General features: G+C 31.2%; 195 protein-coding genes, 2 tRNA genes and 1 pseudogene (2 of these 198 running past the window's edge). 81 read left to right on the top strand and 117 right to left on the bottom strand.

The window, feature by feature from the left end; translation table 11 throughout:
* From V9L05_RS21350 to V9L05_RS21335, 4 genes are all read right to left on the bottom strand, one after another.
* Positions 1–1,515, bottom strand: partial view of a T9SS type A sorting domain-containing protein gene (locus tag V9L05_RS21350; protein WP_338813853.1) — the 5' portion only. It extends 1,344 nt beyond the left edge of the window; the window shows 1,515 of its 2,859 coding nt (coding positions 1–1,515); its start codon is at positions 1,513–1,515; its stop codon lies beyond the left edge, outside the window.
* 200 nt (positions 1,516–1,715) lie between these two features.
* The gene (locus V9L05_RS21345; RefSeq protein ID WP_338791490.1) at positions 1,716–2,648 is read right to left on the bottom strand and encodes a GYDIA family GHMP kinase; all 933 of its coding nucleotides are present in this window, start codon (positions 2,646–2,648) and stop codon (positions 1,716–1,718) included.
* Positions 2,649–2,768: 120 nt separating this feature from the next.
* Entirely contained in the window at positions 2,769–4,100 is a 1,332-nt protein-coding gene (locus tag V9L05_RS21340) for a hydroxymethylglutaryl-CoA reductase (RefSeq protein WP_338813852.1), read from the bottom strand.
* 427 nt (positions 4,101–4,527) lie between these two features.
* Positions 4,528–5,706, bottom strand: coding sequence for an acyl-CoA desaturase (locus V9L05_RS21335; protein ID WP_338813851.1), 1,179 nt, complete (start codon positions 5,704–5,706; stop codon positions 4,528–4,530).
* A 754-nt stretch (positions 5,707–6,460) separates the two neighbouring features.
* Between V9L05_RS21335 and V9L05_RS21330 the strand changes: the two genes are divergently transcribed.
* Positions 6,461–6,535 (top strand) — tRNA-Pro (locus tag V9L05_RS21330).
* Between the two features lie 93 nt (positions 6,536–6,628).
* Here the strand turns inward: V9L05_RS21330 and V9L05_RS21325 are convergent.
* The gene (locus tag V9L05_RS21325) at positions 6,629–9,976 is read right to left on the bottom strand and encodes a PAS domain S-box protein (protein ID WP_338813850.1); all 3,348 of its coding nucleotides are present in this window, start codon (positions 9,974–9,976) and stop codon (positions 6,629–6,631) included.
* Between the two features lie 427 nt (positions 9,977–10,403).
* The gene (locus V9L05_RS21320; protein WP_338813849.1) at positions 10,404–12,803 is read right to left on the bottom strand and encodes a hypothetical protein; all 2,400 of its coding nucleotides are present in this window, start codon (positions 12,801–12,803) and stop codon (positions 10,404–10,406) included.
* Between the two features lie 221 nt (positions 12,804–13,024).
* Here V9L05_RS21320 and V9L05_RS21315 point away from each other — a divergent pair, with 221 nt between their 5' ends.
* Positions 13,025–13,282 (top strand): GlsB/YeaQ/YmgE family stress response membrane protein, encoded by a 258-nt coding sequence (locus V9L05_RS21315; protein WP_338791495.1) that lies wholly within the window; start codon positions 13,025–13,027, stop codon positions 13,280–13,282.
* 651 nt (positions 13,283–13,933) lie between these two features.
* On the opposite strand, the gene V9L05_RS21310 is transcribed toward V9L05_RS21315, so the two are convergent.
* On the bottom strand, positions 13,934–17,707 hold the full coding sequence (locus tag V9L05_RS21310) for an AAA domain-containing protein (RefSeq protein WP_338791496.1): 3,774 nt from the start codon (positions 17,705–17,707) through the stop codon (positions 13,934–13,936).
* A 402-nt stretch (positions 17,708–18,109) separates the two neighbouring features.
* Between V9L05_RS21310 and V9L05_RS21305 the strand changes: the two genes are divergently transcribed.
* Complete coding sequence (locus V9L05_RS21305) at positions 18,110–23,587, top strand: MG2 domain-containing protein (RefSeq protein WP_338813848.1); 5,478 nt, start codon at positions 18,110–18,112, stop codon at positions 23,585–23,587.
* Between the two features lie 92 nt (positions 23,588–23,679).
* Here the strand turns inward: V9L05_RS21305 and V9L05_RS21300 are convergent, their stop codons facing one another.
* The gene (locus V9L05_RS21300) at positions 23,680–23,883 is read right to left on the bottom strand and encodes a hypothetical protein (protein ID WP_338791499.1); all 204 of its coding nucleotides are present in this window, start codon (positions 23,881–23,883) and stop codon (positions 23,680–23,682) included.
* Positions 23,884–24,649: 766 nt separating this feature from the next.
* Here V9L05_RS21300 and V9L05_RS21295 point away from each other — a divergent pair.
* On the top strand, positions 24,650–29,959 hold the full coding sequence (locus V9L05_RS21295) for a T9SS type A sorting domain-containing protein (RefSeq protein ID WP_338813847.1): 5,310 nt from the start codon (positions 24,650–24,652) through the stop codon (positions 29,957–29,959).
* Positions 29,960–30,267: 308 nt separating this feature from the next.
* Here V9L05_RS21295 and V9L05_RS21290 read toward each other — a convergent pair whose 3' ends face one another.
* On the bottom strand, positions 30,268–33,555 hold the full coding sequence (locus V9L05_RS21290; protein ID WP_338813846.1) for a glycosyl hydrolase: 3,288 nt from the start codon (positions 33,553–33,555) through the stop codon (positions 30,268–30,270).
* Between the two features lie 380 nt (positions 33,556–33,935).
* On the opposite strand from V9L05_RS21290, the gene V9L05_RS21285 reads away from it, so the two are divergent.
* Positions 33,936–37,004 (top strand): amidohydrolase family protein, encoded by a 3,069-nt coding sequence (locus V9L05_RS21285; protein WP_338813845.1) that lies wholly within the window; start codon positions 33,936–33,938, stop codon positions 37,002–37,004.
* 589 nt (positions 37,005–37,593) lie between these two features.
* Here V9L05_RS21285 and V9L05_RS21280 read toward each other — a convergent pair.
* The 3 genes from V9L05_RS21280 to V9L05_RS21270 all read right to left on the bottom strand — a co-directional run bounded on the left by V9L05_RS21280 (position 37,594) and on the right by V9L05_RS21270 (position 40,231).
* Positions 37,594–38,697: a type III polyketide synthase gene (locus V9L05_RS21280; RefSeq protein ID WP_338791506.1), complete on the bottom strand. Its 1,104-nt coding sequence runs from the start codon at positions 38,695–38,697 to the stop codon at positions 37,594–37,596.
* A 112-nt stretch (positions 38,698–38,809) separates the two neighbouring features.
* Positions 38,810–39,190, bottom strand: coding sequence for a CoA-binding protein (locus tag V9L05_RS21275; RefSeq protein ID WP_338791507.1), 381 nt, complete (start codon positions 39,188–39,190; stop codon positions 38,810–38,812).
* A gap of 93 nt (positions 39,191–39,283) precedes the next feature.
* On the bottom strand, positions 39,284–40,231 hold the full coding sequence (locus tag V9L05_RS21270) for a DUF697 domain-containing protein (RefSeq protein WP_338791508.1): 948 nt from the start codon (positions 40,229–40,231) through the stop codon (positions 39,284–39,286).
* A gap of 404 nt (positions 40,232–40,635) precedes the next feature.
* Here V9L05_RS21270 and V9L05_RS21265 point away from each other — a divergent pair, with 404 nt between their 5' ends.
* The 4 genes from V9L05_RS21265 to V9L05_RS21250 all read left to right on the top strand — a co-directional run bounded on the left by V9L05_RS21265 (position 40,636) and on the right by V9L05_RS21250 (position 42,688).
* Entirely contained in the window at positions 40,636–40,845 is a 210-nt protein-coding gene (locus tag V9L05_RS21265; RefSeq protein WP_338791509.1) for a hypothetical protein, read from the top strand.
* 164 nt (positions 40,846–41,009) lie between these two features.
* On the top strand, positions 41,010–41,504 hold the full coding sequence (locus V9L05_RS21260; RefSeq protein ID WP_338813844.1) for a Dps family protein: 495 nt from the start codon (positions 41,010–41,012) through the stop codon (positions 41,502–41,504).
* 305 nt (positions 41,505–41,809) lie between these two features.
* Positions 41,810–42,208 carry a hypothetical protein gene (locus V9L05_RS21255; RefSeq protein WP_338791511.1) on the top strand — a complete coding sequence of 133 codons (399 nt, stop codon included), beginning with the start codon at positions 41,810–41,812 and terminating at the stop codon, positions 42,206–42,208.
* Between the two features lie 72 nt (positions 42,209–42,280).
* Positions 42,281–42,688, top strand: coding sequence for a septal ring lytic transglycosylase RlpA family protein (locus V9L05_RS21250; protein ID WP_338813843.1), 408 nt, complete (start codon positions 42,281–42,283; stop codon positions 42,686–42,688).
* Positions 42,689–42,761: 73 nt separating this feature from the next.
* On the opposite strand, the gene V9L05_RS21245 is transcribed toward V9L05_RS21250, so the two are convergent.
* The 3 genes from V9L05_RS21245 to V9L05_RS21235 all read right to left on the bottom strand — a co-directional run bounded on the left by V9L05_RS21245 (position 42,762) and on the right by V9L05_RS21235 (position 45,359).
* Positions 42,762–43,346 carry a hypothetical protein gene (locus V9L05_RS21245; protein WP_338813842.1) on the bottom strand — a complete coding sequence of 195 codons (585 nt, stop codon included), beginning with the start codon at positions 43,344–43,346 and terminating at the stop codon, positions 42,762–42,764.
* Between the two features lie 336 nt (positions 43,347–43,682).
* Positions 43,683–44,024, bottom strand: a complete 342-nt coding sequence (locus V9L05_RS21240) for a hypothetical protein (RefSeq protein ID WP_338813841.1) — start codon at positions 44,022–44,024, stop codon at positions 43,683–43,685.
* Between the two features lie 138 nt (positions 44,025–44,162).
* Complete coding sequence (locus tag V9L05_RS21235; RefSeq protein WP_338791515.1) at positions 44,163–45,359, bottom strand: NADH-quinone oxidoreductase subunit D; 1,197 nt, start codon at positions 45,357–45,359, stop codon at positions 44,163–44,165.
* Between the two features lie 394 nt (positions 45,360–45,753).
* On the opposite strand from V9L05_RS21235, the gene nuoK reads away from it, so the two are divergent.
* Positions 45,754–46,032, top strand: coding sequence for an NADH-quinone oxidoreductase subunit NuoK (nuoK, locus tag V9L05_RS21230; protein WP_338791516.1), 279 nt, complete (start codon positions 45,754–45,756; stop codon positions 46,030–46,032).
* A gap of 165 nt (positions 46,033–46,197) precedes the next feature.
* On the top strand, positions 46,198–47,460 hold the full coding sequence (locus V9L05_RS21225; RefSeq protein WP_338813840.1) for an SAM-dependent methyltransferase: 1,263 nt from the start codon (positions 46,198–46,200) through the stop codon (positions 47,458–47,460).
* Between the two features lie 13 nt (positions 47,461–47,473).
* On the opposite strand, the gene V9L05_RS21220 is transcribed toward V9L05_RS21225, so the two are convergent.
* Positions 47,474–48,061, bottom strand: coding sequence for a hypothetical protein (locus V9L05_RS21220; protein WP_338813839.1), 588 nt, complete (start codon positions 48,059–48,061; stop codon positions 47,474–47,476).
* A gap of 33 nt (positions 48,062–48,094) precedes the next feature.
* Positions 48,095–50,320: an OmpA family protein gene (locus tag V9L05_RS21215; RefSeq protein ID WP_338813838.1), complete on the bottom strand. Its 2,226-nt coding sequence runs from the start codon at positions 50,318–50,320 to the stop codon at positions 48,095–48,097.
* 237 nt (positions 50,321–50,557) lie between these two features.
* On the opposite strand from V9L05_RS21215, the gene V9L05_RS21210 reads away from it, so the two are divergent.
* The 5 genes and pseudogenes from V9L05_RS21210 to V9L05_RS21190 all read left to right on the top strand — a co-directional run bounded on the left by V9L05_RS21210 (position 50,558) and on the right by V9L05_RS21190 (position 56,102).
* Positions 50,558–52,000 carry a DUF2851 family protein gene (locus V9L05_RS21210; protein WP_338813837.1) on the top strand — a complete coding sequence of 481 codons (1,443 nt, stop codon included), beginning with the start codon at positions 50,558–50,560 and terminating at the stop codon, positions 51,998–52,000.
* Positions 52,001–52,111: 111 nt separating this feature from the next.
* Entirely contained in the window at positions 52,112–53,410 is a 1,299-nt protein-coding gene (locus tag V9L05_RS21205; RefSeq protein WP_338813836.1) for an aspartate aminotransferase family protein, read from the top strand.
* Between the two features lie 77 nt (positions 53,411–53,487).
* Positions 53,488–54,429, top strand: a pseudogene (locus tag V9L05_RS21200) (DNA adenine methylase).
* 16 nt (positions 54,430–54,445) lie between these two features.
* A complete protein-coding gene (locus tag V9L05_RS21195; RefSeq protein WP_338813835.1) occupies positions 54,446–55,030 on the top strand; it encodes a hypothetical protein in 585 nt (194 codons plus the stop codon).
* Positions 55,031–55,079: 49 nt separating this feature from the next.
* Entirely contained in the window at positions 55,080–56,102 is a 1,023-nt protein-coding gene (locus V9L05_RS21190) for a hypothetical protein (RefSeq protein ID WP_338813834.1), read from the top strand.
* A gap of 209 nt (positions 56,103–56,311) precedes the next feature.
* Here V9L05_RS21190 and V9L05_RS21185 read toward each other — a convergent pair whose 3' ends face one another.
* The 3 genes from V9L05_RS21185 to hisC all read right to left on the bottom strand — a co-directional run bounded on the left by V9L05_RS21185 (position 56,312) and on the right by hisC (position 59,448).
* Positions 56,312–57,400 (bottom strand): IS4 family transposase, encoded by a 1,089-nt coding sequence (locus tag V9L05_RS21185; protein ID WP_338811925.1) that lies wholly within the window; start codon positions 57,398–57,400, stop codon positions 56,312–56,314.
* A 346-nt stretch (positions 57,401–57,746) separates the two neighbouring features.
* Positions 57,747–58,073: an ATP-dependent Clp protease adaptor ClpS gene (locus V9L05_RS21180; RefSeq protein ID WP_338791524.1), complete on the bottom strand. Its 327-nt coding sequence runs from the start codon at positions 58,071–58,073 to the stop codon at positions 57,747–57,749.
* Between the two features lie 187 nt (positions 58,074–58,260).
* A complete protein-coding gene (hisC, locus tag V9L05_RS21175; RefSeq protein WP_338813833.1) occupies positions 58,261–59,448 on the bottom strand; it encodes a histidinol-phosphate transaminase in 1,188 nt (395 codons plus the stop codon).
* A 145-nt stretch (positions 59,449–59,593) separates the two neighbouring features.
* Between hisC and V9L05_RS21170 the strand changes: the two genes are divergently transcribed.
* The gene (locus V9L05_RS21170) at positions 59,594–60,205 is read left to right on the top strand and encodes a ribonuclease HII (RefSeq protein ID WP_338813832.1); all 612 of its coding nucleotides are present in this window, start codon (positions 59,594–59,596) and stop codon (positions 60,203–60,205) included.
* A 32-nt stretch (positions 60,206–60,237) separates the two neighbouring features.
* On the opposite strand, the gene V9L05_RS21165 is transcribed toward V9L05_RS21170, so the two are convergent.
* The 4 genes from V9L05_RS21165 to V9L05_RS21150 all read right to left on the bottom strand — a co-directional run bounded on the left by V9L05_RS21165 (position 60,238) and on the right by V9L05_RS21150 (position 64,976).
* Entirely contained in the window at positions 60,238–61,617 is a 1,380-nt protein-coding gene (locus tag V9L05_RS21165; RefSeq protein ID WP_338813831.1) for a TolC family protein, read from the bottom strand.
* A 198-nt stretch (positions 61,618–61,815) separates the two neighbouring features.
* Positions 61,816–62,565, bottom strand: coding sequence for a hypothetical protein (locus V9L05_RS21160; protein ID WP_338791528.1), 750 nt, complete (start codon positions 62,563–62,565; stop codon positions 61,816–61,818).
* A 155-nt stretch (positions 62,566–62,720) separates the two neighbouring features.
* Positions 62,721–64,361: a transporter substrate-binding domain-containing protein gene (locus V9L05_RS21155; RefSeq protein WP_338813830.1), complete on the bottom strand. Its 1,641-nt coding sequence runs from the start codon at positions 64,359–64,361 to the stop codon at positions 62,721–62,723.
* Between the two features lie 126 nt (positions 64,362–64,487).
* Positions 64,488–64,976: a hypothetical protein gene (locus tag V9L05_RS21150; RefSeq protein WP_338791530.1), complete on the bottom strand. Its 489-nt coding sequence runs from the start codon at positions 64,974–64,976 to the stop codon at positions 64,488–64,490.
* Between the two features lie 185 nt (positions 64,977–65,161).
* On the opposite strand from V9L05_RS21150, the gene V9L05_RS21145 reads away from it, so the two are divergent.
* Positions 65,162–65,839, top strand: a complete 678-nt coding sequence (locus tag V9L05_RS21145; RefSeq protein WP_338813829.1) for a heme exporter protein CcmB — start codon at positions 65,162–65,164, stop codon at positions 65,837–65,839.
* A gap of 46 nt (positions 65,840–65,885) precedes the next feature.
* On the opposite strand, the gene V9L05_RS21140 is transcribed toward V9L05_RS21145, so the two are convergent.
* A complete protein-coding gene (locus tag V9L05_RS21140; RefSeq protein WP_338813828.1) occupies positions 65,886–67,118 on the bottom strand; it encodes a hypothetical protein in 1,233 nt (410 codons plus the stop codon).
* 448 nt (positions 67,119–67,566) lie between these two features.
* On the opposite strand from V9L05_RS21140, the gene V9L05_RS21135 reads away from it, so the two are divergent.
* Positions 67,567–68,121, top strand: a complete 555-nt coding sequence (locus tag V9L05_RS21135; RefSeq protein ID WP_338813827.1) for a prephenate dehydratase domain-containing protein — start codon at positions 67,567–67,569, stop codon at positions 68,119–68,121.
* Positions 68,122–68,185: 64 nt separating this feature from the next.
* Positions 68,186–68,497, top strand: a complete 312-nt coding sequence (locus V9L05_RS21130; RefSeq protein ID WP_338813826.1) for a chorismate mutase — start codon at positions 68,186–68,188, stop codon at positions 68,495–68,497.
* A 95-nt stretch (positions 68,498–68,592) separates the two neighbouring features.
* Here V9L05_RS21130 and V9L05_RS21125 read toward each other — a convergent pair whose 3' ends face one another.
* Complete coding sequence (locus V9L05_RS21125; protein WP_338813825.1) at positions 68,593–69,336, bottom strand: DUF4197 domain-containing protein; 744 nt, start codon at positions 69,334–69,336, stop codon at positions 68,593–68,595.
* 158 nt (positions 69,337–69,494) lie between these two features.
* On the opposite strand from V9L05_RS21125, the gene V9L05_RS21120 reads away from it, so the two are divergent.
* A complete protein-coding gene (locus tag V9L05_RS21120) occupies positions 69,495–72,128 on the top strand; it encodes a serine/threonine-protein kinase (RefSeq protein ID WP_338813823.1) in 2,634 nt (877 codons plus the stop codon).
* 16 nt (positions 72,129–72,144) lie between these two features.
* Here the strand turns inward: V9L05_RS21120 and V9L05_RS21115 are convergent, their stop codons facing one another.
* Positions 72,145–72,717 (bottom strand): DUF3109 family protein, encoded by a 573-nt coding sequence (locus tag V9L05_RS21115; protein WP_338813822.1) that lies wholly within the window; start codon positions 72,715–72,717, stop codon positions 72,145–72,147.
* A 510-nt stretch (positions 72,718–73,227) separates the two neighbouring features.
* Here V9L05_RS21115 and V9L05_RS21110 point away from each other — a divergent pair.
* Entirely contained in the window at positions 73,228–73,809 is a 582-nt protein-coding gene (locus V9L05_RS21110; protein ID WP_338813821.1) for a C40 family peptidase, read from the top strand.
* A gap of 65 nt (positions 73,810–73,874) precedes the next feature.
* On the opposite strand, the gene V9L05_RS21105 is transcribed toward V9L05_RS21110, so the two are convergent.
* The 8 genes from V9L05_RS21105 to V9L05_RS21070 all read right to left on the bottom strand — a co-directional run bounded on the left by V9L05_RS21105 (position 73,875) and on the right by V9L05_RS21070 (position 81,107).
* A complete protein-coding gene (locus tag V9L05_RS21105; RefSeq protein ID WP_338813820.1) occupies positions 73,875–74,213 on the bottom strand; it encodes a hypothetical protein in 339 nt (112 codons plus the stop codon).
* A gap of 65 nt (positions 74,214–74,278) precedes the next feature.
* The gene (locus V9L05_RS21100; protein ID WP_338813819.1) at positions 74,279–74,596 is read right to left on the bottom strand and encodes a hypothetical protein; all 318 of its coding nucleotides are present in this window, start codon (positions 74,594–74,596) and stop codon (positions 74,279–74,281) included.
* 61 nt (positions 74,597–74,657) lie between these two features.
* The gene (locus tag V9L05_RS21095; protein WP_338812543.1) at positions 74,658–75,851 is read right to left on the bottom strand and encodes an ISL3 family transposase; all 1,194 of its coding nucleotides are present in this window, start codon (positions 75,849–75,851) and stop codon (positions 74,658–74,660) included.
* A 129-nt stretch (positions 75,852–75,980) separates the two neighbouring features.
* Positions 75,981–76,226, bottom strand: a complete 246-nt coding sequence (locus tag V9L05_RS21090) for a hypothetical protein (RefSeq protein ID WP_338813818.1) — start codon at positions 76,224–76,226, stop codon at positions 75,981–75,983.
* 118 nt (positions 76,227–76,344) lie between these two features.
* Entirely contained in the window at positions 76,345–77,388 is a 1,044-nt protein-coding gene (locus V9L05_RS21085) for an IS630 family transposase (RefSeq protein ID WP_338813817.1), read from the bottom strand.
* Between the two features lie 119 nt (positions 77,389–77,507).
* Positions 77,508–78,341, bottom strand: a complete 834-nt coding sequence (locus V9L05_RS21080; protein ID WP_338813816.1) for a purine-nucleoside phosphorylase — start codon at positions 78,339–78,341, stop codon at positions 77,508–77,510.
* 75 nt (positions 78,342–78,416) lie between these two features.
* On the bottom strand, positions 78,417–79,178 hold the full coding sequence (locus tag V9L05_RS21075) for a SprT-like domain-containing protein (protein WP_338813815.1): 762 nt from the start codon (positions 79,176–79,178) through the stop codon (positions 78,417–78,419).
* Positions 79,179–79,289: 111 nt separating this feature from the next.
* Positions 79,290–81,107, bottom strand: coding sequence for a hypothetical protein (locus tag V9L05_RS21070; RefSeq protein WP_338813814.1), 1,818 nt, complete (start codon positions 81,105–81,107; stop codon positions 79,290–79,292).
* Positions 81,108–81,493: 386 nt separating this feature from the next.
* Between V9L05_RS21070 and V9L05_RS21065 the strand changes: the two genes are divergently transcribed.
* Together V9L05_RS21065 and V9L05_RS21060 are read left to right on the top strand one after the other, a co-directional pair.
* Positions 81,494–83,062, top strand: coding sequence for a carbon-nitrogen hydrolase family protein (locus tag V9L05_RS21065; RefSeq protein ID WP_338791544.1), 1,569 nt, complete (start codon positions 81,494–81,496; stop codon positions 83,060–83,062).
* A 205-nt stretch (positions 83,063–83,267) separates the two neighbouring features.
* Positions 83,268–84,938, top strand: coding sequence for an IS1182 family transposase (locus V9L05_RS21060; RefSeq protein ID WP_338812234.1), 1,671 nt, complete (start codon positions 83,268–83,270; stop codon positions 84,936–84,938).
* 205 nt (positions 84,939–85,143) lie between these two features.
* Here the strand turns inward: V9L05_RS21060 and V9L05_RS21055 are convergent, their stop codons facing one another.
* The gene (locus V9L05_RS21055; protein WP_338791545.1) at positions 85,144–85,479 is read right to left on the bottom strand and encodes a YbaB/EbfC family nucleoid-associated protein; all 336 of its coding nucleotides are present in this window, start codon (positions 85,477–85,479) and stop codon (positions 85,144–85,146) included.
* A gap of 176 nt (positions 85,480–85,655) precedes the next feature.
* Positions 85,656–86,642, bottom strand: coding sequence for a lipoate--protein ligase (locus V9L05_RS21050; RefSeq protein ID WP_338813813.1), 987 nt, complete (start codon positions 86,640–86,642; stop codon positions 85,656–85,658).
* Between the two features lie 201 nt (positions 86,643–86,843).
* Between V9L05_RS21050 and V9L05_RS21045 the strand changes: the two genes are divergently transcribed.
* Positions 86,844–87,668, top strand: a complete 825-nt coding sequence (locus V9L05_RS21045) for an IS5 family transposase (protein WP_338813812.1) — start codon at positions 86,844–86,846, stop codon at positions 87,666–87,668.
* Between the two features lie 12 nt (positions 87,669–87,680).
* On the opposite strand, the gene V9L05_RS21040 is transcribed toward V9L05_RS21045, so the two are convergent.
* From V9L05_RS21040 to lon, 6 genes are all read right to left on the bottom strand, one after another.
* Entirely contained in the window at positions 87,681–89,216 is a 1,536-nt protein-coding gene (locus V9L05_RS21040; protein ID WP_338813811.1) for an HTTM domain-containing protein, read from the bottom strand.
* A 56-nt stretch (positions 89,217–89,272) separates the two neighbouring features.
* Positions 89,273–89,797, bottom strand: coding sequence for a hypothetical protein (locus V9L05_RS21035; RefSeq protein WP_338813810.1), 525 nt, complete (start codon positions 89,795–89,797; stop codon positions 89,273–89,275).
* 18 nt (positions 89,798–89,815) lie between these two features.
* A complete protein-coding gene (locus V9L05_RS21030; protein WP_338812380.1) occupies positions 89,816–90,640 on the bottom strand; it encodes an IS5 family transposase in 825 nt (274 codons plus the stop codon).
* A gap of 85 nt (positions 90,641–90,725) precedes the next feature.
* Positions 90,726–91,097 carry a hypothetical protein gene (locus V9L05_RS21025; RefSeq protein WP_338813809.1) on the bottom strand — a complete coding sequence of 124 codons (372 nt, stop codon included), beginning with the start codon at positions 91,095–91,097 and terminating at the stop codon, positions 90,726–90,728.
* A 149-nt stretch (positions 91,098–91,246) separates the two neighbouring features.
* Entirely contained in the window at positions 91,247–91,858 is a 612-nt protein-coding gene (gene hisH / locus V9L05_RS21020; protein WP_338813808.1) for an imidazole glycerol phosphate synthase subunit HisH, read from the bottom strand.
* Positions 91,859–91,963: 105 nt separating this feature from the next.
* Complete coding sequence (lon, locus tag V9L05_RS21015) at positions 91,964–94,513, bottom strand: endopeptidase La (protein ID WP_338813807.1); 2,550 nt, start codon at positions 94,511–94,513, stop codon at positions 91,964–91,966.
* A gap of 602 nt (positions 94,514–95,115) precedes the next feature.
* Between lon and V9L05_RS21010 the strand changes: the two genes are divergently transcribed.
* The gene (locus V9L05_RS21010; protein ID WP_338789949.1) at positions 95,116–96,126 is read left to right on the top strand and encodes an IS110 family transposase; all 1,011 of its coding nucleotides are present in this window, start codon (positions 95,116–95,118) and stop codon (positions 96,124–96,126) included.
* Between the two features lie 268 nt (positions 96,127–96,394).
* Here the strand turns inward: V9L05_RS21010 and V9L05_RS21005 are convergent, their stop codons facing one another.
* Both V9L05_RS21005 and V9L05_RS21000 read right to left on the bottom strand, forming a co-directional pair.
* Entirely contained in the window at positions 96,395–98,287 is a 1,893-nt protein-coding gene (locus V9L05_RS21005) for an ABC-F family ATP-binding cassette domain-containing protein (protein WP_338791550.1), read from the bottom strand.
* A gap of 404 nt (positions 98,288–98,691) precedes the next feature.
* Positions 98,692–100,074 carry a folylpolyglutamate synthase/dihydrofolate synthase family protein gene (locus V9L05_RS21000; protein ID WP_338813806.1) on the bottom strand — a complete coding sequence of 461 codons (1,383 nt, stop codon included), beginning with the start codon at positions 100,072–100,074 and terminating at the stop codon, positions 98,692–98,694.
* 258 nt (positions 100,075–100,332) lie between these two features.
* Here V9L05_RS21000 and V9L05_RS20995 point away from each other — a divergent pair, with 258 nt between their 5' ends.
* Entirely contained in the window at positions 100,333–101,289 is a 957-nt protein-coding gene (locus V9L05_RS20995; protein ID WP_338813805.1) for a sterol desaturase family protein, read from the top strand.
* Between the two features lie 32 nt (positions 101,290–101,321).
* The gene (pdxH, locus tag V9L05_RS20990) at positions 101,322–101,981 is read left to right on the top strand and encodes a pyridoxamine 5'-phosphate oxidase (protein ID WP_338813804.1); all 660 of its coding nucleotides are present in this window, start codon (positions 101,322–101,324) and stop codon (positions 101,979–101,981) included.
* A gap of 115 nt (positions 101,982–102,096) precedes the next feature.
* Here pdxH and sucC read toward each other — a convergent pair whose 3' ends face one another.
* From sucC to mnmD, 5 genes are all read right to left on the bottom strand, one after another.
* On the bottom strand, positions 102,097–103,311 hold the full coding sequence (sucC, locus tag V9L05_RS20985; RefSeq protein WP_338813803.1) for an ADP-forming succinate--CoA ligase subunit beta: 1,215 nt from the start codon (positions 103,309–103,311) through the stop codon (positions 102,097–102,099).
* Positions 103,312–103,545: 234 nt separating this feature from the next.
* On the bottom strand, positions 103,546–103,962 hold the full coding sequence (locus V9L05_RS20980; protein ID WP_338813802.1) for a thioesterase family protein: 417 nt from the start codon (positions 103,960–103,962) through the stop codon (positions 103,546–103,548).
* A 68-nt stretch (positions 103,963–104,030) separates the two neighbouring features.
* Positions 104,031–104,786 carry a hypothetical protein gene (locus tag V9L05_RS20975; protein ID WP_338791558.1) on the bottom strand — a complete coding sequence of 252 codons (756 nt, stop codon included), beginning with the start codon at positions 104,784–104,786 and terminating at the stop codon, positions 104,031–104,033.
* Positions 104,787–104,943: 157 nt separating this feature from the next.
* Positions 104,944–106,644: a M28 family peptidase gene (locus V9L05_RS20970; RefSeq protein ID WP_338813801.1), complete on the bottom strand. Its 1,701-nt coding sequence runs from the start codon at positions 106,642–106,644 to the stop codon at positions 104,944–104,946.
* 221 nt (positions 106,645–106,865) lie between these two features.
* The gene (gene mnmD, locus V9L05_RS20965; RefSeq protein WP_338813800.1) at positions 106,866–107,561 is read right to left on the bottom strand and encodes a tRNA (5-methylaminomethyl-2-thiouridine)(34)-methyltransferase MnmD; all 696 of its coding nucleotides are present in this window, start codon (positions 107,559–107,561) and stop codon (positions 106,866–106,868) included.
* Between the two features lie 341 nt (positions 107,562–107,902).
* Here mnmD and V9L05_RS20960 point away from each other — a divergent pair, with 341 nt between their 5' ends.
* Both V9L05_RS20960 and V9L05_RS20955 read left to right on the top strand, forming a co-directional pair.
* Positions 107,903–108,685 carry a LexA family transcriptional regulator gene (locus V9L05_RS20960; RefSeq protein WP_338791561.1) on the top strand — a complete coding sequence of 261 codons (783 nt, stop codon included), beginning with the start codon at positions 107,903–107,905 and terminating at the stop codon, positions 108,683–108,685.
* Between the two features lie 188 nt (positions 108,686–108,873).
* Positions 108,874–109,323 carry a hypothetical protein gene (locus tag V9L05_RS20955; protein ID WP_338813799.1) on the top strand — a complete coding sequence of 150 codons (450 nt, stop codon included), beginning with the start codon at positions 108,874–108,876 and terminating at the stop codon, positions 109,321–109,323.
* Positions 109,324–109,333: 10 nt separating this feature from the next.
* Here V9L05_RS20955 and V9L05_RS20950 read toward each other — a convergent pair whose 3' ends face one another.
* On the bottom strand, positions 109,334–110,281 hold the full coding sequence (locus tag V9L05_RS20950; RefSeq protein WP_338813798.1) for a DUF2279 domain-containing protein: 948 nt from the start codon (positions 110,279–110,281) through the stop codon (positions 109,334–109,336).
* A gap of 143 nt (positions 110,282–110,424) precedes the next feature.
* Here V9L05_RS20950 and V9L05_RS20945 point away from each other — a divergent pair, with 143 nt between their 5' ends.
* From V9L05_RS20945 to V9L05_RS20935, 3 genes are all read left to right on the top strand, one after another.
* A complete protein-coding gene (locus V9L05_RS20945; RefSeq protein ID WP_338791564.1) occupies positions 110,425–111,129 on the top strand; it encodes an NUDIX domain-containing protein in 705 nt (234 codons plus the stop codon).
* Positions 111,130–111,262: 133 nt separating this feature from the next.
* Entirely contained in the window at positions 111,263–111,637 is a 375-nt protein-coding gene (locus tag V9L05_RS20940; protein WP_338813797.1) for a diacylglycerol kinase family protein, read from the top strand.
* A gap of 164 nt (positions 111,638–111,801) precedes the next feature.
* A complete protein-coding gene (locus V9L05_RS20935) occupies positions 111,802–113,151 on the top strand; it encodes a UDP-glucose/GDP-mannose dehydrogenase family protein (RefSeq protein WP_338813796.1) in 1,350 nt (449 codons plus the stop codon).
* 858 nt (positions 113,152–114,009) lie between these two features.
* Here the strand turns inward: V9L05_RS20935 and V9L05_RS20930 are convergent.
* Both V9L05_RS20930 and V9L05_RS20925 read right to left on the bottom strand, forming a co-directional pair.
* A complete protein-coding gene (locus V9L05_RS20930; protein ID WP_338791570.1) occupies positions 114,010–114,333 on the bottom strand; it encodes a hypothetical protein in 324 nt (107 codons plus the stop codon).
* A gap of 99 nt (positions 114,334–114,432) precedes the next feature.
* A complete protein-coding gene (locus tag V9L05_RS20925; protein ID WP_338813795.1) occupies positions 114,433–115,692 on the bottom strand; it encodes a class I SAM-dependent rRNA methyltransferase in 1,260 nt (419 codons plus the stop codon).
* Between the two features lie 180 nt (positions 115,693–115,872).
* On the opposite strand from V9L05_RS20925, the gene V9L05_RS20920 reads away from it, so the two are divergent.
* The 3 genes from V9L05_RS20920 (at position 115,873) to V9L05_RS20910 (ending at position 118,689) form a co-directional block, all read left to right on the top strand.
* Positions 115,873–116,424 (top strand): hypothetical protein, encoded by a 552-nt coding sequence (locus tag V9L05_RS20920; protein WP_338813794.1) that lies wholly within the window; start codon positions 115,873–115,875, stop codon positions 116,422–116,424.
* 407 nt (positions 116,425–116,831) lie between these two features.
* Positions 116,832–117,425: a MarR family transcriptional regulator gene (locus tag V9L05_RS20915; protein ID WP_338791574.1), complete on the top strand. Its 594-nt coding sequence runs from the start codon at positions 116,832–116,834 to the stop codon at positions 117,423–117,425.
* A gap of 199 nt (positions 117,426–117,624) precedes the next feature.
* On the top strand, positions 117,625–118,689 hold the full coding sequence (locus V9L05_RS20910; RefSeq protein WP_338813793.1) for a M42 family metallopeptidase: 1,065 nt from the start codon (positions 117,625–117,627) through the stop codon (positions 118,687–118,689).
* Positions 118,690–118,850: 161 nt separating this feature from the next.
* Here the strand turns inward: V9L05_RS20910 and V9L05_RS20905 are convergent, their stop codons facing one another.
* The 5 genes from V9L05_RS20905 to V9L05_RS20885 all read right to left on the bottom strand — a co-directional run bounded on the left by V9L05_RS20905 (position 118,851) and on the right by V9L05_RS20885 (position 123,511).
* Positions 118,851–120,275 (bottom strand): trigger factor, encoded by a 1,425-nt coding sequence (locus tag V9L05_RS20905; RefSeq protein WP_338813792.1) that lies wholly within the window; start codon positions 120,273–120,275, stop codon positions 118,851–118,853.
* Positions 120,276–120,520: 245 nt separating this feature from the next.
* Positions 120,521–120,602, bottom strand: a tRNA-Leu gene (locus V9L05_RS20900).
* Between the two features lie 216 nt (positions 120,603–120,818).
* Entirely contained in the window at positions 120,819–121,712 is an 894-nt protein-coding gene (locus V9L05_RS20895) for a hypothetical protein (protein ID WP_338791579.1), read from the bottom strand.
* Between the two features lie 108 nt (positions 121,713–121,820).
* On the bottom strand, positions 121,821–122,432 hold the full coding sequence (locus tag V9L05_RS20890) for a hypothetical protein (protein ID WP_338791581.1): 612 nt from the start codon (positions 122,430–122,432) through the stop codon (positions 121,821–121,823).
* A 110-nt stretch (positions 122,433–122,542) separates the two neighbouring features.
* On the bottom strand, positions 122,543–123,511 hold the full coding sequence (locus tag V9L05_RS20885) for an MlaD family protein (protein ID WP_338813791.1): 969 nt from the start codon (positions 123,509–123,511) through the stop codon (positions 122,543–122,545).
* Positions 123,512–123,778: 267 nt separating this feature from the next.
* Here V9L05_RS20885 and tsaB point away from each other — a divergent pair, with 267 nt between their 5' ends.
* Positions 123,779–124,528, top strand: coding sequence for a tRNA (adenosine(37)-N6)-threonylcarbamoyltransferase complex dimerization subunit type 1 TsaB (tsaB, locus tag V9L05_RS20880; protein WP_338813790.1), 750 nt, complete (start codon positions 123,779–123,781; stop codon positions 124,526–124,528).
* Positions 124,529–124,600: 72 nt separating this feature from the next.
* Positions 124,601–127,081: a BamA/TamA family outer membrane protein gene (locus tag V9L05_RS20875; protein WP_338791585.1), complete on the top strand. Its 2,481-nt coding sequence runs from the start codon at positions 124,601–124,603 to the stop codon at positions 127,079–127,081.
* Positions 127,082–127,134: 53 nt separating this feature from the next.
* Here the strand turns inward: V9L05_RS20875 and rfaE2 are convergent, their stop codons facing one another.
* On the bottom strand, positions 127,135–127,623 hold the full coding sequence (gene rfaE2 / locus V9L05_RS20870) for a D-glycero-beta-D-manno-heptose 1-phosphate adenylyltransferase (RefSeq protein ID WP_338813789.1): 489 nt from the start codon (positions 127,621–127,623) through the stop codon (positions 127,135–127,137).
* A 109-nt stretch (positions 127,624–127,732) separates the two neighbouring features.
* Positions 127,733–128,248: a hypothetical protein gene (locus V9L05_RS20865; protein WP_338791587.1), complete on the bottom strand. Its 516-nt coding sequence runs from the start codon at positions 128,246–128,248 to the stop codon at positions 127,733–127,735.
* A gap of 297 nt (positions 128,249–128,545) precedes the next feature.
* On the opposite strand from V9L05_RS20865, the gene V9L05_RS20860 reads away from it, so the two are divergent.
* Positions 128,546–129,184 (top strand): trimeric intracellular cation channel family protein, encoded by a 639-nt coding sequence (locus V9L05_RS20860; protein WP_338813788.1) that lies wholly within the window; start codon positions 128,546–128,548, stop codon positions 129,182–129,184.
* Between the two features lie 119 nt (positions 129,185–129,303).
* Here V9L05_RS20860 and V9L05_RS20855 read toward each other — a convergent pair whose 3' ends face one another.
* Positions 129,304–130,380 carry an isopentenyl-diphosphate delta-isomerase gene (locus tag V9L05_RS20855; RefSeq protein WP_338813787.1) on the bottom strand — a complete coding sequence of 359 codons (1,077 nt, stop codon included), beginning with the start codon at positions 130,378–130,380 and terminating at the stop codon, positions 129,304–129,306.
* A 402-nt stretch (positions 130,381–130,782) separates the two neighbouring features.
* Here V9L05_RS20855 and V9L05_RS20850 point away from each other — a divergent pair, with 402 nt between their 5' ends.
* Both V9L05_RS20850 and V9L05_RS20845 read left to right on the top strand, forming a co-directional pair.
* Positions 130,783–131,805, top strand: a complete 1,023-nt coding sequence (locus V9L05_RS20850; RefSeq protein ID WP_338813786.1) for an NAD(P)H-dependent glycerol-3-phosphate dehydrogenase — start codon at positions 130,783–130,785, stop codon at positions 131,803–131,805.
* Positions 131,806–132,026: 221 nt separating this feature from the next.
* Positions 132,027–132,626, top strand: coding sequence for a hypothetical protein (locus V9L05_RS20845; protein WP_338813785.1), 600 nt, complete (start codon positions 132,027–132,029; stop codon positions 132,624–132,626).
* A 147-nt stretch (positions 132,627–132,773) separates the two neighbouring features.
* Here the strand turns inward: V9L05_RS20845 and V9L05_RS20840 are convergent, their stop codons facing one another.
* Positions 132,774–134,321, bottom strand: a complete 1,548-nt coding sequence (locus V9L05_RS20840; RefSeq protein ID WP_338813784.1) for a hypothetical protein — start codon at positions 134,319–134,321, stop codon at positions 132,774–132,776.
* 369 nt (positions 134,322–134,690) lie between these two features.
* Positions 134,691–135,647 carry a zinc ABC transporter substrate-binding protein gene (locus tag V9L05_RS20835; RefSeq protein WP_338813783.1) on the bottom strand — a complete coding sequence of 319 codons (957 nt, stop codon included), beginning with the start codon at positions 135,645–135,647 and terminating at the stop codon, positions 134,691–134,693.
* 237 nt (positions 135,648–135,884) lie between these two features.
* Between V9L05_RS20835 and V9L05_RS20830 the strand changes: the two genes are divergently transcribed.
* The 4 genes from V9L05_RS20830 to V9L05_RS20815 all read left to right on the top strand — a co-directional run bounded on the left by V9L05_RS20830 (position 135,885) and on the right by V9L05_RS20815 (position 140,962).
* Complete coding sequence (locus tag V9L05_RS20830; RefSeq protein ID WP_338813782.1) at positions 135,885–136,748, top strand: glycerophosphodiester phosphodiesterase family protein; 864 nt, start codon at positions 135,885–135,887, stop codon at positions 136,746–136,748.
* A gap of 124 nt (positions 136,749–136,872) precedes the next feature.
* The gene (locus V9L05_RS20825) at positions 136,873–138,045 is read left to right on the top strand and encodes a FecR family protein (protein WP_338813781.1); all 1,173 of its coding nucleotides are present in this window, start codon (positions 136,873–136,875) and stop codon (positions 138,043–138,045) included.
* A 76-nt stretch (positions 138,046–138,121) separates the two neighbouring features.
* Complete coding sequence (locus V9L05_RS20820) at positions 138,122–139,933, top strand: FecR domain-containing protein (protein ID WP_338813780.1); 1,812 nt, start codon at positions 138,122–138,124, stop codon at positions 139,931–139,933.
* Positions 139,934–139,957: 24 nt separating this feature from the next.
* A complete protein-coding gene (locus V9L05_RS20815; protein ID WP_338813779.1) occupies positions 139,958–140,962 on the top strand; it encodes an ADP-ribosylglycohydrolase family protein in 1,005 nt (334 codons plus the stop codon).
* A 395-nt stretch (positions 140,963–141,357) separates the two neighbouring features.
* Here the strand turns inward: V9L05_RS20815 and V9L05_RS20810 are convergent, their stop codons facing one another.
* Positions 141,358–142,002, bottom strand: coding sequence for a HupE/UreJ family protein (locus V9L05_RS20810; RefSeq protein WP_338813778.1), 645 nt, complete (start codon positions 142,000–142,002; stop codon positions 141,358–141,360).
* A 200-nt stretch (positions 142,003–142,202) separates the two neighbouring features.
* Between V9L05_RS20810 and elbB the strand changes: the two genes are divergently transcribed.
* The 4 genes from elbB (at position 142,203) to tatC (ending at position 145,554) form a co-directional block, all read left to right on the top strand.
* Positions 142,203–142,901, top strand: coding sequence for an isoprenoid biosynthesis glyoxalase ElbB (gene elbB / locus V9L05_RS20805; protein ID WP_338813777.1), 699 nt, complete (start codon positions 142,203–142,205; stop codon positions 142,899–142,901).
* Between the two features lie 186 nt (positions 142,902–143,087).
* The gene (locus V9L05_RS20800) at positions 143,088–143,666 is read left to right on the top strand and encodes a DUF4178 domain-containing protein (RefSeq protein WP_338791599.1); all 579 of its coding nucleotides are present in this window, start codon (positions 143,088–143,090) and stop codon (positions 143,664–143,666) included.
* Positions 143,667–143,735: 69 nt separating this feature from the next.
* A complete protein-coding gene (locus tag V9L05_RS20795; protein WP_338791600.1) occupies positions 143,736–144,533 on the top strand; it encodes a hypothetical protein in 798 nt (265 codons plus the stop codon).
* A 136-nt stretch (positions 144,534–144,669) separates the two neighbouring features.
* Entirely contained in the window at positions 144,670–145,554 is an 885-nt protein-coding gene (gene tatC / locus V9L05_RS20790; RefSeq protein WP_338791601.1) for a twin-arginine translocase subunit TatC, read from the top strand.
* A 325-nt stretch (positions 145,555–145,879) separates the two neighbouring features.
* Here the strand turns inward: tatC and V9L05_RS20785 are convergent, their stop codons facing one another.
* The 6 genes from V9L05_RS20785 to V9L05_RS20760 all read right to left on the bottom strand — a co-directional run bounded on the left by V9L05_RS20785 (position 145,880) and on the right by V9L05_RS20760 (position 149,928).
* Entirely contained in the window at positions 145,880–146,437 is a 558-nt protein-coding gene (locus V9L05_RS20785; RefSeq protein WP_338813776.1) for a PAS domain-containing protein, read from the bottom strand.
* Positions 146,438–146,493: 56 nt separating this feature from the next.
* Positions 146,494–146,904, bottom strand: a complete 411-nt coding sequence (locus V9L05_RS20780) for a hypothetical protein (protein ID WP_338791603.1) — start codon at positions 146,902–146,904, stop codon at positions 146,494–146,496.
* A 30-nt stretch (positions 146,905–146,934) separates the two neighbouring features.
* The gene (locus V9L05_RS20775) at positions 146,935–147,846 is read right to left on the bottom strand and encodes a DUF2911 domain-containing protein (protein WP_338813775.1); all 912 of its coding nucleotides are present in this window, start codon (positions 147,844–147,846) and stop codon (positions 146,935–146,937) included.
* A gap of 361 nt (positions 147,847–148,207) precedes the next feature.
* Positions 148,208–148,759, bottom strand: a complete 552-nt coding sequence (locus tag V9L05_RS20770) for a YfiT family bacillithiol transferase (RefSeq protein ID WP_338813774.1) — start codon at positions 148,757–148,759, stop codon at positions 148,208–148,210.
* A 136-nt stretch (positions 148,760–148,895) separates the two neighbouring features.
* Positions 148,896–149,504, bottom strand: coding sequence for a hypothetical protein (locus tag V9L05_RS20765; RefSeq protein WP_338791606.1), 609 nt, complete (start codon positions 149,502–149,504; stop codon positions 148,896–148,898).
* Between the two features lie 169 nt (positions 149,505–149,673).
* Positions 149,674–149,928 carry a ubiquitin-like domain-containing protein gene (locus tag V9L05_RS20760; protein ID WP_338791607.1) on the bottom strand — a complete coding sequence of 85 codons (255 nt, stop codon included), beginning with the start codon at positions 149,926–149,928 and terminating at the stop codon, positions 149,674–149,676.
* Positions 149,929–150,832: 904 nt separating this feature from the next.
* Here V9L05_RS20760 and V9L05_RS20755 point away from each other — a divergent pair.
* The 3 genes from V9L05_RS20755 to V9L05_RS20745 all read left to right on the top strand — a co-directional run bounded on the left by V9L05_RS20755 (position 150,833) and on the right by V9L05_RS20745 (position 153,967).
* Positions 150,833–151,966 (top strand): SPFH domain-containing protein, encoded by a 1,134-nt coding sequence (locus V9L05_RS20755; RefSeq protein WP_338791608.1) that lies wholly within the window; start codon positions 150,833–150,835, stop codon positions 151,964–151,966.
* 176 nt (positions 151,967–152,142) lie between these two features.
* On the top strand, positions 152,143–153,558 hold the full coding sequence (locus V9L05_RS20750) for a CHASE3 domain-containing protein (RefSeq protein WP_338813773.1): 1,416 nt from the start codon (positions 152,143–152,145) through the stop codon (positions 153,556–153,558).
* Complete coding sequence (locus V9L05_RS20745) at positions 153,548–153,967, top strand: response regulator (RefSeq protein ID WP_338791610.1); 420 nt, start codon at positions 153,548–153,550, stop codon at positions 153,965–153,967. Before V9L05_RS20750 ends, V9L05_RS20745 begins: the two co-directional genes overlap by 11 nt.
* A gap of 84 nt (positions 153,968–154,051) precedes the next feature.
* Here the strand turns inward: V9L05_RS20745 and V9L05_RS20740 are convergent, their stop codons facing one another.
* From V9L05_RS20740 to queA, 3 genes are all read right to left on the bottom strand, one after another.
* Positions 154,052–154,912 (bottom strand): hypothetical protein, encoded by an 861-nt coding sequence (locus tag V9L05_RS20740; protein WP_338813772.1) that lies wholly within the window; start codon positions 154,910–154,912, stop codon positions 154,052–154,054.
* A 20-nt stretch (positions 154,913–154,932) separates the two neighbouring features.
* A complete protein-coding gene (locus tag V9L05_RS20735) occupies positions 154,933–155,310 on the bottom strand; it encodes a TerB family tellurite resistance protein (protein ID WP_338813771.1) in 378 nt (125 codons plus the stop codon).
* Between the two features lie 146 nt (positions 155,311–155,456).
* A complete protein-coding gene (gene queA / locus V9L05_RS20730; RefSeq protein ID WP_338791613.1) occupies positions 155,457–156,464 on the bottom strand; it encodes a tRNA preQ1(34) S-adenosylmethionine ribosyltransferase-isomerase QueA in 1,008 nt (335 codons plus the stop codon).
* Positions 156,465–156,929: 465 nt separating this feature from the next.
* Here queA and pyrE point away from each other — a divergent pair, with 465 nt between their 5' ends.
* The gene (pyrE, locus tag V9L05_RS20725) at positions 156,930–157,613 is read left to right on the top strand and encodes an orotate phosphoribosyltransferase (protein ID WP_338791614.1); all 684 of its coding nucleotides are present in this window, start codon (positions 156,930–156,932) and stop codon (positions 157,611–157,613) included.
* Positions 157,614–157,866: 253 nt separating this feature from the next.
* On the opposite strand, the gene V9L05_RS20720 is transcribed toward pyrE, so the two are convergent.
* Together V9L05_RS20720 and V9L05_RS20715 are read right to left on the bottom strand one after the other, a co-directional pair.
* A complete protein-coding gene (locus V9L05_RS20720; protein ID WP_338813770.1) occupies positions 157,867–158,409 on the bottom strand; it encodes a hypothetical protein in 543 nt (180 codons plus the stop codon).
* Positions 158,410–158,462: 53 nt separating this feature from the next.
* Positions 158,463–159,176: a hypothetical protein gene (locus V9L05_RS20715; RefSeq protein ID WP_338791616.1), complete on the bottom strand. Its 714-nt coding sequence runs from the start codon at positions 159,174–159,176 to the stop codon at positions 158,463–158,465.
* Between the two features lie 409 nt (positions 159,177–159,585).
* On the opposite strand from V9L05_RS20715, the gene V9L05_RS20710 reads away from it, so the two are divergent.
* The 7 genes from V9L05_RS20710 to V9L05_RS20680 all read left to right on the top strand — a co-directional run bounded on the left by V9L05_RS20710 (position 159,586) and on the right by V9L05_RS20680 (position 167,207).
* Positions 159,586–160,161, top strand: coding sequence for a hypothetical protein (locus V9L05_RS20710; protein ID WP_338791617.1), 576 nt, complete (start codon positions 159,586–159,588; stop codon positions 160,159–160,161).
* Positions 160,162–160,277: 116 nt separating this feature from the next.
* The gene (locus V9L05_RS20705) at positions 160,278–160,631 is read left to right on the top strand and encodes a PadR family transcriptional regulator (protein ID WP_338791618.1); all 354 of its coding nucleotides are present in this window, start codon (positions 160,278–160,280) and stop codon (positions 160,629–160,631) included.
* A complete protein-coding gene (locus V9L05_RS20700) occupies positions 160,618–161,235 on the top strand; it encodes a hypothetical protein (protein ID WP_338813769.1) in 618 nt (205 codons plus the stop codon). The genes V9L05_RS20705 and V9L05_RS20700 overlap by 14 nt, the downstream gene beginning before the upstream one ends.
* A 150-nt stretch (positions 161,236–161,385) precedes the next feature.
* A complete protein-coding gene (locus V9L05_RS20695; protein ID WP_338813768.1) occupies positions 161,386–163,086 on the top strand; it encodes a serine hydrolase domain-containing protein in 1,701 nt (566 codons plus the stop codon).
* Between the two features lie 295 nt (positions 163,087–163,381).
* Entirely contained in the window at positions 163,382–164,464 is a 1,083-nt protein-coding gene (locus tag V9L05_RS20690; protein WP_338813767.1) for an Ldh family oxidoreductase, read from the top strand.
* Positions 164,465–164,631: 167 nt separating this feature from the next.
* A complete protein-coding gene (locus V9L05_RS20685) occupies positions 164,632–166,476 on the top strand; it encodes an AAA family ATPase (protein WP_338813766.1) in 1,845 nt (614 codons plus the stop codon).
* A 53-nt stretch (positions 166,477–166,529) separates the two neighbouring features.
* Positions 166,530–167,207: a hypothetical protein gene (locus tag V9L05_RS20680; RefSeq protein WP_338813765.1), complete on the top strand. Its 678-nt coding sequence runs from the start codon at positions 166,530–166,532 to the stop codon at positions 167,205–167,207.
* Positions 167,208–167,209: 2 nt separating this feature from the next.
* Here the strand turns inward: V9L05_RS20680 and V9L05_RS20675 are convergent, their stop codons facing one another.
* Positions 167,210–168,433, bottom strand: a complete 1,224-nt coding sequence (locus V9L05_RS20675) for an MFS transporter (protein WP_338813764.1) — start codon at positions 168,431–168,433, stop codon at positions 167,210–167,212.
* Between the two features lie 146 nt (positions 168,434–168,579).
* Entirely contained in the window at positions 168,580–169,824 is a 1,245-nt protein-coding gene (locus V9L05_RS20670; RefSeq protein WP_338813763.1) for a sodium:proton antiporter, read from the bottom strand.
* 218 nt (positions 169,825–170,042) lie between these two features.
* Here V9L05_RS20670 and V9L05_RS20665 point away from each other — a divergent pair, with 218 nt between their 5' ends.
* Positions 170,043–170,939 (top strand): cyclase family protein, encoded by an 897-nt coding sequence (locus V9L05_RS20665; protein WP_338813762.1) that lies wholly within the window; start codon positions 170,043–170,045, stop codon positions 170,937–170,939.
* A 2-nt stretch (positions 170,940–170,941) separates the two neighbouring features.
* Here the strand turns inward: V9L05_RS20665 and V9L05_RS20660 are convergent, their stop codons facing one another.
* Together V9L05_RS20660 and V9L05_RS20655 are read right to left on the bottom strand one after the other, a co-directional pair.
* Complete coding sequence (locus V9L05_RS20660; RefSeq protein WP_338813761.1) at positions 170,942–172,072, bottom strand: amidohydrolase family protein; 1,131 nt, start codon at positions 172,070–172,072, stop codon at positions 170,942–170,944.
* 173 nt (positions 172,073–172,245) lie between these two features.
* A complete protein-coding gene (locus V9L05_RS20655) occupies positions 172,246–172,758 on the bottom strand; it encodes a lactoylglutathione lyase family protein (RefSeq protein WP_338815429.1) in 513 nt (170 codons plus the stop codon).
* 132 nt (positions 172,759–172,890) lie between these two features.
* On the opposite strand from V9L05_RS20655, the gene V9L05_RS20650 reads away from it, so the two are divergent.
* The gene (locus V9L05_RS20650) at positions 172,891–173,226 is read left to right on the top strand and encodes a helix-turn-helix domain-containing protein (RefSeq protein WP_338813760.1); all 336 of its coding nucleotides are present in this window, start codon (positions 172,891–172,893) and stop codon (positions 173,224–173,226) included.
* Positions 173,227–173,381: 155 nt separating this feature from the next.
* Here V9L05_RS20650 and V9L05_RS20645 read toward each other — a convergent pair whose 3' ends face one another.
* A complete protein-coding gene (locus tag V9L05_RS20645) occupies positions 173,382–174,311 on the bottom strand; it encodes a hypothetical protein (RefSeq protein WP_338813759.1) in 930 nt (309 codons plus the stop codon).
* 283 nt (positions 174,312–174,594) lie between these two features.
* On the bottom strand, positions 174,595–176,541 hold the full coding sequence (locus V9L05_RS20640) for an ATP-binding protein (protein ID WP_338813758.1): 1,947 nt from the start codon (positions 176,539–176,541) through the stop codon (positions 174,595–174,597).
* A 420-nt stretch (positions 176,542–176,961) separates the two neighbouring features.
* On the opposite strand from V9L05_RS20640, the gene V9L05_RS20635 reads away from it, so the two are divergent.
* Positions 176,962–177,741 carry a Stp1/IreP family PP2C-type Ser/Thr phosphatase gene (locus V9L05_RS20635; RefSeq protein WP_338791631.1) on the top strand — a complete coding sequence of 260 codons (780 nt, stop codon included), beginning with the start codon at positions 176,962–176,964 and terminating at the stop codon, positions 177,739–177,741.
* A 227-nt stretch (positions 177,742–177,968) separates the two neighbouring features.
* On the opposite strand, the gene V9L05_RS20630 is transcribed toward V9L05_RS20635, so the two are convergent.
* Positions 177,969–178,979 (bottom strand): IS110 family transposase, encoded by a 1,011-nt coding sequence (locus V9L05_RS20630; protein WP_338789949.1) that lies wholly within the window; start codon positions 178,977–178,979, stop codon positions 177,969–177,971.
* Between the two features lie 545 nt (positions 178,980–179,524).
* Between V9L05_RS20630 and V9L05_RS20625 the strand changes: the two genes are divergently transcribed.
* Positions 179,525–180,655, top strand: coding sequence for an RluA family pseudouridine synthase (locus tag V9L05_RS20625; RefSeq protein WP_338791632.1), 1,131 nt, complete (start codon positions 179,525–179,527; stop codon positions 180,653–180,655).
* 276 nt (positions 180,656–180,931) lie between these two features.
* Positions 180,932–182,854, top strand: a complete 1,923-nt coding sequence (locus V9L05_RS20620; RefSeq protein ID WP_338813757.1) for a SpoIIE family protein phosphatase — start codon at positions 180,932–180,934, stop codon at positions 182,852–182,854.
* 133 nt (positions 182,855–182,987) lie between these two features.
* Here the strand turns inward: V9L05_RS20620 and V9L05_RS20615 are convergent, their stop codons facing one another.
* The 12 genes from V9L05_RS20615 to V9L05_RS20560 all read right to left on the bottom strand — a co-directional run bounded on the left by V9L05_RS20615 (position 182,988) and on the right by V9L05_RS20560 (position 195,260).
* Positions 182,988–184,679, bottom strand: a complete 1,692-nt coding sequence (locus V9L05_RS20615; RefSeq protein ID WP_338813756.1) for a hypothetical protein — start codon at positions 184,677–184,679, stop codon at positions 182,988–182,990.
* Between the two features lie 12 nt (positions 184,680–184,691).
* Positions 184,692–187,427: a hypothetical protein gene (locus tag V9L05_RS20610; protein WP_338813755.1), complete on the bottom strand. Its 2,736-nt coding sequence runs from the start codon at positions 187,425–187,427 to the stop codon at positions 184,692–184,694.
* Entirely contained in the window at positions 187,427–190,072 is a 2,646-nt protein-coding gene (locus tag V9L05_RS20605; RefSeq protein WP_338813753.1) for a hypothetical protein, read from the bottom strand. Before V9L05_RS20605 ends, V9L05_RS20610 begins: the two co-directional genes overlap by 1 nt.
* A 148-nt stretch (positions 190,073–190,220) precedes the next feature.
* Positions 190,221–190,790 carry a hypothetical protein gene (locus V9L05_RS20600; RefSeq protein ID WP_338813752.1) on the bottom strand — a complete coding sequence of 190 codons (570 nt, stop codon included), beginning with the start codon at positions 190,788–190,790 and terminating at the stop codon, positions 190,221–190,223.
* Positions 190,765–191,004 (bottom strand): hypothetical protein, encoded by a 240-nt coding sequence (locus V9L05_RS20595; protein WP_338813751.1) that lies wholly within the window; start codon positions 191,002–191,004, stop codon positions 190,765–190,767. Before V9L05_RS20595 ends, V9L05_RS20600 begins: the two co-directional genes overlap by 26 nt.
* Before the next feature lie 26 nt (positions 191,005–191,030).
* Positions 191,031–191,198 carry a hypothetical protein gene (locus tag V9L05_RS20590; protein ID WP_338813750.1) on the bottom strand — a complete coding sequence of 56 codons (168 nt, stop codon included), beginning with the start codon at positions 191,196–191,198 and terminating at the stop codon, positions 191,031–191,033.
* Entirely contained in the window at positions 191,195–191,401 is a 207-nt protein-coding gene (locus tag V9L05_RS20585) for a hypothetical protein (protein WP_338813749.1), read from the bottom strand. Before V9L05_RS20585 ends, V9L05_RS20590 begins: the two co-directional genes overlap by 4 nt.
* A gap of 1 nt (position 191,402) precedes the next feature.
* Positions 191,403–192,044, bottom strand: a complete 642-nt coding sequence (locus tag V9L05_RS20580; protein WP_338813748.1) for a peptidoglycan recognition family protein — start codon at positions 192,042–192,044, stop codon at positions 191,403–191,405.
* Between the two features lie 62 nt (positions 192,045–192,106).
* The gene (locus V9L05_RS20575) at positions 192,107–192,736 is read right to left on the bottom strand and encodes a hypothetical protein (protein WP_338813747.1); all 630 of its coding nucleotides are present in this window, start codon (positions 192,734–192,736) and stop codon (positions 192,107–192,109) included.
* Between the two features lie 84 nt (positions 192,737–192,820).
* Positions 192,821–193,123 carry a hypothetical protein gene (locus V9L05_RS20570; protein ID WP_338813746.1) on the bottom strand — a complete coding sequence of 101 codons (303 nt, stop codon included), beginning with the start codon at positions 193,121–193,123 and terminating at the stop codon, positions 192,821–192,823.
* 12 nt (positions 193,124–193,135) lie between these two features.
* A complete protein-coding gene (locus tag V9L05_RS20565; RefSeq protein ID WP_338813745.1) occupies positions 193,136–194,074 on the bottom strand; it encodes a phage capsid protein in 939 nt (312 codons plus the stop codon).
* Between the two features lie 82 nt (positions 194,075–194,156).
* Positions 194,157–195,260: a Clp protease ClpP gene (locus V9L05_RS20560; RefSeq protein ID WP_338813744.1), complete on the bottom strand. Its 1,104-nt coding sequence runs from the start codon at positions 195,258–195,260 to the stop codon at positions 194,157–194,159.
* Between the two features lie 116 nt (positions 195,261–195,376).
* On the opposite strand from V9L05_RS20560, the gene V9L05_RS20555 reads away from it, so the two are divergent.
* The 12 genes from V9L05_RS20555 (at position 195,377) to V9L05_RS20500 (ending at position 203,533) form a co-directional block, all read left to right on the top strand.
* Positions 195,377–195,793, top strand: coding sequence for a phage terminase small subunit-related protein (locus tag V9L05_RS20555; protein ID WP_338813743.1), 417 nt, complete (start codon positions 195,377–195,379; stop codon positions 195,791–195,793).
* 2 nt (positions 195,794–195,795) lie between these two features.
* The gene (locus V9L05_RS20550) at positions 195,796–197,340 is read left to right on the top strand and encodes a hypothetical protein (RefSeq protein ID WP_338813742.1); all 1,545 of its coding nucleotides are present in this window, start codon (positions 195,796–195,798) and stop codon (positions 197,338–197,340) included.
* 3 nt (positions 197,341–197,343) lie between these two features.
* A complete protein-coding gene (locus V9L05_RS20545) occupies positions 197,344–198,126 on the top strand; it encodes a DNA adenine methylase (RefSeq protein ID WP_338813741.1) in 783 nt (260 codons plus the stop codon).
* Positions 198,127–198,128: 2 nt separating this feature from the next.
* Positions 198,129–198,521 (top strand): hypothetical protein, encoded by a 393-nt coding sequence (locus V9L05_RS20540; protein WP_338813740.1) that lies wholly within the window; start codon positions 198,129–198,131, stop codon positions 198,519–198,521.
* A gap of 39 nt (positions 198,522–198,560) precedes the next feature.
* Positions 198,561–199,121, top strand: coding sequence for a hypothetical protein (locus tag V9L05_RS20535; protein WP_338813739.1), 561 nt, complete (start codon positions 198,561–198,563; stop codon positions 199,119–199,121).
* 90 nt (positions 199,122–199,211) lie between these two features.
* A complete protein-coding gene (locus tag V9L05_RS20530) occupies positions 199,212–199,574 on the top strand; it encodes a hypothetical protein (protein WP_338813738.1) in 363 nt (120 codons plus the stop codon).
* A 5-nt stretch (positions 199,575–199,579) separates the two neighbouring features.
* Positions 199,580–200,005 (top strand): hypothetical protein, encoded by a 426-nt coding sequence (locus V9L05_RS20525; protein ID WP_338813737.1) that lies wholly within the window; start codon positions 199,580–199,582, stop codon positions 200,003–200,005.
* Between the two features lie 74 nt (positions 200,006–200,079).
* Positions 200,080–202,158 (top strand): DUF935 family protein, encoded by a 2,079-nt coding sequence (locus V9L05_RS20520; RefSeq protein ID WP_338813736.1) that lies wholly within the window; start codon positions 200,080–200,082, stop codon positions 202,156–202,158.
* Between the two features lie 13 nt (positions 202,159–202,171).
* Positions 202,172–202,444, top strand: coding sequence for a hypothetical protein (locus tag V9L05_RS20515; protein ID WP_338813735.1), 273 nt, complete (start codon positions 202,172–202,174; stop codon positions 202,442–202,444).
* A 1-nt stretch (position 202,445) separates the two neighbouring features.
* The gene (locus V9L05_RS20510; RefSeq protein WP_338813734.1) at positions 202,446–202,622 is read left to right on the top strand and encodes a hypothetical protein; all 177 of its coding nucleotides are present in this window, start codon (positions 202,446–202,448) and stop codon (positions 202,620–202,622) included.
* Entirely contained in the window at positions 202,549–203,037 is a 489-nt protein-coding gene (locus V9L05_RS20505; protein ID WP_338813733.1) for a phage virion morphogenesis protein, read from the top strand. The genes V9L05_RS20510 and V9L05_RS20505 overlap by 74 nt, the downstream gene beginning before the upstream one ends.
* A 19-nt stretch (positions 203,038–203,056) precedes the next feature.
* The gene (locus V9L05_RS20500; RefSeq protein WP_338813732.1) at positions 203,057–203,533 is read left to right on the top strand and encodes a hypothetical protein; all 477 of its coding nucleotides are present in this window, start codon (positions 203,057–203,059) and stop codon (positions 203,531–203,533) included.
* A 288-nt stretch (positions 203,534–203,821) separates the two neighbouring features.
* On the opposite strand, the gene V9L05_RS20495 is transcribed toward V9L05_RS20500, so the two are convergent.
* From V9L05_RS20495 to V9L05_RS20485, 3 genes are all read right to left on the bottom strand, one after another.
* Positions 203,822–204,064: a hypothetical protein gene (locus tag V9L05_RS20495; RefSeq protein WP_338813731.1), complete on the bottom strand. Its 243-nt coding sequence runs from the start codon at positions 204,062–204,064 to the stop codon at positions 203,822–203,824.
* A 73-nt stretch (positions 204,065–204,137) separates the two neighbouring features.
* Positions 204,138–204,443 (bottom strand): hypothetical protein, encoded by a 306-nt coding sequence (locus V9L05_RS20490; protein WP_338813730.1) that lies wholly within the window; start codon positions 204,441–204,443, stop codon positions 204,138–204,140.
* Between the two features lie 74 nt (positions 204,444–204,517).
* Entirely contained in the window at positions 204,518–205,120 is a 603-nt protein-coding gene (locus tag V9L05_RS20485; RefSeq protein WP_338813729.1) for a hypothetical protein, read from the bottom strand.
* A 53-nt stretch (positions 205,121–205,173) separates the two neighbouring features.
* On the opposite strand from V9L05_RS20485, the gene V9L05_RS20480 reads away from it, so the two are divergent.
* Positions 205,174–205,485: a hypothetical protein gene (locus V9L05_RS20480; RefSeq protein WP_338813728.1), complete on the top strand. Its 312-nt coding sequence runs from the start codon at positions 205,174–205,176 to the stop codon at positions 205,483–205,485.
* Here V9L05_RS20480 and V9L05_RS20475 read toward each other — a convergent pair.
* The 11 genes from V9L05_RS20475 to V9L05_RS20425 all read right to left on the bottom strand — a co-directional run bounded on the left by V9L05_RS20475 (position 205,427) and on the right by V9L05_RS20425 (position 213,042).
* Entirely contained in the window at positions 205,427–206,104 is a 678-nt protein-coding gene (locus V9L05_RS20475; RefSeq protein ID WP_338813727.1) for a BRO family protein, read from the bottom strand. The genes V9L05_RS20480 and V9L05_RS20475 overlap by 59 nt on opposite strands.
* 141 nt (positions 206,105–206,245) lie before the next feature.
* Positions 206,246–206,470 carry a hypothetical protein gene (locus V9L05_RS20470; protein ID WP_338813726.1) on the bottom strand — a complete coding sequence of 75 codons (225 nt, stop codon included), beginning with the start codon at positions 206,468–206,470 and terminating at the stop codon, positions 206,246–206,248.
* A 127-nt stretch (positions 206,471–206,597) separates the two neighbouring features.
* Positions 206,598–207,326, bottom strand: a complete 729-nt coding sequence (locus tag V9L05_RS20465; RefSeq protein WP_338813725.1) for a hypothetical protein — start codon at positions 207,324–207,326, stop codon at positions 206,598–206,600.
* 21 nt (positions 207,327–207,347) lie between these two features.
* A complete protein-coding gene (locus V9L05_RS20460) occupies positions 207,348–207,995 on the bottom strand; it encodes a hypothetical protein (protein ID WP_338813724.1) in 648 nt (215 codons plus the stop codon).
* 7 nt (positions 207,996–208,002) lie between these two features.
* On the bottom strand, positions 208,003–208,350 hold the full coding sequence (locus V9L05_RS20455) for a hypothetical protein (RefSeq protein WP_338813723.1): 348 nt from the start codon (positions 208,348–208,350) through the stop codon (positions 208,003–208,005).
* Positions 208,350–208,748, bottom strand: coding sequence for a hypothetical protein (locus V9L05_RS20450; RefSeq protein ID WP_338813722.1), 399 nt, complete (start codon positions 208,746–208,748; stop codon positions 208,350–208,352). Before V9L05_RS20450 ends, V9L05_RS20455 begins: the two co-directional genes overlap by 1 nt.
* 66 nt (positions 208,749–208,814) lie before the next feature.
* Positions 208,815–209,345, bottom strand: coding sequence for a hypothetical protein (locus V9L05_RS20445; RefSeq protein WP_338813721.1), 531 nt, complete (start codon positions 209,343–209,345; stop codon positions 208,815–208,817).
* 43 nt (positions 209,346–209,388) lie between these two features.
* Positions 209,389–209,793 carry a hypothetical protein gene (locus tag V9L05_RS20440; protein WP_338813720.1) on the bottom strand — a complete coding sequence of 135 codons (405 nt, stop codon included), beginning with the start codon at positions 209,791–209,793 and terminating at the stop codon, positions 209,389–209,391.
* A gap of 37 nt (positions 209,794–209,830) precedes the next feature.
* Positions 209,831–210,709 carry an AAA family ATPase gene (locus tag V9L05_RS20435; RefSeq protein WP_338813719.1) on the bottom strand — a complete coding sequence of 293 codons (879 nt, stop codon included), beginning with the start codon at positions 210,707–210,709 and terminating at the stop codon, positions 209,831–209,833.
* Positions 210,710–210,721: 12 nt separating this feature from the next.
* Positions 210,722–212,788 carry a transposase family protein gene (locus V9L05_RS20430; protein ID WP_338813718.1) on the bottom strand — a complete coding sequence of 689 codons (2,067 nt, stop codon included), beginning with the start codon at positions 212,786–212,788 and terminating at the stop codon, positions 210,722–210,724.
* A 2-nt stretch (positions 212,789–212,790) separates the two neighbouring features.
* Positions 212,791–213,042 (bottom strand): hypothetical protein, encoded by a 252-nt coding sequence (locus V9L05_RS20425; RefSeq protein WP_338813717.1) that lies wholly within the window; start codon positions 213,040–213,042, stop codon positions 212,791–212,793.
* A gap of 142 nt (positions 213,043–213,184) precedes the next feature.
* Here V9L05_RS20425 and V9L05_RS20420 point away from each other — a divergent pair, with 142 nt between their 5' ends.
* Positions 213,185–213,616 carry a helix-turn-helix transcriptional regulator gene (locus V9L05_RS20420; protein ID WP_338813716.1) on the top strand — a complete coding sequence of 144 codons (432 nt, stop codon included), beginning with the start codon at positions 213,185–213,187 and terminating at the stop codon, positions 213,614–213,616.
* Between the two features lie 475 nt (positions 213,617–214,091).
* Here the strand turns inward: V9L05_RS20420 and V9L05_RS20415 are convergent, their stop codons facing one another.
* The 4 genes from V9L05_RS20415 to V9L05_RS20400 all read right to left on the bottom strand — a co-directional run bounded on the left by V9L05_RS20415 (position 214,092) and on the right by V9L05_RS20400 (position 218,734).
* Positions 214,092–215,660 carry a proton-conducting transporter membrane subunit gene (locus V9L05_RS20415; protein WP_338813715.1) on the bottom strand — a complete coding sequence of 523 codons (1,569 nt, stop codon included), beginning with the start codon at positions 215,658–215,660 and terminating at the stop codon, positions 214,092–214,094.
* A 100-nt stretch (positions 215,661–215,760) separates the two neighbouring features.
* Entirely contained in the window at positions 215,761–216,189 is a 429-nt protein-coding gene (locus tag V9L05_RS20410; protein WP_338791634.1) for a DUF5684 domain-containing protein, read from the bottom strand.
* A gap of 526 nt (positions 216,190–216,715) precedes the next feature.
* The gene (locus tag V9L05_RS20405) at positions 216,716–217,132 is read right to left on the bottom strand and encodes a DUF5684 domain-containing protein (protein ID WP_338791635.1); all 417 of its coding nucleotides are present in this window, start codon (positions 217,130–217,132) and stop codon (positions 216,716–216,718) included.
* A 144-nt stretch (positions 217,133–217,276) separates the two neighbouring features.
* Positions 217,277–218,734, bottom strand: a complete 1,458-nt coding sequence (locus V9L05_RS20400) for an FAD-linked oxidase C-terminal domain-containing protein (protein WP_338813714.1) — start codon at positions 218,732–218,734, stop codon at positions 217,277–217,279.
* Positions 218,735–219,015: 281 nt separating this feature from the next.
* Between V9L05_RS20400 and V9L05_RS20395 the strand changes: the two genes are divergently transcribed.
* Entirely contained in the window at positions 219,016–219,825 is an 810-nt protein-coding gene (locus V9L05_RS20395; RefSeq protein ID WP_338791638.1) for a hypothetical protein, read from the top strand.
* Between the two features lie 218 nt (positions 219,826–220,043).
* A complete protein-coding gene (locus V9L05_RS20390) occupies positions 220,044–220,511 on the top strand; it encodes a hypothetical protein (protein WP_338813713.1) in 468 nt (155 codons plus the stop codon).
* A gap of 13 nt (positions 220,512–220,524) precedes the next feature.
* Here the strand turns inward: V9L05_RS20390 and V9L05_RS20385 are convergent, their stop codons facing one another.
* From V9L05_RS20385 to V9L05_RS20365, 5 genes are all read right to left on the bottom strand, one after another.
* Positions 220,525–221,358: a hypothetical protein gene (locus V9L05_RS20385; protein ID WP_338813712.1), complete on the bottom strand. Its 834-nt coding sequence runs from the start codon at positions 221,356–221,358 to the stop codon at positions 220,525–220,527.
* A gap of 278 nt (positions 221,359–221,636) precedes the next feature.
* On the bottom strand, positions 221,637–225,611 hold the full coding sequence (locus V9L05_RS20380) for a two-component regulator propeller domain-containing protein (protein ID WP_338813711.1): 3,975 nt from the start codon (positions 225,609–225,611) through the stop codon (positions 221,637–221,639).
* A gap of 62 nt (positions 225,612–225,673) precedes the next feature.
* Positions 225,674–229,648: a two-component regulator propeller domain-containing protein gene (locus V9L05_RS20375; RefSeq protein WP_338813710.1), complete on the bottom strand. Its 3,975-nt coding sequence runs from the start codon at positions 229,646–229,648 to the stop codon at positions 225,674–225,676.
* Positions 229,649–229,753: 105 nt separating this feature from the next.
* Positions 229,754–230,344 carry a YigZ family protein gene (locus V9L05_RS20370; RefSeq protein WP_338791643.1) on the bottom strand — a complete coding sequence of 197 codons (591 nt, stop codon included), beginning with the start codon at positions 230,342–230,344 and terminating at the stop codon, positions 229,754–229,756.
* Between the two features lie 57 nt (positions 230,345–230,401).
* Positions 230,402–230,686, bottom strand: the 3' portion of a protein-coding gene (locus tag V9L05_RS20365; RefSeq protein WP_338791644.1) for an Rpn family recombination-promoting nuclease/putative transposase. It continues 639 nt past the right edge of the window; the window shows 285 of its 924 coding nt (coding positions 640–924); its start codon lies off the right edge, out of view; it ends in the stop codon at positions 230,402–230,404.

Raw genomic sequence — 230,686 nt, 5'->3', positions numbered from 1 at the left:
ACTGGGGGAAGAGTTTGTACCATCAGCATTAAGGATAGAAATTACAACAGGAGTTCTGTCATAGCTATTAATAGAAAAGCCAGATAGCTTGACTTCAATGCCTTTTAAAAGAGAAGACTCTTGGTCTGTACTGACAAATTCTGCTTTTGGAAGTAAATTTCTAGTATTAGGAATTCTGAATAGATTTTCATTTCCGTTTTCTTTCTCAATAAATACAGGTTCACTCTCAACAACACATCCTCTTCCATCTATAACTAGTGTCTTTAACCACTGAACTTTCTCCTCACTAGAGCTATATGTTAAGTAAGATCCACCTATCATAGTTTTTTTGCTCTTATAAACTTTCATTACCTCCCAATCAGTTGATTCATTTGGTAAGTCTGTTTTTGAATTTGTTGTTGTCTTGTACCAAGTCATGCTACTATTCACAACGCCTCCATCATTACTAGAAGAAAGGTAGATTTCAAGGTTAGGACAATAAGAGTCAGAATTTATATAGATTCTGTTTTTAAGTTCAGAGATATTAAATTTTATAGGCACTTCATACATATCACCTGTACTTGAAGTCATTTTCATAAGGTACTTCTTATTGGGAGTACATATTGGATTAAAATTCAAACTGTACCAACTTGTTCCGATACTTTGTCTTAATGTCGTTTTTCCAACTTGACAGCCATCTTCCACAAAAACAGTTACATCTAAATCTTTATTTCTATATCTTTCTTCTAAACGAAAATTAAAAACTCCACTCTCATCAGTAGAAATATAATATCTTCCACGACCAGGTTTTATATAAACATAAGTACGACCCTGACTAAGATCAAGTCCTAAATTTTCAATAGGATAAGAAGGCATACAGACATCTCTAATAACTAAATGTATTGTGGAAACAGTAGCACAGGTTTTGTTTTCGTTCCATACTGTTAGTTCATATATTCCTGCATCTGCTTCTTGTAATGAAGCTTTGGAAAATATTTTTTCTGTACTGATTATACTTGGAGATGCTATAGTATCAAGTAATTTATTTTGTGTTTTTCTCCACTCGTAGGTATATTCTGCTTTATCAACAGACAAAATTGGAAATAAATTTACGTTATCTCCTCTATAAAGCATACATTTGTCTGAGCCTATTCCCAAAACAACAGCAGCAGAACGCACATTTATTGGAACTTCTACTCCTTCACTTCTATTTCCATTAGATATAGCTACTGCATATATTTTTGTTGTACCGACAGGTAATGGAATTTTATTATCTAAAATCAAATCAGCACCATCTTTTGATGTGGCAAACGGTGAGTGCGATCGTATATCTGAATATATATACCATTCAATACTAGATCCAAAAGTAGGTGAACTAGCTGAAACAACAATTGGACTACCTTCACAATATACATCTGAATAAGTTGCTATTGGAGGACGAGTTTGCCCAAATGATAAAGAAAGGAATAAAAATAAGAATAAAAATGTAAGTAAGAATATGTGTACTTTACTATGTTGGAGTAATTTTGAATTCATCTTATAAGTTTGATTATAATTGTAATAAGACTACAAAATTACATTTTATATTTTGATATTGAAAGTAATAAAATTCAATAAAAAAATACTTATGCTCATTTAAAAGTATTTTCGAAACCCTAAGAACATTGGAGTCCTTAGGGGTAAATACAAATCTGTTTTACAAACTGTTTCCAAAATTCAATTATGAAGTAATATAACTATCCCTTCACCATTTCATCATAAGTAAGAAAAGTATCCATTCCTTTTTCTAAGAAATAGGCTTGTGTTTCTTCTTTTGATTTTTGGCTTGTAACCAAAACAAAATCTCCTCCCCACGCACCGAGAGATTTTACTTCGCCCCAGTAATCAGAAAAATAAGTTTGTTTTACTCTTTCCATTGCCATATTATTAGCAATAATTTCTTCGTGCTTGGCAATTAGCTTTTCAAATTCTTCTAGTTTTGTGGCTGTTACGATTTTGTGTGTAATACCTGAAAGTTCTTTTACTAATTTGTCTTTCTTACTTTTTATATTTTTGAGTTTTTCGTAATACGAAATTCCTTCTGCCGAATTTTGTTTTTTACCTAAATAGACAAAATAAATTTGATTTTTGAAAGGAGGATTAAAATCAACTGGAATAGTACGTGGAATTCCGTCGTGTCTTTCGTACAAAATAGGCGTTTCAGATTCGGCACAAGCTACATCGTAACCCGAACCTCCCATAGTTTTGGCAAGTAAATCAAAAGCATTTATTCCTGCCCATTTTGCAATGGTATGAATAAGCGTTGAGCTACTTCCCAATCCCCAAAGACGAGGAAATTCTAAAAAAGTTTCTACTAAAACAGATTCTTTTCCTACTAAAAAATTCTTTGAAATTTTGCGTGTCGTTTGCAAAATTTTCTGTAAAACCATTGATTTTTGAGAAACATATCCTTCTAAGGCTTCAAAAGTTTCGATATCAAAACGAGCCTCAAACCAAATTTGCCCATTACTATCATAACTTTTCCAATGCAACACACGATGTTCTGAAGGAGCATAAGTCACTTGTAATAACTGTCCTTTTTGGGTAGGAACAGCAAGAGCAATCGCACCATCAAGCACATAATACTCCCCACTGAGGAGCAGTTTTCCATTTCCGTGAAAACGATTCATAAATTAAAAAGGGATTTTGGAAGAGTAAAAAAGTTGTTCAATTTTATTGAAATATTTTGTGTGTTGTTTATCTGATTGAACCCTAAAAATCTAATAAATAAGACTTTTAGGGTTTTTATTTTAGACATGTGTTCTTACAGTTGCCAAAAATTCTCTTACAGCATTAAAAGAAACTGTATTGTTTTTGAAATACTCAACTGCTTGTTTTACTTCTTTTTCTGTTGCTTCAAAGTTACGCAAGATATTCAAAAGGTGCATTTTCATGTGTCCTTTCTGAATTCCTGTTGTTGTAAGTGATTTTATTGCACCAAAGTTTTGAGCCAAGCCCAAAGTTGAAATAATTTGCATGAGTTTTGGTGCTGAGGGATTACCAAGCATTTCTAATGAGCGTTTTGAAAGTGGATGAAGTGAAGTAAGTCCTCCGACAGTTCCGACAGCAATCGGCATCTCTAACCAAAACTTAAAAACGCCATTTTCTATACTACAATCCGACAAACTTCTATACTGTCCAGAACGAGAAGCATACGTATGTCCACAGGCTTCGACAGCTCTAAAATCGTTTCCAGTTGCCAAAACTACGGCATCAATACCATTAAAAATTCCTTTATTATGTGTTGTGGCACGATAAACATCATTTTTAGCTATTTCAATCGCTTTATGAAACTTAAAAGCAAATGTGTTTGGATCTAATCCATCAATGAGTCCATCAGCTCCTCCCAATTTTTCAATTGGACATTCTACCCATGTTTTGACCAAACATTCAGGGGTATAATTAGAAAGAATACACATAATTATTGTAGCGTCTCTTTCTGCGTCGGTAAACATTTCTTTTGAAGCAACCCAGTTTTGAAGCGTTTTGGCAAATTGTTCTAAACAAGAATTAATGAAATTTGCGCCCATCGAATCACAAGTATCAAAAGTAGCCTTGATTTGATAGTAATTATCATCCAAATGACGCATATCCAAAAGCTCAATATCCAAAATCCCTCCTCCACGCTGGCGCATGTTTTTGGTAATATCGGCTGTATCTTTTAGCATTTGTTCTTTGGCCTCATCAAAAACACAATACATTTTATTGTAATCGCCTGTCCAAAGAAAATGAACTTGTCCTATTTTTTTTGTAGAAATAATTTCAGAATGAAACCCTCCTCTTGATTGCCAAAACTTGGCTGCCTTTGAAGCTGCTGCCACTACCGAACTCTCCTCAATCGTCATTGGAACAGCAAACGTTTCACCATTCAAAATAACATTTGGAACTACACCAAAAGGCATGTAGTAATTGGTTAGTGTATTTTCGCTAAATTCATCAAAAACTTTTTGCTGGTGTGGGTCGTTGTGCCAAAAACTACTAAATTGGTCTAGTAATTCATCAGATGACTGCCCTAACTGTTCTGCAATCCATTTAATTTTTTCTTCTTTGGAGAGTTTTGAAAAACCTGAAATTAATTCCATACTTGTTTTTTTATTAAAATAAAGCTGTCTTTATGAGCTTAGAAAATTAAATTATCAAGGTAAAGACAGTCAATTAAGTAGTAAGAAATATTTGCAATAAATTCAAAATACTGCTTACTAACTTAAATAGAAAAGATATGTTTTGACAAATTTACTACTAATATCATTAATTTAAGGAATTTGCCATAAATAAAATGTTTACATTATCTTATACTTTCAAAACTTTCAAAAAGTTTTGAAAATTTGAAAATAATCCATAAAAAAGGGACTTGATTTATCAAATCCCTCTATTTTTTCTTGAAATTTCATTTCTGCTGTTTTTGCTAAGCTAAAATGCTAAAAAGGCAGATTTATATTTTTATAAAAAATTGATAATAAGTTGTTTGTATTCATTTACCATTTACAACTAATAATTTATCATTTCTATTTAGTGCATTACAGGTCTTTCTTCTCTACCCATTTTCTTTAAGAAACGAACATGAGAAGCTACTGCTGTTGGGAAATCTGCTGTCAAATAAGGATGTCCGTATTCTGCTGCTGTTTGCTTTACAATCTTTGAAAGAGCAGGATAATGAATGCTACATATATTTGGAAACAAATGGTGTTCTACTTGTTGATTAAGTCCACCTGTAATAAATGCCATAAACTCACTTTTTTCTGAAAAATTAGCAGTTGTGTAAAGTTGATGAACTGCCCAAGAATTCTCCATATTTCCTTCTTCATTAGGTAAAAAGAAATGTGCTTCTTCTACAACATGAGCCAACATAAAAATAACTGCTAAGAAAAAACCACTTACTGCGTGCATCAATAAAAATCCCAAAACTGTATTTACCCAACCGTGAGGCAACATAATAAGAGGAATAATAATAAAAAGAGTATAATTGATAAATTTATAGAAGAATAATAAAAAATATTCTTTCTTAGGATGTTTTGCTCCTGTATAATTTCCAACTTCATTAGCAAAAAACTTCTTATAATCTTTCATTAAAACCCAAGAAAGTGTACTTAAGCAGTATAAGGCAAACGAATAAATGTGTTGGTAACGATGAATAGACCATAAAGGAGCTTCAGAAGAAAGACGAACTATCGGAACAGGCGCAATGTCTTCGTCATGTCCGTCTATATTTGTATAAGTGTGGTGAGCCTGATTGTGCATTCTATTCCACATATAAGCACTAGCACCATTGAAATTAAAAGTGTGAGAAAGCAAATCATTTACCCACTTGTGTTTTGAATACGCTCCATGAATAGCGTCGTGTGCAATATTTACAGAAACCATAGCAATAGAAAAACCAAGAATTGCCCAAAGCAAGTAATTGATTTCTACACTAAATCCACCAAAAATAAGCATACAATACGAACCAATCCAAAGTGTAGCATGAAAAAGGCTTTTCAAGACCATTTTTGTATTGGCATTACGTGAAATATTATTGTCTTTAAAATAACTGTTTACTCTCATGTTGAGTGTCTTAGAAAAATCTCTTTGTTCTTGATTGTCGAAGCGAGGTGGTTTTTTTGTTGCGAGAGGTTTTTCTTTAAATGTATTTTTTGACTGTCTGTTATCAGCTGTTTTTTGAATAGCTTTTTCAGTTATTAGGTTTTCCATAAATAGGGAGATGAGGATTATCTGTAAGGTGAGTTTGTATTAATTGTTTTACAAGCTGTTTATCCTAATTGTTATATTGAGAAGTGTGTAATTTTTATTTGGTCTAAATTAATTATATAAAGTACACAAATTTAGCCTTAAATTGAAAGACAAATTATGATTTTAGTCATATTCTATAAATTTATACAAAAAAAAGGTATTTTAAGTTTATTTTCAAAATAAATTGAAAGTTAATTTAGATTTTTTGAATTTAGGATTTATTAATTAGACGCAAAAGATAGTTTCTACCACTACTTGACATGTTCGAATTAGCTGTTTTTTAAAAATTTAGAAAAATTTATATCTAAAAAATCAAAGAAAAAGTAGCATTTTTATCTCCTTTATTCAATACCGTTGTTAGTGTTTTAATGAAGCGACACCAACAAATACACTCAAACCTATTCTTAAATAATTTCTTTGTTGTTTTTTATAGATTTATTTGCTTTTTAATATTTAAGTACCTACCTTTGTATTCCAATTTTAAGGAGTGCCAAAAGAAGTCTTTTGCATTTTTATAGAGATTAGAGATTAACAAATAAAAAATAATTCAGCTTATTTTTATAGATTTATTTGCTTTTAGATTTTAAAACACTTACCTTTGGATTTCTATTTTTTAGACACCTCATTATAATATGAGATAATATAAAAAGAGTAGAATGAAACTCATTTGAAGTAGACAATAAGTTACATAATTTAACTTGTAATACATATAAATCGGGATGTAGCGTAGTCCGGTCATCGCGCCACTTTTGGGAAGTGGAGGTCGCAGGTTCGAATCCTGCTATCCCGACAAATACATATACATAAAAAATTGTTAGTCATAAAATTAATTTTATCTTGAATAATATTACTTTTATCTAACAATTTTTTTTTTGCTTTAATTTTATAAATCAATGGAAGGTAATCGCACTGTAAAAATAGAACCTGCATATTCTTCACTTTCCAATCTAATTGTTCCTTGTAGTTTTTTGATAGCATTATGAACAATATATAAACCAAGTCCACTTCCTTTTGCTTGATCGCTGGCACGAATAAACATATCAAAAATAGTGGATTGATACTTTTCTGGAATTCCAATTCCATTATCCAAAAATTCCATTTCAATTCCTTTTGCTGTATCTTTTACTGTAATCTGTACTAATGAATTATCGAAAGATCGTTTTGAATATTTGATGCCATTTTCTACAAAATTCTGGATGATAGTATAAAGTAGACTCTCATCAGTATAAAATTCTTTTTTACAATTTACATGTATTCTAAAATCAATATTTTGATAATTTTCATAAAAAGAAAAAGTGGATGTAATGCTGTGGATAAGTTGTTCAAAATCAATGGCTTTTACATTCAATTTTCCTTGTTTGATAGAAGAAACTTTAGTTAGATCTTTAATTAGTTCACTTAATTTTTTGACAGATGTCTCTATCATATTTGTATATTGTTGAACAGTTGGATCTTGCTTTTTCTCTATTCTAAAAAGATTTAGAACGCCCTCTACTGAGCTTATAGGACCTTTTAAGTCATGAGAAGCACGATAAAGTAGTTGTTCCATTTCCTTATTGACTGAAACAATTTCATTTTGAGCAATTTTAAGGGAATTTACATCTGCAACAGCCAAAATAGTTCCTAAAGATTCTATATCTGCTTTTATTGGGTTACTACTTATCCAAGCCCACAGACTATCTCCTGATTTCCTACGCAATTGAAGTTCATACTGCTCTGGTTTTATTTTTATACGATTTTGAATTGCAATATGTGATTCTTCATCTATCTCCTTTGAGAAAAGAAGTTTGTCAATTGTTTTTCCTACAAGTTCTCCCTGTACATGACCTAAAAGCTCCAAAACTCGTTCGTTTACATATACTATTTCATCTTTACTATTTAAGACAATAATCCCCTCACGCATTGTATCTATGAGAGTTCTGTATTTTTGTTCACTTTGTTTTATTTTTCTTTCCGAACGTTTACGCTCACTAATATCACGCATCACCACAGCAATAGAAGTAGCTTCATGGGTTTCATTGAGTTTAATGGGAAAGAAAGAAACGGCAACATCTAAGGGCATGTATTTTCGTCTGTTAATAATTCGGAGTTCGGTTTCCCAAGACTCATGTCTAGGAAACTGAAATACTTCCATTCGGACTTTTTCCTGTGAGGAACGAGTAAAATAATCTAAAATGCTTTTTCCTATTGCTTTATCTTCTTGTTGATTTTTTATAATAGCTTTATCTTCAATCCCTAAAAGATTTTTGCCAGCTTCATTTATAAATTTTATAATTCCGTCTTTGTCAGTCAGACCAATAAACTCATGGCTACTTCCAATAAGAGAAATAAGTCTTTGATTTTCTTCTTTTGCAATTTTTTCATGAGTTATATCTCTAGCTACTCCTAAAAAACCAATTAAATTACCAAGATTATCTACCTGTGGATTAATGCGTTCTTCAAGCCATAAATATTTTTTTTCTGTATGATGCAAAATCCTGAAAATACGTGAAACTTTGGTTTGTCTTAAAATTGCTTGTTGCATAGTTTCTAAAACTTTTCTTCTGTCTTCAGGATGTATAACACGCATCCAAGGAATAAAACCGTTATCAAAAAAATCAAGGGGATAGTTGAGAACAGATTGTAAGTGTTCACTCACAAAAGTAAGTTGATAAGTACCTGTATTTGGATTTATTCCAACAGCATACACAATCTCATCAATATTATTGAGTAGTTGTTTGTATTCTTGCTTATTCTTTACAACAGCTTCTTCATTTCGTTTTTGCTCTGTAATATTTCTTACAATCATGAGTACCTCACCTTGTGTACTAAGGTTCATGCGAGCTTCCAAATGAAGTAACTCATTGTTATTTGTTAGATGATTATACTGTATTGATTGTGGTTTTTGTGTCAATAAAGTTTTTTGAATTGTCTGTTCAACTTTATCAGAAACCATCAATAAAAATACATCTCCTATTTTTTTGTCAATAGGATTTTCAAGTTTGTAATAATCTTGTTGATCAGCTTTATAGTCTAGAATAGTTCCATCTTCGGCAAGTAAAAACATTTGGTCTGGAATGGTATCTAATAAGGCTTTATTTTTAGATTCACTCTGACTGAGTTGTTCTTGATTTTGTTTTGCTTTTGTAATATCTGATGCAATGAGAGCAAATCCAGTAACTTCATCATCGGTTACCATAGGAGCAATTCTTATACTAAGCCATGTAGTGCGAGATTTGGTAACATAATTGTAAAAAAGGCTCTCAAAACGTCCTATATCTTTGCTTTCAAAAACATATTTGAATATTTCTCTCAATTTTTCTCTTTCATTGGTCGTAATGAGGTCATAGACATTTCTGCCCATCATTTCTGAAATTGAGGTTTGGTTCGGAGTACGATTGATATATTGAATGTTGCCATCCAAATCTACATGTAAGACATAATCTGGTGCGAACTTAATAAGTGAACGCCATTTATCTTCATTCTGACGGCTTTTTGTAATATCTGCAAATTGAAGTAAAAAATGTTTCTTATCAGCAATTTGCATCATCTGAACAGCCATTTTGACCCAAAAGAATTTACCTTTTTCTTTCCTTCTCATTTTTATCTCAAAAGTTCTTACTATTCCTCTTCTACGTGTACGGCTACGAATTTGAGATAAATCAATATTACTGATAAGGATATTAATAGAGTTGTTTAAAATCTTTTCTTTATCATATTTAAAAGATTTTAAAAAAGGCTCATTTGCTACTTGTATTTTATTATCAATTGCTGAAAAAATAAGAGTAGGGGAAGGCAATAACTCAGCACATTTGTAAATCAAAGCATCGTTAGTAGAGTCAGAGCTAGAATCAATGGCTTTTTCATGAGGTTGTCCTAAATTAATTTGTGTTAGCATTCCTGCTGTTCCTACCAATTTATTTCCTTCTTTTAGAGCTGTAATTTGAAGACGATAAAAATGATTATTATAATTAACAATAGAATAAAAATCATCTCCTAAAAGAACATCTGCATGAGATTGAGCCGAAAAAATCCATTGGTTGTCTTTTTCTTCTAACTCCCAAACAGTTTTTTGAATAATTTGGGAAGTATCTATCTCAAATTCGTTTAGCAAAGCACCAATAATGTTTTCTACTACAAGTTCAGCATTAGTTTGCCAAACTAGCACAGGCAAATGAGCCAGCCAAGCAGTTTGACTAGTATTTGATGTGTTTGGGTTTGTTGAAAGTGGATTGAATTCTGGTCTTTCCATGTTTAAAGAGTGCCTGTTCTACTAAAATTCTAAATTCTATCTAAAATTTTTTACTCTAATACCGTGTAACATAAATTACTTTGCATTTCTTTGTATGTAAAACTGGGTTAAAACCCTGTTCAATTTATATTCAATTTATAATTCTGCCATTGTCGGTGTCCCCACTGACGATAGTAAAATACAAACAAATTTATGTTACAACGTACTAATTTCTCTACTATTTAAATTTTTATCAAGTAGGTTTTAAATTTACTTTTCTAGCTAGAAAGATAAATTAGTCTTACTATTTTATCATAATCATTCTATTAAAAACGAGTTGATAGAAAATACAGACATACAAATTACGTAATTTTTTTTATTATTTTTGTTTTTAAAATTCATAAAATATTTTTTTATAAAAATGAGTTAGTTTATTTGTCTGAATTTATCAAAACTTCACTCTCATTTGAATACGAATATCATTTCTCAAATCTCCATCAATTCGCTCTAATCCAGAGCCAATACTTTCTTGATTTCTATATTTTGTGTATGCCCACTTTGCCCAAATATCAATTTTCTTTCCTGCCTTGAATTGAATCATATAAAAATTGCGAAAACCACGTCCATAATAAGCAGGAATAAAGAAATAATATAAAACATCTTTTTCATATACATACTGACGGTTTTCATAATCATCGGTATCAAAAAGAGCAAAACGAGTAGAAAAACGAATTTTTCCAAAATCTAAGTTTACATCCTGCACCACTACATAACCTTGTGTTGGTGCTGCTTCATGTTCATAGGAACTGAACTGAACTTTGGCACGTAGAGAAACTATTTCTTCTGCTTTATAATCGCAATTTAATTGATAGTTTCTTCGTGTATAAGGTGTAATTCTATTAAAATTTGAAGGATTTGTATCATCATCATTGATATAATTTTTCTCTCTTACTTCTTGCCTAAACTGTCCATAAATCTGAATTGAACGAGAAGGACGGTAAGTAAGACGAGCCAAATATTCGTGTCCACCTGAAGGTGCATCTACCAAAAAACGCATCCAAGGAAAGCGAAAACGGTCGTAATAGGCTGCAAGTTGCCATTTTTTGGAAGGTGAATATTTCATTCCCCAATAAAATCCTTGTTCGTTTATCGGACGAGACCCTTCTCCAAAAGCTGCTCCATAAAAAGTATGAAAATCTCTATCATATTTACGAAACAACATAGACATTTCTAAAGGACGAGCAAGCGACAAGATTACACCTGAAATAAGTCCCATTCCCCCACTTTTTGAGCGTGCAGCCTCTCCAAAAAAACTCATGTTTCGCCATGCATACGAATAGTTTATACCAAAATTATAATTGTCTTTTCCATTAAATTCGAAGCGATTATAAACTCTATCTGTTCGCTGCAATGTTTTGTCATAAGAAGTATATGCTAAAGTAGCTCCTAATTCTAAGTTATTTTGTTTGTCTCTATAAGTAATATTTCCTCCTGCATCCTGACGAATAAAGTTATCTTTTTTTGCTATTTCGTTAGGTGTTCTGTGAAAACCTGTGGCAATAAGGGAGCTTATAAAATCCCCTTCTTGTCCTTGATTGAGTGAATCTGCAATAACGGCACTTGAAGCTCCTCCATCTTCTCCTACTCTTGAATAATATCCTGTAAAGTCAAATTGTCCGTTAGAATAAGTTGCTGCTGCTCCACGTTGAAAAGCTGTTTCTAAAACGGATGTGTATGGTCTAATTCCTTGTGTACTTCTACGAACTGTATTGATAGTTTCAGAGCCTTTTCCTGCTGCAAAACCTGCTCCCATAATTAACCCTTGTCCAAATTGAAGTTGATAATCGCCTATTGCAATCGCTTTAAATTTTCCTTGATTATACAAAACAGCATGCGCTGAAAGAAAATCAAAACCATATCTATTTGTTTTTGAATCCCAAATAAACTGTTCACCTGCATCTTTTTCAAGTGTAAAACCAATACTAAAGTCATTGAGATGCGAAATACGCATACGTGTATAAATTCTGTCTGGTGAACCCAAATAACGAGTTGCGCCTGTTGTATCACTAGTATAACCTCGTTGAGTTTCTAAAGTACGGCTATAACGAACCAAGAGAGTTTTGTTTTTTTCTGCCAAAATTCGCTCAAAAAGACTTCGTGTATCTTGCTGGATGGTGCTTTCTGTAATAGTAATAAATGGCAAAACTCTTTCGATAGTATTGGTATCCCACGATGGAATAGACTGAATTTCATAAATGCTGAGCAGTTTTCCATAATTTTCTCTGTGCTTCAAAAAATCTTCAATTTGTCGTTCAGAAAGTAAAAATGTACTTATCAAATCATTTCGGGTGGCTTGGTTCAAATCCAAAGGCTGAATAAAAAATTGAAATAATGATTCGTACAAATCACTATAATCTAGATCATCTTCTGGAACTGGAAAAAGTTCTTGTACCAAAAGGTCAAAATCAGCTTTCTCTGAACTATATCTTTTCGGAACTTCAAAATCTAATGGTTTATTTATTGGAGGAGCATTACTAATTGTTGTGTCTTGTGCAGTGGTGTTATTATCTATATTATTTTGAGCAAAAACAGTATTGCCAAAAAGATTAAAAACTAATATAAACAAGACAATTACAAAAAGAGCCACTCGTATCCAAATTCCTAGAGAAATTTTTGTTGATTGTTCTTCTTTATATTTAGAGATAAACTGTTCGTTGTAGCCATGAAAGCGACTAAAATGATCATCTTGAAAACGCACTTTTTTTCTTTGTTCTGCTTGTCTTTCGCCTGAAATAGAATGGGGTGCAGAGCTTAAATCTTTACGTGGTTGTCCTGCTTGTTCGCTCATTTTGTTTCTATAAAATTGAATCTAAAACTAATACTAAAATCTAAGATAGAATAAATTAAGCTAATTTTTGAAAAACAAAAACAAGAATATTCATTTTGAGCTAATTTTTATTAAATTATTTTTTAAATTAATCTTAATTGATTTTTTTACGTTCAATATTTTATACAGTCATTACTTCAACTAACATTTTACTTATTTTTATACTTCAAATTTTTTAAATTATGGGACTTCTTTGGTCAATTATTATCGGTATTTTGGCTGGCTTTATTGCTGGTAAACTCATGCGTGGAAAGGGCTTAGGTTTGATTGTCAATCTGATTGTCGGAATTATAGGAGCTTCTATTGGAGGGTGGCTTTTTACAAAACTCAATATTATGGTAGAAGCAGGATTTGTAGGAAGTCTTATTACTTCAACAGTAGGTGCAATAGTCTTACTTTTTATAATCGGAATTTTTACTGGAGGAAATAAAAAAAGATAGTTTTACTATTCATAAATTATATTCTCAAAAGCCTTTGTATGGATTTACAAAGGCTTTTTTTAGTAACTTAGAACACTGTTTCATAAAGTGGGTAAGTTTAAAACGAGCTATTTTAGCTTTAGCTCAAATCTATTTATATTTTAAGTAAGTAGTTGGACATAATTAGCGAGTGATTTATATGATAATTACAGGATAATACAATAAAAATTAAATATGTGTTAAATAACAACTTGTATTTAGCTTCACTGACTTTCAACATTTATTAACCAAAGCTCGGTGAAGCCAACTATGAAGTACTCAGCGAAGCTAAATCACTCGCTAATCAATTATATGAATTATTAATTTTGTATAGGTACTTAAGTGAGCAAAATAAAACATATCTAAGAAAAGAATTAGATTTAAACTGTCAAGACACCTTTGAGGTGTCAGACAGATTCCATTTGCATATAAATGATTTTGCTCAGTTACTTAGTTAATACCTTGTAACAAAAGTAATTTAATGTTTGTTTTGTGTGTTCAACTCCTCAGAGTTGAATATAATGCGTCCTCAGAAGTGTTTCGTTCGTTTTTGAAAACACGAACATACATCATTTTATAATTTCCTTAAATTGTCGGAAGAGCCATAGTTTTTATAAGAAAACCCTAGGTTAATTAGAGTTTTTCTTGTTCTCCATGTGGTTTTATTTTAGAAAGATTTTCTCCAATAGATTCCAAATTTAATGGTCTGTCTAAAAACTCTTCCATAGCTGTCATGGTAGATAAAGATTTTTTTGGCAATTTGTCTTCATCAATAGAATTGACAAAATCAACCAAATTTTTCATTTCTTTTTTCGCATTAATCCACCAATTTGTAGTCCAGATACGATAGTAATGAATTTTCATTCTTTCAGTAATAATTTTTCCTCTATATATATCATGAATATACGCTTCTTCAGTATTATGATGCATAGCTCCATCACATTCAATAGCTAAAATAGGTTTTCCTGCTTTATGGGCTTTTATTACAAAATCTAATTTCAAACTTCCAAATTGATATTCAGCTTCGACACATTCTTCTCCAAACTGTTCGGAAAGACGATGATATAACTCTTCTTTAAATGGAGAAAACTGGTTTTGTACTTTATCAAAACGTTCTCCTTCCAAGCAGTATTTTTCTAGAAGCTCCAAAATAGCTCTTCTTTTTTTAGATTCATTTTCTTCTATTGCTTGTGCATAAGCTAAGTAAGCATATAAAATAGCTCTTCCTGTATTTCCTCTAAGTGCAAGTTCTTTTGCATAACGATTATAATAAGAAGAAGGAATAGAAGTACAGACATACACCTGATATTTTGCTCTAGTAACAAGAACATTAAGTAATTTGTATCCTTTTGACAGATTTAGAGGTCCAAAATATTGTTTAAATACTCCTTCTTCATTTTTACCAAATGTTGTAGAAATTAAAATAATATCTCGTTCATCGCCTTGCATATTCTCTAAATTTTTGACAAAAAATCCATCTTCTTTTATTTTTTCATAACGTTTGAGAAGTTCTTTATTTCCTTGACAAGTTTTTTGAATTAATTCTATAATCAAATTACGTTGTTCTATATTAAAAGTAGCTATTCCTATTGTTGGACAATCTCCATAGCTATTCTCACAAATATGTCCAAACAGAATATCTACAATCATTTTAGCTTCTGTCATATTGGTTCTGTTTTTATCATAAATACCATCAGCTTGCAGAAAACGGATAGGCTTATACGCAAAACGTTCAGGCATAAGCATAAGCCTTGAACCATAGAAAGCAGAGTTTGAAAACTCAATTAGGAACGGATGACGAGAGCGATAATGAAAATCTAAATAAGATTTCTCATAGCCTGCATCTAAAGCAAATTGTAACAATGATTCTTTATCAGCCAATTCTCTTGAGTCAGGTTTTATTACTAAAGGAGCCTCTTCGTGTGTTTCTTTGTCTTCTAAATCAATATCTAATAAAATATCTCTTCCAAAATAATTGGTAGGAGGAGTTTGATGTACATCTCCTGAAATAATTCTATAATTTCCACGCAAATAAGATGAAAAAGTATCTTCTAATCTCAACTGACTCGCTTCATCAAAGATAACAACTTCAAAGAGTCCTTCTTTCATTGGCAGAATCGAACTAGCTACTGTAGGACTAACTAAAATTACAGGGAAGAAACTACTAAATAACTGAAAATCAGTATGGATTATCTTACGAAGTGAATTTTTGCGTTTGTTTTGTTTGTTTTTTTTATAATTATAGAGTGTATTTATATTTCCTCCCTTTAACTTAAATTTTTCTAAAGCCGTTTTTTGTATACTAAGCCAGTGTGCAATTATCTTATCGACTTGCATCTTTTTTAGCTTTTCAGTTAATTGGTTAAGTTCTTCTATTAAATGGTCATCTTGTTGGAAAGGACCAATTTCTTGTTCGTATTTAAAGAGAACATTATCCAAATACCAGCTCTCAAAGGTATTTGCCCAATCGTTGGATTTTGCTTTTATGAGTGCAGTAAAAACATTTCTTTGTGGTGTTTTTAATGAAATAAAAAAATGTTTCCACTTATAATACTCTTGAAAATCATCTATTCCTACCAAAATAGATTTCATTTTTTCTTGGTAAGCAAGTATAGATTTGTAAAGTGTTTCAAAATTTTCTACACCTTCTTTATTTGGAAACTCTACATCAAAATATTTTATTTCTTGTTGCTTATCTACAAACTCTTGATATTGTTTGAGAAATTCTTGTTTGAAGTTTTTGACTTTATCATGTTTGCGAGAAACAAAAGAAAAAATCATGATAGAATTATTTCTAAATACTCTATTGTCTTTAAATTCTTCTCCATAAATAGTTTTATGAGTAGTATAGGTATCAATAACTTCTTGAGACTCTCTAATTACACGATTTAAACTTTCTTCTATTTCTATGCGCTGTGTATGCAAAAATGTTCCTTGAAATAGTTGGTCATTTAACTGCTCTAAAGGATGATTTTCGGCAGCAACTTGTTTAAAGAGATAATATCCTTCTTTTATTTTTTTTGTATATAATTCAAACTCTTCATAATCGAATGAATATTCGCTTCTATCTAACAAATGTTTTAAAGAAATATTTTCTCCTATACGTTGGCTGTGCATGTATTTTCCTACAACATCTTTCCAACAATCATCTCCAAATATTTTCTTTAAAACAGCTTTGTGTCTTCTATTAATATCCCTTTTTAATTGATTATAATTATTGAGTGCAATTTCATACTCTTTTTCTCTAAAATTATGACGATATTCTTCTATTTGCTCAGCTGCATTTCTGACCTTTGCAATAACTGTTCGTCTATCTTTAGTAGTATCTTCAATAGAAATACAGAACTCTCCACAGCCTAAATCTTCCAAATTTTGACGAATAACATCCAATGCTGTTTTTTTCTCACAGACAACCAAACACTTAGCACCACTTTCAATGGTATTGGTAATAATGGCTGTCAGTGCCTGACTTTTTCCTGTTCCAGGAGGACCTTGTATGACACGAACAGTTTTTTTTGCAAGCGAATGTAATATTTTTTCTTGGCTAGGGTCAGTAGCTATACTAGATAAAGTAGAGGTCTGATAAGGGTCTGGAATTAGATTTTCGAATCTAAAATTATTAAAATGTGACATCACATAGTCTACATCTTGTATAATTCCTTCTTTCTGAATTCTATAAAGTCCAAAAACACCTGACCAAATTATTTTTGGAAAATGTGTAAAAGCATCTTCATCAATAGTAGGAATAGCATCAATATGTGGCTCTTGAAAATCTTCTACATTTTCAAGATTGAAACGTTCCATTATTGTATTACAAATATTTTTTAGTTGTGTAAAAGTGAGAATGTCTTCATTTAGATATTCTTCTACTGCAGCTTTAAAAACTATCTTTTCCTCTTGTTCCAAATGATTGATTAGAACTTCGTTGAGCAAAATAGGGTCTTCTTCTGTACGAACTATTTTCCATTCATTAATCTGATGAATAGATTTTTCTAAATACATACGCCAAATAATAAGAGGAGCTTTTATTACTTTATTTGGATTATGTTTACTTCTACGAATAACAAGAGGATAACCAAAACCAAATGTACGTACACCATATTCTTGATAATCATCATTGTTTTGATGATTGATTGTATCTAACCTTTTAGCTATCTTATCAAAATTAGATTTTATTTCTGAAGAAGAGTCATCTTGCAAAGAAGTAAGCGAAAGGGTAAATCGCATCCCTTGTTTTTCAAACAACTCTTGTATAAATTTATCTGCCAAACCTTCCTCTATTTGATTAAATTGATAAGCATCAAGGCGAGTAGCATGATTTTTAGGTAACGCATTTAGATGAATATATTCTAAATTGCCTGTTTTTAATTTACGATTGACGTAGCTGAGAAAATTTGGAGTAATCATAGGATTGCAGAAAAACACATGTTTGAATACACTTTTACGCTGCAATTAATCTAGATTTGAATCGAAAAACAACCACTTATCGATAGGTTTGAATGGATACTAGATAAATATAAGTTATTGATAGATAAAGAAATAAATTAGTGAAAATTCATTTCTTTATTTATTCGTATTTTATTACTAATTCTAGTTTTTCTTAATTTTATCCTCTTGAATATCAATATATTTTATAAACTATAAAATAAAATTTGAAAGAATCTAAAAAAACACTAACTTTTCGTATGCAATTTTTTGTTAAAAAGCATCGTAGTATTAACAAAGAAGTGAAATAAGATTTTCTACTACTAATTTACCTAAATCATAGCCGTTGTTGGTGTCTTACCAACAACATTATACACCAAATTTATGAATCCATCATTTAACAAATCCTACAAATCTATTCTTCCAATAATGGGAATAGTTTTTCTGCTTTGGCTTGTTTCCTGTGCCACAACAGAAAAATTACAAGTAATTGACCAAAATTTTGGAGAGCAAATCGCACTTCAACAAAACCTTACTTTTACATTCAATCAAGCTATTGCAAAACCTGAGCAATTAGATGTTTGGCAAGAAATTGAATATTTGGAAATTAATCCGAAAGTAAAAGGGAAATTCAAATGGACAAGTCCTACAATGCTTATTTTTTCTCCTGATGAAGGATTTGCTCCAAATACAAAATATCAAGTTAAGCTCACTCAAAATATAATTGCCGAACTGACAAAAAAGAATATTGAGATTGATAAAGACAAAAAGTTTGAATTTCATACTCCTTATCTTGACCTTTCGACAGCACAAGCCTATTGGAGTGCAGATGCAAATGGTTCACCAGAGCTTCTTTTGAATTTACTTTTCAACTACGACATCAATCCTAGTGCTTTAAATAGCCTACTTTCACTTTCTACTTTAGGAGTTTCTGAAACAGGAAATGGAACAGCAGCAAATTATACATTGAAAAGTAATGAAGTAGGAAAAAATGTTCGTTTGGTTATAAAGCCAAATACAAGCGACAGCAAAGAACTAGCAGGAAAAACAATTTCTATCAACATTAAAGAAGGCTTGAAAATGACAAAAGGGGATGGAATTGCTCCTCAAATGTCATTCAAAACAGATATTCCAGATCCACAGACTTTTGAAGTAACCCAAGTAACTTCATATAAAATGAATGGCAAAACGATTGTTAGAGTTTTAACGAATCAAAGTGTGACACAGAATGAAGCACAGATTAAAGACCTTATTTCTATTAATCCACAGTTACGGACAGAAATAGAAAAAACCGATGCAGGATTTTTAGTAAAAGCAGATTTTAAAGACGAAACAAATTATCAACTTACTATTGATCAAGAGTTAAAAGGTGTTTTTGGTACAAAACTAACAGCCGAATATCAACATGTTTTACTTTTTGGAGGAGCAGAAAAAACAATTTCATTTTCGGATGGAAAAGCTGCTTATCTGACTTCAAAAGGAGAGCGAAATATTGGTGTAAATATCTATGGTTTTGAAAAAGTAGAACTAGAAGTATATAAAATCTATGAAAATAATATTCAGCATTTTTTGAGAGAGATGGTCGGATCATATAATTACGACCAAATGGATGAGTATTATTATGGAAATGGAGAAAACGATTATGGAGATGTTATTTTGAAAAAAGAAATGAAAATGACTGATTTCAAAAAAGCAGGAAGTAGTTATGCAATTGATATGCGTGAGATAGTAGCTGCTGATAACCGTCCGTTTGAAGGAATTTATTATGTGGTTGTGCGCTCGCCTGATGACCGTTGGATAAAAGACCGTCAGATTGTTTGTGTATCTGATTTGGGTTTTATTGTTCGTAGAAGTGAAGATGAAATTATGGTTTTTGCTAATTCAATTATGAATGCAACAGCAGAAGAAGGAACTCAAATTCGTTTAATCAGTACAAGCAATCAAACTATTCAAACTACAAGAACTGATGCAAACGGAGTTGCAAGACTAACAGGATTGAAAAAGTTAGGCGAAAAATATAATTTTCAATTTATCACAGCACAGAAAAATGATGATTTTAGTTATATTCATTTAGCTCAAAATGGAATTTCTACCTACGGATTTGATACAGATGGAATTTATCCAACAGCAGGAAATTATCAATCCTTTATCTATCCTGAAAGAAATTTGTACCGTCCAGATGAGAAAATCAGCTTTAAAGCAATTATCAGAAATTGGGAAGACTGGCAAAGTGTAGGACAAATTCCTGTAAAATGGAAAATTATTATGCCAAATGGTAGAAGTTTGGTAGAAAAACAAAATCGCCTTTCAGAAGAAGGAACTTTTGCAGCTACGATTCCACTTCCTAGCACAAGTGTAACGGGAAGTTATACAATTGAAGTTTATACCTCAAATGATGTTTTGTTAGCTTCAAGAAATATAAATGTAGAAGAGTTTATGCCACAGCGCATAAAAGTAGAATCCAAACTAAATGAGGAATCTGTAAAAAGTGGACAAGCTATCAACTTAGAAGCAACGGCAACAAATCTTTTTGGTCCTCCAGCAGCAGACCGAAATTATGAAGTGCGTTTGACGTATGATAAAAAAGCCTTTCAATCTAAAGATGCTAAATATCAAGATTATAATTTCTTCTTAAACATTGGAGATAATCAAATGCCTTCTTATGAAGATTATGAAAATACTGGTGAAACTGATTTACAAGGAAAAATAAGTGAAAGTGTAAAAGTTCCAGAAACTTTCCAAAATATTGGATTGATGCAAGGAACATTTTACACAACTGTTTTCGATGAAACAGGTCGCCCTGTTGGCTCTAGAAAAAGTTTTGATATTATTACGCAGCCTTACTTCTTAGGTGTAAAAGGCTTAGATTATTATTGGATTGGTCTAAACCAACCTCTTAATTTTCCTTTGATTGCTCTTGATTATGATGGAAAAGCTATTCCTGCAAATGCCAAAGTACAAGTGATTCGTTACCAATGGTATACAGCTTTAGAGAGAAGATACGACGACCATTATAGCTATGTTTCGAAGTATAAAGAAATAGTTGAGTATGATAATGAAATGAAAATCAATCCTTCTGGGACTTCTCTGACTTTTACTCCAAAACACTCGGCTCGTTATGAAGTACGTGTTTCTCTTCCAAATGCTGAAACGTATGTTTCTACTAGTTTTTATGCTTATTATTATGGTTCTACTTCAAATTCTTCTTTCCAAGTTGATAAAGCAGGACAAATTGATATTACACTTAATAAGAAAAAATACAATGCAGGAGAAACAGCAAAAGTGCTTTTCAAAGCTCCTTTTTCAGGTAGAATGTTAGTTACTTTAGAAAAAGACAATGTAATTACTCACAAATATATTGATGTTCAAAACCGTTCGGCTTCAATGGACATTCTAATTACTGATGAACATTTGCCAAACGTTTATATTAGTGCGACACTGATTCGTCCACTCACTAATAATGATGTTCCTTTGACAGTTGCTCACGGTTACATTTCTATTACTGTAGAAAATGAATCAAAACACAAAATTGAGTTAAAAATTACTGCACCTGAGCGTATTCGTTCTTCTCAAAAACAAATGATTACGGTCAAGACAGGAAAGCCAATGCAAGATGTAGAAGTTACGATTGCAGCCGTTGATGAAGGCATTTTATTAATTAAAAACTTCCAAACTCCTGACCCTTACAATTATTTCTTCCAAAAGAGAGCATTAGGTGTGCAAGCATTTGATATGTACGAACGTTTGTATCCAGAATTTAAAGCAAATATTCAGAACTTTGGTGCAGATGGTTATGATTTGGCAAACCGTACCAATCCAATGGCAAACAAACGAGTAAAACCTGTTTCTTTTTGGTCTGGAACATTAAAAACCAACTCAAAAGGCGAGGTAAATTATGAAATTGATGTACCTCAATTTTCAGGAGATTTGAGAATTATGGCTGTCGCTGTACAAGGTTCAAAATTTGGTTCTGCAACAGCAAATATGAAAGTGGCTGACCCAATTGTAATTTCGGCAGGTTTACCAAGATTTTTGAGTCCAAAAGACAAAATTACTATGCCTGTAACGATGAGTAACACGACCGATAAAGTAGCTCAAGCAACTGTTACTCTCAAAACAAAAGGAGCAGTTTCGCCAGACGGAAATACTACACAAACCGTTACTATTCAACCAAACAGTGAAGCAAAGGTAAACTTCAAAATCAATGCAATTGAGGCAGTAGGTATAGCAGAAATTGATGTGGAAGTAGCAGCCTTAGGCGAAAAATTCAATCAAACTACAGATATTACTGTTCGTCCATTTACATCTCTTTTGAAAGAATCGGATGCAGGAAGTGTAGAAGGTGGAAAAAGCAAAACACTTAGTTTCAAACATGAATATGTACCAACTTCGGCAGATGCAAAATTGGTAGTCAGTAAATCACCAATGGTTCAATTTGTTAAGTCTTTGGATTATTTGGTGCGTTATCCGTATGGTTGTGTTGAGCAAACTACTTCTAGTGCATTTCCTCAACTGTATGTAAAAGATGTTGCTGAATCTATCGGAAAAGCATTAAGTTATGATCTGAAACCAGAAGAAAATATTCGTTTTGCTATTGCCAAACTACAATCTATGCAGCTTTATGAAGGAGGCTTGAGCTACTGGCAAGGTGGACATGAAGCAAGTTGGTGGGGAACTGCCTATGCTGTTCATTTCTTGACAGAAGCCAAAAAAGCAGGTTATGAAGTAAGTGATGATGTTTTAGATAAGGCTTATGATTATCTAATGACAAAAATCAAAAGTAAGGATACTGAGCGTCTGTATTATTATAATATAAACGGACAGCTCACTTCAAGACCAATTGCCAACAAATCTATTTTCTATTCTATGTATATTTTGGCTTCGGCAGGAAAACAAGATGTAGCAACAATGAATTATTACAAAGCAAATAAGCATTTATTAGCGATTGATTCTCGTTATTTGTTAGCTTCTACCTATAAATTATTGGGTGATAAGGCGAGTTATGATGCTGTTTTGCCTCCCTCTTTTTCGGGTGAAAAATCACAACAATCTCTAGGTGGAAATTTCTATTCGTATATACGTGACCAAGCTATTTCTTTGAATGTTATGTTAGAACAAGATCCAAAAAATCCACAAATTGGAACACTTGCAAAACAGCTTTCAGAACAGTATAGAGCTGCAAAACACTTAAATACACAAGAACATGCATTTACATTTTTAGCTTTAGGAAAATTAGCACGTAAAGCAAATAATAGTAATATTACAGCACAAATTTCGGCTGGTGGTTCGAATCTTTCTGCTTATGAAAATGGTACAGTTATTCTTACTAAGAATCAGGTTTTGAATAAAGAAATTACTATTCAAACTTCTGGAGAAGGTGATCTGTATTATTTTTGGGAAAAAGAAGGAATCAGCCTAAAAGGCGACTATATACAAGAAGATAAAAATATTCGTGTTCGTCGTACTTATTTGGATAAAAAAGGAAATGAAATTACTGGAAAAGTTAAGCAAAATCAACTTGTTGTTGTTCGTATTGAAGTAATTTCTACTTCGGTAGATGTTATCGAAAATGTAGTTATTACAGATATGCTTCCTGCTGGTTTGGAAATTGAAAATCCAAGATTAGGAGGAGCACAACAATTTGATTGGATAAAAAATGCTTCTTCACCAGAACATTTTGATTTCAGAGATGATAGAGTAAATATTTTTACTGATGTTAGAAAGAAGAAAACGCAATACTATTATTATCAAACTCGTGCCGTTTCGGAAGGAACATATAAAGTCGGTTTAATCAGTGCTGATGCAATGTATGATGCTTCTTATCATTCGTATCATGGAGTTGGTACTTTGGTGGTAGAGTAGATTATGTCGCTGTTGGGACTCAACCAACAGTAATTTATTGATTTTATTCGAAGTTTGAATATTGATGATCATCGTTGAGACACCAACAAAGGCTATAACCTGCCGTTGTTGGTGTCCCCAACGACATCACGTTTTTCTAAATACCCTATGTATTCTGTGTCACAATCACAATTATTAACTTTAATTCCTTGAGTATATTCCTTTCCTATCAAAGAAGGTTCGTTTTGAAAAACCTTTCTTAAACTTCTCCAATTATCATAAGCCAATTTTGACCATTTTATATCCTTTTGCTTCATTATTTGTATGATATTCTTGCTATTTTGGCATTTCTTTTACCAAATACCCAAGCCACAATTTCCCCAGTTTCTCTATGATAAACATAGATAAGTCATAACTTATTAGATTTTTTACTTATAAAAGTCCAAAATTCGTCTATCTCTAAACAGCCATAATAAATCTGTTTACAACTTAAAATGGTACAATAATTTAATAAAATGGACAGTATTAAAAAAAACTAATTTCTCCTAATACTGCTATGTCATAAACTTCCAAACCAAGAACGAACATGTTTTATTACATGTTGATTAATAGAAAAATGGTAACCTCTATAATCTAAGCAATAATCACTAATAAATTGACTATAGCAGTATTTAAAAAGATAATTTTGCTTACTTTTATACGTTTTCTTGCCATTTTTCACCAAAAAACTCTCTATCTGCCACAAGTGAAGATATAGATAAATTAGAAAATTGAGTTAATAAAGAGGAATGACAACTCTTTTACATACTACTGAAAGAAGTAAACTATTGATATGTTTACTTCGCTTTTGCCATAATTGAGAAAATTTTGTAAGAGGACTGAACTGATATTCATACTAGATAATGATTCTTTTTTTCTATAAAAAAGCATGTGTTTCTATAAATAAAAACGTACCTTTGCACCTGCAAATCCCCTCTATTACTATTTATTATTTCTACACAGAATTATTCAAGATTATAAATTACATTCTCAATCCCAAGAATAGTAGTTTTTAATTTCATAATTCGTAACTGAATTTCTTTTATGACAAAATCATATTCTAATTTACTCAGCCTACTTTTTGTATGTGCTGTTTTTTTGTTGAATAACTTTTACTCTTTTTCTGTTTTTGGGCAGTGTAATCTTGCTGAAAATGATGCTAGTTTTAATACTTCAGATACATTAAGTCATGGTATTGCCCATACTTTCGGCTTTTCTTTGGCAGATTTCACAAGTCTTTCAGATGGTAAAATATTAGTTTCAGGAGGTATAGATCAGTATCATAATAGAAATGTAAATGGTTTAATAAGATTAAATGAAGATGGAAGCATTGATGATACATTTATATCTATTTCTGAATCTGAATTTCCAAATGTCTATATTTCTAAAATTCTAGTACAACCAGATAACAAAATTATTGCTTTTGGTGATATAACAGATAATGCAGGTGTAAATAGATATGCTTTACGTTTCCAAGAAGATGGAACTTTAGATAATTCCTTTAATACTAACTTTGTGTTTGATAGAGCCATAACTAATGATATAGATATCCAATCTGATGGTAAAATCATAATTGCAGGTAATTTTTATGATGGTGTAAACTACCAAGGTTTAATACGCTTGAATTCAGATGGAAGTTTAGATAATACATTTCAGCAAGGAATATCATCTAGGATTGAAGACATAGCAATAGATGTAAATGATAAAATTGTAGTTGGGGGTAATTTTAATAATTATAATGGTGTTAGTTGTTCACAAAATATAGTTCGACTAAATAGTGATGGTAGTTTAGATACAAGTTTTAATAATGGAAATACAGGTTTCAATTCATTTGTATATGCTATCGAAATTCAAAATGATAATAAAATTGTAGTTGGAGGAGATTTTGACACATACAATTCTATTCAAGCAAACAAGATAATACGCTTAAATACGGATGGTAGCTTGGATAATTCGTTTAATAATTCTGTAGCAAATATTGAAGAGATTCAAGAAATTACTATACAAGCAAATGGGAAAGTTTTAGCCATTGAGAGAAAGAATCTAAGTGGTATAGGTCAAAATGATCCTAGTCAAATCATTCGTTTTAATAGTAATGGAGTACGAGATAATTCTTTCTCTACAACAGGTTGGTATAGTATGGCAGATAGGCTACAGCCTTTAAATAGTGGAAAGTTGTTATTCATATCAACAAGACCAGGAATTTCCATAGAAAGATTAAATAATGATGGAGCACGAGATGATTCGTTTGGTGTTTTTTATGGATTTGATAATTATGTAACAGAAACAAAAAAAACAATAGATAATAAGTTATTTGTTTTAGGAGCCTTTGGAAAATATAATAATAAGAGAGCGTATGCAATAGCAAAGCTAAACACAAATGGAACATTAGATACTACTTTTTCATTTACAGATAATGTAGATTATTCCAAAATAAGGTGTGTAACTCCACAAATTGATGGAAAATTACTAGTAGGAGGGCGATTCTCATACTCTAATAATGGATTGATTAGAGAAAGGTTGTTACGTTTGAATCAAAATGGCTCAATAGATTTAAACTTTAATACAAACTCCATAATAAATACAGGTTTAATAGATGTGATAGAAGTACAAAATGATGGTAAGATTATTCTTGCAGGTGATTTTCTAATAAATGCTATAAATAGTCAAGGACTTGTAAGATTAAATGTAGATGGTAGCGTAGATAATTCTTTTACCACTATAGGAATAAATAATGGGGGAAGAATATATGCTATTGAAGTATGCCTTGATGGAAAAATAATACTAACAGGTCAATTTGAGACTTATAATGGAGTAAGTGTAAATAATATTGTTAGAATATTACCAAACGGAAGTATAGATCCTACATTTGCTTCAAACCTAAATATACCTTATTCGTACAGGTCTTACACGCAGTCAAATGGAGATATTTTGGTTGGAGGAAGAGCAAAACTTTATAAAATGAATTCACAAGGCTTAGTCGATACTAATTTCAATATAGATGTCACTACAAGTACAGGTACAGGATATATAGGAAATTTTGTTGTTCAATCTAATGGACAAATTGTAGTTGTTGGAGAATTCGATCAAATAAATGGTTTTAGTACAATTAATATAGCTAAAATAAATACAGATGGAACAGTTAATACAGGTTTTTATTCAAATAATAATACAGATGGCGTAATACGTAATGTAACTCTTCAATCCAATAATTCTTTGATTATAACAGGTTCTTTTATGAACTATGATGGAATGAGTAGAAATAGAATTGCTAAAATAAATAACAATGATACATTTGAAGCTGTAAGCAAATCTAATTATAAGGTATATTTAGATAATGCTGGACAAGTTGAGCTGAATGCTGCTTTGTTAGATAGTGCTAGTTCAGTAAATTGTGGAAATACGATTGCTTCTTTCATTTTTGATGATACAGGCTTGGCTACTCGTTCTTTTTCTTGTACCAACATAGGCACAAGTCAGAATGTAGTTTTGAGAGTTACAGATAATCAAGGAAATACAGAGACTTCTCCTACAATCATTCACGTAAAGGATACTATTCGTCCAGTTGTTGTAACGAGAATACTTCCAGTAACTTTCAACGCTTCTAACCAAGCTACTATTCTAGCAAGAGATTTTGTTACTTCTTTGAGTGATAACTGTACAGATTCGGCAAATATAAGTGTTGTTTTCAATGATACAGGGATGGAAAGCAAAACATTCAATTGTGGAAATATTTCCTTAACAAATATAAGTTTACGTATTACAGATCAATCAGGAAATCAGATTATTCAACCTGTAATTATAAGCCCATCTTCTACCTATTATGATTTTAATGTAAATATATTTGCAAATACCTTCCGTCCTGCAATAGCTTCTTCAATTACAGTTCTTGCAAATAATTATTCTTGCGCTCCTCAATCGGGAGAATTAAAAGTTACTTTACCTGCTACTGTAACATATAATTCGGCTTCCATTACGCCAGATAGAATTGTAGGGAATAATCTTTTTTGGGATGTAACTGATTTGAATTTTGATAGAAACTTTGTAGTTAGAGTTTCTGTAACTCCAGATATAAGTTTAAATATTGGTGATGAAGTTTGTTTTTCAGGACATATCACACCTGAAGCAAATGACCTTACTCGTTTGAATAACCTAAAACAATACTGCTTCCCCATCGTAAACTCCTACGACCCGAACGATAAACAAGTCTATCCACAAGGAATCTGTGATGATAAATTTACGAAGCGTTCAGATTTGCCATTGACTTATACAATTCGCTTCCAAAATACAGGAAATGCACCTGCTTTGAATGTAAACATTGTGGATTCGTTGAGTAATTTATTGGATAGAAGCTCTTTGAGAGTTGTGGGAAGTAGCCACCCAATGGTTGTAGATACAACAGCAAATAATAATGTTATCAATTTCCGTTTTGATGATATTAATCTTCCTGATAGCACTTCTAGTCCTGCTTTAAGTCAAGGGTATGTTATTTTTGAATTGGATGAAATTGCAGCACATACAGATACATCAAGAATTGAAAACAAATCTTACATCTATTTTGATACGAATGCTCCAATTATCACAAATACAGTCAAAAACACCATTTTGGATGTATTGCCTTTATGTGATCCTGCTGGTGGTTCAAACCCACCAATTGCAGATTGCCAGTTGCCAACGAATTTGACAGCAGAAGCACTTTCTGCAACAAGAGTAAAATTATCTTGGGCAACTCCAGCAAATTCAAATGCTATCAATTATGAAATTTGGAGAAACAGTCAGTTATTAGAAACAGTTGTTGCTTCTCAATTATCATTTATTGATTCATTAGTTAGTTCAAGCACACAATATACTTATTCTATAAAAGCAATTTGTGGAAATAATACAGCGACTACTAACTTTGTTCAAGTACGTACCATTCCATCAACGCCAACTTTATTTTCTTTAGAAGCAGCTTGTAAAGGAGAAAGTGGCATAATTGAAGTACGAAGTAGTGGAGCTGTTTATCGTGTTTATGCTTCTCAAGATGCTACAACGCCACTTTTTGAAACATCTAATGCAACTATTCAAACACCTGCTTTAAATGATACAACTACTTTTTATATTTCGGTTATTATAAATAGCTTAGAAAGTGAACGATTAGAAGTTGTTGTTCCAATAAAAGAAGTTTTTGAGGCAATTGTTGAGCAAGGAAGTTTGTTCGAATCGTGTACCAATACCTTTACACTTTCAGCCAACGAAGTAGAAAATGCTTCTTATCTTTGGTTTAGAGATAATATTCAGGTAGGAAATACAAGAGCATTAGTTGTTTCTTTTGAAGGAAATTATACTGTAAGAATTTCAAAAGAAGGTTGTTTTGCTGTTTCTGAAGCTACAAAAGTGGTTTTTGTAGATGCTCCAACTGCCAAAATTGAACAAGGAAGTGAAGTTCCTTTCTGTGGAAATGGAATGCTAAATGCTCAAGATACAAGCTCAAATGTAACCTATACTTGGTCTTTAAATGGAACAGATATAGGAACAGGAACATCAATTTCAGTTTCAGAGTCTGGAAACTATACTTTAACAGCAAGTCAGCCTTCGTGTTTGGATAGCGTGAGTATTGCTGTTACAATTACAGATTTGTCTGTTGTGGTTCTTTCTGCTGATAAAACAGAAATTTGTTTAAGTGAAGAAACAACGCTTTCTGTAACAACTGGCACAGGTTTTACTTACAAGTGGTTCAGAAATGATACAGCTATTTCAAATGATTCGTCTACTTTAGTAACTTCTGAAATTGGAACTTACAAAGTAGAAATTACAACAGCAGAAGGTTGTCAAGTAGAATCAAATGAAATAGAAATCACAGAAGCACAAGCTCAAAATGCAACGATTACGATAAACAAAGAGAATTCTTTTGACAAAACAATTACTGTTTCGTCTTCTGATTCTATTGTTTCAGTAGTTTGGTTTAAAGATGGAACTGAAGTAGCTAGTTTTGCAAATCAAAGAACGATTGAACCAACTGAAAGTGGAAATTACAAAGCAAAAGTAACTTATATTTCAGGCTGTGAATTTGAAACCGAAGAAAAAGTCTTTACTTTCGATATAGAAACTGGAATTGAAGAAGAATCTGCAAAAATCTTTACGGTTTATCCAAATCCAAATACTGGGACGTTTAAAGTAGAATTTGCTACCACAACCAATCAAAAGACAAATCTTGTTTTGGTAGATGCACTAGGTAGAACAATTTACAGTAAAGAAATTTCTAGAAACGAAAAAACTACTACCATTACACTTCCAAGAATAAGTGCAGGTGTTTATGTTGTTCAGATTGTTTCGCAAGGAAAAGTATATACAAAACAACTGGTTATTCAATAAAAAAGAGTTGTCTAATCCTGAAAAAAGAAAAATCAGGCAGTCTTATAGATTGCCTGATTTTTCTTGTTTAGAGATTCTTAATTGAATGTTTTCTTAAAAATATTGGTTCTTCCAATTTTTTAGCGACACATCATATGTTCAGTTTAGCTTCGCTGAGGACTGCGTCGTTCTCAGAACTGAAAAGAACGCTTCTTAGGAAGCATTTCGTTTGTTTTTGAAAAGACGAAAACACAACATTTTATAATTTCACTAAATTGTCGGAAGAGCCAATATTTTTTAGTTTTTTCAATTCTAGTGTCTGTTTAAAATTAATCAAGAAAATGAATATTCCCTGGTGTGTAGGGAGCTCCAAACTCTTTTAACTTTTTGCGAAACGCATTAAACTCATTATTAATCAAATCCTTCACCTGCTCATACACAGGATCAAACTCTTCTTTTGCTATAGAAAGCGTACTTTTGTGCGTTTCTGTTGGAGTGCCTGTAGAATGTGATTGCTCATACATCAAATAACCTACACGATTTGCAATTGACGGTGAGGTTTCTTGATCCAATTGATTGGCAATTTGGTCGCCATTTAGTTTGATTCGGATAGCTTCCATCTCTTTCTCTAATCCTTTCAATTCTTTCATCAAATCTACATGTTTGATGGGCGTACGTTTTATAGCTTCTTTCATGTAACGCAATTCATTAGAGAGTTCTGAAAGGGAATTTTGTACACTACTCACTTTTCCAGATAAGTCATTTACTTCTTGCTGAAATTTGGCTAAAGCTTGACGATCATCTGCTGGCATCATAGCATTATTTAATGGGATTACTTCAAATGAAACTGGCTCTGATAATTGTGTTTCTTCATAGTTTACTAGCTTAGAAAGCGTTACTGTATACTTTCCTGACGCAACAAATGCACCTAAACTTTCGCCTCCAAATGGATTGTAAAACGCTGGCTCACGGAAACTAATTGGTTCTCGTGAAGCATAACGTAAATCCCAGTGCATACGATGTAAACCAGCTGTTGGAGAACTGAACAGTTTACGAACAATTTTGCCTTGGTTGTTGGTAATAGTAAATACCAATTGTGGACTCATCTCTTCAGCTTCTTCTTTTAGTGTTTTATACGATGGATACGGATTGTTTTTTTCTTCGTCTGTTAACTTTTTTGCAGTGGCTTTGCGTTGCTCTTCTCTACTTTCGATATCTTCTTTTAAATACCAAGTAAAAATTGCTTCAGAGCCTAAGTTATCACCAATATAGAAATTATCACCTTGAAAAGATTTACCTGGTAGACCCAACGGATAGGAAGTTTCGAATTGAAGAGCATTCCGTACACTGAACAAAGTTGCTTCTTTATCTAATTTTTGACTAAAATCTCTCAAGCTTGAATAATCATCCAACACATAAACACCTCTTCCAAAAGTTCCTAAAACTAAGTCATTGTGTTCTTCTTGAATGGCAATATCACGCACTGCAATTGTAGGTAAACCACCTTTTAACTGCTTCCACTCTTTTCCTTGAGTATCTGAGAAGAACACACCAAATTCAGTTCCTATAAATAGTAAATTTTTATCGACATGATCTTCTTCAATCGCATATACCGAACCTCTTTTAGGTAAGTTCCCACTGATTGAAGCCCATGTAACACCCTTATCTCGGCTGATGTACACATAGGGTTTAAAATCTCCGTATTTATGATGATTAAAACAGGCATAAACTATGTTTTCATCGTGCTTAGAAGCAAAAATTGCATTTACATAGGTTCGGTCAGGAACACCTGAAAAGTTTTCGGCTTTGCGCCAGTTTTTACCACCATCTTCTGTAATTTGAATCAATCCGTCATCGGTACCTACATACAATAAATTTTCATTTTTTGGCGATTCTGAAAAAGCTATAATTGTTCCATAGGGCGAAGTTGATTGATTTTTCATTACTGCATCAATTCCCCAAATTCTACCCATCACTGGTAATTCATTTCGATTCAAGTTACGTGTAAGTTCTTCACTGATTACTTCCCAACTGTTACCTCGGTCATCACTTTTAAATAGTTTATTGGCAGCAAAATATATACGTGCTGATTTATGTCGGCTTACTGCCAAGGGAGCATCCCAGTTCCAACGGTAAGTGTCTTCTCCTTTTCTTTCTTTTGGTTGTATTCCTTTTTCTTCACCACTTATTTTGTCATAACGAACTAGATTCCCATACTGTGATTGTGCATACACAATATTTGGATTCTTTGGATCGACTTGAGATTCAAATCCATCGCCCCCATGCGTAATAAACCAATCAAAGTTATTCGGTCCATTTCCACTTACAGTACGAGAAGGACCTCCTAAACTAAAGTTATCTTGTGTTCCACCATAAATATTATAAAATGGCTTTGCATTATCGACAGCCACTTTATAAAATTGAGTAACAGGTAAATTAGGTTTGAAAGCCCAGTGTTTTCCACTATCCCAAGACTCATATACTCCTCCATCATTTCCAGAGATAAGATGTTTGTTATTGTTTGGGTTAATCCAAATTACGTGATTATCAATATGTTTGAAGTCTTCTCCAACATAATCCATAGTTTTTCCACCATCACTGGTTACACGCATCCAGTTATTCATCACATAAACTTTATCAGGATCGATTGGATCAGCAATAATTTCTTGATAGTAGTTTCCACTTGTCGCATAGCTATTTCTTTTTTCCCATGAAGCTCCTCGGTTTGTAGAAATGAAAAATCCTCCTTTATCTTCAGCAGCTTCTACAATAGCATACAAATATTCTGGATTTGCTGGTGATATTGTTAAACCAATGCGACCTAACATCACATTAGGTAAACCTTTCTGAATTTTTGTCCAAGTTTTACCACCGTCTTCAGATTTGTGAATTCCAGAGCCAGAACCACCTCCAATATAAGTAAATACATGCCTTCTTCTTTGGAAAGTTGTTGCGTATAAAACATCTGGATTTCTTGGGTCTATTACGACATCATTCACTCCTGTATGTTCATCAATGGTTAATACAGCATTCCAAGTTTTGCCACCATCTTCAGATTTATACAAGCCTCTTTCACCTCCAGCACTCCAAAGAGGTCCAATTGCAGCTACATAAATAACATTTGAATTCTTTGGATGAACAATAATTTTTCCAATGTGTTCAGAAGTTTTTAAGCCCATGTGTTCCCAACTATCTCCACCATCCAGCGACTTATAGACACCATCACCATACGATACACTACGCTGATTATTATTTTCGCCAGTGCCTACCCAAACGATATGGGAATTATTTGGGTCAAGTGTGACACAACCAATGGAGTAACTGCCTTGTTCATCAAAAACAGGTTGAAATGTATTTCCAGAATTGATCGTTTTCCAAACACCTCCAGCAGCAGTTGCTACATAGTACTCATCAAAATTATTAGGATTTACAGCAAGATCTGAAATTCGTCCAGAAGTAAGTGCAGGTCCTAGACTTCTAAATTTTAAGCCAGAAAGGTTTGTTTTTTCTAATACTGATTTGTTCGCAGTTTCGTCTTGTTTATTTTTTCGCCCCTGTCCTTGGGCAATAACTTGTAATGATAGAAATGTAAATAGTAATAAGAGAATATGTTTCATAATTAGTGTGTGTTTGGATTTAATTTATAAGAAAATTGTAGGATGTTAAAGGTAATAAAAAATATTATTAACAGGCTAAATTTCCATATCTACTTACTCCAATTCCAAAATACTAGGTTTTGAGGTGATTGTAAAGTAAATCCATTTTTTTATGATGTCTTATTTTTGATAGATAGGTTAGATTGGCTACATTCAGTATCATATTTAAGACATTTAATCCAATTCAGCCCCAAAACAATTTACCCCTATAAAATTTACAACTTACACACTTTTGAAGTGTACTCTCTTGATTTATCATTTTTTAAGAAAAATAAAACAATAGGTTTCCATAAATTGCCTGTAAGAATTTTTCAAATTATATTATACTCACTTTATTCCCTATGCAAAACTCTAAAAATCAATTTTTTATAGTCTTTTTAGTTTTGTTTGCGTCTGTTTTTTCTCTACAAAAAACACTTGCACAACAAACATTTTATACTAACGGCATTACCGATGAGCGAAACACTACTGTCTATGCCTTTACAAATGCTACCATTTATACCGATTATCAAACCAAAATTTCTGATGCTACTTTAGTTATTAAAGACGGCAAAATTTTAGAAGTTGGAACAAATATAACTATTCCTAAAGGTGCAGTTGTGGAAGATTTAAAAGGAAAAATAATCTACCCTTCTTTCATTGATTTGTATTCAGATTATGGAATGCCAGCTATTGAAAAGTCAAAGGGACGTGCATGGTTTCAACTACAACTTACTCCTCAAACGCCGTATGCTTTTGGAAATAATGAAGCTGTAAAAGCACATCACAAAGCAAGTGAGATGTTTAACCCAGAAGATAAAACAGCAGAAAAAGAAGCTGAAAATCTAAGAAAATTAGGTTTTGGAACACTTCTTTCTAATCAACAAGACGGAATTGTAAGAGGAACATCAGCTCTCGTCTTTTTGGGTAATGGAAAATCACATGAGCAGCTTTACAAAACTGATGTAGCAGTAGGTTTGTCATTTAATAAAGGTTCATCTTCACAGTCTTATCCTTCTTCTTTAATGGGTTCAATGGCTCTTTTGCGCCAAACTTATCTTGATGGAAAATGGTATGCAACTGGAGCTGCAAAAGATAAAAACCTTACTCTTTCTGCTTGGAATACATTACAAAACCTCCCTCAAATTTTTGAAGTAGATGATAAAATGAATGCTCTTCGTGCTGATAAATTAGGCGATGAGTTTGGAAAACAATATATTTTGAAAGGAAATGGAGATGAGTATCAAGCTGTTGATTTAATTAAAACTACAGGAGCTTCTTTTATTATTCCTCTTAATTTTCCTGATGCTTTTGATGTAAATGACCCTTTAGATGCTCAATTTATTTCTTTTACAGCTTTAAAGCATTGGGAGTATGCAGCTTCAAATGCAGCTATTTTAGAGAAAGCAGGAATCAACTTTGCTTTTACAACAGACGGACTAAAAGATAAATCTAAATTTTTGGAGCATCTTAGAAAAGCAGTGGGAGCAGGTCTTTCAAAAACAGCTGCTCTAAAAGCTCTTACCTATACGCCAGCCAATCTAATTGGAGAAGGAAATAATTTAGGGATTTTGAAAAAAGGTGCAATTGCTAATTTTATTATTACTTCAGGCGATTTATTTTTATCAAAAACAAAAGTTCATCAAAACTGGGTAAAAGGACAAAAAAATGAAATCGTTCCTTTTGCTAACTCTTCTTATGCAGGAATTTATGATTTAACGTTGGAAGAAGATGGAAAACCAAAATTGTATAAATTGGAAGTTTCTGGAGAAGAAGACAATTTAGATTATAAAATTATTGATGGAAAAGATACCCTGAAAGCAAAAGCAACGTATGAAAAGGGAATTTTTGCACTTCAATTTTCTCCTCAAAACCAAACAGAAGCAACTCGCTTAACAGGTTGGTACGATTCAGAAGGTAAATACTGGTCAGGTTCTACACGTACATCTGGTGGAAAATGGGTTACTTGGAATGCCAAAAACTCTGATTCTAATATGAAAATCAATCAAAATATTGGAGATGCACCAAAAATAGATTCTACATTACAAGCCTTCAAACCTATCTTTCCATTTGCACCTTATGCTTTCCAAGCACAACCAAAAGCTGAAACTGTTTTGATAAAAAATGCAACAGTTTGGACAAATGAATCTGATGGTGAAGCAAAAGGAATACTAGAAAATACAGATGTTTTGATTGTTGATGGAAAAATAAGTAAAGTTGGAAAAAATCTTTCTGCGCCAAATGGAGCAAAAACTGTTGACGGAACAGGAAAACACCTAACAAGTGGAATTATTGACGAGCATTCTCATATTGCTATTTCAGGAGGAGTAAATGAAGGCGTTTATGCTAATAGTTCGGAAGTTAGAATTGCTGATGTAATCAATTCAGAAGATGTAAATATTTACCGTCATTTGGCTGGTGGTGTTGTGGCTCTACAACAGTTACATGGCTCTGCAAATCCGATTGGTGGACAATCTGCTGTAATAAAATTGCGTTGGGGAAAAACTGCCGAAGAAATGAAAATCAAAGGCGCACCTGAAAGAATTAAGTTTGCATTAGGAGAAAATGTAAAACACTCAAACTGGGCAGAATATGGTCGTTATCCTCAATCAAGAATGGGAGTTGAGCAGTTTTTAACAGATGCATTTACGAGAGCAAAAGAATACGAAGCAGCTAAAAAATCAAATCCAGCTACTACAAGAACCGATTTGCAGATGGAAGCACTTTTAGAAATCATCAATGGCAAACGTCTTATTTCTTGTCACTCATATATTGCTTCTGAGATTCTTGCTACTATGCGTGTTGCTGAGAAATTTGGTTTCAAAGTAAATGTATTTACACATATTTTGGAAGGCTATAAAGTTGCTCCTGAAATGGCAAAACATGGCGTTGCAGGTTCTACTTTTTCAGATTGGTGGGCGTACAAATATGAAGTAAAAGATGCCATTCCATACAATGCAGCACTTATGAATCAAGCAGGAGTTTTGACTTCAATCAATTCTGATGATGCCGAAATGGGCAGAAGATTAAACCAAGAAGCTGCCAAAACTGTAAAATATGGTGGTGTAACACCAGAAGAAGCATGGAAATTTGTTACACTCAATCCTGCAAAAATGTTGGGAATTGATAACCGTACAGGAAGTATCAAAGTAGGAAAAGATGCTGATGTTGTTTTGTGGTCTGCAAATCCATTGTCTATTTATGCAAAAGCTGAAAAAACGTATGTTGATGGAATTCTTTATTTTGATAGAGAAAATGATGAAAAACTTCGTCAAGATTTAGCAGCCGAGCGTGAAAGAATTATTCAAAAAATGATTGCAGCTAAAAACGGTGGCGCACCAACAATCGGCGTAAAATTTAAAAAAGAACATTTATGGGATTGTGAAGAAACAGATTTTGACTATTGGAATACTGTAAATGATGGAGAATAGTAGCTCAGGAACAATTACGAATTACGATTTGTTAATTACCATTCCTTATACTTTAGTTTTCGTCTAAAAAAACAAAACACAGATTGAAATTTTATTTTTTCAGTCTGTGTTTTTTAAATTTAGAACTGTCTTGTTTTTAAATGGCTTGAAAAATATGGGAATTTTGATTCTCATATCCTCATTATAAAGTAAAAAAGAAGGTTATGAAAACAGCAAAACAACATTAGAGTTGGAGCAAGAAAATCGCTTACTCAAAAAATAAAAAACAGTCTTAGAAAAAGAATTATCTAATTCAGATAAAAAAGTAATTTTGTTTGATATTTGGAAAGACGTAAAGACTCTTTACAAAGCAGGACTACGTCGTTCTCAGAACTGAAAAAAATACTTCCTTTAGTTTTTTAGTATATTCAAATAGATGTAATTTCTTATCTTGTATTTAAGAATTCATTTATCAGATAAAGAACCTAAGACGCTTATAGATTTATAAATCTATCCTCAAATTTAGTCTTTATCTGCCTTTATTCAATCTCAAACTTAGATAGTTTTCGGAGTATTTTTATTAATTTAAAATAAACTAATTATTTCAAAATTACTTTTCTAGTAATTCAAATAAAGCTGATTCGACAGTCAAACCAGGACCAAAGGCTAGACAAGGAATAAGTTGACTATTTTTGAGGTGATATTTTTCTTTATTATGTAGCAATTCTTTCAAAACAAAAAGGACTGTTACAGAAGACATATTTCCATATTCTTCCCAAATTTTGAAAGGAACATCTAGTTTTGATTTGTCCATAGATAGCTTTTTGGCAAGTGTTTCCAAAATCTTTTTTCCTCCTGGATGAACAGCCCAATTAGAAATGGAATCCGAATTTTTATCTACTTCTAAACCTTTCATTAGTTTATCTAAAATCCCTTCAATTTCGTCTCCCAAAATATCGGCTACATAGGAAGACAAACGCATCTCAAAACCTGTATCTCGTATATACCATGCCATATCTCGTTTTCCTTTTGGAACAAGATCACAATAAAAGTTTTTCAAAAACAAGTTTGTGTTGTTTTCTTTTGGTTTAGATTCTACCAAAACAGCAGCAGCTCCATCAGCAAAAATAGAATTGGCAAGCAAATTATCATCATCAGATTGTTTTTGGAAATGCAATGTGCAAAGTTCTACTCCTACAATCAATACTTTTGCATCAAAAGCCTTACAAAATGCATCAGCTACTTTGAAAGCATTAAAAGAGGCATAACAACCCATAAAATTAATTGCTGTTCGCTGTACAGAAGAATTTAATCCTAAGTTTTCTAGTAGTTCAATATCAATTCCAGGTGCGTACATTCCTGTACAACTAACTGTAATCAGATGAGTAATTTCTTGTTCTCTTCCTTCTATAATTGGTTTTGCAGCTTCCATACCTAATTTTGTAGCCCATTTTTCATACATTTTCATACGCTCAGAAGTAGTAGGAAAAGGTTCTAAATCTTCAGAGTTGGGATAAAAATCAAAGTTTTCTTTTTTTGTATAGTCTTCTAAAACAGTATGACGGTTTTTTATTCCTGTTGCACGCTGTAAGATTCTAATTTTTCTTTTTTCATCTTTAGTTTTTCCCATAAAGTGAGCAGAAAAATCAGCACTTTGCTCTTGGGAAATAGTAAAAGGAGGATTTGCAGTATTGATAGCAGTAATATAACTCATTAAGATAGGGAAAGATAAAATAAAGCAGATAGAAAGATAGAAGCCAAAAAATTAACTATCTTTTAGCAAAGATAGTTAAAGAAAAATTTTAGATAATAAATTTTGTTTAAAATTAGTACTGTCCAGAACCAAGCATTACTAAAGTACAAGCTACTTCTACCTCTATTCCTTCTTCTCTAGCCATTTTCATAAGTTCAGGATTTTCAGTACCTGGATTAAAAATGATTCGTTTGGGTTTTGTTTGCAGAATATAATTGTACCACTCAGGTTGATTTCTCACTCCTACGTAGAGTGTTATTGTATCAATATCATTATGAATGGTAAGGTCGTCAGTTTGTGTTTGTACTTCTATAGGTTGTCCAAAAAGTTCTCCTTCTTTTATTCCTACAGGAACAATTTCATGGTTTCTATTGGTAAGTCTCTCTGCTGCTAAATAGGCATAACGAGTGGGATTTGGAGTTGCTCCAAGAATGAGTGTCTTTTTACTTTGCATGTATATAAAATGGTTTGAATTGATTTTCTAGATTAAAAGATTAAAAAATATATCTAGTAAAATCAATTCAAAGCCTATTTTGTTATAATTTTATTATAACTTCTCCATTAACTTGGTTTTAAGACGTTGAAATTCTTCTTCTGTCAAGATTCCTTTGTCTCTCAGACTAGCAAGCTGACGAAGTTCGGCAAGTGCATTTGCTGATTCTTTTGCAGACTGATAAGAAGATGGGTTTGTAGTATTTTGATTTGATGTTTTATTTGTAGCACTATCTGGAGGAGTGTCTTCGGTTTTTGGAGCTTTTTGAGCAGAATGTTTGTTTGGATTTGCTTGGTGAGGAGGTTCTTCCGAAAAAGTAGTTTTTGTATTCTGATTGCTAGATTGATTCGAACTTGAAGTAGTTGTGTTAGTCTGTTTTTTATTTTCTTCTTTTTGAAATTTTTCATCAACCACTTCTTCAAAATCCATTACTTCTTCAAAATCAAAGTCTTTTTCTTCTTTTTTAACCTCTTCGCCTGAAAATTCTGCATAAGCTGCCTTTGCACGTTTTTCTACTTCATCTTTCATTTGTTTGGCAAAATCTCGTCCTTTAATAAGCTGCTCATCATAAAATCCTTTTACAGCTTCTGTATCAAAGTTTTCTAAATCGCCTCCTTCTCTAAAGTGCTTAGCAAAAGTTTTTCCTGCTGCATAGGTTGATGCCCCTGACAAAACTGCCATTCCAACACCTCCAGCAATACTCCCCCACCCTGGTATAAGTTTTAGGGCTTGCGCTCCTAGTTTTGATAAAACACCACCTGAAAGCGTTCCAAGCCAAGATTCTATATTTGCATTGTTAGCTTCTACACCATTTATTTCTGCCAATCTTCTGACCATATCAGCTTGTATGACCGTAACAGCAATCATATCAGCTAAAGGAATTGGAATAAGAGAAGCTGCCATTGCCCAAATAACAGAGTTTTCGATGACTTTATCAGCACGCTCATTGTCATCATCAAGGCGCATTTTGTCTTTTAATTTATAAAGAAGATAGTCCCACATAGGTAATTTTTGGTTTTGTTTTTCAAGATATTTGCTCGTAAAAATACAAGCACTATTTTTTTAAATTATAGCTACTTGGTTATACACAGTACGCAAAATTAGTAGATATAGTTTTTAAATATAAATTTATTAACGCTAAGATACTAAAATGGTTCTGTTTTGAATATACGATAAGATTATAATGATAATAGAAGTTCCATTTAATGATTTGGCAATCCAGTCAGTGTTTGGCAGTAATTTATTCATTCTAAATTTATTCAAAGATAATATCTATTGTTTTCTTATTAAAACACAAAATTGCATCTTGCACTTATAAAGTCAAAAGGTCTTTATCTCATTCTTTACCTCATTTTTGATTTCATTCAATTTCTATCAATTTATCTATCTTAAACGACAATTTGATTATGAACAGAGAAAATTTCGAAGAATTATTAGAACAAGCAGCTTACTTTTTTCAGTCTTCTAAGCAAGATGTAGTATATTCTGCTCCAGATGGAAAGTTTTATCGTGAAAAAGATTTATACAGAATAGAAACTAAATTTGGTGCAGCTAGTCTTATCAGAATACATAGGCACGAAACGCTTTCATACATAGAAGAAGCACTCTATTTTTAAATAATAAAATAGAAAAGGGGTATTTCATCAATTTTCAAATTTATCTAACAAAAGGTGAGTTTGAGTGTTAATACTACATAGAAATGCAGGATTTAAATAAAATAAAAAAATCCAGCTATCTCATTTTTTAATTTATAACTCACTTTTAAAAACATATTATTTTTATGGAAACTGCTATGATAGAACTCAATCGAATTGCTTTAGATAAAGACAAATCGGATAAAACTGTCAACCACCTCAACGAAATTCTTTCAAATTATCAAGTATTTTATCAAAATCTAAGAGGTTTTCACTGGAATTTATTGGGTCATCATTTCTTTTCTCTTCATGTAAAATTTGAAGAACTATATAATGAAGCGCAATTAAATATTGATGAAATTGCAGAGCGAATCCTTACTTTAGGACATACACCTCTTCATACTTACGAAGATTATCTCAAAAACTCAACAGTGAAAGTTCACAAAAATATAAGTGATGAGAAAAAATCAGTAGAATCAATTATTACTGATTATTCTATTCTTATCAAGAAAGAACGTGAAGCCCTTTCTGTTGCTGGTGATGCTCAAGACGAAGGAACAACAGATATGTTGGCAGGATTTATCAAAGTACAAGAAAAAACAGTTTGGATGCTTTCTGCTTGGTTGGGAAGTAACAAATAACAAACTTATTGGCTCTTCCGACTTTTTACGAAACATTGTGTGTTCAGTTCCTCAGAACTGAAAAAAAACGCTTCCTCAGAAGCGTGATTTAAGCAATATCACGCTTCTGAGGAAGCGTTTCGTTCGTTTTTGAGAACGGTGTAACCCTCAGCGAAGCTAAAACGAACGCACACCCTTTTATAATTTCGCTTATGAACACATTTTAAATGCAAATTTAGAGTGTGTTTTTTTTGTTATTTTCTTTTTACCTTTACATAAAAATATAGATTTCAACACTTCTCCTTCAATACATTTATTTTATAGAAATGCCAAAGCAATTTGTGAGCAATAATTATTATAGTTTAACTATAAATACAGAAAAAAATAGAGCATATTCTATAATAAAAGGTAGTTGTAAAAACTTATCAGCAGTTTTGGAATATAAGAAAGGTTGGGAAAAAGCTATTGAAAGTGGTTTTTTGCTAGAAAGTTTTACCGTTTTGGCAGATGCAAGACTTATGGGGCATATGAGCTTAGAAATAGAACAAGTTCATCAAAAAATACAGGCTTACTTATTAGAAAATGGAATGAAAGCTGTTGCACAATTAGCCTCTCTAAATGATATTGCTAATATGCAGGTAGCTAGAGCTACTACTCGTTCGAAGACTCCTATTACTGCTTTTGCTACATTAGAAGAAGCAGAAAATTACTTAGATACTATTTAAAATTATATTTTCAATAAGTTAGCTTAAAATACCAACACACCTATTTTAAAATAACTTCAATACTATTTTGATATGAAACAAGGAATAAAAATAATTTGCCTATCTCTCTTTTTAGTTTTTTCTTTTTCTTCTTGTACTTCTTTGTTTGGTTCGAAGAAAGATAATTCTGACAATTCTATTAAAGCTGGAAAACATAGTGAAACAGGAATTGCATCCTATTATGGAGATAAGTATGAAGGAAAACCAACAGCAAGTGGCGAAAAATTCAGACAAAAACTAATGACTGCAGCACACAGAACCCTTCCTTTCGGTACAATGGTAACTGTTACTAATTTAAAAAATGGAAAACAAATTAGAGTCAGAATAAACGATAGAGGACCTTTTAAAAAAGGGAGAGTTATTGATGTTACCCGAAAAGGTGCAGAAAAATTAGATTTTATTCGTGACGGACTAACTAAAGTAAAAATAGAATATGATTGATAGAACAAAAAATGAGGCAACAAAAAAAGCTATTTACCGAATTTGTAAATAGCTTTTTTGAGAAATGAACAAATTATTTGTTGCTTCTAGTTAAAATAAATGAATCATTTTGATCATTTACAATAACTAATCTATTATCTGAATATTCAGTAATTTTAAATTTATTTCTAGTAGATGGTTCTGTTATAATATCTTTATTATCATTAGAGTCATAAAGACCACCAAGATATAAGTATAATTCATCTCCTGTTCCATCTACATTCCAATTTCCTATAGTTCTTCCTCTAGTATAAATTTCATCAGGTGATGCTTGATATGTTCCATCTTTATAGAGTTCTAAATTATAATCAACATTTTGTTCGTTGGTAGAGGTCATATCCCAACTACCAGCTATTTCAATAGCAGCATTATTCGTGTTCTTCTTATTATCTTTATCATCATCAACTAAAGGATCTATTGGATACAATACAGTATCAAAATCGGTAGGAGTTGGGTCAATATTTATTTTGGCAAGATTTTCTGATTGAGCTGATTCTTCCACAAATACTTCTTGACGAGTTTCTTCTACTGCTTCACTAGCACAACTAGATAAACCACCTACGATAATACTAGCTGAAAGAATAAATTTGATTGCGTTTGATTTGATTGGAGTAAACATATTAAAAAAATTTAGGTTAAAAAATAAGTTCTAATTAAATTAATAGAACTATATACATATAAATTACAGAATGATAAAAATAAATTATTTCAAAAAAAAATGAAATAATACATCTGTTATGTATTTTGACAATATAAGTAAATATTAAAAACTTATTGAATATAAAGTATTTAATAAAAATTTATACTCTTATAACGGAACTTAATAAAATTTTGTTTCAAAAAATTTGTATTTTGTTGAAAAAAAACCATGTAAAGTTCAACAAAGGGCAGTTAAAAAGCCCATATCAGTTAAGATTATGGGCTTTTAAAAGACAACTAAGCAGCATCTTTTATATTAGTTAGAGTGGTTATCTCCTCCTAAACTATAATAATTATTTTCTTCATCCTCTGAGCCAATGCTTTCTTGTTGATCATCCAATTCAGCACCAGGAACATCAATAGTTTCTCCTTCAAAATTTGATTTTGCATTATGCAAAGGAGCTTCTTCATAAAGTTCATTTCTATCATTTGGAGTAGGAATTCCTTTATCGACTACTAATTCATCATCATTGTCGATATGAGCTACTTTTTTTCCTTGATTATAAATATCCTCCTTTGGATCATAATCAAATTTGTCTTTAAAGAATTCTTCTGGAGAATCGGTATTTTTATTTTGTTTTTTATCTGGCGTTTTCATAAAAAAAAGTTTTAGTTTAAAAAATAAGAGGTGTGAAAATAAAAGTTATTCACTCTCTTTAAAAATATAAACACTAAAACTTATCTAAATGTTGAAAATAATTTGAAAGAAATAAATCTGAGTTAAAATGAGTTTTGGCTACCTATCGACTTCTCCCAAATTAATATCTAAAGAACCAACAATAGCAATCAAATCAGAAAGTAGAGTATTCTGTGCTAAATAAGGCAACACAGAAAGATTACAAAAGGAAGGCGCACGAACTTTCAAACGAAAAGGAATATCTCCTTTTTTATATTTTGGATTTTGTCTAAAGAAAAAGCCAAGTTCACCTTTCGGACTTTCGCCTCTAAAATAAAAATCAGTTTGAGGTGGTTTTATACGTTTTGGAACAAGTGCTTGTGGGTCAAAATCTCGTGTTCGTTTATGTTCTTTAGTAAGTTTCTCAATACATTGTTCAATTATTTTTGAAGATTCTTTGCACTCTTGAAAGCGAACAAAATTTCTATCCCAACAGTCACCTGTTGTTCCCATTTTTCCCTCTCCAATCGGAATGTCAAAATCTACTTCTTCATAAATTGAATATTTATCTACTTTTCTCAAATCCCATTTCAAACCCGAAGCCCGAAGCATTGCACCTGTAACTCCATAGTTAATAGCTGTTTGCATTGGCAAAACTCCTACATTTGCTGTTCTTGAAACAAATATTCTATTATTGATAAGTAAGTTTTCCAAGTCATCTAATTTAGGTTTCAAATGATTTAGATATTCACTACATTTTTCTTCAAAATCTAAAGGTAAATCATAATATAAACCACCAATCCAAATATAATTGTATAAAAGACGTGCGCCACTTATCCATTCTAACAATCGTAAAATATATTCTCGCTCTTTCATTAGCCACAAAAAAGGTGTAGTTGCTCCCACATCAACAGCATACGTTCCGATAGCAATAAAATGAGAAGCAATTCGATTGAGTTCTGCAACCAAAACACGAATATATTCTACTCTTTTTGGTATTTTGTCTGTCATTCCTAACATTTTTTCTACTCCCAGTGCATAAATATGTTCCGAGTTCATGGAAGCAACATAATCCATTCTATCTATATAGGGAATAATTTGAGCATAATTCAGACTTTCAGCATGCTTTTCAAAACAGCGATGCAAGTAACCAATATGTGGAACAACTTCTCTTACAACTTCACCATCTGTAATAACTTCCAAACGCAAAACACCATGCATAGAAGGATGTTGAGGTCCTAAATTAAAAAGCATTTCCTCACTTTTGAGAGTATCAGAAGTGTATTTTGTGGGTTCAGATTGTTGGTGAAAGGACATAGGAATGATTAAAATTACGAATTTAATGTGTTGAATACTAAAGGTTAAAGGTTATCACGGTTATTTTTGTATAACAGTCTTCCAGACTGTTGGATAGGATAAAATACTGCTTTTTATGTTCAGACAAGATGTCTGAACTATCTTAACACAAACCGTGATAAGGTTTACTAATGACTTATAAAAAAAATATTTTAATTAATTTCTATTTATTATGAAAAAGTTTCGAATTAAATTTTTAGGAAAACGAATTAAAATTACAATTCAAAAATAAATTGTATTTGGTGAGTTTAGTTGCTAATTTTACAAAAATATGCAATCAAGTTTAATAAACAGATTATAATAAATAATTTTTATAGAATTTGACAGTAATTTATCAGAGTTTAATCCATCATAAATGATACTTTTTGTAGCTGCAATTTTGTTCGGAATTGGAATTTTGATTGTCTTGACACGTAAAAATGCAATGCTTGTCTTGATGGGAATCGAACTAATGCTAACAGCTTCTATGCTCAATTTTATTGCTTTTTCGAAAGGAATGGAAGCGCATTTATTTGTTCTTTTGATTATTGTGGTGGCTGCTGCCGAAATTACGATTGCACTAGCTTTGATTCTGAAAATCTATAACTATTTTGGACACATTGAAATAGATGAAATTTTAGAAAAAGAAGAATAAAGATACTATTTTTGTGTGTTCAACTTCTTAGAATTGAACGAAATGCTTTCTCAGAAGCATAATTTAAGCTAATAAATCACGCTTCTGAGGAAGCGAAACATTCGTTTTTGGGAAAACGAATGCACGAAAGTCTCAATATTAAGAAACAAAAATATAAAAATTAAGATGATAAATCAATTTATAGAAAAAATAGAAGAAAGTTTAGAAAAAAATACGTTTATCAAAATTACCTTATCAAACTTTACTTCAAATCAAGAAAAATCTACACTCAAAAAAATATTGATTCGCAAAACGATTATTAAGCGAGAAGAAAAACTAACTTTTGTTTATCGTCATAAAACGAATGATATTACTAAAAACTATTCTGTCGAAGAAGGAATGAAAGAAATTATAACATTTCTCACAAAAGAAGATAGTAATGAAAATAATGAAGGATTTTTTAATCAAGCTATTTTGTTTACCAATCAGTTTGATTTACATCTTAAAAATATAAATAAAAATCCCACTATTCACTCACAAAAGCCAACTCAAAAACAAGCTCTTTCTACTTCGCACGACAAACAAAAAAAACGAGCTATCCAGACAAAAGACCAAGAAGGAAATTCAAAAAATTACCTACAAGCTCTCAAAATAACAGACCATACAGGAAAAGTGTATAAGAATGCACAAGATAAATACAAACAAATCAATCAATATATTGAAATTTTGAGTGTTTTGTTGAAGCAATTACCAACAGAAAAAGAATTGCAAATTACAGACATGGGCGCAGGAAAAGGGTATCTGACTTTTGCTCTATACGATTATTTGGAAAATAATTTGAAATTCAAAGTAAAATCGGTTGGTGTTGAATTTAGAAACGATTTGGTAGAACTCTGTAACCAAATTGCAGAAGAGTCAGACTTTGAGAATCTTAGTTTTGTAGAAGGAACGATAGAAGAATATAAAATCACACAAGAAAATATAGAAGAAAAAACACATGTTTTGATTGCTTTACATGCTTGTGATACTGCGACAGACGATGCAATTTTCAAAGGAATTGAAGCTGATGCAGAGCTGATAGTTGTTGCGCCTTGTTGTCATAAGCAAATTCGTAGAGAAATGGAAAATGCTTTTAAATCAGACAAATCAGATAAAAAGTCTGAAAATGAACTTTCTCCACTCACAAATTATGGTGTTTTTCTAGAGCGACAAGCCGAAATGCTGACTGATACCATGCGTTGTTTGCTTCTCAATTATTGTGGCTATCAAACAAAGGCAGTCGAATTTATCTCTGATGCACACACACCAAAAAATGTATTGCTCATTGCTACCAAAAAAGAAAGTTTTTCAGATTCAACTAAAAAAGCTGAAAAGTTGAAGGAATTTGAAGACTTAAAATCATTTTTTGGAATCAAAACTCATTATCTAGAAAGTCTGATTTTGAAGTAACACGTATTTTTTTTTAAAAAGGAGGAACATAATTTTTTCTCCATTCTTCAATTTCTGGATAATACTCATTATCAAAACAAACTAATCTTTCATTATACATTATTTCGTATTGGGATTTTGATAAAACTAAAAAAATAATTGAATCTGTTGTAGAAGCTTGTTTGCAGATTTTCCTTTCTTCAAAATTAATGCTCTCAATAAATCTACAAATTTCTTTAAACATACTTTCTGTTGTCCAAGATAAAGAATAAGTTAAGTTATTTATATGAAAAATTGTTTCCTCTTCTTTTTTCTCCGTTTTTAGTTCATACAAACCTTGCTTTTGAAGAATAATCGTTACAAGAGAAGTATAGAAAGTTTCGAAGGATTTGGTTAGTACCATATATTTTAAATCATCAATATAACAAACAGTATAATTTTTAGCATTCTCTGAATAAAAGAAGTCTGTAAAACTATCAGAGTGATATTCTTGAGTATATTTACTATTCAGAACCCTTGAGTAATCTTCCTTATTGATTATATCAATTTCTAAAAGCCGTCTAGCTTTGTCTTCATATTCTTGTTTTGAGTAAGTTCCTTCTACTTTAAAGTATGTTTTCATAAAGTGTTATTTTCCGTAATCCGTAATTAATTTCTACCAATCTCCATTTTCATTCTCTTTAATTTCTTCTTCTATATTTTGCATTCGTTCCTTTTCTAGTTCTTCTTCACTTTTTTCATCTTCTTTGTTTGGGTTGGCTAACATCATATCTTTCTTAAATAATCTAAATTCTACTCTACGATTTACACGCTTGTCTTCTTCTGTAATTTCTGGAAAAACTAATGGCTTTTCAGAACCTAATCCAAACGGTTTTATTCTATCAGTTTCTAGTCTTCCATAAGAAATGATATAGTTTCTGATAGATTCAGCTCTTTGAAGGGAAAGCTCTTTGTTTTTTTCTTTATTTCCATCGCTATCTGTATGACCATAAATATCTAAATTGAAATCTGGGTGTTCTACCAAAAAATCAATAATTAGATGCAAATCATTTTCCATTTTTGGAAGAATACCTGTGCTATTTGGCGCAAATTCGATAGACTTAAACTGTATTGTTTCTATTTGTTGCGCTGGAGAAGAAGCCATTTTTTGACGAACTCCTTGTACTTCTACTTCTCTATATGTATCGCCATTTACCTCAAAAAGTTCTTCCAAACGAAAGAAATTTTCTCCACTCACAATCAGTAAATATTTCTTTTTATCAATCAGTTCAAATTCAAAATTACCTTCTTCATCAATATATTTTGGCGCAATCGGAATTTTATCAGCAATATCATACACCACAACCACACCACCAAAAACTTCTCCTGTTTGACTTTCTTTTACTTTTCCCGAAAAACGAACAATTGCTTTTGGCTGGGCTTCCATAGGCAGAGGAAAAGAATACAAATCAGAATTGGTATAAGGGTCTTGAACAACTGGCTCATTTCGCATCAAACGAACTTCTTTTTCGGCTCGTGCATAATATAAAAGACGTGCAGAAGCATCAATGGTAAAATAATATTCACTACTTTTTGTATTCACAAAAGGACCTAAATTTTTGGGTTCGCACCACGTATCACGGCTTGTTTTATAGGATTTAAAAATATCATAACTTCCAAAAGAAAATAGATGACCATTCGAACTAAAATACAAAATATTATCGCTAGGATGTAAAAATGGACTTAGTTCGTTCGCTTGTGTGTTAATAATAGGTCCTATGTTTTGAGCAACCGACCAACGTTTTCGTCCTTGTCTGACTGTAAAATAAATATCTGTTCCTCCAAAACCTGTTTTTCTATCTGAAGCAAAAAAAAGTGTATCACCCGTTACTGAAAAACTAGGATGAGAATCCCAAGTGGTAGAATTTACAGACACACCAAAGTTTTGAACCTCATCCCAAATTCCATCTCCTTCATTCCATTTAGCAATATATAAATCACAATCTCCAAAACCATCAGGAGCATCACAACGAGAAAAAGCCATATATTTTCCATCTCTACTAATACAAGGTGAGCCTTCATTATAGCGAGTATTTAAGCCTTTTAAAGGTAAAGGATAATCCCAGCCAAACTCTCCCAAACGAACCGATTTATAAATATTCTCATCAAACTTGTCAGCAGGCAAATACTTACGAACAGGGTCATTTACAGTGTCCATTAAAAGTCTTTTTGAAGTAAAATAAATGATAGAATCTGTCTGCCCAATCGCCAAACCATATTCTTCATAAGGTGAATTTATTTCTTCTCCCATACTTGTTCCCATTTGGTCAGGAGGACGCAGCGTATCAACTAATTGCCATTTATCAATCAGTTCATAATAATATTTTAAAGGGACATATTTTGGTTTTTCAGAAGGAGAAGCCAACGAATCAAAAGCCAACTGACTTTTTACAGATGAACCTCTATGATGTTTTAATAATAATCTATATAGTTCTAAAGCTAAAGGCTGATTTCCTGTTTTTTCGGCTGCTTGTGCATACGCCCAAATCAAATCCAAATCTTTTTTAAAGTTTTCTATGCCAAAATAACGAATATAGGTATCTAGTGCTTTTTTGAGTTCTGGAAGATTATTTTCTTGTTGAAGTCTCTTGATTTCTTTGAGCTGACGAGGGTCATAATAATATCTATAACTTTCAATATTCAAAAATGTAATTTGTGGACAATAAACTGCTCCTGATTTATTGATAGGACGAAATTCTTCTAATTTTATCTTAGAATCTTTATTGCGCTGAGCATAAGTAGGAGTAAAAAAAACAATTAAAATAAAAATACATAGATAGCTAATTTTATATTTATTTGGGTCTAAATTTTTTTTTATTAAAAATAATATTTTATTTTTCATTTTGTTTTTATATAAATCATCAAAAATTTCAAGTTATTTCTTGTTACAAAGTAGCCAAAAAGTATGCAATTTATAGAAATCAAGTGTTTGATTTTCGTTTTATTCTACAAAATTTAACTTTTTGACTGCCAACTCTTATTTTGAAGAGGTAAATTTAATTATCTTGAATCTTGAATTATCTTTTTGTAATACAACGCTAAAATTTTCTGAATCCTTATATTAAATCTTATAAAAAACATGAACGAGCAATTTTTACATTATATATGGAAATTTCAATATTTTGATAAGAATAATTTACTGACAGAAGAAGGAGAAGAATTACAAATTATTTCAGCAGGAATTCATAACCACGATGCAGGAGCAGATTTTGAAGATGCTGTTTTAAAGATAGGGAGTAAGCAAAAACAGACAAAATGGCAAGGAACAATAGAAATCGATACGTATGGATTTAATTGGGAAAGTCATCATCATGCTACAAATGAAGCCTACGAAAATGTAGTTTTGCATGTTGTATGGAAGAATCCAAAAGAAGTTTTTAGAAAAAATGGTTCAAAAGTTCCTGTTTTGGTCTTAGAAAACAGAATTGATGAGCGTTTGTGGCTGAAATATCAAGAGTTTTTGAGAAATGAACACAAAATTCCGTGTCAAGGTTATTGGAATGAAGATACTATAAGCAATAATAATATAGAATTAGTTGCATCTTTTGAAAAAATGATGAGCCGAACCCTTGATGAACGATTGATTAGAAAATCTCAACATATTCTTTCACTTCTAGAGCGAAATGGTTATGATTGGGAAGAAACAAGTTATCAAGTTTTATTAGAACATTTTGGATTTAAAAAGAATAATGCTCCTTTTTTACAATTAGCTAAAGAACTACCATTCAAAATTATAAAAAAACATGCGAATCAAATTTCTCAGATAGAAGCTCTATTTTATGGAATGGCTGGGTTTCTATTAGAGGAGAATAAAGACAAAATTAAACTCTCATTTGAAAACAGTTTTGATTGTCAAAGTGAAAACTTAAATTTAGAACAAGATTTATTGCAAAATCAATTAGATAAAGAATTACATTATTTTGAAGGATTACAAAAAGAGTTTCGTTTTTTATCTCATAAATATTCTTTACAAGACAAAGAAGTCAATTTAGCACAATGGAAATTTTTACGATTGCGTCCTTCCAATTTTCCAACAGTCAGAATAGCGCAGGTTATCGGACTTGTATCTCAGCAAAATCATCTGTTTTCTATTATTCTGAATGCAAAGACGCTAAAAGAATTTTATGAGTTTTTCAAAACAGAGTTACCAACCTACTGGAAAACACATTATAATTTTGGAAAGTTAAACAAACAGGAGGAAGATGGGACGTTTAAAGAAAACTCTACATTGGGAAAAGATGCACAGCAAAATTTGATTATCAATGTTGTCATTCCTATCCGTGTAGCGCATAGTTTATACAGGCAAAAAGAAGATGTTTTGCCTAAAATATGGCTTAATGAGTTAAAAACAGAGAAGAATAGCGTCATAAGTCTGTACAAACCTTTAGAAAAAATAAATAATTCTGCTTTCAAAATTAAAACGGCTGCACAATCACAGTCTTTGCTAGAATTGTATAGCCAATATTGTAATCCTAAAAAGTGTCTTTCTTGTGAAATAGGAAAAGAGCTTTTGAAGAAGTAAGGCAAAATAAAAAACTATCAGAACTTCTGCCATCAATAATGTTCTAAAAAAAATAGTAGCTTTGTACATCATTTCATTCGTAAATTTTAATTTTTAATTCGTAATTGATATATGCTTTCATCTCGCCAACTTTTCCTAAATCATGTCGCTCAAACATCTCCTTTTCCTCTTGCCTTAGAAGTTCATAATGCAAAAGGAATTTATATGTTTGGTAGTAAAAACCGAAAATGGATTGATATTATTTCAGGAATTGGAGTGAGTAATGTGGGACATCGCCATCCAAAAGTAATAAAAGCAATTCAAAGGCAACTGAGAAAATATATGCACTTAATGGTTTATGGAGAATTTATACAAACGCCACAAGTTCAGCTCGCCACAGCTATTTCAAAGACTTTTAAGACTACTTTAGGGCAAGACTTTTTAGATAAAGAAGATAAAAGTAATGAAGAAAATAATAATGATAATCTATCTATAACAAATCACGAAAATACGCCTCAAAATGCTGTTTATTTTGTAAATTCTGGAAGTGAAGCTGTTGAGGGAGCTATAAAATTAGCCAAACGATTTACAGGAAGAACTCAATTAATAGGTTGTCACAATGCTTATCATGGTTCTACGCATGCTGCCCTTTCATTAGGAACAAGCAAAGAATGGAAAGAACCTTTTTTACCTTTACTTCCTGATGTAGACCATATTTGTTTTGATAGTAAATCTTGTCTTTCCAAAATCACAGAAAAAACAGCAGCCGTAATTATAGAAACTGTGCAAGGAGAAGCAGGAATCAGAATACCACAAAAAACCTATTTAAAAGCACTTAGAAAAAAATGCAGCGAAACAGGAACACTTCTGATTTGTGATGAAATTCAATGTGGCTTTGGTAGAACAGGCAAACTTTGGGCTTTCGAACATTTTGATATAATCCCTGATATTGTTGTGGCTGCAAAGGGAATGGGTGGAGGAATGCCGATTGGTGCTTTTATGGCTTCTCAAAAAATGATGTCGTGTCTTTCTGATAATCCAATTTTGGGACATATTTCTACTTTTGGAGGACATCCAGTAAGTTGTGTGGCTTCTTTGGCAACACTAAAAGTAATTCAAGAAGAGAATTTATTAGATGCTGTTGAAGAAAAACATGAATTATTCAAGCAGTTATTAAATCCAGAAAGTACAAAAGCAATAAAAGAATTTCGTGGAATAGGTTTAATGTTGGCAGTAGAATTTGAGAGTTTTGATTTCTTACAAAAGGTAATTGCTCACTGTTTGGAGCTTGGTTTGCTCTCTGATTGGTTTTTGTATTGTGATAATTCGATGCGAATTGCTCCTCCTCTTATTATTACAAAAAAAGAAATAAAAAAGGCTTGCCAAATAATTTTGGAAGCCATTCGATTGACGGAAGAGAATGAAATTTAATTTTATTAGAAGAAAATACCGTTTTTTAATTCACTTTTAGCTAAATTTGTTATCAATTCAATCAAAAATTAATAATAATGACACGAAAATTAGCAAAACCCTTTTTGAAGTGGGCAGGAGGAAAGACGCAATTAATAGAACCAATTAATAGTTCATTACCTAAAAACTTTACAGATTCTAACTTTACCTATATTGAACCTTTTGTAGGAAGTGGGGCAATACTTTTTTGGGTGTTAAATAATTTCCCTTCTCTTAAAAAAGCTGTTATTAATGATGTAAACGAAGATTTGATAAATGTTTATAAAACGATTGTAACCCAACCAAAAGAGCTTATTTCTATTTTAGAAATTTTTGAAAATGAGTTTCATTTATTGGAAGATAGAGAAAATTCAGAGGAAAGTAAAAAAGAATATTATTATAAAAAAAGAGAACTTTATAACACTCGTAGTACAGAAAAAAGCATTCAAGCAGCTTTATTTATTTTTTTGAATCGAACTTGTTTTAATGGTTTGTATCGTGTCAATAAAAAAAATGGTTTTAATGTTCCAGCAGGTCGCTACAAAAAGCCTACTATTTGTAATACAGAAAATATTTTTGCTGTACATGAAGCATTACAAAAAGTAGAAATTCTTTGTGGAGATTATGAAGAAACAGTTTCTTTAGCGAGTGAAAAGACTTTATTTTATCTTGACCCTCCTTATAAGCCTCTGACAGAAACCTAAAATTTTAATTCTTATGCCAAAGATGAATTTGGAGACGAAGAACAAATTCGTTTATATGATTTTTGCAAAAAATTAGATAATTTAGGTTATAATTGGATTTTAAGTAATTCTGAAGGTAAAGCTGAAAATGAAGATTTTTTTGATGACTTGTATAGTGATTTTTTGATTACACGAGTAGAAGCCAAACGAAGTATCAATTCAAAATCTGAGAAAAGAGGAAAAATAAATGAGCTTTTGATTTCTAATTTTGCTCAAGTAAAACAACAATTACACAAAATATTGACCATTTTATACTAAAAATCCCATAGAAATAATGAAACTATCTAAAATAGAGTTAATTAATTTTCTAAATTCTAAAAATCCTTCCAGTAAATCGACTGAAAAAAATATCGATCAAGTTTTATATTTTACATTGATTTGGAACTCTTTTGAAGGCAGCTTCTTTTTTGATAATGTAGAATTAAATAACCAAACATTGTTTTTTTTAGCCCAAAATTCAACTTCTTATATTCAAGAAAGATATGTTGATGAATTATTTGATTTTTTCAGAAATCGATATGTATCAAATAACAAAATTAGACCTGTATTCAAAAGATTAAGGTTTTGCTATAAAAAAAACAGACCATCTAATCAAAAAGTTGAAAAACTTGTTCAAGACACATTGTTAGCTAATGCCCCTTCATTTGAAGCAAAAATGAAGGTTCTTTTATTGATAATTTATAGATTTAGGAATAATCTATTTCATGGAGTTAAAAGTCCATTGAATTTGAATAAATTTGAAAATATTTATGGTCATATCAATACATTTTTAATAAGATATGTAACAGCTTTGATAGATTATAAAGCTAATATTCGTAAGAATTTATTTGATAATTATAAGAATATTGTAGTAATTTAAAACAATAAAATACCATAACTAAAACAATAATTAAACATATTATACTGATATGCAAAGAACAAAATTAAGAGAGATACTCAATAAAATTATTGACGACCTCAAAACAGTTGAAATAGTTGACACTTTAGATACTGACCTAGCAAAAGTTTCTTCTACAGATTTTATGGCTCTTTTATTAGAATCAAAAACAGGTTATGACCACCTTTCAGAATTGGAGAAAGACTTGTTAGTAGAAACTGGTATCTATGATTTCTATGAAACAGCTAATTTTGTAAAGATTGTAAGTCATGTTAATAGAATTGTTGAGGGAATATATGGTTTTCTAGATAATAATTTAACAAGTAGATTCTTAGCTTCTCATAGAGCATTAAGTGTACTATTAACGATAGTAGATGAATACCTCATACCTCAAAAAGATATTTTAGATGATAATAATGAGATAAATGAACAACTAGCAGAAGATAAGAATATTTTAATACTTCAATTGGTTAAAGAGGAAAATATGACTTTAGATGAATTAAGTTTAAGAATAAATTTAATTAAAGATTTAATTGATTCAATTATTGAAATAATAATTAGAATCTATCCGAGTATAAATATTAAAAAACCTGAGATTTTATTACTTGATAGTGGGAGTGATGCACAAGTTTGGATAGAAATAATAGCAAGTCAGTTGGATAAAGTGAATGTTGTAAAGTATATAGCAAATGCTTTTATTACTGTTTGGAATCATTATATGAATAAAGATTTGCATAGAGCTAAAAAAATGAGTGAAATAGATAAATTAGAAATGCAACAACTAAGAGATAGATTAAATATTGTAAAAGAGATGAATGATAGTGGAATGTTTGAGAAAAAAGAAATAGAGAAACTTGGCAATAAGGTTGTAGAAAAGGTAGGAATTTCAATAGAGAATGGTACAGTTACTAATGAGTTAGTAAATCAGCCAGTTGTTGAAGCTAAAACTAATAGACAATTAATAATAACTTCTAATAAGCTAAAAGAGCTTTCAGTAAAATCAGAAAAAAAACAATTACCACCTCATCTTGAAAAAAATGAAGAAGAAGAATAGAATTTTGTTTTTATTTAACAAACCTCTTGTCGTTCCTCTGTACCCTGAAATGGCAGTATTTGCGTAACATTTAGTGATTTTAGATCCGTTTGCAGGAGACAGGTTACTCAGCTACAATCAAAGATATTTCTCTAAAACACAAATCAAAAATTAAAGGAAAACAAAACTCCAAGACAGAATTTTATTATGAAATAATTTTAGAAAAGATCTCACTCCATTGACAAAACTTTAATTTTCTGATTGAATTTAGTTTCTTTACTCATTGGATTATTGAGTATTTTTTTGATTTCTAGTAATCCATATCGGAAAAAAGAGTATTCATTATATCCATTTGAACAGACTCTTATTTTCGTTTTTTTATGTTTCCACTCCCCTACTTTGTAACACCAAACAAATGCAATAGAACAAAGAGCAAGTAATTTAGCTATTTTCTCTGGTTCTGTCAATTTTGTATTTTCTAGCTTAAAACCTTGTGTTTTTAGTGCTTTAAACAGCGTTTCTATTTCCCAACGTTGTTTATAAATTTCAAAAGCGTTTTCTAAAAAAACAGGTGAAGCTAGATAAATATATCCTTTTTGTGTTCTACTTACAGATAAATATACTTCTACACCATTGACTATAAAAACACCCTCTAAATGATACGTTTCTGAAATAGCCAGTCCTCTACACCAGGCTGCAATTGACTTTGTTTTACCTTTTCTAGTCGCTTTAAAATTAGACTTTAGTCGCATTACAAAATCAAAGTTTTTTCCTGATAAATAAGTAAACCATTTTTGACCTACAAACTCTCTATCTGCTACAATAGAAGAAATAGATAGGTTAGGAAAAATAGATAAAAAACGTTCTATTAATTCGATGCGTTCTTCAGTAGAAGAGTTTCCTTTTTTTGGAAAAACAGACCAAATAAGAGGCACTGAAACATTTTTATAAGCTGCTGAAAGTAACAAAATATTTATATTTTTTTTACCCACTTTCCAATTGGAACGGTCAAGACATAAAACAATATCCTTCCACTTATCAATACCTTGTAAAGAAACAATTAAAAGAGTAATTGCCTTAAAATCAAGGTTATAGTGATTTAAAAAGCGTTCAATACGACGTAAAGAGGAGCTGCACTCTACATTCCGTTCAAAAGCTGTAGCAATTTGAATCAACCCTCCTAATCCTACTTTTATAACAGCTATTACAAAAAGACCTATAAATTGAACTCGTGCAAAATGAAACTCTGTTAAATGAGAAGATAAAACAGTAACTAATTTTGTAACTTTACCACTAGAAGCATACTTTGCTTTTGCCATAATTGAGAAAAATTTGTGAGAAAAATTTTGTAAGAAACTCAATTATGGCTTTTTTTTATCTCGTTTCAAAATCTTTTGTCAGAGGACTGAGAGAAAAGATGACAAACTAGAATTTCAAATAGACACAGCAAAACTATTTACAGATAAAGAAGATAAAAATAAGAAACTTTTAGCTCAATTTTTACCTGCTCTGACTACTTTAAACAGATTGATGGATTCAAATTGTTGTTAATGAGGATAAAATATAAAACAAAAAAAGGCTCACAAAACAATTTTGAAAGCCATTTAATCAACAAGTAAAATTGTATTTCCTCTTACCATTTATCACTAACAACTTACCACCATTTTAATCCACTTCTGCCGAAATTCCACGTTCGCAAATTGCGTTACGCATCGGAACGAGGTCATTCCAAGAACCCTCTTTTACTGAGCATTTGCCTTTGAAGTGAATAATAAGTGTACATTGTTCTGCTTGTGGTGCTGAATGCTGACAAACCTCAACTAAAGTATCGATAACATGGTCAAACGTATTTACTTCATCATTAAAAACAATTAAACGATGACCTTCCTCTGTTTTTGTGTCTACTTCTTCTAAAACTTCTGTTTCTGTATTAGAATAAAAATTAGTAGATAAATTATTGGAAAATTTAGAAGAATTTGAAAATTGATTCATAATTGAAATAAGATTGATATAAAAACTTAAAATGAAATATATAGCCGTTTTTGGTGTACTTACCGACGACTTTACTATACAAAAATACGATATTATCAAAAAAATAACTAAATTTTTAAAGGAATAGTTTACAAACCTACCAAATTTTTAAAAATCTGATAGGTTTTAACATTTTACTTCTATTTTTTTATTTATATCTTCCTAATGTGCTTAAAAGCAATTCATTTTCTTCAGGTGTTCCGATGGTTATTCTCAAACAACCTTCACAAAGTGGTTCTTTTGAGCGATTTCTGACCACAATTTCATTTTGCTTTATCAAGAAATTATACACTTCTTCTACTTTAGAAGCATCTTTTAGTTTTACCAAAATGAAATTTGTATCTGATGGATAGACTTTTTCAATAAAACTAAACTTACTTTCATTATTATTTTTACTTCTGAGTTCTTCAATCAGTTTGTCACGCTCAAAATTCAAAACTTGAATAGCTTGTTCCACATTTTGAGAAAGACTTAAAGCCTTTAAAGCAATTTTTTGAGTAAGCATATTTACATTGTAAGGTGGCTTTGTACGCTTATAATATTCCATTATTTCAGCAGAAGAAAATGCCATTCCCAAACGAACTCCTGCCATTCCCCACGCCTTAGAAAGTGTTTGCAAGACTACAATATTTGGAAAATTCTCTAATTCATTTATAAAACTAGCTTCTTTTGCATTTTCAGCAAAATCAATATATGCCTCATCCACTACAACAATTCCATCAAAAAACTGACATAATTCTTTTATATCATTTTTATCAATCAAATTTCCTGTTGGATTATTGGGGCTACAAACAAAAATAAGTTTTGTATTTTCATCAATTTGCTTTTTTATTCCTTCCAAATCCAATTGAAAATCAGTTGTAAGCAATGTTTTTCTGATTTCTACATCATTTATTGTTGCCGAAACTGAATACATTCCATACGTCGGAGGACAAACAATAATATTATCTTTTTGAGGAATACAGAAAATTCTGAAAAGTAAATCAATGGCTTCATCACTTCCATTTCCTACAAAAATCTGATTTTCATTTATATTTTTCAGTTTCGAAAGCTGTGCTTTTATATCTCGTTGGTGTGGGTCAGGATAGCGATTGTAATCCGTCTGAACCATCTCTGAAAGTGGAGAACCAAGTGCATTTTCATTGGCATCTAAAAAAATAGGTGCAGGAGTTTCAAAATTTTCATCTATTTTTGTAACTTCTATATCGCTTTTTTTATATTCATCTCTTGCCGAAGAATAGGCTTTAAGTGTCAGAATATTCGGACGAATGAGTTTTTGTAAATCAAAATTTGTTTTTGATTGTGTATTTTTTGAAGTAATTATATCTTGATTCATAAAGCCGTGTAACTGATTAGCGAGTGATTTATATGATTTATAAGATGAAATACAGGATAATACAACTGAAAGTCAGCTTAGCTAATTTCTTTTTTTTACAAATTTAATTCATTTCTCATTAATCACTAACAATTAATCATTATTTATGCAGACTCCTCTTTCTTTCTATTTTTCAGATGTTGCCTTCGAAGCTGGTGTCGATGAAGTAGGGCGTGGTTGTTTGGCTGGAAGTGTGGTAGCTGCTGCCGTTATTTTCCCAAAAGGCTATCGAAACTCATTTTTGAACGATTCGAAAAAGTTATCTAAAAAAGATAGAGAAGAGTTGGATATAGAAATACGAGAAAGTGCGCTTTCTTTTGCTATTGCAGAAGCAAGTCCTGCCGAAATTGATAAAATTAATATTTTGAATGCTTCTTTTTTGGCAATGCAACGAGCTATTATCCAACTAAATCCTATTCCTGAGTTTTTAATTATTGATGGAAACCGTTTCAAAACTGATCTTAAAATTCCTTATGAGTGTATCATAAAAGGAGATTCGAAATACTTATCAATTGCAGCAGCTTCTATTTTAGCCAAAAATTATAGAGATGACTTTATGATAAAGTTAGCTGAAAAATATCCTCATTATGGTTGGGAAACAAATGTTGGTTATCCTACCAAAAAGCACAAACTAGGAATTGCATACCACGGTTTAACAGAATTTCATAGAAAAACGTTTAACAGCAGTCTGCAATTGGATTTGAGGTTTCAGAAATAGTTGTAACAACTAAATTAGCTGATTTTGAATTTTTATTCTGTCAAACCTCCTGTAAGTCGTATCAATGTTGTATTTGCATCAATCAAATTGTAAGTGGCTTGTAATTCATTAAAAGCTGCATTTTGAAAAGCATTTTGAATTTGGCGATAATCAAATGAATTTATCAAACCAGAATTATAACGCTCTTCCAAAATCTGTAAATTTTGTTCAGAGACATTTTTACTTTCTGTAGATAAAGCTAATAATTGTCTTCTGACATTATACAAATCAAAAGCTCTTGCCAAATCTCTTGAGAGCGTGAGTTTGTTTTGGTCAATAGTAAGATTGCCTATGTTTTCAGAAATTTTGGCTCTCTGAACAGCTCTTTTTAATTGTCCTCCATTAAAAAGTGTAAAAGATAAATTAAAATTTAGAAAATAATTAGTTGTTTTTGCATTAATAGGCTCACTAGGCGATTCTTGATTTCCTGAAAAAGTAGCCTGACTCAAATCTTGTCTGTTATAATTATATGAGTTTCCTGCTGAAACTGAAAGTTGTGGTATAATAGCAGTTTGATTTAATAAAGTTGCATCGTGTAAAATGGCTTGAGAAATTAAAAGACGATTCAAATCTGGGTTGGCTTCAAGCATTTGTTTTTCTAGGTCTGCAAACTGATAGGTTTCTGCTGGAGCTTGTAGTTTTTCATTTATTTCATATACTTTTTCTACTTCTTTTTCTCCCATCAAAACATTCAAATCACGTACAGCATTTCGATATACTAATTCTTGATTGATTAAATTAATAGAATCTGTCAGGAAATTAGTTTTGGTAAGAAGTGTTTCGGCAGTTGTGGCAGTTCCTAAATCTACTTGTACTTCTGAATAACGATTTCTATCTCTTGAGTAATTCAATACTTTTTTCAAGACCTCAATGCGTTCTTTTTCCAAAACTACTCTATAATATCCCAAAATAACAGCTTGAATGGCATTTTGAATCACAATTTCTGCATTTCCTTCTGATTCTTCTTGCAATTGTTCCAAACGATGCTTGGCAATTTTGGTTCTGAATCCATTAAAAACTACCCAACTTACATTAAGCGCAGGTTGAATACTATTATTAATTGTGATTCCAGATAAAAATGAGGCAGGGTTATCTACATTATTTACACCATTGTTTTGTTGTAAAAGAAGGTTGATAGTTGGATAACGTCCAGTTTCTCCCCAATTATTATTGAGGGTAGCTTGGTTGATGCGTTCTCTTTCTATCAAAATTCCGTAGTTGTTTTTGAGACTTTGAGCTATTGCTTCTTGAAGGGTAAGAGTAGAGTTTGTAGTCTTGAAAACTTGATTGCTCTGAGCAAAAGAAGAAAATAAAATAAAGACAAGTACGAAAGTAAAATAAAATTTATAAACAAAAGAGGAAATACTTTTCATAAAATGAGGAGTTGATAAAATGTAAAATCAATAGAAAATGAGAAAAATCAATATAATTTTCTAAGCAGTTACAAAACAACTCAATTCCTTACAAAAGGATAACAAAATAAGAATAGATTAAGAATTTTTAAAATTACATTAACTTATTTTTGCAGCAAATTATTATTTAACTCGCCAATACATTTATAAAAAAGTAATTTACTTGCTCAGCAAAATCTCTTCATATTCTTTTCGTGCTTCTTTATCTATTAGTGGTGTAGATATTTGTGTGGAGTCTTTCATACTTTTAGCCTCTCTAAGCTGTTTTAAATCTAATTTATTGATATAAACAGGGTCTTTCAAATCAAAAACACGATTAGAGTCACTATCAGCAATATATCTAAAGTAAATTTGTCCTTTTTCTCTCTCTACTGTCCAGTCGATAGTTCTTGTGTTTTTTGGTGTTACAGCTCTGAAATAACGTCCTCTATTATCTGATACATACATTACAACAGCATCTTTCCAATCATAGAAACCATCTTGATTAGAATCTTCTTGAAGAGTTTTGTATAAAATAATAGTAGAAGACTCTTTATATGTTCCTACCTCTTCGAAAGAAAAAGCTATACGTTTAAATTTTTGTGTAGTCAGAAGATGAGTTTCTTTCGTTTTTTCATCAAAGAAAATTAGATTGTGAGCATTCTGTGAAATATCTTCGGCTGTTTTTCCGTCATCTGTATAACGAGCTTCTGCAATATCTCGCTCATTAACAATTTGCATTGGAATAACTGTAAAATCTGTATTTTTTATAGAAACAGGCTGCCCATAAATTACTCTCCTTGTATCTTTATCAGTTGAGTTGTCTGAAATAGGCTGACGAGAGTTGCAACTACCAAATGACACTGAAAGAATAAATAGAAAGAAATAGCTAAATTTTGAAATAGGAATAAAAGAGTATTTTTTTTTCATCTGTAAAACAGGGAATTATTTTAAATAGAATAATATATAAAGGGAATAAACACACAGTATATTTATTTGAACTATTTTTTCAAACAAATATATTGCACAATTTAGCTAAAAATATAAATAAAGAAAACTATAGCTCATCAAAATTTATATTACCCTTACTGTAATATTAAATTATCTTTACTCTCTTTTCCTGAGTTTGGAATTTGTAATGTGAAAATAGAACCTGTCTTATAATTAGATTGTAATTGGAGAGTTCCTTCCAGTTGGTCAACGGTTTGTTTGACTACATAAAGTCCTAAGCCTGCTCCCTGTGAACGTTCATTTCCTCTATAAAACATTTCAAACACTTTGTCTAATTGTTCTTCTTCAATTCCCTGACCATTATCCTCAATTATAATAGAAGCATGCGTTCTGGTAACTCGTACCGAAATTTTGACAAAAGATTTTTTTTCTCTTTGTGTTTTATATTCTATTGAATTTGCAATCAGACATTCCAAAATTATATAAAGGCGTTCTGTATCAGAATAAAAAATTATTTCTTGAGTAATTTCTTTTTTAAATTCTACTCCTTCTGCTCCCTCTACAAATTTAGCTTCTTCTATAAGTTGTGAAATAAATCCATCAAAATGAATACGTTCTTTTTTTACTTTAAAATTTTTATTGGCTACATATGCCAAAATTTTATTTACATAATAATCTAATTTGTGCAGACTTTTTCCAATATTTGACACATAAAAGGACAGATTAGTATTTTCTTCAAATTCTATCTGAATAACATTTATCAATCCTAAAGCAGAAGCTATTGGAGAACGTACGTTATGAGAAACGCTATATACAAACTTATCTAATTCATAATTTCTTTTCTCTAACTCTGCATTTTTATCAAATAATAGTTTTTGTATTTTCTGACGTTCTTCTACTTCATTTCTCAATGTTTTTGTTTTTATTCTAACTTGTTTGCGTAGTGTAAAAACCCAACTTCCTACCACAACAATTACTAATAGAAGAATAGCAGCTATCCATTTTAGACGTTTTAATAAAATCGTATAGGCTTCTTTTTCATTGTCAAACCATTTTACATAAAGCTCTGAATAAATTCTGTTTTCTTTTATTCTATTCATTCCCTCTTCAATGTCTTTGGCTAATTTTTTATTTCCTTTCTTAACAACAAAAGAAAGGTTTTTCGAAAAAACAAACTCTTCACTTACAGCCAAATTATCGAAATTATGTTCTTCTATAAACTTATGAGCTGTATATTGGTTAATAATTGCGTAATTACATCTTCCAGAAGCTATTATTTTAAGTGCATGCAACTCAGTTACAGCCTGAATCATTTTTATTGTAGAGTCTTCTTTTTTTATATATTCTTCTGCTATTGCATTAGCAGTTACTACAATAGTCTGATTTTTTAATTGAGAAATTGATTTTACGGTAGGACTTTTTTTATTTCTGACAATGATATAAGAAACTACATCATGATGAGGTAAATAATCTATTTTTGCGACTCGTTCTTCAGAATAAAACATATCAGCTACATTTATTCGTCCCTTTGGCTGTTCTAGTTCTTCTCTAATATTTGTCCAGTCTCCGAGTTGAATCTCTACCTCATATCCCATTTCTTTTCCAATTGCTCTCATTATATCAACATGAAAACCATCATATTCGCCTTTTTTATTAATAAATTCATACGGTGGATAATCATAATCTGAACCAAAAATGATTTTTTTAGTAGAATCATTTTGTCCAAATAGTGAAATAGTATAAAAAATAAAAAAGAGTAAAAATGCGTATCTCATCAAGAATTACAATAATTAAAGGAACAAGAATTATTTCTAACTTGTAATAAATCGTAATAAGATACGTATTTTTTTTAAAATTATGGACTTTATAAAACTGATTTTTAAGAGAGACAGTCTAAAGGCTTAAAAAAGGTCTACTATTTTTATCATTTTTCCTCTAAACTCAAAACTTTCACCTTTCTTTTTTCCACTCATTACTTCATAAATAGGAGCAGCAGTAGAAATAGCAAAATAACCACTTGGTTTATCATTAATTTTAAGCTCTGCCAAACTTATAGAAATATAAAATTTTTGATTTGCATCTGTAATAACGACAGCTCCCAAATCTACCGAAGTATTGATTTTTTGAGTAGAAATTCTAGACAAAATCTCTAATTTATCTTTTGCTTCTACAAATTGTTTTGCATACATATCTCTATCTTGTTGCAACTGAGTTCGAAACGATTCAAACTTTTCTTCCATACTTCCTTTTTCTTCGTTAGCACTTTCTTGAGCTTCGTTCATAGCATCTTTAGCATCATTTGCTATTTCGCTCTGTTTCTTGCGAGCAGCTTCCAAAAGCTGTTTTTTCAATAAGATATTAGATTCGGTGTTTGTTGAAGGTGTAGCCATATTTCTAAAAAATAATGCGATTTTAAATAAATAATATAGAAATTCAGAATATCAAAAACAGATTGAATAATAAGATAAATAAAGGATTGATAAAATGACTTTTGATAACGTAAATTTGTTCTAATAGTTTGATTTTACAGATAAAACTAAACAAATATTTTATAAAAAATAGTCATCTTTGTACTATGAACAAAAAGACAAATGCAGTTTCTCAAATTCTGACTCTACTACAAAAAGAATTTCGCCTAGAATGGCGACAACGAATAGCCTTAAATAGTATTTTACTTTATTTAGCAGCCACTATTTTTGTGTGTTATTTGAGTTTTCCATTACAAAAACTTCCTCCGTTGGTTTGGAATGCTCTCTTTTGGATAATTCTGATTTTTGCTAGTATTAATGCTATTGCAAAAAGTTTTGTGCAAGAAAGTGAAGGGAGATATATGTATTTTTATACACTCTTTAAGCCCGAAGTATTGATTGTTGCCAAAATGATTTATAATACTTTTTTGATGCTTCTGATTTCATTTTTAGGAATTACAGGTTATATTTTCGTAATGGGTTCGCCTATACAAGACTGGAATTTATTTTTACTTATTGTTTTGCTTGGTTCAATTGGATTTGCCACTTCTCTGACACTTATTTCTAGCATTTCGGCACAAACTCAAAATAGTAGTATGCTGATGGCAATTCTTAGTTTTCCTGTTATTTTGCCTTTAGTATTACTTCTGATTGATGCTTCCAAAAATGCCATTGACGGATTGGCGTGGAGTGTTAGTAAAGATGAAATTATGCTTTTGGTAGGAATGGATTTGGTTTTGGCAGCATTGGCTTATATTCTTTTTCCTTTTTTGTGGAGGAGTTAGAACCAATTTTTTTAAGATAAACTGTCATTATTAAGTTTGAGAGTATTTATCGTTTCTTTTTCTTAATTTTTTTAGAAGTTAACTCAATCAAATTAGTTAATGGAGACGACAATTCAGTCTCTAACTTATCCAATTTAGGAGCATTTGTGAATTCAAATTCATCAGAGAGTACTAATTTCCTATCCAAATCACTTATTCTATTACTTGGGAAGTTTAATTTGAGACGAATATTATTTTTAGTTTGTTTTTTTGCTTTCGCTAGTTCTGTCAAAAAAAAATTGATTTCTGTTTCATTTAGAAAAATTAATGGAACTCTGACTTTCTTTTCAGTATTCTCTAATTTATTTAATATCAAATGCAAATAAAGCTTTGATTGATATTCAATTTCTATACTTTCCAGTCCTTCAAGTGTGAAGAAGATACTTTTTTGTTCTTTGTCAAAATATAAGAATAAAGAACTCTCATAAATACCAAATGTAATAGAACTTTGATAGGCTCTCACTATTCTAAACATATCATTTTCTTTTTTTCTTGTCAATGGATAAGAAGGAGGTGAAGAGTTTATAAAATGGGTTTCTTTCTTTATCTTCCGTTTACGAATACTATTTTTAATCTGATGATATATAATTTGTAGTGTCGGAAATATCCAAATTACTCCAACAAAAGAAAAGAAAGATTTATCTAAGTAACTATCAGGAAAAAAAGCAATTATTGGAATAAGAGTAAATATTAAAGGAATTGCAAGAATTCCATTAAATAAAAGACTTTCAGAAAACGATTCTCTCTTATAATCATATAATGAGTGAGGATTTGCAAGAGTTAAAGGTCGTTCATATCTATATTGATAATCCTCTAACTCTTTTTCATAAGAAGGTAATGCTTGGTTTAAAAAAATTCTATAACCACTTGTTAAAGGTCTAAATGATTCCTCCAAATGAATTTTTATTTTTTTTTCTCTCATTTCAGGTTCAAATTCAGAAAAAAAATTTTCCCATTGATTAAAAGGAGAATAACTAGCTGTTGAAGTTATAAACTGTGGTTGTATTACTGAAACATTAAAAAACAGATTTGTAGCAATAGGAAATTCAGAAAGTGTGTCTGATTGCCCACAATGCCTGTTATTCATGTATTTCCAAGAATCTTTAAGGAAAGCAGATTTACATACTTGACAAAATACTATTCTATCACCAGATTTTATCATATCTCCTGTAATAGGATCTTTTCGCTCTTCTTTGAGAAAATCTTGGTGCAAAGAATTATTTATCTGATGAATATTCATTTCTTGTTATGTACTTATTTTTTTTGCCCCTGTTTATAAACTTTTTTTAACGAACAAATATATAAACTTTGTTCTAAAAATTGATTTTCTATGATAAAATCAATTTTTCTAAAAATAATTCTTGCATTATCCAAAATAAGTGTTTATCATTGTGCATTGGTAGTCGCTTAAAAATGGGCAGACTACAAAAAAATATTCAACTTTGTAAAAAACAGATGAATCTTAACATTTTCTCTTTCAACTTTTATTATTTCTACTTTTTTAGCCCTCTAGTCAGGACAAAGAAGCAGACTAAAAGTTGATTGCCAAAATTTAAGCTACAACTCTAACCCTACAAACTTCTAAACCCTGACTTTAAACAGTCAGGGTTTTTTTTATGCTTTTTTTTAAGAATTGATAAAAAAAACTCTACAACGTTATCCTTAATGATGACATAAACTAAAACAAAATGAAAAATATCGCTATTCAAGGAAAACTCTTCTCATTCCATCATTTGGCAGCTCAAAAACAATTCGGAGAAAAAAATAACTGGTTACATTGCCAAAATTTTGATGAGCTATTACATTCAGTGGCTACAAAAAGCGTAAACATGGGAATGATTGCCGTCGAAAACTCACTTGTTGGAAATGTCTCTGATAATTATGAAAGAATTGAAGCTATGAATCTCAAAGTGATAGGGGAAATTGATTTGCCTATTCAGCTTCATTTGGCTGCAAAAAAAGGAACGCAACTTTCAGATTTGCAGAAAGTCTATTCTCATCCTGTGGCACTTGCTGAATGTGGAATTTTTCTGTCTAAAAATAAAAAGATTATTGCAAATGATTTTAGTGATACGGCTGGCGCAATTCGTTGGATAGCAGAACAGCAAAAAGAACTCAAATCTTTGAATTCGGCTGCTATTGGAGGTATTGAAGCTATTCGTTATTATGGACTTCAAGCCATTCAAAAAAATATTCATGACCATCATAACAATGTAACTAAATTCTTGGCGATAAGTCTTTAATCAGTTATCACGAAATTGTTTTTAAGTTCTAATTTCTAAAATCTTATTTCTAAATTTATTATCTATGAATGCTACTCAAAAACCACCTATTACTAATACGAATACTTCTTCTTCAATTTGTTTGAATGAATGTCGTCAGCAAATTGACCAAATTGATACTGAACTAATCCAAATTATAGCTCAACGAATGGAAGTTGTCAAAAAAATAGGAGAACACAAACGACAAAATAAATTACAAACTCTTCAACCTAGTCGATGGCAAGCTATTTTAGATTCTCGTCAGAAAATAGCTGAAGAATTAGATTTACCTTCTGATTTGATTTTAGATATTTTCGAAGTCATTCATCAAATGGCAATTCAAACCCAATCAAAATAATAATGTGTATTTTTTATATAAAAAATGTTCTATCAGAAACTAATAAATAACTTTTGATAGAACATCGTATAAAAACTTCTTTTTTAATTTACTTATTATTGTGCTTGTGGAGCTTGAGCAAATACTTTTTTCATAAGATCAGTCGAACGAGCCGAAATATTACTACGAATATTACTTTCTTCTTCTGCTACTAATTTAAAAAGCCCTTCAATAGCTAATTCAGTTGCATAATCATCTAAATCTGGATTGACATTTTTTACGAAGGGAATCTGATTATATCTACCTACCAAATCGCCATAATAACGAGTTGCATTTACTTTTGATAAATTTCTAGAAACAACAGGCTTAAACTTTGCTTTTAGTTGTTCTGTTGTTGTACGAATAAGATATTGTGTAGCTGCATCTTTATCGCCTTTCAAAATTCCATAAGCATCTTGAATAGACATAGACGTAATGGCAGATTTAAAAATTGGAGCTGCTTCTTTGGCTGCTTCTTCTGCTCCTCGGTTAAGAGTTTTGACAAATCTATCTACTTCTGATCCCAAACCTAAATCACGTAACGTAGTAGCTACTTTTTCAGCATCTTTTGGAAAAGGAATTTTGATAAGAGCATTGTTGAAATAACCTCCATCTTTTGAAGCTAATCCAGTTCCTTTCATAACTCCCTGTACAAGAGCATCTTTTAGAGCCTTTGCAATTTCTTCCTTTGTAAGAGGAACACCTCCAATACTTCCCAAAACACCAGCAATTTGTTGAGAAGTACAACTAGTAGAAAAACCTACTAAGCTAATAAGGATAAATAATGATAAAATACGAATAGTTCGGCTTGTTTTTTTCATAAAAATGAGATTTTAAAAATAATATAAAGTTTGTTATTAGGGTAAAGTTGGCATTTTTTGAGCCAAAAAACCTAAAAAAAGATTCAAAAAATAATAAAATTCTTAATTTTAAAAATGCTATTCGTAAATTGACATAAAAAAAACTACTACTAATTGATATGGACGCAAATCGTTGGCAACTTATTCAAGATATTTTTTCAGAAGCATTAGAGCTAGAAGAACAAGAAAGAGCATCTTATGTTTTGGCTAAGACAGAAGGTGATAAAGAACTCAAGGAAGAAGTTGAGAAACTTTTAGAAGGAGCAGAAAAAGCAAACAGTTTTTTTGGAAACTTAGAAGATAGAGTTTCGGATGCATGGCAAAAAGCAGCTGAAACAACTCTTCTTTCAGAAGGCGAAAAAGTAGGTGTTTATCAAATTGAAAAAGAAATTGGACGTGGAGGAATGGCAGTCGTCTATTTAGCAAAGCGTATTGATGGCGAATTTGAACAAAAAGTAGCTATCAAAGTGATTAAGCGAGGAATGGATTCAGATGAAGTTTTAAGGCGTTTTATGGCTGAAAAACAAATTTTGGCATCACTTAATCATCCTAATATTTCTAAAATATTGAATAGTGGACTTGCGCCAAATGGTCTTCCTTATTTTGTGATGGAATATGTAGAAGGAATGGATTTAATAGAATATTGCAACCACAATAAACTTTCTATAAAAGAACGTTTAGAAATTTTTATTCAGATTTGTCGCACTTTACAACATGCTCATAGAAATCTAGTCATTCATAGAGATTTAAAACCTTCAAATATTTTATTAGAAAATACTCAAAATATAAATCAATCATTAAAATTATTAGATTTTGGAATTGCTAAATTATTAGGAGAAGAAAATGATTTGAGAACCAAGACAGCTATGCGCCTTCTGACTCCTGAATATGCAAGTCCAGAACAAATCCAAGGAGCAGTTATAAGTACATCAAGTGATATTTATCAATTAGGAATTTTGCTTTTTGAATTACTTAGTGGTAGAAGACCATTTATTTTTGATAAAAATGAATCTGTTTTGGAATGGGAAAAGAAACTTACCACTTCACAAACACCAACACCTTCCAAAATCTATGAAGAGTTTTCAGAAAAAGAAGCTCAAAAAATAGCCAAAGAACGAAAAACAGATAAAAAACAACTTAAGAAAGTTTTGAAATCTGAATTACAATCTATTGTTTTGATGACTCTTCGAACCGAACCCGAAAGGCGTTATCAATCAGCTGAACAGCTTGCTGAAGATATTGAACGTTATTTGCAAAAACGCCCTATTATAGCAAAACCTAACTCGTGGGGATACAAAACACGCAAAGCATTCGAACGAAATAAGTCAGCTTGGATAGGTTTCACTTTACTATTTTTAGCTCTCATTGGTGGAATACTTGGAACAACCTATCAAGCCTATAAAACAAAACAAGAAAAACAGAGAGCTGAACAAACATTAGCTTTTATAACAGATTTATTTAAAAGTCCTGACCCAAGGCTTTCAGATTCAGAAGGAAAAGATATAAAAGTAAGTGAATTTTTGAAAGCAAGTGAAAAGAAAGTATTTAGAAATTTAGAAAATCAACCAGCACTTCAAACAGAACTTCTTACTATTCTATCTGATTTGTATGATAATATGAATTTGGCAAAAGAAGGAACTGAGCTAGAAGAAAAGCTATTACCAAAATTTATTAAAGAATATGGTAGAAACTCACCACAAACAGCTGAAAGTATTAGAAAAATAGCTGCGTGGTCTTTTGAAACAAATAAAAATGTGGATAAAACAGATTCTATATTTAGAGAAGCCTTTGATATTTTTGAAAAAACATATACAAAGGAACATAATAGATATGCCGTTTTACTCAATGAATATGGCTTGTTTTTACAAATATCACGTGCTGATTTGGAAAAAGCAGATTCTGTTTTACAACAAGCAGGAAAAATTTTAGTGAAAAATGATACACTTACAGCTGATTATGGAAATAATTTGTCGTTTCGTGGACTTATTGCCAATCAAATGGGAAGACTAGATGAGGCTCTTTCTTTATATGAACGAGAATTATTTATCAAACAAAAAATAAATCAAGATTCAGTTGGATTAGCATTAGTAAAAGTAAATATAGCCTCTGTTTATTTCAAAAAACAAAATCTTATTCGTGCTGAAACTGTAAACAAAGAAGCTCTAAAAGTGATGGAGACAGAATTAGGAATGGAACACAAACATACACTGACTGCTCTCAATAATTTAGCTGCTGTTTATGCAGCACAGGGAAGACACGATTTGGGAAAACCAATTGCACTTCGTGCTTATAATGGCTTTTTAAATAAATATGGAGAAAAAAATGATAAAACAGCAGCAGCAGCATTAAATGTAGGTTTTTATTATATCAAATTAAAAGAATTTGATTCGGCATTGGTTTTTATCAATCAAGCAAATCAAACCTATAAACAGCTTTTTGGAGAAAATCATTATGTTACAGGCGTTCCTCTTTTATCAAGAGTAGAAATTTGGCTAGGAAAAAATGAAATTCAAAAAGCGATGAAAGATGCTCAAAATGCAGATGAATTACTTTCTTCCCCTCCTATTCCGACTATTCACTATTATAGAGGAATGGTTAATTTCCGTCTAGGAAGTTGTTATATAGCTATGAAAGACAAAGTGAAAGGTATAGAATATCTTCAAAAAGGTATAGATATTCTGATACAAAGTAATGGAGAAACACATTATGCAACTCAAGCAGCTATGAAACAGCTTGCAGAAATTGAAAATTAATAAAAATATGTAAATCTTATAATAATTCTTTTTCAATAAAATTAGTTAATTCATTGTACCAATCCGTTCCATATTTTCTTATTAAAGGTATTTTTAAGAATTTATAAACAGGTACTTTTAACTCTTTTCCTAAGCTACAAGCAGGTGTGCAAATTTCCCATTCATCATAATTTATAGCATCAAAACTAGCGTATTTTGTTATACGAATAGGATATAAATGACAGGAAATAGGTTTCTGATAATTTGTTTTTCCAGCTTCGTATGCTTTTTCTATGCCACATTTTGTAATTCCTTTTTCATCATAGGTAACATAAGCGCAAGCTGTATTTCTTTCTATCAGCGTTGTTGAAAATTCATTATCTTCATCTAAAACGTATTTTCCTTGTTTTTCTATGGCTTCAATGCCTTCTTTAGTCAAAAATGGCTTTACATCTTCATAAATATCTTCTAAAATATGTCGTTCATCATCTTCTAAAGGTGCGCCCATTTCGCCTTCTACACAACACGCCCCTTTACATTTGCTTAGATTGCACACAAATTGAGTAAAGGCTAAATTATCACTAACTAGAGTATTTTTTATAGGAATCATTTGTTCAGTTATAAGTTAAAACAAAATAATTATCTTGTTTTAAACATTTTTGCATAGTTGGTTATATAATCAAGCAAAAATACGATGATTTATTCTATTATAAAATCTTTTCTGTAAAGTTTTGAGATTGGACTCAATTAGAATTAATTCTAATTAAATAATACTTTTTGTTTCAAAGTTAATAAATAGCTAGTTGTCTTCTTCTCTCTTCTCTTCTTTTTCTTGTAGCAATACTAAAATGTATAATTGTAAAAATGTGCTTTAATACTACTTAATTCAATAAAATTTGATAAGCAAAGTAAACACACATAAAATTATATTTATTTCATTTAAAGAGGGTTTTGAAAAATGAGGATTGAAAAAAAATCAAAATTATAACTTCTTGTAAATTATTATTTGTGGGATTTGTTATAACTACCTTTAAATCAGTTTGGAATAGTTTTAGAATAGTATTTTGTAGATTCATAACCAAATAATTTATTAAAAGAATACTCTAAAACAATTATCCTAATGAAAATATTAAAATTTACTTTTTTACTTCTTATTTCTGTTATCTTGTTCTCTAGTTGTGGAAATTTCAAAATTGTTACAATTAATGATATTAACAAGAACGAAAATAATGATAAAACTTTGAATTCCAAAGTTGAAGCGTCAAACCAAGGTTCAGAATCTGTTTCAAAAGCAGAAAAATACAGAGAATCTCTATTGAAGGCTGAAAAAGTTGTGGATGCAGCTCGTGAGCAGCTTGGGACTCCTCATTTACTCAAAAATCCTAAGAAAAAAAGAGCTGTTGATTGTTCTGGAATGACTTGTAAATCGTATGCTGCTGTCGATGTAAAATTACCTCCTACTACGACTGGTCAAGCAGAAATGGGTAAGTTTGTGCCTAAAAAAGCTCTTCAAAAAGGAGATTTAGTGTTTTTCTCGTCTAAAAAAAATAATGGTAGAATTTCTCATGTAGGTCTTATTAGTCGTGTAGAGGACGGAAAAACTTTTTTTATTCATACATCCACGTCTAGGGGCGTTGTAGAAGATGATTTTTATATGCAGCACTGGCAAGATAATTTTGTTACTGCTCGTAGAGTTTTATAAAAAAAATATAATACATTAAAAATAATTTATATTTTTATACTTTGAGGATGTAAATATAACTTATTTTATTTACCAAAATGATAATTTATAACAAAATTGTAATTTGTAAGATTGTTTTTATTAAAAATATACTTTTCACCTTCTTGATGTGCTGTACTTTCTTTTCTGACAATTAAGCATTGCATTTCTAATCCTTCAAAATATCCTTCAAATTTATATCTTATGTCAATATTAAATTGATAATAGGACGGCAGTTCGTATTTATTTAATCTATATTCTGTAACGCTTGGTAAATTATAATAGCCATATCCAAGCGTAAGTAAAAGAAATTTTATGATGCAACCAAAACGAATGATACTGTGTACTAAATGCATGTAACTCGCCTGTCCCTTCATTGCGTTCACGAGGCATAAAAGTAAAAAACGGTTCTCTGCCCCATTCTCTAGGCAACAAAAAACGACCATCTTTATTAATTCGTGTATAATTTAGAGTAAACCTTGGTATAGTAATATCCTCTTTGATTATCTGTAAACATCATGAAATTACGGAGCTTTGCACTAAAAAATCCTTTTCGAAGCGCATCAGCTAATGTTTGTTCCTCCAAAGAGTCTTCAAAACAATGAATAATTGGTAATAACTCTTTAAAAGAAAAATGAGGATCAGGTGCTTGTTCTCTTTTTAGTGTATGATGATTTTTTTCTTCTTTGGTATTATGCTCTTGTCCGTAAACTGTCGCAGAAGAAAACAAAAAAGCATGTAAAATAAGTGTGTAAAAAGTGAATTTCATTCTCTGTCTTTTATGTAAACTGACTGGATAAAAATAATGGTTGTCTGACAATTTTTGTGTTTTAGTTTGAAATAGCTAATGCTCTCCATCTTAGATGCTCAAAGTTAGGCATTCCGAATGCGACTCTTCTTATACTTCTAATTAGATTATTTAATCCCTCTGTTACAGCATTTGATAATGAATTTTTGACATAATTGGCTACATATTCCATTGTACTATTTAAAGTATTTGTAAACGATTTAAAGATGTTTTTCAGCTCCTCATTCATACTTCCTACCCATTCCTCTATTTTTTGTAGTACTATTTCTATTTTTTGGTTATTATCAAGAATATGATGAAACTGTTCTCTTTTCCAATAGACTTCTTTTAACAAGGGACAATCTTCAAAACAAAGTTGTAAGTTAATTAATTCCTTGTCTGATAAGTTATGATATTGTTTATATAAAATCCACTTTAAACGGCGATAATTTAGGTTATCAGTTTCTGACTTTCTGAGCAGTTTACGAAATTTATCAACACAACTATTGAGTAAGTTAGTCACATGAAATCTATCTAAAACGATAGTTGCACTAGGAAAACAGTGTTGAGCTACACTAATATAACCTCTCCAATAATCACAAGAAACATCTGTAATTTGCTCACAGAAGGAACTACCTAACGACTCAAAATGAGCAATCAAATCTTCTTTTTTGCGACTTTTTAGTATATCTACTAGTGTTCCTCTATCTAAATCTGTTAAAACACATAGATAATCTTTCTTACCTTTTCTATGGCTTTGTTCATCAATTCCTAAACGTTTTACTTGAGCATAACGTTGGGCTAAATCAACTCGTTCTTTACAAAGAGACAAAACTGTACGCTCAACCGTTTTAGGATGAACATTTAAAATGACTGCACTTTCTGAATAGCTTTGTTTCCGAGCCACCATAAACATAAAATCTTCTTGACGATGAGTATGAGATTTATTCGCATCTGCAAAATCAAGTGACTCAGTAAAATAACTAGTACAGGTTTTACAGTAAAATTGACGTATTTTTATGGATAAATAAACCTCTCTTGAAATTAAATTTAAATCACGAACAATGCGTTTATAACTCTGATGAACTTGAGAACTAACTTGACCACAAGTAGGACAAATACAAGAACTCGTTGATAATTTACAAGAAATAGTAACTTTGTCTTTTGTCAATTCAACAGCTTCTACTTTTACAGAAGACAAATTGAGTAAGTGTTCATATAATTCTAAATTTTCCATTGCTAAATATAAATACTTTTTGTGTTTCCACAAAAATTGTCAGACAACCAAAATAATAAAACAAAATTAGTTCTTCTGTTTATCTATGTCAGTTACAAAAGTTACAGTCTTAGCAAAATGAGTTCACTTTTAATTCTCTTTTGGAGAATAGTCTTCACAGTAATAAAGGTTTCTCAAATTAATTGATGAATCTCTATCATTATTCTTAACTCTCAAAATGAGATATTTAAGTTCTTTATTTAATGTGTCTCCAACATTTATGTAAGAAGCTGGGTCTTTTTGCTTCAAAAAGTAAAAAGAATTTTTTTTTGCATTGTCTAGTATTAAAATATCACCTCTTACCTCAACTCTGTGTGGACGCTTTGCAATTACCACTTGGTTATCTATTGTTCTATTGTACCATTCATCTAAATTGACACAGGCAGGTAAAACAGGAAATCCATACTTCTCTATGTAATACCAATTTTCATATATGTGATAAGAAAAAATATACTCAATAGAAATTGGTTTTCGAAAATTGGACGTGAAAATTAGGGGCTAAAAGTGTTTCTAGCTCATCTTTATAATCAACGATATATTCAAAAAATGCAAGGACATTAGTCCTAAATTTTTCAAATGTATTGTAGTATTCATAATCAATTATTTTCTTTCTCATCAACTTCCAAAGTCTTTCAATTAAGTTTAAATTAGGCGAGTAGGCAGGCAAGTAAATGAGTTCTATTTTAGAGCCATATACCCAGTCTTGCACCAAATAAGATTTGAAATAGGAGGCTTGGTCTAAGACCATATACACCTTGCTTTTATCTAAATACGCTGCTTCTACTTTATCTAAAAATTCTCTTACACTCTCTGAATCAACTGTTTCTGATTCACTAATGAGTATATCGCTTGGATTTTGAATGTTTACTGTACCTGTCAAATTTATGCGCTTTCTACCACTACTACTTTTAATTTCTCTTTCCTCTCCTATTGGAATCCAAGCATAATTACTTCGGGTATTCCATTGAGGATGAACAGCATCTGCGTAGAGTAGAACAGCATTTTCTGAATCTAAACGCTCTATCAAAGCCTCTATATCTTCTATAAAGTGAGTTTGAAGTTCTTTATCAGCTTTAGCAGGAACTGTTTTTGTCTTTTTATAAGAAAAACCTAGACGTTTCATCAAACTAGGAAGACTTTTAATAGCGTAATCAATACCTAAATTTTCTTTTATCCAATAAGCAATAGACTGGCAGTTTTTATGCAAGTGAGAACGAAGTTCTTTATCTAAAGCTGCCAAATCAAAACTATCCAACTTACCCCAAAAACCTAAATAATTAGAAGAAATAAAACCAGAAAGACCACAGGAATTATAACTTTTTACATAATTATAAACACTACTTAAATCAACACCTAAAAGCTCTGACAACTCCTTTGCTGACTTACCTTGGTCAAGACCTAAAAGAACAGTACAACGAATATAGTCCTTCTTTCCTGAAGAACTTTTACGATAATCTTTTAAAATATCTCGTTCAGAAATACTAAGTTGAAAATTCATAAGCTAAAAATAATCAAAATTTAGATATTTTTGAAATCTAATTACGGATGAGTATAAATATTGGAATGAATATAAATAAAATAATAATGGTATTCATTATTTTTTGCATCAATTATTAGTTATTTTAATTTATTAATCATTTCTTTAAACAAAAAAGCCATTTTAGGTTCTGCAACAGCAGCAGCAGTTAATACTTCTTCTAACGTAATTGGCTTTACATTTTCGGGCTGACACAAATCTGTCAGAACAGAAACAGCAAAAACAGGCAGATTCATATGTACGGCTGCAATCACTTCTGGAACAGTCGACATTCCGACAGCATCTGCGCCTATCGTTCTGAGATAACGATATTCTGCTCTCGTTTCAAGATTAGGTCCCGAAACGCTTACATAAACTCCTTTATGAAACTTTATATGATGATTTTTTTGCTCGTTTTCTTTTACAATTTCGTCAGCTAACTGAATCAGTTTGCTACAATACGGCTCAAACATATCTGGAAAGCGAATACCCAAAGCAGGAATATTTTTTCCAATTAATGGATTTGAAGGCAAAAGATTTATGTGGTCTTCTATAACCATCAATTCACTCAATCCATATAAAGGATTCAATGCACCAGATGCATTCGAAATAAATAAATAGTCGATACCTAGCATTTTCATGACACGAACAGGAAATACAATTTGTTTCATCGAATAGCCTTCATAATAATGAAAACGTCCTTGCATAACGATTACATTCTGACCAGAGAGTTTTCCAAAAATAAGTTTTCCTGCATGACTCTCTACTGTTGAGAGTGGAAAATGAGGAATGTCTTGGTATGAAATAGTAAGTTCAATTTCTACCTCATCTACCAATGCACCCAAACCAGTTCCCAAAATAATTCCTACTTTTGGCTTTTCTTTATAAAAAGAACGAATAAAAGTAAGTGCTTCATTGAGTTTTTCGAATTCCATAGGTTTTTAGGTTTTAGGGATTAGTTGTAAATGATAAATTAAATACTATTTGTACTTTGACTTTCAAATATTAATCTAAATCGGCTTTTTATCCAATTTCTTCAAATATTTCAGTAAGATATAATATTTTTTAAATCGATTTCCTTTGTTGTCTTTGTATTCTCCGTTTTTATCTAATGCCATTACGGTTGCTCGTTTTGTGATTCGGTGTATTACTCCTGTATAAGTTTTTCCGTCAAAAGTAAACTTTACCCAATCATTAACTCTCAGATCATATTCTTTTAGAGCTTCCATTTTCCCCGTAAGAAGTTGATGTGTAAAAGCTGTATGTCCGAAAATAGAATTAGCTAGTTTTTTAAAATTATCTTTCTTACAACTAGAATCATTAAAGGCTATGAATTCTATCAAATGAATAATTTCGTGTTCGATGACATGCATGAGGGCTTCTAAACGATTTTTGGTTTCAAAACCTGCTAGATTAATAGTTTTATTATCTGTTTGTTTTTTGAAAGAATTAAAAATTAAATATGCCGAAATACGCATCCTAAACTGAATCGGATTTTGCTTTGTAACCTTATAATACATCAGTTTCCCACCTGCCGAAGTCATTTTTTTAGAAAAATCAAAAGCCATTCTATCAACTATTTTGCTTTCTTTAAAGTAATTATCAAAAAAATGAATGTCATATAATTCAAAAATCAACTTTACATCATTATTCGAAACGACTTGAAAATTATCCGTTTTTATTTGTTTGGATTGAATAAAAACTTGCTGACGGACTTTTTCAAATCGTTCGTTTATTTCCTTTTTTGAATAGTTGTAGGTTAGAAGTTTCATAATAGTTTAAATCCTCAACGACGGTGAAACCTTGTTGACGGTTGAAAAAAATCTTGCTATCTTTAACCGTCGTTGAGGTCAAATGAACCATCAATGAGAATTAGATAAAATTTACATTTCGATTCCCATTTTTTGCATCAAAAATACAGCATTTGTATTCTGACAAACGCCTTTTTTGATTTTGTAAGGATAATGAAGACCTGTTTCCATATTTTCTACTTCAAAGGCGTAGTTTGTAATTTTGTCTGGAAACTCTGCTTCTAATTTTGAAAGTTCTACATCGTGAGAAGCAATGAAAGCAGTCGCAGGAAGTTTTAAAAGCTGTTTGATAATTGCTACTGAACCCAAATAACGGTCTTTTGAATTTGTTCCTCTCAAAATTTCATCTAAAAGAACTAAATTATATTCTCCTTTTTTATCTGCTTCTTCCAAAATATCAAGAATTTGTTTTAGTCTTTTGAGTTCTGCAAAGAATGAAGATTCTCCTTTTTCTAGTGAATCAATAATACGCATACTACTACTAATAAGCATAGGAACAAAATCAAATTTTGTAGCACAAACAGGCGCACCAGCGCATGCCAAAACCATATTTATTCCCAATGCTCTCAAAAATGTACTTTTTCCTGCCATATTTGAGCCTGTAATAAGTGCAATTTCACGTATATTTTTGGCTGTAAAATCATTGTCGATTCTAACTTCTTGTTTTAGAAGTGGATGCGACATTTCTACAATCTCAAAAGCATTTTCTGTTACTTTTTGTTCGCTTCCATTCATATTCAAAACAGAAATGGTAGGAAAAATATATTCTTTATGATTGAATGAAAAAGAAGCCAAACTAAATAAAGCCTCAAATTCTGCCAGCGTTTCTACCCATTTAGGCGTATCGTTTTTATGTTCTTTTCGCCATTTTTCTAGTTTTATAGCAAAATGAATATCCCATAAGAAAAGTCCATTTAAAAACATAAAAGCAACTCCATTCATACGGTATTCAAACAGTTCTAATGTTTTGGCTAATTCTTGAGCTGCCTTCGAACTTCCTTTTAGGTCATTTTGTAAAGTCTTGGTCTCCTCTTTTTGAAAAGTAGCATTTTCTATAATTTCCCATAAAGAAGCGTACTTTTGCAGAAAAGGAATGTTTTTTCCTACGATGTCATACGTCATTTGTAGTTTAGGAAACATACTTCCCACAATTCCGAGTTGAACTAAAGAAAGAAAAACAGGTAAAATATAAGTAACAAATCCCATAAATGTAGATACCCAACTCAAAACAGTAATAAGAGGCAAAACAAAACGAATAATATTTAATACTTTGCTTTCCAAAAATGAATCTTCTGATTGAAGCCATTTTTTAAGTTGAGAATATTCTTTTGGTGTTTCTTCGCTTAAATGCGCTGTTGTTTGTAAGTCAAGACGTAATTCTGTGCTTTTTTTTGAATCTTGTGCTAGTTCTTTTACAATTTCTTGTCTTTTTGTAATTGTCTTTTCATCTGTTTTTTCTGAAAGCCAATTTGCTAAAAAACTTCTTCCTACACTTGTGTGTGTGCGTGAGATATAAGAGAAAAGACTTGTTTGTCCGAAAATATCTAAATCTTTGATGTAAGCGTGCAGAACATCATAAAATTCCATTCCATCATCCAGATTTTCGAAGTTATACTCTAATCTTTCATTTTCTTTTTCTAAAAGAGTAATTCTTGTTTTCCAATAATTTCTTTTTTGTTCAGATTTTTGATATAATTTTACTAAAAAAATAAATCCAAAAAATAAGAGGAAACTAGAACCAGTTACGATTTGCCAGCCTTCATTAAGCAAAAAATAAAGAACTACTAAGGCAGCAAAAAAATAAACCAGTCTAATTGTTGCAATCAAACGAGATTGATTTTTAAATTTTGAAAAGATCTGATTAGCTTCTGAAAGATAAGATTGATACATATTAGAGTAGATAATTGTCAGTTAATAACTATTTGTATTATAAAACATTATTTAAAAAATGTAATATTAAAAGTAATAATTTGTATTTTAATCACTTAATAATTATTGAAAACAATCTGAAATAATAAAGGTTTTATTTTAAATAAAGTGTACTTTTGCGTGCTTTTATGACTGCACTTAATCGCTCAATTACTCATTAATCTATATTTTCTTTGGAGAAAACGAGTCTAAAAAATGAGATTGCAAATATACATAATACTCTACAAACAGACTTCAAAAAAGCACTTGTTTGTAGAGTGATTTTACAGAACAATTCTTAGTTCTGTGTTTTTTAACCTAAATTAGTAGCTTATACTGATTTAAAATTTAATTTTTAACTTACTTTTATGTCAATAGATAAAAAAGAAAATGTTATATCGACTTTCGAAACTGAACAACACGTATTAAAACTTCGTACTGTTGAGCCAACCGATGCAGCCGATATTGAAGAAATATCAAAACTGATTTATGCAAAAGATCAAGCGTGGACGAAAGAGTCAATTATGAAATTGCTTGAAATGTTTCCAGAAGGACAGATTTGTATAGAAGACAAAGGAAAAGTAATTGCTTATGCGCTTAGTATGGTAATTGATTATTCCAAATTTGGAGATAATCATACTTATCATGATATTGTAAGAGATAATTTTATAAATCACGACGACGATGGAGATGTTATTTACGGAATTGAGGTAAGTGTAAATCCAAATAGCCGTAATATGCGTTTAGGAAGACGTCTTTATGATGCTCGTAAAGAATTATGTGAAAATCTAAACCTAAAAGGGATTATTGCTGGAGGACGTATGCCAAACTTTAGTAAATATTCTGATTCGGTAACACCTAGACAATATCTAGAGAAAGTACGCCAAAAAGAAATTTACGATCCTGTTTTGACATTTCAATTGAGTAATGGTTTTCACGTAAAAAAAGTATTGCGCAATTATTTACCTGATGATATAGAATCAGAAGCATACGCAAGTCTTTTAAAGTGGGATAATATTTATTATGAAGAAAAACCTGCTCTTGTAAACCAACCAAAAGAAGTTATACGTATTGGTGTGGTTCAGTGGCAGATGCGTAATGTAAAATCAGTAGAATCATTTTTTGAGAATGTTGAGTTTTTCGTAGATGCGCTTAGCTCATACCGTGCTGATTTTGTTCTCTTTCCTGAATTTTTCAATGTTCCTTTGATGGCAGAGTTTAATGAAGAAGATACAGCAAAGGCAATTCGAAAACTAGCAGAATATACCGAAGAAGTTAGAGATAAACTTGTGGGTTATGCTGTTTCTTATAATGTAAATATTATTGGAGGAAGTCTTCCTTTATATGAAAATGGAAAGCTCTATAATGTTTCTTATTTGTGCCGTCGTGATGGAACGTGGGATGTTCAATACAAAATTCATATTACACCAAGTGAAGTAAATGATTACGGAATGGTTGGTGGAAACAAAGTAAAAGTTTTTGAAACTGATGTAGCAAAAATTGGTATTTTAATTTGTTATGATTCAGAATTCCCAGAGCTTTCTCGTATGATGGCAGAAGAAGGAATGCAAATTTTGTTTGTTCCTTTCTCTACTGATATGCAGAATGGTTATATGCGTGTACGTGTTTGTTCTCAAGCTCGTGCTGTTGAGAATGAATGTTATGTAGCCATTGCAGGTAGTGTAGGAAACCTTCCAAAGGTAAAAAATATGGATATTCAGTTTGCCCAATCTGCTGTTTTCTCTCCTTCAGATTATTCTTTTCCTAATAATGCCATTATTGCAGAAGCAACTCCAAATACAGAAATGACAATGATTGCAGATGTAAATCTTGATTTATTAAAAGAATTACACAGTCATGGTAGCGTTCGTAACTTAAAAGACCGACGCACTGATATTTATTCTTTGAAATGGAAGAAGAAAAGCGAAGATAAGTAAACAGATAGTTATTAGTGATAAATTGTAAATGATAAGTGAAATAGCACATTTATAATATTCAATAACTTTTCTTTTCCTATCATCTAATAATTTTTTCATCAATATAAAAAAGAGGCTGTCCGAAAAGTACGGATAGCCTTTTTTTTATGGTTAATTTTTTTTATTTTCGAGGTATATATACTTTTATACTAACGTTATATAGCCTATGGCAAAAGTAGTTTTCAAAAACCAAAGTGGTAAGCAGCCCGAACTTTTTCCTGTCAATATATTTGACAAAATTCCAGCTCACCATCCTGTTCGTTTAGTTGAAAAGGTGGTTGATTCATTGGATATTAGCGATTTGATTTCTCAATACAAAGGTGGAGGTTGTTCAGCTTATCATCCAAGAATGCTCGTTAAAGTGCTATTCTATTCTTATTTATCCAATATTTATTCTTGTCGTAAAATAGCTAAAGCTCTTGGGGAGAATATTCATTTTATGTATTTATCAGGCAATTCTACACCAGATTTTAGAACAATTAATGACTTTAGAGGTAAAATTTTGAAGGCACACATTCATCGTTTATTTGGAGAAGTTGTTAAAATGTTGGTTGAAATGGGTTATGTAAGTCTTGATGTTCAATATATTGATGGAACAAAAATAGAGGCTTGTTCTAATCGTTATACTTTTGTTTGGCGTGGTAGTATTGAAAAAAATAAAGAAAAGTTAGAAACTAAAGTAAATAAAATTTTATCTGATATTGAAAGTAGTATTCAATCAGATAATCAAGAAGAAAATAAAGAAGAAGTATCTACTCCATTAGATTCAGAATTATTAAAAGAAAAACTCGCTCAAATCAATAAAAAACTAAAAGAACCGAGTAAACAACAGGCAAGAGAACTAAAAAAAATGCAAGATGAATATCTTCCTAGATTAAGTAAATATGAAGAGTCTCTGAAAATTTTAGGTTGTAGAAACTCGTATAGTAAAACAGATACGGATGCTACTTTTATGCGGATGAAAGAAGATCACATGAAAAATGGACAACTCAAACCTACTTATAATGCTCAAGTGTCCACAGAAAATCAATTTATTACCCACGTTTCTATTCATCAAACGGCAGGAGATACCACCACTTTATCCTCTCATTTAGAAGGATTTGAAAATCAGTACAATAAACAAAGTAAAGAAGTAGTAGCTGATGCAGGTTATGGAAGTGAAGAAAATTATGAATTACTTGAAAAAAAAGAAATTACTGCCTACGTTAAGTACAATTATTTCCATAAAGAGCAAAAAAGGAAAATGAAAAATAATCCTTTTTTAGTTCAGAATTTATTTTACAACAAAGAATTAGATTTTTATGTCTGTCCGATGGGGCAAAGAATGAAGAAAATAAGAGATGGAAAACGTACTTCAAGTAATGGATACGAATCGCAAGTATCTTATTATCAAGCAAAAAGGTGTCAAGATTGTCCTCTTCGCAATTTATGTCATAAAGCTGAAGGCAATAGAATAATACAAGTGAATCATCGTTTAAACCAACTAAAAGAGAAAGCTAGAAATTTACTAACTAGTGAGAAAGGATTAGAGCAGCGCAGTAAACGCCCTATAGAAGTAGAAGCTGTTTTTGGGCATCTCAAATATAATAATAAGTTTAATCGATTTACTTTTAAGGGATTAGTAAAAGTAGAAATGGAGTTTCTATTGATGGCTCTTGGACATAATTTTAGAAAAATGGTGGCAAAAACTGCCGATAAGCTAAAAAATACTTTCAATTCTAAAAAATCATCTTTTTGCACCTTTTTTTATACTCAAAAAAATCACCAAAAGACAAAATTTGTTTGCATCATCAAAAAAATCAACCAAAAAGAAGAATTACAAAAAATAGCTGCATAAAAAGAGGCTGACCTTTTCGGACAGCCTCTTTTTTAGTTTTAATAAAATAAGGAGAGAAAACACAGGTACAAGCCCGTCAATGAATGACATCCCTGCCCTGCTCACTTCTCCTTTTGCCTTTGTATAAAAAACAGGGTTAAAACCCTGTCCAATTGAATGTAGTTGCTAATAATTTAATTTACAATTTAGCATTTACAATTCAATACTACATTCCCATTCCACCTAAATCCATACCTGGGATATTAGGCATCATTCCTTCTGTGCTTTTTTGCATGTGTTCTTTACTTTTTTCCTCTGCACCTTCTAATGCCTTGTTTACTGCTGCTACTATTAAATCTTGTAACATTTCTTTATCATCTGCTTTTATAATATCAGCATCGATATCTAGTTTAATGACTTGTTTTTTTCCGTTAGCTACTGCTTTTACCATTCCACCACCTGCTTCTCCTTCGGCTGTAATATTTACGAGTTGTTCTTGCACTTCTTGAAGTTTGGCTTGCATTTCACGCACTTTACCAAACATTTTCATCATGTCTTTCATATCGAATAGGTTTGTTAGTTAATTCTTATCAATTTTTATAATTTGTTTGAATGAAAGTAAAATTACAAAAATTATTGTTTAAATTTTATTTTTTCACTTTGACTTTCAAATTTTTAATTCAGTTTTATCTTAATGGAACGTTTAGTTTATTAAAAAGTTTAAAATATACGCTACATTTAAAACCATAGTTCTAAATCTTGTTCTATAAAACCAATTGGTAAGAGAATTTTTTCTAACTCTTCTTTTTTATAGATTTGATTTACCAATTGTTGTAAGCTATCATTTAAGAAATTATCTTCTATACTAATTTCTTGAATAATTGCACCTCTACTTAATTTTATTTTGATTCTGTATTCTTGATTTTTGAACGTAATTTTTCTAGTAACTTCACTCGCTGGCGAACGTCCCCAAATCCACTCAAAAGATTTATACTTTTCTTGTGCTAATTTTTCTATTTCAATTATCTCATCTTCTGTTAGTCTATGTAAATGAAAAGGTCTATTAAAATACAATAGAATAAAATGAGCTAATTTTTCTTCAAATTCTTCTATAGTCAGAATGCTTTCATTATTATTCTGTTTTAAAATATCTTTAATATTGGTTACTTTACTTCTAACTGATTTAAGACTTTTTGAACTCACTTCTATATTTGCAGGAATTGTTATAGCTTTTCCTAGTTTTTCTAAATGTGTATCAAAAAGAAGTGTTCCATGTGTGATAAAACGGTGTTTGTTGGTGTACTGAGCTGTACCTGTAATTTTTCGTTTTTCTCCTTTGTCATTTTCTAGCCAAATATCTGAACGCTGACCAATAGAAGCATTGAGCTTTAATGTTTTCAAAAACTCTACAATAGGAACTAGCAATGAATCATAATTAGCTACCATTTTTGTGTCTAATGGATTTATAAAGCTAAAGTTTAGATTATTCAAATCGTGATAAACCGTTCCACCACCCGAAATACGACGAGAAAGAAAAATATCTTGAGCATTGAGATAATTAAAATTCATTTCTTCCCAAGCATTCTGATTTTTTCCCATAACTAAGGAAGGTTCATTTCTATAAAAAAGCAAATACTCACTTTCTTTGTCAGTAAAATTAGATAGATATTCTTCTAAAGCGAGATTAAAAAATGGATAGTGAGAAGGCGAAAAGATTAGTTTCAAAATGAGTTAAATTTTATATAGGATGGTAAATAAGCTCAAAAATAGTTTTGCAAAAATACTCTAAAAATTTATTTCTTTATTTTCTTTTAAAAAGAATAAATAGTGAACTTGTTTAAGAATGGTGATTTATTTTTTTAAAAAGAGGTCAAAATAGTTATACTTGTAAATCATCACATTTTCAATCTAACTATTTTTCCCTCTATGTACGTAAACTTATCAAAAAAATTTATAACCGAAAATATTTTACCTTATTTACATCAATTTACAAAAGGTCGTCGTATAAAAGTAGCTCTTTGGCGTATTATCCAAGCCATTGTGTATCGCTTAAAATCAGGGAGTCAATGGCGAGAACTTCCTATGAAACAATTTTTCGGAAACTTATCAATTAGCTGGAATGCAGTATATTACCATTATAATAAATGGTCAAAATTAGGAAGTTGGAAGAAATTATGGATCAAGTATTTAGAAGATTATCGTGGAGAATTAGATTTTTCTATTTGTCAGCTAGACGGCAGCCACACTTCAGCTAAACGAGGAGGAGAAGGTATTGGATATTCCAAAAGAAAAGCAGGAAAAACAACCAATGCACTTTTTCTAACGGATAAAAATGGTATTCCAGTAGCGATGTCTGTTCCAAGAGCAGGCAATCATCACGATGCTTTTGAACTTGAAAAAAATATGCAATCTATGATAGATGATTTGAATGCTTCTCAAATTAGAGAAGGAGGAATTTTTCTCAATGCTGATGCAGCCTTTGATACACAAGCCTTTCGTTCTTTTTGTAATCATTTAGATATTGTAGATAATATAGATTTTAATAAAAGAAATAAAAAAGACCTTGATAATCAACCATTTAAAGATGAAGAAATGTATGAATTGAGATTCGTTATTGAAAGAACTAATGTGTGGTTAGATGCTTTCAAAGCCTTAATTATGAGGTACGAAACTAAAATTCATACGTGGCAAAGTTTACACTATTTAGCCTTTACTTTAATATTTGCCAGAACTAGAAAAAAACATTCTTAAACAACTTCAGTGTCACTTCAGTTTATTAATCCAATCTTTCTCTAAAAAACCATCCTCAATTTCACTCAAATCAAGGTTTGGGTCAAAAAATAATTGACTTCTACGTCCATTCAAAGTTACATAAACTTCTGCTCTAATTATTGGATTTGGATTTTCTTCCGTTCTAAATTTATTTTCCAAAAAATGAGCATATTGTAAAATCATATCAGGCTGAAAAGCCATTTGTTTTTCTTGGTGTCTATTCAAAAATTCACTATTATCTACCATTCCTTCTTTTCCAGTTTTTGGGTCTTTTACATAAAAAGTAGCACTTCCAAATTTTTCCATTAGCATCACTCGCCACGAAAAACGATAGCCCTCTTCTTTCCAAAATAGAGTTTCATTATACGGCTGATTTGCATAAAGCATAAAACGAAAAGGAAATAAAACCTGAAAGATGAAATAAATAGTTAAAACATACAGCCATTTCTTAGAAATGAATTGAAAATTTTTGAGTGGATTTAAAAGTAAATGAGAAGATTGTTTTTTGTTAGAAGAATGAAAAGTAAAATATTTGGAAGTTGTCAGTGAGTACACCGACAACGGCAAGAGTTTATTAAAAAATGAAGAAACAAAATTTAATACTGCTTCGTGATACTTTGCTTCGAAGAAAATCAAAGTTAATGCAATCATAACTACTGGAAAAACGCCAATTTGAAATAAATATCCTGTTATAGCGTGAAAACCAACTACTGCAAAATAAGCAAATAGGCGAGTTTTTCTATAAAATAACGCAAAAGGAATCAATAAATCATACAGCATTCCTGTCCACGAAAAAATATAAGCTGTAATTTCATAAGGCATCAAGAACCCAAAAATTGGCATATCGTAATGAGGAGGAAGCCAAATTTTGAGGGGCATTGCATCAAAAAGCCATTCAGAATTAAGTTTTGCTAATCCTGCATAAAAATAAGTAATGGAAAGTTGAAGCTGAAAAATCAAAATCCAAGCACGAGAAATAGAGAGTGAAGGCAAAACAGAAAAAAGATTGAATAAAAAACTTTTTAGATTATACTTACTTTGCCTTTCAAAATTAACTTTAAATTTATCTTCAAAGGTCTTCTTAACTTTCTTTTTGTTCTTATCCTTACCAACGCCAAAAAGTAAACAATCCAATGAATAAAAACGATTCGCAGAAGCAAAAATGAGCAGAAATGCCACCAAACTCACAAAATAATAATGATTGAGATAATAAGTAATATCAATAAGCTGACAATATGTAAAAGTCAGAAATAATAAAATAGCAGAAAGACGATACAAAAAACCAAATGCAACGCCCAAACTTGCCAAAATCAAAACCACATGAACAGCATACATTCCATAACTATTCAACGGCTCAACCCACTCAAAACCAAAATACTTAAAATGAAAAACAGGCTTTATATAATGTTTTTCTATCCAACCCATATACCAAAAACGAAGCGTACTAAAAAAGATAAGTAAACCAAATAAAATTCGGAAACTTACTAATTGAGAAATGGAAATAGGTTCTTTGAGGAAGTTTTTCATTTTTTACATGACTTTTTTACATGACTTTTTTACTTTCTACTTTTTTACTTTCTACTTTAACTAAAAAGTTGATTTTCACTTTTTAATCTATTTATCAAAGAATCAATAACTAACTCAATAAGTAGATTTCTTTGTTCATAAATAGCTGCCCATTGATTTTCACTCCAGTTGTCTTCTTTATATTTATACATTCCATGAGCTAGTATATGACGCATTCCGTCAATATTAGACTCATTAAACAATTCATTTTGAGATTTTATTTTTGCTTTTGCACTTTCTCTAATGAATTTCTCTTCTTTGTTTGGTACATAGTCTTTCAACATTGCTTCTATACTTTTACTAATAGTAGATTTTCCATTGTGATTGTACCAAAAACCTTCAATAAAAGAATACAAGCTCAATAATTCAATCAAAACATCATTTATTCCTGTTATTTTATAAATTTCTTCAAGAATACTATAATGTCGTTTACCTAATTTACTAAGAGTATCAACATAACTTAGAACCTTATCAAAACTTTTTGAATTAATTTCTTTTTTTGAAATACTATGCATACTGCTGAATCCCTTCCAATTTGGCATTGTAATAACTGAAGTTGTTTAAGAATGTTTTTTTCTAGTTCTGGCAAATATTAAAGTAAAGGCTAAATAGTGTAAACTTTGCCACGTATGAATTTTAGTTTCGTACCTCATAATTAAGGCTTTGAAAGCATCTAACCACGCATTAGTTCTTTCAATAACGAATCTCAATTCATACATTTCTTCATCTTTAAATGGTTGATTATCAAGGTCTTTTTTATTTCTTTTATTAAAATCTATATTATCTACAATATCTAAATGATTACAAAAAGAACGAAAGGCTTGTGTATCAAAGGCTGCATCAGCATTGAGAAAAATTCCTCCTTCTCTAATTTGAGAAGCATTCAAATCATCTATCATAGATTGCATATTTTTTTCAAGTTCAAAAGCATCGTGATGATTGCCTGCTCTTGGAACAGACATCGCTACTGGAATACCATTTTTATCCGTTAGAAAAAGTGCATTGGTTGTTTTTCCTGCTTTTCTTTTGGAATATCCAATACCTTCTCCTCCTCGTTTAGCTGAAGTGTGGCTGCCGTCTAGCTGACAAATAGAAAAATCTAATTCTCCACGATAATCTTCTAAATACTTGATCCATAATTTCTTCCAACTTCCTAATTTTGACCATTTATTATAATGGTAATATACTGTATTCCAGCGAATTGATAAGTTTCCGAAAAATTGTTTCATAGGAAGTTCTCGCCATTGACTCCCTGATTTTAAGCGATACACAATGGCTTGGATAATACGCCAAAGAGCTACTTTTATACGACGACCTTTTGTAAATTGATGTAAATAAGGTAAAATATTTTCGGTTATAAATTTTTTTGATAAGTTTACGTACATAGAGGGAAAAATAGTTAGATTGAAAATGTGATGATTTACAAGTATAACTATTTTGACCTCTTTTTAAAAAAATAAATCACCATTCTTAAACAAGTTCTGTATTAGGTATAAATTCAGAAGGATGTGACACTAATGTTGGTTGATAATAGACAAGTTTTAAACCTAATGCAAACCAATAAAAAAAATCTTGTGATTTCTGATTTTTATATCCATTTTTAGTTAGAATGAATATTGAATTTATAGGAAGTGGATTGTTTGTTGGATACATCATACCATGATTAACTATCTTATTATGAATCCAATCATGAAATGGTTCTTCTAGACTTTTTGAGTTTTCATAATTGGTTACTAGTAATTCAATATTTTCTCCATTAAACTCAATAGTTTTAATAAATTCTTTTCCAGAAAATTTTATGTTATCAATTAACCAACAAGAGTATCTAATATCGTCTTTCATAATTTTATAGCCTGTTTAATCAATATATTTTAATTATTCTTTTGCTATTTAAACACGATTTACTAAGTTTTTAGTTCAGATTATAATATACTCTCTAAAAATAAATCTATTGTACTTAGTCTGTAACTAAGCCTTATTAGTTAGTAAAGCTACAACTTCAAAAAATTCTTCAAAAGTTCTTCGCCAGCGTCTGCACTTTTTTCTGGGTGAAATTGTGCTGCATAAAAATTATCTTTCTGTAAGGCAGCCGAAAATGGCAAGATATAATCACACGTGGCTACGGTATCTTTACAAAGTTCTGCGTAATAAGTATGTACAAAGTAGAATTGAGCCTGAGAAGGATTATTTACTTGATTAAATAAACTACTATCAAACAATTCTCCTTTTAAATCTTGCGTTGCATTCCAACCCATGTGAGGAACTTTATCAGCCAAATTAGTTGGTTTGAATTCTTTTACATTAACATCAAAAATCCCTAATCCTTTTGTGTTTCCTTCCTCTGTATGCGAACAAAGAAGTTGCATTCCAAGACAAATTCCTAAAACGGGTTGTTTCAAGGTTGGAATAAAAGTGTCTAAATCTGCATTTTTGAGTTGTTGCATAGCAGATTCTGCGTGTCCAACCCCTGGAAAAATAATTTTGTCAGCCGAACGTAGTATTTCTTTATCTGCACTTACCACGGCATTAATTCCCAAACGCTGCAAAGCAAAATCAACAGAACGAATATTTCCTGCTTTATAATCTATGATTACTATTTTCATAAAATAAAATAGTCGCTCGTGAGGACACGAGCAACGGTTAGGTTTTGAAAAATTATATTTATTTCGCCGTTGCTTGTGTCCCCACAAGCGACATATTCACAAAAATTAAACTCCTACACTCCCACTTTTTCCTTTTGATGGAGTAGTCGGAATAACTCTAATTTTTTGAGTTGATTTGTCTGATTTATTTTTTGGAGTTATATCCTGTATTTCTAAAGGTCTAGCTGTTTTGTCTTGATCTTTGACTAATGCCAATTTTAAAACTTCGCCAGCTCTTTCTACAAAATGAAACTTCATTCCTTTAATATAGTGTTCTTCAATTTCCTCAATGTCTTTTTGATTGCGTTTGCTCATCACAATTTCATTGATTCCAGCACGTTTGGCAGCTAATATTTTTTCTTTGATTCCACCCACAGGAAGCACTTTTCCATGCAGCGTAATTTCGCCAGTCATTGCCAACTGATTTTTGACTCTTCTACGAGAATAAGCAGAGACCATCGCTGTAAGCATCGTAATACCAGCCGAAGGACCATCTTTTGGAACTGCTCCAGCAGGAACATGAACATGCAAATCGTATTGGTCAAAAAGTTGATGGTCAATTTCCCATTCTTCTGCATTGGCTTTCAAATAAGAAAGTGCTGCACTAACCGATTCTTTCATTACATCTCCCAATCGTCCAGATAAAGTAGTTCTGCCTTTTCCTTTACTCAAACTGACTTCGATAGACAAAATCTCGCCTCCATATTGAGTCCAAGCTAGTCCAGTTGCTACGCCTACTGTTTCATTTTCTTCAAAAAGTTCTTTATCAAAAGAAGGTTTTCCTAGTATTCTTTCTACTTCTTTTGGTGTAATTTTTTTTTGATAGTCTTCTTCCATCGCCACTGATTTGGCTACACTTCTACAAAGAGAGGCAATTTGTCTTTCCAAACTTCTAACACCTGATTCTCTTGTATAACCTTCTACTACAAAACGCAGTGTTTCGGCAGTAAAACTAACATCTTTTGCTTGAAGTCCGTGAGCTTTTCTTTGTTTGGCTATCAAATGTTGTTTGGCAATTTCAATTTTTTCTTCAATTGTATATCCAGAAACTTGAATAATTTCCATTCTATCACGAAGAGCTGGCTGAATAGTATCTAATGAATTTGCTGTAGCAATAAACAAAACTTTAGATAAATCATATTCTGTTTCCAAATAATTGTCTACAAAAGTATCATTTTGCTCTGGGTCTAAAACCTCCAATAAAGCTGAAGAAGGATCTCCACGAAAATCGCTACTTACTTTATCAATTTCATCCAAAACAAAAACAGGGTTTGAAGAACCTGCTTTTTTTACATTTTGCATAATTTTCCCAGGCATTGCACCAATATAAGTACGACGGTGTCCTCTAATTTCAGATTCATCGTGCATTCCACCTAACGAAATACGCATATATTTTCTACCAAGTGCCTTTGCAATAGATTTTCCTAGAGAAGTTTTGCCCACCCCTGGAGGTCCATACAAACACAAAATAGGACTATCTAATGAGTTTTTGAGTTTCAGAACAGCTAGATATTCTAAAATACGTTGCTTTATTTTTTCTAATCCATAATGCTCTTTATCTAATACTTTTTTTGCATTATGTAAATCTAAATGGTCTTTTGTAGTAAACTGCCAAGGCAAATCTAACATGAATTCCAAATAAGAAAGTGTAATGGAATAATCAGGAGAAGCTGGATTCATACGAGCAAAACGTTCTACTTCTTTCAAGAAAAACTCTTTTGTTTCTTCACTCCACTGCTTTTCATCTGCTCTTATATGCAGTTTATTTATGTCTTTATCATTTTCATCTCCAATTTCATCTTGAAGAGTTTTGATTTGTTGGCGAAGAAAATACTCTTTTTGTTGCTGGTCTAAATCTGAATTTGTTTTTTCTTTTATATCACTTTTGAGTTCTAAAAGCTGAATTTCACGGTGCATAATCTTTAAAAGCTGCACAGCTCTGTCCATTACTTTTGGAAGTTCAAGAAGTTTTTGTTTTTCTTTTACCTCTACATTTGTATTGGCAGATAGAAAATTAATTAAGAAATTAGGACTTTCAATATTTTCTAAAGCAATTTGGGCTTCTGGTGGAATATCCGAACTCAAATGCAAAATTTTAAAAGCTGCTTCTTTTATAGATTCTATAAGAGCTTCTTTTTTACGTCCGTCATTTTTCTTACTTCCTTTTGAGTTATCTAATGAAAAATCAGTCAGATAATTTACTTTACCAATTAAGAATGGTTCTTCTTGTGTAATTTCATGAAGTTCAAAACGTTGCTTGCCTTGTACTATGATAGTTGTATTACCATCAGGCATCACAATCTTTTTTACTATTTTGGCGACTGTTCCCACAAAATGCAAATCAGTTTTTTGTGGTTCGTCTTCCCCCAAGTTTTTTTGAGAAATTACACCAATATAACTCTCGTCTCTATATGCTTTCTTTATTAAACGTAGAGATTTCTCACGCCCTACGGTAATAGGCATAATAATTCCAGGAAATAAAACAGTATTTCTGACAGGTAAAATAAATAATTCTTCAGGCAAATCGTCTTCTAGTTCACGAGCTGAATTTTCTAGTTCTTCCAAATCTATTTGAGGAATATCATCTTCGGTAAAAGGCACTTTTATATTTTTCAAAAAATGTATATGATTTTAGTGTATTTGAATATCAAAATTAGAAAGAATAACTATAACAACAAAAAAGTGTCAGATTGTCAGTGCTTGATTAAAAAAACGCCTGTAAATCTGAATGAAATTGTTATAAAATTATACGAATTACTCTTAAAATATCTATAAATATAGTCTAAGTATAAATCGCAATCAAAAACAGATAAAATTATTTTTGATTACAAAACTATTTGCAAGCTATGTACCAAGCCTCTTTTTTGTTTTTACGAAAAAATAATAGGGCAAAATGGCAGATAAATAAGTTATTTGGTTGTTGGTGTCGCTACACTAAAACACCAACCTTTAGGTTTGCACTAGATAAATAGAATGAAATACTTATCTTGTATTTAAGTATTCATCAAGTAGGTAGAGAACCTGTAACACCAACAAGAACATAGATTCTATCCGTTGAATTAGCCCCTACCTACATTTATTCAATCGCATACTTATATAGAATTCGGAGAACTTTTATTACTCTAAATAATAAAAATTACCTCATTAGATAAGGTTTTAAGTTTGATTGACTAATTGATGAACTACTCTATTAAATAATCACTTAAAATTAACTTTTTATGCAAACTTATCAAACTTTTTTAGGAATCGATGTAAGTCGCAATCATTTAGATTGTACTTTATTGAAAGATGGTGTTATAGTAAGCCAAAAGCAAATTAAAAATAACTTAGCTTCAATAGAGAGTTACTTAGCAAAATTAGAAACTCAAATAGATATTTCTTTTTTATTAGTTTGTTTAGAGCCTACAGGCGTATATATAAATTTTTTATTGACTGCACTACTAGACAAAAAAATGAATGTTTGGGTAGAGAATGCCCTTCAAATAAAACAATCTATGGGCTTTACTAGAGAAAAAAATGACAAAGAAGATGCCTATAGAATAGCTTTGTATGCTTTTCGTTTTCAAGACCGTTGCAAACTGTATACCCCTGTAAGTCAGTCTATTAAGACCTTAAAAACATTGCAATTAGTTCGTAAAAATTTAATCAAATGCAAAAAACAACTGGAAACATTTTGGAAAGAATCTCAAAAATTTGAAACAGAACAACAAAATGAATACTTAACAGAACATCTACAAAAGCCAGTAGAGCAGATAAAAGAACAAATTATAGCAGTAGAAAAAAGCATGAAAAATGTAATTAGAAATGATGAGAAATTAAAAGAACTCTATCGACTCACTACTTCTGTTGTTGGAGTAGGAGATGTAACAGCTATAAAATTACTTGTTGTTACACAAGGTTTTACAAAGTTTAAATCTGCTAAACAACTAGCTTGTTATGCTGGTGTTGTTCCCTTTGAAAAATCATCAGGTAACCACAAAGGAAAGCCAAGGGTATCAAAAATAGCTGATAAATCACTTAAAACATTGTTACATATGTGTGCTTTAGCTGCTATAAAAGTAAAAGGGGGAGAATTAAGTGAATTTTATGAACGTAAAATAAAAGAAGGCAAAAATAAAATGAGTGTTTTGAATGCTTTACGAAATAAAATACTTCAACGTGTAGTAGCTTGTGTACAAAATAACAAAATCTATGAAAGACAAGGAGTAGGATTTCAAAATGCAGCATAAATTTATCCTAAATTTCTAAAGATTAGGCTTGACTTTGTCATAGAATTCAAAGGCGAGTAATACCTTTTATCATGTCGTTATTAGTAATAAACCTTATCACGGTTTGCATTAAGATACTTCAGATTTCCAGTCTGAACATCAAAAATAGTATTTTATCAAATTTAATAGTTTAGAAGACTGTTATACAAAAATAAATGTAATAACCTTTAATAAAAATACCAATAACGACATATATACTAGAATAATTTGCCTTTTTTGAAATGACTATTTACTCTCTTTCAGAAAGTTCTAACCAACGCATTTCTTTTTCATCAAGCGCATTTACAATGACTTCCATTTCAGCACTCCATTTTGAAATTTTATCATAATCAGTTTCTCCACTATTCATAAGAGAAACTAATTCTTCTTTTTGCTTAGTAAGTTTTGCAATTTCTTTTTCAGTAGTTTCTAATTCTTGCTTTTCTTTGAAACTAAGTTTGTTAGAAGTATTTGTTTTTACTGGTGCAATCGAATGAGCATTTTTGTTAGAAGGTTTGTTTTGAGATTCTTTTATTTTCTCTAATTCCTCTTCTCTATAATCAGTATAATTTCCATTAAAATCTCTAATTTCTCCTTCGCCTTCAAATACAAAAAGATGTTCTACTAGATTATCTAAGAAATACCTATCGTGAGAAACCAAAATCAAACAACCACCATAATTAGATAAAAATTCTTCCAAAACAGAAAGCGTTTGTAAATCTAAATCATTGGTAGGCTCATCAAGAATCAAGAAATTAGGCATTTTTATCAAAATCTGTAAAAGCTGCAAACGTCTTTTTTCTCCTCCCGAAAGTGTACCTACGTTTTTGTATTGCTGTGCTGGTGGAAAGTTAAATTGAGTAAGCAGTTGCGAAGCTGAGACTTGATGACCTTCTGAGACTGTCGCCATTTCTCCAATCGCTTGAATGACTTCAATAACACGCATAGAATCATCAAAAGAAGGAGGCATTTGGGTATAATATCCAAAGTGTGTATTTTCTCCTTTTTCAATATGCCCTTTTGTTGGTTCTAATGCACCTGTCAAAAGAGAAAGGAAAGTCGATTTTCCTGCTCCATTTTTTCCTATAATTCCAATTCTTTCTCCTCTTACAAATTTGTAATTAAATTTATCAAGGATTTTCTGTCTTCCTTTTTCACTTTGAAAATCAAAACTCACATCGTGAAGTTCAATAATTTTCTTTCCTTGGCGTTTTGCACCAAATTGAATATCCATGTTATTTCCTTCTGGACGTGTACTTGCCTTTTCTTTTATACCTTCAAAGGCTTCTACTCTATATTTTGCTTTTGTGCCTCGTGCTTTTGGCTGTCTTCTAATCCAATCCAACTCTTTTTTCATAAGTTGGTGTGCTTTATCTGCTTCGGTGTGCGCTTGTGCAATTCGTTCAGATTTTAATTCTAAAAATTGTCCATAATTTGCCTCATAACGATAAATATGACCGTTATCCAACTCAAAAATTCGATTACAAATTTTATCTAAAAAGTATCTATCGTGAGTAATAAGGAGTAAAGTCGTATTGGAAGAAGCCCAATAATTTTCTAGCCATTCGATAGTTGCTAAATCCAAATGGTTGGTAGGCTCATCTAAAAGCCACAAATCTGGCTCGTCTAAAAGGAGTTTTGCTAGTGCAACACGCTTTTTTTGTCCCCCAGAAAGTTGAGCAATTCCTTTTTCTGTATCTTCTAAACCTAACTTTGAAGTAACTTCTTTTATTTTGGCATCATACGCCCAAGCATCTAAACGTTCCATTTCGTTCATTGCTTTTTCCATTCTTTCAGCATCTTCTATATTTTCAGGCAAAATAGAGTTTTCATAATTGCGAATAGCCGTAATGGTTGGACTATCAGCCTGTACAATCGCTTCCCAAATCGTTTTGTTGAGTGGCAAGTCTGGGTCTTGAGCCAAATAACCCACTCTCACACCTTGACGCAAACTTACATCGCCTTTATCTGGATTGACTATTTTTGCTAATATTTTAAGAAGTGTAGATTTTCCTGCTCCATTTTTACCTACTAAAGCTACTTTTTCGCCTTGTGAAATTCCAAAATTCAAATCATTGAAAAGGAATCTATCTCCGTAAGTTTTGGAAAGATGCTCGCCCGAAATGAGATTGATTGCTGCCATTTTATATATAAGTTTACTCGTTTTGTATCTAGTTTATTATCTTGCTTTTTGTGGCTGCAAAGGTAGTGTTTTTTTGTTGCATTTATTATAAAAGCCATTTTTTTTAAAAAAGGTGATAACGGTTTTCAAGAAATAAGGAAGGCTCTTTCTAATAAAGTATTTGAAAGTAAAGAACAAGTGAAAGAATGTTTACAAAATGGGTAGAAGAATAAAAAACCAACCTCAAAGAGTAATAAAGCTAACTTTACTTGGATTAGGGAAGAATAGATTTTATTACAAGCTAAATGAGCATCTAATGAGTCTTCTATTATCTTTTCAATACCACGACGAATAACTCTTCTAAAAAAACTATTTAAATCTCTTAAACTGTTTCATAAAAGCATTTGTCCGAATTATCCCCTATTTTACACTACTTCTGCTACCACAAAAGCACTTCCACCAACATAAATAAAATCTTTTTGATTTTCAATTGCTTCAGAATCTTTCTTTGCAGCATCTAAAGCAGCTTCTACACTTTCATAAATATCTCCATTTAGACCAAAACCCTCTGCTTTGTTTTTCAAAATAATTACCTCTAAACCACGAGGTACATTGGGTTTACAAAAATAAAAAACTGTTTTTTGAGTAATTTTTTCTTGTAATTCTTTACTTAAAATATTAAAAATTTTATCTAAATCCTTATCATTGACTGCTCCAAAAACTACTCGTAAGTTAGAATAATTTCCTTTTGCTAATTCTAATTTAAGTTGAGAAATAACTTGATTGATTCCGTCTTCGTTATGAGCAATATCACAAATGATAGTTGAGTTTTCATTTTCTTTGCTTAATCTATACCAACGCCCTTTTAGTCCTGTTTTCTGAGCAGCATTTCTTAGCCCTTTCATTAAATTTTCTATTGTAAAAGTAAAACTATCTTCTTTTCTAGGAGATTGTATCTTTTTAAGTTTTTCCAAAGCACAGATAACACCTACTAGATTTTGTTTTTGATAAACTCCTTTCAAATCTAATTCTATACCATTACGCATATATATAAAAGGTTTTCCATCCATACATTTTCCTTCCTTGGTACTGATATTAAAAGTTCCCATTTCATTTTGTTCAATATCATATTGATCAGTTGCAAAAATAAGTTCAGCATTATTTTTTTGAGCAATTTCTTCGAAAACAGATGTCGTTTCTTCTTGTTTTTGATTAATAATTACTGGCGTATTTGGCTTGATAATTCCTGCTTTTTCGGCTGCAATTTTCTCTAAAGAATCTCCTAGGAACTGTTGATGATCAAATCCAATATTTGTAATTATAGAAAGCAAAGGAGAAATTACGTTGGTAGCATCTAATCGCCCTCCCATTCCGACTTCAATAATGGCAATATCTACTTTTTTATACGCAAAATATTCAAATGCCATAGCAACAGTAACCTCAAAAAAAGAAGGTGAGATAGATGTAATAGTAGTTCTTATTTTTTCTACAAAACTGATAACAAATTCTTGTTCTATTTCTTCTCCATTTAATCTAATTCGTTCTGTAAAATTTTTGAGATGAGGCGATGTATAAAGTCCAACATTGTACCCTGCTGATTGTAAAACAGAAGCAATCATGTGAGAAGTGCTACCTTTTCCATTTGTTCCTGCTACATGAATAGTATCAAATTTCTGTTCTGGATTACCCAACTGTTTACACAGAATTTTAATATTATCTAAATCACTTCTATAGGCTGCACCTCCTACTCGTTGAAACATAGGAAGTTGTGCAAAAAGATAGTCTAGGGTTTGTTGATAAGTAAACAAAATATAAAGTATGAATTAAATTATTCGAAATATTTAAAAGGAAACAGATTGCATTTTCCAAATAAGCGATAACAAATTTAGATAGAAAAATAGTTAATTCAAGCTATAAAAAATAATTTATAAGAAAGTCTAACCAATATCTTTTTTAGAATGATTAAAAATAGGTAACTTTGTAAAAGCAAAAAACACTTATTTACAAATAAATATTATTACTTCCATTCAAATAATAAATTAGTTTTTATACAAAATAAGTATTATATGTTCATACAGTATATTTTTTCATCTGCTTTTACCAATAAACCTATCTTTGATTTTGATAATTTAGAAACCTTCAATAATCAAATCAATGAATTAAACTTACCCCAAATAATAGTTTGGGCAATTCCTGTGATGCTTTCTTTGGTCGCTTTAGAGTATTATTTAGAGAGAAAAGAAAAAAAAGAACATCAAGACTCACACCTAACTTATAACAATCACACTTTTTGGTCTTCTGTATTGATTGGTTTGGGCAATTTGATTTCTACAGCACTTGCTAAGGTATTTACTTTTGGTGTAATTCTTTTCTTTTTTAGTATTTCACCGTTTTACGTTGAACCTTCTTGGTGGTCATTTATTGTTTGTTTTGTGGTTTTAGATTTTTGTAGATATTGGGCGCATCGTGTGGCACATCGTCAGCGTTTTTGGTGGGCTACTCACGTTACGCATCACTCTTCAGAAGATTATAACTTCGCTGTTTCGTTTCGTCTTTCTTGGGTTCAACAATTAAAAGTTATCTTTTTTGTGCCTGTTGCTCTCTTAGGTTTTCATCCTCTTACTTTCTTTATTTGCCATCAAATAGCCGTTTTGAATCAGTTTTGGATTCATACCGAACAGATTCGTAAAATGCCAGCTTGGTTTGAATATATCTTTGTAACACCTTCACATCATAGAGTTCATCACGGAACAAATGAACATTATATAGACAAAAATTATGGTTCTACTTTTATTATTTGGGACAGAATTTTTGGTACTTTTGAACCCGAAGGAGAAAAAGTAAAATACGGAATTACGACACCAATTAACACAAAAAACCCTGTTCGTTTGGTTTTTCATGAATTTGTAGATATTGCAAAGGATTTGAAAAAGGTGCGTTCTCCAAAGCAGGTTTTCAAAGTTCTTTTTAGCCCTCCAGGGACTTATGAGCCTAACAAAACTGATAACTCGGATACGTTATAATTTTATTAAACAACTCTATTGATTACCAATTTATGGATTTAGAAAATCTAAGACAAAACTATACTAAAGCAGAATTTGATATAAAAAATGCTTTAGAAAATCCTATTCAGCAGTTTGAAAAATGGTTTCAAGTAGCTTTAGATGCAGAACTTTCAGCAGAAGCTAATGCTATGGTACTTTCTACAATAGGAGAAAATAATCGTCCCTCAGCTCGTGTTGTTCTTTTAAAAAGTATTGATGAAGGATTTGTTTTTTACACCAACTATGAAAGTAGAAAAGGAGAGAATTTGGAAACGAATCCTTATGCTAGTCTCACTTTTTTTTGGGCAGAGTTAGAAAGACAAGTTCGAATAGAAGGAAGAGTAGAAAAAATTAGCGCAGAAAAATCTTCTGAATACTTCAAAAGTCGTCCTATTAAAAGTCAGATTGGAGCTATTGCTTCTCCTCAGAGTCGCATCTTGAATAATAGAGAAGAGTTAGAAACATTATTTCATTCTATTGAAAAAAACTATGAGGAAACTAATTTTATAGAAAGACCTAAAAACTGGGGAGGTTATCGTTTAGTGCCTGATTATGTTGAGTTTTGGCAAGGAAGAAGCAGCCGTCTGCATGATAGAATTACTTATCTTTTGAAAGAGCATGGAGACCAAAGGTATGGTTCTCTTTGGGAAATTGTTCGTCTTGCTCCTTAATTTAAGAATTCATTCGTTTTTTTATAAAATAAAAATCCCTTTCAATTTTTCTATTTTAGAAATGATGAAAGGGATTTTTGTTATGAAGTAATTCAGATAAAAGAATTAATTAGTATTAACTAGCCAAAACTTCTTTTACTCTATCAGCAGCTTCTTTCAAAACAATTGCTGAAATTACATTCAAACCAGATTCTTTAATAATTTTTGCACCTTCTTCTGCATTTGTTCCTTGCAGACGAACAATAATTGGCACATCAATTTTACCAATATTTTTATAGGCTTCTACTACTCCGTTTGCAACTCTGTCGCAACGAACAATTCCACCAAAAATATTAATCAAAATTGCTTTTACATTTGGATCTTTCAAGATTATACGGAAACCTTTTTCTACTGTTTCAGCAGAAGCTCCACCTCCAACATCTAAGAAGTTAGCAGGCTCACCACCAGCAAGTTTAATCATATCCATTGTAGCCATCGCAAGACCAGCTCCATTTACCATACAACCTACGTTTCCGTCAAGTTTTACGTAATTTAAGCCAAATTTACTTGCTTCTACTTCTAATGGAGATTCTTCAGACTCATCTCTAAGTTCTGCCAATTCTTTATGACGATAAAAGGCATTATCATCCAAATTAATTTTTGAATCTACTGCCAAAACTCTGTTGTCAGATGTTTTGAAAGCAGGATTAATTTCCACTTGAGAAGCATCAATACCAATGTAGGCAGCATACAAAGATTTAATGAACTTAGTCATTTCTTTGAGTGCCTTTCCTTCTAAGCCCAAAGCAAATGCTACTTTTTGCGCTTGGAAAGATTGCAAACCTAATTTTGGATCAATCCATTCTTTAATAATTTTTTCTGGGTGATGTTCTGCTACTTCTTCAATATCTACACCACCTTCTTGGCTTGCCATAATCACGTTACAATTTTTGTCTCTGTCTAAAAGAACAGCTACATAAAATTCTTTGATTTCAGACTCACCTTTGTAATAAACATCTTGTGCTAACAAAACTTTATTTACTTTTTTGCCTTCTTCACCAGTTTGGTGAGTTACAAGTACGTTTCCTAGAAGTTGTTTTGCTTTTTCAGCAGCATCTTCAGGAGACTTTCCTAGCATTACGCCATTATAATCTGTACCTACAACTTTTCCTTTTCCACGTCCACCTGCGTGAATTTGTGCTTTTACAACAATCCAGTCTGTGCCAGTTTGTTCTCTAAGTTGTTTGGAAGCATCAGCAGCTTTTGCAGCAGAATCAATTACGATTCCTTCTTGAATTGCAACTCCGTATTTTTTGAGTAGTTCTTTACCTTGATACTCGTGAATGTTCATATAAAAAATGATGGTAAAATGAAAAACTATTTAATTTTGATTAAAATTACAATGAAAAGAGTAGAATTACAAGCCAATTTAGAATTTAGAAGTCAGAATTAAGAAGTAAATCAAAAACTGAGGAAATAGCTTGTCTTATTAACGTTCGTTTTTAATAAAAAATCTTCTCTAGTATCATAAAGCAATAGAGAAGATTTTTGAAAGATAATTATAATAGAGTTGAATTATCAAAAATTAATTACTTAACTCTCCTACAAACATTTCTCTTATTTCTTCTGTCGTTGCAATTGCTCGTTGTGTTTTTCCATCAAAAAGAACAAAAGTAACCACAGCATCACAAACTATTGTATCTGTATTTTCTAAATAAATAGTTTGTTTGAATGTACTTGTTTTACTTCCTACTTCAGCTAAAGTTTGTAATTTGCTTTTAATGACAATAGTTTGTCCAACAGAAGCAGGATAACGGTAGTTGATGTTTACATTTACCACCACAAACATAATGTTTTTCTTTTGTAGTGTCTTGAGAGCATCACTTTCTTCAAAAAATGCCCATCTAGCTTCCTCAAAAAATTCTAAATAACGAGCATTATTAACGTGCTGATAGCCATCTAAATGATAACCACGTACTTTTATCTTTATTTCTTTTGACATTGCAATTATTTTTTCTGAATAAGTAAAAACTAAATAATTAGTATTTGTGTGTTTGTATAACTGTGAGTTTATTGAACTAATTTGAATTTCCTTTCTATAATAAAAGTACCATCAAGAGTGGTTAGAACAATTGAAAATTTATCTCCTGTAAAGTCTTCAAATTTATATAATTCTTGACTTGTACCTAAACCTAACACCATTGTATTATCCTCTTGGTTATATTTCCATACATTAAATCCAGCAGGTTTTTCAGGTGATGTACACACATTACTTTGAAACTTTTGTATTCTTCCATCAATATCTTCTTCAGAAGTTACCTCTGAACGACGAATAAAATTATGGTAAAGTTGATTGAAACAGTTAAGATTGGATGGATTTCCATTAATTATATGAGCTGTTTGTTGCCAACGTTTTTCATATCTTCCTGTTAGCTGTGCTTGTATAGAATTTTTGATTGTAACTGTATTTACATTTTCAATAAGCAAATTAGGTGTTTTTACAATAGTTGTAGTATACCAATTATTTAAATCCTCTTTTTCAATATTTACATAATAATCAAATATCTTAAAATCTAAAGCAACTTGTACACGTCCTTCTTTATCTGAATAAAAAGATTTCATTATTGGGTTTTGATCTTTCATCAAATCGTTCTCATTTAAAAAAAAATCCACTTTTGCATTAGGCACAGGCAGACCTGCTGTATCAACTACATATAAATCTAAAAGACGGATAGGCTCTTCAATCCCTTCTCTACCTTCACAAGAAGTCAAAACAAGTAAAGATGAAAAAACTAAAACAAAAAGACTAAAATATTTATTTTTCATAACTTTACTTCTATATTTCCTATTAAACATTTTTTTATAATTTTATTTTGATTACAATTAAAGATGCTTAAAAAAGCTCTTAAAAAAATAATTGCACAAAATTAGATAATAATTTATATAATTGCTTACCTAAAACATTGCAAAAGGCATCAAAAAGCTAGTTTTGGTCTTCAAATATATCTTTTTCTATTTTTTTAGGACTTTTTTCTTGATTAGCAAGCTGCCAAGTTGTGTGAAAAATAAGTTTTGTTACTTTTTCTACTCGTTCAAAATCTATTTTTTCAGCTGTATCACTTGTTTTATGGTAATCTTTATGGTCAGGACTTGTATAAAAAATAACAGGAATGTCATGCTTTGCAAAACTATATTGGTCAGAGCGATAAAAAAACTCTTCAGGATGTGATTTTGAATTATAACTATAATCTAAATGGAGCTTTGTAAATGTTTTATTTGCTTGCTCATGAGTTTGATGCAATACAGGAGATAACCAATCTGAGCCTACAATACTTATATAATCATTAGATGAATAGTTGTTTTTTGGAACATATTCTCTTCCAATCATATCAATATTTAAGTTAGCAACACTATTTGAAATAGGAAATAAAGGAGCAATATCAGTGTAATAAGATGAGCCTAACATACCTACTTCTTCAGCAGTAGTTGTCAGAAACAAAATACTCCTTCTAGGTGCAAACCCTTCTTCTTTGGCAAGAGCAAACGTTTTTGCTAGTTCCATAAGAGCAGCTACTCCTGAAGCATTATCATCTGCACCTGCAAAAAAATTGGTTTTGTCCTTACTTTGTCCCAAATGATCATAATGTGCTGAAATTATTATTATTTCTTCTTTCAAATCTGTTCCTTCTACAAATCCCACTATATTTTCAGTTTCTAAAGTAACTACATTTTCTTTTTTTACTTGTATAGAAATTGTTGCATAAGGAAGGTTTGAAGGAACATTATTATTTTTAAATTGATCTACCAATTCTTCCCATTCTTGTTTTGGATACTCAAACAATTGTGCTGCTGTTTCCATAGAAAGAAAATAAACACCAATACTTTTTTCGGTCTTTAAAGTATATATTTCTCTATTGAGATACTTATTTTTTTGAAGTCTTTTGGAGTTGGTCTTAAAATTATCCGAATTTGTCAAAACAAAAAAAACAGCTTTTGCTCCTGACTTTTGCGCTGAGAGCATTTGTTTTTCCATTTTTTCATTCCAATCTTGATTCGAATAAAAAATAGATTCTTTATCATCAGTATCTAATAATAAAGCTATCCCACGCCCACTAATTTGTTCATTTGGCAAAATAGAATACCCTGTTAAGACAACATTTAACTCATTTTCATTATGTAAATAAGTCAATGGATTAGCCAAAAAGTCCTCTTGGTTTTGATAAATGCTATTTTTCCCTTGCAGATTTGTTTTTATAGTTACAGTAGAAATTTTGCTTTTTTCTACTTCAAATTCTTGCAAATAACGTTTGCCCAAATCAGTCATAACAGCTGGCTCAAGATTGTTTTTTATAAAAAAGTCTTGAATATATAATCCTGCCATTTTTTGCCCACGTTCTCCTATTTTACGTCCTTCAAAACTTTCTGACGAAAGTAGTTCAATATGGTTTTTCAGGTTAAGAGCTTCTATTTTATCAGCATAATAGATTTGTGTGCTTTGTTGCAGTAGAGATAATGTTTCTGAAGTGAGTGTATCTTCTCTAACTTGTCTTTGAGTTTGGGTTATATCATCTTTTGGATATTTTGTTTTATTTTGTTTTTTAGAAATACAGTTTGTAGAAGAAAATAAAATTAATAGAATAATTAAATTACAGAATAAATTAATTATTGTAGAATAGTTTTTCATAAATTAGTAAAATAAAATGCTTTTGTTTTTATACTAGAAAGTAAAATTAAAATATTTTTTCGAAGGAAGGCTAGGAAATCTATTATTTCAGATAGAATGAACAACTAAATAAAATACTTTCTGTTTCAAATTTTGACAAGTCGTGTCTATTAGAGTAGATAAAACTTAGTTGCAAGAAGTATCCAAAGTCAGTGTTACAAAATTTTTTTTTTTCATTGAAGTCAGGATTTAATAGCTCTTACCATTTCTCGTTTTGGTGGCGCACCATCTAATTTTTCTACTTTCCAGCTTGCTGTCTTGAGGTCTCTTTTAAATTGTCCTTGAGCACAATAAGTAACTAAAATCCCATTTTTACGAGTAAAATCAAATACTTTTTGAAGATTAGATAATTGCCATACTTCGGCTTGTTTGCTAGGGGCAAAAGCATCATAAAAAGTACAATCAAAGTAATTTTCATCCATCTGATAATTTTCTAATGTAGATTCAACTTTTTGTATTGAAAAATAAGGCGAGAGTTGATACATTTCTTCCCAATCAACTTGATGTAAGTTACTAAAGATAGCTTTGGTATCTTCTTGTAAGAAATCTATATAGTTTAATTTTTGAGCAATCTCTAAAGGAATAGGAAAAGGTTCTAAAGTAATATATTCTATTTTAATTTTGTTTTGCTGAGCAAATTCATACGCCAAAATAGCATTCAACCCTGTACCAAAGCCAACTTCTAGTATTTTAATTGTATCATAGTTTTGTTGCTTCAAATAATTTAATCCTTTGTCTATAAAAACCCAAAGTGATTCTTGTATTGCGCCATTATGAGAATGATAGGTTTCAGAAATATCATGACGAAGAAGCGTATGTGAGCCATCCTTACTTTCTAACAAGGATAGTTCTATTTTTTTGTTTATAGTATTACTCATTTTTGTATTCAGGTTTATATTTTTATATTCATGGCTGGTTAACTCATTGGAGATTTACTAAAAAGACAGTTTGAAAGGCATTTTTCTTGTAAAAACATAAAAAGCAACTATTTTTAGCAATTTTTTAGCTAAAATATTTATATATTTCAAAATATTTTGGTATTTTTGATAAATTTAGTTACTTTTATTAGATAATGCTAAAAATAAATCATATAAGTGTACTATAGATTTACTAGAAGCATTCAAAAAATAATTAGAACTTGTACTTATATGACTTGTACCTATAAAGGTATCTAAAAAATTACTAAAATACTGTTATTCAAATAATTATCAATACTCTTATGTTTCTAAGCCAAAACCTACGTTATTTACGTCGTAAATCCAAAAAAAGTCAGCAAGCATTAGCTAATGAGGCATCTATTTCTCGTGGTGCATATTCTTCTTATGAAGAAGGTAGAGCCGAACCACGCTTACAAACACTACAACGATTAGCACAAATTTTTGAAGTACAGATAGATAATTTGGTAACCAAAAACTTAGAAGAAGAAAGTCAGGATACGCCAAGCAAGCGACTTGCTCGTTATGTAGCTGCTGATTCTCTACGAGTTCTTGCCATTACAGTAGATGAAAACAATAATGAAAATATTGAAATGGTGCCTGAAAAAGCTGCTGCTGGGTATACTAAAGGCTATACAGATGTTCAGTATTTGAAGGATTTACCAAAGTATAGACTTCCATTCTTACCAAAAGACAGAACATACAGAGCCTTCGAAATTACAGGAGACTCAATGCTTCCTTTACAATCAGGAACTATCGTGATTGGTGAATATGTAACTGATTGGCACGAAGTAAAAGACGGACAAGTCTGTGTAGTTGTCTTAAAAAATGAGGGAATTGTCCTCAAAAAAATATTCAATAAAATTGAAGAAAAAGGCACTTTGCTTCTCAAATCGACTAACCCACAATATGATCCTTATGAATTAGAAATTGCAGAAGTAGGAGAAGTTTGGCGTTTTGTAGCATATATTGGAAAAACTCTTCCTCAGTCTGATTTGGATAGTTTACGTACTGCTGTACAGCGTTTAGAAGACCGTTTTCAAGAATTTACCGTAACAAATCAGTAAATACAATAAATAAAAAACTAGAAATTAATCTTATTTTATAATAATAACAGTAAAAGTAAAAAAGTCTAATTCTTTGAGTTGGGCTTTTTTTATGCCTAAATTTTTCACTGTTATTTTTTTTTGATAACTTGCTTTGCTTAGAATTGAGCTATTACTCTTCCCCTTTATCAAAAAAAACAACTTAATCTATGGATTTACCAGAACATTTGACTGCATCAGAAAATGAATTAATTTATGATATTAATGTTAGTGAAAACGATGCGCTTCGCATTTATTACAATGAAAAAGCAAATTGTATCATTACTCGTAGTATTGGTTTTGTATATGATGCAGAACTAAGGACATTTTTAAATCAGATTATCTTTTTTTTGAAAGAAAAAAATACAAATAAACTGATTGTAGACTTAACTTATAGGCAAACTTATACAGATGAGGATCAAAAATGGATAGATACAGATTGGTTTCCTCGTGCTTTACAAGCTGGACTTTCTTTCTTTGGCTATGTTATACCTAGTGATTTGTTTATGCAACTTTCAGCAGATGAAATTTTGGTAAAACAAAAAGGAAGTGTAAATGTAATTCCTTTTGGAAATTTAAATAAGGCTGTTGAATGGATACAAATCCAAGAAAAAGTTTGATTCTTATTGCTTAAAAAGCTAAAAGACTAGCATTAAATCCTTTTTTTGTATCATAATAAAGTGCAGGAAAAGGAATTTTTATTCCATTAAAAATAGTAAATAATAATTGTAAGCCTTTTCGATGAGTTACAATTGAAGCAAAATTTATATCTAAAGACAAATAAAAAATTCTTGAACTCTGATAGCCATTTTCATTATTTTGCTTTTCACTTCCATAAATCATATTATTTCCACCATAACCAACTGAAAGAGCTAACCATTTTGGAAATTTAGTTTTTTCATTTGACCACATAGCAGGACTAGAAGAAAACCAGTACGTCTGTCCGTTATAATCTTTTATAATTTTTGTAGGAAGATTTTCTCCCAAAGTATTCGGACGCAAATCAGAGTAAGATGTTGGAAAAAATGAAAATTTGAATTGGATACGCTGCTCTTTAAAAGCTATTTGTTGAGATAAAAATAATAAAGAACCTGTTCCATTTGCAATCAAATCTCCATAACTTGCGCCATACGTTGGAGAAAATCCATCAAAAATTTCGATCGGAAGCATTAGCCAAAAACCAGCCGTAGAAGACCAAAGAGCTGTTTTTTCTGAATAATTTAGTTTTTTGAGAGAGTTGTAACTTAGTTTTCCTAAATGATAAGAAGTATAAGCATGTCCGAATTTATCTAACTGATTCCATTGTTTATTATCATTAAAAAAATGAAATGAAGTTTGATTTTCATTTTTGTACCAACTTTGATATAAAAAAGTCATTCCACCTATATAGGTTGTGGTAGCTAGCGTTGGAAAAAGCCATTTTTTTCTTGTTGAGATTTTGTAAACCGTATCTTTTTCAGAAAATTGAGTATCAATTTCTAATGTATCCTTCTCAACTAGAATATCTTGAGAGAAACAAGGAAAATAGAGCCATAAAAAAAGAAAAAAGGCAAGAATCTTGAACTTTAAATAAAACATCAAAACTATTTTTTAGGAAATTTGTAAATCAAGCTAATATACATCTATTTTTAATCCAAAAATTGGTTTATTCAGAAAAAATAACTTACTTTGTGTACAAAAAACACTAAGAAATAAAAATTCATTTATTTAACTTTCATCTTATGTATAGCTACGAATACCCACGCCCTTCTGTTACTGTCGATTGTGTCATTTTTGCTTGGGATAGCGAAAACTCTGACTTAAAAGTGCTTTTGATAGAACGAGCACACGATCCTTTTGCAGGAAAGTGGGCATTTCCAGGGGGGTTTGTAGATATGGATGAAGATTTGGAAACGGCAGCACGAAGAGAATTAGAAGAAGAAACAGGTATGAATGACCTTTTTATGGAACAACTCTATACCTTTGGAGCTCCTGATCGTGACCCAAGAGGACGAGTAATCAGTATTGCATATTATGCTTTAGTAAGTTTGGCGCATCACGCAGACCAAATAAAAGCTGCCTCCGATGCTGCTGATACACAATGGTTTAGTATAAAAGAACTTTCAGAAATTGAGCTTGCCTTTGACCATCAAGAAGTTATGAAAATAGCTTTAGAAAGATTGCGTGGAAAAGTACGTTATCAGCCGATTGGTTTTGAGCTTTTACCTGAAAAATTCCCTCTTTCTCAACTTCAAATCCTTTACGAACACGTTTTAGGAATGACACTTGATAAGCGAAATTTCAGAAGAAAAATCTTAAAAACAAAACTTGTTCTTCCTTTAGATGAATACCAACAAAATGTATCACATCGTGCTGCCCAACTCTACAAATTTGATAAAGATAAATACGAACAACTTGTAAAAGAAGGATTTGTATTTGAAATTTAATTTTTTTTTATTTGAAGAAATTGAAGTAAAAATCGTCGATGAAACACCGAAAATGGTGATGGTTTGGCTATAAAATGATTCTTTTTTGCCGTTGTCGGTGTCTCACCGACGACACAGACAGTGATTTTAAAATATGCTTTCTTATTTCAAAAAGCAATTTCATAGTTTTGGTTATGCCTTTAAAGGTTTGAGAATAATGCTTAGGGATTATAATGTTTTTATTCATATTCCTGCTTCCATTTTAGCCTTATTACTTAGCTTTGCTTTTCAAATAAATATATTAGAATGGATTTCTATTTTATCAGCAATTTGTTTCGTTTGGATAACCGAAATTCTCAATACAGCTTTAGAAAAATTAGTTGATTTAGTAAGTCCAGACAGAAATAAATTAGCAGGTCAGATAAAAGATTTAGCTGCAAGTGCTGTTTTGATAGCTACAATCTATGCTATTTTGGTGGGAATAATCATATTTGGAAGGAAAATTCAAGAGTTTATACTTCTTTACTAAAGTGCTTAGACAAAATATTTACTACTTAAAGCCATTCTTAAAACCTACTTTTTGTATCTTTGTAATTATACAAGTAAAATGGCATAGCTATTTCTCTAATTTGAAAAGCTAAAATTCTATTTTATTCATTTCTTTTTTAATTATTTCACAATTCTTTTTTATATATGAAATTAGCAGTCATTGGTACAGGATATGTAGGTTTGGTATCAGGAACTTGTTTTGCCGAAACTGGGAATCAAGTTATATGTGTCGACATTGATGAGAATAAAATCAATCGCCTAAAATCAGGTAAGCTAACTATTTACGAACCAGGTTTGCAAGTTCTTTTTGAAAGAAATATCAAACAAGAACGTCTTTTATTCACTACCGATTTAGAAGAGGCAATTAAAGATGCTCAAATTATTTTCTTAGCTCTTCCAACTCCTCCAGGGGAAGATGGTTCTGCCGACCTTTCGTATGTATTAGGAGTTGCCGAACAATTAGGAAAAATGATTACAGACTATAAAGTAATTGTTGATAAAAGTACCGTTCCTGTAGGAACTGCTGAGCGTGTTCAGGCTGCTATTGCTCAAAATGCCAAAACAGAATTTGATGTTGTTTCAAATCCTGAGTTTTTGAGAGAAGGTGTAGCTGTGGATGATTTTATGAAACCTGATAGGGTTGTGGTAGGAACTTCTTCAGATAGAGCTAAAAAGGTGATGGAAAAACTCTATAATCCTTATGTAAGACAAGGAAATCCTGTTATTTTTATGGATGAGCGTTCGGCTGAAATGACAAAATATGCAGCTAATTCTTACCTTGCTACTCGTATTAGTTTTATGAATGAAATTGCAAATATTTGTGAGCTTGTAGGCGCAAATGTTGATTTTGTGCGTAAAGGAATGGGTTCTGATAATCGTATTGGACAGCGATTCTTATTTGCTGGTGTTGGTTATGGTGGAAGTTGTTTTCCAAAAGACGTACAGGCATTAGAAAGAACAGCCAATGAAAATAAATATGAATTTAAGATTTTGAGTTCGGTAATGAAAGTAAACGAACGTCAGAAAGTGGTGATGGTAGATAAAATTAAATCTTTTTATGGCGAAGATTTGACAGGAAAGCATTTCGCTATGTGGGGACTTGCCTTCAAGCCAAATACAGATGACATTAGAGAAGCTCCAGCACTTTATATTATTGATGAGCTTTTGGCAGCAGGCGCAACAGTTTCTACTTTTGACCCAGAAGCAATGGAAAATGTATTGGAACAATATGAAGGAGATGAGAGAGTTTCTTTCGAAGAAAATCAATATAATGCTCTAAAAAATGCTGATGCGTTGATTATTGTTACCGAATGGAGCGTTTTTCGTACTCCAGATTTTGAAAAAACATTCTCTATCATGAAAGACAGAGTTATCTTTGATGGAAGAAATGTATTTGATTTATCTCAAATGGAAGAATTAAAAACGTATTACAACAGTATCGGAAGACAAGTTGTAGATACAAGAGAGAAAAAACAAGTAGCACAAGAAGCTTAATTTTTAGCTCTTGAAAATTTATCTCATTTAATACCCTATTTTTTTATAGAAATAGGGTATTTTTATGCTTATAAGCAATTAGGCAAAATTACATATAACAAAACCCACGATTTTAATCGTGGGAAAAAAAGGAGAAAACACCCTCTAACTTCTAAAAAAGATACTTAATAAATAAGCTGTAAATAATTTGGCTCAATTACTTAGTTTCAAAAAAATATGCTAAAATTTCTTTTCTGACTATTTTATATGACATTCTACCTGACTGGTTTAATCTTCCAAGAGAAAAATCCTATCAAATAAGCATCGGTTTTCCATTTGAATACTATTACCAGTTTTGGCTAGACAGAGTATCTCCTAATCACGGTTGGAATTTTAATAATTTAATTTACAACTGTGTTTTATTTTGGTTATTTACTTTTGTAGTTTATTATTTCAAAGATAAATCAAAATTAAATGACACCAAAGAAGATATTTTTTTAGATAGATAAATAGTTAAAATTATATTTTTTGGTTATCAATGTATTACATTCACCCTTTATAATTGTTATTTAAGTAAATGGTAACTGAGCAAAATTATTTATATGCAATCACCTGACACCTTAAAAGTGTCTTGACAGTTTAAATTTCCACTTTCTATTTTTTTTGGCTCTTCCGACTTTTTAGCGAAACATCGTGAATTGAAAAAAACGCTTACTCAGAAGCGTGATTTAAGCAATATCACGTTTCTGAGTAAGCGTTTCATTCGTTTTTGAGAACGGTGTAACTCTCAGCGAAGCTAAAACGAACGCATACCATCCTATAATTTCGCTAAATTGTCAGAAGAGTCCTTTTTTATTAGATATGTTTTTGCTCAGTTACTTAGTTTGCCTTCAAAGTAGTATCATTATCTAATAATTTCTCATTATCAGCATCAGCTACTTGTACAGCAATATCAAATTTTTCTTGAAATAGCTTTTCAAATTCTGAAATACTCATTTCTGATGGCATTTCAAATTCACCTAAACCAGCAAGTGATTCACGTTCATCAGCTACTTCTCCCAAACGAGCTTTATCATCTGCAAAGCGTGCGCCACGCCCTGCATTATTGCCTTTATAGACACGTAATGAATAACCAAAAGTTTCTTTGAACTTGTCTTTAAGTGTGTTTACAGTCATACGACCATCTACTTTAAATGTTCCCATAAATTTCTAATTTTTGAGTGTTAGAATTGTAAATTGAGTGATAATTAAGCATTAATTAAATTTTATTGAATAAAATTAATGAACTTCAATTTACTAAAATTATTCTACTTGCAAAACCAAGCCTTTCAAATATTCCCCTTCTGGATGATAAATATTTATTGGATGATCTAAAGGCTGTGTCAGTTGATGAACAATTCTTACCTTTCTTCCTGCTTCGGCTGCTGCTGTAAAAACTACTTTTCTAAATAAATCTTTGCTTACACTTCCCGAACACGAAAAAGTAAATACCAAACCACCACTTTTTACTTTCTTAAAACCTAATTCATTCAAATTAATATAACCTCGTGTAGCCTTTGGAAGTGAACGTTTATTTTTAGCAAAAGCTGGTGGATCAAGGATAATAATATCAAATTGTTCCTCTTCATTACTTGCATCTAATCCTTTTAAATACTCAAAACAATCTTGTGCAATAGCTTCATGATTTTTATTAGCTCGCATCAAACTATTAAAATTAAGGGCAACATTTTGGTTAGCTTCTTGAGTTGCTTCTTTCGAAATATCTACTGAAACTACTTTTTTTGCACCTCCATCAATTGCATAAACACTAAAACCACCTGTATAACCAAAACAGTTCAAGACAGATTTATTTTTTGAATATTGTTTTACAAGCTCTCTATTTTCTCGCTGATCTATAAAAAAGCCTGTTTTTTGTCCATCTACTACATCAACTTTGAATTTCAGATTATTTTCCAAAATTTGAACTGGAATTACTGGAATATCACTTTCTGTTTGTCCTTCTTCTAGCTGCCAACCTTGTTGTATTTCATTTTTTTCATCTCCAAAACCCTCTATATTGCGTGTGCTTTCTTTGATATGAAGATAAATATGTTCGATTCCAATAGCACGAATTCCACTAAAAATATATTCTGCAATGCGCTGAGTTCCTTTTATTAAAAGTTGAACTGAAGCTATATTATCATAAATATCTACAATTACGCCTGAGAAAAAATCTCCTTCTGCGTGCAAAAGTCGGTAGGCATTTGTACTAGAGTTTATCAAATATTTTTCACGTAAATTATACGCATTTCTTATTTTTTGATGAAAATAGCCTTCGTCTGCTACAAATTCTACTTCTTTATCATGAAAACGAGTAAACTCAAAAATACGACACGTAATTTGACTATTTGTATCAAAGAAACCATATCCTAAAATACGCCCACTTGCATCTTGAACAGCTATAATTTCGCCATTTTGAGCCTTTGGCATCTTCTGAACTGCTCCTGAAAATATCCAAGGATGCTGATTTAAGATTGATTTTTCTCTATTTTTTTTGAGTAAAAGAATTGGGTAAGATGTCATTGATTGATTTGATACAGTTTGAAAAGTTAAATTAGAACCTCAAAGATACTATTATTTTTGATGGAATATTTGTTAGTTTTTACATTTTAATTGCATTAATATTTTGCAAAATCTATTTTTATTAGTATTTTTATTATCTATACAAATCTTAATTTTCAATAACTTTTACTACTATTCATTATGCCACAGATATTTGCACTAAATAACTTTGTAAAGAAATTAGAAAATAGATTAATTGATGCAAGAAATGAATTAGAGCGAAAATTAAATTTTAAGCAAATCAATGAATTTAAATCTATATATGATGAATTTAAAATTTCATTACCAGAACTAAATTTAAGAGTAAAAGACATTAATCATAAAAGAGCTATTGAACCAAACTCCATAAAAGGCAATAAAGTTGAAGTACAATATACAAATATTGTAAAAAGTCACATTCCATTAATTGGTAAGATGTCTAATATCAAAAAGACTATTCCTGTAATTGAATATAAACCAACTAATTCCAACTTCGATATTAACATAGAGGTTGTTTTCAAAGAAAATAGAATTGATTTTTCATTTTACGAAAAAGATTCAGAAAAATTTGAACTGAAAACTGAAAAATATAGAAATATAATTATGCACGAATACGGAGAGTTATCATTACAAATAGAGAAATTCAATGGAGTTTTAGAAAATAAATTAAAAGAAGCTTTTGAAGAATATAAAAAACAAGCAGTAATTAAATAAAAATTTATCTAATTTGAGTCCAATAATAATTTGTTCTTTTAAAAAATAGGATTCATAAAAGCTCTTATAAATTATATATGTTTTGTGGAAGTGGAAATACCAACAACAGCTATAATATTTTATTAACAATCTGTAGAAAACAACATTTTGATAGAAATAGGTTTGCAAAAAATATATTCAATAACACAAACAAATTACTATTCTAACTAAAAAATTCTTAAAAAATTATGCACGCATAACAAATTTTACTTATCTTTGTTTGTAATCTCATACTTCAAATTTACCAAATAAAAAACTGAATAAAAAAGAAAAAAGGTATTTTTGAATAAAAAAAAGCAAAAAATACAAGACATTTTTAGTGCAAAAGATAATTTACACAATATCAGCTAAAACAATTCTATAAAATAATGAGTAGTAGCAAAACCAAGATAATGACAAATGGTAGCAAAACAAATTCTGATAAAAAATCTGATTCTTTTTCAGATAATTCTTTAATAGATAGAAAAAAAAGACGTTCTGTCGATTTTGCCATCAAAGCATCTTGGTTATCGATTGCCAAAATGTACAATATGATAGGTGGCGAACACGGAATTACACACTCAACAGGATTTGTTTTATTAAATATAGACCAAGAAAAAGGTTCTCCTGCTACCAAAATAGCTCCCCTTATGGGAATGGAAGCACGTTCATTGACACGCATACTCAAATCGATGGAAGAAGAAGGTTTAATTGTTCGTCAAAGTGATAGCGAAGACCGTAGAAAAGTAATGATTTGTCTGACCAATGAAGGAAAACTAAGAAGAGAAGCTGCTAGACAATCTGTAAAAACATTTAATCAACAGATTTTTGATAAAATTTCTCCAGAAAAAATGGAAAACTTTTTTGAAGTAATCGAACATATCAACCGAACTGCTGAAAGAAATCTTTCTCAAAAAAATGATTTTATACAAGATGTTCGTACAAAGGTAGAAGATGCTCAAAAAAATAATTTTCAGAAATAGAGTTTTGTCTCCTTAAATTATTAGCTTTTTCAAAATTTAGAAAACCTCTCTTTTTTACGCAAAAAAGAGAGGTTTTTTGCCATTATATTTTTCTATTTTAAATAAAACTTTCTAACAAACGGTTAATTTTAAATCCTATTATTTTAACTTTGAGGTAAATTAATTTTTACTAAAACCAACTACTAAATTAACAAGTCACATGAATATTGAAAAAATAGATATTGAATTATTATCTCGTCTTACAAGTGTAGCTGGCGCACCTGGTTATGAAGACCGAATTCGTGAACAAATTCAGAAAGAAATAAAAGACTATGTCGACGAAATGAGTGTCGATAATTTGGGTAACTTGATTGCTCTAAAAAAAGGAACACATTCAGATTCTTCTGAAAATAAAAAAGTAATGGTGGATGCCCACATGGACGAAATTGCTTTTATGGTTACTCATATCGATAACGAAGGCTTTGTTCGCTTCCATCCACTAGGAGGTTTTGACCCTAAAACTCTGACAGCTCAACGTGTTATTATTCATGGAAAAAAAGATATGTTAGGCATTTTGGGAACAAAAGCAATTCACATGATGACGGCTGAAGAGAGAAAAAAATCGGCTGAACTAGATGATTATTTTGTTGATTTGGGTTTACCTAAAGAAGAAGTAGAAAAATTTGTTTCCATTGGAGATACTATCACTAGAGAAAGAGATTTAGTAGAAATTGGAAATACAATATCGACTAAATCATTAGACAACAGAATTGCAGTTTATATTTTGGTAGAGACTTTGAAAAATTTAGAGGCAACTCCGTATGATGTCTATGCTGTTTTTTCTGTGCAAGAAGAAGTTGGTTTGCGTGGAGCTTTAGTAGCAACTCGTAATATTGACCCAGATTTCGCCATTTGTTTGGATACAACAGTTACGAATGATATGCCAAGTGTTTCTCCACAAAAACGAGTAACTGAACTTGGAAAAGGTACAGGAATTAAAATCATTGATTCTCAAACAATTTGCGACCCTAGAATGGTAGATTTCTTGAAAGCAACGGCTGACAGAGAAAGTTTGAAATGGCAAGCTGAAGTTTTACCTGCTGGTGGAACTAACACAGCTTCTCTGCAACGTGGTGGAAGTGGTTCTATTGCTGGAGCAATTTCAATTCCTACTCGTTATCTACATCAAGTAACTGAAATGGTTCATAAAGAAGATGTTTTGGCAAGCACAAGACTTCTTATGGCTGCTTTAGAAACTATGGATAAATATAACTGGGACAGATAAAGCTAATTTAGAAGTCAGATTTTAGAAGTCAGAAGTAAATACAAAATTCTGATTTCTTTCTAAATCACAAAAAAAGTCCTCCAAACTAAAAATAAAAATAGTTTGGAGGACTTTTTTACATTGTCATTATTTGCATCTTCACAATTAACATAAATCAATTCTTAAAGTGATTCAGCAATTTTAGCAAATTCTTCTTCAGTTACTACTTTGTCTTTCAGAGAAACTGATTCACGAATAGCTTGCATAGAACGATTACGCATAGCTTGAGTAGCAATTTGTTGATAATGTTTACCATCCTCAGCTTTTAAGAAACTCTCAGCCATGTTATCCATTTGAGCTTCTGGAAGTTGCATTCCACCACCCATACGCATCATCATGTTCTGAACTTCTTTGCGAGCCTCAGCCATAATATCTTCTCTAGTAATCTCTACTTCTTTTTCTTTCAAAATACGATTCTGAATAAGCGACCATTTCATTTCTTTGATGAATTCTGGATACTCTTCTTCAATTTGTTCTTTACTGAATTTGCCTTCATTAGCAAAAGCCAACCAACGCTTCAAAAACTCGTCAGGAAGATCTATTTTAGTGTTTTCAATTAAATCTCTACGAATATAAATATCTGTAAGAGCTTCACCTTCTTTAGCATAATCTTCTTTCAAACGAGTCATGATTTCATTACGAAATTCTTCTTCATTCATTACTTCAGGTTCGTTTTGCTCTTCTAATTCTTGTTGAGCTTCTTCTCCTTCTGTTACTAATTTTGGTTCTACTGGTTTATAAGCACCTACTTTTTTGAAAAATTCTTCATCCATTACAGCAGGAATACGACGGGTAATACTTTCTACTGCCATTGTAAATTCTCCTGAAAGTTTGGCTGCGTCTTCTTTTTCTAATCCTAATGCAAAGCCTCTTTCTCTTTCATTTGGAAGTGCTTCTTCCATTACAAAAGTAAATGTATCACCACCTTTTACACCAATAAATTTATCTACTTGAGATTCAGCTAATTTATTTGTTGGTATAAGTGTTTCTACTGAAAAAGATTTTGTTTCATTTCCTTCTTCATCTTTACTCATTTGAAAAATTTCTCCGTATACAAAATCATCTTTATCAGATTCTTCTGGGTTTTCTACTGTTCCAAAACGAGTACGAAGATTATCAATGTATGTATCTACTTCTTTTGTAGTAATATCAATTTTATAATTATCAGCTACCACTTTTTCAGAAATATCATAATCAAAATCAGGAACTAAACCAATTTCGTAAGAAAACTCAAAATCTTTTGATTTTGCAAAATCTACATCTTCGGCTTGTGGAATTGGTGCGCCCAATAAATCTAATTTTTCTGCTTGAATATAATCACTTACTCCTTTAGTTACTACATCATTCACTTCGTCCATTCTTACTTCTTTTCCTATCATCTTTTTCACTAAACTCATAGGAGCTTTTCCTGGGCGAAAACCTTTAATAGAAGCTTGTTTACGATAATCTTCTAATTTTTTATCAAATTTAGCCTTGTAATCTTCTTCTTTTACCGAAACATGAATAAAAGCATTTGTTTCGTTCTTTTTTTCTAACTTAATTTCCACGATAGTCTATAAATTTGGGAATTACTGTTTTGATGAAAACATATAATTCTGCGTGATGAAATGAATTATTTTGTAAGTCTATTTGAAATCTAACAAACTTTTTATTAAAAGTTTTTATAAACAAAAATTTCTCTTATTTAGGCAATCAAACTAGATGCAGTTTAAAAGAAATAAGAGAAATTTTGCTTTTATTAAACCCAGTTTTTTTATATTTTTTGTATTGCTACAATAGTATAAAAAAGTAGTGCGGATGGAGGGACTCGAACCCACACACCTTACGGCGCTAGATCCTAAGTCTAGTGCGTCTACCAATTTCGCCACATCCGCTTGAATCGTGATACAAAAGTACTACAGGAAATTGATATATGCAAACTATTCCCTACTTATTTTACTAACTTTTCTAACTTTTTTTTGAGTTAATTTATTAACTATTGATTATCAATATCTTACGAGACAAAATTAAAAAAAATAAATTTGACTTTTTTTTAATTATTTATTCTAGTTATGCTTTCAAGCTCTAAAAACATGAATTTTGGCTCTTCCTTAATGAGGAACATTTACATTATTCTCTTCTTTTTGCTCTTCATTTCCTTGCCTAGCTTTTCCAAAACGATAAACCAAACCTACATGATGTGAGTAACCAACTTGAGGAAGGGTTGTAAAAGCATAATCTACACCAAAACTTCCTTTATAATACCCTACTCCAAAATGCGCTAAAAACTCGGCTGTTGTGATTCCTGTTCTGATAAAAATTTCATTTTCATTAAAATTAACTACTTGATACTCTAAACCTGCCTTAAATGAAGCTGGATATTCAGTATCTTTTTCAGTTTCAAAATTTACAGTTACACGCTGGACAGGTTTATAAGAAATTCCAATTCGCATAATAGTAGGGATTCGTTCGTCTTCAAAATCAGAAACTTTTGCTTGATTAATATTAAAAATGTGCATTCCTAAAGTAAGCGTTTCAGAAAGCTGTGCTACTCCTCCCATTTCTAAAGCAAAGTTTCGACGAGTTCCGTATCCTTGAATAGAAGTTTGTAAATAATTGGCTTGAATTCCGATGCTCATATTGCTGATTTTGTGAGAATAACCAACTGCCAAACGGTGTTCGTTGTACAAATCATCTCCAAAACGAGTAACTCCAATTCCCATTTTACCATCAAAAAAAGCATCAAAAGTAGCTCCTGCCTGTAAAGTATTGAGTCCAGAAAGGGTAAAACGATTGGAATAACCTAGAAATGTCTCTGTTCCTTTTACATTTGAAAGTGCAGCTACATTATTAAAAACTGCCCAAGAATCTGCAACAGTTAGGGAAGTTCTGCCCATTCCGTAGGTTCTTGCACCTGATTCAATTTGTCCGAATTGAGCAAAACAAGGAGTTTGTAGAGAAATAAATATAAAAAGAGTAAATAAAAAAGCGTAGATTTTTTTCATTAGTAAATAGAGTTTGAAATTCTTTTATAAAACCTGTTTGTCAGAATCAACCCTAAAATACGAATTTGAATTTAGAAATAAAGTTTTCGTTAGAATAATTTTAAAAACCTACCTCACATCAAAAACCCTACAAAAACTTTTAAATATGGGAAACTTAGTCAGTTCTAATTTTGCGCCTATTTCCAATAGTTTTTTATATTCAACTTGTGAAAGCAAAGGTGTTGTAGTAATTTTTTCTTCTTCCAAAAAAAGCAAAACTAAAAATTTGACCAACACATAAGGTGCATTCAAAGCATCATTTTTCCAATTCTGACTAACTGATTTTTCTTCATGTAAATGTAGCCAAAGAAGTTCATTTTTTCTAAGAGAAGAATACATAGCTGTTTTGATAGCATCATAAAAACCATCTTCCCATCTTGAAAAATCTTTTGTGAGTTGCTTTAAGGCTGCCAAAAGTGGGTCATTGGTACGAAAAGCATCTTCCTGACGAGAAAGCATACGAGCTTTTTTAGTCAAGCTAAGTTCCTCAAAAAGACTAATACTTCCATTTGCTAGTGCAATCGCTATCGAAGGAGCAAGCAGAGTAAGCGCAAAAAAATCTTTTTCATCTAAAGGGCGAATTTCTGTATAAGCAGAAAAAAAATTACTTCGGAGAGAATCTAAAGGTTCTCTAACAGATGGATTTTGCAGTAAAATGGAAAGTTCGCTTTCGTTTAGCATTAGTTGTGAGTTGTTGGTGTCGCTGTCGCTAAAACACCAACAACGGCAAAGTTGGAGACTTTATTTTTTAATAAAACGGTAATTTAATTAATAATTTATCATTCAAAGATTTATTTACCTTCTTTGTCTTTGTCTTCATCTTTTTTATTATTTTTATTTTCTTTTCTTCCAAAGACAGACAAATGGACATATCGTTGTGGGTGTTCTCTCAAATCAATGAGTAATCTATCCAAATCTGAAACAGTATAATTAAGCTGTTGATAAAGCGAATCGCTATGAATAAGTTTTCCTAAAGAACCATCAGCATTATTTATAGCTTTTGTTGTTTTATTTAATTCTGCTAGAAGTTCATTGCTTTTCTTGCTAATTTCACCAATCTCTAATTCATTAAGAGATTCTGCAAATGTATTTAGTTTTGCAATAATTGGTTTGAATTGCGCCTCTGTATCTTTCAATGAAGAAGTAAGTGCTGCTAAATTGGCTGTAATATTTCTGAGTTGCTGACGATTATCTTCCAAAATACCATTAATACTAGCTGTTGTCATTTTTGTATTATCTAATATTTCTGCAACACTTCCACTCATAGCTTCATACTTTACAAGCATATTTTTTAAAACTAGAGCTGTTGAATCTATATTTTGAGCCAAAGGACCTGCTTTTTCTGCTACCATAGCTGCCAAACCTAATTCTACATCACTTTGTAGTGTATCTCCAGACTCTAAAACTTTTCCTTTTCCTAAAATAAGATTAATTTGCTTTCCACCCAAAAGACCTCCATCAGCAAGTGTAGGAATAGAACCCTCTGTAACTCCAATATCTTTTTTGATTTTTAGTGTAACCATCAATTTATTTCCTTGATTGGGAAGCAGTTCGATTCCATCAACACGTCCAACAGCATAGCCATTTACAATAATCTGATTAGAAATAGTCAGCCCATCAATATCATCATAAAAAGTATAGAAAGTATTATCGCTACTAAAAAAATCACGCCCTTTCAAAAAATTAAAACCTAAATACAACAATGCGCCAGCTACTACTACGAGCAAACCAACTTTAAATTCTTTGGATATATTTTTCACAAAAAAAAGTAAAAATTTTATGTACAATTAAAAAAATAGATTTTACAAACCTTTAAGCCTTGTTTTATCTTTCTACAAAACGCTTCTTTGTTAATTTTGTTTGATGTAGATTAAAACTAATGTTATTCTGAGTACAAATTTAGAAGTTAAATAACAGAATGAAAATTATTTAAGCAAATTTAGTTCATAATTTTCTTATTGCTTTTTTCTACCTTTGTTCTTTATAAATTCTTTTCTATTAAATTATCTATTTTTGATTTTGAATCTATGATTTTAAGTATCGAAACTTCTATCCATATTTGTTCAGTTGCATTGCATGACTTGGAAGGAAATTTACTTGCCTTACACGAACTTCACGAGCAAAGAAAACATGCCGAACGCCTTACTCTTTTAGTAGAAGCTGTTTTGAATACTACTCAAACAAAATTTTCAGAGTTAAAAGCCATTGCAGTAGGTTCGGGTGCAGGCTCTTATACAGGCTTACGAATTGGTGTTTCGACAGCAAAAGGGCTTTGTACAGGTCTAAATATTCCCCTTATCGGAATTCCTTCATTACAGGCGTGGTCTTTATCTATGATTGATTTGGCAAATGATTTGGAGAATCAGGCTTTAGAAAAAGTTGAAAAAGAACAAAAAATAAAAACAAAATATCTACTTTGTCCTTTAATGGATGCTCGTCGTATGGAAGTTTTTACAGCTATTTTTGATACAGAATTAAATTATATCTTAAATGATACAGCTTTAGTTATTGATGAGGATAGTTTTGGTAAACAACTTTCTGAAAACAAAATCTTATTTTTTGGAGATAATGAAGAGAAATTACAGAAGTGCAAAGCAGTCATAAATAATCCAAATGCCATTTTTATTTCCAATAAATTGCCTTCTGCTAAAGAAATAGGGAAATTAGCAATTAAGAAATTTAATCAACAAGATTTTGAAGATTTGGCTTATTTCGAACCTAATTATGGCAAAGAATTTTATACAACAGCCAAACAGTTACCAGTTACCAATTATTAGTAATCAGTCAATTTCTGTATTTTTCTGAAAAATATTCTCCGTTCTCTAAACTCTAATTTCTATTCTGCAAAAGTGAAAAAAAATCTTCTTCTCTTTCTTATTTTCTCATTTTTTATAGGTTTGGTTTCTTGTGTTCCCACAAAAAATCTTGCGCCCAATGAAAAGCTATTATATAATCAGAAAATAGAAGGAACTGATAAAGTAGATTCAGATGAACTAGCTGTTTATTATCGTCAGCAGCCTAACAGACGAATTTTATCTTTACCAATTACTCCTTATTTATATTTTTATTATTTGGGGAAAAGTAATTATACAACTCAAGACTCTTTAAACTTTATAAAAGATAAGCAAGAATTAGAATTAAAATATGATAAAAAATTAGCAGAATATGAAAATGCGACTACTCAAAAAGAAATCAATAAAAGAAATAGAATTAGGAATAAATATGATAAAAAATTACTCAAAGCCAATGATAAAATAGAAAATGGAAACTGGTTTATGCGTTCGTTAGGGGAAAAACCTACTGTTTTTGATACAACTTTAATGCAACAGACAGCCGACCAAATGAACTTAGCATTGCGTCAGAAAGGTTATTTTTCTAATACTGTAACTCCCCAAATTTCTTATCATAGAAATGATTCTCAAAAAGTAGTTGTTACTTACCAAGTACATGAAGGAAAAGCACAGCGAATTCGAAATATAGACTATCAAATTCAAGATTCTACTATTCAACAACTCATTTTTTCAGATAGCAGTAATCGACTCTTTAATCAAAACACGAGATACAATGAATCTAAATTAGCAGCAGAAAGAGAACGCATAACAACTCATTTGAGAAATAATGGATACTTTGATTTTACAAAACAGTTCGTTTTTTTTGATGTAGATTCACTCATACAAGATGCTCCCTTTCAATCTGATATTACGATTGCTATCGAAAATCCATTACCTACTCTCAAAGATAAAAACAGAAAACATATACGTTTTATAGTAGATTCTGTAAAAATGATTATTGATGGAAATGTATTTGGAGCAGTTCAGAGTACGCCCAATCGGTCAAGATATGATAGCATAAAATATGCAGAATACAAGCAAAGCTATTCAAAAAGGGTTTTGAATAATAAGATTCAGCTTCGTCCGAATGAATATTATAGCCAAGAGCATGAAGCACAAACACAACGTTCACTTACTCAACTAAACATGTTTCGTTTTGTAAATATGCGTCATGACACAACAGGAGGAAAGTTTGTTACTACCATTTTTGCTAATTCGCATACCAAATATAATCTTTCTTTGGAAGGAGGAGTAGGGCTAAATGTGAGTCAGATTATACCAGGTCCTTTTTTTAGTGTTTCATTGCTCAACAGAAATACGTTTGGAGGAGGTGAATTGTTAGAGTTTAATGGACGTGGTGCTATCGAATATCAAGCAGCTATTCAAGGATTAGATATAAATTTAAATCAGACACTTCGAACCCAACAGTTTAATTTTAGCACCAATCTTACTCTTCCTCAATTTGTATTTCCTTTCTCCAAGAAAATACAACAGCGTTTTGGAAAGTACAATGCAAGGACACAATTTCAAATAGGTTTTGCCAACACAGACAGACCCGAATATACACGTACAAATGCTGAATTTGCGATGCGTTATAATTGGAATAAAATACCTTATAAAACTTATCAAATTGATGCTATTGATGTTCTGCTTACCAATACCACACGAATAAACGAGGTTTTTTTAGAAAATTTAGAAGAATTGGCTGCTAATGGAAATAATTTGATATTTAATTTTAGCCGTTCGCTTACTACTACTGTTGGTGGAAGTTATACCTATAATGATAATTTATTTGATAGAAAAGTAGCTCGTTATTTTAGACAGTTTGCTGAATATGGAGGAACTTTTCTGAGTTTGACTAATAGAAATAGATTAGATTCAACTCAAGTATTAAGTGATACACTTACATTTTATCGTTTTTTTAGAACAGATACAGATTTGAGATACTATAAGCCTATAGGTAAAAAAAGTGTTTTGGCATATCGTGCTCGTTTGGGAATTGCCAAACCATTTGGTAGAGAAAGTATATTGCCTTATGAACGCTACTTTTTTGTAGGTGGGGGAAATAGTTTGAGAGCATGGAGACCTAGAAGATTAGGGCCTGGTTCATATTCTCCACGTCTTGCAAATGGAGATTATGATACTCGCTTCGAACAACCAGGAGAACTTTTGCTAGAACTTTCCTTTGAATGGCGACGAGATTTGATGAAATATGTTGAAACGGCTGTTTTCTTTGATGCAGGAAATGTTTGGATGATTTCGAATGATAATGCAAGACCAAATTCTGAATTTGCTTTTGACCGTTTTTGGAAAGAAATAGCACTTAATACGGGATTAGGATTACGACTAGATTTTTCTTTTTTGATTGTTCGTGCTGATGTCGGAATTCGATTGTACGACCCTACACTACCACTTTCTGAGCGTTGGGTAGGCAATAAACTCTTTCAAAGTCCTTTCCAAAACTCTGCTGTAAATATTGCTATTGGTTATCCTTTTTAAAAAAATCACATTAAACTAAAGATTATTTATAATCTCAAGTTCACGTTAGAGTATTATCCTTTCAAAATTTTATCAATAATTTTTGTTGTAGAATATCCTTCTACAAGTTCTATTGTTTTGACTTCTCCTCCATTTTTCAAAACTACATCAGCCCCAACAATATTTTCTATTGTATAATCATTGCCTTTTACCAAAATATTAGGCTTAAGAGCTGTAATAATTTCTAAAGGTGTCGGTTCTCCAAACAAAATAACAGCATCAACAAAACTGAGGGCAGCCAAAAGTCGCATTCTTGCATATTCATCATTAATAGGACGTTCTTTTCCTTTATTTAAAGTTTTGACTGAAGCATCTGTATTTACTCCAATAACCAGCTTTTTACCTAATGCAGCCGATTTTTCTAAATAGTCAATATGACCTAAGTGTAAAATATCAAAACAACCGTTTGTAAAGACTACATTTTGATTATTAAATTTCCATATCTCAACCTTTTTTTGAAGATTTTCGATAGAAGTATAAATTTTACTAGAAGTTGGTTTCATTTTCACTAAGGTTATTTTATATATAGTTTCAAAATTTATCTAAATCTAAAAAAAAATAGACAAGAAACTGTAAAATAGTTGCTTGCCTACTAGAAAAAAATAGATTTTATTACTCTTTATCTTTAAAAACTCTCAAAAAATGAACTTTTCCATCATTATAGCCTTCAAATTTTATTAAAACAGAATCCTCTTCAATCCCTTTTATCATTCCTTGTCGAAAACGAATTCCATCACCAAATAAAGCCCAAACTCTATCATTTTTCTGAATATCTACAGTATCTAATTTCATAAGTTCGACAAAATCCCTTGAATCTGTGTCATTATCCATATATCTTAAATTGGTCTTTCCACCATCAAAAGCTACAATTTGAGCTAAATACCAACTATCTGTTCCTTGATTAACAGCAACATATTCGCCTTCATAAAAACCGTTTAACGTATCAATAATAGGATTATCTATACCATCAACGATTTCAGTTTCCTCAGGTGTAACAACAACTCTGCTTAATGTATCTTTTTCATTTTCTGCAAAGGAGGCATCTTTTGTGGGACTACAAGAGCTAAAAATTACGAAGAAAGAAAATAAAAATAACAAAAGTGATTTTTTGAAAAAATGTGTCATCATAAAAAATAATAAGTGTTAATAAAGGTATTTTAATACTATACTATTTTGATAGATAAATTGTTGGATTTAATTTAAAATTTCTTCTTAAATAGGCAAGTTTACAACTTGTCAGGTTAGATAATATTATTTTCTAATTGTGTCTAAAAACATGTTTTACTTTTTGGAGAGAAGTTATATTTGAGATAATTTTGCTCTCATTAATAAATACTGAAACAGTATATCTTACTATTTTAAATAACAAAGCTGTGGTAGGTCTCATATCCTAAACATAGCTGTAAAACAGAGTAAAAGCAATAAATGGAAAATATTTCACAAACTGATTTCACTATACTATTAGATCTTTTTGGCACATTTGCCTTTGCAATTAGTGGTATTAGATTGGCATCAGGAAAACAAATGGACTGGTTTGGAGCATACATTATTGGACTGGTAACTGCAATTGGGGGAGGAACGTTGAGAGACCTGCTGCTTGATATAACTCCCTTTTGGATATTGGATGCAAAATATTTTCTCACCACAGCAATTGCACTTATTGCCACACTATTATTTAAAGATAAATTATTCAAATGGGGCAGTGCTTTATTCATGTTTGATACGATTGGACTTGGCTTGTTTACTATAGTTGGTATAACCAAAAGCATTGATGCAGGACTTCCTATTTGGGTGTGTATTGTCATGGGAAGCATCACTGGTTCTGTAGGTGGTATTATTAGAGACATACTGCTAAATGAAGTCCCTTTGTTATTTCGTAAAGATATTTATGCGCTTTCTTGCATTGCTGGAGGTGGAGTGTATTTCATTTGCGACTATTTTAACCTACTAACTGGAGTAACAGAAATAATAGCTGCTTTGACAGTGATTATTGTCCGATTGATAGTTGTAAAATTTCATATTCACTTGCCACAGTTACAGCCATTAGATACTAAAAAAGAATAGGAAAATTATTTTCTAAGTTTCATTTTTCCATAGAAGTTGTTTAAGAATGGATTTTGTGGATATGTTTGTTGGTGTCGCTACGCTAAAACACCAACAAACACATAATTTATCTAACTAGTTTATCTAATTCTCAAAAATTGTTTTGCTACTTTTAACCCGTTTAACTGTCCTTCTGTATAGGCTTGCAATTCTTCATAACTTCCTCTAGCGTGCTTCAAAAATCCTGATGCTTGTCCATAAATTGCATCAAAATTTATTTTCTCTGTCAGATAATATCCATCCAAAAATGTTTTTACTCCTCCAGAAATAATAATTTGATTACATCTTATAGATTTACTAGTATATTTCACTTTGCCTTTCAGATTATTATCATAATCAGACTTAATTTCATTACAAAAACCAACCATTTCTTCTGCGCTGTGTCCGATATGAGCAAGAGGTTCGAAAAGACTTTGTGAAAGCTGACTACTTCGTTTGAGTTCTAAAAGAGCAAAATTTGTTCCTCCACTAGCTGCAAAATCTACGGCTGCAAGAGGTAAGTTTAATAATTCTTCTAAGCTCTCTTTTCCAAATCCTTGTCCTACTTCTTTTACAATAATTGGATAATTTGCAGTCTGTAACAATTTTTTAATTGTTTCTAAAGGAGCTTTTTCAAATCTATCACCTTCTGGTTGTAGCCATTCTTGTAAAGGATTTATATGAATAATTAGTCCATCAGCTTGTAGTTTTTTTAAAAGCTCATCTATTTTTGGAGTTTGTTTGGTTTCAATGAGTTTTTCTAGTTGAGCAACTCCAAGATTTGCATACAAAGGTTGGTCACCTATAAACTTTCTAACATCAAAATCGGGCAAACAGTCATCATCAGTAAGCAAGGCTCTACATGACCCCAAACCCATTCCAAGTTTATATTCTCCACATACTTTCGCCAAGTTCTGATTAATTATTTTTGCCCATTCTGTTCCTCCTGTCATACTAGAAACCCACAAAGGCGCATTCATTTGTTTTCCTAAAAACTCAAAACTTTCTGTTTCTATTTTTGGATGTGCTGCCAAAATAGGTTCATAATAAAAACGATTATCTAATTGATTTTCGAAAACTTGTGCATCAAATGCAAGTTCGATATGGTCTTGTTTACGAGAAGCTGCAGTAGCATCAGAATCAGTATAATTTCTTGAGGCGTTAGATAAGTTTTCCAAGTGAATTTATTTGGTTGTGGAATCGCTCATAAATAAATAAACGATATAATTAATAAAGGTTATCACGGTTATTTTTGTATACCCGTCTTCCAAACTGTTGAATTTGATAAAATACTGTTTTTGATGTTCAGACTGGAAGTCTGAACTACTTTAATACAAACCGTGATAAGGTTTAATTTAATGACAAAAATACTAAATCTTAGTTTCTGATAAACCTTATGTTCTCAAAATTGTTAGAAATGAAAAGAGAAGAATTTTGCATTTTCATCATTTTATCAAAAAATCATTTTAATTCATTTTGTAGAATAGCAAAAAACCACGTACTTTACCATTTGGAATAAGAAATTGACTTTCTTATTTCATTCTTATTTTATTCTATTTTTTCTACTAAAATAAATTACTTTGGCAGCTTTTGGTTTTTCAGATAGTGGTGCGCCTGTTCGTATTGGCGTATTAGGTGGAGGCAGTTGGGCGACTGCAATAGTAAAAATGCTCTCCGAAAATAATGTTCGTATAAATTGGTGGATGCGTTCGAAAGACGATATTGATTTTATTCGTAAAAATCACAGAAACCCACGTTATTTGAGTTCGGCTTTACTTAATATAGATAAAATTACTCCTCTGAATGATGTAAAAGCTGTGATTGCAGATTCAAAATACATTGTTTTGGCTGTTCCTTCTGCTTTTATTACTGATGTTTTTGAAAAACTAGACCCCACTATTTTTAAAGATAAAGTTATTGTCTCGGCTATCAAAGGAATGATTTTGGAGGAAAATGTATTGGTAACAGAATATGTTCAAAAAGTATTTAATGTTCCTGCTGACAAACTACTTACTATTGCAGGTCCTTGTCACGCTGAAGAAGTAGCACAAGAAAGACAAGCCTACCTCACTATTGGAGGAGATGAAGACGAAGGGGATAAATTCGCAAAACTTCTGAGAGGACATTATATAAAATGTCGTACAAATCCAGATTTGAATGGCATACAGTATTGTGCAGTCATCAAAAATGTTGTGGCTGTGGCATGTGGAATGGCTCGTGGTCTGAATTATGGAGATAATTTTCAAGCTGTTTTGGTTTCAAATGCTGTACAAGAAGCAAAACGTTTTTTGGATAAAGCCTATCCTTTGAAAGAAAGAGATGTTAATGCTTCTGCATACTTAGGCGATTTACTGGTAACTTCTTACTCTCAATTTAGTAGAAACCGTACCTTTGGAAATATGATAGGACGTGGTTATACTGTAAAATCTGCTCAAATTGAAATGGGAATGGTAGCCGAAGGATATTATGCTGTAAAAGGTTTGTATGATGTTACCAAGAAACATAAAGTAGATATGCCAATTATTAAAGCTGTTTACAATACACTTTATGAAAAAATTTCGCCTGCAATTGAGTTTAGGATTTTAAAAGATTCTTTACAGTAGATTTAGATTAGTTCACTGTTTAAATTTTGTGTGTTCAACTCCTCAGAGTTGAACGAAACGCTTCTGAGGAAGCGTTTCGTTCGTTTTTGAAAACAGTGTCCTCAGCAAAGCTAAATCGAACGCACAAAATACACAGTAAAAAATAGTCTAAAAATTTTGTTACAAGGTACTAGTATAAACCAGTCGTAATCCGTAATTTTTAATTCGTAATTGAATAGTATATGTTTAAAATAACAAAAGAAACTCCTCCTTATTTTCCCAAAAAAGCTAAAAATATGCCTTTTTGGGAATGTTTTTTTGAAAAAAATTTAAAAGACCTTTTTAAGAATCAACCTATTTTAGATTCTATTTATCTTCATAAAGAAGCATTTGAAGTTATCAAAAATCATATTGGATTTGGAAACGATACAGAAGATAACCAAGTAGAACAAGGAGGTTTGCTCTTTGGGGAAGTCATAGAATATGAAAGTGAACAAGTTAATAAAGAAAAACCTAAACTTATAGGAATTGTCAATCATGCAATTGCTGCCAAAACGGCTGAGGGTTCGATGCGTCATTTACACTTTAATCATTCTACTTGGCATTCCCTTTTAGAAGAACAAGAAAAGATAGATGATAAAGAATCTAAAAAACAACTTATTGGTTGGTATCATACACATCCAAAACACTTACAAGTCTATTTTTCTCATATTGATAAAGAAAATCATCTTACTTTTTTTGAAAAGGATTGGCATTTTGGATTGGTACTCAACCCACAACGAGAAGAAATAAAATGTTTCTTAGGGAATGAGTTTGAAGAAGTGTGGTGTATTGTAGAGTAAAGTAGGAATTGTGTCAGAGCATATAAATGGAATTTTAAAACAGTAATTTTGACTAGAAACTCAATTTATTTTTTGCACCTTTCAAAACACTATTACATTAATAGCTGGTATTTTTTTTGTATAATTGACAAAAAATAAAAATGCATACTATAATTTTATAATGCAAAATCTATTTCCAGATATAGAATCTGTATAACTTTCTATTACAAAACTCTCTAATTTAGAAGATATTTTTTGTCCTTTTTGTATGAGTAGATGTTTTATATTATACTTTTTAAAAAAGGCTATTTGAGCTTCTGTCATATCATCTTGAAAAGTATAATTATTTTCTTTAACAAACTTGTAAAATATATTTACACTAAAATTCTTTTCATTTTCATTTTCTGTAAGTTTAGCATTTGACATCCTAATTAACCCTACATTATCCAAGTAAATAACTTCTTGCCCTAACCCATTGAACGAAACAAAATGAAAAGCAATGTCTAAACTATAAAATGCAGCTACTGGAGTCAGCTTTTTACTAGGTATTTTGTCAGTAATAAATGATATATATTCAGCAGAATAAAATTTATCAAGATTTAGTTTTTGTTCAAAGAATTTGTAATTGTAATAAAAATTTATAATAATTAAACTTATTACAAACACAATAGCAATATACATCTTTCTATATAAATTACTTATTAGCCAAATCAAAAAAGCAAAACTAAACCCATATACAGGAAGATTTATTAATTGTATAGAATTCATATCAAAAGAATAAAAAATTGCTATAAACGACGAAGTCACTACTATGCCTGCAAAAAAAATAATTAGAAAAATAGTTGATTTATCCATTATAATTCTTTTTCTGATTAGAAGGAAAAAGATTAAAACAAAAGCAGGAAATAAAAAGTAACTTGGTCTTAGAATCAAGTAGATAATTATATTTTTTAGAGTAAATCTTTGTAAAATTTGTGTAGTTCCAATTTGCGAAGTATTCTCTATATATCCATCAATAGGTTGCTTGAATATATATAAAAATATTGCATATAATAAAGGAAAAAGAGCAACTATATATATAAATTTATTATTAATAAATTTAAAATATAAATTAAATAGAAGTAAAAAATATAAAGCTCCAAAAATAGCTGGAGTTGCTGTAAAAGAAACAATGCTTAGAAATAAAATATAAAAAATAAACAAAGAATAATCTTTCTTTTTAAATGAAGAAAAGGAGGCTAAACCAAACAAAGCAAATGGAAATAACTTTACACTAATTGGAATATAACCTACAGAAGTAAATACATGTTGATAACCAGACCAAAAAAAGTATTCATAAAAAGGTAAATATATTTGTCCTACAAATAGAAGAGCTACTGCAATGAATACATGGCTTATCTTAATAGATTTACTATTTTCTAATATACTTAGAATTCCATAAAGTATAATGCTTATAAAAATAGTTGGTACATAAACTAAAAAATTTAAGAGAACTGGTAAATCATTAATTTTACTTATCAAAACAGGTAACCAAAGCTCAAAATAGTGATAAGGTGTAATGCCATTATAGTCTTTATCTAAAATATTTGCCCATTCTGATATATTTTCTTGCCCCTGTGTTAGATTAATGATAATTTGTTTGTAAAAAATATAATCTAAAAAGACATTTTGCGTATAGTTGCCTTCCATATCATATCCTTTAAATACGGATAGCAAATAAGCTACTATTACAAAGAAAGGTAAAACATACAATTTAGAAAAATAGAAAGAAATAGCCGCTGTTTTATTCCTATTTACAAATACAATATATCCAAAAAGTAGCAACGAGAGTACTAAAGTCGTTATGAAATTAGTAAATATACAAGCTGTAACAATTACACTAAAAGATAAACCAAAAATCAAATGGCTGAAAATAATATAATAAGGGAAATCTTCTTTTTGAGCTATTTTTGTAAAGAAATTTAGTACATACCCAATACTATAAAATGCTAATAAAAACCCGAATAAAGTAAGTATGTTTTGCAAATGATTCATAAAAGGTCTTTTTAGATAAAATAAGAATATATTTTGTGATTGTGTATAATATCAATTCAAAGCCTCTACCATCTTATTAGCATTAAACTCTATCATTCCGATATAGCTTTCTTCTGCTGTTCCAGTAGCTCCCATAGCATCAGAAAAAAGAGTTCCACCAATTTTGACTTGAGCACCTTTATTTTTTGCACCTTCCAAAACGGCATTAATTGCTTGTGGAGAAATAGAACTTTCTACAAAAATGGCTTTTATTTTTCGTTCTACAATAAAATTAACCAGATTATTCATATCTGAAATACCTGCTTCTGAAGCTGTCGAAATTCCTTGTAATGCCTGTACTTCCATTTCGTATTCCTTTCCAAAATAATAAAAAGCATCATGTGAAGTAATCAAGACACGTTGATTTTGTGGAATTTCTAAAATTTGAGCTTTTACTTTTTTATCTAAATCTTCTAATTTTCGAGCATAAATTTGAGCTTGCTTTTCAAAATAAGCTGCATTTGAAGGTTGCTTTTCAGATAATGCTTTTACAACCGAAGGAATTGTTTGTTTCCAAAGTGCTACACTCATCCAAATATGAGGGTCGTGTGTATTTTGTCCTACTTCTCTCAAAACAGATTCATCAATTGCATCTCCCAAGGCTGTAACTGACTTTTGAGAAGCAAAATTTTCTAAAATCTCTGCCATTTTTCCTTCTAAATGCAATCCATTATAAAAAATCATATCTGCTTCTGTCAATCGGCTAACGTCATTTTGAGTGGCTTTGTAAAGATGTGGATCAACTCCCACACCCATAAGAGCTTCTACCTGTGCAGAATCGCCTACAATGTTTTTTACCAAATCAGCAATCATTCCTGTTGTACAAACAATTTCTAGTTTTTTTGAGCTGTTTTGAACTTCATTAGAAGTCTGTTCTGATTTTTTTTCTATGCAACTACTCAAAGAAAAAGTAAGTAAAATAAAAAACAGAGAAAATAATTTTGAAGAAATAGCTTTAAAAGAAGTCATAAATTTTAATAGATTATTTATTTGATAAATCAAATCACTACCTTTAAATTTTGTAGTTGCTTGATTTATCAGCGAGATGATTTACAAAAGTAAAAAAAATAGAATCCAAAACTATTAAATTATTATTTTTACTTCAAAATTTCTCTTTACTTCGTATTACAGACTTTATTAGTCCATACATAAACATAACTATTTTCAAACAGACTAGGAAGTCTGTTATACTTTAATTCTAGATTTATGAAAAATGAATCATCAAAAACTACTTTTCAAGGACATAGGGGAGCTAGAGGTTTAGCACCCGAAAATACCATCCCTTCTTTCAAAAAAGCATTAGAACATGGCGTTCAAGGATTAGAATTTGATATTGTACTGACAGGGGAAAATCAGTTTTTGGTATCTCATGAACCTTATTTTTCTCATGAATTTTGCTCAAAACCCAATGGAGCAGCTATTTTAAAAAAAGAAATTCTACATCATAATATTTATAGAATGGATTACGAAACTATAAAAAAATACGATTGTGGAAATCGGGGACATTCTCGTTATCCAGAACAGCAACCTCTACCAGCCATAAAACCTCTCTTAAAATCTTTTTTTGAAGAAATTGAAAAATACGTTTTAGAAAAAAGAATAAAAAAGCCTTTCTACACTTTGGAAATAAAATCTGATTTTGCGTGGTATGGTTTTATGCAGCCTTTACCGTCTGAAATGGTTACTTTATTTATTGAAGAAATTACGAATTATCCATTTTATGATAAAATAAAAGATAGACTATTGATAGAATCTTTTGATGTAAATATTTTGAATGAACTTCATAAACAAACTCAAAATACAGAAACAAAATTTGAAATCGGTTTTTTAGTAGAAAATAAACTTTCGATTGAAGAGAATTTAAACAAATTAGATTTTATGCCATCCGTTTATGTTCCTTATTACAGATTACTGACAAAGAAAAAAATAGAGGAATTACATCAAAGAGGACTAAAAGTTTTTACGTGGACAGTAAATGACACCGAAACTATGCAAAAACTCAAAAACTGGGGTGTAGACAGTATTATTACAGATTTTCCAAATCGAATACCAACATTAGTAACTGCCTAATTTAATTAGTTTAGGAATTAAAATCTTTTTTTTCAAAATAAATAGGGGTAAACTATTTTTTATGCGTCATACGTTTAGACACTACGTAATGGTATAAAAAATAAACTTCTTTTCAATCAAAAATATGAGCAAGAGCAATCATGAAATAAAACTTACCGACCAGCAAATAGAATATATTGCAAGGTACATTTCGAAAGAACCTAGCGAACTAAGCGAAATACAAAAAATACAAGTAGAAAAATGGCGTAAAGAAATTCCTTTTTTTGAAAAAGAATTTCAAAACTATTCTCGGTTATGGGAAGAAAGTAATCGTTTTGGACAAAAAATAAGTAAAGATTTTTCTCCTAATGTAGAAAAAGGTTGGCAAAAGCTGAGTAATCAAATAAAAGAATATGAAGCCAATAAAACAATTGAAGCACAAAAAACAAAATGGGTCAAACCTGCGCCTGCTTCTCAAACTACAACAAAATCTATTTCTATTTGGAAAGAGGTTTCGAAAATTGCAGCCGTTTTGATTCTTGGTTTGGGATTAGGGTGGTGGATTAATTCTATTCAAAATAATTCTAATTCTCTAGCAAGTTCAAATCAAATTATTGTTCATCAGCATTCAGACACACCTTTGGTTTTGCCTGATGGTTCTAAAATTTGGCTTAATAAAAATGCAACTGTTTCTTATAGTAATGATTTTGGAACATTTGAAACGACTCAAAAACGAAATCTAAAACTAGAAGGAGAAGCCTTTTTTGATATTGCTAGAGATGAAAAACATCCTTTTATGATTGACATAGAAGGAAAAGCAGAAGTTGAAGTTTTGGGAACATCTTTTAATATCAATCCTTCTAATGAAAAAATTGAGGTTACAGTAGCTTCTGGAAAAGTCAGTTTTAAAAATAATAGTGTTTTTAAAAATGACAATACAGATAGTTCAGAACAAACTTCTATTTTACTTACAAAAGGCGAAAAAGGAATTTTGTATGAGAAAACTAAAAACCATCCAGATTCTTTACCAACTTTAGTGCGTTTTGAGAGAAATGACGATGTAAATTATTTAGCTTGGCTCAATCATCGTTTGGTTTTTGAAAACATGCAAATGCAGGAAGTGGTAAATAAAGTAGAAAATTATTACAATATTCGTTTGAAATTGGAAAATCCAAGTTTGAAAGAATGTCGTTTTACAGGAACTTTTGACCAAACACCTTTAAATGATGTTTTGGAAACATTGTCTTTTGGTGCAAATCTTCAAATCAAAAAATCAGATTCTACTACTTATTTACTTTCGGGCTCTGGTTGTAGATAGTTTTAGATAAAATATATACTAGACCTTAAGTTAAGAGTCTAAAATTTAAAATACTCACTTATCAATCATCAAAACAATGAAAAACTATTTCTTTTTCATACTTAGCTTCCTTTGCCTTTATTTTAGTGGTTCTGAAAACTCAATCTTTGCTCAAACTAATTCAAAAATTCTTTTAGAGCAACCTGTTACATTATTTGCCCAACATGAAACTTTGGAAAGTGTTCTTTCTGATTTATCAAAAAAATATAATGTTCGTTTTTCGTATAGTAATTCTCGCCTTCCACTTCAAAGAAAAATTAGTCTCAATGTTGTAAATATTCCACTCAAAGAAGTTTTAACACAGATTTTTGAGCCTTTAAATGATGAGAATACACAAATTCAGTTTCGTTTGATTAATGGACAAATTGTAATTCAGGCAAAGTCAAATTTAGCAGAAACGGATATAAAAAAAGAAGAGTTAGAAAAAGATAAGAAGCCTCAAATTGCATCACTTCCAAAAGACCCTTTAGTAATTGATAAAAAAGATAAAACATCCAAAACAGCTAGTGTTTCGACAAACAAAGACAAAGTTGATAAAGATGGAGTAGAATTAATTGAAAAAAATGCTATTCTTGATAGTTTAGAAAAAATTAAAACAGATTCTCTCAAAAATATAGCAGACAAAGAAAGTTTAGAAAATCAATTACTAGACAGCACTCAAATAGAAAATATAAATTCTCTTTCTAGTAAAGAAAACAAAGGTTCAGAACTTGCAAAAAATGATTCTCTTCTAAGTGCTTTTCTTGATTCTACTGCTTTACAAATTACCTTAGTTTATCCTTTGGGAACAAACGGAGCTAAAAGTCCTTATAAAAACAATCGTTTTTCTCTCAATCTTTTAGCTGGCTATAATGGTTCGGTAACAGGTTTTGAGGTAGGAGGTTTTGCAAATATTCTCAAAAAAGATATAAAGGGTTTTCAAGTGGGAGGTTTTGCGAATATTGTCGGAGGAAAAGCCACAGGGTTTCAAAGTGCAGGTTTTGCCAATATTGCGAAGGATAGCGTTTTGGCTTTTCAAGCAGCAGGTTTTATGAACATTAATGGAAATTATACGAAAGGTTTTCAGGGTGCAGGATTTATGAATGTTGTCAATGGAGATTTTACTGGTTTTCAGGGTGCAGGTTTTGCAAATATTGTAAATGGCAATGTAAAAGGTGTTCAAGCTACAGGTTCTATGAATATTGTTAAGGGAAATGTAGAAGGTGCACAAATTTCAGCAGGTATAAATATTGCAAAAAATGTCAAAGGTGTTCAGATTGCAATTATCAATAGAGCAGATACTGTGAGAGGTTCACAAATTGGAATCATAAATATTGCAGATAGTGTAACAGGTGTACCAATTGGACTCATTAATTTTGTGAAAAATGGCTACCGTTCATTTGATGTAAGTGCAAGTGAAGGATTTCATACAGCTCTTTCTTATAATATTGGCGTAAATAAATTCTATCAAATCGTTTCAGCAGGCATTCAAACGAGTAATAAAATGCGTTGGGGATTAGGGGTTGGCTTGGGAACTCGTTTTCCAATTACTAAAAATCAAAAAACTCATGCAGGTTTTGAGCTGATGGCATATCATATCAATGAAGAAAATTGGACAAATGAACTAAATCTTTTAGGTCAATTAAAATTCAAAATTCATCATCAAATCAGCAGACAAGTAGGTATTTTTATTGCTCCTACTCTCAATGTTACCGTTTCTCAAATTTATAATTCTGAAACTAATACGTATGGGACTAATTTTGCACCTTATTCTTTTATAGAAGATACCACTACTATATCTAATTCATTAAACAATACGACTACAAACACTAAAATTTGGGGTGGTGGGTTTATTGGAATTTCGTTTTAATAAAAATTGATTTATATTGGATGTATGAAACAAAAAATAAAAGATGCTTTTTTCGGTTTTGCTATTGGCGATGCTCTGGGTGTACCTGTGGAATTTCGAAGTAGAGAAGATATTGCTAGAAATCCAGTAACAGATATGCGAGAATTTGGAACGCATCATCAACCAAAAGGAACATGGTCTGATGATAGTTCAATGGCATTTTGTTTGGCTGAAAGTTTGGCAACTCCCAAAAACTCAAATAAAAAGGCAATTTATGATGTAAATGATATTGCAAATAATTTTGTAAAATGGAAATATGAGAGTTTTTGGACTCCTCACGGAAGAGTTTTTGATATTGGAATTGCTACAACAGATGCTATAAAAAGACTGAAAAAAGGAGAAAATCCACTTTTAACTGGAGGAATGGACGAATATTCGAATGGAAATGGTTCTTTGATGCGAATTTTACCACTCATTTTTTATAAAGGTTATTTTTTTGAAGACTCTATAAAAAAGCGTTTTGAACTGGTTTCAGAAGTTTCTTCGATTACACACATGCATTTTCGCTCTGTTTTTTCATGTTTTATCTATACTGAATTTGCTAAGATTTTATTGGAACAGATTCAAAAAAATGAAAAACAAGATAAGTTTGTAGCCTATCAAAAACTACAAATTTTACTAAATGATTTTGCAACAGAATTTAATTTTAACAAAACTGAAATTGCCTTTTTTGATAGAATTCTGAAAAATGACATAACTACTTTTGAAGAAGAAACTATCAAATCTTCTGGCTATGTTTTACATACTTTGGAAGCTAGTTTCTGGTGTTTTTTAAAATATGGCTCTTATTCTGAAAGCGTTTTGAAATCTGTAAATCTAGGAGAAGACACTGACACAACAGGCTGTGTAACAGGTGGAATTGCAGGACTTTTTTATGGAATGAACACAGAAAATTACACAAAAGGAATTCCAAACGAATGGCTAGAAGTAATTGTGAAGAAGGAAGAAATTAATGATTTGTGTGAAAGGTTATATGATTTGAATTTCTGATTTGCCTATATTTTTTTTTAGAAAAAAACTAAGGGTAGGGTGTTCAGAATTAGTTTGTTTTTTTCCTACAGTTTTGTAATTATGATTTTCAAAAATGTAGTGTATTTTAGCTGCGTAGCTGCGTTATATTTGTAGTAGATTAAAATTGAATTTCCGTATTTAGAGTTGCGTAGCTGCGAAATGTTGAAATTTTACAGTTTTCAAACATCAAACAACAATATTACGCAGCTACGCAGCTTTTTGAACTTGATATTTTTTCGTTTCTACCCATATTTCGCAGCTACGCAGCTAAATTTCAAAATGATTTAAAATAATCATTTTTTGTAGGATTTTTTTGAAATTCAACTAACCGTTGTTGGTGTCCCCACCAACGACAAATACCTCCATTAAAATTTTTACTCAAAAAGTGCCAATGTCTGCATCACAAAAAGGTGCAAAGCAAAAATTAAAACAATAGCTGAGAGAACAACTTTCCAACGGTTCTTAGTAAAATCAAGATATTTCATCATTACAAAACCAACAACTAAGCCTATCATAACCACAAAAATTTGAGCTATTTCTAGTCCAATATTAAATCCTAAAAGAGGCGAAAATAAAGAATCAGGTAGCATCTGACGCAAGTAATTAGCAAAACCCAAACCGTGTATCAATCCAAAAAGTAACGCAATGCTATAACGACCAACCATTGTAGAAGACATGATTTTTTGTTCGTTATTTGACAAATCTAAAATATCTGAATCTATATTTTTTGGTTTGTCTTTAGTTTTAGTGAAAAAATTTAAGACACAAACAATAATAATTGTCAGAGGAATAAGCCATTCAATCACAGAGCTAGGAATAGGAGAAATATCAGAAACTGTCAAAAGAAGAGTAACCGAATGTCCAACTGTAAAAGCTGTAACAAGCAAAAAAACTTTTCTCCATTCTGAAAAAGTATAAATGGCACTTAATGCCAAAATAAAAAGTAAATGGTCGTAGCCCTCAGGAAATTGAAGAATATGCTCAATTCCCATTCCCATAAAAGTAAAAAATTCGTTCATAGTTAGTTGATGAATAAATAGCTTTATAAATTAATTTTCACTACAAACTTATTACTTTTTTCGACATAAGTTTTGATTTTCAATTTATTTATAAAATGATAACTGTTCAAATCAATTTATATTTTCTAATCTAACTTGATTTGTCTATTTTTGAAATATTATTTTAAGAAGATTTCTCACAGACTAAAACAATAATAATTATGAAAATAGGTGTTTTATTATCAGGCGCAGGTGTTTATGATGGCGCAGAAATTCAAGAATCAGTTTTGATTTTATTAGCTTTAGACCAAGCAGATGTATCTTATTTCTGTATCGCTCCAAACATTGAACAACATCATGTTATCAATCATCTGACGGGCAATGAGATGAATGAGAAAAGAAATGTTCTTACCGAATCTGCACGCATTGCAAGAGGAAAGATAAAAGATTTGGCAGAGATAAGTGCAGAAGATATGGACGGACTTGTAATGCCAGGAGGATTTGGAGTAGCTAAAAACTTTACAAAATGGGCATTTGAGGGCGCAAACGGAGAGATAAATAGCGATGTAAAGCGACTAGTAAATGAGATGATAAAGCAACATAAACCTATTGCAGCCGTTTGTATGTCACCTACTACAGTTGCCAAAGCATTAGAAGGAAGTGGAATAGAAGCAACTTTGACTGTCGGAACAACAAATAAAAAATCGCCTTATCAAATTGCAGACATTAATGAAGAAATGAAAAAAACAGGGGCAAATCCTGTCATGTGTACAGTAACAGAAGTAGTTTCAGATGATGTAAATAATATTGTTTCCTCACCTTGTTATATGATGGAAGCAAGTATAAGTCAGGTAAATGAAGGCATACAAAAAACAATTGCCAAATTAGTTGAAATGGTTGCTTTACAGAGAGAAAGTTAAATTTAAAACAAAAAATGTAAAATGAGTTTGACATTAATTAATGATAAAAATTATTTACCTTAACAAAATCAGTTCAGTTTACGTTTTAATAAAACTAAATTCATTAATTTTAGAGCTTGACTTAAAACTATCTAAAAATAGAAGTAGTCACAAAGAAATTTTTCCAACTATACAATCACTAACTATATGGCTTTCGGATTTTTTAAAAAGAAGAAAAAAGAAGAAGATAATGCTCCTCATTACGACCCAAATCATATTCGAATTATAGATATTCGTGTGGGTTTTTTCTTAGAATATGATGCAAAAACATGGGAAGTAGCCGAAGAATATGAGTATGACTGGGGCGATAATGAATTTTCATATTCCTATTTATTACGCAGCTCTAATGATGAAATTTATTTGAGTTTGGAAAACGATGGCGAATTAGAAATTGCAGTAACAAATAAAATTCGTCTAATGAAATTAGGCGAAGATTTGGATGACCAGATTGCAGAAAACGAACGCCCTCCCAAAACAATCACTTATGAAGGTGTAAAATATTATCGTGATAATGAAAGCCCTGGATATTATAGAAACACAGCCACAACAGAGCGTGAAAAATCTGTTGAAATGATTACGTGGGATTATTACGATGACGATGAAGAGAAAGCTCTTTTTATAGAACAATTTGGCGAGCGAGACTTTGAAGCCTACATTGGAGAATATGTAGAAGAATATGAATTTTCTAATATCATTCCTTCTAGTGAGCCTCCTGCCATTCTATAATTTCAAAATAATTCAAACTAACATTTACCAAAATTTATCTTATTAGTTTTAAATCAATTTTATAAAAACATGAAAATTCAATATCTTCAACATATTTTAATTGCTTTCTTAGTCGTTTTTTCTTCTTTCCTGACTTCTTGTGGAAGTTCTGAAAAGGTTGTCAAAGACCCAGTTGATAACTACACTCGTGATTTGGATAAGTATAAAACTTATTCAGTCCTTTTATATGATATGGACTTGGAAGAGAAAACATTTGGAAGCGACATTCACAAACATCAATACAAATTTATTTTGCCTGCTAAAGACACAACAGGTGGAAAAATAGTACGTGATTCTCTTTCAACTTGGGTGACTGTTTCAGAAGAAACATTTAACAAAAACTTAGATAACATGGGAATGGAACTTCTATCTAAAAATGAAGATGGAAAAGTTTCAAAAATCCCTTCTCCTCCTGGTTATAATAATTATGTAGGAAATCAGCGTTATGGTTCTTGGCAGACAAACAGCTCAGGAAATAGTTTTTGGGCATTTTACGGACAATATGCTTTTATGAGCAGTATGTTTGGAATGATGAGTAGTCGTCCTATTTACAGAAATTCATACAATGACTACAACCGTAATTATAGAGGTTCAAGACCTTATTATGGAACTACTTCAAGTGGAACTCGTGCGTATGGCTCTGGTTCGGCAACATCACAAGCAATGAACTCAAAGAGTAGATTCAAATCAAATGTAGCTAGTAAAGTTTCTCGTAGTAGTACAGGTTCTTATACTCGCTCTAGCCGTTCTAGTGGATCGTCGTCTCGTTCTAGTAGAAGTACAGGTTCTTCTTCTCGTTCTCGTTCTTCTTCAGGTGGAGGGAAATAAATCCGTTATTTAGATTTTTTATAATTAAATCCTTTTCTAATTTTACATTGAATTAGAAAAGGATTTTTTTTAATGTGTATATTTGCAGAATAGTCAGTACAACGACAAAACCAGCATAGTATAAAGATAATATTCAATGAATAACTCAGAAACAACTTTAGTACAAAATACAAATACTTCTTTGCCTTCAACTTCTTCATCTGCTAATAGCTCAAAAGAAATGGGTATTTTAGACCATTTGGAAGAATTGCGTTGGCATGTTATTCGTGCTGTATTGGCTATTTTGGTTTTTACAGCAGTTGCTTTTATAGCAAAGGATATTGTTTTTGGTAAGATTATTTTAGGTCCTTCAAAAAGTAACTTTCTTACCTATCAATTTTTTTGTCAGCTTTCTAGCCTTACTTGTATTGATAACTTGCCTTTTATTATTCAAAACCGTGTAATGACAGGACAGTTTACCATGCATATTGCAGCTTCAATAGCCTTTGGTTTTATGTGTGCATTTCCGTATGTTTTTTGGGAAATTTGGCGTTTTGTTGCACCTGCTCTATATAATGAAGAGCGCAATGTAGCACGAGGAGCTACTTTTTTTGTATCTCTTTTATTTGCTATTGGTGTTCTTTTTGGCTATTTCTTAATTACTCCTTTGTCTATTAACTTTCTTTCTAATTATCAAGTTGATGCAACTATTCTCAATGAAATTGATATTTCTTCCTATGTAACTACAGTAGCTATGCTGACCTTAGGCTGTGGACTTATGTTTCAACTTCCTATTGTAGTATTTTTCCTATCACAAGTCGGAATTGTTACACCTGAATTAATGAGAGCTTATCGAAAACATTCTATTGTTGTTATTTTATTTATTTCAGCTCTTATTACTCCTCCAGACGTAATTAGTCAGTGTTTAATCGGAATTCCTATTTGGATTTTGTATGAAATAAGTATTCTTATTTCGGCTTCTATTCAAAAGAAAAGAAATATAGCAATTGCAAAAGCTGAGAAATTAAGACAAATGGAATAAAATAATTTCTAGTTTTATTCGATTTTTTATTTCTTCTAGCTTTTTTATTTATGAGATTCAAAATCATAGCTAAATAAACAAAAGCCTTCACAGATTATCTACGTTGCTATTTCGTGGTCTGTGGTTTTCTCGTAATCAACCTTTCATTTTTAATTGAGCCAAGTAAAAAGGGTGTGTCTAATATGCCAAACTTTGAAGATTAAAATGTATCAGAATCTTGAAGAAATAATAATTTTAATTAAATCACAAACTTCATTTGGAGCTATTTTTTAGGAATTTAAAACCTCATCTTTTAAATTTTCAAAAGATAAGGTTTTCTGATTATTTATCTTATTTGTGTTTCTAGAGCCATAAAATGAGTGACTTCATTAGAATAAAGAGGAAAAATTTGAACTTGACAAGTATAAGGCGTTTTATCTTTTTTATAATTGACAACTGATATTTTAAAAGGTTTTCTTTTTTGAAGATTCATTTTGACTTCCTTTCTTGATTCTTTTGAAGTCAATTCTCCTTGTAAGAAAGAAGGTTGTTTATTAATAGCAAATTTTTTTGAATAGCCTGTCATTTTTGTAAAGCCTTCATTTACCCACAAAATTTTTTCTAATGAATCAGTGAGTACAATAGCTTCAAAATGATTATTTAAAAATATTGCATCTATATCATTTTTCCACTTATACTTTTCTGCAAACACTTTTATTTTTTGTATGTCTAATTCTTTTTTAGTAACATCAAAAGAACTTATAATAGAAACATCCCAACCCAAAAGAGGCTTAAATTCTGTAATTGAAGGTTTTATTTGATTTCTGATTTTGTCAGACTCTTTTCTATCTAAACTTGAAAGATAAATATCCAAACCCATCATATTCGATAATTCTTGCTTCATTTTATTGACTTATTAGTTATCTGTAAAAAAGAAATAAATTGGTTTTTAATTCATTTTTAATCATTAAAAAACCATTTTTTGGCTTCTTCTATATCACTAAACAATTTTGATTGATGAGAGTGTTTTGAGCTTTCTACATCATCAATAGTTTGTTCGATTGATAACTGAGCTATCAGTTCTTTTGGAATAATCATAGCTTGTTTTTCAATTTTAGCTTCTGTAAACTGTGGAGCAATAACTTCTAAAACCCAATTTTGTAACTCTGGAGTTATTGGAAAGTTTAGGTCTTTAGTAATAGATAAAATAAATTTTATATTTTTTTCTTTTATTATTTCTACTAATTTTTGCATTTCTTCTTTAAACTCCTCATTATTCATGTCTTTGGTAGTTTCCAACCATGTTGAAGTTAAGATTTGTTTTTCTTCATCAAGAGAACGTTCTACATATTTACTTTTATAATCTTTCATTGTAATTGAGGGGAGGGGATTTTTATTAAATTAATTTATTTTCGAAAGCCAGTTGTCAATTTGTGATTGAATAGTTTGAGCATAAATAAAATTGGTGTCATCTTTTCCTGCTTCTAATGCTTTTTGGGCACTTTCTACTGCCCCTTTGTAATCGTTTTGTAGAGCTAAAATTTCAGATTTTACCCAGTAAGGTAAATAATGGTCGTTTTTGAGTTTGATAGATTGGTTTGCCCATTCTAAGGCTTGGCGAAGTTCTATATTTTCACTTTTGTAATAAGATGCACTTCTTACAAGCACTTGCCAATCATTTGGATATTTTGAAATGGCAGAAGCAATATTTTTCTTTGCTTCCTCTACTGTATTTACTTGGATTGTAATTCGTGCTAATTTACATTCCCAACGCAAAATAAAAGTAGCTTCATTTTCTAATATTTTATCAAAATCATAAGCTAAAGTTTCCTGAAATTTTGATTTTTCAACGGTTGCATTTACTCTCAAAACATCATTTTCTTGATTATAGGCTTCTTTTCCCCAAGAATCTACAGCTGTATTAAAAATGAAAGTCCAATCTCCCCTTTTTTGTGGAATAACAAAAATAGCATACTTGCCTTTTTTTAAAGGCTTACCATTTATTTTTACATCACTAGAAAATTCTATTGTTGTGGCTTCATTTGCTCCTGCTCTCCAGACTTTTCCATAAGGTACTAGTTCGCCCCAAATATGTTTTTTACGTCCTTTTACACTCGGACGACTATAACGAACAAAAAATTCTGTCAAGCCAATTTCTTGCATTAATGTAGAAATCGAACTCTTGCGTGGAAGTTCTAGTTTTTCTTCCTCTTCCGAAATATCATTGGCTTGTCCCTTCTCTTGTGCTAAAGCAGAAAAAGAAACTAAAAAAAAGAGAATGACTAGGGCGTTTTTTATGAAATTACTTTTCATTTTGATAAAATTACGATTTTTCTTTAATAGTTATAGCGAATCAAACCTATTTTTTGAATTGATTGTTTTATTTTTATCAGACACTTTTAACTTCATTAAGAGCTAAAGCTGTTTAGAAGTAGAAAACAATAAGTCAGCTAGTTTAGATCCCTTTTAACTTTAACTCTGTCGATAATGGGCAAAAACAGTACAGTTTTTATTTTGTTGTGCATTGGAAGTGTTTCATTTAACTTCTGAGGAGTTCAACACAAAAAAAAACGTTAAATTACTTTTGTTACAAGATACTAAAAAAGCAGCTAAATTTATTATGCTCTTTAGTCCTTGATTTTTTTGAATTGAATAAGTTTTAAAATATAAATTTTTAATACTTTCCTTCTGATTCAATAGCCTGTTTGATATGTGCCAAATGATGATTTGAATGCCAAGCATAATTGGCAACAAGTTCAAAAAGTGTAAAATAAATTTGATGTTCTGGATGAAAAAAACGTTTTTCCAAATCAGATTCAGACAAAGATTCAATAATTATATGCAGCTTTTTATGAATTCCTTCCAAAATAGAAATTGAAACTTCAACAGGTAAAGTCATGTCTTGCAGTTCTGCCCATTTATCTTCTAAATAAGGCTTTATAGTTGGCTCTTCTTCAGTAAGAGTTAGCTTGAAACGAACTAAGGCATTAAGATGACTATCTGAACAATGATGAATAACTTGTTTGATTGTCCAACCTTGAGGACGATATTTCCATTTTAATGTTTCTTCAGGCAAGTTAAGAATTGCTGCTTTTAGTCGCATCGGAAAACTAGCAATATCATTTTTCCAATCCAAAACTAAATCTTTAGCTTCTAGGTATATCAGTATTGGTTTCTCAAAGTCTCCAATTGGATATTTGAGGTTGTCTAATTCTATTTTGTCCATTTATAAATAAAATTTAAACACATAACGCAGACTTAGGAACAATTACGAATTTAATTTATTGATTACCACTTAATTGAATGTTTGAAAATAGTAGTTTACTTAATTCTTATTCCTTAGAGTCTGCGTTACATATAATTTAATGAATTCTGAATCCACCTCTTTTATCTTCTTGTGTAGACGGAGTTTCTTGTGGTTTTTCTGCTGCATCTATACCAAATCCAGTAATTTTGAATCCTGAGCTTTTCTTTGCTGCACGTTCTTTAGTTGGGTCAGGCATTTCTTGTTTATCACATGGAAAAATACCACTATTTCGCATACGCAAATACCAATTACGAGCCTCTTCGTTAGCTGGACTGTGTTCGTTGGTAATTTCCATATCGTATTGTAAGGTACGAATCATGCGAATCATGTGTCTTCCCAAACCTTCTGACATTTCCCAAGTTCCATAACACCAGCGTCCATTTTTAAACCAGTTGGGATGATAAACAAATGGTTCATCAAGCAATTCTAGTTGTGGTGGAGCTTGTGGATAGGCCTCTGGAAGAGTGATTTTGAGTTTATGTTGATTACGATAAGTAGGCTGTGTATCAATAATACTTCGTACAAAAATTGTTACTTCATATTCTTCTACATACGGTGGATTACCCACAAGTGGCTCAAAAGAAAGCAATGAGCCACTAATATTTTCCATTTCTTTATAATCATTCGCCAAACGACGATTTCGTATTTCTTGAGGAGTAGCCATTTTTCAGTTATCAGTTATCAGTTATACAGTGACCTATTGATTGTAATGAGCGTATAACCTAGATTATTAATATTTTATTTAAACTTTGAGGTAGGGTCTTTACTTCTAAATTAGTTTTTCCAATTTTGAGTTTCGACTTTTGAATTTGTATTCCTGCTAAAATCTAAATTTATCTTCCTGCATCAGTTGCTGGAATTACTCTAAAAGTAGTTCCGTGAGTGATACCTGCCTGTCCTAATGTTTGGTGGTTAAGCATACGGTTTCCTCCTTTTATAGCCAGATTATATCCTTGCTGACTATTTTTGATAAAATCATGTGTAATAAGTTCGCCTATAATTTCCTGTACACTCATTGTGTCATCTAAAGTTGCGCTAATCATGCGTCCATCAGTTGGGTGTACAAAGTTTACGTTTACGTCTGCCATGTCTGGAATTATATATTTTTGTAAGAATTTTTTTTATGAATTTGTCTAACTAAACCTTAAACCATTAGGTTTATTCTGCTCATTTTATATAAGCTACTAAGAAAATGAATTGCTATCAATTATGCAAAAATAGTTTGTAAAATATTTTTCTATTGCTTATACTAATTCTAAATAGAATAAGTTCTACTAGATAGACAAATTTACAGATTTACAGTTTCAAAATCTATTTTCAAACGTAAGTTTTTAAGATTTTGTTTAGTTAATCTGAACTTATGCTGCTTAATCAATTGATATACAAGTGATTTAGGGTTTTTATATTTTGTTTGTTGTGCTAAAACAGAGTCTTTTTTATTCTAAAATGCAGCATTTTGCATCTAAGAAAATACTTTGTTTTAAATACTATTTTTCAAAAATAGTCCCTTTTTAAAAATCAATACCACTTGGAAGTAACATTTTTTATAATAACTTTTGGCTTGATTTTTCGTTCCTATAAAAATAAACCGTATATTTAATTGTGTTTTTAGTAGAAATGCAAAATTTTATACTGTTTAGTATTTATATTAGTATTTAGAAAAATTATTGAAACTCCGTTCAAAATCTATACATCAACTCATAACACCATACCATTATGTTAAATCTAATTTGGCTTATCTTAAAGCGCATCGACTGGAAAAAAATTATTATAGGAATCATTATACGTCGTATCTTGAAAGGTATTTTTAAGTAAATCTGTAATTCATTTTTGCTCAAAAATATAATACAAAAAGAGCTATTGAATAAATCCCTTTTTTGAAAAACTATTTCAGAAATGGGATTTTTTATTTCTTTTTTGTAAATTAAGAACAGATTTTGACAAATCAGTTTATAAATCAAATTTATCAATTACTAACTAAATTACTTTTTTATGGGACTTTGGGATAAAATTAGTGGACAATTTATCGATGTCATTGAATGGATAGACAATAGCAGAGATACAATTGTTTACAGATTCAATAGAGATGGAAACGAAATCAAATATGGAGCGCAACTTACTGTTAGAGAAGGTCAGCAAGCTGTTTTTATTAATGAAGGACAATTAGCAGATGTTTTTCCTCCTGGGAGGTATGAGCTTTCAACACAAAACATGCCTGTTTTGACAACCCTAAAAAGTTGGAAATATGGATTCAATAGTCCTTTTAAAGCAGAAGTTTATTTTGTCAATATGCGCCCTTTTGTGGATAATAAATGGGGAACTCGCAATCCAATTCGTGTTAGAGATGCAGAATTAGGCTCTATGGGAATCGAAATTCGTGCTTTTGGTAGTTTTGATTTTAAAGTTATTGAACCAAGTCGTTTTCTTATTGATATAGTAGGAACTGATGGGCATTTTACGACAGAAGAAATTACTACTAAACTAAAAAGTTTGGTTGTCAAGCAATTTACAGATGGGTTAGGAGAGAGCAAAATTCCATTTTTAGACTTAGCTGCTAATTATGATGAATTGGGAGCAATGATTAAGAAAAAATTAGTATTAGACTTTGACCGTTATGGTGTAGATATTACTGATTTTCTAGTAGAGAATATGTCTTTGCCAGACCATGTACAGAAAGTTCTTGACCAAAGAAATGAAATGGAAATTATGGGACGTTCTATGCAAGGAAATCTTAATAATTATACGCAGTTCAAAATGGGACAAGCTATGGAAGATTCTGCCAATAATCCGAATGGAGGAAATGAGGGTCTGAGTATGGGAATGGGGATGGCAATGGCAAACCAAATGTCTAACCAAATGCAAAATCAACAACAGAACCAAAATCAAGGTCAGCAGCACAACAGCACTCCACCTCCCATGGTGTCCTTTCATGTACATCTAGATGGACAACAAGCAGGTCCTTTTCCATTAGCAGAATTACAAAAGATGATACAAAGTGGACAAATTACTCGTACTTCTTATGTATGGAAAGCAGGAATGGCAGAATGGGCAGCAGCCGAAAAAGTAGCAGAACTACAAGGCTTTTTTGGAAGTGTGCCACCACCATTGCCACCACCACCTATGTAAAAAAAGGTTTTTAATAGTAGAGCTTAAAATTTAACTGTAAATTTATAACCAAAATATATTTTTTGAGTTGTATCTGAAAGTTCCTATTTGTTGTTTGTAACAAATAGGAACTTTTTAGTAAATAGCTATTTTTCTATCTCATTTTTTAGACTTATTTTTTAATCTACTTTATTTTTATGCCGTTTCAAAAGCCTCAACAAGACGAAAAAATTCATAAAAAACAAACAGAAAGCCGTAGGATTGTCCGTACTTTATCTATCGGTTTAGGACTTATACTTATTCTTTTAGTAGGATATTTTGTTTCTCAGAATATTGAAAATAATGTTCAAAAAAGATTAAATGATATTTTAGTTTTAGAAAATGAATTAGGTGATCTCTTGTCTTCTATGCAAGATGCAGAAACAGGACAAAGAGGATTTGTAATTACAACCGATAAAAAATATTTAGAACCTTATTACCAATCTATCGAAAAAACAGCTAAAGCAGTAAAAGAAATAGAAGCTTATCCCAATCAAAACCCTAATTTTAAAAGTAATTTAGATAGTGTAAAAATACTCATAACTAAAAAATATGATAAAATAAAAACCACTATTTATTATATAGAAAATAATCAATCTGAGAAAGCAATAGAAGTAGTAAAGACAGGAACAGGCAAAAGAACGATGGATGAAATAAGGATTCAAATCAAAAAATTAGGTAAAGAAACGTATGAAGATTTTCAAGAAAGTAGAGAAGAAATTATTATTCTCAATAAAATAATTTTAGCAATACAAATTGTTGCTTCAATTGCTATGTTATTTATCTTTTATAATATTTATTCTATTCTGCGTCCTCTCATTGATAATTTGGTGGCATCAAATACAGAATTAGAGCAAAGAAGAGAGACTTTAAAAGAAAAAAATGAACAGTTAGAGCGTTTTGCTTATATTGCCTCTCACGATTTGAATGAGCCGTTGCGTACCATAACAAGTATGATAACTATACTTGAAGAAGATTATGGAGATAAATTTGACGCAGAAGCAAAGCAAAATTTTAACTTTATTACTTCGGCTGCTGAAAGAATGAAAAATATGATTGATGGAATTCTTAATTATTCAAGAATTGGAAAATCTAGTGAAATTGAAAAAATAGAATTAAATGTTCTTTTATATGATCTTAAAAAAGATTTATCATTATTAATTGAAAAAAAACAGGCTACTATTTCTTATGATAGACTTCCTACTATTGAAGGTTTTAGTTTAGAAATAAGGCAACTTTTTCAAAATCTTATAACTAATGCTCTAAAGTTTAGTAAAGAAAACACACCTCCAGTAATAGAAATTTCAGTAGAAGAACAGTCCCAAAGATGGAAATTTGCTGTTAAAGATAATGGTATTGGTATTCCAGAAGAACATCAGAAAAAAATATTTGGTATTTTTGCTAAATTGCATCGTAATTCAAAATATGAAGGACAAGGAATTGGACTTGCATTTTGTAAAAAAATAGTTTCTTTACACAAGGGTAAAATAGGTGTTAGGTCTCAAATTGATGAAGGGACTACATTTTATTTTACTATTTCTAAAAACCTAAATCACAACAACTATGAAATCTAAATTAAATAAAATCTTGCTTATTGACGACTCTGAAGCTGATAATTATATTCACAGCAGAGTAATCAAGAAAGCTGACGTAACTAATGAGATTGTAGTAAAATTGGGAGCGCAAGAAGCTCTTGATTATTTGCAAACGAAGGAAAATGGAGAATATCCTAATCCAGACCTTATCTTTTTAGACATAAACATGCCAGGTTTGAATGGCTGGGACTTTTTGGAAGAATACAAAAAATTAGATAAAGAACAGAAAAAAGGAGTTGTAGTTTGTATGCTTTCTACTTCTGCGCCTGACATTGAACGTCAAAATATAACAAAATATGAGGAAATAAAATCATATTCTCAAAAACCTCTTACCAATGAAGCTTTGAAACATATTATAAGAGAAGTATATCCTGAGAAGGTAAAATAAGAAAATAAAATTAGATGTATAAAATCAGAAGTAAAATCCTGCTTTGTAGTTTTTAGAAACCTATCAAATATATTTTTTTTAATATTATTGGGTAGATTTTTCTACATTATAACTATCTTCAAAACTATTTTCTTTCAAATTTTCAATCAACTGTAAAAGCCCTTTTTGTCCTTTTTTAGTATACCAACGAGCAACTTCTTCTTGTGATAAAAAGTAATGTATTTGAGCATTTTCCGTAAAAAATTGCTCTGTGGTTTGAAGGTTTTGTAATTCAAAAGACGAAAGAGACAAAGAATCTGAGTCTAAAGGAGTAGTAGTATAAAAATCAGAATTTGAATTGATATTAGAATCATTTTTTTCTATATCTATAAGATTTCGCCAATCTTGTTGTAAAGTTGTCCAATATTCAAAGCGTTTATCTACAAGCATAGCCAAACCTTCATCAAACCAAATAGGTATTTTATTTCTTCTTGTTTGCCAACCTAATCTTTCAATAAGTTCAGCATGAGAGAGTTCGTGGCTCAAAACATCGATATTTGTTCCTTCAGGAGAAAGAATAATGTAAGTTCCAAAAGGAGTTAGATGAGTCATTCCTGTCTGTCCTTGAGCATTGGAATTACCAAAACGTTGCATTACTTCATTAGTAGTTCCTACTAAAATAGAAGGTCGTGCCTGACTACTTCCAAAAAGTGAATCAATACGAATTCTTGATTTTTTATAAAGAATAATGATATTTTGTCGTTCCTCTTTATTCATTGCAGGATTTACATAAATATCAGTCTGTTCGAATTTTAATTTATCTAAATACAAATCTTTCAAAAAGATACTTCGAATTAGTGTTGGGGCATAAAGAAAAGTGAGTAGAATTAGCCAAAAAATGAGTAGTAAAAAAGCAATGCCTATCCATTTTTTTAGAGAGATAGGAGGTTTGAATAAATTTAGCATCACTTTTTAGAATTATTTTTTTAAACTAACTGTCTTTTTTCCATTTCAATAATAAAATTTTCTTTCAAGTCTTTTTGAAAAAGCTCAATTATCTCTTGTTCGACGGCATCAATTCCATCACTTGCTTTAGCTACTTTTTGCAAAATTTCTATTAAGTAAACATATTCCTTATCTTGTCCGTGTTGTGTAAATGTATCTAAAGCCTTTTTATAAACCTCTTTCAAGTCAAGTTTTTTACTGGCTTCATAATTAAAAGACCATTTTATTTGAGAAGCCCAAGGATGTCCTTGTAAAATAGTATTTAAGGCGTGTATTTCTTCTGGTTGGATAAGTCCATCTGCCATAGCAAGTGCATAAATCAGCTCGCCAAAAGCATCATATAAACGTTCTTTGTTCATTATTATAAATTTAAAATTACTAGCGATTTTATCAAATAAAAAATCCTTTTATTATCATAAATAAAAGGATTTTTGTAGATTTTGTTTCAATTTCTAATTAATTAGTTGAATTAAATAAGAAATTGAGTTTTTCTGCTTAATCTAGTTTATATAATAAGCATTGCATCACCATAACTAAAGAAACGATATTTTTCTTTAATAGCTAATTCGTATGCTTCCATGACTAATTCGTAACCACCAAAGGCACAATTCATCATTAGTAGAGTAGATTGTGGATAGTGAAAGTTAGAGATGAGAGCATTACAAATTTTGAATTCGTAAGGAGGAAAAATAAACTTGTCTGTCCAGCCTCCATTTGGTTTCAAATGGTCATTTGCAGAAACAGATGACTCTAAAGCACGTAAAGAAGTAGTACCCACGGCACAAATTTTCTTCTTGGCATCAATTGCTTCATTTACAGCCTTTACAGTTTCTTCTCCTACTTCAAAGTTTTCAGAATCCATTTTATGTTTTGTCAAATCTTCTACTTCTACTTGACGAAACATTCCCAAACCCAAATGAAGAGTAATCGGATGAAAACTTGTTCCTTGTAATTGTAATCTTTTTTGAAGTTGAGGTGTAAAGTGAAGACCAGCCGTAGGAGCTGCAACTGCACCCTTTTTGTTTGCAAATATAGTTTGGTAACGTTCTTTGTCTGATTCTTCGGCTTCTCTACCAATTTCACGAGGAAGAGGAGTTTCTCCTAGCTCTTCTAATGTTTTATAAAACTCTTCAGGCTCGCCATCGTATAAGAAACGAATTGTACGACCTCTTGAAGTAGTATTATCGATAACTTCTGCTACTAGTTCTCCGTCTCCAAAAAATAGTTTGTTACCCACTCTAATTTTACGAGCTGGATCAACAAGCACATCCCAAAGGTGTGATGTCGAATTTAATTCTCTCAATAAGAAAACTTCAATTTTGGCATTTGTTTTTTCTTTGTAGCCATACAAACGAGCAGGAAAAACCATTGTGTCGTTCATAATCATTTTGTCGCCTTCCCCAAAATAATCTAATACATCTTTGAACATTTTGTGTTCGATAACGCCTGTATCCCTATGGACAACCATAAGGCGAGAGTCATCACGATTATCAGTAGGGTATTTCGCTGTCAATTCTTGAGGTAAATCAAACTTGAATGACGATAATTTATAGCGTTTCGTAGATTTGTAACCAGGTGCTTTGATAATAGTTGTAGGTTTTGGGTTGATGGATTATACTTTATATACTAAGTTTCAAAAAATAAAAGTGTGTTTTCTAAGATGAATAAAATAAAAATACTAGAAAAAAATACTTTTAGCTTGCTTCAAATTAGATAACAATTATCGAAACTAACTACAAAAATACAGAATAGTTAGTTTATGCTCAAATTATTTTTCATAAAAATATAATACAGAGCCAATTTTTAGATAAAAATAATCTTCAAATTTTAATTTTCTTTTTTTAATGTATTGAGAAATGAAGTTATATTTACTTAAACCAATCTTAATTTCTAATTGATTTATCATAATTGTGGATTTTTAATTGAGTTTGTTATCTTTTCAGTTTATAATTACTTATTGAATAATTATCTTTGTGTTATGAAAGAAACCAATCCACAATCAGAATTACAAACAGAAAACTTTTCTTCTGTTGCTCATCAAATTGCTTCAATGCTTTTAGAAATTGAAGCAGTAAAATTACGTCCTCATGAACCCTTTCAATGGGCTTCGGGCTGGAACTCTCCTATTTATTGCGATAATCGTCTGACACTTTCTTATCCGAAAGTAAGAACTTTTATTACTAAAGCATTAGTAGAGATGATAAAAACGTCATTTCCAAATGTTACTGCAATTGCAGGAGTAGCGACAGCAGGAATCCCACAAGCTGCTCTTGTGGCTCAAGAAATGGATTTGCCAATGCTGTATGTACGTGCAAAACCAAAAGAACATGGAACACAAAGTCAGATTGAAGGAAAACTCAATGCTGATGATAAAATTGTTCTGATTGAAGATTTGATTTCAACAGGACAAAGTTCTCTTGCAGCTGTTCATGTATTGCAATCTACACGAGCAAAAGTAATCGGAATGGCAGCCATTTTTACATATGGTTTTGACCGTGCAACACGTAATTTTTCACAAGCAGCTATTGATTTAAAGGTGCTTTGTGATTATTCTACGCTAGTTGAACAAGCTATTTCTCTAAATTATTTGCAAGAAGAAGACCATGCAATTCTTACAAAATGGAGAGATAAACCTGAAAACTGGATGCCGAAAAAGAAATAAATTGTTTTGTTATTTCAAATACAATCTTGACGGTTGGCAAGGTATAGCAAAAGCGAAAGATATTTTTATAAAATGTCTTTCGCTTTTTTTGATTAAATTGAGTAGCACCCAAATTATTTTATACTAAATTTATTGAAATGATTATTCATAATTCTATAAAAAAATAGAAGTATTTTGAAGCAAAAAAACCTAAGAATAAATATATATTCTTAGGTTTTTTGATATATAAAACTATTAAATAAACTCAGTATAATTATCTTAGTCGCAAATAAGCAGCTTTAATTTTTCCTCTCGTAAACTCAACAGATGTAGTATCTATTGTAGTGTCAGATTCTGTAATTTTATCAAAGCTAAAGTTAAAATCAGCTTCTAAAATATAACGAACAGTATCGAAACGAGTAATATTAATTGTGCCTGAGGGAACATCTTCTCCTTTATAACGAATAATTGGTATTGGAAGACCAATAGTATCTGTAGTATCACGAGGCGCTACTATGAAAGAGCCAACAGCAGGATAAGGAATGAATAAATAAAGTTCACTTCCATCAATTAATGAATTTCCTTCTACTGTCAAGATAGTGTCTCTTCCCAATGAATCTTGTCCAAAACTTTGTACTTTGGGTATATTTGTATTCCAATAAAGACAATCGGCTACATACCCTTCCATTGTAGAGACAGCTAAAGGATTATCATCATTGTCAGACTCACAAGCAACAGCAAAAAAAGTAAAAAGAGCTAAAAAGGTGTAAGCAAATTTGGATACAAATTTATTTGTATTTCTAATTGAATGAAACATAGAATAGGCTATTATTTTATATGAATTGATTTTTTTTATGAATTTCTAATTGTTTATTGAGGACCACCACCGAAAGGAATACGAACTCCAAAATTAGCTCTCCAAAAATGATGTAAGTGAGGTGTATAAGCTGTTACATTCGAAACGTAGTCTTTGAAACGATAAGAACCACCACCTTCAGCAAAAATATAAAAAGAACCTGTATAAACTTCTGCACCAATTCCAGCATTCAAACTCAAAAGCCAAAACTGTTGGTCTTGAAAGTAATTACCCTCTGGAAAAACACGAAAACCGTCATTAGGCTCATAATCTTTTAATGTCCAGTCAATTGTATACATTCCTCCACTCATTCCACCATAGGTATAAAAGCCTCCTCTGTCATTATAAGCTCCAAAAAGATAATAACGCAAATTAGCACTTAGTTCAGCACCTGTACTTTTGCTAGTAATAATATCAGAGTATACAAATTCACCACGTTTTGTTCCTAACATATATGAGCCTTCCAAAGTAAGAGCTGTTTTGTAGCTTATCCCTATATTTAGTCGTGCCTCTAATCCAGCAAAGGGAGGGAAGTCTTCCACTTTTCCAAAAGGAAAACGATCTTCTTCACCTGCAATAAATTTTTGATAACGTGCAGCCACACTCATGCTAACTTGAGCTTGTAGTTGGTTAGTAGAAAAAATAAGAACTGCTACAAAGAGCATCAGAAATATCCCTATTTTTTTGAGAGAGATAGAAAAAGGAGTTGAAGTCATAATTGCAAACATAATATGGAATATGGATTGTTTTATTTTGTTTTTTGTAGTGATTTATTTTTCGTATTCTAAACAAATTCTATAACAAAAGATTTTTAAAGGTTGTTTTTTATAATTAACAAAATTAGTTTGGTGTAGTAAGACCATTCAAATTAATCGTAGTTTTATAAAATATTTGGTAAAACTAATAATTTTCTTTCATTTTTCTGTCCTAATTATCAAAATTTGCTCAAAATTTGCTTCAAAAATAACAAAGCAGTTTTGGCTATCTTATAAGTTGTGTCTTATTAAAAAGCCTTAATAAAAGAACGTCATTTATCACAATTTATTGAAAACGTATTACTATTAAACTATAATATAAATTATTTCTCTATCAATTTGTTAGTTTTTACATCAAATTTATCTCAAATCCTATACCTTAATGAACCATCCTAAAAACATTTCTAACACAACTTTGACAAAAGCAACCTCTATTACAGCAGAACAAGAAATAAAAGCACAAAATAAAAGATTACGAATTTTATCTTTAGGATTCATTTTTAGTGTTTTCTTAACTTTATTGATTTGCTTTTCTAGCCAAGCACAAAGTGCAGATAAAAATAAATACCTAGCTACTTTTCAAGACAAAACTTATATTGGACTTGCAACAGAAGACAATATAGAAATTATTTATACACAATGTGGTGAGCCTATAAGCACTTTCTATTTTGATGTCAGCAATGGAGAACCTATGTTTGTAATGGCAGGTTTGTATGATATTATGATGTATCAACTTACTTCCGTAAAAAAAGAAAATAATAAGTATATTTTGACTTATAATGATACAAAAGGACAAAAACAAGTGGCGCAATTAGAAACAGAATCTAATAATGAGAAAATATACATCATCTTTGAAGGAATGAAAATGGGCTTTGCTGTAAAAGAGAAAATGAGCATATATAAACTCTCTAATGATTGTGAGGAGATGAGATTATCTAATCCAAACAAGAAAAAATAGAGTTTTAAAAAAAGAGATTTGAAAAAAAATAAAAAAGTTGCAGTAAAAATGCAACTTTTTTTTGTGCTTTGAGTATAAATACATAGATTTACGATGTATTAAAAATCTATGTAAAAATGAAGACAAATCCAACCACCGAATTACTCAAAGGAACACTAACCACAATCATACTGCGATTGCTTTCCGAAAAAGGCAAAATGTATGGTTATGAGTTAGCACAATGTGTCAAAGAAACTACTGATAGCAAAGTATTGATAAAAGAAGGTTCTCTTTATCCTGCTCTTCACAAACTAGAAGCTGATGGCTTAATTGAATGTGAAAAAATGATGATAGGAAAGCGAGTGCGAAAATATTATCATCTTACACCAGCAGGAGAAACAGCAACTGCCAAGGCAATCAACGAACTTTTAGAGTTTTTGAGTACAATCCATCATCTAATTACTACTGAACCAATTTATGGTAACACTTAATGAAAATCAAGTAGAACTAATTTGTGAACGTGTTTTTAAAAACTCTCTTCAAGATACTGATTTGCAAGACAGTTTGCTAGACCACTTTTGTTGTTTTGTAGAAAGCAAAATGAGTGAAGGCTTTTCTTTTGAGGAAAGCATCAAAGAGGCTTCTGTTTCTATTGCTCCCAATGGAGTTGGCGAAATAGAAGAAGAATTATTTTTTATTATCCATTTCAAAACCCAACTTACTATGAAACGTATCTTGTATTTTTCTAGCTTTATTACAGCTTTTACGCTTTCTATTTATTTGCTTTTCAAGCATTTACATTTACCTTATGCTAATACATTATTACAGATAGGTAATATTAGTTTGCTCTTTTTTGTTTTACCTAGTTTGGCTACTTTAGCTTTTCGTAATCGCACAAGCCTTGTAATGATGGACAAAATCAGACTTTTTATAGGTCTTTTTGCTGGAAGTTTGATAAGTATCGGAATGATTTTCAAAGGATTACATTTCCCTTACTCAAGCATTTTATTTGCTGTTGGTTGTGGTATTTTTGCCTGTATTTTTCTGCCTATTTTCTTTTATCAGCTCTATCAAAAATCAGTTCGGTTAGCTTAACCTAATTCTATTAGTAGCCTTCTAAAATGTGTTTCTCAAAAGAGTAGAAGGCTATTTTTTACCTCTTTATTTTCTAATAAAAATTTCTCAGAGTAATAATCAGTTTATTTCTTTGGCTAGGATACTATTGTCTTCTAAAAAATACTTCTAATGAAAAAATTATCTTTAATTTATCTGGTTTATTTTTTTCTCATTCTATCATTTTGTTTAATTAGTAGAACTACTTTTTCTCAAAATTATTTCACAAACTGGAAATCAAGAATTGATTCTATCCTTCAAAAAAATACTCAAAATCAAGATTTAGGTGTTACTATTGGGATTACTCAACAAGGAAAATTAGCATATCACAATTATACAGGTTTAGCAAATTTAGAATATCAAGTTCCATTTAATGACAGTACCGTTTTTGGCTTGGCTTCAGTTACTAAGCAATTTACGGCTGCTTGTATTGCAGTTTTAGAAAAAAAACAACTTTTAAGTGTAGAAGAGGATGTTCGAAAATATATTCCAGAACTTCTTTTTTATGGTGATACAATCAGAATAAAACATTTACTCAATCATACAAGTGGAATTCGTAATCATAATATACTTCTGAGCTTACAAGGATTTGATTATCAACATAGAGGTTATACCAATAAAATGATTGAGAATTTGATGTTTCGTCAGCGTGGAGTAAATGATATTGCAGGAAAAAAAATGTTGTATTCGAATACTAATTATGTCTTTTTAGCTCTGATTATAGAGCGAGTTTCTAAACAACCAATTTCAGAGTTTGCAAGAAAAGAAATTTTTGAGCCTTTAGGAATGAATTCTACATTTTATCAAAGTGATTTAGAAAATATTATCCCTAATAAAGCCTGTGGATATTATTTTACTGGTAAAGTATATAAAAATCCAAAATCACTTACCTTGTGTGTAGGAGCAGGAGGCGTAGGGAGTACCATTTCAGATATGTCAAAATGGTCTGAAATATTTTTAGATGAAACACATAAGTTTTCTTATATCTCAAAATTTCTAACTACAAAAGATATTCTCAATGATGGTTCTTCAATTATACAAGCTCGTGGAATCTTTGTTTGGGAATTTGAAGGAAATACTTTAATAGGACACGGAGGAAGAGATGTAGGAATGCGTTCCTATTTTGTTTGTGTACCTAAAAAAGAGTTGTCAATTATGGTTTATACCAATTCTGAACATATTAATGCTCAAGCAATTGCTTTTGAAATTTTGGAAGTGCTAACAGAAAAAAATGAAAAACTAGATACAAAAGAAGCTGCTGCTTATCAATATTCCAAAGAGCAGTTATCTTCATTCGTTGGGGATTATCAAGAAAAAAACAGTGATTTATTAATGAGTTTTTTTATAGAAAATGATACCTTAAAAGTTAGAACAAGTATGGGAAAAGTGGCTGTTTCATTATTTTCTGAGTCCAAAAATATATTTTATCGTCAAAACAGCAAAAATGTGGTCTATAATTTTTATAACATTTTTGAACATAATAAAAACTCTGATTTTGATTTGAGTGTAGATTTTGGTGAAGCAAGATTTTATTTTGAGAAAATAGATTTATTTCCAAAAGAAAAAGTCAATGAAAGCGATTATATAGGCGAGTTTTATTCTGACGAACTTGATGTGACTTACAAAATTATTGAAGAAAATGATAATTTAATTCTTTCTTTTCCAAATAATGAAGACATACAACTCTTTTCAAGAAGAGAAAATGAATTTGGAACAAATCAAAGAGTGCGACTTTCTTTCCAAAGAAGCAAAAAAGGAAAAATAATTTCTTTCAAAGTAGCAGCAGAAGGAACAGTAAAAGATATTTTATTTATAAAGGTAAGTACATTATAACATAAGTTTATTGTATTTTGCTATCGTCGGTGGGGACACCGACAATGGCAGAATTATAAATTGAACAGGGTTTTAACCCTGTTTTATAGTAAGTAACTGAGCAAAATAAAACAGATACCTTTGAGGTGTCAGACAGATTCCATTTGCATACTTTGATAAAGTATCAACTATGAAAAAAATGTAAAACTTATTTTTGAAAAAAATCAAGCCTATCAATAGCCATTTTTTTTCTTAATTTTGAAGGATTAAAATTATTCCTCTTTTCCCTCCTATTTTAAGAAAAAAGAAAGTTTATATGTTCATTATAAAAGATAGTACACTTAAAGAATTTGTTATTGATGTTTTTATTCAAATGGGTTGTCCAAAAGATGATGCTCTTTTGGCTGCTGATGTTTTGTTAGCTGCTGATTTGCGTGGTGTAGACTCTCATGGAGTTGCTCGTCTGACAGGCTATGTCCGTTTGTGGGAAGCTGGTCGTATAAATCCTACTCCCAACTGGAAAGTTACTTATCAAACTCCAAGTACGGCTACCATTGATGGCGATGCTGGTTTGGGTTTAGTTATTGCTCCAAAAGCAATGCAAGTAGCTATTGAAAAGGCTGAAAATGTAGGCTCTGGATGGATTTCTGTCAAAAATTCAAATCATTTCGGAATTGCAGGCTATCATTCCATGCTTGCAGCAGAAAAAGATATGATAGGTTGGGCAATGACAAATGCAAGTCCATTGGTTGCTCCTACACATTCAAAAGAGCGCATGTTAGGAACAAATCCGATTGCAATAGCTGTTCCAGCAGGAGAAGAAAATGATTTTGTAGCTGATTTTGCCACAACAACAGTAGCAAATGGAAAATTAGAAATTTTACAACGAAAAAATGAAGATGCTCCTAATGGTTGGGTGCAAGACAAAGATGGAAATACTACCAATAATGCTGCTGCTTTAAAAGAAGGTGGCGCACTTTTACCTTTAGGCTCTGATCCAATGCGAAGTAATCATAAAGGATATTGTTTGGGTTCGGCTGTCGATATTCTTTCGGCTGTACTTTCTGGGGCAGGTTATGGTCCTTGGGCACCTCCATTTGTTAGCTTTTTGCCTTTGCCATATGACCCTGTGGGACAAGGTTTGGGACATTTTTTGGGTGCAATGAGAGTAGATGGTTTCCGTCCAAAAGAAGAATTCAAATCTCACATGGATAATTGGATTCGTCGTTTTAAAAATGCTACTCCTATTGATGAGTCTCAAAGAGTAATTATTCCAGGAGAGCCTGAATTAGAAAATAAAGCCTATCGTCTTAAAAATGGAATTCCTCTTTTAGAACCTGTCGTAAAAGATTTGGAAGAAGTAGCTAAAAAGTTGAAGTTAGAAAAGTTGAAATTTTGATAAAATAATCAATTTTAAATACACTATTTTATACCACAAACTATTGTCAGAGTTGTTTCGGATTACCTTACAACTACTGACAAAGTTTTTTATATATTTTCTATCTTTAAACAAAAATATAGAACTTTTGAAAAAAGTGTACTAATAAAATTGAAAGAAATAAAAGAATGATTGTAGATAACATAGAATTAGACAGAGAAAATATAGAGTTTAATAATGCCTTAGACCTTATTAAACATACAGAAAAGACTATTTATCTGACTGGAAAAGCAGGAACAGGAAAAACTACTTTCTTGAAATACCTCAAAACGACCATTAATAAAAATATGGTCATTGTTGCGCCTACAGGTGTGGCAGCTATCAATGCAGGTGGACAAACGATACATTCATTTTTTCAGATAGCTCCTAGTTTGTATGTTCCAAATGACAAACGCTTGAGAAAAGACTCCAAAATTGGCGATGAGGATAAAAGCACTATTTTCGAACACTTTGTTTACTCTAAAGAAAAGCGAAAAATTATTACTAGTTTAGAGATTTTAGTTATAGATGAAGTTTCGATGGTGCGTTGTGATTTATTGGACGTAATAGATCGACTTTTACGTATTTTTCGCAAAAAAGAAACTATTCCTTTTGGTGGTGTTCAGGTTCTTTTGATTGGTGATACCTTTCAACTTCCTCCAGTGATGAAAGATGAACACAAAGAAATTTTGATGGAATATTATGAAAGTGAATTTTTCTTTAGCTCAAAGGTAATTCAGCAAATAGAACCCATTTATATAGAACTCAAAAAAATATACCGTCAGAAAGACCAGCGTTTTATCAATCTTCTCAACAAAATAAGAAATAGCAATCTTACTTACGACCAACTGCAGGGTCTGAATACAAAATATGAACCTAGTTTTGATTTTGAAAAATATACAAACTGTATCATGCTTTGTACGCACAATGAAAAAGTAAGTGAAATAAATGCTGAAAAATTAGCTCGTCTGACTACTTCTTTACAAACCTTTAATGCTACTGTAGAAGAAGAATTTCCAGATAAAAACTTTCCAACTAATAGAAATCTTGAACTAAAAATTAATGCTCAAGTGATGTTTGTCAAAAACGATAAAGACAAAAAATATTACAATGGAAAAATTGGTAAAATAATACGAGTAGAAGGTGAAAAAATAATTGTAGAAGATGAAGCAAAAAATCAAATTGAGGTAGAACAACAAGTTTGGAAAAATATAAAATACAAATGGAACGATGAAAAAGGAAAAATAGAAGAGGAAGAACTGGGTTCTTTTACGCAGTATCCTATAAAACTAGCGTGGGCAATCACAGTTCATAAAAGTCAAGGACTTACATTCGAAAAAATAATTGCAGATGTAGGAAATGCCTTTGCAGCAGGTCAAGTTTATGTTGCGCTGAGTCGTTGTACTTCCTTTGAAGGATTGGTTTTGGCTTCTCCCATTCCTCACAGAGCTATCAAAACCGATAAAAGAGTGATGGCATTTGCCAAAACAGAAACATCAAAAGCTGCCATTTCGCAAGAAATAAATGATGGAAAAGCAGATTTTTATTATAAAAAAACAAGACAAGCAGCTAAAAACAAAGATTTTGAAGGTGTTTATGATAACTTTATACAAGCCTTAGACTATCGAAACGACATCAAAACGGAAGATTTTAGAAAACACTTTTTATTTTGGGCAGAAAAACTGACTGCACCTCAACCAATTCAAGAGAAAAAAGAAGTAAAAGTAGAGCCAAAACAACAAGAAAAGCCAAAAGAGCAGCAAGAAGTTCCTCAAAAAATTAAACCGAAAAAGATTATTCCTGCAAAATTAACTACTACTAAAGAATTTCAAAAAAACGAAGATAGAACTCATAAACGTTGGACGATAAAGGAAGAGCAAAAACTCAAAGATTTATTTCATTTGGGACACACAATAAAAGAAATAACCAAAATAATGGGACGAGATAAAGATGCAATTATTTCTAGATTACATAAAATAGAATTGAAGAAATGATTTACAAAAAAACAATGTATTGTTGCATTCTATTCTTTTCAATTTCTTGCAATTTGAAACAGAAAACAAATGAGAATATAAATACTGAAGTAGAAATAGACTCTTCTTCTAAAGAGGTAGTTGAAGATGGTATCAATGCAGAGCAAAAAGAAAAAAGCACAAAAAAGTGGAATTTAAGAAAACCGACAGACACTAAAAATGCCAAGGTTACAAGAATAATAAATATTATCTCTCAAAACGTGGATTATGCTCACGAAGGAGGAGGAAGAAAATCTTCGTACATAATGTCTTTAGTTTGGAATCTGGTTTATAATGATGATACAGTTAGTGATGAATTAAAATTTGAATTATTACATATAATGTCATTTTACAAGGAATCAGCTAGAAGACCATTTAGAGCTCATCTTTTTAGTGAAATTGAGAAAGGTAACTCAAAAGTATTGGCTCGTATAGAATTTGCTATACCTTTTATTTTATGCCATTATTGTCAATCCACAGATATAGTCAAAATTATAAAGAATAGACCTACACAAGTAGAAAATGAAGACATCCCTCCTTATTATATGAAATACAATGATAAAATATGGGAAATAGTTGAGCAAGTTGATATAAGTAAAGAAGAAGACAAAATACTCAATTCCTCTAAGTCAAATAGTCTTATTATTGATTATTATTTGAAAAGAAAGTATCCACAACTTCCTAAGTCAATGCGACATCCTTATCAAGATTAAATTTATTTATCAGCCTTTCCCCTCAAAGCCACCAAACCCAAAAAAGGTCCTAAAGCTAAAAACGTGAAAATATACTTTTCATTGATAAAATTAGGAAAATCAGAAAGCATATTTATAAATTGAATACTGACAATCGTAATAGCAAAACCAATACAATTTACAATCGTGAGTGCTGTTCCTTTTAGTTCTGAAATGGCACTTTGAGCCACCAAAGTAGAAAAAAGGGGAGAATCTGCAATCACTACCAAACCCCAAAAAATGAGAAAAGTAATCAATAGAAAATAAGAATCTGCATAAAAAATAAGAGGAGAAACAAGACAACAAAGCGCAGAAAGCGATAAAGATGCAAAGGCAATTTTCTTAGTTCCGAAACGCTCCGAAAGATAGCCACCAATTACACAAGCAAAACTTCCTAAGCCAATAATTAGAAAAGAAAGAAAGGAAATATTCAAATTTATTTCTGGGTGTAATTCAGAATAAGTCAGTAAAATAATAGGAACAAATGCCCAAAAGGTATATAACTCCCACATGTGACCAAAATATCCAAAAGCTGCCGAACGAAAATTAGCACTTTTAAAGACTTGAAAGAAAGCTGTAAGTTTTATTTTTTGTGCTGATTTTCCAGAACGATTGATGGAACGGTTTGGAACAAAAGCAAACATCAAAACTCCTCCCAAAACAGCAATCAGCGAAGTTGCTTGTATAACCAAACGCCAAGAAAATATACTTTGTGAATCTTGAGAGTTGTGAAAATAATCCAAACTTTGAATGCTTTTCAAAAGATGAGGAAAAGCCGTTCCGATAACTAAAGCTCCCACTAAATAACCTAGTGATTTTCCTAAGCCCTTTTGATAATAATCTGATGCTATTTTCATTCCTACTGGATAAATTCCTGCTAAGAAAAAACCAGTTAGAAAACGAAATAATAAAAGAGTAGATAAATTATTCCCTTCAAAAATTGTAAAATAATTACACAAAGCACCCAAAATAGCACAAACAAAGAATACTAATGAAGGCGAAAAACGATCAGCAATCATCAAAAGTGCAAAAATCAATGTTCCACTTATAAAACCAAACTGAACAGCAGAAGTAAGCGAACTCAAGGCATCAGTAGGAAGACCAAAAGCGATTATTAAATCACTCATTACGGCATTTCCTGCAAACCACAACGAAGTACAGCAAAATTGAGACAGAACTATGATTGGTAAAATTACACGTTTGGTCATGTGTTTTGTTTTTTCTTACAACTCAAACTCAAAAAACTACTTTTATATCTTTTATCAGAGATATATTTTCAAAATCTACTATATATTATAAATTGGACAGGGTTTTAACCCTGTCTTTCCAAACTAGCAAGAATGATTTTTTATAATTAATCCTCCTTTACAATTTCTTGTTTTACTAATTTCTTAACAGTCAGACCTTGAATCAAAATAGAAAATACTACAACAACGTATGTAATTGTTACAAATAAATCCCTTCCCATATCTGGCGTAAGAGAAAGCGCAAGAGCTACCGAAATACCTCCACGAAGACCTCCCCAAGTCAGAATCAGAATTGTATTTGGAATAAAATCTCGTTTCAATTTCATAAACGAAATAGGCAAGCCTACCGAAATCAAACGAGATAAAAGAGCTACCACAATTGCAATAACACCAGCAATCAAATATTTCCCATCAAAAGTTAGCACCAAAACTTCCAAACCTATCAAAACAAACAAAACAGCGTTCAGCACTTCATCTATGAGTTCCCAAAATTTATCTACATAATCTCTCGTCAAATCTGACATCGCAAATTCTCTTCCTTTTGCGCTCATCACAAGACCAGCCACCACAACAGCCAAAGGACCAGAAGTATGCAAGTATGCAGCAAGTGCATATCCACCCATTACAATCGCCAAGGAAATCAAGACTTCAACTACATAATTATCAATCGAATACATCAGTTTGTAACACACCCAACCCAAAGCCAAACCAAACGCAATTCCTCCAATTGCCTCAACAGCAAAAAGCTCTACAACATCCAAAAATTCAGTATTTTCTACTCCTTTTTCTGCCATTTGAAAAATTGTAAGAAAAACAACCACAGCCACCCCATCATTAAAAAGTGATTCTCCTGCAATCTTAACTTCTAAATTTTTAGGAACTTTTGCGCTTTTCAGAATCGATAAAACAGCAATAGGGTCAGTAGGTGAAATCAAAGAACCAAAAAGCAAACAATAAATATAATCTACACCAAGTCCTAACCAGCCCAAAATGAAATACATTGCCGTTCCAATAATAAAAGTAGAAGCTGTAACTCCAATTGTAGCAAAAATAATAATTGGTGTTCGTTCCTTAGCAAGAGTAGGTGTATCGACATGAAGCGCACCAGCAAAAAGCAAGAAACTAAGCATCACTTCCATCAAAACTTTAGAAAAATCTACACTTCTGACAAGCTCTTGCGCTTTCTGAAAAATAAGTGGGTTAAACTGTCCCAATCCAACAATAACCAGTGAAGCCAGTAGTGCAATAAGCATCAAACCAATTGTAGTGGGAAGTTTCAAATATCGATAATTGATATAAGCAAAGGCAGCAGAAAGCACAATAAGAACAGTAAAGGCGTGGAATAAATCCATAAAAATAAATTTAGAGGTAGGAAGTTAGATTTTAGAGTTAAATACAAATAAAAAAATTGTAGGTTAAAGGCTTCTCTTTGACATCAGACTTAAAAAGTTTAAAAAATGTAAATACAATTTGATATAAATAGTTTTTGAGTTACTATTGTTTATAAAAGTGAAAATTAGCAATTTTAGGGTAATAATACTAGTCTAAAACACACTTTCTATTTTTAATTATGAAAATCCAGTATTCAATCAACAACATAACTTATACAGCCGATTTATCAAAACCACTAGACATTTCTATTCCATTGCAAGCAGGAAATGCAGAAAAGACAGTAAATCCAAATTGTTATCATGCTGAAGAACCTACTTTTAAAACTATTAGTTTTGAAGATGTTTTTATTGGAAGTGTTGCAGAAGGAGGAGTTTGTAATTATCAAAGAGTAAGTCTTACACCACACGGAAACGGCACACATACAGAATGTTATGGACATTTGAATAACCAAGAAAAGGAAAATGTTACAATTAATCAATGTTTGAAAACGTTTTGGTTTGTTGCTCGTATGATTAGTTTAAAGCCTACCAAAATTACAGAAGAATACTTACAAAACGAGGAGCTTAGCCAATTAAGAGAAATTGCAGAAATTGGTGACGAAGTAGTTTTGAAAAAACATCTTGAAGAAAAATTAGATGAATTAGAAAAGATAGATATTGAAGATACTAATTCTATTGCTTACGAAGCTCTCATCATTCGCACTCTTCCAAACTCTGATGATAAAAAAACTAGAAATTATTCAGGTCAAAATCCTCCTTATTTAGAGCCAAGTATAGGCAAGTTTTTAGCTCAAAAAAATATCAATCATTTACTTTTAGATTTGCCTTCAGTGGATAGAGAATGGGACAAAGGAAAATTATCAGTGCATAAAGGGTTTTGGAATATTCTTACTAATAGTTTAGATAAAAATAGCAAAAATGACTTTTCGCAAGTCCGAAAAAACGCCACTATTACCGAACTTATTTTTGCAGATAATAAAATTAAAGACGGAATTTATTTATTAAATATTCAAATTCCGTCTTTAGAAATTGATGCTGTTCCTTCAAAACCCGTTTTGTACGAACTAAGTAAATAAACCTAAACTACATCCCAAGATTGCATAAAAGCAAAATCTGATTTTTTGAGTCCAAGCCATTCCAATGCCGAACCACTCAATAATTGTTCTTTTTGTTTATCATCATAATTCATTGAATGAATCAACTTACCTGGTTGAAGTTCACCCAATGGAAAAGGATAATCTGTTCCTAAACAAACTTTATCAGCTCCAATTAATTTGACTATATAATCCAACATTTCAGGACTATGAACCAACGAGTCTAAATAAAATTTACCTAAATAATCTTTTGGTGCAATCGGATTATCGACAGCACATAAATCTGGGCGAACATCAAAACCATGTTGAATACGTCCGATAGTCGCAGGAAAAGAACCTCCACCGTGAGCAAAGGCAACTTTTAGGTTGGGTAATTTTTCAAAAATGCCACCAAAAATCATTGAACAGATGGCAAGACTTGTTTCTGCTGGCATTCCGACGAGCCAAGGAAGCCAATATTTAGGCATTTTGCTTGTTCCCATCATATCCCATGGATGCACAAAAATAGCTGCACCAAGTTCTTCTGCTGCCTGAAAAATTGGAAAAAGCTCAGGTGCATCTAAATTCCAATCCATAATATGTGAGCCAATCTCTACACCTGCAAGTCCTAAATCTTTTACACATCTTTCTAGTTCTTTAATAGCCAAATCAGGTGCTTGCATAGGCAAAGTTCCCAAACCAATAAAACGGTCTGGATAATCTTTTACAATTCCTGCAATATGTTCATTGAGCATTTTAGATAAATCCCATGTGTGTTCGGGCTTTGCCCAATAGCCAAACATCACAGGAACAGTTGAAAGAACTTGTACATCTACATGTTGATGATTACATTCTTGCATACGACGTTCTGCTGACCAACAATTATCTTCTACTTCACGAAAAAAACGATCGTCCATCATCATACGAGCGCAACAGGGTTTGTGATGGTCTAAGTGAATAAAACCACCATAACCATAACGTTCACGTAAATTGGGCAAACGTTCAGGCAAAATATGCGTGTGAATGTCTATCGTAAAAAGTTTAGATTCAGGTGTAAAAATCTCTTTTTCGTTTTGTTTCTGTAAGGTATCTAGAATATTCGGATTGTGTGTATTTGGCGTGGAGTCTTGTGGCATTATTTTTTATAAAAATCTTATTGTAAAATCTTAAAAGTAGGCTAAATTAAAGAATTACAAAGGGTTTTCAAAAAAAAAGTTTTGAGGTTAGTAACTAAAATGGTCTGTTTAGGTTTCTACAACTCAAACAGACCATTTTTAATTTTCTATGCAAATAGCACTTTACTAATATCTTATTTTGTGTATGCTCCTGACGAATAAGTTAATTCATAACTATGTGTATATATTTCGAAAACGATTCCAAAAGGATCTTCTACATAACACATTTTGTAAGGTTTGTCATTAGGATAATATTCTCTTATAGGCATTCTTTTTTTTCCACCATAAGCTACAATTTTATCTATAAGTTCCTCAATATTTGGATCTTGTATGCAAAAATGAAAAAGCCCTGTATTGAAAGGGTTAAAGTCAGGAGCTTCTTTAATACCATGAGGAAAAGAAAATAGTTCGATTCCAATTCCATCTGAAGTAGCTAAATGAGCAATTTCGAATTCTTCCCAATCTTCTCCAAATACATCAATACACATTTGACCAATAGCAGTCTCTTTTTCTTTTTTTATTTGAGAAGGTTCCATAATAATATACCAACCCATTACTTCTGAATAAAATTTTACAGCTTCTTTAATATTTGGAACTGTAATCCCAATATGAGAGAATGATTTTGGGTAATCTTGATTTTTCATAATCTATTTTTTATAGTTATTGTCTGAATTAGATAACAAAGTTGAGGTATATTTGTAAATATAACAATAACTTACTAAAGAGTAACCTAGTTACTAAAAGGTGTAAAACTCAGTAAATCAATACTTTATAATTTTATGATTAACAAAAAAAAACACTGTCCACTTAATTATACAATGAGTTTAATTGGAACAAAATGGAAACCTTTAATTTTATTTCATCTATTAGAAGGAGCATTACGTTCGGGAGAATTGCAAAAGCAAATTCCAGATATTTCTAATAAAATGTTTACTCAAACAGTAAGAGAATTAGAAAAAGATGGTCTTATTTATAGAAAAGTTTTTCCAGTAGCACCCCCAAAGGTAGAATATCAATTAAGCGAAAGAGGAAATTCATTGGAAAGTATTTTGAGAAGTTTGGATCAATGGGGATTAGAAGATTTTAGTAATAACGATATTTCAGCAAATTCATGAAAATTCAAATATCAAAACAGCTATCTATAAAAAATGAATAGCCGTTTCTCATTTACTATAATTTAAAATATCTTTTTTAAGTCTTTTAAATATAATATAAATAAGCCCAAGAAGCTGTATTTTATATTTTCTTGTAAAATTTTTCTATTATTATTTTAATGTCTATTATCACATCTTATATATACACAAGGTGTGTTTTTATCTACAAAACAGACAGAAGGACATCCAAATGATACACTTTCAAAGCCAAATAAAATAGAAGGTTTATTTTTAAATATGTTGCCTGTCCATTGATTTGTATAGTAGTTCTCTTTACTATCTTTTTCTATTACATGCAAAGGACTAAAGTCTATTGATTCTCCGTCACGAAAAGAAATAGTGGAAATCACTGTTTTATTAGAATCAATAATTACTATTATTCTATAACGACCAGTATCTTTAACAAAATAATCTAGTTTATTGACAGCACAATGATAGGTGCGAGTTTTGAGTTTAGAAGAAGATAAATGTTTTTTTAATTCATCATCATTTGTTGAAAAGTCAGGAAAAAGGCTTTCATCAATTTCTTTCCATATCATACTTTTGGCTTTTCCTTCTCTAAATGGATTGTGTTTGCCTACACAGACAAAAAAATCATTCCCCTTACTTAGCAAATTCAATTCTGTTTTTTCTAGCTCAAAGCCAATCATAAAATCCCATTGTCTCAATGGCTCTGAGCCTCCATAAGGATTTATAAAAGCCACTAAATTAATATCCTTGACATTGAAAGCAAAAACAGAATTTTGAGATAAATCATAAATATATATAATATCTGTTTCTTTGATATTCACTGATTCAAGAAATCTTTTTCTGTGTTTTGCATCTAATTTGTGGTAATTATTTTCAATAGTAGATTCATTATTTAAATACTTTTTTGCAATAACAGAGGAGTCTGGATGCTCATTGTATGCATAACTATCTGTCAAGACAATAAATCCTGTAGAATCATAATTATAAAAATCATAAATAATTAATTCTTCAGATTCCTCAGTAGGAGAAATGAAAGAAAATAATAGAAGCAAAATAAAAAAGAAATTTAGTTTCATAGTAGTATTAATTTGGTGTAATAAAATTTGCTTCAATGCCATTGTTAGTGTTTTAGCGAAGCGACAACAACAATCAAATAACAGTTTGGAACTTGATGAGCTACTATCTCTAAATGGAAAATAGAAATTTTAGTCCAAAGATAGATGGAACAACTCCTTTTCTAAAGAAGAGGATGCTAAAAGTTTTATGCAAGAACACAATGGAAAAAAAATCTATTCTTTTGAAGAGATTAACAAAGATGTGGTTATCTTGGAGTTGAAGTAAAATGACTTGTCTTATTTTTTACTTTTCAAATTTTGTAATACCTAAATCCTCTTTCTGTGTTTGTGATATTTTCGGAATTTGATTACCTTTCAATAGATTTTTAGCATTTTCATAGATAGAGATATTCTTATTTGTAGGATAATTTCTCATAAAATGTTCTCTATAAATATTCTCAATTGCAGTTTGGGCATTTTTGCTAGGATAAATTTTATTTGCAGTTTCTGCCAAACGAATAGCATAATTTGGATTATATTCTGCCTTTAATAATGCGTCAGTTAAAAGTTCATTTGCCTTTGCTTTTCGTTCTATCTGCTCTTGTAATTTGTTTTTTGTGTCAATACGTTCTTTAAGGGCATCTACTGTAACACCTAATTGGTTAATTTCTTTATTTTTATTTTCAATAACTCGGTAAGTGCTTTTATCAAGTTTCAAAACCTCTTCTAGTATTTTTTCTTTTTCTACTAATTTTCCCAGTTGATCATCTAGATTTTTACTGAGTTGCATTGTGCTATTGAGTTGTAGCTTTATTTGTTCATTTTGCATTTCTATTTCCTCTTTTCTATCAATGGCAATACTTCTTTCACGTAATGCCCAAGCTGCTAAAATACCAAGCATGAAAATAATGATTATCAAAGAAACCGTTTTGATAATCTTATTTGCTTTTACTCTGCGCTTACTTTTTGTTATTAACTCTTGTTCGTCATGAGTAAGTTGAAGTGTTTCTAAATGAGGTTCTATTAAAGAAAGACTATTTTTACTTAATACCTCCCCTGTATTTTGGTAGGTTTTAATTCCTGTTTGTAGAATTTCTTTTGCTTTAGATAGATTTTTTTCTTCTGTTGTGAGCCTTTCTATAATCTTTAATGCAAGACTGTCATGAGCCAATTCAACACGCTGTTCTGAAAGGTGAATAATTCTAACCTTGCTAAGTTCTTCTAAACAAAAAGTAATATTTTCTTTACTTGCACCATGCGAATACATCAAGTTGGTAGCTTCATGCAAGTCCATCGAAACACGAGTTCCATCATCAGTTACAAGCAAGTTTAAAATTGTCCAAACTTGTCGTTCTTCAGTTTTGGGTAAACGATTTTGAACTTTCTTAACTTGTTCTTCTAAATATTCTCCCAGAACATCACCTATCGTACTGAGTTCTTTTACAAGCTCTGGATTGAAAGTAACACGCTCTTCCCAGCTGTCATTTACAGCATTTGTATAGCCAGCCAGTACGCCCTGTTTGCTTTTTGCAAGCTCATACAGACGATCTAAATAAATTTGAAGATAAGTAAGTTCTATCAAACTGCGCTCTTCTGCAACCTGTGAAACAATCAAATCAGCCGTTTCTTCTGGATATTCTACTTGAATATTAAATGCTTCTGCTGATTTCAAAATAACCTCTTTGGCATTTGTTCGACGCATTTTTTCTACACGCACTCTATAATCAAAAAGCTGTGGAACACATTCTTCAAACTCTGATAAATCAGCTAAGTACTCCTCACGCATCACCAAAATAACCTTACAGTTGTATTCACTAGACAAAACAGTCTGAATAAAATCATAAAACTGGTTTTGTTCTTCTTTACTTCCTGAAATATATAATTCTTCAAATTGATCGATGATTACATAAATTGGACGAAAAAAAGTCATGTGAAGTGCCTTAATAGCAAGATGCAAAGGCGTATGTGGTTTGAGTTTTCGTTGAAGGTATTTATTTGTCTCTTCTAAAAGTGCTGTTCCAATATGATCTTTTCTACGGACATGAAGAGGTAGCCAGTCGTCAGAAGAAAAACAGATTGGCAAACCACAATGTACCAAACTCGTTTTTCCTGTACCAGACGCACCATACACCAAGACTAAATTACTTTCTGTCGTTTTTTTGAATAGTAATTGAATCTCGGCATCTCTACCAAAAAAAATTTCTTTGTCCTTGCGTCCATACGCTTCCAATACCTTAAATGGACTTGTCATAATTTTGATGAACAGCTATTGATTAGTTTATAGGATAATTATTATTAGGAGTAATTATAAATATAATATAACAAATAAATTAAAATTTTAATCTTGTTCGCATTAATAAATTTTTCCTTATTAGAAGAAATATAAAAATACGATTTTTTAATAAAAATACCTATTGTCTACTCTGTTTTTAGATTTTTAATTTGTGTTATACTATTTTTTTATCATATAATATGAAACGAAGCAAAACCGTTTTTGGTTTTTTGATTCAAAAAATACTTGATAAAAAATAATTAACTCATTTAATTAAAAATAAATAAAAAAACGCTGCAAGCCTAACATTTTTCAATCTTAATAGTATTTTTCGTATAAAACAAATTATATTTGTTGAAATAAAAAATCACATACAAACAATTTTGCCTACTTGGTTTTATGCCACTTTCTACTTCAAAATCTGCTCAATTTGCCCAATTTGTTCATATAGAACAAACGCATACAGGAAAAATCCGTAAACATAATGAAGACGCTTGTGCTATCTTCGAAACTCCAAACGGTCTTTTATGTGTCGTTTGTGATGGAATGGGAGGGCATTTGGGAGGTGAACGAGCCTCAAAACTTGCTTTAGAAAAAATAGGAGAATATATGTCTTCCAAGCGTTTTGATTTGGCAAAACTAAATGATGCCTTAGACCAATCTTTTGCTTCTGCTCATGCAGCCATTGCATACGAGGCTGAAACAAATCCTTTATTAAAAGGAATGGGAACAACATGTGTTGCTATTTTATTTCATCCAGATGCTACTTTTTGCGCTCATGTGGGCGATAGCCGTTTGTATATTTTTAGAAATAATGAACTTATTAGACTAACAAAAGATCATTCTTTCGTTCAAAATCTGATAGATGAAGGCATAATTACAGAAGCAGAATCGTCTTATCATCCAAAAAGAAATTTGATAGAACGTGCTTTAGGTTCTGATGATGCTCAACCAGATATTGCTAATTTAGGCAGAGTTTTACAAAATCTTAGAGTAGGAGATGTGTTTTTACTTTGCTCTGACGGACTCTCAAATGAATTAGATGATGTAGAAATCAAAAATTTTCTTGAAAATGAAACCCTTGCTTTAGAAGAAAAAGTAGAAAGAATGATGGAATATGCTCTTAAAGCAGGAGGAAAAGATAATATAACAATTCAACTCATTGAAAAAGTAGAGTAAAAATTAAATATTGAAGTATTTAAAAATTTAAAATAGAGTGTTTTTTGAAGTATACATCCGTTTATTTTCTTAGAAATACTTTTTAGTACCTCATAATATCTATGAAGTTGTTTAAGAAATGAATTTTTCCATAAGATAGGGGTTGCAACCCCTATCTTATGGAAAAAAACATCGCCTTTGAATTCTATGACAAAGTCAAGCCTAATCTTTAGAAATTTAGGATAAATTTATGCTGCATTTTGAAATCCTACTCCTTGTCTTTCATAGATTTTGTTATTTTGTACACAAGCTACTACACGTTGAAGTATTTTATTTCGTAAAGCATTCAAAACACTCATTTTATTTTTGCCTTCTTTTATTTTACGTTCATAAAATTCACTTAATTCTCCCCCTTTTACTTTTATAGCAGCTAAAGCACACATATGTAACAATGTTTTAAGTGATTTATCAGCTATTTTTGATACCCTTGGCTTTCCTTTGTGGTTACCTGATGATTTTTCAAAGGGAACAACACCAGCATAACAAGCTAGTTGTTTAGCAGATTTAAACTTTGTAAAACCTTGTGTAACAACAAGTAATTTTATAGCTGTTACATCTCCTACTCCAACAACAGAAGTAGTGAGTCGATAGAGTTCTTTTAATTTCTCATCATTTCTAATTACATTTTTCATGCTTTTTTCTACTGCTATAATTTGTTCTTTTATCTGCTCTACTGGCTTTTGTAGATGTTCTGTTAAGTATTCATTTTGTTGTTCTGTTTCAAATTTTTGAGATTCTTTCCAAAATGTTTCCAGTTGTTTTTTGCATTTGATTAAATTTTTACGAACTAATTGCAATGTTTTTAAGGTCTTAATAGACTGACTTACAGGGGTATACAGTTTGCAACGGTCTTGAAAACGAAAAGCATACAAAGCTATTCTATAGGCATCTTCTTTGTCATTTTTTTCTCTAGTAAAGCCCATAGATTGTTTTATTTGAAGGGCATTCTCTACCCAAACATTCATTTTTTTGTCTAGTAGTGCAGTCAATAAAAAATTTATATATACGCCTGTAGGCTCTAAACAAACTAATAAAAAAGAAATATCTATTTGAGTTTCTAATTTTGCTAAGTAACTCTCTATTGAAGCTAAGTTATTTTTAATTTGCTTTTGGCTTACTATAACACCATCTTTCAATAAAGTACAATCTAAATGATTGCGACTTACATCGATTCCTAAAAAAGTTTGATAAGTTTGCATAAAAAGTTAATTTTAAGTGATTATTTAATAGAGTAGTTCATCAATTAGTCAATCAAACTTAAAACCTTATCTAATGAGGTAATTTTTATTATTTAGAGTAATAAAAGTTCTCCGAATTCTATATAAGTATGCGATTGAATAAATGTAGGTAGGGGCTAATTCAACGGATAGAATCTATGTTCTTGTTGGTGTTACAGGTTCTCTACCTACTTGATGAATACTTAAATACAAGATAAGTATTTCATTCTATTTATCTAGTGCAAACCTAAAGGTTGGTGTTTTAGCGTAGCGACACCAACAAACATATCCAAATCCATTCTTAAACAACTTCTATTATAATTTTCTAGATAGGCTATACTATTCTATGCTGCTTCTGAGCAAAATACACGCAAAAGTATAGCTTCTACACAAATAACTTTTAGAGCATTTTTCATTATCTATTACAAGCTATTAGTATTTTCACTATTTTTGCAGATAAATTATACTCAAACTTATATTTAGAACTGATTTTGATTGAGTATAGAATAAAAAAACAAAAATATAAAATGAATACAGAAAAAGAAGATCAAACAAATAACGATTTTGTAAAAACTAACACTCTTGAGGAAGTTGAAAATACGGAACAAATTGAAAAGGTAGAAATTGAAATGGCAGAGCCTTTAGATGAACCTTTTGATGATGATGAAGATGAAGAAAATCTTTACGAACATTATCGTATAAAAGTAGATGGAAAGCAGTTATTATTGCGTATCGATAAATACTTAATGGAGCGTTTGCCTAGAGTTACTCGCAATCGCTTACAAACAGCAATAAAAGGAGGATATGTAAAAGTAAATGAAAAACAAGTAAAACCGAGTTATAAAGTTTTGCCTCATGACGTAATTACGGTACGTTTGCCTGACCCTGTTCGTGATTTGAAAAAGGTTGAACCTGAAAACATTCCTTTAAAAGTAGTATATGAAGATAAAGACTTGATGATTGTTTTCAAACCTGCAGGCACAGTTTCACACCCTGCTACGGACAACTGGACAGGAACGCTTGCCAATGCGATAGCTTATCACATGGAACAAAATGGTGAGCAGTTTTTAGGACTTTCTCATAGAATAGATAAAGATACCACAGGAATTTTGGTAGTTCCCAAAACAGCAGAAGCAAGAGATTTTATAGGAAAACAGTTTTTTCATCATACTATTGAGCGTACTTATTTGGCTTTAGTTTGGGGAGAAGTAAAAGCCGATAAAGGAACAATAAAAGGAAATATTGCAAGAGGAAAAAATGATCGTCGTGTGATGACTGTCCACCCAGATGGTGAACGTGGCAAGCATGCCGTTACGCATTATAAGGTAATTAAGCGTTTGCGTTATGTTACTTTAGTACAGTGTAATCTTGAAACAGGACGTACACATCAAATCAGAGCGCACATGAAACATATTGGACACCCTCTTTTTGGTGACTACATGTATGGAGGAAATAAAATTTTGCAAGGCTCTGTGTTTTCAAAATATAAAACTTTTGTAGACAACTGTTTTACAATTTTGCCTCGTCAAGCTCTTCATGCAAAATCCTTAGGATTCGAACATCCGACAACGAAAAAATGGATTCAGTTTGATTCTGAACTACCAGAGGATATAGTACAAGTAATTGAGAAATGGGAAAATTATGTAAAATATACTTAAAAAGTTATTTTGCATTTGCATAATTTATTTGGTGTTATTGGCGTTTTATAAATTAATGAACAAATTATTGTGTATTTTTAGTTTGTCTTTATTTTTATGAATTTGCGCTAAAGAGTTTTAATGCTTATTTTTAAGTTATAAAGTAAATAAAAAAATCAATCCTACTACTCTAAAACTAACGCTCACCCCATCCCTGTGAAGTTCCTTTTTTCCATAAAATCCAAATTGTTTCTCTCCTTTTTGGTGTTCCTCTTTGCAACTATTACCTTAGCAGCAATGCTTCTTTGGTATGATGCTCAGATGCACCGAATAGAAAAACTGACGGCTACACTTTCTCAAGTTGATTTAGATATTCGTCAAACTGATAAACTAGAACGTGATTTTTTTAGTTCAGAAGCTCTAAATTTAGATTTTTACGAAACAGGAGATAGTTATTATGTATTGCAGCATCAAGAGCTTACCTCAAAACTACGAAATGATTTATTAGACCTCCGAACTCATCCTCTTATTCCTTCTGCCCATTTGCGTCATCGCATTGATACATTGCGTCGTTCAGTCATAAAATATGAAACTACTTTTGATGATTTAGTTACAAAAATTTATCAAAGAGGATTCAAAAATCAAGGGTATGAAGGAAAAATGAGCGAACATTTGGATTCTCTTCTCAAAACGCCATTAGATAAACTTTATCTTTATAGAATCAGACAAGCAGAACAGCGTTTTCTTTTATATAAAGAAGAGTCTCAAATCGAACAAGTAAATGCACTTTTAATAGAATTTCAAAACCATATTGAAGAATTTACTCAAAAGGAGTATAAGAATATAGCTATAAGAACCGAAAAACGTACTGAATGGAAAGAATTAACTAATAAATATGAAACTTTGTGGCGAAGGTTAGCAGGAACAGAACGAAAAATAGGATACAGAAGCAAGCTAGGTTTGAAAGGAAAACTCAATCAATTATCTAATCAAATCGAAGTAGCAATTGAAGATATAAACAAAGAAGTACACAAAGATAGCGAAGACTTTAGAAAGAGAAGTAGGACAAAATTAATCTGGGTAGTAAGTGCAAGTATTTTTTTGAATCTTATTCTAGGGTTATGGATGACACGAAAATTGGGAACACCTATAAAAAGAATTTCTGAGGCAATTCATAATGTAATTGAAAATGATTTTTCGGTAGAATGGCAACCCATTCAGATACGTCATAAGGATGAAATAGGAAGGCTTTCTAAAGATGTAAATTTACTTGTTAGCAGGATTTTGGAACGAACAGCTGAAGTATTTCAGCAAAATGAGGAGTTACAAGCACAAAAATCTGAATTGGAACAACAAACCGAAGAAATTTTGGCGCAGCGTGACTTGGTAGAATCGAAAAACCAATCTATTTATGCACAAAATGAATATTTGGAAAAACAACAAGAAAAAATTCAGCTTCAAAATAAAAATATTACGGCAAGTATCAATTATGCAAAACGCATTCAGAAGGCGATGCTGCCAAGTCAAAATCGTTTAGAAGAAATTTTACCAAAATCCTTTGTTTACTTCAATCCTAGAGATATTGTTTCAGGAGACTTTTATTTCTTTGCAGAAAAAGATGATAAAATTGTTATTGCCGCTGTCGATTGTACAGGACATGGCGTTCCAGGTGCGTTTATGTCTGTGATTGGAAATGATTTGCTTACTCAAATTGTTATTTGGAGAGGAATTACAGAAAGTAATTTGATTTTGAATGAATTACATAACGGAATTGTACAAACACTAAAACAAGAAGAAACTGAAAACCGTGATGGAATGGATATTTCTCTATGTGTTTTGGATAAGAAAACAAATGAAATTCAGTATTCAGGCGCAAAAAACTCCTTGCTTTTCATTACACCAAATGGAAAAGTAAATCAAATAAAAGGTGATCGTCATCATGTTGGTGGAGTTGCTAGACAAATAGAAAGAGATTTTACAGCACACAAAATACAACCCGAAAAAGGAACTCGTTGTTATTTACTTACTGATGGATATTTAGATCAATTTGGAGGAAAACACAGTAAAAAATATTCTACAAAACGTTTTCAGTTATTTATAGAAAAACTAAAAACCTTTCATATTTTCGAACTCCAACACGAAGTAGAACGTAATTTTATTGAATGGAAAGGAAGCGAAAAACAAATTGATGATGTTCTTGTGATTGGTTTTGAAGTATAATTAGGGAATGAGAATTGGAGTTTGGAAAACACACAATCTCTGTAAGTACCTAAATCTAATCAATACATTTTTCATAATCTAATCAATACATTTTTTTTAGTGTATTGATTAGATTATTTTTTGAATAGAGTTACTATTGATATGAGATATTTACAATAGTATTATCGTGGTCATTTGCATTTTGGTATCTTGCATTTATAAGAATAACGGCATCGCCTGAGTGTGCATTAATAGCACTATTCAATTCGGCTAAATTCAAAGGCGCACTAATAGGGACACTAGCAGGCGAAGGCAAAAGATTATAAGAGTAAATAGAAGTAACGCCATTTCCTGACACTAAACTATCTATATTATACTTACTATTTCCATCCATACCAATCAAAACAAATTGACTAAACTCTGGGAAATAGTAACGAGTACATCCTACTGTTAAATAAAAACTTTCAGTATTATAAGAAGCTAATAAAGAACAATGAATATGTATTTGAGTATATCCAGTTATTTCAAAATAAATACTATACCCTGACGCAACCTCAAAATCCGTCAAATTATCTATTTGTTCTTGTATTTGTGCCTCCGTCATATTTGGATATAATGACCAATCTGAAGGGAAATCAACTGGTGCGAATTTCAAAATCACATTTGAAGCCCAATTATGAATATTTTTAACTGAAAAGTTTTGTATCCTTTCTGTAAAAACAATAGATTCTCTATTGTATAAACCCTGAAAATGGAAACTTTCTTGCTTAAAGTTTCTATTAGTAATCCATTCAGAAACGCCATCGCAAGTTACACCACGGATGCGATAGTAATACTTTTCGCAAGCTGTTAAGCCTGAAAAGGACTGACTAAAACCTGTTAGATTATAACTTTGAAGGATATTTGAAAAGTCTGACGTGTCTGATAATTGAATCTCATAGCTGGAGGCGTTTCCAGTCCAATTTGCAGTAAATGAGGAAACTGTTAGATTAGTTTCAGGAAGCAGTTCTAATTCAGTATTTAAACTTAAAAGATTGTCAAACGGTAAACGGCGAACAAAACTATCTGTTCGTATTAGTTTTGCTCTTGCTTCAACAAGTGAAAATCGGTCATCGTCATTTATCTCATATTCCTCATTATCGGCAAGTTTAAACTCACTTTCAAGATAGAATCCTTCTTGTTTTTGTTGTATCAAAACAATATCAGAATCTAAAGCATAACTGATAATTTCATGTAAATAAAAAGGTGCAAAGAAAGCATCTAAAGTACACCCTGTCCGTTTTTCTTTCTTCAAATCTAAAAAACGCCCTATGCCGTCCTCATAAATTTCACGCTTATTTAGCTTTATGAAATTATGAATAATAGCAGGAATATAGGCTATTTGTTGAAAACATGCATCATAAACGCCATAAATTCTATGAGGAGCATTGTTATTATAAATGAGCTTAATAAGCTCGTCTGAATGTTCTAATGGTTCTGTTTTTAGATAGTTGGTATCTGACTGAACGATACAATAACTACCATTATTCAGACCAGTAATAACTGACCAATCTATAAAACCATTCCATACGCCTATTCCATCTATTTGCCTTACTGAGCTTGTATTTATAGTTTCTAATAGAATATCAGAAGCACTATAAACACGAACAATAGGCATAACCTCAGCCCAAAACTGCACCCTACTTTCGTCAAAAAAGTCTATAGGCTGTTTTACACATTCTTCATGAACATTCCCTAAAACGGTTTGTAATTCATAAGGAAGCTGTAAAAAATCCGTAGCAATCGGCGTTCCTGAGCTATTGCACGGAAACCAGCGCAATCCATTATGTTTAAAAGCATATAGCATATTTTATAAGTTTTAAGGATAAAAAGCTGGAGTTTGTTGTCCGATTTCTATCCAATTTTGATTATTTATTTTGATACGTCCAAATAATGGAACGCCGATCGTCATTATGCCAAAAGCAGTATATTGAGGGTTTAAGCGAATATATTGATTTGAAGCATCTACATAAACGACTGTCTTTGTTTCTGTGTACCAAGTGTCAATATAGAAATACTGAATAATTACAGTATCGCCCAAAACAGCAGGAATAATTTCGCCAGTTGCAATGTCTTGAATAGCCAAATTAGCTTCAATTATACTTCCTAAACGAATACTATTTGCCATATTCATTTTGATTTTAGCATAGTTTTTAGGTACATCGGGAACAACTACATTATCTTTAAAAAGAAGCGTAAAACGTGCCTTTTGAGTGATAATATCATAATTCATTTCTTCTATCCACCCAGCCAAAAAATCAGTATCGGTGTCAGATACTTCAATAATTCCCTTTCTATTTGCTTTAATAATTTGGAGCTGTTCAAAAGAACATGGTGTTTCAAACTTCACATATTTCGGCTTAAAAATCTCTTTCTGAGTAATGGAATAAGTTAAATCTTGATTTTCTACTAATTGACTGTCTAACAACTCATTTTGGCAGCCAAACAACATTTCTGTACTTGCTAAATAATTGCCTTCACCTTCAGCGAATTTCCAACTTTGATTGACATAATCGGCTAATGTAGGATTCAAAAAAGACGTATGTCTAAAGAAATTACGAGCTGGAGAAATTCGTAAATTATAGCTACTATTCGGATCAATTAAATTTTGTATAACTCCAAAATTCTCATCTTTTTCAGGCACATAAGTATTTACATTTATGATTGCATAGCTATCAGGTTGTAAATTAATTTCGTCATCGCTTGGGAAACCAAATAGCAAAATACGATCATACAAATCAAAACGGAAAGTTAGATAAATTGGGTTATAAGTACCATCATTCACGCCACAGTTATACAGCTCTACTGTTGTCATCATTGAAGGTTTTTCAATGATAACGCTTCCTTTTGCAATGTCAATACCATTTAGGACAAATCCTACAACTGGAACTTTTACACGCTTAGAAACACAAATAACAAAGTTATCATTATCGTATTTATTGCCTTTTGATGCACTTTTTTTAAACTGTTCCCTTCTACATATTTCTAAGGCATATCCTGAAGCAATCAATTTTGATAATGAGTTGTATTCATTTGAAATTCGGCTTATAAATGAATTTCTAGTCTGTTTAGAACATATTTCATCTAAAGAATTGAAACTATCATTTTCAAATTTCTCATAACCGACATTTACTTTATTATAATAGTAATTATCGGCACAGTCCTCGTTGAAATCTTCTATATTGACGAACGGAAAACGCATAACAACCTCGTCAGAATAAAAATATTTTCTTTCTTCTATTCGTATTTGTTCAATATCGCCATTTTGTTCAATTCCTAATCCTAGACAATCAATTGCATCCAAGGAAGTAAAAAGGTCAGACAAAGTAATATGAGGCTTTTTTCCTTCCTCAAATTGCCTTATTTGAAAACCATTCGTAAGGCTTTTTAGTGAACCACAGCCATTACCTGAGTAGGCACGTGGAGAACTATCTAAACGTCCATAATAATTAGATATAAGGACGTTATCCTGTTCGGTTATACTTTCTAAAACACGAGCCAAGGATTCGTGGATTAGCCAATTTTTAGCAGGTGTAGCATCCTCAGTAGATAAGCGTTTTAGCTTCAAATCAAAATCTACATTTAGCTCGTCAAAGGTCATTTCTTGACCTCCACCACATTCAACGGCTATTCTTAAATAGACTTTTAGTGTATCGCCTTCATTCAAAATAAGACGTAAATTTCTAGTAAAATTAGACGGTGTATCAGCATTTATTTCGGTACTTGTAAGCGTTGCAAATGGAAGCAAAGGAATATCCGAACCAAACTCATAAAATAAATTTATATTAGCCTGAGTACAATTTGTAAAGCCATTCACAGTTTGCATTAAGCCATCTATTTCTATTTCATACAAATCAGTATTTTCAATAGTTGTAAACGGTAAAGTTGGGTTTGCACCTTCAAATGTAATATTTTGAATAATAGGATTAAGACCAATTTCGTCAGTTTCGGCATTTTGTGCATAAACTGAAAAAAAGAAAGAACTAACGCTTGTACCAATAAAATCAACTACACTTCCACCCATGTTAATTATGGATTCTAATATAATTGCTTTTGAATGAAGGTACATTTCAAAGTTCTCATATTGTCCTAATGACTGCAAAGGACTGTTATTTCTGACTGAAAACTTACGGCTTAAATCAATCGGAATCTTATCATAAGTATTTAAAAGCAATCCTAAATTAGTCGTATCAATAGGCATTTTTACTCCAAAATAACTACTTTTTTCTACTTCAAAAGCATTTCTATTCTGACCACGACTTACTTTTCTGTATTTGGATAAATTCAAAGTCCCTTCAAAAAACCTTTCAAAACCATTAAAAGTATCAAAAGCAATGTATATTTTTACAGTTGCTTCAATACCTTGGGTATCAATTATATTCATCACAAAAACACCAGCCGAACCGAAAAAAGTAAGGTTAGCAAGATTCTCATAAAAAAGACCATGATATTTCTTAGATCGTGAAATATCTAATTTTGTATTAGTCCATCCAATAGCCTCATTTTCGCATAAATGAACGCCTTCTATATTATTTTCTAATGTGATTTGAAGCATTATTGATAACGATTTTTATGGTAAATAATCTCATTTCCATTCTTTAGAACTCTTTTCGAAAAACCATTTTCATCAAGTGTAATTGTAGTATGAGGCTGTTTTGAGATAGCATCATTGATAGCACTTTGATCCAAACTCACTTCCGAAATAGTGGAGGTAGAAACGTTTGGACTATGTGATTTTCTTAAAAGCTCAGGAAGTTTTGAAACACTTAATCCATTTGCTTTTAACATTTTATTTATATGTACTGGAACAATACCTTCTCCTTTTCTTAGATAAGCTGGTACATCATCCCTATCGCCCATCCCTTGGGTAATTTCGTCTTTACCCCAATAGTATTTTGATCTACCAAAGCTATTAACAGTCTTAAAAGCACTAATAACAGTAGACAAAGTAGTGGTAATTGCTGCAATATTCGCAGGAAAAGGCAAGGCACTCGCACGGGCGACCCCTTCTGCTGTCTTTGCACTTGTTACAGCCTGAGAGGTCGCTATTTGAGTTTTAGCAACTGTATTTAGTTGTTGAGATAAAGCCACAAAACTTTGTACGTACTGACCAAATTTTTGTCCTTGTTCCCCAAATAGAGAACCTATATCTTGACTAATAGAAGAAATAGCTGCAAAGGCTTCAATTTCTTTATCTATTGTAGTTTGTATTGCATCTTGTTTTTTCTGTTCTGAGTTTTGAAACATTTCAGTTTCATAATCTTTCAATGCCAAACGTGCATCGGTAAGCTGAGTTTCTATTTCCAAAATAGATTCGCCTTCACTTAATAGGACTTCCTTTTGTGCTTCTAACTGAGCAATCAAATTACCTATCAAAATGCCTTTTAGTTCCTCAGTGGATAATTCAGAGCCTTTTGCTACATTATCCAAATGCTTATAAAAATCAGATATTTCAACAAGACGAGCATCTAACATTTCTTTTTCAGTAGCTTGATATTCTTGTTGTTTTGATAGAATAAGAGCTTGACGGCGTTCTTCAAAACTCACTTGTAATTGTTCTTTTAGAAGTGCTTTTTGTTCTTCATTTAGCTTTATAAAACCGAGTTCGGCTTCTAATTCTTTTATAGCACGTTTTTGTAATAAAGCCAAACCAGCCTCACTATCATCGCCTCCTGCTTTATACAATTCGGCTTGGGCTTTTAATTTCTCAAAACTATCATTGATAGCTTCATTGAGGGCTATTTGTTTCTTTATTTGGTCATCGGTTAGTTTATTAGTTACCGTAATAGCCTTATTTGTTTCAACCCATCCTGTCGGATTTTTTTCATTTTCTTTATTTAGATTTTCTAAATTTCCTTTTAAGGATTTTAATTTAGTTTCTAAAACAGCAACTTCATTTTGAATTTCTTCCTGCTTAAATGTAATACCGTCCTCAGTTGTTTTATCTAATTCCTTAAAGACTTTATCAAGTCTTTTTATTTCTGCCTCAGTAGCTTGTATTTCAATGGTAAGCTGACTAAAATTAAATCCTTCGCCATAAGTTTCGGCTTCTTTTTTGTTTTTCTTTAGTAATGTATCGGCTTTAAAAATAGCTTCATAAACAAGATTGAAAGCATTTATAACATCGGTTAATAACTGAGTAGTAAGCGTATCATAACTTTTTGATAACCCTTCTAAATTTTCAGCTAAACGTACTTTTTGATCGGCTAATTCAGTTTCTAATTTTAGTGTATTTTCTTGACTTTTACCGTATTCGTCTAAGGTGTCAAGATTGATTTTATAAGCAGCGTCCACCTGTTCAATAATAGCCAAAAATCCACCTGCATCTTCACCTGCGCCTTTGAATAAATCGGCTGTTAATTTTTGGGTTTGTTGAACCGTAAGACCTGATTCTTTTGCTTTAGAAGCAATTTGAAAGAATGCTTCCTCAGTTGTAATTTTTCCTGTATTTACACTATTTACAAATTCGTCAGTCCATTTTTTACCAAAGGCATTATTTAAGGCATCTTGCTGAGCTTTATCCATTTCCTTTATGGCTAACTCAAATTCCTTCAAAGTATCTAACAATTTATCACTATAAATGCCTCCTTTTACTTCCTGAGTAGCAACTTTAATAAATTCCTCAGCTGAGCGTCCTGAGTTTTTGAATTGTATAGGATATTCTTTTACTTTATCCAAGAAATCACCTGAAGCATCTGCACCCTGTAAAAATCCTTTTTGCATCAATGTTAGAGCTTCGTCAAAACTAATCTCAGATTGTTTCGCAAAAGAATTTGTAGCAATAAGGACTTCATTTAAGTCTTTACCGTATGTTTTTGCAAGTGCAGCAACCTTTGAAGTTGTTTTGTCTAAGGCTGTTCCTGTCAGTCCTGAAAATCTACTAACCTGAGCATTCAAAGTAGTAAATTCCTTTTCAATATTCATTACTTCATTTGCAAAACGAATAAGGTTTTCCACGGCAAAAGCAGCCACAAAAGCAGCACCAACGCCTTTAGCAATCCCACCAAGTTTACCCATTCCACCTCCTAACTTTTCGGTTTGTTTTGTGGCGTTTGGAAGTTTTTGTTTTTCTAAAGGCGTTAGCATTTCGTCTATCTCTTTTTCAGATAGATTTGCTTCTTTTCCTACTTTTTTCAGTTTGGCGATTAGTTCGTCTAATTCTTTTTGTGATTTGGACGTACTTATTTTTATTTCTTCCATTTCTGTTTTTGTTGTTCCTGACGGTGTTTCTCGGCACGTGACGCTAGGATTTCATTGTAGCAATAAAAATCCTCAACAATCATTTTCTTAAGGCTTTCTGATTCGTTTATTGAATGTTCAAAAACAAAAACTTGAAAGTCCTTTTTTGCTACTTCAAATCTTTCTTGTAAAGGCTTAAAGTCTGAGAATAAACGGCGATTTTTCGTTCGGCTTTTTGTGAATAATTTAGAATATCTTTTGGCAAGTGTAAGCCAAGATGTTTCAAGTTTTCGGTTAGCATATTCCAAAAAAAAAGCCTGTTTTTCACTTCCTTCATTTGTTCAATTTTCCAGTCATTCAGTTCAATATCATAGTCAAAAGGGTTTTCATTTTCCACCAAGAATAAAACCGATGCAAGCCTATAATAATGTTCTAATGGTCTTAGATTATTTATCGCTTCTTTCATTATCATTGCAGCGTGTGAAGCGTCCACAATCTTATTGTAATTCAGAGCTTTAATAATTGTATCTAATCCTAAATTAAGGAACTCATTATTAGCACCTTTTTCTAAATCACTATAAATTTCCGTAAAAATGAGATAACGACTTTGTGGCATTTTCAAAGGGTCGGCGAACTCATAAACTTGACTTTTGTCTAAAAAAAAGCCGTCAATACGATTAACGGCTTCTTTATAATCAAAAGTCAAAAAGTTATTACTTCTTACTTTCTGATTTTGCATTGTCTTTTGTTTCGGTTTTGAGAGTTGTTACTTGTTTTTCTTCTAAAGATTCTTGTGTGATTGTTTCTACTTTTGCGCCTGTCTTTGTAGCGTAATTTTCGGCTATATCGGCAAATCGCAATAGAAATGGTTTATCATTCACTAATAACATTTTCGTTTCTTTAGGATGCTTTTTGAAGCATTTTTGAAGCAATACTTTTGTTTTATCGTTCATTGAAATTATAAATTTTTAGGTAAAAATTAAGACGATAGAATTTTCTGAATAGCTTTCAAATGAATTTTAGGACCTTGACTATTTTCTATCCATTTTGTCAGACCTTGTTCGTGAAATTCTATTTTATTTAAGTCTTCAATCCACTTTCTTTGTCTTTTAAGAAAGCGATTATGAGCTTTTGATAACTTTGTCATTTCTCTTCCAAATCCGAACGTTTTATAGGAATAAACTTATAGTTTAAAGATTCGGCAAAACTAGCGTGTGAAGAAAGCCAAACCTCGTGAACATCTTTTTCTATTTCTACAATTAACAATTCAGATTCGTTTTTTTGATTTTCAAATTCTTGTTTGACAATCGTATTCAAAAATTCAGTTTCTTTTTTAGTTAGTTTTGCCATTTTAGTTTTTGTCTAAGTTTTGTAACATTTCAATTAAATCCTTTTGAGGATGGATATCGGCTTTATCGCCTCTATAACTTGTATGACTAAATATTCCTTTTTCACCTGAAAGGGCTTTATCACTTAATTCAAACATATCTGAATTAAACTTTTTAGGAATATTATGACGTTCACAAAGTTCCTTCAAAAGTATTTGTAAGCTATCAATCTGACCTTTAGAATAACTTTGATAAGCCGAAAAAGAACGATACTCTTTATCATATTCAGTAACTAATTCATTTGCTATTCTAACACGCCCTGCCGTCCATCCTTTCGGTGTCCATTGCCCTGCGTTATAGAACAAATTATTAGCTTTAACTAATCCACCCCAAGCAACTAATTCAATTCCGATTGAACCTTTATTTAGGGTTGTATTACGATTATCTCTTATGCCTAAATGATGAATCCAATAAGTTTCTTCGACAAACAAATAAACGTTTCCTGAATAATCAATTACGTAATGAGTACCAATTCTTTCAGGGTTGCTATTCCACCAATGCCAAACAGCCTCAGCCCCTCCAGTTGGATTTGATACAGTATGATGAAGAACGATTTGCCTTTTCTTTGTAGGCTCAGAAAAATGCTGTTCTTTTGGTAACAGCATTTTTGTAATAATTAGCTTCTTTTCAATTTTCGGTTGTTCCACAACTACATCTTTTGCAGTTTCTACAACGTCTTTTTTTTTTCTTCATTAGCCAAATTCTCAGCTTCATTTAGAAATAATAAAAGGTCATCATATCCACCTAAACTGACAATCTTATTATGTATCAATTCCATTTTATTCAAAACGCCGTCCTCATTTGCACGAACATACATATCACGGATTGTATCAATACCTCCACCTACTTTAATAAGTGGCAATAAATCATTTACATCTTTTAGTGTTTCAGGTGTTAGTTTTACTTCACCATAATTCTCATTCCATCTATCATAGATATTTTTCAAAAACTCTTTATTTAGTTTTATTCCACTAAACATTTTGAAAAGAAATTGAAGAACCCAGCCATACTGTAATAAAGCCCTAATTTTATTTAACCAAGATAAATCGGCAGCCATACCTAACATTCCAAGTCCTAAAATTCCAAAACCAATATTTCTACTATGATTATGATTTGAAGCCGTGCGATTGTAAGTATCCACACTTTCAGATTCATAGATAGTATCTTGAATTTGTGTTTTGATTTCTACTTTTTCAGTAGGTGGAATCGTGATAGGTTTTTGTTCGGAACTCTGACAAGCAACAAGACTAAAAATAGCAAGAACTCCAATAAGGAAAAGTCTAAAGTAATTTTTCATTTTAAAGAAATTTAGATTCTAAATTGTATAATTAATTATTTGATTTTGTTTTGGAATTTCTTTTTTAAAGTAGCTACTTTTTAGTTACTTCTTTTTTTCTACTTCCTGAGTATTAGAAAAACTGTCTAACATTCCATTCGTTTCTAAGATTGTAAGTAGGTTATTCAAATTGTGAATTCCACCCATTCGTTTTACTTTTTTACGAACTTGAAAGAACGCTTCTATGTCCTGAGAATTGAATGTTACTTTCTGACCGTTTAGTTCTTGAATAAGATTCTGAGCCATTAAGTCAATTTGATTTGAGTTTTCAATTAATGAGGAAGCGTCTAAAACGCCTCCCCCTAATTTTGCCAAACTCAAAACCATTTCAAAAGGTGTCTTTTGCATAGTTTAGTACGTTTATGAAGTTTCGACAAGTGCGTAAACGCCTCGTTCATTTGAATAATACTTATTTCCACCTACTAAAGAAGTCGTAGAAAACTCAGTTCCACCATGAACATCAATAATAGAAACAAGACTATCAGGGCTTAATGCACGAGTAACAAAAGATTCGTGATAGAAAATAATTGAAGCATTGTCAGTAGCAGCACCTGCGTAAGGTGTAAAGGTGTCATCGGGTAAGTAAGCAATAGGAACTGGAGTTGCTGCATTAGAATAAACTTGACCAACGGCATGTACATAAACATCAAATCCAAGAATACGTCCGATGACACCTTCAGGAATAGCCTTATTATTGACATAATCAACTGAAATAAACTGATCAATAAGCATTAAATCAGAGTGCATTGAAGGTGGAATAACCATCACACGCCCTGTAAGTGGAATGTTATCGGCATTCATTTTTGTTTGAATTTTCAAAATATCAGCGTAAACAGCAGCAAGTCTTGTTCCTGTCGCTGCGCCAGTTGCACCAGCAGCCCTTGCCGTTCCTGAAGTACGAACAATATTTGTAGCAGCCGTTGGAGCCCATGAAAATAAAATACGTAAAGAAGTTTGGTCTTGAATAGTGCCTAAATGTTCCTCTAAAATTGAAGAACGTTTATCATAATTCGTAACATATTCGTCAGTCCAATCTAACTTTGTTGGTTCTGTCAAAATTTCATTTAGCTCATAAGAACGTGCAACATCTGTTCTTTGTACAGCAGTACCGTGTCCAGTTGTACTGTTTATTTTTGCACGAGGTTTTGCCCCTGATTCTGAATAATTTACAGTTTTTCCACGAGCCGAATCTGACCAATCACGGCTTCGCATAGCAAATTCGTTATTGTTAAAGATTTGGGCAGCAAGATCGGCTCGGAATATTTCCTGAGCCGTTGCATAACTAGAAGGTTTTGCCATTTTATATATAAAATTAAATTAGTGTAATAGGTAAATTTGGTAGTTTCTAAATGCTTTTAAAAAGGCTTTAAAGGCTTTTCGTTTAGCGTTTCTTTGCAGGACTTACATAAGTCTTTGCTAATGCTGCATAGCGTTTTGGGTCAGTGTCATGAATCTCTAAAAGTCCTTTTGGGTCTTTAGTTTCCCAGTCATTCATTGTCCAGTTTGCCTTATCCACCGTTTCAGGTTTTGGTGCGTTTTCCATTGTAACCTTCATTAACTCAGCAAAAGCATTATAATCATGCATCGCCGTTTTATTAAGAAGTGTTTGCTTTTGTTCTTCTTTTCCATTTTCTGAATTATCAGTATTTGGAACAGTTCTAAGGTTATTCATAGAAGCAATCGGCTGTGCTTTCATTACGATTTCCTTTGCTTTCTCATAAGGCGAAATTTCTAAAAGCGCAATCTTATCAGAATCAAAACCTTTTGTTTTTGCGAGTTCTATTAAAAGGCTAGTTTTTTCAGTTTGGTCAGATTCTAATTTTGCTAAAATCGCCGTTTCTTCCTCATTTGTTTTAAGGAAAGAAGCAATTTTGTGAAGTGGTTTTTCCATAACTTGTATAGGTTGTTTGGTGGATTGTGAAATAAAAAAAGTCTTTTTGTCTTTGTTTGCCGACGCTGCAATATTCATAGGAATATCAAAAACGTCTTCTATAACTTCGTCGACAAATCCTTCTTGTTTGGCTTCCTCAGCCGTCAAATAATGGTCTTTACCGTCAAAGTATTTTTGTCTAAGTTGCTCAGGCGTTTGTCCAGTCTTTTTAGAATAGATAGAAAGCATTATATTTTCTATTTTTTCCATTACAATAAGTTCTTCCTTTAGTTTATTAGAATTTGCCCATTCCAAATATCCTGAAGGCGCATGTAAAAGGTATAAAGCATTTGAAGACATCTTAGCAACCTTTGTAGAACAAGCGACAATCGTAGCCATAGAGGCACAAAAACCTGTTATATTACTTTCAGTATAGTTTTTTAAACTTCTTATATAATCATAGATAGAATTTCCGTGATAAACACTTCCACCGTCTGAATTAATTTTGAAAATTATTCTTTCAGTTTCTGAAACGCCCTCTATTTGCCTTGAAATAGCTTTTTCTGTTAGTTCCTCAGAACCAACAATGCCCGAAATAGATATAATTTTTGCCATAGTTGTACAAAGTATTCTAATTTTTTCTATCAAATTTAGACAAAATTTGTCAAATTACAAAAAAAAAAGGTATATTTGTATAAAAACTTTTAGACAAATTCCAAATTTAATTCGTAATGGCAAGAAATTCCAAAAGAGAACTCGGTTATGATATGTTCAAAAAAGGCACTACAAGTAAAGAGATAGCTGATTTACTAAGTGTAACAGAAACAACCGTGTCTAATTGGAAAAAGGCTGAAAATTGGAAAGAAAGAAGCCTTGCCGAAAAAACGCAAGACACTAAGATTTTGGCTAAGGTTAGGTTTCATTTATCTAAAGAATTAGAAAATGAAATATTAAACACGGTGGAGGTAAAAAGGCTTTCTAGTATTATCAAAGACTTGACAAAAGACGAAATAGAAGCAAGTAAAGTAATTACTATTCTTAGTCGTTTTATGAAATTTTGTCAAGACAATGGAAAGACTGAAACGGCTAAAGGCATCGCCGAAATAGCACCTAATTTTATAAATAGTGTATTAGAAAGAGAATTATAAAAATGGCAGGAATTACAGATAAAGACAAAAAACGATTTGAGGAACTTTGTGATAAAATTGCAAACAATCAAAACGTACCAATTAATGAATCAAAATCTTTACAGTCAGAACGCAAAAAACGTGTTTTAACTGACTATAATTTCTTTGTCCAAACTTATTTTCCTCATTATACTGAAAGAGAAGACGGCACTCATATTGATTGCGCTCCTTTTCACTTGCAAGCTGCAAATGAACTAAGCAATAGAAAGCAAATAAATCTATTTTTAGAGTTTTATCGTGGTGCTGCAAAATCGGTTCACGCCGATATATTCTTTCCTTTTTGGCTAATGATAAAAAATGAATTGAAGTTTATGGCTTTATTTGGCGAAAATGCCGATAAAGGCAAAAGACTTCTTTCTGATTTACAAGCTGAGTTTGAAGCAAATCCATTAATCATTCACGATTACGGAAAACAAGTAAACGGTGGAAGTTGGGAAGAAGGCGACTTTTATACAAAGTCAGGAATATATTTTAAAAGTGGTGGATTAGGTCAATCGCCAAGGGGTTTTCGTAAGAAGCAACATCGCCCTGACTATGTTGTTTTAGATGACTTTGAAGAAAGAAAAACGGCTAAAAACCCTACTCTTATAAAAGAAATGGTAAACTGGGTTAGTGGGGACGTAATGGGTATGTTTGACGGTTCTTATCAAAGGTTAGTTTTTGCACAAAATAGGGCTTACAAAAACGGTATTTTAGATTCTTTGAAAAGAGAATTAAAAGATTCTGAAAAGACTTGTATTATTTCTGTTCCTGCTGTTCTTCCAAACGGTGAACCTACATGGAAAGCAAAATACACAAAAGAATATTGGACACAAAAACAACTAGACTGGACGTATAGAGCTTTCCAAAGGGAATACATGAACAATCCAATTACGGATGGTGGAATATTCAAATCCGATTGGATTCATTATAAAACGCCTTTAGATTTTAAAGAATATGAGGACATCGTAGGTTACTGGGATTTATCTTATACATCAAATGGCGATTATAAAGCCTTTGTTTTGGTAGGTAAAAAACTTGACGAATATCACGTTTTGAGGTCTTATTGTAGGAAGACAGAAACGACACACGCAATAGGTTGGTATTACGATTTAGTAAAAGAACTAAATGAAAAAGGCATTTATTTCCGTGCCTATTACGAAGGTTTGGCACAGCAAAAAGAAATATTTGCGAAGGCATTCAATGAAGAAGGATATAGACGAGGTTGGTTTACAATGCCTTTAGCCGATATGGCTTCAAAAGCAAACAAACATATTAGAGTAGAAAGTACACTTGCAGCTCCTTTATATCACAAAAAAATATTCTTTAATATTCTTGAAAAAGAAAGTCCTGATTTGATAGCAGGAATAGACCAACTTTTAGCATTTGAAAAAGGTAGCAAATCACATGACGATTATCCTGATACCTTAGAAGGTGCAATTTCCAAAATACAAACAAGTGCAATTACTAATTCGGCTGCTTCCTCAGGATTTGGAATAGTAAGAAGACGAATGATAAAAGGATTTTAAATTATGAGTACACTATTAAAACGCCAAGGCAATAAATCAAAAATTGCTAAAAACATTTTGAGCTATTTTCCAAAACACGATATTTTCATAGAAACGTGTCTTGGAGCAGGTGGAATATATTTTAATAAGCCAAAAGCAAAGTATAACATTTTGAATGATTTAGACGATGACGTTTTTAATTTGTTCAATCTAATAAAAAACGATGCTGAGTTGTTCAAAACTGAATTTGAGAAAGTTCCTTTGAATCATTCTCTTTTTGATTTTTGGGTAAAAAATGAGGAAGTAACACCACTTTCAAAAGCACTTAGATTTTTGTATTTGTCTAACTTTTCGCTTTACGGTGGAATGGAAACTTTTAAAATTGATTGTCGTGACAATATGAAAAGGCTTACACTACAAAGAATCAATGAAGCACTTTTATATTTAAGCAATGCAGTTATTTCTTGTAAGGATTTTGAAGTGTTTTTGAAGAACATTCATTTTAATTCTCAGAGAGATAAAACAAAAACTTTCGTTTATAACGATCCGCCTTATTTAGGAACTGGTAATAATTACAAAAATGGATTCAAAGTGGAAGACACAGAAAGACTTATTAAAGCAAATATAGCTTTCAATTCAAAGTTTGCAATTTCTGAATTTGACAATCCTATTGTAATTGAAATGGCTAAGGATTACAACCTTTTTGTTTTTGATATTGGAGAAAGAAGAAATATCAAAAATAGACGAAAAGAAATTTTAATAACGAATTATTCAGTAGAACAATTTATACAACCTACTTTATTATAGCTATGAATGAAAAAATTTACCAAGGAACTGATAAGACAATTTCACTTCCTGTCTATGACGAAAATCAAAATCAAATTGATTTAACCGATTTGGTTACTGCTGAGATTGTTAATATAGTTGCTTTCTTGAATAGCAATTATGACGTACAAGACAGTTTCGTTTTAAACAAAACTGGACAATATGAAAATGGCTTTTATCCACTTACGATAGTAGATAACAAAGTAGTTTTGAAATTAGGAAGAAACCAAACTCAAAACTACAAAACGGGTACTTTGAATATTGAAATAGTTCTTGTAAAAACCGATGCAACGGCTTATGAGGGTTTCACACACACAAACTATCCTCAAAACAAAATAGGGTGCATCTTGCCTTCAGAGGCTCGCCGTATTGCCTAAAATTCACCAAATTTATTTTATCACTAAATTATTTTACTTATGCCTTTTATTATTGGATTTACACCTTATGGCTGTTCACCAACGGACGTTTATGCTTTAGGCGATGACTGTTTAGATCAGCCAGGCAAGATTGCATACATCGTACTTATATCTATTGACTTTATTGGATTTACTGATATTACAGACCAAGCCGAATGGGCTACTGCAATTACGGCAGGAACGATTGAAATTATTCCTACAGCTGGAGAACTTCCACCTCCGTCACCTGTTTTGCAGCCTGCAAAAGGAAGACAAAAAGATCGCATTGTTGGATTTGATAGTTCTGCTACGGTTAGAGCTGACAATCCTGACGGCAATCATAAATGGATGCAAAAACTAAACTTTCAAAGAAACAAATTTGGTGTTGGTTTTGTAACGCCTGATTTAGCTATTCATGTTCCTATTACAAAGAAAGGCGATGTACTTCCACTTTCTACAATGGCTTATCCTATTATTCCTGCTGAGATTGCTTCACAAAGGGAAATAGAAATTGTAATGAATTGGAGTACAAAACAAGCTATGTTAAGCGAAGCCGATTTGCCTGAAAGTGTTTTTGATTAAAACTAAATTTCCTTTTTTACTACTTCTAACTCAAAATAGCCTGTTTACTTTATTTTAAGTTTCAGGCTATTTTTTTAAAATTCCAAAACTATGAAATATCCTTATTTAGAAAAACAACGCCAAATACTTAATTCAAAAAGAGATAAGTTAATAGAAGAAAAAAACAATGTTCCTGATAATGGGATGCAGGAATATAAAAAATCACATGAACTTTTTCTTGAAGACAAATTCAAAGAATCCTTAGAACAATATGCTATTTATAAAGAAAAATCAAAAAAAAGCGATTTGTATTTTACTCGCCTCACAAATGGATTTTGGGACAAAAAAATAAACAAATTAGAATTTGAAATTACTCAGCTTCAAAATTTCTTCATTTGGTCAGATAATTATTATAGACCTTCTGATTCTTATATAAGAAGAAAATTAATTGAAGACAGTTTTAAAACCGAATAAAAATTATGGAAAACTTCCTAACATTTCAAGACTACGCACCAATAATAAGGTCAGAAACAAGAAATATTCTTATAGAAGATCGCACATTAATAGAAGTACAAGAAACTGTCATTCAGGAGGCAAAAGAAGCATTGCGTAAAAAATACATAATAGAAGTAATTTTTATGCAAGAAGGCGAAAACAGATATAAGCCTTTAGTATTTCACCTTTCTAATATGGTTATTTACCGAGCTCATATAGCTGTGTCAAATCGTGTTATTCCAAAACAACGTGAAGACTTATATGTAGATGCTCAGGAATGGCTAAAAAGAGTAGCATTGCCAAGCGATCATACAAAAGCAATCTTTCCTGATTTGCCACTTTCACAAACTGAAAACTCAGAACAAACATTTAGAGCAAAATCTAATAAAAAGTATAAAACGGGTTTCTAATCTTTTCTAACTTAGTTAGACTAAATTAAAAACCCTTCAAAACTATTTCAAAATCGCTTACATTAAACGATAATATGAAAAACATACAAATATCTAACTCACTATCAAAAGCCTTTAAAAACGCACAAAAAAACGTTTCTAAATTCTTTGCTCAAAAACGAGTTTCTACTCAGGAAGTAGCTAAGATAAAGAACACCGAAAAAGTATTATCTGCTATCCATTCTTTAGAGAAAAAATATACTTTACAGATACGTCAAGAAATTACTGATTTGCAGTTGGCTCGTGCAATAGCAGAACATCCTTTGACACCTTTTCGGTGGAGGCTTATGTTAGTCTATAAAGATATGTTACAAAACGATGCTCATTTGTCTGCTGTCGTTCGTAAGCGTATTTTGAAAGTAACTAGCCGAAAACTAAAAGTAGTAGATTCACAAGGAAAGAAAAAAGACGATTTGACTTTAGAACTAAATCGCAAGTGGTTAAAAGACTTTGTCGAGGCTTCAATGGAAAGCATTTTTTATGGCTATACATTAATAGGTTTGCAGCCTGTGGAAGACTTAGGATTTAAAGTAATTAAGTTTCCAAGGGAAAATGTAAGTCCTGAGAAAAGCGTAATTGTTTATGATTATACGGCTCAGTCCTATAACGGTATTCAATTTACTGAGGACACTATAAAAGACTTCTTTATTTTTGTACAAGGATTTGATGGTGATTTAGGAATACTTAATACGGCTGCACCTTTTACAATAAGTAAAAGACATAGTTTTGGAGCTTGGGGCGAGTTTGAACAAATATACGGTGTTCCAATTCGTACAGCTTATACAAGTTCTAACAATCCGAAAGTTCGCAATGAAATTGAAAGCTGGTTAGAAGACATGGGCTTGGCTAGTTACGCACTTTTTCCTGAAGGAACACGACTTGAAATTATTGCGAACCCCGGAACTGGTAACTCCGATATTTTTGATAGGAAAATAGAGGTCTTAGACAAACAAGTATCAAAACTTATCCTTGGTAATACAATGACTTTAGATGAAGGTTCTTCACGAAGCCAAGGTGAAGTTCACGAACGTTCTGAGGACGAAATAACAAAGGACGATTTGACTGAAATTCTATTTGTATTGAATGACGAATTACTTCCACGTCTTAGAAAGTTCGGTTACAATTTTGCTGAAGGCGATAGATTTGCTTTTGACGAAAAAGCCGACCTAAAGGCAAGAATGGAAATAGATAAGAATATGTTAAGCCGTTTATCAGACGAATACTTAGAAGAAACTTATAATGTAAAAATTAGGAAAGAAGAAACTACAACTTCTATTCCTTTGAATGCCGTTGCTCAGTTAAAAAAAAAAGAGTTTTTGAGAAGTAAATTAAATGCTTTCAAAAGGACTTCAAAAGTAGATACTCATTATAATAAAGAATATTGTTCTTCCTGTTCTGATAAGTATGTAGCTGTTTTAGAAACACCTGATAATATTTCTGTAATAAATCAGATTATTACCTTTTTGCATGACAATCCAAATAGTGAAGTTCCTGAGAATCTTATACAAGAATTATCAGAAAGTTATGTTTCAGTTTTTGAAAGTGCCATAACGGAAGGTTATGGAACAGAAAATATTTTGATTGAAGACGAAAATATGATAAATGTATTACGTCAAAACGTCCAAGTTTTTGGAGCTGCAAAAACAGAATCCGAACTTAGACAAATGACTAATTTATTATATGATTCGGACGGCTCACTAAGAACCTTTCAAGAATTTAGATTTGATGCACTAAAATTGCACGAAAACTACAATGTAAACTGGCTAAAAGCTGAGTACAATGTTTCTGTAAATTCGTCTATTGCAGCTCGTAAGTGGGTGGAAATAGAAAGAGATAAAGAAATATTTCCTTTGCTCAAATATATTACGGCTGGTGATGACCGTGTTAGAAGTAATCACGAAAAATTGGATAATAAAATACTTCCTCAAAACGATGACTTTTGGAATACTTATTATCCACCGAACGGATGGAACTGTCGTTGCACCGTCCAAAAAATTAGAAAAGGCGAAATTTCTAAAGATGTTCCAAATATAGAAATTAATCAAATGTTCCAAAACAACGTAGGAAAGAACGGAATAATCTTTCCTAAAAAACACCCTTACTTTAACTCTTAACTCTTATAATAAAATGCTTTTAACATCAATTTTTGACGGTCTTAATTTAGCTATTGCATTTTTGGCAATCGTTGTAACAATTTTGTTAGCCGTTTTAGTGCCTTTAGTAACTTGGGCAATACGTCTTAATAGTCGTGTTGAAAACCTAGTCCTTTTTGAAAGAAGAACAGAACAAACATTGGAAGAAATCCGAGTTAATTTAGAAAAGAAAGCTGATAGCGAAAAAGATATTTTAATTGAACTCACAAAAGTACGTTCAATATTAGAAACTAAAACCATTCGTTAAAATGAAAAATCTAATTTTAGATAACTATATCTATGTCTTAATAATAGCCTTTCTTTTCGGACTTTTTATAGGAATAAAAATCTTACAAAAAACACTTGCAAAAAATGCCAAAGAACATAAACCAAATAATTCAGAAACTAGAAAATCTAAAGAGGACGATAAATCCGATTCTAGCTAATGAAGCCTTGGTTTTCTTTCAAGATAATTTTCGTCGACAAGGCTTTTTAGATAAATCTTTAGAAAATTGGAAAGCAAGAAAGCCCTCAGCTTCACGAAATAAAGGACGTGGAATTTTGATTGATTCGGGTGCATTGCGTAACTCTTTACGAGTTGTAAAAGTCAATAATAAAAGTTTTGTAATTGGAACAAATATAAAATATGCTGCAATTCATAACCAAGGTGGAAAGATTGACGCACGTGTATCAGTCAAAGGCCATACAAGGCGTGGGAGAACTGGTCGCCAAAAAGTAAAAGCTCACAATCGTAAAATGAACCTTACTATTCCACAAAGGAAGTTTTTAGGTTCTTCTTATACACTCAGGAAAGAACTTGAAAAACTCTTTATAGAAGAAATACAAGATTGCTTCAAATAACCATTAAAAACCCTTTATTATGCCTATAAAAAGACGAATCTATACATCTTTATCAGAATACATAATTGAAGCCGTCAAAGGCGTTGTTTATGTAAGTAGATACCGAAAACAATTTGACAATCCAGAAGCTGACACGGAATTTTCGCAGGGCGTTTGGATAGAAATAGAAGAACTAAATTTTGAGGAAGGAAAAGGAAGACAAAGAAAAGCCTCAGGAACTCTAAACTTCTATGTTTCGTATGCAAATTACGCTCAGGACCATAGAACACAAAACGCTGATAGTCGTACCTTAGACGAGTCCTTAGACGATTACGATTTTGAGGAATGTATAATCAATGCTTTAGACAAAATCTATTCTAAAAAGGAAAATTTAGATGGTCTGAAAAGTTTGGAAGTAAAGCAAAGTTCTGAGTTTCTGAATACCGATGCACTAATTGTATTCAAAATAGTTTGTGAAATTGAAACCTGTGAATTTAAAGCTGAGTGTAATTGTTAAGTTATTCCAGTTAATTCTAAATTATTTCAGTATATTTGTAATGAACTTTTTATTTTCTCTCTTTTTGAGTTTAGAATGAATAGAGTTTCATAATTGAAAGATAGAAAAAGCCGTACTATTTTGTAGTACGGCTTTTTTATTTCTAACAAATTCAAATCTAATTAGACAAATTCTAATTTATTTTGTAATTTTATATTCTCTTTGTTCTACTAGAATCGTTATCTAGTGAGAATCTTTGTTTTGGAAAATCAAAAAGCCGTATTCTTTTAGAGTACGGCTTTTTTTTATTTAAGAAGTAACAATATCGTCAATTATTTTAAGAATTTCCTCAGGCGAATCTACTATTTCAATAACATCGCCGTCTATACTATGTAACCAATAATCGCCGTCTATTATCTTAACACCGAACTCAAAATTATAATAGTCGTCTATAAGACTAAAATCATATTCAGATTCTTTTGATTCTGAAAAGGCTAGTTTTGCTTCCTTTGCAGCTTTTCGCATTGCTTCAATTTTAAATTCTTTTGTCATTATTTTGGGTTTTTAAGTGTGATACATTTTTTAAATAAAAGCCTTTCAAATACATTTTGAAAGGCTTTTGAATTTAGTATAATCCAGTTACATTATTTTGATATTGATTCTCAAAGAAAAGAAATTCATTTTCAATTCTGAATTTACAACTCCCTTTTGTTTTTATATTTTTCTGATTTTCTGACTGAATTTCTATCAAACACTCTTTGCATTCTACATTTAGAACTCTATCAAAATAATCTATGATTTCTTTACTTACTTCTGACTTAAAAGATACGCAATGATAAGAAGACCTATCATTATAAATTTCAAAATGCCATTCGAAAACTTCCATTTCAATTACTGGATTGTTTTCTATATAAATTCTAACTGTATTCATTTGTTTTGGGTTTTTAAGTGTGATACATTTTTTTAATAAAAGCCTTTCAAATATACTTTGAAAGGCTTTTGAAGTTAGTTATTTTTCTTTGAACATTTAGGATTCAAAGCTATGTTAAGCCTTTTCGCTTTCTTTTTCAATTCAATATCCTTAGCATTTTCCACTACTTCCTTATTCTTTTCCAGGGCATCTTGAATGCGTTGTTCCTGAGCAGCATCTTTTGAGGTGTCTAATAAAGCATCTTTAATGATATTTTCTTGATGAGGACTGATAAAACGCTTATTATCATTGAGAAAGTCGTGAATACGTGCCTTATCATAAGCATTTACAGAATTATTACCGAGTAGATAGAAACGAATTTGTTTTGTTTCCAATTCAGTAAAATTACTTTTTGCTTGTATCTGTTCTATATCTTCCACAAACGCCTGAATAGATAGATTGACTAAATCATATTCTTTTGCTTTGTTTTCTTCCATAGCAATAGCATTTCTTTCAAGTCTTGAAAGTATATGATGTAATTCATCTAAATCGTCTAAAACATCGTGAAAATCGTTTCTTTCTGATTCTAAACGGCGAAATGCTGAGGTTGCACTTACGAGGCTATCCTTGAAACGGCGAAGGTCTGATAAGCTATAAGGACAAAATATAGATACTTCTAAATTATTTGAGTTATTCATTTTATGTAGAGTTTTGATATATTAGTGGTTTCCAAAACCAACTAATTATAATTATGAAGAAATATGAAGCCTTTGTCATTAGGATTGCGACTTGTTATCGTGAACCTTATTCAGCTAAAAAAGCATTTCAAGCTATTACAAAGATTTACGAACAAAAACCTAGAATAGAAATACGGTATTCAGTTGTTGAAATCAATAATTTGATAGTAGATTACCATATTACATTAGTGTTCTATGAGTATAGCAAAGAAGAACAAGCCAAAATCCTAATGGACTTCAAAGAAAATGCACCTAAGAAATGGAATATTAAATTTGATTTCGTTTTGCAATGTCTTCAAGAGCTGCTTTCTTACGGCGAGCAATAACATCAGCAAAATTGCCTATCTCAACTTCGTTCGTTTCAGGTTCAAAATCTAAGAATAAAGCCGTCTGACCAAAATGCTTGTCTTCCAAGGCATTCAAAGACTTTTTGAGGTTGTCTTTTTCTAATTGAATACGAGTGTATTCTTTGTATTCGGGGGTGTTTTCGGCTGCTGTTTTGGCTTTTTTTGCCAAGCCTTGTAGGTGTTTCAATTGCGAAACTAACTCAGCCTTTTGAGTGAAGTAAGCACTTTGATACTTTCCAGTCTTACGAATAGTAGGCAAAACAACAGAAGTAACCCACTTTCTGAATTTCTTTGCCTCAGGTTTACGGCTTCTAAAAATTAAAGCATACATACCTGATTCAGTTATGACGTTTACTTCTCTTTTCTGACCTGACGTCAGTATTACTGACTTCAGCTTTTCGTCATCGTCTAATGAAGTAATAGCTTCACGTGCATTTCCTAAACCTAAGACATCGCAAACATCCTTGGCAACAAACAAAATAGTGTCCTCATTTTGGATAGTTCCGATTTGAGAAGTTTTGTACTGGAAGATTTTGGGTATAAGCATACCCTCGTTCGGTTGTTTTTTAACAACCGTTTCGTTATTTTTGTGTTCCATCTCTTTGAGTTGGTTAAGAACCCCCTACATTTACGTCCCGTCAAGTCTGTAAAATGTTTGGGGTTCGGTTTTTATAAAAAAATCAATCTAAGTGATTGATTAAGACAAATATAGCTAGTAGTTTTCAAACTACCAAATTATTTAGAAAGAAATTTCAATTATTTTTTTTACTTCTGCTTTTCCATAATTTTCCATTATAGAAACCATCTTGTTTTCTGAAATTCCTCTTTTTTTTCTAAAATCGTAAATAAAGTGTTTAATTTTTCTAATTTCCTCCGAGGGTAAGTTGGGATATATATTTTCAATGAAGTATGTAAATGCTTCATTTGTGGAGGTAAATGTTGGGGTTGCTGTTAGATTGCTCATAATTTTAGTTTTTGTTTTGGGAATTTTTCAAATATAATAAATATGCTACAAATATTAGCAATATTGTTTATTTATTTTCTTAGAAACGTAAAAAAACACCGTGTAGTATCGGTGTTTTTTTTTATTTTTATTGGAATGGCGAAAAGTTTTTGTTTCCTGTGCTTGTAATGGTATAAGCGTTTGGACTGGTATCAGTTAAGTTGTCGCCTGTTGTTTTGTCAAAATCTACATTTAGTAAGAATAATCCTGAAGTAGCCTGTTGGTAGCCATTTGCAGCATCACGAGCTATTTCTTCGTCGGATTGAGCGTAGTTTACGGCTGAGAGTTTGCCAGCATTTACATTCTGTCCAGCATTTGATACAGTCGTATTATATCTATTTATATACATTGGATCATTTGCATTTCTATCAACCTTACTTGTTGTTGGTAGTATAAAGAAGTTGTAAGGAAGTTCTATTTTAATTCCATTACAAAAAAAATCAACATTATTTTCCCCTTTGCCTGCTTTTTTTCTTACAGTAAATATATTTCTTTTTGTTGTTGTTGGAAAATTTGCAGAACGAAAATATAATTTGTTCACAGTATCTGTGCTATATTCAACTTGAATTGCAATGCCACAAATAAGACTAAAATGACCGTTTATATTTGAACCTCCATTTTGATTCCTACTAGACATTATTAAAGCACCTTCAGCAGCAACAAACCACGTTTCAGGTTTATCTATATCCTGAGCAACAAAGCCATTTATCAAATCTGAATCAGTCGTTGTGTACTCTTTACAATTCCCTATATCTCTATGTCTCCAGTTACTTCCAAAAGTACCGTCCCCATAGATTCTTTTCATAAATCCATTCATAATAATTTGATTTTTAGTGTTTTAAATTTGATTTTGTGTTACTTTTTCCCAACCGATTAACTTTTTAGAGTAGTCGGAATATTTCGGCATATAGCCTAATTTACGTAAGTGTGAACGATAGTTTACAAGTTCCTGAGCCGTTAGCTTATTTTCTAATTTAGCATCGTAATAGTTAGGGAATTGCGTTGTTTCGGGTTGTTCTGATTTTTGTCTTACAGCCCAGTCCCGAACTTCCTGTATATTTGCAAAGAATTTCAGAACCGTTTTTTGTTTTGCAAACCATTCAGAACACTCAAAAAAGTCGTGTATTTCCTGAGGTGTTACTTTTTGAGTTTTCAAAACTTGTAATTCTTTTTCTGTAAACTTTGCATATTTGAAGCCTGTTCGTTTTTCATAAATTTTATTCCATAAAGACGAATTTTGAAATATAATATCATTGTCTTCATTTGTATTTACAGCTACACGAACAGCATACAACGTATTTGAAATATCTGTTCTTCCAGTCTTACTGATTTCATTCTCAAATACTGTATTTATCAGTTTTAAGAAGTGTTCTTGCTTCATTGGAAGAACTATTTTGAATTCAGAAATAAGTCCTGTATCGTCTATTTTCAAAGAAAGCAGGGTTTTAGCCCTGCCGTCTTTTTTACTTTTTATGTGGAATTTCATTTTTATTTTATTTTGATATGTATTGTAAATAAGCAACCGTTAGAAGCAATGCTTTTTTGTGTTGTTTCTCATTACTCATACTTTGAATAATATTTACACAACATGCCTGAATGTTTTCTTCTATATTCGTGTATTGCTCAGGATCACTTTCTATTTTTAGAATTATTTTATCTATTAGATTTTGTTTAAATTCAGAATCATTGAAACGTTCTAATAAATAAATTTCCATTTGTGTTTTTGAAAGTTCTATAAAGAAAGAAAAGTTTTTTTCCTCTAATGAATTTGCCTTTTCAGATAGCTCAACAAGTGGCACAAATAAGCGTGACAATTTCCCTATTTTATGTTCTGTATTCATTATTTTAAGAGTTTAATAGTTTGTTCAGATTTTTCATTATCTGAAATATAAAAGTTATTAGAGCGATTGAATTTATCTTTTAAACTCATTACTAATTCACTCATAAAATAATGCTCATATTCATTTTTTGTGTGAAAGGGAAAAAGTTTACCCATTGCCATCGCCTGAGGAAGTTCCATTACAAAACGATAACCGTCCTCGTGTTTTGAAGGAAGAGAAAGCCTATCAAATTTTGATTTGAATAGAATAAGTAAGTTTGCCAAGGCTATACTTTCATAGTTCAATTCCAAATTGAATTCAATGGCATACTGTAGTTGTCCTTGTATAGCATACCATTGTTCTTTATTTAGATTTGATATTCTTACTTTTGTATTGTCTTTATTTAGTTCTATTTTCATAGAAATTAGAGTTAAAAAAAGCCTTTCAAATATACTTTAAAAGGCTTTTAATGAGGTTTTGAAATATTAAGATTGGGAATCGTAGGTTTTGACTTTGAAACTAACTAAGTTATCCTGAACCAAAATGCCACATTTTTCAAGTGTTTTTTTATCCACCTCAGCAGCTTTAAAAAGATTTTTAAGATAGTTCTTATCTATCTTTTTAGTAATATTTGTGGCTTTTTCGGCTTGTTTTGCTGTTAAATTCTCAGCAAACAACTGAATAACGTCCTCGTCTTTTAATCCTTTCTTGATTGCGATTGAAAGTGCTACGTTATTAAATTTGATTTCGCCTAAAGAATCAAATACAACTTTTTCACTTCCATTTTGAATACAAAATTGTTTTAGAAAAATTTGGTCTTCCTCAATTTTCTTTTTTAGATATTCCAAACGTGGTGAATATTTCGTTTGAAGTGCTGCAATTTCCGTTTCCAAATTCCCAGTAAGAAGTGCGTGTTCGGCTTCGTTTGTTCTGTAATTTGCGATACGATTCTCAGCTTCTTGTTTCGTAAAAACAGTTTCTGAATTTTGCTGTTTTTTGACTTTTGTAGTTGCCATAATTAATTATAAAATAAGAGTGATAAAATGATTAAATAAAAGTTTATTTTGATGCCCTCATTTGAGAGCGTAATTTTTTAGAGTTATGTTCCCTTATTATTTCTAACGAGGTTATAACATCATTTAGATTCCATCTTTCAATATAGTCTAAGCGTTTTTTTGTAGGAATATTTGGGTTTTTGATAAGGTAAGTATCAATTTTTTCACGTGAATTATAGCCCATATCTTGACATATATATTCTACCTTTGCACGCATACGTAAAAGGCTGTTATATTCCTCAGATTGAAGTAAGTCTGTTATGACTTCCTGAGCTTCCTGATAGTCTAATTCAGTTACTTTTGCAACGTCATAAGGATAGACTAATTCAGACCTTTTTTTTGAAGCATCTTGCCAACAAAGATTTGTAATGACAATGATTCTGTTTTTCTGCTTAATTGTAGATTTCATAATTAAAATAGTTTTGGAGTTGATTGAAAAATAAAAATTAAACGCCTTCATTGACTAATTTTAGAACATCAAATGTTACTTCATTTCCATTTGCGAGGCGTTCTGCATTTGTGAGTAGTTCTTTTAGAGTGCCTAAGTTTTGGCAAACTCTAATTATATAGTTTATAGCATTTGGTTCGCTTATTCCTCTACCTTTGGCTATTATTTTAGCTTCTTTACTAGAAAGTTTGGTTAGTTCTTTCCACAAGCCTATTCGGCGATTCATTTCACGAAAACCGAGTTTATCTTTGCTACACATTTTATCTATGTAGGTTTTCAGATATTCTGTACCTGCTATGACTATTCCTGCACGTCCTTCTATTTCGTCATAAATAAGCTGAAGTATTTGAAGTATACTGTCTTTTACTTTACCAAAATCGTCAAGAATTAAACAAGCGTCTTTAGTCTTTATCAGAACTGAGCAAATACGTTGTAACTTCTCTATTGCTTTTCCTTTTGTGTCTTCACGCATAGAGCGTAAAATTTCAGTCAAAAAGTCATTTTTATTCATGAGAACGTTACAATGAACATAGAAGCAATTAACTTCATTTTCAGATTTGTATTTACGTAAAGCCGTTGTTTTACCCTGTCCAGTTCCACCAACAATCGCTAATAAACGTTTGTGATTTTGAGCTTCCTCACAAACGGCAAAAATAGATTTATAGCTTTTCGTTTTTACTACAAACCAATCCGATAAACTAATATTCAGAGCTTTTGCCATTTCACGAATTTTTGAATCTGAAATATGATCCATTTCGCCTTTTCTTATATTTGATATATATGCACTTGAAACACTTATTTCTTTTCTAAGCTGTTCGCCTGAAACACCCTGTTCTAAGCGTCTTAAAACTTCGTTTCTTACTAATTGCTTTATCATAATTGTTTTGGATTATCCAGCGATTTCCAATTCGTCATCGTCGTCGCTATCGTTTTGAAAATTAAATAAAAGATTATTTGAATAGTTAATTTTGCTATCTTGTCCTATTGTGATTGTTTTTTGTGCATCCTCAATTGCGTTTAGATAGTCTTTTTGAATATTTGATTTTTGAATTATTTTCATATTGTCAGGAACATTGTCTATTCTTGAAACTCTCATTTCGTCGACTAAAAGCATTTGTTCCTTTTGCGCTTTCCAAATGTTTTCTAATTCTTGACGGCTACCTTCAGTATAATCTACAATAGCCATTGGCTGCTCAGGAGCTTTTGCAAGTGCTACATGTTGTTCGTCTATTGTAAAAGGAACATCATTTTTGTAAAGCCATAATAAAGAATCGTCATTACCTAAAGAATTTGGATCAAAACGCACTTGATAGTTTCCGTGAAGGATTCTACTATTTAGCGAAGCATCATAAGAAATGAATGAATATTTTTCATTCTGATATTGAATTGTAATGCCATCGTTTGTGTATTTGTATTCGCCTCGACCGTGTTTAGTGTCTTTTCCCCAAAAGAAGAAAGCCTCACGGTATAATTTTGCATCAAAGGGACGCTGTTTTTCCTTATCCTTAGCAAAGTTTTCATAGCGTGTAATTTCGTGTCCTTCTTTCTTTTCGTAATTCCATTGAATTACTGCTTTTTCAATTTGTTCGTCGAGTTCTAATTCAGTAGGAAGTAAATCAAAGTTATCTTTAATCCATTCTCTATTATCCTTAGAATCTATTTTTTTAGTAGTGATATTTCCACCACTAAAATTATGTTCGTACTTCAAAACCTCCGTGCAAAAACGGTGGAAGAAAGATTCTATAATTTTAGCTCGTGCATTACCAACTGAAGCAGGCGTATTGTAACGAGATATAGCTTTCATAACACTTTGAATTTGACCACTTTTTAGAGCCGAACTATTATCATACTGTAATTGAATAGGAAAAGTGTTAGTTTGTCTAACAGCTTTTCTTAAACAGTCTTTTACCGTTTCAATAGTTTCAGTTTCAGAAATAGAATATCCTAAAATAGCCTCAGAGTGTGCGTCAATAGCTGCAAAAATATACTTTCTACCAGTTGTCCAAATGTTTTTTGTTTTTCCGTTTTTATCAGTTGTCTTTTTGCATTTTTTATAATGTAGTTCTAAAGGCGAACCGTCAAGAACCCACATTGCACCCCCAAAAGATGCACGTTTACGCTTAATAACCATTTCAAACTCGTTTCTTGCAAAACTTTTTCCGTGGCGTGGTGCGTACCAAATTTGTTTTTGACTTGGGTGGAATAAAAAGGTTTTTATGGTTTGGCTTGTAACTGTTTTATTTCCAAACAAAGGCAATGATTCATTATAACAAGCCTTATTATAAATACGAGTAGTTTCTTCTATACTAAATTTTCTATGGTCAGAATAAGTAAACAAGATAAAGTCCTCAGCATCTTGAGTTAGTTTTTGACCGTTTTTCTTTCCTGTATTACCGTCTAATAGTGTTTTATAGCCTTTTTTATTAAAAGCTATTTCTTTTCTTTGTAGCGTTTGTATGCTAGTTACATTTTTTAATGCTTCGTTTTGTTCTTCCTTTAGATATTGCAAAACAGCCGTTCTTAAATCATTTTTGTCATAAAAACCTATTTTCTTAATTGCTTTTTTGCCTTTAAATTCTAATAATAGACGTAACCATTCACACGCACGAGCGTAATGTATAGATTTTTCAAATTCAAAATACTTTAGATAGAATTTCAAATCGTCATTATTAGACACTAATCTATTTTGTAAATTAGAAATAGCGTCTAATTTTTCTTTATCTACATTAGAAACTTTGTCAGAACGAACAGTCGCCCGAATCTGACCAAGCTCAGGAAGTTTTGATTTAGTAGGCGTAGGAATTGAATCGTACTTAATAAGTAATTCTCCTTTTTCTTCCACCGTTTGCCAAGATTTTCGCCCTTTTGCACGACTTACCGATATAGCCTTATAGATATAGCTTTCACTAATACTATTTTTAGACAGTTCAATAAGTTGTTTTACAGATAATTCCATTTTTAAGCTGCGTTTTTGTTCAATTCTAATTTTTCTAATACATTTTCAAACTCAATTGAAAAGTCTTCATTTCTGTTTTCAATTTTCTCTAAAAACTCAGCTAAGTAAATTATATTTAGTTGCAAGCGAGTTTCTTGCTTATAATTGCCTTTTATGACCTTTCTAACGCATCTTGCCGAACAATTTATACTATTAGCTATGAGAGTTTGGTCGCCGTATTTTAAATTATATTTAGAATGTCTTGGAGTTTTCATATAAATTAGATTATATTTGTCAAAAAGGGAACAATCGTTCCTAATTATGTTTAACAAACATAGATATTCTAAATTAGAATTCCAAATCATTTAGAATAAATTAGACAAATATTTAAAATTATTCCAAAACAAATTTATAATTATGTATGACATTGAAGAATTTTACAAGCAATTAGACTTGTACATGAAAAGAAATGGGCTAAACGCTCAGGAAGTAGCCGACTTAATAGGAGTTTCACGAGGAACTGTTTATAATTATCTATCAAAAGAATCTAAGCCAAATTTTGAAAAGGCTTCTAAGATTTTCAAGATTTTAGAATTAGACACCGAACTTCTTTATCTAAAAAAAGAAAAATTGATTCCAAACACCGAAAACGAAAAGGGTAAGGTCGAGGGTAAGGAAAAGGGTAAGGTTGAGGGTAAGGTAACGAGTGAAAGTCTTGATTTTTATGAGAATGTTATAAAAGGAGATTTCAAGACTGCTTTAATTATAGAATTACGCAAACAAATAGAAACTTTAGAGCGTCAAACTCTATTTTACGAACAGATTATAAGACAGAAATTTGAACTGTAATCTCTATAAATCTATAAAAAAAGCCTTAAAACATTGTTTTAAGGCTTTTTCTTTGTTTAGTATATTCTAAGACCTTTTAATATGAATAGAGTAGCCTTATAATCACTCTCAGTTAAAACTAACTTCTAATTAATTCAAATATATTCAAATTTCATTGTAAATATCTGTCTTATTATATAAGTTTAAATTAGACAAGTTTAAAAAATATGTATTGATTAGATTATTTTAATATTACCTTTTTTTGTTTAGTTTTGAAAGCGTTTTGAAGCCCAATACCTATAATCCAGCCAATAGGCATTAAAATTTAAAATATTTCAAAATTCCCCTTTTTATGTATTGATTAGATTTACTTACTTATCTGATTGAGTTTCATTTTGGATTGTTGGTGTTTGGTGTCGCTTCGCTAAAATACCAACAACGACATTGGTCTATTAATAATGGAGAGTTAATCCTATCTAGTATTCGAAAGTAGTTTTTACAAAAAACGAATCGCATAAATAGCCAAAACTACATTTATCAAAATTAATAATCCTGTCAAAAAAAGTGTCAGAGTAGAAATTGTATTTACCTCAAAATCTTTTTCTCCTGTCATTGTCGGTGTCCCCACCGACGATTTGATAAACAAATAATAAGGAATTTTGAGATAATAAAAGAAACCTATTAGAGTTGCTAGTCCAATTCCGATAAGAGAAAATAAAAATGTAGGATTAGAATGATTTTGATAATTCTGAAAAGCTACAAAAATCACAATCATTTTTACCAAAAAACCACCCAAAGGAGGAAAACCAGCCAAAGAGAGAGAAGCAATAGAAAGAATTATTTTTGGAATAAAAGAAAGGTTTTTTAAGTTTTTTATTGATAAATCAGTATTGGTTATGCTTTCTAATTCTGCACAAAACTTCCAAATAATAGCATTTGATAGGATATAGAAAATCCAAAAAATCAGAATTCCGTTGGTAGAAATAACGGCATTTTGAAAGTTATAAACTAAAAGGAGAATCAAAAAACCTACTTGAGAAACTCCTGAATATGCAAAAAAACGTTTGAAATTGCTTTGTTGAATGGCTAAAAAACCACCAAAAATAGCCGACAAAACTCCCAAAATAGAAAGCGTGGAAAAGATAATTTCTTGAAGGTTTGAAGGAATACTTATTAAATAATTCAGAATAAAAAATAAGATTCCACTTACAGCAATTTTGGGAATAGTTGCCAAGAAAAAAATAGTTCCAGAAGAAGCATTCTTATAGATTTCACTTATCCAAAAATGAAGAGGAACGGCAGCCAGCTTGAATAAAAAACCAATTCCTATTAAAAGAAAACCAATCAGAAAAGTAATTTGATTTGATTCTGTTGAAGAAGCATTGAGAAAAATATCAGAAATATTAAAACTAGCATGAAAAATAATAGGAATAGAAAAAGAGCCACTCATTCCATACCACCAAGAGAAACCGTAAAGCAAACAAGCTGAACTAACAGCACCAAAAACAAGATAATTGAAGGAAGAAGCAATTAGTTTTCCTTTACTTTTTTTATTTTCACTTGTATCAAGAATTTGCTTATCATAAAAAACAACTAATAAATACCCACAAATAGACAGCATTTCCAAACTCACATAAATTCCAAAAATGTTAGCTGAAATAAGTAGAAATTGTGCGCTCAAAATTCCTCCTAAAAGAATGACAAACCATTCTGAAACTGTTTTTTGTAAAAAAGAAGAGGACTTATGAGAAGAATATTGAATCCAAATAGCAAATAGTCCAGAAACTGAAATCAAAATTTTGAGATAATAGGTAAATCTATTTTGATAAAATAAATCATTCCAAAAGAAAGTAGTTGTATCTGTTTCAAGTTTACCTAAAGAAAAAATAAGTAAACCAATATTTACCAACAGAACAGAACTACAAACAAAAGGCACAAAAAAGTAAGTTAGTTTTTTAGGCAAAAGCAAACCACAAAAAGCAAGCAGCCAAGCCAAAACTAAAAGCAGTTCTGATTTAAAAAAATTTACATCTTGCCAAGAAAAAAAATAAAAAGTATCATTCATGTAGTGTACACTTTAGTGTGCAAAAAAATGTACCGTACCCTTTAGGGTGCGAGAGAAAATAAGACCACAAAGGTAGAATAAATACAAAAAGAATGAAAGACTATCCTCTATCTAAAACATCATCATCATAAAAAATTTCTTTTTGTCCTTGAAATTGTGCATCTCCAAAAGCAAGCACTGGAAGAAATATAAATGGCAAAAGAACCATTCCTACACCAAACCAAGCATTTTTATCAAATTTTTTGGCAAGTTCTATATAGATATAAAAGTATAAAACATAGTTCAGGAGAGGAAAAAATAAACCAATTATCCAACCTTTAGGCTTTTCTGTGATGTCTAGCAAAATGATAAAATTAAGAATAGGAATAAGACCAATCCAAGGCATTTTTCCAGCTTTTTTAAAAATTCCCCACAAACAAATTCCACGCACAACATAAAACAAAAAAACTATTCCAAGAGGAAAAATAAACTCTATAATTAAATTGACAGGAATATCTCCACCAAACGAAGAAGCAATTAAGTTAAACATACAAGGAAGTTTATGACAATAAGACAAGTTATTTTCTAGCAAAAGTTTACTTACGCTTTTTTCTTTTTATAAAATATCTAATTAAAAAGAAAATAAGGATTACTGCTACAATAGCTATAACAGCAAGCACACATAGAACAATAAAAACTCCTATCATTCCATCATAGGTCACATACAAAAATACTCTATTCATATTTTTTTAAGTAAAAAACTTCTCAAATCTAAGTGTTTACGAATAGTTGATAAATTTTAAATAAAAAAAAGGTTGCAATACAATTAATTTAATTCTTATTATTTCTACTTTTCTTTATTATATATTTAATAAGAAAGTGTATAAAAAATCCTATTGTGATAGTAGGTACAACTATCATTATAACTAAAACTGTTACCAGTCCATCATAAGTTACGTATAAAAAAATTCCATTCATAGTTTTTTATTTTTTGAGTTAAAGCAAAAAACTTCTCAAATCTAAGTGTTTAGCAAAAATTTGAGAAGTCCGTATTTGTTATTTAGAAAAAGAAAAGATTATCCTCTATCTAAAATACCGTCATCATATACTTTTTCGCCTGCCATTGTGCCTTGATATTGGGCATCTCCGAAAGCAAGCATAGGATAAAACACAATAGGTAATAATATCAATCCGATAGCAAAACCTGTATCTTTTCCAAATACTTTGGCAAACTCTACAACTGAAACAATAGCTATATAAATACCATAAAAAGGTATAAATAAATACAAAACCCAAATGGCTGGTTTGTTAATAATTTCCATCATAATGACTAAGTTATAGATAGGAACTAAGGCAGTCCAACCAGGTTTGCCTGCTTTTTCATAAATTTTCCATAAACATACATAAATAAAAATTTGAATAAGGACAACAATTAACATAAATGTTCCCATCATTGCCATCATTCCTGCCAAAGCAGCTTCATTCTGATCCATAAGAGTAAAATTAAAATTAAGTGAGAGATAAGTAAATTTGTGTGATAAATAATGCTTCAAAATTCTAAATAAATCTTAAAGCAATAGTCAATAAACTAAATTTTTATCAAAAAACGAAACTTTATATCATTATTTAATCAAAATTTAAAATATCTTACCTGCGTTTAATATTCCATTTGGGTCAAATACTTTTTTGATTTCTCTCATCAATCTTAGATTTACTTCGCCTAACGCAATAGACATATACGGACGTTTGGCAATTCCAATTCCGTGTTCACCTGAAAGCATGCCACCCAAACGAACAACTTCTTTAAAAATTTCTCCAATTCCATCTACTACTTTTGTGTTCCAATCTTCTTCCGAAATTTGTTCTTTCAACACATTTACATGTAGATTTCCATCACCTGCATGCCCAAAACAAACTGAACGAAAACCATATTGATCACCAATTCTTTTGATAGAAGTAATAAGCTCAGGCAAATTTCCACGAGGAACAACTACATCTTCTGCTTTTGTGAGTGAATAAGCATTTACGGCAGGCGAAATATTTTTACGCAATCTCCAAAGTTCTTCCTTTTGAGCTTCCGAATCGGCAAACAAAATTTCTCCTATTTTAAAGCCATTTTCTAATGTCTCAACAATTTTTTCGGCATCTTGCATCATTGATTCTTCGTTGTTTCCATCCAATTCGATAATCAAATGGGCTTGTATAGTAGAAGGCAAATCAATATTTGTCTTTTGATTCATTTTATCTTCTAAGTAAAAAGCTGTTCTTTCAATAGCTTCTCGTTCCATAAATTCCATCCCTGAAGGAGTAACTCCTGCAATATAGATGGCTGAAATAGCTCTACATGCTTCTTCATTACTTTCAAAAGGAACTAGTAAAGCAATATTTTTATGAGGATAAGGACGAAGTTTGAATACAATTTTGGTAACAATACCCAATGTTCCTTCACTACCAGTTATTAACTGAGTCAAATTATAACCAGTAGAGTTTTTCAAGACATTTGCCCCTGTCCAAATAATTTCTCCTGTTGGCAAAACAACTTCCAAATTCAAGACATAATCACGAGTGACACCATATTTTACAGCTTTTGGTCCTCCTGAATTGTGTGAAACATTGCCACCAATAAAACAACTTCCTTTACTTGCTGGGTCAGGTGGATAAAAAAGATTTTTTTCTTTGACTGCATTTTGGAAAACTTCAGTAATTACGCCTGTTTCTACAGTTGCTTGGAGATTTAATGTATCAATTTCAATAATTTCATTGAAGCGTTCCATAGAAATTACTACACCATGATTGGTTGGCAATGCACCTCCACTCAAACTTGTTCCCCCACCACGAGGTGTAACAGGCAAAATATGCTCATTACAAATTTTCATTATTTCACTAATTTCTTGAGGTGTGCGTGGTTTTAAAACGACATCAGGTAAAAAAGAATAATCTTCAGTATGGTCACGAGAGTAAGTATCTCGGTTTTTATCGTCTGTAAAAATGTATGCTGCACCTACAATTTTCTCAAAATCTTGAAGAATTTGAGGAGTAAGTTTCCCAAAATGATTTTGTGACGTTTCTTTGAAGTTTGCAATATCTAAAGACATAATAATGGAGTTGAAGTTTTTGATTAGTAGGATTACAAAAATACGATTTTTCTGTCTTTTCTCTACTTTGTTATCTAATTTACTGTTATTTTGTCGTTATGCAGAACAAATTGTGTAATAAAAAGCACTTTTTTTTACTGTATTGGTATTGTTGTTGCATTTTTATTTGAAATTTTGAATCAAAATATGCACATTTGCATGTCTGTTTTAAAAAGTAAAGAACCAATTTTTAATTTTATCGTTCTTACTAAAAAAAACCACTCTAAAAAAGCTAACTTTCTATGAATCAATCTATTTACAAAGATATAAATACTTTACAATCAACTACACCAAAAGTGATTGTTCTTCCCCAACCAACTTTAAGAAGCATTTTGGTAAATTATCTTTCAGAGTTATTTTCTTCAAACCTAAATGAGGAACGTGTAAGAAATAGTAAAAAGCTATTTTTTGGCTTATTTTTGATAGTTATTTTTTTTACTTTGGGCATATCTTCTGCTTTCGCTCAAGATGATTTTGTAGAAGACCCAATGGGGAAATCATCTATTTGGCAACAACTTACCGAAAACCCTACTGATTCTACACTTTGGGAAAATTATTATGGTAAGCCTTTTAGTGCCATGAATCAAAAAGAAGCTGAAAAAGTGAACGGGTGGAAACAAGAATTAATGCTTCGTAAACTAGCTAGTAATGATGCCGTTATTGGTTTTGTAATTACAGATGAGATTGATGAAGGGTTCTTTATTGATGAAGCTGCTTTTAGAGAATTTGAAGCACAGATTCAGGCAGCTAAGGCAAGTGGACAAGCTGCAACCATTACCTTTAAGGACATACAAGGGTTAGAAGCTATTATCATGCCTGAGTGGGAAGGCATGTCGGATTTAAAACAAAATATTGCAGAAAACTTTGTTATATTAGAAGATATGTATAAGGATATTTTTACTGAACAAGGAATTGATTTTCAAAACTATACAGTAGCACATCCAGATGGAAAATATAGCCAAATAAAATGGATTGAGGAGTTAGATGGAAAACTTCGTAAAGCAAAAGAAAATCAACTCAAAGAACTCAAGAAAAAATATAATATGAATTAATAACACTTAAAAGAAAAATAATAAAGTTTTTTCAAACTTATTACTTGTTTTTAGGTTACTATGAAAAGGTAAGTATTCTTTCTTACGACTTTTTTTGTAAAATTTATCAAAAGTCTAATTTTTAGAGGAAGAAATTTTTAGCTTATTTTATTTTTTTTAGAATTTGTAGTTCTTCAAAACTAGAACAAAATTCTTACATTTTTTTATCTTCTTTTATTATGCAATCATTCAATCAGAAAACCAACAATGTTATCTTAAATGACATTGAAGTAATAGCTAATACAGAGTATTACACTATTTCGTATTCATATTCAAAAAACCGTTTTTATCTTACCATTACAGGCTTTTGGAAAAATCCAGATGTAATTTCAAGTTATGTAGATGATTGGAGGAAAGCCATGCTTTTGGCAGTTCCTAATTTTACATTACTTACTGATGCTACAAATGCAAAAACTTACCCTCCTTCAGTAATGGCTGTCCATAATGAAGCACAACAAATAGTTATAGATGCAGGACTTATGCAGGTAGCTGAAGTTCTCCCAGAGAGTGCATTTTTAAAATTTCAATCTGAATTATTAACTGAAAATAGCCAAATGCCTTGTTCAAAATTTAATAATTTGGAATTAGCTGAAAGATGGTTAGATAATTTGCAAAAAACTCTTTTAAGTAAAAAGCATAGTGCTTAAACCATTTTTTATTTTAAAAAAGATGTTCAGTTGGAGATTCTAAAATACTTACTTTTCCTTTGTACTCTTTCTGTATTATTTTTAGAACTTCTCTTTCTTTCTTGTTTTTTGTGTAAAAATGTAATTGTACAAACGGAGCAAAACTAGCCAAAGCAAACAAAAACAATTCAGTTTCTAAATGTGATTTAGTAGGTAGTTTGTGGCGAATAGTTATCTTATTTTTTCTGATAATATACAAACTATTATCAGAAGAATTTTTAGATTTATCTATTAAATTTCTGCTTTGTGGATAGGTAGTTTCATAAGTCTTTACATATTCTATAGCTTCAATTTCTTGAAAGGAATAGAAATCCTCTCCTTTTAACTCAATTCCTTTCTCCGTAATTTTTACTTTTTTAATATTTGCACCAAAGGTTTCTCTAAAACTCTTTGTTTTTGCCAAAAAGCCAAATACTATTGATAAAACTAAAGTTAAAATGGTTTGAACATAAAAAGGTATTTCTGAAAATAACTTAGGAAAAATAATGAGTAAGACTGAGGCTGAAATTGTTGTAAATATAACTTGTAACGTTTCACTAGAAGAGTAATCAGAAAATTCAAAATTAAATTTTTCTCTTTTCTTGGCAAAAAATGAAGTCGCTTGTGGAGGAATAAAATCAAGAGTTTCAGATTGCTCACAATGTTTTGAGTTCATATATTCCCAACTCTCTTTTAAAAAAACAGATTGACAATTAGCACAAAAAACAACAATATTATCTGCTTCTATGCTATCTCCAGTTACTCCATCTAGTCTTCCAATTATATGAGAATGCCTTTGAGAATCTAATTTATGTATATGACTATTCATTTTATTCAATGTTTGAATATCCAATGTTGATACTAACATAAGTATTCATGCTAATAAGTAATTGAGCTAAATTATTTACAGCTTATTTATTAAGCCTCTTTTTTAGAATGAATGAATGAGACAGTTAGAGTGTATTTTCCACCTTTCTGCTCCTCTTTTTCCACGATTAAAATCGTGGTTTTTGTTATATGTAATTCTGCCCAATTACTTAATTTAGAATTAAAATTAATAAAATAGGAAAGAATTTGACTTGAATCATCAAAATTTAGATTATTATTTTATCCTATTTTGAATCCCATTACAAGGACATCATCGACTTGTTCTTCGTATTTTTTCCAATCTAAAAAGTAATTTTCCAGTTTTTCTTTTTGCTTAGTATCATCTAATCCAGCTATTTCTACGAAAAGAGATTTCATTTTTTTCTTCATCAATTTCTTTCCTTTATCTCCTCCAAATTGGTCTTGATAGCCATCAGTACATAAAAAAATGGTTGTTTCTTTTTCTATTTTCAAGATATGATTTTCATACACTCGTTCTTTTTCTACACCCCATTTTCCAGCAATAGGAAATTTACTTCCAGCAATATCTTTTAGTTCTTCATCTTGAACATAATATAACGGACTTTTTGCTCCTGCAAAAGCTAATTCTTTTGTTTGTGTATCATATATACACAAAGACATATCCATTCCATCACGATTTTGAGTTTCAGACTGACGAAGAGCTGTAGAAACTTGTTGATGTAAAGTAGATAAAACTAAAGAAGGATTCAGAATTTTCTTCTCTAAAATAATATTATTCAACATATCATTTCCAATCATGGACATAAATGCTCCTGGAACGCCATGACCTGTACAATCTATAGCAGCAATACAAATTTTATTTTCCGTTTTGGCAAACCAATAAAAATCACCACTTACAACATTACGAGGAAGCCAAAGGACAAACGCAGAGTCAAACGTATTTTTAATTTCCTCTATGGGTGGTAACATCGCCCTTTGGATACGACTTGCATAATTTATGCTTGATTTTATATTTTCATTTTGAATACTTATGGCTTTACTCTGCTCTGTAATTTGTTCGTAAGACTTAGCATTGACTAGTGCAATTGCTGCATAAACAGCAATATTTTGAACTAAATTAAGATGATTTTGAGTATAACTATTTTTTTCAAAGCTCTGAACAGTCAATACACCAATAGTTTCATTTTTATAATTAATTGGAACATAAATGAGTGATTCAGGTATTTCTCCTTCTATTGCACTTATTTTTTGATTCGGTATATACTCATTAAATTCTTTTTGTAAATCTTTGATATTAATTTCCTTGTTTTGCTTAAAACAGTAAGTTGGTAGATTTTCTTCATTCAATGATGTTTTATGAATAAAAAGTGTTGTTCCATTTTCTTTTGAATTAATGAAATCTAATGAGTTTTCTTTTGCATTATAAATTCCGATAGCAAAAATAGATGCATCTAAAAGTCTATTGACAGATGAATATACCATTTCTACAATCATTTCAACGGAAAGATGAGAAGTAATTTGTTTGCCTACTTCACTCAAAAGACTTACATTTTGGTAGGCTATTTCAACAAGTTTCTGCTGTTTTTCTAATTCTTGATTTTGCTGTAAAATCTCTTCATTTTGTTGATTAATTTCTTCATTTCGATTATTTACTTCTTCATTTTTTTCTTTCAACTGTGAAGTTCGTTCATTTACTAGGCTTTCAAGTTTTGCATTTCGGGCTTGGATAGAGTTTAGTTTGTGTTTGTAAAAACCTATTGCAGTACTCAATACAACTACTCCACAAAGCATAATAAACCACCATGTTTTCCAAAAAGGAGGCGAAACACTTATTTTGAGTGTTGTTTCTTCACTTTCTATATTATCACTATTGATTACTTTTACTTTAAAGGTATATTCTCCTGCTGGCAGGTTGGTATAAGTTGCTTGTCTGACAGATTTTGTTTTGTTCCAATCCTTATCAAAACCTTCTAATTTATAGAGATAAGTATCATATTCTGGTTTATTAAAATTAGGCGATACAAATTCTAATGTTATGATTTTGTCTTCATAAGTCAAATCTAGTTTATTTGTGTTTTTTAGAGCTTTAGATAATAAGATTCTATTATTATATTCTTGATTTACTTTGACAGTATTTCCAAAAAGTTTGAGTTCTGTCAGAATTACTTTTCTCTTTGCTGTGTTGGGCTTAATATCTTTTGGATAAAATGAATTAAAACCATTAATTCCACCAAAAAATAGTTCTCCATCATCAGCTTTGAAATAAGCTCCTGAATTAAATTCTAAACTTTGTAGATTATCTCGTGTGTCATAGACAATTATTCGTCTGTCATCAGCTAAATTTTGGCTTTCTTTGTCGTTCAAAAACTTAAAAATACCTCTGTTGGTACTTATCCATAAATTATCTTTTTTATCTACCAAAATGGCATAAATAGCATTGTTTGCCAGTTCGTTGCGTTCTCCCCAATACTCAAAAGTTTGGGTTTCTTTGTCCATTTTATTGAGTCCATTGGTTGTTCCGAGCCATAAATTTCCTTGTGAATCTTCTGCTATTGTACGAATTACATTACTACTAATAGACTTTAAATCTTGAGAATCATAGGTATAAAAAGTAGTTCCTATGATATTATTTTGCTCATCTCTTTTTGTTTTAACTAATCCATCATTTGTTCCTAGCCATAAAATTCCTTCTTTATCTTCATAAACTGACCAAATGATTAGTGTTTTTAAAAAACGTTTTGTTTTATAGCCACAATCATTTTCTGTTGTGGGTTCTAATTTGTAGATTCCATTAAAAGTAGCTATCCAAAGGTTTTCTTTTTTATCTTCTATAACAGCTAAACTTGTCGATTGAAGTGTTGTTGTATCTGTAATACTGCTTTCCAAACTAACAAATTTAGCTCCTTCTTTTTCAGAAAAATCTATCAAACGAGAAATAGTAAAGTTTCCCATTACCCAAATACTCTTATTTTTAGTTCCGTAGAGGCTGGTAACGCTATTTATTTTAAAGTCATTTTTATTGTTTCCTTTGAAAATATTTGTGTACTCGTCTGGTTGTCCGTTTGGTTGTCTTTCTATACGAGTAATCCCTGCTTCTGTACCTACCCAAAGAATATTATCTTTTGTCTTAGTAATTCCCCAAACATTTGTGTTAGGCAGTGAATTAGGGTTGTTTTTTTCTTTCGTATAAAGCTGAAAATTTGTTTTAGAAGGATTGAAATATACAACACCTAAATTTAGAGTAGCTACCCAAATTGTATTTTCTTGGGTTTCAATAATAGATGCTGTTGTACCAATAGAGCCAAAATTAGTTTTGAAGCGAGTGAGTTTTTGGTCAGAAGGAGTTAATGTATAAATATAATCTGTACTAATTCCATATAAATTTCCATTTTGAGTTTGTGTAATGGATTGTAAATTATACAAAAGTCCATTATAGGAAAAATGTTGAAAATTATCTGTTTTAGAATTGTATTTATTTAATCCTTTTTCAGTTGCTATCCAAACTTGATTGTCTTTGTCTATTAGAATATCATTGGCTGTATATCCAGACAATGAAGAAGAATCAGCCTGATTGTAACGATATAATGTTTGCTGTTTTCTATCAGCACTCCATTTATTGACTCCTTTTTTATATGTTCCTATCCAAAGATTATTATTAGCATCAATGGCTAAGGATTTTATATCATTTCCTCCTAAAAGTAAAGAATCATTTTGAGTTGCACTATAATTTGTAAATGTATTATTTTTGGTATCGAATTTTGATAATCCTTGTCTTGTTCCTATCCATAAAAAACCTTCTTTATCTTCTGTAATGGCTTGAACGGTATTATTTACCAAAGAAGAATTATTATTTTTATTATTTCTAAATGAAATAAACTGATTGGTATTATTATCATAAAGAGCAAGTCCTGCCACTGTTCCAATCCAAACACGCCCTTGTTTGTCTTGATATAAAGACTGAATTTGATTGTCAGGAATAGTGGTTGTATCACTACGAATGTGTTTATAGACAACTACTGTTTGTCCATCGTAGCGATTTAAGCCGTCATCTGTTCCTATCCACAAGAAACCATCTTTGTCTTCCAACAAAGCATTTACTGTATTTTGAGAAAGTCCATTCTCTATATCTAATGCTTTTGTTTCAGAAGTAAGTTCTTCTTCTGTAAGTTTTTGAGATTGGGAAAACCCAAACTGATATAAAAATAGTAATATAATTACTAAAAAATATTTCATTACTTTCCTTCTTGATAATAGAATTAGTGTATTAATTTCACACAAAAATAGTCAATTATTAGCTATATATTACTGTTTCCAATTTTAAATCCCATTACTAAAACATCATCAACCTGTTCTTCATTTTTCTTCCAATCTAAAAAATAGTTTTTTAATTCTTCTTGTTGTTTTGTGTCATCTAAATCAGCAATTTCTACAAAGAGAGACTTCATTTTTTTCTTCATCAATTTTCTTCCTTTTTTTCCACCAAACTGGTCTTGATAGCCGTCTGTACATAAAAAAAATGTAGTGGGTTTGTCTACTTGGATAGTATGAGTTTCAAAAACTCTATCCTCTTCATTGTTTTGCCAACGCCCACCAATAGGTGATTTTGCACCTGCAATTTGTTTTAGTTTTTTATCTTGAACATAATACATTGGATTTTTTGCTCCTGCAAAAGCCATGGTTTTCAAATCATTGTCGTAGACACAAAGTGCCATATCCATTCCATCTTGATTTTGTGTTTCAGACTGACGCAAAACTAGAGATACTTGCTCATGAAGGTACAATAAAATAAGAGAAGGATCTGTAATTTTTTTCCCAAGTACAATATGATTGAGCATATCGTTTCCAATCATAGACATACACGCCCCTGGAACGCCATGTCCTGTGCAATCAACAGCAGCAACGAATGTTTTGCCTTTCATTTGAGTAAACCAATAAAAATCGCCACTTACCACATCACGAGGCATCCAAAGCACAAAAGCCTCTTCGAAAGCATTTTTTATTTCTTTAAGTGGTGGAAGCATAGCACGCTGAATACGACTAGCATAATTTATACTTGCTGTTATATTATCATTCTGAATACTGATGGCTTTACTTTGCTCTGTAATTTGTTGATACGACTTTGCATTTATGAGTGCAATAGCTGCATAAACAGCAATGTTTCGAATAATATTCAGATGATTTTTATTATAACTATACTTTTCAAAACTCTGAACTGTCAGAACTCCAATAGTTTCATTTTTGTAAATAATGGGAACATAAATTAATGATTCAGGCATTTCACCCTCTACAGTTGCTACTTGTTGATTGGGAATATAATTATTATATTCTTTTTGTAAATCATCAATTTTAATTTCTTGATTTTTGTTAAAACAATAAGCAGGTAAATTATCCTGATTTAAAGATGTTTGATGAAAAGGTAGCGTTTCACCTTTTTCTTTTGCATTAATAAAATCTAATTTGTTTTCTTCTTTATTATGAATTCCGATACTAAAAACCGATGCATCTAAAAGTTCATTTATAGATTCATACACCATTTCTATAATCATCTCAACAGAAAGATGAGACGTAATTTGCTTTCCTACTTCGCTCAAAAGACTGACATTCTTGTAAGCTGTTTCAACTAATCTCTGCTGCTCTTCTAGCTGTTCGTTTTGTTGTAAAATCTCTTCATTTTGTTGGTTTACTTCTTCATTTTTTTCTTTTAGTTGGGATGTTCTTTGATTTACTAGTTTTTCTAATTTTTCATTTTGAATTTTTACGGTTTTCATTCTATGTTTATAAAAACCTACCGAAATTCCAAAAACAACCAAAGCACAAAGTGATATAAACCACCAACTTTTCCAAAAAGGAGGTGAAACACTTACTTGTAGAGTTTTTTCGTCACCTTCTATGTTATCACCATTTACTACCTTTACTCTAAACGTATAATTTCCTGCTGGAAGATTGGTATAAGTTGCTTGCTTAATGGTTGTTGTTTTGTTCCATTCTTTATCAAATCCTTCTAGTTTGTATAAGTATGTATCATATTCAGGTTTATTGAAGTTAGGTGACACAAATTCTAAAGTAATGATTTTATCTTCATAAGTAATATTAAGTTTTTCAAGATTATTTAATGCCTTTGGAAGTAATACTCGTCCTTCTTTTTCTTGGTTTACTTTTATTTTTTCTCCGAAAACTTTGAGTCCTGTCAAGATTACTTTTCGTTTTTCCTTATTTGCTTTAATATCTTTTGGGTAAAAAGAATTTAATCCTTCTATCCCTCCAAAAAACATTTCGCCATCTTTTGCTTTATAAAAAGCACCTGTATTAAATTCTAGGCTTTGCAAACCATCTCTAGTATCATAGACAATTATTCTTCGGTCATCATCAAGGCTTTGACTTTGAGTATCATTTAAAAATTTAAATAGTCCTCTATTTGTGCTTAACCATAAATTATCATCTTCATCTGCTAATACTCCATAAATGGCATAATTTGCTAGTTCATTTCTTTCTCCCCAATGTTCGAAAGTACCTGTTTTTTTATCCATCTTATTCAAACCGTTATTTGTTCCTATCCAAAGATTTCCTTTCGAATCTTCTGTAACAGAACGAATAGTATTGCTGCTTATAGACGTAATATCTTTAGGGTCTGAGGTATAAAAAATAAAATCAATAGGTTGATTTTCTGCATTTCGAATTACTTTAATTAATCCTTTATTGGTACTTAGCCAAATTATATTTTCAGAATCTTCAAAGATATGCCAAACTTCAAGGTCTTTTAAATATGCTTTTGTAGTATAACCTAACTTGTTTTCTTTGGTAACATCAGTAGGAATAAGTTGATAAACTCCTTCAAAACTAGCGACCCAAAGTGTATTTTTGGCATCTTCATGTATATACAAAAGAGTGCTTTGAACAGCTGTAGAATCATCATTAGAAATAAGAGACGTAAATTTTGCGCCTTCTTTTTCTGAAAAACTATCCAGACGAATGATAGTCGTTCTGACAACAAACCAAATTTGTCCACTGTCTGTTTGTGCTATGGAATAAGCTCCTTCTCCTTGGTAATCTGTTTCTTTTTTTCCTTGAAGAATATTATAATAGGAAGTTTGATTAGTTGAAGTTGTATCATTGCGATTTATCCTTGAAATGGCTTCATCTGTTCCGACCCAAACTATTCCTTTATTATCTTTCAGAATTGTCCATATATTTCTATCAAATAAAGAATTTTTATTTCCTTTTTCAGCCTTGTATAATCGAAATCGATTAGAAGACGAATTATATTTTAATAAGCCAGCATCTCTAGTTCCGATCCACATTGTACCATTTTTGGCAAGATATATAGTTTGTACTACTCCTATTTGACTTATAGAAGTACGATAGACAGATAAAGAAACAAGTTGAGGGTTTACTTTATAAATAAGTTCGTCAGATGACACCCAAATATCTCCATTTTGAGTTTCTCCAATTTTATAAACAAGATACTTTTTTCCATTTGAAAGTGTAAAATGTTGGAAATCATCTGAAGATGGATTATAAAGATGAGCGCAATAATTTGTTCCTATCCAAATTCTATTATTAGTATCTTGATAAAGGGAGCTAACTCGGCTACCCAATAGTTTTGTAGATGTTTTATTAAAACTGCAATTATAAACTTCTTTTGGTTTTCTATCAGCCGTCCAAACATTTATACCCTTTGCTGTTCCTATCCACAACTGATTTTGATTATCAATAAGTAAACTTGTAATTTCATTACTTTCTAAAAGTAAGCTGTTTTTTTCTTGAGTAGAATAATTTGTAAATGTTTCTTTTTTTGTATCAAATTTACTTAAACCTTTCAATGTCCCTATCCAAAGAAAATCTTGGTCTTCCTCAATGGCAGTTATATAATTATTGATAAGAGAGTTTGAGTTTTTTTCATGATTACGATAACTTTTAAATTGATTTGTGTTTTTATCATATACACACAAACCACTTACTGTTCCTATCCAAATTTTTCCAGTTGTATCTTCATATAATCTTCTAACTTCATTATCTGGAATAGTTGTCGAATCACTACGAATATGCTTATAAATTGTGAACTTTTGTCCGTCATAACGGTTTAGTCCGTCATCGGTAGCAATCCATACAAAACCATCTCTATCTTCCAAAATATCATTAATTGTACTTTGTGATAGACCGTTTTGAATATTAAGAGCCTCTACATTTAGTATTTTATCACTTTGGTTGTGTTGAGCAAATCCAAAATTAATAAAGAAAAGTAAAGTAATTGAAAAAAAAAATCGCATCATATAATCCTATTTCATAAGTGGTAGTACCTATAAATATAATTGATTGTTTGGATGCGAGCAAATTACTTTCTGAAAAAACTTAATAAAATAGAATATAATTTTGATTTAATCCATTTTCACTTCTTTTATATCCTGTAGTTTTGCTTCAACTTCTTCTTCTATGGCTAAACGAACAGAAAGTTTCATCTGACAGGTATTTGTAAACTCTTGGTTTATTATCTCTAAATCATAATCTTTTATTAGTTTCATCACATCATTCATTCCTAAATAATCAAAGGAAAATGAAATAATTTTTGTGATAATTTTCTCTTCAATTTCTGCATTTTCTAAGGCTTCTTGGGTAGAGGTTTTGTAAGCATTGATAAGTCCACTTACCCCCAACTTTGTTCCACCAAAATATCGAATAACGACAACCAAAACGTCTGTAATATTAAACGATTTTATTTGATTTAGAATAGGAGTTCCTGCCGAATGATTAGGTTCTCCATCGTCGTTTGCTCGCCAAAGTTCTCCATTTTGTCCTAACTGATAGGCGTAACAATGATGACGAGCATCATAGTATTTTTTTCGTAGTTCGTCTAAACGTTCTTTTATTTCGTCTTCGGTTCTGACTTGAAAGGCAAAAGCTAAAAATTTACTTCCTTTTTCTTTGTATTCTCCTTCAGAGGGTTCTTTTATTGTTAAAAATGTATCCATAAATAAAGTATAAAGTAAATAGTATAATTTAAGAAATAAATACTAATACATCTTTAATTATTTGTGTTTTTGTCTTATTTCTTCAATTTCTTTTTCAGAAAAATCAGTAATAGAACTTATCGTTTGATTATCAAGTCCCTTTAAAATAGCATTTTTTACAACCTCTTCTTTTGCTTGTAATGCTCCTTGTTTTACACCTTCTTCTCTGCCCTGCTCTCTACCTTGTTCTATGCCTTGTTCTATGCCCTCTTTTCTACCTTCTTCTATTGCTGTTTGCATCACACTTTTTTCTATCCTTCTATTTTCTTGAAAACGTTGATAAACTTTTTTATCTGTTTCATC

This window comes from Bernardetia sp. Wsw4-3y2 (genome assembly GCF_037126295.1).
Taxonomy (GTDB): Bacteria; Bacteroidota; Bacteroidia; order Cytophagales; family Bernardetiaceae; genus Bernardetia.
This window is presented reverse-complemented; position numbering and strand designations above follow the sequence as displayed.

What these genes read in the sequence shown, in the direction of transcription:
- V9L05_RS20630 (WP_338789949.1), bottom strand. Translation starts at nt 178,979, where the DNA reads ATGCAAACTTATCAAACTTTTTTAGGAATCGATGTAAGTCGCAATCAT.
- V9L05_RS21195 (WP_338813835.1), top strand. Translation starts at nt 54,446, where the DNA reads ATGAAACTATCTAAAATAGAGTTAATTAATTTTCTAAATTCTAAAAAT.
- V9L05_RS21240 (WP_338813841.1), bottom strand. Translation starts at nt 44,024, where the DNA reads ATGAAAACGCCAGATAAAAAACAAAATAAAAATACCGATTCTCCAGAA.
- V9L05_RS20740 (WP_338813772.1), bottom strand. Translation starts at nt 154,912, where the DNA reads ATGCTAAATTTATTCAAACCTCCTATCTCTCTAAAAAAATGGATAGGC.
- V9L05_RS20535 (WP_338813739.1), top strand. Translation starts at nt 198,561, where the DNA reads ATGCCTTTTATTATTGGATTTACACCTTATGGCTGTTCACCAACGGAC.
- V9L05_RS20945 (WP_338791564.1), top strand. Translation starts at nt 110,425, where the DNA reads ATGTATAGCTACGAATACCCACGCCCTTCTGTTACTGTCGATTGTGTC.
- V9L05_RS20585 (WP_338813749.1), bottom strand. Translation starts at nt 191,401, where the DNA reads ATGGCAAAACTAACTAAAAAAGAAACTGAATTTTTGAATACGATTGTC.
- V9L05_RS21265 (WP_338791509.1), top strand. Translation starts at nt 40,636, where the DNA reads ATGAACAGAGAAAATTTCGAAGAATTATTAGAACAAGCAGCTTACTTT.
- V9L05_RS20845 (WP_338813785.1), top strand. Translation starts at nt 132,027, where the DNA reads ATGTTTAAAATAACAAAAGAAACTCCTCCTTATTTTCCCAAAAAAGCT.
- V9L05_RS20795 (WP_338791600.1), top strand. Translation starts at nt 143,736, where the DNA reads ATGAAAATTCAATATCTTCAACATATTTTAATTGCTTTCTTAGTCGTT.
- V9L05_RS21205 (WP_338813836.1), top strand. Translation starts at nt 52,112, where the DNA reads ATGCTTTCATCTCGCCAACTTTTCCTAAATCATGTCGCTCAAACATCT.
- V9L05_RS21100 (WP_338813819.1), bottom strand. Translation starts at nt 74,596, where the DNA reads ATGAAATTCACTTTTTACACACTTATTTTACATGCTTTTTTGTTTTCT.
- V9L05_RS21055 (WP_338791545.1), bottom strand. Translation starts at nt 85,479, where the DNA reads ATGAAAGACATGATGAAAATGTTTGGTAAAGTGCGTGAAATGCAAGCC.
- V9L05_RS20375 (WP_338813710.1), bottom strand. Translation starts at nt 229,648, where the DNA reads ATGATGCGATTTTTTTTTTCAATTACTTTACTTTTCTTTATTAATTTT.
- V9L05_RS20685 (WP_338813766.1), top strand. Translation starts at nt 164,632, where the DNA reads ATGATTGTAGATAACATAGAATTAGACAGAGAAAATATAGAGTTTAAT.
- V9L05_RS20495 (WP_338813731.1), bottom strand. Translation starts at nt 204,064, where the DNA reads ATGACAAAAGAATTTAAAATTGAAGCAATGCGAAAAGCTGCAAAGGAA.
- V9L05_RS21075 (WP_338813815.1), bottom strand. Translation starts at nt 79,178, where the DNA reads ATGAAACTTCTAACCTACAACTATTCAAAAAAGGAAATAAACGAACGA.
- V9L05_RS21325 (WP_338813850.1), bottom strand. Translation starts at nt 9,976, where the DNA reads ATGGAAAGACCAGAATTCAATCCACTTTCAACAAACCCAAACACATCA.
- V9L05_RS21315 (WP_338791495.1), top strand. Translation starts at nt 13,025, where the DNA reads ATGGGACTTCTTTGGTCAATTATTATCGGTATTTTGGCTGGCTTTATT.
- V9L05_RS20835 (WP_338813783.1), bottom strand. Translation starts at nt 135,647, where the DNA reads ATGACTTCTTTTAAAGCTATTTCTTCAAAATTATTTTCTCTGTTTTTT.
- V9L05_RS20800 (WP_338791599.1), top strand. Translation starts at nt 143,088, where the DNA reads ATGGCTTTCGGATTTTTTAAAAAGAAGAAAAAAGAAGAAGATAATGCT.
- V9L05_RS21085 (WP_338813817.1), bottom strand. Translation starts at nt 77,388, where the DNA reads ATGAATTTTCAACTTAGTATTTCTGAACGAGATATTTTAAAAGATTAT.
- V9L05_RS20395 (WP_338791638.1), top strand. Translation starts at nt 219,016, where the DNA reads ATGAATCAATCTATTTACAAAGATATAAATACTTTACAATCAACTACA.
- V9L05_RS20810 (WP_338813778.1), bottom strand. Translation starts at nt 142,002, where the DNA reads ATGAACGAATTTTTTACTTTTATGGGAATGGGAATTGAGCATATTCTT.
- tatC (WP_338791601.1), top strand. Translation starts at nt 144,670, where the DNA reads ATGAATAACTCAGAAACAACTTTAGTACAAAATACAAATACTTCTTTG.
- V9L05_RS20575 (WP_338813747.1), bottom strand. Translation starts at nt 192,736, where the DNA reads ATGAAAAATTACTTTAGACTTTTCCTTATTGGAGTTCTTGCTATTTTT.
- V9L05_RS20755 (WP_338791608.1), top strand. Translation starts at nt 150,833, where the DNA reads ATGGGACTTTGGGATAAAATTAGTGGACAATTTATCGATGTCATTGAA.
- V9L05_RS20940 (WP_338813797.1), top strand. Translation starts at nt 111,263, where the DNA reads ATGCTTTCTTATTTCAAAAAGCAATTTCATAGTTTTGGTTATGCCTTT.
- V9L05_RS21010 (WP_338789949.1), top strand. Translation starts at nt 95,116, where the DNA reads ATGCAAACTTATCAAACTTTTTTAGGAATCGATGTAAGTCGCAATCAT.
- V9L05_RS20515 (WP_338813735.1), top strand. Translation starts at nt 202,172, where the DNA reads ATGCTTTTAACATCAATTTTTGACGGTCTTAATTTAGCTATTGCATTT.
- V9L05_RS20520 (WP_338813736.1), top strand. Translation starts at nt 200,080, where the DNA reads ATGAAAAACATACAAATATCTAACTCACTATCAAAAGCCTTTAAAAAC.
- V9L05_RS20595 (WP_338813751.1), bottom strand. Translation starts at nt 191,004, where the DNA reads ATGAACGATAAAACAAAAGTATTGCTTCAAAAATGCTTCAAAAAGCAT.
- V9L05_RS21310 (WP_338791496.1), bottom strand. Translation starts at nt 17,707, where the DNA reads ATGATTACTCCAAATTTTCTCAGCTACGTCAATCGTAAATTAAAAACA.
- V9L05_RS21130 (WP_338813826.1), top strand. Translation starts at nt 68,186, where the DNA reads ATGAATGCTACTCAAAAACCACCTATTACTAATACGAATACTTCTTCT.
- V9L05_RS20510 (WP_338813734.1), top strand. Translation starts at nt 202,446, where the DNA reads ATGAAAAATCTAATTTTAGATAACTATATCTATGTCTTAATAATAGCC.
- V9L05_RS20860 (WP_338813788.1), top strand. Translation starts at nt 128,546, where the DNA reads ATGGAAAATATTTCACAAACTGATTTCACTATACTATTAGATCTTTTT.
- rfaE2 (WP_338813789.1), bottom strand. Translation starts at nt 127,623, where the DNA reads ATGAAACCAACTTCTAGTAAAATTTATACTTCTATCGAAAATCTTCAA.
- V9L05_RS20830 (WP_338813782.1), top strand. Translation starts at nt 135,885, where the DNA reads ATGAAAAATGAATCATCAAAAACTACTTTTCAAGGACATAGGGGAGCT.
- V9L05_RS21245 (WP_338813842.1), bottom strand. Translation starts at nt 43,346, where the DNA reads ATGTTTACTCCAATCAAATCAAACGCAATCAAATTTATTCTTTCAGCT.
- V9L05_RS21300 (WP_338791499.1), bottom strand. Translation starts at nt 23,883, where the DNA reads ATGAAGCAAAAGGATATAAAATGGTCAAAATTGGCTTATGATAATTGG.
- V9L05_RS20485 (WP_338813729.1), bottom strand. Translation starts at nt 205,120, where the DNA reads ATGAATAACTCAAATAATTTAGAAGTATCTATATTTTGTCCTTATAGC.
- V9L05_RS20750 (WP_338813773.1), top strand. Translation starts at nt 152,143, where the DNA reads ATGCCGTTTCAAAAGCCTCAACAAGACGAAAAAATTCATAAAAAACAA.
- V9L05_RS21225 (WP_338813840.1), top strand. Translation starts at nt 46,198, where the DNA reads ATGATAAATCAATTTATAGAAAAAATAGAAGAAAGTTTAGAAAAAAAT.
- V9L05_RS20970 (WP_338813801.1), bottom strand. Translation starts at nt 106,644, where the DNA reads ATGAAAAACTATTCTACAATAATTAATTTATTCTGTAATTTAATTATT.
- V9L05_RS20445 (WP_338813721.1), bottom strand. Translation starts at nt 209,345, where the DNA reads ATGGCAACTACAAAAGTCAAAAAACAGCAAAATTCAGAAACTGTTTTT.
- V9L05_RS21165 (WP_338813831.1), bottom strand. Translation starts at nt 61,617, where the DNA reads ATGAAAAGTATTTCCTCTTTTGTTTATAAATTTTATTTTACTTTCGTA.
- V9L05_RS20930 (WP_338791570.1), bottom strand. Translation starts at nt 114,333, where the DNA reads ATGGGAACATTTAAAGTAGATGGTCGTATGACTGTAAACACACTTAAA.
- V9L05_RS21145 (WP_338813829.1), top strand. Translation starts at nt 65,162, where the DNA reads ATGAACAAAAAGACAAATGCAGTTTCTCAAATTCTGACTCTACTACAA.
- V9L05_RS20815 (WP_338813779.1), top strand. Translation starts at nt 139,958, where the DNA reads ATGAAACAAAAAATAAAAGATGCTTTTTTCGGTTTTGCTATTGGCGAT.
- V9L05_RS20705 (WP_338791618.1), top strand. Translation starts at nt 160,278, where the DNA reads ATGAAGACAAATCCAACCACCGAATTACTCAAAGGAACACTAACCACA.
- V9L05_RS21235 (WP_338791515.1), bottom strand. Translation starts at nt 45,359, where the DNA reads ATGTCCTTTCACCAACAATCTGAACCCACAAAATACACTTCTGATACT.
- V9L05_RS20720 (WP_338813770.1), bottom strand. Translation starts at nt 158,409, where the DNA reads ATGTTTCATTCAATTAGAAATACAAATAAATTTGTATCCAAATTTGCT.
- V9L05_RS20380 (WP_338813711.1), bottom strand. Translation starts at nt 225,611, where the DNA reads ATGAAATATTTTTTAGTAATTATATTACTATTTTTATATCAGTTTGGG.
- V9L05_RS20590 (WP_338813750.1), bottom strand. Translation starts at nt 191,198, where the DNA reads ATGACAAAGTTATCAAAAGCTCATAATCGCTTTCTTAAAAGACAAAGA.
- V9L05_RS21065 (WP_338791544.1), top strand. Translation starts at nt 81,494, where the DNA reads ATGTCAATAGATAAAAAAGAAAATGTTATATCGACTTTCGAAACTGAA.
- V9L05_RS20645 (WP_338813759.1), bottom strand. Translation starts at nt 174,311, where the DNA reads ATGAAACTAAATTTCTTTTTTATTTTGCTTCTATTATTTTCTTTCATT.
- V9L05_RS20580 (WP_338813748.1), bottom strand. Translation starts at nt 192,044, where the DNA reads ATGCTGTTACCAAAAGAACAGCATTTTTCTGAGCCTACAAAGAAAAGG.
- V9L05_RS20690 (WP_338813767.1), top strand. Translation starts at nt 163,382, where the DNA reads ATGTTCATTATAAAAGATAGTACACTTAAAGAATTTGTTATTGATGTT.
- V9L05_RS20430 (WP_338813718.1), bottom strand. Translation starts at nt 212,788, where the DNA reads ATGGAATTATCTGTAAAACAACTTATTGAACTGTCTAAAAATAGTATT.
- V9L05_RS20675 (WP_338813764.1), bottom strand. Translation starts at nt 168,433, where the DNA reads ATGACCAAACGTGTAATTTTACCAATCATAGTTCTGTCTCAATTTTGC.
- V9L05_RS21270 (WP_338791508.1), bottom strand. Translation starts at nt 40,231, where the DNA reads ATGTGGGACTATCTTCTTTATAAATTAAAAGACAAAATGCGCCTTGAT.
- V9L05_RS21260 (WP_338813844.1), top strand. Translation starts at nt 41,010, where the DNA reads ATGGAAACTGCTATGATAGAACTCAATCGAATTGCTTTAGATAAAGAC.
- V9L05_RS20980 (WP_338813802.1), bottom strand. Translation starts at nt 103,962, where the DNA reads ATGTCAAAAGAAATAAAGATAAAAGTACGTGGTTATCATTTAGATGGC.
- V9L05_RS21345 (WP_338791490.1), bottom strand. Translation starts at nt 2,648, where the DNA reads ATGAATCGTTTTCACGGAAATGGAAAACTGCTCCTCAGTGGGGAGTAT.
- V9L05_RS20500 (WP_338813732.1), top strand. Translation starts at nt 203,057, where the DNA reads ATGCCTATAAAAAGACGAATCTATACATCTTTATCAGAATACATAATT.
- V9L05_RS21280 (WP_338791506.1), bottom strand. Translation starts at nt 38,697, where the DNA reads ATGAGTTATATTACTGCTATCAATACTGCAAATCCTCCTTTTACTATT.
- V9L05_RS21155 (WP_338813830.1), bottom strand. Translation starts at nt 64,361, where the DNA reads ATGAGATACGCATTTTTACTCTTTTTTATTTTTTATACTATTTCACTA.
- V9L05_RS21035 (WP_338813810.1), bottom strand. Translation starts at nt 89,797, where the DNA reads ATGCCAAATTGGAAGGGATTCAGCAGTATGCATAGTATTTCAAAAAAA.
- V9L05_RS20650 (WP_338813760.1), top strand. Translation starts at nt 172,891, where the DNA reads ATGATTAACAAAAAAAAACACTGTCCACTTAATTATACAATGAGTTTA.
- V9L05_RS20545 (WP_338813741.1), top strand. Translation starts at nt 197,344, where the DNA reads ATGAGTACACTATTAAAACGCCAAGGCAATAAATCAAAAATTGCTAAA.
- V9L05_RS21255 (WP_338791511.1), top strand. Translation starts at nt 41,810, where the DNA reads ATGCCAAAGCAATTTGTGAGCAATAATTATTATAGTTTAACTATAAAT.
- V9L05_RS21275 (WP_338791507.1), bottom strand. Translation starts at nt 39,190, where the DNA reads ATGCAAAGTAAAAAGACACTCATTCTTGGAGCAACTCCAAATCCCACT.
- V9L05_RS21290 (WP_338813846.1), bottom strand. Translation starts at nt 33,555, where the DNA reads ATGAAACATATTCTCTTATTACTATTTACATTTCTATCATTACAAGTT.
- nuoK (WP_338791516.1), top strand. Translation starts at nt 45,754, where the DNA reads ATGATACTTTTTGTAGCTGCAATTTTGTTCGGAATTGGAATTTTGATT.
- V9L05_RS21030 (WP_338812380.1), bottom strand. Translation starts at nt 90,640, where the DNA reads ATGTACGTAAACTTATCAAAAAAATTTATAACCGAAAATATTTTACCT.
- V9L05_RS20550 (WP_338813742.1), top strand. Translation starts at nt 195,796, where the DNA reads ATGGCAGGAATTACAGATAAAGACAAAAAACGATTTGAGGAACTTTGT.
- V9L05_RS20925 (WP_338813795.1), bottom strand. Translation starts at nt 115,692, where the DNA reads ATGACATCTTACCCAATTCTTTTACTCAAAAAAAATAGAGAAAAATCA.
- V9L05_RS20385 (WP_338813712.1), bottom strand. Translation starts at nt 221,358, where the DNA reads ATGAATAGTCATATACATAAATTAGATTCTCAAAGGCATTCTCATATA.
- V9L05_RS20410 (WP_338791634.1), bottom strand. Translation starts at nt 216,189, where the DNA reads ATGTTTAACTTAATTGCTTCTTCGTTTGGTGGAGATATTCCTGTCAAT.
- V9L05_RS20450 (WP_338813722.1), bottom strand. Translation starts at nt 208,748, where the DNA reads ATGAAAATAGAACTAAATAAAGACAATACAAAAGTAAGAATATCAAAT.
- V9L05_RS21190 (WP_338813834.1), top strand. Translation starts at nt 55,080, where the DNA reads ATGCAAAGAACAAAATTAAGAGAGATACTCAATAAAATTATTGACGAC.
- V9L05_RS20625 (WP_338791632.1), top strand. Translation starts at nt 179,525, where the DNA reads ATGAATACAGAAAAAGAAGATCAAACAAATAACGATTTTGTAAAAACT.
- V9L05_RS20565 (WP_338813745.1), bottom strand. Translation starts at nt 194,074, where the DNA reads ATGGCAAAACCTTCTAGTTATGCAACGGCTCAGGAAATATTCCGAGCC.
- V9L05_RS21045 (WP_338813812.1), top strand. Translation starts at nt 86,844, where the DNA reads ATGTACGTAAACTTATCAAAAAAATTTATAACCGAAAATATTTTACCT.
- V9L05_RS20715 (WP_338791616.1), bottom strand. Translation starts at nt 159,176, where the DNA reads ATGTTTGCAATTATGACTTCAACTCCTTTTTCTATCTCTCTCAAAAAA.
- V9L05_RS21170 (WP_338813832.1), top strand. Translation starts at nt 59,594, where the DNA reads ATGCAGACTCCTCTTTCTTTCTATTTTTCAGATGTTGCCTTCGAAGCT.
- V9L05_RS20770 (WP_338813774.1), bottom strand. Translation starts at nt 148,759, where the DNA reads ATGGACAAAATAGAATTAGACAACCTCAAATATCCAATTGGAGACTTT.
- V9L05_RS20525 (WP_338813737.1), top strand. Translation starts at nt 199,580, where the DNA reads ATGGAAAACTTCCTAACATTTCAAGACTACGCACCAATAATAAGGTCA.
- V9L05_RS20615 (WP_338813756.1), bottom strand. Translation starts at nt 184,679, where the DNA reads ATGCTATATGCTTTTAAACATAATGGATTGCGCTGGTTTCCGTGCAAT.
- V9L05_RS20465 (WP_338813725.1), bottom strand. Translation starts at nt 207,326, where the DNA reads ATGAATGGATTTATGAAAAGAATCTATGGGGACGGTACTTTTGGAAGT.
- V9L05_RS20765 (WP_338791606.1), bottom strand. Translation starts at nt 149,504, where the DNA reads ATGGCTACTCCTCAAGAAATACGAAATCGTCGTTTGGCGAATGATTAT.
- V9L05_RS20400 (WP_338813714.1), bottom strand. Translation starts at nt 218,734, where the DNA reads ATGTCTTTAGATATTGCAAACTTCAAAGAAACGTCACAAAATCATTTT.
- V9L05_RS20620 (WP_338813757.1), top strand. Translation starts at nt 180,932, where the DNA reads ATGCTTCTTTGGTATGATGCTCAGATGCACCGAATAGAAAAACTGACG.
- V9L05_RS20695 (WP_338813768.1), top strand. Translation starts at nt 161,386, where the DNA reads ATGAAAAAATTATCTTTAATTTATCTGGTTTATTTTTTTCTCATTCTA.
- V9L05_RS20640 (WP_338813758.1), bottom strand. Translation starts at nt 176,541, where the DNA reads ATGACAAGTCCATTTAAGGTATTGGAAGCGTATGGACGCAAGGACAAA.
- V9L05_RS20425 (WP_338813717.1), bottom strand. Translation starts at nt 213,042, where the DNA reads ATGAAAACTCCAAGACATTCTAAATATAATTTAAAATACGGCGACCAA.
- V9L05_RS21250 (WP_338813843.1), top strand. Translation starts at nt 42,281, where the DNA reads ATGAAACAAGGAATAAAAATAATTTGCCTATCTCTCTTTTTAGTTTTT.
- V9L05_RS20700 (WP_338813769.1), top strand. Translation starts at nt 160,618, where the DNA reads ATGGTAACACTTAATGAAAATCAAGTAGAACTAATTTGTGAACGTGTT.
- V9L05_RS20825 (WP_338813781.1), top strand. Translation starts at nt 136,873, where the DNA reads ATGAGCAAGAGCAATCATGAAATAAAACTTACCGACCAGCAAATAGAA.
- V9L05_RS20975 (WP_338791558.1), bottom strand. Translation starts at nt 104,786, where the DNA reads ATGAAAAATAAATATTTTAGTCTTTTTGTTTTAGTTTTTTCATCTTTA.
- V9L05_RS20735 (WP_338813771.1), bottom strand. Translation starts at nt 155,310, where the DNA reads ATGAACAAAGAACGTTTATATGATGCTTTTGGCGAGCTGATTTATGCA.
- V9L05_RS21110 (WP_338813821.1), top strand. Translation starts at nt 73,228, where the DNA reads ATGAAAATATTAAAATTTACTTTTTTACTTCTTATTTCTGTTATCTTG.
- V9L05_RS21120 (WP_338813823.1), top strand. Translation starts at nt 69,495, where the DNA reads ATGGACGCAAATCGTTGGCAACTTATTCAAGATATTTTTTCAGAAGCA.
- mnmD (WP_338813800.1), bottom strand. Translation starts at nt 107,561, where the DNA reads ATGAGTAATACTATAAACAAAAAAATAGAACTATCCTTGTTAGAAAGT.
- V9L05_RS20505 (WP_338813733.1), top strand. Translation starts at nt 202,549, where the DNA reads ATGCCAAAGAACATAAACCAAATAATTCAGAAACTAGAAAATCTAAAG.
- V9L05_RS20780 (WP_338791603.1), bottom strand. Translation starts at nt 146,904, where the DNA reads ATGAAAGATTATAAAAGTAAATATGTAGAACGTTCTCTTGATGAAGAA.
- V9L05_RS20420 (WP_338813716.1), top strand. Translation starts at nt 213,185, where the DNA reads ATGTATGACATTGAAGAATTTTACAAGCAATTAGACTTGTACATGAAA.
- V9L05_RS20760 (WP_338791607.1), bottom strand. Translation starts at nt 149,928, where the DNA reads ATGGCAGACGTAAACGTAAACTTTGTACACCCAACTGATGGACGCATG.
- V9L05_RS20955 (WP_338813799.1), top strand. Translation starts at nt 108,874, where the DNA reads ATGGATTTACCAGAACATTTGACTGCATCAGAAAATGAATTAATTTAT.
- V9L05_RS20555 (WP_338813743.1), top strand. Translation starts at nt 195,377, where the DNA reads ATGGCAAGAAATTCCAAAAGAGAACTCGGTTATGATATGTTCAAAAAA.
- pdxH (WP_338813804.1), top strand. Translation starts at nt 101,322, where the DNA reads ATGGATTTAGAAAATCTAAGACAAAACTATACTAAAGCAGAATTTGAT.
- V9L05_RS20415 (WP_338813715.1), bottom strand. Translation starts at nt 215,660, where the DNA reads ATGAATGATACTTTTTATTTTTTTTCTTGGCAAGATGTAAATTTTTTT.
- V9L05_RS20605 (WP_338813753.1), bottom strand. Translation starts at nt 190,072, where the DNA reads ATGGAAGAAATAAAAATAAGTACGTCCAAATCACAAAAAGAATTAGAC.
- V9L05_RS21340 (WP_338813852.1), bottom strand. Translation starts at nt 4,100, where the DNA reads ATGGAATTAATTTCAGGTTTTTCAAAACTCTCCAAAGAAGAAAAAATT.
- V9L05_RS20470 (WP_338813726.1), bottom strand. Translation starts at nt 206,470, where the DNA reads ATGAGCAATCTAACAGCAACCCCAACATTTACCTCCACAAATGAAGCA.
- V9L05_RS20370 (WP_338791643.1), bottom strand. Translation starts at nt 230,344, where the DNA reads ATGGATACATTTTTAACAATAAAAGAACCCTCTGAAGGAGAATACAAA.
- V9L05_RS21140 (WP_338813828.1), bottom strand. Translation starts at nt 67,118, where the DNA reads ATGAATATTCATCAGATAAATAATTCTTTGCACCAAGATTTTCTCAAA.
- V9L05_RS20490 (WP_338813730.1), bottom strand. Translation starts at nt 204,443, where the DNA reads ATGAATACAGTTAGAATTTATATAGAAAACAATCCAGTAATTGAAATG.
- V9L05_RS20895 (WP_338791579.1), bottom strand. Translation starts at nt 121,712, where the DNA reads ATGAAAAAAATCTACGCTTTTTTATTTACTCTTTTTATATTTATTTCT.
- V9L05_RS21320 (WP_338813849.1), bottom strand. Translation starts at nt 12,803, where the DNA reads ATGAGCGAACAAGCAGGACAACCACGTAAAGATTTAAGCTCTGCACCC.
- V9L05_RS20665 (WP_338813762.1), top strand. Translation starts at nt 170,043, where the DNA reads ATGAAAATCCAGTATTCAATCAACAACATAACTTATACAGCCGATTTA.
- V9L05_RS20460 (WP_338813724.1), bottom strand. Translation starts at nt 207,995, where the DNA reads ATGAAATTCCACATAAAAAGTAAAAAAGACGGCAGGGCTAAAACCCTG.
- tsaB (WP_338813790.1), top strand. Translation starts at nt 123,779, where the DNA reads ATGATTTTAAGTATCGAAACTTCTATCCATATTTGTTCAGTTGCATTG.
- V9L05_RS21215 (WP_338813838.1), bottom strand. Translation starts at nt 50,320, where the DNA reads ATGAAAAATAAAATATTATTTTTAATAAAAAAAAATTTAGACCCAAAT.
- V9L05_RS20745 (WP_338791610.1), top strand. Translation starts at nt 153,548, where the DNA reads ATGAAATCTAAATTAAATAAAATCTTGCTTATTGACGACTCTGAAGCT.
- V9L05_RS20660 (WP_338813761.1), bottom strand. Translation starts at nt 172,072, where the DNA reads ATGCCACAAGACTCCACGCCAAATACACACAATCCGAATATTCTAGAT.
- V9L05_RS20920 (WP_338813794.1), top strand. Translation starts at nt 115,873, where the DNA reads ATGCCACAGATATTTGCACTAAATAACTTTGTAAAGAAATTAGAAAAT.
- V9L05_RS21080 (WP_338813816.1), bottom strand. Translation starts at nt 78,341, where the DNA reads ATGGAATTCGAAAAACTCAATGAAGCACTTACTTTTATTCGTTCTTTT.
- V9L05_RS21335 (WP_338813851.1), bottom strand. Translation starts at nt 5,706, where the DNA reads ATGGAAAACCTAATAACTGAAAAAGCTATTCAAAAAACAGCTGATAAC.
- V9L05_RS21185 (WP_338811925.1), bottom strand. Translation starts at nt 57,400, where the DNA reads ATGGCAAAAGCAAAGTATGCTTCTAGTGGTAAAGTTACAAAATTAGTT.
- V9L05_RS21285 (WP_338813845.1), top strand. Translation starts at nt 33,936, where the DNA reads ATGCAAAACTCTAAAAATCAATTTTTTATAGTCTTTTTAGTTTTGTTT.
- V9L05_RS20530 (WP_338813738.1), top strand. Translation starts at nt 199,212, where the DNA reads ATGAAATATCCTTATTTAGAAAAACAACGCCAAATACTTAATTCAAAA.
- V9L05_RS20865 (WP_338791587.1), bottom strand. Translation starts at nt 128,248, where the DNA reads ATGATGACACATTTTTTCAAAAAATCACTTTTGTTATTTTTATTTTCT.
- hisH (WP_338813808.1), bottom strand. Translation starts at nt 91,858, where the DNA reads ATGAAAATAGTAATCATAGATTATAAAGCAGGAAATATTCGTTCTGTT.
- V9L05_RS20405 (WP_338791635.1), bottom strand. Translation starts at nt 217,132, where the DNA reads ATGGATCAGAATGAAGCTGCTTTGGCAGGAATGATGGCAATGATGGGA.
- V9L05_RS21095 (WP_338812543.1), bottom strand. Translation starts at nt 75,851, where the DNA reads ATGGAAAATTTAGAATTATATGAACACTTACTCAATTTGTCTTCTGTA.
- V9L05_RS20820 (WP_338813780.1), top strand. Translation starts at nt 138,122, where the DNA reads ATGAAAAACTATTTCTTTTTCATACTTAGCTTCCTTTGCCTTTATTTT.
- V9L05_RS20455 (WP_338813723.1), bottom strand. Translation starts at nt 208,350, where the DNA reads ATGAATACAGAACATAAAATAGGGAAATTGTCACGCTTATTTGTGCCA.
- V9L05_RS20560 (WP_338813744.1), bottom strand. Translation starts at nt 195,260, where the DNA reads ATGGCAAAAATTATATCTATTTCGGGCATTGTTGGTTCTGAGGAACTA.
- V9L05_RS21025 (WP_338813809.1), bottom strand. Translation starts at nt 91,097, where the DNA reads ATGAAAGACGATATTAGATACTCTTGTTGGTTAATTGATAACATAAAA.
- V9L05_RS20950 (WP_338813798.1), bottom strand. Translation starts at nt 110,281, where the DNA reads ATGTTTTATTTAAAGTTCAAGATTCTTGCCTTTTTTCTTTTTTTATGG.
- V9L05_RS20710 (WP_338791617.1), top strand. Translation starts at nt 159,586, where the DNA reads ATGAACCATCCTAAAAACATTTCTAACACAACTTTGACAAAAGCAACC.
- hisC (WP_338813833.1), bottom strand. Translation starts at nt 59,448, where the DNA reads ATGAATCAAGATATAATTACTTCAAAAAATACACAATCAAAAACAAAT.
- V9L05_RS20600 (WP_338813752.1), bottom strand. Translation starts at nt 190,790, where the DNA reads ATGCAAAATCAGAAAGTAAGAAGTAATAACTTTTTGACTTTTGATTAT.
- V9L05_RS21070 (WP_338813814.1), bottom strand. Translation starts at nt 81,107, where the DNA reads ATGTATCAATCTTATCTTTCAGAAGCTAATCAGATCTTTTCAAAATTT.
- V9L05_RS21150 (WP_338791530.1), bottom strand. Translation starts at nt 64,976, where the DNA reads ATGGCTACACCTTCAACAAACACCGAATCTAATATCTTATTGAAAAAA.
- V9L05_RS21125 (WP_338813825.1), bottom strand. Translation starts at nt 69,336, where the DNA reads ATGAAAAAAACAAGCCGAACTATTCGTATTTTATCATTATTTATCCTT.
- V9L05_RS20480 (WP_338813728.1), top strand. Translation starts at nt 205,174, where the DNA reads ATGAAGAAATATGAAGCCTTTGTCATTAGGATTGCGACTTGTTATCGT.
- V9L05_RS21060 (WP_338812234.1), top strand. Translation starts at nt 83,268, where the DNA reads ATGGCAAAAGTAGTTTTCAAAAACCAAAGTGGTAAGCAGCCCGAACTT.
- V9L05_RS20775 (WP_338813775.1), bottom strand. Translation starts at nt 147,846, where the DNA reads ATGAAAAGTAATTTCATAAAAAACGCCCTAGTCATTCTCTTTTTTTTA.
- V9L05_RS21295 (WP_338813847.1), top strand. Translation starts at nt 24,650, where the DNA reads ATGACAAAATCATATTCTAATTTACTCAGCCTACTTTTTGTATGTGCT.
- V9L05_RS20935 (WP_338813796.1), top strand. Translation starts at nt 111,802, where the DNA reads ATGAAATTAGCAGTCATTGGTACAGGATATGTAGGTTTGGTATCAGGA.
- V9L05_RS20435 (WP_338813719.1), bottom strand. Translation starts at nt 210,709, where the DNA reads ATGATAAAGCAATTAGTAAGAAACGAAGTTTTAAGACGCTTAGAACAG.
- V9L05_RS20910 (WP_338813793.1), top strand. Translation starts at nt 117,625, where the DNA reads ATGAATATTGAAAAAATAGATATTGAATTATTATCTCGTCTTACAAGT.
- V9L05_RS20540 (WP_338813740.1), top strand. Translation starts at nt 198,129, where the DNA reads ATGAATGAAAAAATTTACCAAGGAACTGATAAGACAATTTCACTTCCT.
- V9L05_RS21210 (WP_338813837.1), top strand. Translation starts at nt 50,558, where the DNA reads ATGAACGAGCAATTTTTACATTATATATGGAAATTTCAATATTTTGAT.
- V9L05_RS21220 (WP_338813839.1), bottom strand. Translation starts at nt 48,061, where the DNA reads ATGAAAACATACTTTAAAGTAGAAGGAACTTACTCAAAACAAGAATAT.
- elbB (WP_338813777.1), top strand. Translation starts at nt 142,203, where the DNA reads ATGAAAATAGGTGTTTTATTATCAGGCGCAGGTGTTTATGATGGCGCA.
- V9L05_RS21305 (WP_338813848.1), top strand. Translation starts at nt 18,110, where the DNA reads ATGAATCCATCATTTAACAAATCCTACAAATCTATTCTTCCAATAATG.
- V9L05_RS20890 (WP_338791581.1), bottom strand. Translation starts at nt 122,432, where the DNA reads ATGCTAAACGAAAGCGAACTTTCCATTTTACTGCAAAATCCATCTGTT.
- V9L05_RS20670 (WP_338813763.1), bottom strand. Translation starts at nt 169,824, where the DNA reads ATGGATTTATTCCACGCCTTTACTGTTCTTATTGTGCTTTCTGCTGCC.
- V9L05_RS20390 (WP_338813713.1), top strand. Translation starts at nt 220,044, where the DNA reads ATGCAATCATTCAATCAGAAAACCAACAATGTTATCTTAAATGACATT.
- V9L05_RS21135 (WP_338813827.1), top strand. Translation starts at nt 67,567, where the DNA reads ATGAAAAATATCGCTATTCAAGGAAAACTCTTCTCATTCCATCATTTG.
- V9L05_RS21160 (WP_338791528.1), bottom strand. Translation starts at nt 62,565, where the DNA reads ATGAAAAAAAAATACTCTTTTATTCCTATTTCAAAATTTAGCTATTTC.
- V9L05_RS20785 (WP_338813776.1), bottom strand. Translation starts at nt 146,437, where the DNA reads ATGAAGCAAGAATTATCGAATATGATGGGTTTGGATATTTATCTTTCA.
- V9L05_RS20915 (WP_338791574.1), top strand. Translation starts at nt 116,832, where the DNA reads ATGAGTAGTAGCAAAACCAAGATAATGACAAATGGTAGCAAAACAAAT.
- V9L05_RS20475 (WP_338813727.1), bottom strand. Translation starts at nt 206,104, where the DNA reads ATGGAACACAAAAATAACGAAACGGTTGTTAAAAAACAACCGAACGAG.
- V9L05_RS20960 (WP_338791561.1), top strand. Translation starts at nt 107,903, where the DNA reads ATGTTTCTAAGCCAAAACCTACGTTATTTACGTCGTAAATCCAAAAAA.
- V9L05_RS21115 (WP_338813822.1), bottom strand. Translation starts at nt 72,717, where the DNA reads ATGATTCCTATAAAAAATACTCTAGTTAGTGATAATTTAGCCTTTACT.
- V9L05_RS21005 (WP_338791550.1), bottom strand. Translation starts at nt 98,287, where the DNA reads ATGGCAGCAATCAATCTCATTTCGGGCGAGCATCTTTCCAAAACTTAC.
- V9L05_RS20570 (WP_338813746.1), bottom strand. Translation starts at nt 193,123, where the DNA reads ATGCAAAAGACACCTTTTGAAATGGTTTTGAGTTTGGCAAAATTAGGG.
- V9L05_RS20635 (WP_338791631.1), top strand. Translation starts at nt 176,962, where the DNA reads ATGCCACTTTCTACTTCAAAATCTGCTCAATTTGCCCAATTTGTTCAT.
- sucC (WP_338813803.1), bottom strand. Translation starts at nt 103,311, where the DNA reads ATGAACATTCACGAGTATCAAGGTAAAGAACTACTCAAAAAATACGGA.
- V9L05_RS20995 (WP_338813805.1), top strand. Translation starts at nt 100,333, where the DNA reads ATGTTCATACAGTATATTTTTTCATCTGCTTTTACCAATAAACCTATC.
- V9L05_RS21040 (WP_338813811.1), bottom strand. Translation starts at nt 89,216, where the DNA reads ATGAAAAACTTCCTCAAAGAACCTATTTCCATTTCTCAATTAGTAAGT.
- pyrE (WP_338791614.1), top strand. Translation starts at nt 156,930, where the DNA reads ATGAAAGAAACCAATCCACAATCAGAATTACAAACAGAAAACTTTTCT.
- V9L05_RS20440 (WP_338813720.1), bottom strand. Translation starts at nt 209,793, where the DNA reads ATGAAATCTACAATTAAGCAGAAAAACAGAATCATTGTCATTACAAAT.
- V9L05_RS20610 (WP_338813755.1), bottom strand. Translation starts at nt 187,427, where the DNA reads ATGCTTCAAATCACATTAGAAAATAATATAGAAGGCGTTCATTTATGC.
- V9L05_RS21180 (WP_338791524.1), bottom strand. Translation starts at nt 58,073, where the DNA reads ATGAATCAATTTTCAAATTCTTCTAAATTTTCCAATAATTTATCTACT.